190 protein-coding genes, 1 tRNA gene and 10 pseudogenes (2 of these 201 cut by a window edge) are annotated in these 230686 nt (G+C 37.9%); 98 read left to right on the top strand and 103 right to left on the bottom strand.

Translation table 11 applies throughout. The annotated features are described in order from the left end of the window. Positions 1–191 carry the beginning of an ISL3 family transposase gene (locus AA650_RS21100; protein ID WP_053540535.1) on the bottom strand. It extends 1030 nt beyond the left edge of the window, so the window shows 191 of its 1221 coding nt (coding positions 1–191); the start codon lies at positions 189–191; the stop codon falls past the left edge of the window. A gap of 225 nt (positions 192–416) precedes the next feature. Here AA650_RS21100 and AA650_RS21095 point away from each other — a divergent pair, with 225 nt between their 5' ends. After that, positions 417–2834, top strand: coding sequence for a WD40 repeat domain-containing protein (locus tag AA650_RS21095; RefSeq protein WP_053540534.1), 2418 nt, complete (start codon positions 417–419; stop codon positions 2832–2834). A 47-nt stretch (positions 2835–2881) separates the two neighbouring features. Here the strand turns inward: AA650_RS21095 and AA650_RS21090 are convergent, their stop codons facing one another. Beyond that, a complete protein-coding gene (locus AA650_RS21090) occupies positions 2882–3658 on the bottom strand; it encodes a sucrose-phosphate phosphatase (protein WP_081424295.1) in 777 nt (258 codons plus the stop codon). Positions 3659–3705: 47 nt separating this feature from the next. On the opposite strand from AA650_RS21090, the pseudogene AA650_RS21085 reads away from it, so the two are divergent. The 3 genes and pseudogenes from AA650_RS21085 to bioF form a co-directional block, all read left to right on the top strand. Next, positions 3706–4056, top strand: a pseudogene (locus tag AA650_RS21085) (HAD-IIB family hydrolase); the annotation flags it as partial. Next, positions 4053–4694 carry a Holliday junction branch migration protein RuvA gene (gene ruvA / locus AA650_RS21080; protein ID WP_015080791.1) on the top strand — a complete coding sequence of 214 codons (642 nt, stop codon included), beginning with the start codon at positions 4053–4055 and terminating at the stop codon, positions 4692–4694. The pseudogene AA650_RS21085 and the gene ruvA, both read left to right, overlap by 4 nt. Positions 4695–4700: 6 nt before the next feature. Further along, positions 4701–5870: an 8-amino-7-oxononanoate synthase gene (gene bioF, locus AA650_RS21075; RefSeq protein ID WP_199924463.1), complete on the top strand. Its 1170-nt coding sequence runs from the start codon at positions 4701–4703 to the stop codon at positions 5868–5870. A gap of 175 nt (positions 5871–6045) precedes the next feature. Here bioF and AA650_RS28280 read toward each other — a convergent pair whose 3' ends face one another. Then, on the bottom strand, positions 6046–6228 hold the full coding sequence (locus AA650_RS28280; RefSeq protein ID WP_199924315.1) for an SUMF1/EgtB/PvdO family nonheme iron enzyme: 183 nt from the start codon (positions 6226–6228) through the stop codon (positions 6046–6048). A 247-nt stretch (positions 6229–6475) separates the two neighbouring features. Here AA650_RS28280 and AA650_RS21070 point away from each other — a divergent pair, with 247 nt between their 5' ends. Next, complete coding sequence (locus AA650_RS21070; protein ID WP_174763426.1) at positions 6476–7186, top strand: SDR family oxidoreductase; 711 nt, start codon at positions 6476–6478, stop codon at positions 7184–7186. Positions 7187–7519: 333 nt separating this feature from the next. Further along, on the top strand, positions 7520–8581 hold the full coding sequence (hppD, locus tag AA650_RS21065; protein WP_199924314.1) for a 4-hydroxyphenylpyruvate dioxygenase: 1062 nt from the start codon (positions 7520–7522) through the stop codon (positions 8579–8581). A 289-nt stretch (positions 8582–8870) separates the two neighbouring features. Here hppD and AA650_RS21060 read toward each other — a convergent pair whose 3' ends face one another. Next, entirely contained in the window at positions 8871–9314 is a 444-nt protein-coding gene (locus tag AA650_RS21060) for an SH3 domain-containing protein (RefSeq protein WP_335337394.1), read from the bottom strand. Positions 9315–9422: 108 nt separating this feature from the next. Further along, on the bottom strand, positions 9423–10934 hold the full coding sequence (locus tag AA650_RS21055; protein ID WP_053540531.1) for an AAA family ATPase: 1512 nt from the start codon (positions 10932–10934) through the stop codon (positions 9423–9425). A gap of 191 nt (positions 10935–11125) precedes the next feature. On the opposite strand from AA650_RS21055, the gene glcD reads away from it, so the two are divergent. The 5 genes from glcD to AA650_RS21030 all read left to right on the top strand — a co-directional run bounded on the left by glcD (position 11126) and on the right by AA650_RS21030 (position 19382). Then, entirely contained in the window at positions 11126–12595 is a 1470-nt protein-coding gene (glcD, locus tag AA650_RS21050; RefSeq protein ID WP_053540530.1) for a glycolate oxidase subunit GlcD, read from the top strand. A gap of 586 nt (positions 12596–13181) precedes the next feature. After that, positions 13182–16817 (top strand): GAF domain-containing protein, encoded by a 3636-nt coding sequence (locus AA650_RS21045; protein ID WP_053540529.1) that lies wholly within the window; start codon positions 13182–13184, stop codon positions 16815–16817. Positions 16818–16922: 105 nt separating this feature from the next. Beyond that, complete coding sequence (locus tag AA650_RS21040) at positions 16923–17294, top strand: response regulator (RefSeq protein WP_039203660.1); 372 nt, start codon at positions 16923–16925, stop codon at positions 17292–17294. Positions 17295–17553: 259 nt separating this feature from the next. Next, complete coding sequence (locus AA650_RS21035) at positions 17554–18795, top strand: glycoside hydrolase family 10 protein (protein WP_053540528.1); 1242 nt, start codon at positions 17554–17556, stop codon at positions 18793–18795. Further along, positions 18795–19382, top strand: coding sequence for a hypothetical protein (locus AA650_RS21030; RefSeq protein ID WP_053540527.1), 588 nt, complete (start codon positions 18795–18797; stop codon positions 19380–19382). The genes AA650_RS21035 and AA650_RS21030 overlap by 1 nt, the downstream gene beginning before the upstream one ends. A gap of 349 nt (positions 19383–19731) precedes the next feature. On the opposite strand, the gene cysS is transcribed toward AA650_RS21030, so the two are convergent. Further along, the gene (gene cysS, locus AA650_RS21025) at positions 19732–21195 is read right to left on the bottom strand and encodes a cysteine--tRNA ligase (RefSeq protein ID WP_053540526.1); all 1464 of its coding nucleotides are present in this window, start codon (positions 21193–21195) and stop codon (positions 19732–19734) included. A 553-nt stretch (positions 21196–21748) separates the two neighbouring features. Here cysS and AA650_RS21020 point away from each other — a divergent pair. Then, the gene (locus AA650_RS21020) at positions 21749–22867 is read left to right on the top strand and encodes a CobW family GTP-binding protein (protein WP_027404496.1); all 1119 of its coding nucleotides are present in this window, start codon (positions 21749–21751) and stop codon (positions 22865–22867) included. Positions 22868–22947: 80 nt separating this feature from the next. On the opposite strand, the gene AA650_RS21015 is transcribed toward AA650_RS21020, so the two are convergent. The 3 genes from AA650_RS21015 to hemC form a co-directional block, all read right to left on the bottom strand. After that, positions 22948–23469, bottom strand: coding sequence for an SMI1/KNR4 family protein (locus AA650_RS21015; RefSeq protein WP_081424294.1), 522 nt, complete (start codon positions 23467–23469; stop codon positions 22948–22950). A gap of 910 nt (positions 23470–24379) precedes the next feature. Continuing rightward, positions 24380–25849, bottom strand: coding sequence for a glycogen synthase GlgA (gene glgA, locus AA650_RS21010; RefSeq protein ID WP_053541366.1), 1470 nt, complete (start codon positions 25847–25849; stop codon positions 24380–24382). A 158-nt stretch (positions 25850–26007) separates the two neighbouring features. Next, the gene (gene hemC / locus AA650_RS21005) at positions 26008–26976 is read right to left on the bottom strand and encodes a hydroxymethylbilane synthase (protein WP_053540525.1); all 969 of its coding nucleotides are present in this window, start codon (positions 26974–26976) and stop codon (positions 26008–26010) included. A 140-nt stretch (positions 26977–27116) separates the two neighbouring features. On the opposite strand from hemC, the gene AA650_RS21000 reads away from it, so the two are divergent. Then, positions 27117–27599, top strand: a complete 483-nt coding sequence (locus AA650_RS21000; protein WP_442853968.1) for a Uma2 family endonuclease — start codon at positions 27117–27119, stop codon at positions 27597–27599. Here AA650_RS21000 and AA650_RS20995 read toward each other — a convergent pair. The 4 genes from AA650_RS20995 to AA650_RS20975 all read right to left on the bottom strand — a co-directional run bounded on the left by AA650_RS20995 (position 27596) and on the right by AA650_RS20975 (position 31584). Further along, positions 27596–27970 carry a hypothetical protein gene (locus tag AA650_RS20995; RefSeq protein ID WP_053540524.1) on the bottom strand — a complete coding sequence of 125 codons (375 nt, stop codon included), beginning with the start codon at positions 27968–27970 and terminating at the stop codon, positions 27596–27598. The genes AA650_RS21000 and AA650_RS20995 overlap by 4 nt on opposite strands. A gap of 370 nt (positions 27971–28340) precedes the next feature. Next, complete coding sequence (locus AA650_RS20990; RefSeq protein ID WP_234413237.1) at positions 28341–28742, bottom strand: CAAD domain-containing protein; 402 nt, start codon at positions 28740–28742, stop codon at positions 28341–28343. A gap of 212 nt (positions 28743–28954) precedes the next feature. Further along, positions 28955–29362, bottom strand: coding sequence for a GFA family protein (locus AA650_RS20985; protein ID WP_053540522.1), 408 nt, complete (start codon positions 29360–29362; stop codon positions 28955–28957). A 299-nt stretch (positions 29363–29661) separates the two neighbouring features. After that, on the bottom strand, positions 29662–31584 hold the full coding sequence (locus AA650_RS20975) for a hypothetical protein (RefSeq protein WP_053540520.1): 1923 nt from the start codon (positions 31582–31584) through the stop codon (positions 29662–29664). Positions 31585–31893: 309 nt separating this feature from the next. On the opposite strand from AA650_RS20975, the gene AA650_RS20970 reads away from it, so the two are divergent. Beyond that, positions 31894–33126: an ATP-grasp domain-containing protein gene (locus AA650_RS20970; protein ID WP_053540519.1), complete on the top strand. Its 1233-nt coding sequence runs from the start codon at positions 31894–31896 to the stop codon at positions 33124–33126. 292 nt (positions 33127–33418) lie between these two features. Beyond that, positions 33419–34303, top strand: a complete 885-nt coding sequence (locus AA650_RS20965; RefSeq protein ID WP_039200358.1) for a succinate--CoA ligase subunit alpha — start codon at positions 33419–33421, stop codon at positions 34301–34303. A 200-nt stretch (positions 34304–34503) separates the two neighbouring features. Here AA650_RS20965 and AA650_RS20960 read toward each other — a convergent pair whose 3' ends face one another. Next, the gene (locus AA650_RS20960) at positions 34504–35157 is read right to left on the bottom strand and encodes a hypothetical protein (RefSeq protein ID WP_053540518.1); all 654 of its coding nucleotides are present in this window, start codon (positions 35155–35157) and stop codon (positions 34504–34506) included. Between the two features lie 867 nt (positions 35158–36024). On the opposite strand from AA650_RS20960, the gene ctpC reads away from it, so the two are divergent. After that, entirely contained in the window at positions 36025–37308 is a 1284-nt protein-coding gene (gene ctpC, locus AA650_RS20950) for a carboxyl-terminal processing protease CtpC (RefSeq protein WP_053541365.1), read from the top strand. Between the two features lie 361 nt (positions 37309–37669). On the opposite strand, the gene AA650_RS20945 is transcribed toward ctpC, so the two are convergent. Beyond that, a complete protein-coding gene (locus AA650_RS20945) occupies positions 37670–38095 on the bottom strand; it encodes a hypothetical protein (RefSeq protein ID WP_039200360.1) in 426 nt (141 codons plus the stop codon). A 497-nt stretch (positions 38096–38592) separates the two neighbouring features. On the opposite strand from AA650_RS20945, the gene sat reads away from it, so the two are divergent. From sat to AA650_RS27045, 5 genes and pseudogenes are all read left to right on the top strand, one after another. Beyond that, complete coding sequence (sat, locus tag AA650_RS20935; RefSeq protein WP_053540515.1) at positions 38593–39774, top strand: sulfate adenylyltransferase; 1182 nt, start codon at positions 38593–38595, stop codon at positions 39772–39774. Between the two features lie 304 nt (positions 39775–40078). Continuing rightward, complete coding sequence (locus tag AA650_RS20930) at positions 40079–42208, top strand: caspase family protein (RefSeq protein ID WP_053540514.1); 2130 nt, start codon at positions 40079–40081, stop codon at positions 42206–42208. Positions 42209–42626: 418 nt separating this feature from the next. Further along, complete coding sequence (locus AA650_RS20925; RefSeq protein ID WP_168634755.1) at positions 42627–43349, top strand: Uma2 family endonuclease; 723 nt, start codon at positions 42627–42629, stop codon at positions 43347–43349. A 127-nt stretch (positions 43350–43476) separates the two neighbouring features. Then, the gene (locus AA650_RS20920; protein ID WP_053540512.1) at positions 43477–43989 is read left to right on the top strand and encodes a hypothetical protein; all 513 of its coding nucleotides are present in this window, start codon (positions 43477–43479) and stop codon (positions 43987–43989) included. Positions 43990–44108: 119 nt separating this feature from the next. Further along, positions 44109–44222, top strand: a pseudogene (locus tag AA650_RS27045) (coproporphyrinogen III oxidase); the annotation flags it as partial. 136 nt (positions 44223–44358) lie between these two features. Here AA650_RS27045 and AA650_RS20915 read toward each other — a convergent pair. The 5 genes from AA650_RS20915 to AA650_RS20895 form a co-directional block, all read right to left on the bottom strand. Next, positions 44359–45231, bottom strand: coding sequence for an S-methyl-5'-thioadenosine phosphorylase (locus AA650_RS20915; protein ID WP_053540511.1), 873 nt, complete (start codon positions 45229–45231; stop codon positions 44359–44361). 533 nt (positions 45232–45764) lie between these two features. After that, a complete protein-coding gene (locus AA650_RS20910) occupies positions 45765–48053 on the bottom strand; it encodes a pentapeptide repeat-containing protein (protein ID WP_199924313.1) in 2289 nt (762 codons plus the stop codon). Positions 48054–48069: 16 nt separating this feature from the next. Then, positions 48070–49062 (bottom strand): zinc-dependent alcohol dehydrogenase family protein, encoded by a 993-nt coding sequence (locus tag AA650_RS20905; protein ID WP_053540510.1) that lies wholly within the window; start codon positions 49060–49062, stop codon positions 48070–48072. Between the two features lie 112 nt (positions 49063–49174). Continuing rightward, positions 49175–49807, bottom strand: a complete 633-nt coding sequence (locus AA650_RS20900; RefSeq protein ID WP_053540509.1) for an ExbD/TolR family protein — start codon at positions 49805–49807, stop codon at positions 49175–49177. Beyond that, complete coding sequence (locus tag AA650_RS20895; RefSeq protein ID WP_053540508.1) at positions 49797–50639, bottom strand: MotA/TolQ/ExbB proton channel family protein; 843 nt, start codon at positions 50637–50639, stop codon at positions 49797–49799. The genes AA650_RS20900 and AA650_RS20895 overlap by 11 nt, the downstream gene beginning before the upstream one ends. A gap of 186 nt (positions 50640–50825) precedes the next feature. Between AA650_RS20895 and AA650_RS20890 the strand changes: the two genes are divergently transcribed. Together AA650_RS20890 and AA650_RS20885 are read left to right on the top strand one after the other, a co-directional pair. After that, positions 50826–51140 carry a YkvA family protein gene (locus AA650_RS20890; protein ID WP_039204729.1) on the top strand — a complete coding sequence of 105 codons (315 nt, stop codon included), beginning with the start codon at positions 50826–50828 and terminating at the stop codon, positions 51138–51140. Positions 51141–51773: 633 nt separating this feature from the next. Beyond that, the gene (locus AA650_RS20885; RefSeq protein ID WP_053540507.1) at positions 51774–52439 is read left to right on the top strand and encodes an N-acetylmannosamine-6-phosphate 2-epimerase; all 666 of its coding nucleotides are present in this window, start codon (positions 51774–51776) and stop codon (positions 52437–52439) included. 290 nt (positions 52440–52729) lie between these two features. Here the strand turns inward: AA650_RS20885 and modB are convergent, their stop codons facing one another. The 4 genes from modB to AA650_RS20865 all read right to left on the bottom strand — a co-directional run bounded on the left by modB (position 52730) and on the right by AA650_RS20865 (position 56894). Beyond that, entirely contained in the window at positions 52730–54526 is a 1797-nt protein-coding gene (gene modB / locus AA650_RS20880; protein ID WP_053540506.1) for a molybdate ABC transporter permease subunit, read from the bottom strand. 43 nt (positions 54527–54569) lie between these two features. Further along, positions 54570–55364, bottom strand: a complete 795-nt coding sequence (gene modA, locus AA650_RS20875) for a molybdate ABC transporter substrate-binding protein (protein ID WP_053540505.1) — start codon at positions 55362–55364, stop codon at positions 54570–54572. Between the two features lie 272 nt (positions 55365–55636). After that, positions 55637–56470: a M56 family metallopeptidase gene (locus AA650_RS20870; RefSeq protein WP_199924312.1), complete on the bottom strand. Its 834-nt coding sequence runs from the start codon at positions 56468–56470 to the stop codon at positions 55637–55639. 4 nt (positions 56471–56474) lie between these two features. Continuing rightward, the gene (locus AA650_RS20865) at positions 56475–56894 is read right to left on the bottom strand and encodes a BlaI/MecI/CopY family transcriptional regulator (protein ID WP_053540504.1); all 420 of its coding nucleotides are present in this window, start codon (positions 56892–56894) and stop codon (positions 56475–56477) included. A 358-nt stretch (positions 56895–57252) separates the two neighbouring features. Here AA650_RS20865 and AA650_RS20860 point away from each other — a divergent pair, with 358 nt between their 5' ends. The 10 genes and pseudogenes from AA650_RS20860 to AA650_RS28830 form a co-directional block, all read left to right on the top strand. After that, entirely contained in the window at positions 57253–58374 is a 1122-nt protein-coding gene (locus tag AA650_RS20860) for a sensor histidine kinase KdpD (RefSeq protein WP_053540503.1), read from the top strand. Positions 58375–58657: 283 nt separating this feature from the next. Continuing rightward, positions 58658–59179, top strand: coding sequence for a universal stress protein (locus AA650_RS20855; RefSeq protein WP_053540502.1), 522 nt, complete (start codon positions 58658–58660; stop codon positions 59177–59179). 322 nt (positions 59180–59501) lie between these two features. After that, positions 59502–60014, top strand: coding sequence for a bidirectional hydrogenase complex protein HoxE (gene hoxE, locus AA650_RS20850; RefSeq protein ID WP_053540501.1), 513 nt, complete (start codon positions 59502–59504; stop codon positions 60012–60014). After that, positions 60001–61611, top strand: coding sequence for a NuoF family protein (locus AA650_RS20845; RefSeq protein ID WP_053540500.1), 1611 nt, complete (start codon positions 60001–60003; stop codon positions 61609–61611). Before hoxE ends, AA650_RS20845 begins: the two co-directional genes overlap by 14 nt. Positions 61612–61685: 74 nt before the next feature. Next, positions 61686–62402 (top strand): bidirectional hydrogenase complex protein HoxU, encoded by a 717-nt coding sequence (gene hoxU / locus AA650_RS20840; protein ID WP_053540499.1) that lies wholly within the window; start codon positions 61686–61688, stop codon positions 62400–62402. Between the two features lie 35 nt (positions 62403–62437). Next, positions 62438–62959, top strand: a complete 522-nt coding sequence (locus AA650_RS20835; protein WP_053540498.1) for a DUF3122 domain-containing protein — start codon at positions 62438–62440, stop codon at positions 62957–62959. Positions 62960–62971: 12 nt separating this feature from the next. Further along, positions 62972–63517, top strand: a complete 546-nt coding sequence (locus AA650_RS20830) for an oxidoreductase (RefSeq protein ID WP_053540497.1) — start codon at positions 62972–62974, stop codon at positions 63515–63517. A 156-nt stretch (positions 63518–63673) separates the two neighbouring features. Further along, complete coding sequence (locus AA650_RS20825) at positions 63674–64288, top strand: CP12 domain-containing protein (protein WP_053540496.1); 615 nt, start codon at positions 63674–63676, stop codon at positions 64286–64288. Between the two features lie 152 nt (positions 64289–64440). Beyond that, positions 64441–65888 (top strand): annotated as a pseudogene (locus tag AA650_RS20820) (Ni/Fe hydrogenase subunit alpha). A gap of 112 nt (positions 65889–66000) precedes the next feature. After that, positions 66001–66129 (top strand): annotated as a pseudogene (locus AA650_RS28830) (Uma2 family endonuclease); the annotation flags it as partial. 253 nt (positions 66130–66382) lie between these two features. Here the strand turns inward: AA650_RS28830 and AA650_RS20815 are convergent. Next, positions 66383–66772 carry a pentapeptide repeat-containing protein gene (locus AA650_RS20815; RefSeq protein ID WP_053540495.1) on the bottom strand — a complete coding sequence of 130 codons (390 nt, stop codon included), beginning with the start codon at positions 66770–66772 and terminating at the stop codon, positions 66383–66385. A 376-nt stretch (positions 66773–67148) separates the two neighbouring features. Between AA650_RS20815 and AA650_RS20810 the strand changes: the two genes are divergently transcribed. The 5 genes from AA650_RS20810 to AA650_RS20790 all read left to right on the top strand — a co-directional run bounded on the left by AA650_RS20810 (position 67149) and on the right by AA650_RS20790 (position 72572). Continuing rightward, positions 67149–67589: a hydrogenase maturation protease gene (locus tag AA650_RS20810; RefSeq protein WP_053540494.1), complete on the top strand. Its 441-nt coding sequence runs from the start codon at positions 67149–67151 to the stop codon at positions 67587–67589. A gap of 106 nt (positions 67590–67695) precedes the next feature. Then, positions 67696–70449, top strand: a complete 2754-nt coding sequence (locus AA650_RS20805) for a bifunctional acetate--CoA ligase family protein/GNAT family N-acetyltransferase (protein WP_053540493.1) — start codon at positions 67696–67698, stop codon at positions 70447–70449. A gap of 117 nt (positions 70450–70566) precedes the next feature. Then, positions 70567–71979 (top strand): glycosyltransferase, encoded by a 1413-nt coding sequence (locus tag AA650_RS20800; RefSeq protein WP_053540492.1) that lies wholly within the window; start codon positions 70567–70569, stop codon positions 71977–71979. Positions 71980–72123: 144 nt separating this feature from the next. Beyond that, positions 72124–72351: a type II toxin-antitoxin system HicA family toxin gene (locus AA650_RS20795; protein WP_039200869.1), complete on the top strand. Its 228-nt coding sequence runs from the start codon at positions 72124–72126 to the stop codon at positions 72349–72351. Continuing rightward, positions 72348–72572: a type II toxin-antitoxin system HicB family antitoxin gene (locus AA650_RS20790; protein ID WP_039200867.1), complete on the top strand. Its 225-nt coding sequence runs from the start codon at positions 72348–72350 to the stop codon at positions 72570–72572. The genes AA650_RS20795 and AA650_RS20790 overlap by 4 nt, the downstream gene beginning before the upstream one ends. A gap of 33 nt (positions 72573–72605) precedes the next feature. On the opposite strand, the pseudogene AA650_RS20785 reads toward AA650_RS20790, so the two are convergent. The 3 genes and pseudogenes from AA650_RS20785 to tcmP form a co-directional block, all read right to left on the bottom strand. Beyond that, a pseudogene (locus tag AA650_RS20785) lies at positions 72606–72803 on the bottom strand (DUF29 family protein); the annotation flags it as partial. Between the two features lie 79 nt (positions 72804–72882). After that, complete coding sequence (locus AA650_RS20780) at positions 72883–73914, bottom strand: SPL family radical SAM protein (RefSeq protein ID WP_053540491.1); 1032 nt, start codon at positions 73912–73914, stop codon at positions 72883–72885. Between the two features lie 45 nt (positions 73915–73959). Continuing rightward, on the bottom strand, positions 73960–75282 hold the full coding sequence (tcmP, locus tag AA650_RS20775) for a three-Cys-motif partner protein TcmP (protein ID WP_053540490.1): 1323 nt from the start codon (positions 75280–75282) through the stop codon (positions 73960–73962). A gap of 242 nt (positions 75283–75524) precedes the next feature. On the opposite strand from tcmP, the gene AA650_RS20770 reads away from it, so the two are divergent. After that, positions 75525–75743 (top strand): addiction module protein, encoded by a 219-nt coding sequence (locus tag AA650_RS20770; RefSeq protein ID WP_053540489.1) that lies wholly within the window; start codon positions 75525–75527, stop codon positions 75741–75743. Positions 75744–75774: 31 nt separating this feature from the next. On the opposite strand, the gene AA650_RS20765 is transcribed toward AA650_RS20770, so the two are convergent. From AA650_RS20765 to AA650_RS20740, 6 genes and pseudogenes are all read right to left on the bottom strand, one after another. Then, positions 75775–76029, bottom strand: a complete 255-nt coding sequence (locus AA650_RS20765; RefSeq protein ID WP_039200860.1) for a UPF0175 family protein — start codon at positions 76027–76029, stop codon at positions 75775–75777. A gap of 226 nt (positions 76030–76255) precedes the next feature. Further along, positions 76256–76465, bottom strand: a pseudogene (locus AA650_RS20760) (Rpn family recombination-promoting nuclease/putative transposase); the annotation flags it as partial. 158 nt (positions 76466–76623) lie between these two features. Beyond that, a complete protein-coding gene (locus tag AA650_RS20755; RefSeq protein ID WP_053540487.1) occupies positions 76624–77484 on the bottom strand; it encodes an Rpn family recombination-promoting nuclease/putative transposase in 861 nt (286 codons plus the stop codon). 119 nt (positions 77485–77603) lie between these two features. After that, a complete protein-coding gene (locus AA650_RS20750) occupies positions 77604–78476 on the bottom strand; it encodes an Rpn family recombination-promoting nuclease/putative transposase (RefSeq protein ID WP_053540486.1) in 873 nt (290 codons plus the stop codon). Between the two features lie 119 nt (positions 78477–78595). After that, complete coding sequence (locus AA650_RS20745; protein WP_053540485.1) at positions 78596–79420, bottom strand: Rpn family recombination-promoting nuclease/putative transposase; 825 nt, start codon at positions 79418–79420, stop codon at positions 78596–78598. 125 nt (positions 79421–79545) lie between these two features. After that, a complete protein-coding gene (locus AA650_RS20740) occupies positions 79546–80382 on the bottom strand; it encodes an Rpn family recombination-promoting nuclease/putative transposase (RefSeq protein ID WP_053540484.1) in 837 nt (278 codons plus the stop codon). 347 nt (positions 80383–80729) lie between these two features. Here AA650_RS20740 and AA650_RS20735 point away from each other — a divergent pair, with 347 nt between their 5' ends. Then, entirely contained in the window at positions 80730–81824 is a 1095-nt protein-coding gene (locus AA650_RS20735) for a phosphotransacetylase family protein (RefSeq protein WP_015079792.1), read from the top strand. A gap of 51 nt (positions 81825–81875) precedes the next feature. On the opposite strand, the gene AA650_RS29510 is transcribed toward AA650_RS20735, so the two are convergent. Further along, positions 81876–82871: a Ycf66 family protein gene (locus AA650_RS29510; protein WP_081424291.1), complete on the bottom strand. Its 996-nt coding sequence runs from the start codon at positions 82869–82871 to the stop codon at positions 81876–81878. Positions 82872–83378: 507 nt separating this feature from the next. On the opposite strand from AA650_RS29510, the gene gndA reads away from it, so the two are divergent. Beyond that, positions 83379–84809 (top strand): NADP-dependent phosphogluconate dehydrogenase, encoded by a 1431-nt coding sequence (gene gndA, locus AA650_RS20725; protein ID WP_053540483.1) that lies wholly within the window; start codon positions 83379–83381, stop codon positions 84807–84809. 192 nt (positions 84810–85001) lie between these two features. Here the strand turns inward: gndA and AA650_RS20720 are convergent, their stop codons facing one another. Beyond that, positions 85002–86210, bottom strand: a complete 1209-nt coding sequence (locus AA650_RS20720; protein WP_053540482.1) for a PD-(D/E)XK nuclease family protein — start codon at positions 86208–86210, stop codon at positions 85002–85004. 274 nt (positions 86211–86484) lie between these two features. On the opposite strand from AA650_RS20720, the gene AA650_RS20715 reads away from it, so the two are divergent. The 4 genes from AA650_RS20715 to AA650_RS20695 all read left to right on the top strand — a co-directional run bounded on the left by AA650_RS20715 (position 86485) and on the right by AA650_RS20695 (position 89425). Continuing rightward, positions 86485–86727 (top strand): hypothetical protein, encoded by a 243-nt coding sequence (locus tag AA650_RS20715; protein ID WP_053540481.1) that lies wholly within the window; start codon positions 86485–86487, stop codon positions 86725–86727. A 123-nt stretch (positions 86728–86850) separates the two neighbouring features. Further along, a complete protein-coding gene (locus AA650_RS20710; protein WP_053540480.1) occupies positions 86851–87408 on the top strand; it encodes a Uma2 family endonuclease in 558 nt (185 codons plus the stop codon). 225 nt (positions 87409–87633) lie between these two features. After that, the gene (locus AA650_RS20705) at positions 87634–88200 is read left to right on the top strand and encodes a hypothetical protein (RefSeq protein ID WP_199924311.1); all 567 of its coding nucleotides are present in this window, start codon (positions 87634–87636) and stop codon (positions 88198–88200) included. An 841-nt stretch (positions 88201–89041) separates the two neighbouring features. Beyond that, positions 89042–89425, top strand: coding sequence for a GxxExxY protein (locus AA650_RS20695; protein ID WP_053540477.1), 384 nt, complete (start codon positions 89042–89044; stop codon positions 89423–89425). Between the two features lie 51 nt (positions 89426–89476). On the opposite strand, the gene AA650_RS28270 is transcribed toward AA650_RS20695, so the two are convergent. Next, entirely contained in the window at positions 89477–89632 is a 156-nt protein-coding gene (locus tag AA650_RS28270) for a hypothetical protein (protein WP_199924310.1), read from the bottom strand. Positions 89633–89644: 12 nt separating this feature from the next. Here AA650_RS28270 and cobN point away from each other — a divergent pair, with 12 nt between their 5' ends. Together cobN and AA650_RS20685 are read left to right on the top strand one after the other, a co-directional pair. After that, on the top strand, positions 89645–93379 hold the full coding sequence (gene cobN, locus AA650_RS20690; protein ID WP_053540476.1) for a cobaltochelatase subunit CobN: 3735 nt from the start codon (positions 89645–89647) through the stop codon (positions 93377–93379). Positions 93380–93398: 19 nt separating this feature from the next. Then, on the top strand, positions 93399–94376 hold the full coding sequence (locus AA650_RS20685; RefSeq protein WP_039203603.1) for a peptidoglycan-binding domain-containing protein: 978 nt from the start codon (positions 93399–93401) through the stop codon (positions 94374–94376). Between the two features lie 207 nt (positions 94377–94583). Here the strand turns inward: AA650_RS20685 and AA650_RS20680 are convergent, their stop codons facing one another. The 4 genes from AA650_RS20680 to lipA form a co-directional block, all read right to left on the bottom strand. After that, positions 94584–95039 carry a Fur family transcriptional regulator gene (locus tag AA650_RS20680; protein WP_027404555.1) on the bottom strand — a complete coding sequence of 152 codons (456 nt, stop codon included), beginning with the start codon at positions 95037–95039 and terminating at the stop codon, positions 94584–94586. Between the two features lie 310 nt (positions 95040–95349). Further along, positions 95350–96582, bottom strand: coding sequence for an RNA polymerase sigma factor SigC (gene sigC, locus AA650_RS20675; protein WP_039203605.1), 1233 nt, complete (start codon positions 96580–96582; stop codon positions 95350–95352). Between the two features lie 548 nt (positions 96583–97130). Next, the gene (locus tag AA650_RS20670) at positions 97131–98102 is read right to left on the bottom strand and encodes an NAD(P)H-dependent glycerol-3-phosphate dehydrogenase (RefSeq protein WP_053540475.1); all 972 of its coding nucleotides are present in this window, start codon (positions 98100–98102) and stop codon (positions 97131–97133) included. Positions 98103–98129: 27 nt separating this feature from the next. Next, positions 98130–98999, bottom strand: a complete 870-nt coding sequence (lipA, locus tag AA650_RS20665) for a lipoyl synthase (protein ID WP_053540474.1) — start codon at positions 98997–98999, stop codon at positions 98130–98132. A 176-nt stretch (positions 99000–99175) separates the two neighbouring features. On the opposite strand from lipA, the gene AA650_RS20660 reads away from it, so the two are divergent. Next, positions 99176–99249 (top strand) — tRNA-Pro (locus AA650_RS20660). A gap of 545 nt (positions 99250–99794) precedes the next feature. On the opposite strand, the gene cas12k is transcribed toward AA650_RS20660, so the two are convergent. Continuing rightward, positions 99795–101693 carry a type V CRISPR-associated protein Cas12k gene (gene cas12k, locus AA650_RS20655; RefSeq protein WP_053540473.1) on the bottom strand — a complete coding sequence of 633 codons (1899 nt, stop codon included), beginning with the start codon at positions 101691–101693 and terminating at the stop codon, positions 99795–99797. A 68-nt stretch (positions 101694–101761) separates the two neighbouring features. On the opposite strand from cas12k, the gene AA650_RS20650 reads away from it, so the two are divergent. The 6 genes from AA650_RS20650 (at position 101762) to AA650_RS20630 (ending at position 106606) form a co-directional block, all read left to right on the top strand. Then, positions 101762–102187 carry a MerR family transcriptional regulator gene (locus AA650_RS20650; RefSeq protein ID WP_053540472.1) on the top strand — a complete coding sequence of 142 codons (426 nt, stop codon included), beginning with the start codon at positions 101762–101764 and terminating at the stop codon, positions 102185–102187. 213 nt (positions 102188–102400) lie between these two features. Then, entirely contained in the window at positions 102401–103696 is a 1296-nt protein-coding gene (locus tag AA650_RS20645) for a hypothetical protein (RefSeq protein ID WP_053540471.1), read from the top strand. A gap of 40 nt (positions 103697–103736) precedes the next feature. After that, the gene (locus tag AA650_RS20640) at positions 103737–103946 is read left to right on the top strand and encodes a hypothetical protein (protein WP_053540470.1); all 210 of its coding nucleotides are present in this window, start codon (positions 103737–103739) and stop codon (positions 103944–103946) included. Positions 103947–104334: 388 nt separating this feature from the next. Next, entirely contained in the window at positions 104335–104496 is a 162-nt protein-coding gene (locus tag AA650_RS28820; protein WP_234413236.1) for a hypothetical protein, read from the top strand. Positions 104497–104609: 113 nt separating this feature from the next. Beyond that, positions 104610–106133 (top strand): hypothetical protein, encoded by a 1524-nt coding sequence (locus AA650_RS20635; RefSeq protein WP_053540469.1) that lies wholly within the window; start codon positions 104610–104612, stop codon positions 106131–106133. Between the two features lie 74 nt (positions 106134–106207). Beyond that, positions 106208–106606 carry a Fic/DOC family N-terminal domain-containing protein gene (locus tag AA650_RS20630; protein ID WP_053540468.1) on the top strand — a complete coding sequence of 133 codons (399 nt, stop codon included), beginning with the start codon at positions 106208–106210 and terminating at the stop codon, positions 106604–106606. A 236-nt stretch (positions 106607–106842) separates the two neighbouring features. Here the strand turns inward: AA650_RS20630 and AA650_RS28260 are convergent, their stop codons facing one another. Together AA650_RS28260 and AA650_RS29170 are read right to left on the bottom strand one after the other, a co-directional pair. Then, positions 106843–107265 carry a TniQ family protein gene (locus AA650_RS28260; RefSeq protein ID WP_234413235.1) on the bottom strand — a complete coding sequence of 141 codons (423 nt, stop codon included), beginning with the start codon at positions 107263–107265 and terminating at the stop codon, positions 106843–106845. Positions 107266–107367: 102 nt separating this feature from the next. Continuing rightward, positions 107368–107481: pseudogene (locus AA650_RS29170) on the bottom strand (helix-turn-helix domain-containing protein); the annotation flags it as partial. Between the two features lie 1115 nt (positions 107482–108596). Here AA650_RS29170 and AA650_RS20620 point away from each other — a divergent pair. The 5 genes from AA650_RS20620 (at position 108597) to AA650_RS20600 (ending at position 110751) form a co-directional block, all read left to right on the top strand. After that, positions 108597–108872, top strand: coding sequence for a DUF2281 domain-containing protein (locus AA650_RS20620; protein WP_053540467.1), 276 nt, complete (start codon positions 108597–108599; stop codon positions 108870–108872). Continuing rightward, on the top strand, positions 108862–109323 hold the full coding sequence (locus tag AA650_RS20615; RefSeq protein WP_053540466.1) for a type II toxin-antitoxin system VapC family toxin: 462 nt from the start codon (positions 108862–108864) through the stop codon (positions 109321–109323). The genes AA650_RS20620 and AA650_RS20615 overlap by 11 nt, the downstream gene beginning before the upstream one ends. A 95-nt stretch (positions 109324–109418) precedes the next feature. Further along, positions 109419–109646, top strand: coding sequence for a type I restriction-modification system subunit M N-terminal domain-containing protein (locus tag AA650_RS20610; protein WP_234413234.1), 228 nt, complete (start codon positions 109419–109421; stop codon positions 109644–109646). Positions 109647–109907: 261 nt separating this feature from the next. After that, positions 109908–110504: a hypothetical protein gene (locus tag AA650_RS20605; protein ID WP_053540464.1), complete on the top strand. Its 597-nt coding sequence runs from the start codon at positions 109908–109910 to the stop codon at positions 110502–110504. 25 nt (positions 110505–110529) lie between these two features. Next, complete coding sequence (locus tag AA650_RS20600; RefSeq protein WP_053540463.1) at positions 110530–110751, top strand: hypothetical protein; 222 nt, start codon at positions 110530–110532, stop codon at positions 110749–110751. Between the two features lie 264 nt (positions 110752–111015). On the opposite strand, the gene AA650_RS20595 is transcribed toward AA650_RS20600, so the two are convergent. Beyond that, the gene (locus AA650_RS20595; RefSeq protein WP_053540462.1) at positions 111016–111468 is read right to left on the bottom strand and encodes a hypothetical protein; all 453 of its coding nucleotides are present in this window, start codon (positions 111466–111468) and stop codon (positions 111016–111018) included. A gap of 326 nt (positions 111469–111794) precedes the next feature. On the opposite strand from AA650_RS20595, the gene AA650_RS20590 reads away from it, so the two are divergent. Together AA650_RS20590 and AA650_RS27020 are read left to right on the top strand one after the other, a co-directional pair. After that, a complete protein-coding gene (locus tag AA650_RS20590; RefSeq protein WP_053540461.1) occupies positions 111795–111995 on the top strand; it encodes a type II toxin-antitoxin system HicB family antitoxin in 201 nt (66 codons plus the stop codon). A 53-nt stretch (positions 111996–112048) separates the two neighbouring features. Further along, a pseudogene (locus AA650_RS27020) lies at positions 112049–112198 on the top strand (type II toxin-antitoxin system HicA family toxin); the annotation flags it as partial. Between the two features lie 69 nt (positions 112199–112267). On the opposite strand, the gene AA650_RS20585 reads toward AA650_RS27020, so the two are convergent. Then, on the bottom strand, positions 112268–114622 hold the full coding sequence (locus AA650_RS20585; RefSeq protein ID WP_053540460.1) for an arylsulfatase: 2355 nt from the start codon (positions 114620–114622) through the stop codon (positions 112268–112270). 581 nt (positions 114623–115203) lie between these two features. Beyond that, on the bottom strand, positions 115204–118230 hold the full coding sequence (locus tag AA650_RS20575; protein ID WP_199924309.1) for an NACHT C-terminal alpha/beta 1 domain-containing protein: 3027 nt from the start codon (positions 118228–118230) through the stop codon (positions 115204–115206). Between the two features lie 167 nt (positions 118231–118397). Between AA650_RS20575 and AA650_RS20570 the strand changes: the two genes are divergently transcribed. Continuing rightward, positions 118398–118751, top strand: a complete 354-nt coding sequence (locus tag AA650_RS20570; RefSeq protein ID WP_053540458.1) for a hypothetical protein — start codon at positions 118398–118400, stop codon at positions 118749–118751. A 99-nt stretch (positions 118752–118850) separates the two neighbouring features. On the opposite strand, the gene AA650_RS20565 is transcribed toward AA650_RS20570, so the two are convergent. The 5 genes from AA650_RS20565 to rimO all read right to left on the bottom strand — a co-directional run bounded on the left by AA650_RS20565 (position 118851) and on the right by rimO (position 124465). Further along, a complete protein-coding gene (locus tag AA650_RS20565; RefSeq protein ID WP_053540457.1) occupies positions 118851–119288 on the bottom strand; it encodes a YidH family protein in 438 nt (145 codons plus the stop codon). 42 nt (positions 119289–119330) lie between these two features. Further along, the gene (locus tag AA650_RS20560; RefSeq protein WP_053540456.1) at positions 119331–119672 is read right to left on the bottom strand and encodes a DUF1622 domain-containing protein; all 342 of its coding nucleotides are present in this window, start codon (positions 119670–119672) and stop codon (positions 119331–119333) included. A 223-nt stretch (positions 119673–119895) separates the two neighbouring features. Next, complete coding sequence (locus AA650_RS20555; RefSeq protein WP_053540455.1) at positions 119896–120750, bottom strand: bile acid:sodium symporter family protein; 855 nt, start codon at positions 120748–120750, stop codon at positions 119896–119898. A gap of 734 nt (positions 120751–121484) precedes the next feature. Beyond that, positions 121485–123044, bottom strand: a complete 1560-nt coding sequence (locus AA650_RS20550; protein WP_053540454.1) for a DEAD/DEAH box helicase — start codon at positions 123042–123044, stop codon at positions 121485–121487. A gap of 65 nt (positions 123045–123109) precedes the next feature. After that, positions 123110–124465: a 30S ribosomal protein S12 methylthiotransferase RimO gene (rimO, locus tag AA650_RS20545; RefSeq protein WP_053540453.1), complete on the bottom strand. Its 1356-nt coding sequence runs from the start codon at positions 124463–124465 to the stop codon at positions 123110–123112. Between the two features lie 924 nt (positions 124466–125389). Here rimO and btpA point away from each other — a divergent pair. Both btpA and AA650_RS20535 read left to right on the top strand, forming a co-directional pair. Then, on the top strand, positions 125390–126202 hold the full coding sequence (btpA, locus tag AA650_RS20540; RefSeq protein WP_053540452.1) for a photosystem I biogenesis protein BtpA: 813 nt from the start codon (positions 125390–125392) through the stop codon (positions 126200–126202). A gap of 221 nt (positions 126203–126423) precedes the next feature. Further along, positions 126424–127413 (top strand): vitamin K epoxide reductase family protein, encoded by a 990-nt coding sequence (locus AA650_RS20535; protein ID WP_053541362.1) that lies wholly within the window; start codon positions 126424–126426, stop codon positions 127411–127413. A gap of 54 nt (positions 127414–127467) precedes the next feature. Here the strand turns inward: AA650_RS20535 and nadB (AA650_RS20530) are convergent, their stop codons facing one another. Then, positions 127468–129141, bottom strand: coding sequence for an L-aspartate oxidase (gene nadB, locus AA650_RS20530; protein WP_053540451.1), 1674 nt, complete (start codon positions 129139–129141; stop codon positions 127468–127470). Positions 129142–129710: 569 nt separating this feature from the next. Between nadB (AA650_RS20530) and AA650_RS20525 the strand changes: the two genes are divergently transcribed. The 6 genes from AA650_RS20525 (at position 129711) to AA650_RS20500 (ending at position 135924) form a co-directional block, all read left to right on the top strand. Next, positions 129711–130286 (top strand): hypothetical protein, encoded by a 576-nt coding sequence (locus AA650_RS20525; protein WP_053540450.1) that lies wholly within the window; start codon positions 129711–129713, stop codon positions 130284–130286. A 292-nt stretch (positions 130287–130578) separates the two neighbouring features. Further along, a complete protein-coding gene (locus tag AA650_RS20520) occupies positions 130579–131028 on the top strand; it encodes a hypothetical protein (RefSeq protein ID WP_053540449.1) in 450 nt (149 codons plus the stop codon). A 21-nt stretch (positions 131029–131049) separates the two neighbouring features. Beyond that, positions 131050–131856, top strand: a complete 807-nt coding sequence (locus AA650_RS20515) for a hypothetical protein (RefSeq protein ID WP_053540448.1) — start codon at positions 131050–131052, stop codon at positions 131854–131856. Positions 131857–132126: 270 nt separating this feature from the next. Next, entirely contained in the window at positions 132127–132690 is a 564-nt protein-coding gene (locus AA650_RS20510; RefSeq protein ID WP_053540447.1) for a hypothetical protein, read from the top strand. 148 nt (positions 132691–132838) lie between these two features. Then, positions 132839–133192, top strand: coding sequence for a hypothetical protein (locus AA650_RS28250; protein WP_053540446.1), 354 nt, complete (start codon positions 132839–132841; stop codon positions 133190–133192). 104 nt (positions 133193–133296) lie between these two features. Next, positions 133297–135924, top strand: coding sequence for a carboxypeptidase-like regulatory domain-containing protein (locus AA650_RS20500; protein ID WP_234413233.1), 2628 nt, complete (start codon positions 133297–133299; stop codon positions 135922–135924). A gap of 182 nt (positions 135925–136106) precedes the next feature. On the opposite strand, the gene nadB (AA650_RS20495) is transcribed toward AA650_RS20500, so the two are convergent. The 3 genes from nadB (AA650_RS20495) to AA650_RS20485 all read right to left on the bottom strand — a co-directional run bounded on the left by nadB (AA650_RS20495) (position 136107) and on the right by AA650_RS20485 (position 139393). Then, positions 136107–137783 (bottom strand): L-aspartate oxidase, encoded by a 1677-nt coding sequence (gene nadB, locus AA650_RS20495; RefSeq protein WP_053540444.1) that lies wholly within the window; start codon positions 137781–137783, stop codon positions 136107–136109. A 207-nt stretch (positions 137784–137990) separates the two neighbouring features. After that, entirely contained in the window at positions 137991–138419 is a 429-nt protein-coding gene (gene psbU / locus AA650_RS20490; protein WP_053540443.1) for a photosystem II complex extrinsic protein PsbU, read from the bottom strand. 293 nt (positions 138420–138712) lie between these two features. Then, positions 138713–139393: a DUF3120 domain-containing protein gene (locus tag AA650_RS20485; protein WP_442853967.1), complete on the bottom strand. Its 681-nt coding sequence runs from the start codon at positions 139391–139393 to the stop codon at positions 138713–138715. A gap of 1169 nt (positions 139394–140562) precedes the next feature. Here AA650_RS20485 and AA650_RS20480 point away from each other — a divergent pair. The 4 genes from AA650_RS20480 (at position 140563) to AA650_RS20465 (ending at position 147277) form a co-directional block, all read left to right on the top strand. Further along, positions 140563–141483 carry an Rpn family recombination-promoting nuclease/putative transposase gene (locus tag AA650_RS20480; protein ID WP_053540442.1) on the top strand — a complete coding sequence of 307 codons (921 nt, stop codon included), beginning with the start codon at positions 140563–140565 and terminating at the stop codon, positions 141481–141483. A gap of 244 nt (positions 141484–141727) precedes the next feature. Then, the gene (locus AA650_RS20475) at positions 141728–142639 is read left to right on the top strand and encodes an undecaprenyl-diphosphate phosphatase (protein WP_027404576.1); all 912 of its coding nucleotides are present in this window, start codon (positions 141728–141730) and stop codon (positions 142637–142639) included. A gap of 104 nt (positions 142640–142743) precedes the next feature. After that, positions 142744–144075: a TIGR03279 family radical SAM protein gene (locus tag AA650_RS20470; RefSeq protein ID WP_039204619.1), complete on the top strand. Its 1332-nt coding sequence runs from the start codon at positions 142744–142746 to the stop codon at positions 144073–144075. 292 nt (positions 144076–144367) lie between these two features. Then, the gene (locus tag AA650_RS20465) at positions 144368–147277 is read left to right on the top strand and encodes a family 10 glycosylhydrolase (protein ID WP_053540441.1); all 2910 of its coding nucleotides are present in this window, start codon (positions 144368–144370) and stop codon (positions 147275–147277) included. A gap of 1 nt (position 147278) precedes the next feature. Here the strand turns inward: AA650_RS20465 and AA650_RS20460 are convergent, their stop codons facing one another. From AA650_RS20460 to dndC, 9 genes are all read right to left on the bottom strand, one after another. After that, positions 147279–148037: a HEAT repeat domain-containing protein gene (locus tag AA650_RS20460; RefSeq protein WP_039204618.1), complete on the bottom strand. Its 759-nt coding sequence runs from the start codon at positions 148035–148037 to the stop codon at positions 147279–147281. 35 nt (positions 148038–148072) lie between these two features. Further along, positions 148073–148639: a GNAT family N-acetyltransferase gene (locus AA650_RS20455; protein WP_053540440.1), complete on the bottom strand. Its 567-nt coding sequence runs from the start codon at positions 148637–148639 to the stop codon at positions 148073–148075. Positions 148640–148657: 18 nt separating this feature from the next. Continuing rightward, the gene (locus AA650_RS28245) at positions 148658–148795 is read right to left on the bottom strand and encodes a hypothetical protein (protein WP_168466401.1); all 138 of its coding nucleotides are present in this window, start codon (positions 148793–148795) and stop codon (positions 148658–148660) included. Positions 148796–148903: 108 nt separating this feature from the next. Beyond that, a complete protein-coding gene (locus AA650_RS20450) occupies positions 148904–149305 on the bottom strand; it encodes a hypothetical protein (RefSeq protein WP_053540439.1) in 402 nt (133 codons plus the stop codon). Beyond that, a complete protein-coding gene (locus tag AA650_RS20445; RefSeq protein WP_053540438.1) occupies positions 149290–150798 on the bottom strand; it encodes an AmpG family muropeptide MFS transporter in 1509 nt (502 codons plus the stop codon). Before AA650_RS20445 ends, AA650_RS20450 begins: the two co-directional genes overlap by 16 nt. A gap of 36 nt (positions 150799–150834) precedes the next feature. Beyond that, positions 150835–151230: a DNA sulfur modification protein DndE gene (gene dndE, locus AA650_RS20440; RefSeq protein ID WP_053540437.1), complete on the bottom strand. Its 396-nt coding sequence runs from the start codon at positions 151228–151230 to the stop codon at positions 150835–150837. Positions 151231–151280: 50 nt separating this feature from the next. Beyond that, a complete protein-coding gene (locus AA650_RS20435) occupies positions 151281–151655 on the bottom strand; it encodes a four helix bundle protein (protein ID WP_053540436.1) in 375 nt (124 codons plus the stop codon). Between the two features lie 88 nt (positions 151656–151743). Continuing rightward, positions 151744–153732 carry a DNA sulfur modification protein DndD gene (gene dndD / locus AA650_RS20430; protein ID WP_053541360.1) on the bottom strand — a complete coding sequence of 663 codons (1989 nt, stop codon included), beginning with the start codon at positions 153730–153732 and terminating at the stop codon, positions 151744–151746. 289 nt (positions 153733–154021) lie between these two features. After that, positions 154022–155647: a DNA phosphorothioation system sulfurtransferase DndC gene (gene dndC / locus AA650_RS20425; protein WP_053540435.1), complete on the bottom strand. Its 1626-nt coding sequence runs from the start codon at positions 155645–155647 to the stop codon at positions 154022–154024. Positions 155648–155947: 300 nt separating this feature from the next. Here dndC and AA650_RS20420 point away from each other — a divergent pair, with 300 nt between their 5' ends. Continuing rightward, positions 155948–157549, top strand: a complete 1602-nt coding sequence (locus AA650_RS20420) for a DGQHR domain-containing protein (RefSeq protein ID WP_039202166.1) — start codon at positions 155948–155950, stop codon at positions 157547–157549. 102 nt (positions 157550–157651) lie between these two features. After that, on the top strand, positions 157652–158857 hold the full coding sequence (locus AA650_RS20415) for a DNA sulfur modification protein DndB (RefSeq protein WP_053540434.1): 1206 nt from the start codon (positions 157652–157654) through the stop codon (positions 158855–158857). A 12-nt stretch (positions 158858–158869) separates the two neighbouring features. Here the strand turns inward: AA650_RS20415 and AA650_RS20410 are convergent, their stop codons facing one another. The 4 genes from AA650_RS20410 to AA650_RS28240 form a co-directional block, all read right to left on the bottom strand. Then, positions 158870–159343 carry a DNA phosphorothioation-associated protein 4 gene (locus AA650_RS20410; RefSeq protein ID WP_053540433.1) on the bottom strand — a complete coding sequence of 158 codons (474 nt, stop codon included), beginning with the start codon at positions 159341–159343 and terminating at the stop codon, positions 158870–158872. 224 nt (positions 159344–159567) lie between these two features. Then, complete coding sequence (locus tag AA650_RS20405) at positions 159568–160128, bottom strand: Uma2 family endonuclease (RefSeq protein ID WP_053540432.1); 561 nt, start codon at positions 160126–160128, stop codon at positions 159568–159570. 42 nt (positions 160129–160170) lie between these two features. Next, positions 160171–162243: an AAA family ATPase gene (locus AA650_RS20400; RefSeq protein ID WP_053540431.1), complete on the bottom strand. Its 2073-nt coding sequence runs from the start codon at positions 162241–162243 to the stop codon at positions 160171–160173. Continuing rightward, positions 162240–162413 carry a hypothetical protein gene (locus tag AA650_RS28240; RefSeq protein ID WP_015079891.1) on the bottom strand — a complete coding sequence of 58 codons (174 nt, stop codon included), beginning with the start codon at positions 162411–162413 and terminating at the stop codon, positions 162240–162242. The genes AA650_RS20400 and AA650_RS28240 overlap by 4 nt, the downstream gene beginning before the upstream one ends. 452 nt (positions 162414–162865) lie before the next feature. Here AA650_RS28240 and uvrB point away from each other — a divergent pair, with 452 nt between their 5' ends. Next, positions 162866–164863 (top strand): excinuclease ABC subunit UvrB, encoded by a 1998-nt coding sequence (gene uvrB, locus AA650_RS20395; RefSeq protein ID WP_041457899.1) that lies wholly within the window; start codon positions 162866–162868, stop codon positions 164861–164863. 177 nt (positions 164864–165040) lie between these two features. Here the strand turns inward: uvrB and AA650_RS20390 are convergent, their stop codons facing one another. The 13 genes from AA650_RS20390 to AA650_RS20330 form a co-directional block, all read right to left on the bottom strand. Continuing rightward, positions 165041–165652: a hypothetical protein gene (locus AA650_RS20390; protein ID WP_053540430.1), complete on the bottom strand. Its 612-nt coding sequence runs from the start codon at positions 165650–165652 to the stop codon at positions 165041–165043. Positions 165653–165655: 3 nt separating this feature from the next. Continuing rightward, positions 165656–166000, bottom strand: a complete 345-nt coding sequence (locus tag AA650_RS20385; RefSeq protein ID WP_335337391.1) for an STAS-like domain-containing protein — start codon at positions 165998–166000, stop codon at positions 165656–165658. Between the two features lie 21 nt (positions 166001–166021). Then, positions 166022–166957: a hypothetical protein gene (locus AA650_RS20380; RefSeq protein ID WP_199924308.1), complete on the bottom strand. Its 936-nt coding sequence runs from the start codon at positions 166955–166957 to the stop codon at positions 166022–166024. Positions 166958–167230: 273 nt separating this feature from the next. Then, the gene (arfB, locus tag AA650_RS20375; RefSeq protein ID WP_039200708.1) at positions 167231–167644 is read right to left on the bottom strand and encodes an alternative ribosome rescue aminoacyl-tRNA hydrolase ArfB; all 414 of its coding nucleotides are present in this window, start codon (positions 167642–167644) and stop codon (positions 167231–167233) included. A 262-nt stretch (positions 167645–167906) separates the two neighbouring features. Then, entirely contained in the window at positions 167907–168158 is a 252-nt protein-coding gene (locus AA650_RS20370; protein ID WP_053540429.1) for a hypothetical protein, read from the bottom strand. A 74-nt stretch (positions 168159–168232) separates the two neighbouring features. Continuing rightward, positions 168233–168502, bottom strand: coding sequence for a hypothetical protein (locus AA650_RS20365; protein WP_027404600.1), 270 nt, complete (start codon positions 168500–168502; stop codon positions 168233–168235). Positions 168503–168640: 138 nt separating this feature from the next. Beyond that, positions 168641–170176 carry an HlyD family efflux transporter periplasmic adaptor subunit gene (locus AA650_RS20360; RefSeq protein WP_053540428.1) on the bottom strand — a complete coding sequence of 512 codons (1536 nt, stop codon included), beginning with the start codon at positions 170174–170176 and terminating at the stop codon, positions 168641–168643. A gap of 65 nt (positions 170177–170241) precedes the next feature. Then, positions 170242–172962 carry a peptidase domain-containing ABC transporter gene (locus AA650_RS20355; RefSeq protein ID WP_053540427.1) on the bottom strand — a complete coding sequence of 907 codons (2721 nt, stop codon included), beginning with the start codon at positions 172960–172962 and terminating at the stop codon, positions 170242–170244. 21 nt (positions 172963–172983) lie between these two features. Then, positions 172984–173580, bottom strand: coding sequence for a helix-turn-helix domain-containing protein (locus AA650_RS20350; protein WP_027404603.1), 597 nt, complete (start codon positions 173578–173580; stop codon positions 172984–172986). 1554 nt (positions 173581–175134) lie between these two features. Beyond that, positions 175135–175521: a HetP family heterocyst commitment protein gene (locus AA650_RS20345; RefSeq protein WP_233455432.1), complete on the bottom strand. Its 387-nt coding sequence runs from the start codon at positions 175519–175521 to the stop codon at positions 175135–175137. Positions 175522–176044: 523 nt separating this feature from the next. Further along, on the bottom strand, positions 176045–176248 hold the full coding sequence (locus tag AA650_RS20340) for a hypothetical protein (protein WP_152540518.1): 204 nt from the start codon (positions 176246–176248) through the stop codon (positions 176045–176047). Positions 176249–178050: 1802 nt separating this feature from the next. Next, entirely contained in the window at positions 178051–180450 is a 2400-nt protein-coding gene (locus AA650_RS20335) for a GH116 family glycosyl hydrolase (protein WP_053540426.1), read from the bottom strand. Positions 180451–180724: 274 nt separating this feature from the next. Further along, the gene (locus AA650_RS20330; protein ID WP_053540425.1) at positions 180725–181015 is read right to left on the bottom strand and encodes a barstar family protein; all 291 of its coding nucleotides are present in this window, start codon (positions 181013–181015) and stop codon (positions 180725–180727) included. A 198-nt stretch (positions 181016–181213) separates the two neighbouring features. Here AA650_RS20330 and AA650_RS20325 point away from each other — a divergent pair, with 198 nt between their 5' ends. After that, entirely contained in the window at positions 181214–181588 is a 375-nt protein-coding gene (locus tag AA650_RS20325; protein WP_053540424.1) for a hypothetical protein, read from the top strand. Further along, on the top strand, positions 181585–182007 hold the full coding sequence (locus AA650_RS20320; protein WP_053540423.1) for a type II toxin-antitoxin system VapC family toxin: 423 nt from the start codon (positions 181585–181587) through the stop codon (positions 182005–182007). The genes AA650_RS20325 and AA650_RS20320 overlap by 4 nt, the downstream gene beginning before the upstream one ends. A gap of 110 nt (positions 182008–182117) precedes the next feature. Here AA650_RS20320 and vapC read toward each other — a convergent pair whose 3' ends face one another. Both vapC and AA650_RS20310 read right to left on the bottom strand, forming a co-directional pair. Beyond that, positions 182118–182537: a type II toxin-antitoxin system tRNA(fMet)-specific endonuclease VapC gene (gene vapC, locus AA650_RS20315; RefSeq protein WP_015083562.1), complete on the bottom strand. Its 420-nt coding sequence runs from the start codon at positions 182535–182537 to the stop codon at positions 182118–182120. Further along, complete coding sequence (locus AA650_RS20310; RefSeq protein WP_053540422.1) at positions 182527–182820, bottom strand: hypothetical protein; 294 nt, start codon at positions 182818–182820, stop codon at positions 182527–182529. The genes vapC and AA650_RS20310 overlap by 11 nt, the downstream gene beginning before the upstream one ends. A 402-nt stretch (positions 182821–183222) precedes the next feature. Between AA650_RS20310 and AA650_RS20305 the strand changes: the two genes are divergently transcribed. After that, a complete protein-coding gene (locus AA650_RS20305; protein ID WP_199924307.1) occupies positions 183223–183534 on the top strand; it encodes a hypothetical protein in 312 nt (103 codons plus the stop codon). On the opposite strand, the gene AA650_RS20300 is transcribed toward AA650_RS20305, so the two are convergent. Then, positions 183524–183829, bottom strand: coding sequence for a barstar family protein (locus AA650_RS20300; RefSeq protein ID WP_081424288.1), 306 nt, complete (start codon positions 183827–183829; stop codon positions 183524–183526). The two genes, AA650_RS20305 and AA650_RS20300, sit on opposite strands and share 11 nt — an antisense overlap. Before the next feature lie 222 nt (positions 183830–184051). Between AA650_RS20300 and AA650_RS20295 the strand changes: the two genes are divergently transcribed. After that, positions 184052–184480 carry a type II toxin-antitoxin system HicB family antitoxin gene (locus AA650_RS20295; RefSeq protein ID WP_053540420.1) on the top strand — a complete coding sequence of 143 codons (429 nt, stop codon included), beginning with the start codon at positions 184052–184054 and terminating at the stop codon, positions 184478–184480. Further along, positions 184477–184902 (top strand): type II toxin-antitoxin system VapC family toxin, encoded by a 426-nt coding sequence (locus tag AA650_RS20290; RefSeq protein ID WP_053540419.1) that lies wholly within the window; start codon positions 184477–184479, stop codon positions 184900–184902. The genes AA650_RS20295 and AA650_RS20290 overlap by 4 nt, the downstream gene beginning before the upstream one ends. Positions 184903–185085: 183 nt before the next feature. Here AA650_RS20290 and AA650_RS20285 read toward each other — a convergent pair whose 3' ends face one another. The 10 genes from AA650_RS20285 to AA650_RS20245 all read right to left on the bottom strand — a co-directional run bounded on the left by AA650_RS20285 (position 185086) and on the right by AA650_RS20245 (position 193305). Beyond that, positions 185086–185520 carry an Imm30 family immunity protein gene (locus AA650_RS20285; RefSeq protein ID WP_053540418.1) on the bottom strand — a complete coding sequence of 145 codons (435 nt, stop codon included), beginning with the start codon at positions 185518–185520 and terminating at the stop codon, positions 185086–185088. Positions 185521–185553: 33 nt separating this feature from the next. Then, the gene (locus AA650_RS20280) at positions 185554–185907 is read right to left on the bottom strand and encodes a hypothetical protein (protein ID WP_053540417.1); all 354 of its coding nucleotides are present in this window, start codon (positions 185905–185907) and stop codon (positions 185554–185556) included. A 13-nt stretch (positions 185908–185920) separates the two neighbouring features. Then, entirely contained in the window at positions 185921–186286 is a 366-nt protein-coding gene (locus tag AA650_RS20275) for a papain fold toxin domain-containing protein (protein WP_053540416.1), read from the bottom strand. A 351-nt stretch (positions 186287–186637) separates the two neighbouring features. After that, a complete protein-coding gene (locus tag AA650_RS20270; RefSeq protein WP_053540415.1) occupies positions 186638–186943 on the bottom strand; it encodes a barstar family protein in 306 nt (101 codons plus the stop codon). A gap of 111 nt (positions 186944–187054) precedes the next feature. Continuing rightward, on the bottom strand, positions 187055–188656 hold the full coding sequence (locus tag AA650_RS27005) for a WD40 repeat domain-containing protein (RefSeq protein ID WP_234413232.1): 1602 nt from the start codon (positions 188654–188656) through the stop codon (positions 187055–187057). A 169-nt stretch (positions 188657–188825) separates the two neighbouring features. Then, positions 188826–189476 (bottom strand): vWA domain-containing protein, encoded by a 651-nt coding sequence (locus AA650_RS20260; RefSeq protein WP_053540414.1) that lies wholly within the window; start codon positions 189474–189476, stop codon positions 188826–188828. 45 nt (positions 189477–189521) lie between these two features. Further along, a complete protein-coding gene (locus tag AA650_RS29165; RefSeq protein ID WP_257720880.1) occupies positions 189522–189647 on the bottom strand; it encodes a hypothetical protein in 126 nt (41 codons plus the stop codon). Positions 189648–189758: 111 nt separating this feature from the next. Next, positions 189759–190982, bottom strand: coding sequence for a bifunctional sterol desaturase/short chain dehydrogenase (locus tag AA650_RS20255; protein ID WP_053541357.1), 1224 nt, complete (start codon positions 190980–190982; stop codon positions 189759–189761). A 67-nt stretch (positions 190983–191049) separates the two neighbouring features. Next, complete coding sequence (gene ccmS / locus AA650_RS20250; RefSeq protein ID WP_053540413.1) at positions 191050–191475, bottom strand: beta-carboxysome assembly chaperone CcmS; 426 nt, start codon at positions 191473–191475, stop codon at positions 191050–191052. 27 nt (positions 191476–191502) lie between these two features. Then, positions 191503–193305 carry an ABC transporter ATP-binding protein gene (locus tag AA650_RS20245; RefSeq protein ID WP_190382856.1) on the bottom strand — a complete coding sequence of 601 codons (1803 nt, stop codon included), beginning with the start codon at positions 193303–193305 and terminating at the stop codon, positions 191503–191505. A 403-nt stretch (positions 193306–193708) separates the two neighbouring features. Here AA650_RS20245 and AA650_RS20240 point away from each other — a divergent pair, with 403 nt between their 5' ends. Further along, a complete protein-coding gene (locus AA650_RS20240) occupies positions 193709–194125 on the top strand; it encodes a DUF1824 family protein (protein ID WP_027404618.1) in 417 nt (138 codons plus the stop codon). 70 nt (positions 194126–194195) lie between these two features. Next, complete coding sequence (locus tag AA650_RS20235) at positions 194196–196103, top strand: ABC-F family ATP-binding cassette domain-containing protein (protein ID WP_053540411.1); 1908 nt, start codon at positions 194196–194198, stop codon at positions 196101–196103. An 894-nt stretch (positions 196104–196997) separates the two neighbouring features. On the opposite strand, the gene AA650_RS20230 is transcribed toward AA650_RS20235, so the two are convergent. From AA650_RS20230 to AA650_RS20220, 3 genes and pseudogenes are all read right to left on the bottom strand, one after another. Then, the gene (locus AA650_RS20230) at positions 196998–198644 is read right to left on the bottom strand and encodes a lipoxygenase family protein (protein ID WP_053540410.1); all 1647 of its coding nucleotides are present in this window, start codon (positions 198642–198644) and stop codon (positions 196998–197000) included. Positions 198645–198665: 21 nt separating this feature from the next. Continuing rightward, positions 198666–200030, bottom strand: coding sequence for a cytochrome P450 (locus tag AA650_RS20225; protein ID WP_053540409.1), 1365 nt, complete (start codon positions 200028–200030; stop codon positions 198666–198668). Between the two features lie 65 nt (positions 200031–200095). Next, positions 200096–200675, bottom strand: a pseudogene (locus AA650_RS20220) (Uma2 family endonuclease). A 135-nt stretch (positions 200676–200810) separates the two neighbouring features. Between AA650_RS20220 and AA650_RS20215 the strand changes: the two are divergent. Next, positions 200811–201524 carry an ATP-dependent Zn protease gene (locus AA650_RS20215; RefSeq protein WP_053540408.1) on the top strand — a complete coding sequence of 238 codons (714 nt, stop codon included), beginning with the start codon at positions 200811–200813 and terminating at the stop codon, positions 201522–201524. Positions 201525–201585: 61 nt separating this feature from the next. Then, a complete protein-coding gene (alaS, locus tag AA650_RS20210) occupies positions 201586–204228 on the top strand; it encodes an alanine--tRNA ligase (protein ID WP_053540407.1) in 2643 nt (880 codons plus the stop codon). Between the two features lie 224 nt (positions 204229–204452). On the opposite strand, the gene AA650_RS20205 is transcribed toward alaS, so the two are convergent. Next, positions 204453–205412 carry a M48 family metallopeptidase gene (locus tag AA650_RS20205; protein WP_053540406.1) on the bottom strand — a complete coding sequence of 320 codons (960 nt, stop codon included), beginning with the start codon at positions 205410–205412 and terminating at the stop codon, positions 204453–204455. A gap of 114 nt (positions 205413–205526) precedes the next feature. On the opposite strand from AA650_RS20205, the gene AA650_RS20200 reads away from it, so the two are divergent. The 7 genes from AA650_RS20200 to AA650_RS27000 all read left to right on the top strand — a co-directional run bounded on the left by AA650_RS20200 (position 205527) and on the right by AA650_RS27000 (position 221424). Beyond that, positions 205527–207071, top strand: a complete 1545-nt coding sequence (locus tag AA650_RS20200) for a helicase C-terminal domain-containing protein (protein ID WP_053540405.1) — start codon at positions 205527–205529, stop codon at positions 207069–207071. 67 nt (positions 207072–207138) lie between these two features. Further along, positions 207139–207357, top strand: a complete 219-nt coding sequence (locus AA650_RS20195; protein WP_053540404.1) for a DUF2839 domain-containing protein — start codon at positions 207139–207141, stop codon at positions 207355–207357. 121 nt (positions 207358–207478) lie between these two features. Further along, positions 207479–208225, top strand: coding sequence for a creatininase family protein (locus AA650_RS20190; RefSeq protein ID WP_053540403.1), 747 nt, complete (start codon positions 207479–207481; stop codon positions 208223–208225). A 114-nt stretch (positions 208226–208339) separates the two neighbouring features. Next, entirely contained in the window at positions 208340–209464 is a 1125-nt protein-coding gene (locus AA650_RS20185) for a DUF262 domain-containing protein (protein WP_053540402.1), read from the top strand. Between the two features lie 2 nt (positions 209465–209466). Continuing rightward, positions 209467–210849 (top strand): DUF3696 domain-containing protein, encoded by a 1383-nt coding sequence (locus AA650_RS20180; RefSeq protein WP_053540401.1) that lies wholly within the window; start codon positions 209467–209469, stop codon positions 210847–210849. Positions 210850–210852: 3 nt separating this feature from the next. Beyond that, positions 210853–211710: a hypothetical protein gene (locus tag AA650_RS28235; RefSeq protein ID WP_199924306.1), complete on the top strand. Its 858-nt coding sequence runs from the start codon at positions 210853–210855 to the stop codon at positions 211708–211710. Positions 211711–212169: 459 nt separating this feature from the next. Continuing rightward, entirely contained in the window at positions 212170–221424 is a 9255-nt protein-coding gene (locus AA650_RS27000; RefSeq protein WP_081424286.1) for a phytase, read from the top strand. 168 nt (positions 221425–221592) lie between these two features. Here AA650_RS27000 and AA650_RS28230 read toward each other — a convergent pair whose 3' ends face one another. The 3 genes and pseudogenes from AA650_RS28230 to AA650_RS20155 form a co-directional block, all read right to left on the bottom strand. After that, positions 221593–221769 (bottom strand): hypothetical protein, encoded by a 177-nt coding sequence (locus AA650_RS28230; RefSeq protein ID WP_190382891.1) that lies wholly within the window; start codon positions 221767–221769, stop codon positions 221593–221595. Then, positions 221732–221896 (bottom strand): annotated as a pseudogene (locus AA650_RS28810) (Txe/YoeB family addiction module toxin). Before AA650_RS28810 ends, AA650_RS28230 begins: the two are co-directional and overlap by 38 nt. Positions 221897–221979: 83 nt before the next feature. Then, complete coding sequence (locus tag AA650_RS20155) at positions 221980–222186, bottom strand: hypothetical protein (RefSeq protein ID WP_053540400.1); 207 nt, start codon at positions 222184–222186, stop codon at positions 221980–221982. Between the two features lie 187 nt (positions 222187–222373). Here AA650_RS20155 and AA650_RS20150 point away from each other — a divergent pair, with 187 nt between their 5' ends. From AA650_RS20150 to AA650_RS28225, 3 genes are read left to right on the top strand one after another with little or no spacing between them, the layout of a single operon-like run. Beyond that, positions 222374–222610 carry a type II toxin-antitoxin system HicA family toxin gene (locus AA650_RS20150; protein ID WP_053540399.1) on the top strand — a complete coding sequence of 79 codons (237 nt, stop codon included), beginning with the start codon at positions 222374–222376 and terminating at the stop codon, positions 222608–222610. After that, positions 222610–222843, top strand: coding sequence for a type II toxin-antitoxin system HicB family antitoxin (locus AA650_RS20145; RefSeq protein ID WP_053540398.1), 234 nt, complete (start codon positions 222610–222612; stop codon positions 222841–222843). The genes AA650_RS20150 and AA650_RS20145 overlap by 1 nt, the downstream gene beginning before the upstream one ends. 58 nt (positions 222844–222901) lie before the next feature. Continuing rightward, a complete protein-coding gene (locus AA650_RS28225) occupies positions 222902–223219 on the top strand; it encodes a hypothetical protein (protein ID WP_199924305.1) in 318 nt (105 codons plus the stop codon). 2 nt (positions 223220–223221) lie between these two features. On the opposite strand, the gene AA650_RS20140 is transcribed toward AA650_RS28225, so the two are convergent. Then, positions 223222–224157, bottom strand: coding sequence for a DUF4351 domain-containing protein (locus AA650_RS20140; protein ID WP_053540397.1), 936 nt, complete (start codon positions 224155–224157; stop codon positions 223222–223224). 379 nt (positions 224158–224536) lie between these two features. Between AA650_RS20140 and AA650_RS20135 the strand changes: the two genes are divergently transcribed. Continuing rightward, positions 224537–225736, top strand: coding sequence for an IS4 family transposase (locus AA650_RS20135; RefSeq protein ID WP_053537530.1), 1200 nt, complete (start codon positions 224537–224539; stop codon positions 225734–225736). A gap of 380 nt (positions 225737–226116) precedes the next feature. After that, positions 226117–230686 carry the 5' portion of an ELWxxDGT repeat protein gene (locus tag AA650_RS28220; protein WP_053540396.1) on the top strand. 4103 nt of this gene lie beyond the right edge of the window, so only the first 4570 of its 8673 coding nucleotides appear in the window; the start codon lies at positions 226117–226119; its stop codon lies beyond the right edge, outside the window.

Below are 230686 nucleotides of genomic sequence, written 5' to 3'. Positions count from 1 at the left end.
CTCCAAGATAAATCATGAATCATTCGCCAATGATTTTGATGTATACTATAGGTAGTTTTTTCACAGAATGGACAAGTAGAATTATTAACAGCTTTTTCTATTGTTATAATTATTCCTGCCCCTTCGATTTCTTGAAAATCTAACACTTTCATATCTGGGAGATTGAGAATTTGATCTACAGAAAATTTCATAGCTATCACCAAAACTTTTGTATTTTATAATTATCATTATATCATCATTGCTATCTGAACATATTTAAAATCTTGTAATCTCTTGCTGGTACTGAAGTCTGAGACTTAATGAATATAAATTTTAGGTACTAAATTTTAGTTATTTGAGTTTCCACCATAAAAGTACCGCAAGAGCCCGAAATTGTTAATATAATCCAACAACTATTGTTAAATTAATAAGACACTATGGAAAAACATAAATTTCTGAAAAACAACTATACAGCAGGAAATATTCTCAACTTATTGTTGCAATTATACTCGGAAAAAGATTTTCAATACTGGGATCTATCAGAAATAGATATTTGGGGTGTTGACTTCCGAGACGCTATCTTAACAGGGGTGGATTTTAATGACTCTGACCTGAAGAACTGTATTTTTACTCAACCTTTAGGATGTATTCACTCCATTGCTTTTAATGCTGATGGTAATTATTTTGCTACAGGCGATGCTCATGGATTAATTCGAGTACATAATACAGAAAACTTGGCTCTGTGTTTTTTTGAAAAGGGAGCAGGAAATCAGATTTGGTCAGTGGCTTTTAGTTCAGGGACAAATTCTCAACGATTTGCATTAGCAGCAGAAGATGGTAGCGTTAAGTTGTTCGAGATTGAAAACCTTGCTTCAGGCAAACTCAATTTTAAGGAAACCAACTCATGGCGTGAAACAGGACGTGTATTATCAGTAGCCTTTAGCCTTGATCCTGAAAGCAATATTCTGGCATTTGGAGGAGATGGAAATGCAATAACTTTCTACAAAATTAAAGAGAAAGATACAATACGTTTGCCCATCAGTAATGTGTATTGTATGACTTTTATTGATGACAGAACTCTTTATAGTTGTAGCCAAGAGGGAGATTTTATTGGTTGGGATTTAAGTACACGTAATCCTCAAATATTTTACCAAGAACGTAAGAGGCATAAAAAATTAATACGTTGTATTGCGTTTAATGCAACAAAAGAAATTATAGCTACTGGATCTGAAGATGGAGAATTGAAAATTTTCCATACTAACACTAGAACAAACTTAGAAGAATTGGAGCTATTGGACGAAGATAAACAAAAATATGACTATAAAAAAAATATTAAGGAAATACGTACACTAGCATTTAGTTGCGATGGAAGTATTCTTGCAATTGGATGTATTTGTAAGAACACCCCTGAACAAAGTGAGGATAAAGATAAGAGTGAGGATAAAAATAAGAGTGAGCATAAAATTCTGCTGTTTGATTTAACTGGAGACAAATGGAAACTGATTGACACATTGGATAATTCTCGTTCAGAAAACCAAGACCACAATGGTCATACACATTTGATCAGAAGCATTGCATTTAGTCCTAACACTGATAAACCTCGATTTTTAATAAGCGGTGGTGATGGACGCACTGTCAAACTCTGGGATTGGCATAAAAACCAAAAAGAATGGAAATGTCAAGATAATTTGAGAGGATACGCTAATCGCGTCTGGTCGGTGGCATTTTCTAGCAACAAACAAATTTTCGCTTGTGGATGCGAAGATAATAAAATCTATATTTGGAATTACAATGAGCGCACACATATTCCTATTCACACCCTTTCCGAACATACTGATTGGGTTTGGTCAGTAGCTTTCAACTACGATGGAACACTTCTAGCTAGTGGTAGTGAAGATAAGACTATTGGTCTGTGGCAGTTAAATCAACAAGAATGGCATCTTATTAAGCCTTTGGCGGACGATACATCACATGAAACACACCCACTTAACATAACACATACTAAACGCGTTCGATGTGTAGCTTTTCATCCTAAAAAAAATATTTTGGCTAGTGCGGGGAATGATAATAAGGTTATTTTATGGGATTGCAAGAATTTAAATGATTCCAATGATGTAGAAGTAAAAGATCACAAAAAATTGACGAGTCACATTGACCGAGTGTTATCCCTAGCTTTTAGTCCAGATGGTCGTTACTTAGCTAGTAGTAGTCGGGATAAAACTATTAGGCTGATAGAAATTTTAGACAATAACCAGGAGTTAAAACCAGCTAATGAGATAGAGCCGACTGTTCTGGGATCATCAGCAGAGTATCATCAAGACCAAGTTCATAGCATTGCTTTTATTTTCGATAGCAAGCTATTGATTAGTGGAGGTTTTGATAAAAAACTCAAATTATGGGATGTTAATTCTAAAGAATGTATTCACACTTGGGACGAATATCAAAGAATACTTTCTGTTGCGTGTCACCCCACAAAACCAATTGTTGCTAGTGCTGGGCATAATTGCATTATTACACTATGGGATATTAGTGATGATAAAAACCCAAAACGTCTCAAGACACTTAAAGGACATAAACGCGCTGTAGAATCTGTAGTATTTACTCCTGATGGCAAAAGGCTGATTAGTTGTGGACAAGACCAGACTATCAGGTTTTGGGATGTAGAGGTAGATAAAGATGAAAAGAATAAAGAGAATAAGAAGAATAAGAAGAATAAGAAGATTAGTAAAATTAATACTAGTATTCACACCATAGAACTTGGTAAACCGTACCAGGATATGAATATTTCTGGAGTTAAAAATTTAGATGATGCCCAAATATCTGCTTTAAAAGAATTAGGAGCTTCAAGGGATTAAACAAATAAGCTAGTTGAATCAAAAAAACGGAACTAAACTATTAAGTTTTATTCTCCCAAAAATCCAAAATGCCGTAAACCTTCTTCAATTCCTGCCGCAAACTCAGCTTTTGCTAAGTAACGATTTTCGTTTGGGTTTTCGTTGTGCCAATCTAGTAATTCTTGTTTAGCATTGGCGACAATAATACCTTTTTCTTTTCTATTGGCAAAGAGGGCAATATCATTACCAGAGTCCCCACACGCAACGGTTTTGGCTGGTTCTATTTCTAAATATTCGCGTACAAAGGTCATGGCCATACCTTTGTTGGCTTTACGTGGTAGGATGTCTAGGTCTTTGTTATCACTATAAATAACTTGAATATCTAAAGTTTGTTGGAGTAAGGCTTTTTCTAAGTCTGATACTATTTGTAGAGCAGTTTTTTCTTGGAGAAAATAGCTAACTTTAAAAGGTCTTTGCTCACTTTCCGGCTGTGGTTTTAATTGAGTAAAATTGGCAGCTATTTTTACAACTAATTCTCTATCCCAATCTTCAGATAGATTCTCTGACCACTGATTATTAATAATCAATTGATCTTGATGATTATAAGAGTAAATTTCTGTACCTACGGCGCAAATGAGTATATTTGGCTGTAAAAGTGCTGTTTGTTTGTGATTTTGTTGTTGTTCTAGTTGCTGATACAGATATAGCGATCGCCCAGTAGAGTAAACAATTTTTGTATTGTGTTGCTGACGATATAGTTCTAATTTGCGATTCAGTCCTTCCATTGCTTGATCATCACCCACGAGAGTGTGATCAAGATCGGTAATAAAAAGAAATTGAGTCACAGTATACTCCTTATATATAGTCGTTTTCAAACCAAACTCGCCTGACTATACCACAACTTGAAACCGAGTTGCAAAAAACTCAACTAAATGTAAAGTTAATCTATAGTAGTGAAATTGACCTTGACATTTTACCCCATACCAGCGATAAAGGTCAAGCAATGCAGTTTTTACGACAGAAGTGGAAATTTGCAGCCGAGCAGACTGTTGTTTGTGGTGATTCAGGTAATGATATAGCTTTATTCGCTGTCGGTCAGGAACGGGGAATCATTGTCGGGAATGCTCGTCCAGAGTTACTCCAATGGTATCATCAGCATCCTGCGGACTACCGTTACCTCGCTCAAAACCGTTGTGCTGCTGGGATTATGGAAGGTTTAAAATATTTTGGTTTCCTAGAATGATTAGCTATCTTAAAGGTATCGTTGCTGGTGTCCAAGCCATTACTCCTAATCGCGTCATCTTGACCTTAGAAGTCAATGGCACAGGTTACGATTTACAAATTCCCCAACGTTTGTCCAACCAGTTAACATCAACTGGGGATGTGATCCAAATCTTTACCCATTACCAGATTCGAGAGGAAATCCCCATGCTTTATGGTTTTTCTTCTCCTTCCGAACGGGATTTATTTCGCCATTTGCTCAGTGTTAGCGGGATTGGTGCGGCATTAGCGATCGCTCTCTTGGATACAATGGAATTACCAGAGTTAGTCCAAGCCATTGTCGCTGCTAACATCCAAATGCTAATTCAAGCCCCTGGAGTGGGCAAGAAGACCGCTGAACGCATCTGTTTAGAACTAAAGAGTAAACTCATCGAATGGCGCAAATCAGCGGGCTTCTTTGTGGCTACAGGGGGACCCGCACCAGGAATTTTAGAAGAAGTGCAAATGACTCTTTTCGCTTTGGGATATACTGCCCATGAAGTCAGTCACGCTTTGCACACAGTTAGCGAAAATATTGGTTTACCCAAAAATGCCTATGTGGAAGATTGGATTAGACAAGCGATCGCTTATCTTAGCAGTAGTGAAGTAGAGTGTTCCTAATTCATGATCAATAATAATCCCTATGCTTGGATAAATGAATCTCTCGCCACTATTCATCGGGCTGACTGGTATCGTTGCGTGCAAACTATTCACAGCCGACCCGGTGCAACTGTGGTCTTATCTGGGCAAGAGGTTATTAATTTTGCCAGTAATGATTACTTAGGATTAGCAGGAGATGAACGCTTACAAATAGCCGCCATTACTGCTATTCAACAATTCGGCACTGGTAGTACAGGTTCTAGATTACTCAGTGGGCATCGAGAAATACATAAAGAATTAGAACAGGCAATAGCATCTACTAAACAAACCCAAGACGCATTAGTATTTAGTTCTGGTTATTTAGCTAATTTAGGGACAATTGCGGCCATAGTCGGCAAAAGAGACTTAATTTTATCTGATGAATATAATCATTCCAGCTTAAAAAAGGGAGCAATTCTCAGCGGTGCAACTGTCATGGAATATCCGCACGGTGGTACTGCAGTACTGCAAGAAAAGTTATGGGAACACAGGAAAAATTTTCGCCGCTGTTTAATTATTACCGATAGCGTCTTTAGCATGGATGGTGATTTATGTCCATTACCCCAACTGCTAGATTTAGCTGAAGAATTTAGTAGTATGCTACTGCTCGATGAAGCTCATGCTACGGGAGTGATGGGAAAAACTGGTGCTGGCTGTGTAGAACATTTTGGGTGTACAGGTAGGGAATTAATTCAAATTGGCACATTAAGTAAAGCCTTGGGAAGTTTAGGCGGATATGTAGCCGGAAGTAGCTCCCTGATTGACTTTTTACGCAATCGCGCCCCCAGTTGGATTTATACCACCGCCCTTTCTCCCGCAGACACAGCAGCAGCAATAGCCGCTATGAAGATAGTGCGAGAAGAACCGGAAAGGCGATCGCAACTTTGGCAAAATGTCAATTATTTAAAACAATTAATTACAGAAAATTTACCTAACTTAAAATTATTCCCCACAGAATCACCAATATTATGTTTTCAATTATCTAATGCAGCAGCCGCATTAACAGCCGGAAAGCATTTGCGAGAATCAGGAATTTTTGCGCCAGCCATTCGTCCCCCCACAGTTAGCACCAGCCGGATTAGAATATCTGTAATGGCTACCCATGAGTTAGGACATCTTCAGAAATTGGTAGAAGTGATTAAACGCATAGAAGGGTAATGACAATTATTTCGCGCAAAGTCGCAAAGGAGCAAAGACGCAAAGAAGAAAAGGAAGAGATTTTCTTTTTAACCCATTGTAGAGATTTAGCAAAAAATCAAATCATGTAAATCCTTAAATCATAAAAATCATAGTTCAGACATTTTCGGTTAAAAATATTTGGAAGGGTAAATAACTAAAGAGTCCCTACACCAGAAACTACCAACCGAAAACCGTAGTCATAACACCTATCGTATGGGTTACTGTAGTGACGATACGCAGAACGGCAAATTTTATCATCACTACACCATGAACCACCGCGCATTACATAGACATCATTGCTACTAATCCAAGGAATGCTGTCATTAGGCCAAATCAAAAAAGATGAACTGCTTGCAGCAGCGCCTCGCTATCCAATCTTGTGGGATGGGCATCTTGCCCGTCCTTGTATTATTAGCGGGCTTTTCCACCCGCACCACAAGAAATTTTGGGATACTTTTTTAATTGGAGAACTCTTAATAATTCTTTTTTCCTTATTCCCTCTTTCTGACTCCTTCTTCTGGTTAAACCCAGAATACCGAGATAGACTGTACTATAAATATAGTCTGTAAAGAAATGTAAATATGATGATGTTACAAGATAAAGTTATTGTCATTGTCGGTGCTACTGGTGGTATTGGTGCTACTTTAACTCGTAAGTTGTCCTCCACTGGTGCGCGGTTGGTACTTGCGGCTAGAGACAGGGAAAGTTTAGCTGCATTAGCAAATGGATTATCAGCAGATGTGCTGACAGTTCCCACCGATATTACTCAACCTCAACAGGTGGAAGCGTTAATCCAAGCAACAATATCCCAGTTTGGACAAATTGATGTCCTGGTAAATGCAGCCGGAGCGGGGATTCTCAAAGCCTACAATAACATTGAATCGGCAGATTTAGAGGCAATGCTGGATCTAAATTTAAAAGGCTGTTTTTACACGACTCAAGCAGCAGCGAAGGAGATGCAAAAACGCAAATCTGGTCATATTTGTAATGTTGTCGGTATTCTTGGTAAACATTCAATGCCTATGGCTGCGGCTTATTCTGCGTCTAAGTTCGGTGTGGTGGGTTTTAGTAAATGTATAGCGGAAGAACTGAAACGTTTTGGGGTGAAAATGACACTTTTTTACTTTGGAGGGATAGATTCTTCTTTTTGGGATAAGGTAAATTTAAAAGTAGATCGGAGTAAAATGCTGAGTTGTGAGACTGCGGCAAATGCTATTTTTTATGCTTTATCGGCTGAACCACAGGCTATACCTATGGAAATTAATATTCAACCTGAGAGTCATTTGTTTTTCTAGTATGTGATAGATATAGCAATTCTCATGCTAGTCAGGTACAAAGTTTTTTCGTTTTAGGTAGGGAACAGTGAATAAATTGGTGTGTACTTCATTAGACTGGGAAACGCTATAAAGGTGATATTCAGAGGTAACAGGGAAGGGGCAACAGGGAACAGAAAGAACTCATGTTTATAAACATGAGATGGCAATAATGACACTGTTTTTTTCGGGCTACACAGCTTTAAAAATATCTTTCTTTGACTGAGATTTAAACTGGTGCGAATGAGTGTTTCTTATCTGTTCCCTCATCCTTCCTGTTCCCTGTTTTTGTAAATACTGGATTTAAAAGAAATTATGCTGCAAATTGATCACGTTCACTTTTATGTCGAAGATGCCCAAAGGTGGCGAGATTGGTTTGTATATTGTCTTGGTTTTCAAGCAGTGAATGATGGTATTTTTCCCAGGTTTTTTCATCATCCAAAATCGTTACATACTTGTACAGAAGTGGTGAAAAGTGGATCTGTCTACTTCTTACTTTCTTCTGCAATTTTACCGACTAGTCCGGTGGCTGAGTTTTTACGTGAACATCCTCCTGGTGTGGCTGATATAGCCTTTGTAGTTGATGATGTGGAAGATGTGATAGCAAGGGCTATAAGCAATGGGGCAAGGATTCTCCAACCTGTTCAAGATGCTGGATTTTGTCAGTATGCTAAAATTGCTGCTTGGGGTGGTTTAAATCATACGTTAATTAGTAGGGAAAAGGCAAAAATAGCAGAGGTTGACAATATTTCCCGTCATTTCATTACTGCTATTGATCATTTAGTTTTAAATGTGGGTGTGGGTGAGTTGGCAATTGCTGTTAATTGGTATGAGAAAATATTTGATTTTCAACCTCAACAAAGTTTTAATATCAAAACTGATCGTTCCGGTTTGCATAGTCAGGTAATGATTTCTCCTAATGGCAATATTCAATTACCAATTAATGAACCGGCTTCACCTAGTTCGCAAATTCAGGAATTTTTGGAGGTGAACAGAGGTGCAGGTATTCAACATATTGCTTTATTAATACCTGATCTTGTTGATGCAATTTCTCGGTTTCGGGCTGCTGGTTTATCTTTTCTTTCTGTTCCTCAAAATTACTATTTCCAACTCCAACAACGATATAAGTTTTCTCTGTCAACTGAAGAATTGCAAGCCATATCTGACCAAGAAATTCTGGTAGACTGGCATGAAGATTCTCAACCAGGGCAGTTATTATTGCAAATTTTTAGTCAACCAATTTTTTTGAAACCAACTTTTTTCTTTGAGTTTATTGAACGTCGTTCTCTTGCCCAAGGTTTTGGGGAAGGTAATTTTCTGGCTTTATTTCAAGCGATTGAACGGGAACAAATTAAACGCGGTTTTGTTAGGGGTTAGGAGATTTTTAATTGCATATTTAAAATCCAAAATTAGGTTATAGCAGTAATCACGGTTTATGCAATATAATTTAGGGCGCAGGCCCTGCGCCCCTACAGGCTTTACGGACATTGGATAATGGTGGTATGAAAATCAAAAATTCCCTTTTTCACACTCTTATTCTTTGCGCCTCTGCGTCTCTGCGTGAAACAAATTCATACTTTCATTCAAGTCCATAGCGTTACAAGGAGGTTAATAGAAGAAATTAAAGATATCGCTACTTACTGGGAACGCTGAATATTACCTGCTTTTACCCAACCTTCTTTATCGGTATCAGGAATGCGGATTTTTGCCATTTTTTATCGGCGCTTTCTTCTAAAATAATTACTTTTTTATTACCACCAACTCCACCAGTAGTGGAAGAATTTGTGTCTGGTTCAGACCGCATACTTAACCCATCTGCCCAAGTGACAGTTCCTTCGTAGGCATCTGGTGGTAGTGGTTTGGGTGATTCTGTGGGTGTGGGTGTAGGGCTAGATGTGGGGTTGGGAGTAGCTAGTTTTTTAGGTGGGGATTTGGCAATAGCTTTGGGCTTTTTGGCTTGAAAAGAAGGATTATCATTAGGATACATTGGCTTGGGAGGAGTTACAGCAGTACGGTTAACAAAATAGAGGGCAACTGTTAAGCCAGTACCTAATAAAACTGCGATCGCTAAGACAAAACCGAGTATAACTTTAAGTAAGTTTGTCAGCATATAGTAGGGAATTGGTAATTGGTAATTGGTAATTGGTAATTGGTAATTGGTTAGTTTTTTTCTTCTTTCTTCTTCCTTCTTTCTTTTCTTCCTCCTGACTCCTGACTCCTATAATTGACGTTGAATGCGATCGCTTAAAGGACTGTATTTTGAGGCTAGACGCGCCCTACCGGATGCTGCCCATTCTTGGAGTTTTTGAATCTGTTCGAGGGCAGTTCGTGCTAAGGGGATAATTTGACTGGCAGCCTCTAAAATATCATCAGTGGTGAAATCACGGTTTTGACTAAAGCCAATGTGCATGGCTTCAATTAACGTTTGTTCAATTTCTGCACCGGAAAAATCGGGAGTTTCGTAGGCTAATCTTTCGATTTCATAGCTGTTCAAATTATGGGGACGCAATCGGGATAAATGCACATTGAAAATGGCTTTTCTTTCTTCTTGGCTGGGTAAACCGACAAAGAAAATTTCATCAAATCGCCCTTTTCTTAACATTTCTGGTGGTAACGCCTGAATATCATTAGCAGTAGCTACGACAAAGACAGGAGAAGTTTTTTCCGCTAACCAATTGATAAAAGTCCCAAATACCCGGCTGGTAGTTCCTGCATCACCTTTGCTACCCAAACCAGAAAAAGCCTTATCAATTTCATCAATCCAGAGTATACAGGGAGCGAGCGCTTCTGCGACTTGAATCATTTGCCGGGTGCGGGATTCTGACTCACCCACCAAACCACCAAATAACCGCCCTACGTCTAATCGTAACAGAGGTAAATGCCAATGGTGAGCGATCGCCTTGGCAGTTAAAGACTTACCAGTTCCCTGAATTCCCACCAACATTAACCCACGAGGATGAGGTAAACCGTATTGTCGGGCTTTTTCGCTAAACGAACCCCCACGTCGAATTAACCAATCCTTCAAATTATCCAAACCACCAATATCAGTAATTTCCTCAGTGGCGGGGTAAAAATCAAGAATTTGAGTTTGGCGGATAGTTTGCCGCTTTTCTGCCAAAACTAAATCTACATCTTCTGGTTCTAATTGTCCATGAGTGGCGATTCCTCGCGCCAATACCCGGCGGATTCTTTCCATAGACAACCCTTGACAAGAACGCACCAAATCATCCAAAAACTTGCCAACAGGTGGATTTCCAGTAGCTTGTAACAACCGTTCCACCTCCGTTTTGATTTCCGGGGCGTTAGGTAGGGGAAACTCAACCACCGTCAGCACTTCCGTTAAATCATCAGGAATAGCAACGCGAGGGGATAATAGGACAATATTTTTCGGTTGGGATTTCAGGAGTCGGGCTAAATTACGGAGTTTGCGAGCGATCGCCACATCATCCAAAAATCTATGATAATCTCGTAAAATCAACACCGCTGGGGCAGTAGCAGTCAACTTTTCCACAAACTCCAAAGCCTGTAACGGGTTACGTTTCCCAAACCCCACATCATTGGGACTTCCCTGATAACCGTCCACAAAATCCCAAGTATACACCGGACGATTACCTTGATTTATCGCCTCTTCCCGAATCGCCGCCTCTACCCGTTCCTCCTCATAAGTAGGAATATAAATCAACGGATAACGGGCGCGGAGTAACAATTTAAACTCATCACGAAAATTCATAAAATAACAAGTATGGCTAAAGCCGCATTATCAAAATCAATAAGGTTTAGTATAATACCATATCCGATTGTACACCCCCCATTGATAATCAATGCAGACTTACCAGAGTGAAATTAAAAAATCAAAGATTATAAACTCTTACTCTCTGCGACTCTGCGCCTCTGCGTGAAACAAATCCAAAATAAAAATCCATGCTTACCCAAGATAAAAAACAAATCAACTGGAAACCTATTATCAAAAAATTTGTCGCTGTAGTTGGTGAAAAAGGCGTAGTTCAACGCAAAGAAGAACTTCTCACCTATGAATGTGACGGTTTAACCAGCTATAAACAACGTCCCCCAGTTGCAGTATTACCCAGAACCACAGAACAAGTATCAGAAATTGTCAAAATTTGCAATCAATTCTCCGTTCCTTTTATCGCCAGAGGTTCAGGAACTGGTTTATCTGGTGGTGCTTTACCAACAGAAAATTCCGTTTTGATTATCACTTCTTTAATGCGACAAATCCTCAGCATTGACTTAGAAAATCAACGGGCTGTCGTGCAACCAGGAGTAATTAATAGTTGGGTGACACAGGCAGTTAGCGGTGCTGGTTTTTATTTTGCACCTGACCCTTCTAGTCAAATTATTTGTTCCATTGGTGGCAATATTGCCGAAAATTCTGGGGGAGTCCATTGTTTAAAATATGGTGTGACAACGAATCATGTTTTAGGTTTAAAACTTGTGCTTCCTGACGGTGAAATAGTTGATGTTGGTGGACAAATTTCTGAAATGCCGGGTTATGATTTAACAGGTGTATTTGTCGGTTCAGAAGGAACATTAGGAATTGCCACAGAAATCACTTTAAAAATTCTCAAAAGTGCCGAATCAATTTGTGTATTACTCGCAGATTTTACCAGTGTAGATGCTGCGGCTGCCACTGTTTCTGATATTATCAGCGCGGGGATTATTCCCGGTGGCATGGAAATGATGGATAATATTAGTATTAATGCTGTAGAAGATGTTGTTGCTACTAATTGTTATCCCCGTGATGCCACAGCTATTTTATTAGTAGAAATTGATGGTTTAGAAGTAGAAGTTTCTGCAAATAAACAGCGAGTTACAGAAATTTGCAAAAAGAATGGGGCGCGAAATGTTACTAGTGCTAGTGACCCAGAAACTAGATTAAAATTATGGAAAGGCAGAAAAGCTGCTTTTGCGGCTGCGGGACATATTAGCCCTGATTATTATGTACAAGATGGGGTAATTCCTCGGACTCAATTACCTTATGTCCTCCAAGAAATTGAGAGATTAAGTCATGAATATGGTTATCCTATTGCTAATGTTTTTCATGCTGGAGATGGGAATTTACATCCATTAATTTTATTTGATAATTCTGTACATGGAGAATTAGAAAAAGTCGAAGAATTAGGGGGAGAGATTCTCCGGCTATGCGTAAGAGTAGGTGGTAGTATTTCCGGTGAACATGGTATTGGTGCTGATAAGAAATGCTATATGCCAGATATGTTTAGCGAAGCTGATTTAGAGACTATGCAATGGGTAAGACAGGTATTTAATCCCCAAGGTTTAGCAAATCCTGGCAAGATTTTTCCCACACCTCGCACTTGTGGAGAAGCAGCTAAAGCATCTATTCAACAATTCCCAGATGTAGAAAGATTCTAATTCAGAGGGAACAGGGAACGGGCAACAGGGAACAGGAAAAACTCATGTTTAAAAACATGAGATTGAAATAATGACACTGTTTTTTTCGTGCTACGCATCTTTTAAAAACATCCTTTTTTTGACTGAAGCTCTAAACTGGTGCAAATGAGTGTTTCTTATTTGCTCCCAGTTAAGAGTTCCCTGTTCCCTTCTTTTGTAAAAAATAAATGTTGGGTTAAATGTTGGGTTTCGTTCCATTGCTTCGCAACGCTAATCCAAACAACCTAATATTTATCCTCTCTCTGTGTTCTCTGTGCCTCTGTGGTTGGTTTTTTTAATTTATTGCTTAGAAGTACCCTTAGTTAGACAATTCAGATAGTTTTATATGACTAAAGATAGAGGTTAAAAGTAATTTTATCTATCTTTAGTTAGATAGTATTATAGGTTAATTATTAGAAATTTTTTATTATAATAAATGTAAATATTGCAATAGTAAATTTAGTCAATTATCTGATTCAGATTTTGATTCAGCAAGGCTTTTTTTGAATTTATTTCTCATGATTTGGTTTACCTTTTTAAGATTTATCGTTTACCATGGGAGTTATATATGAGCGAAATCAATGTTCTACCAGTAAATACACCAATAGATTTAAATAACTGCGACAAAGAACCTATACATATTCCTAGTTTAATTCAGCCGCATGGTATTCTCATAGTTTTAGAAGAACCTAAATTAAACATTATTCAAATTAGTCAAAATACTATTGATTTACTTGGTATTCCTCCTCAAGATATTTTAGGTAAAAACCTCAAAGTATTATTCAATAACAGGCAAATTCAATTAATAAAAAAATCTTTAGCAGAAATATCTGAAAAACTTAACCCGTTGGATTTATGTATTCATACCAAAACAAGAAAGCAAAATTTTGATGCCATTATTCATAAATCAAATGGATTCATAATTCTGGAATTAGAAGCTGTTACTGCAAACAATAAAGATGATTTTTTGAGTTTTTACCAATTAGTACAACCGATTATTTGCAAAATGCAAAAATTAGTGTATTTGGATGAAATGTGGCAAATTATGGTGACAGAAATTCGTAATCTGACAGGTTTTGACAGAGTAATGATCTATAAATTTGATCGTGAAGGTGCAGGTCATGTGATAGCAGAAGATAAATTAGAAAGTTTAAGTCCTTTTCTGGGCTTACATTGTCCAGCTTCGGATGTTCCTAAACAAGCTAGAGTATTATATACTCTTAATCCTTTGCGGTTAATTCCTGATGTGAATTATCAATCTGTAGAACTAATATCTCTGAATAATTTAGGCAATAATCAACCTTTGGATCTTAGTCACAGTGTTTTAAGAAGTGTTTCTCCCATACACATTGAATATCTCAAAAATATGGGTGTGACTGCTTCTATGTCAATTTCATTAATTCGAGAACAAAAATTATGGGGTTTAATTGCCTGTCATAATTATTTATCGCCTAAATATATCAGCTATAAATTGCGAACTGCTTGCGAATTAATCGGTAGGGTGATGTCTTTAGAAATCTCTGCCAAAGAAGAAAATGAATATTTAGACTACAAACTTATTTTGAAAGAAGTTTTATCTAATTTTTTGAATGATTTTACTAAAAATGATCATTACATAGAAACTTTAATTCAAAATAGAAGTAAACTTTTAGAATTGGTAGCTGCTGAAGGAGTAGCCGTTTGTGATGCCGAACATATCACAATGATTGGCAAAACTCCTGTATTGGAGGAAGTTAAGAAGATCCGTAATTTTTTAGAAAATCTTATGTTTAATCAAGGTGTAGATAATTATATTTATGAAACAGATTGTTTATCTAAAATTTATCCACAAGCAGAAAAGTTTAAAAATGTCGGTAGCGGTTTGTTAGCAGTAATGATTTCTCAAAAATATAAACAGTATATTTTCTGGTTTCGTCCTGAATTAATTCAAACTGTTAATTGGGCAGGTGATCCTAATAAACCAGTAAAAATAACTGCCAGTGGTGATGTGCGGCTATCTCCCCATAAATCCTTTGATTTATGGCAAGAAATAGTAAAATTAAAATCGTTACCTTGGCAGCAATGCGAAATTGCCATAGCTAAAGAATTGAGAAATATAATTGTGGGGTTACTTTTGCAGCAATCTGAGAAAATTGCCAAAATTAATCAGCAATTAATGCTGGCTTTAAAAGCCGCACAAATGGGAGTATGGGATTGGGATTTACTGAAAAATCTTATAGTTTGGTCTATTGGTCATGATCAATTGGGTGTGCTATTAGAACAGCATTTTATAGATACTTATGATGCTTTTAAAACCCTCATTGATCCACGAGATCGAGAATCTGTAGATTTAGCTATCCATAAGGCTTTAGTTGAGCAGCATGATTATTATCAAGAATTTCGGATGCTTTGCCCTGATGGTAGTATTCATTGGCTGGAAAGTAGAGGGAAATTTTTCTTTAATGATGCAGGTCAAGCTGTGCGATTTTTAGGGACTCTGGTAGAAATTAGCGATCGCAAACTTGCCGAAATTCAACTCCAAGAACTAAATTTAGAGTTAGAAAACAGAGTTAAAAACCGAACTGTTGACCTAGAAAATTCTCAAGCAGCATTACAACGGCAAATAGAACAGGAAAGACTGGTGATGGCGATCACCTTACGTATTCGTCAAAGTTTGCATCTGGATCAAATCCTCAACACTGCTGTAAATGAAGTTCGGGAATTTATGCAAGCAGACCGAGTATTTATTTATCGTTTTCAGTCAGACTACAGAGACTACAGTGGATATGTAGTGGTGGAATCTGTTGATGATGCTTGGACTCCTGCGTTAAATGCTGGCGTTAAAAATACTTACTTGATGGAAAATACCGTCAGGAGATACACACAAGGAGGCTTTCTAGCCATAGCAGATATTTATACAGCCGATCTATCTGAATGTGATCGTGATTTACTAGCGCAATTTCAAATCAAAGCCAAATTGTCAGTTCCTATTATGCAGGGACAAAAATTATGGGGGCTATTAATTGCCAATCAATGTAGGACATCAAGACAGTGGCAACCTTGGGAAATTGATTTCCTGCAAAAATTAGCAACACAAGTAGGCATTGCCATTCAACAATCAGAACTATACCAACAATTAGAACAAGAACTACAAGAACGTCAAAAAATTGAAACAGCTTTGCGACGTAGTGAAAACTTATTTCGTTCTCTCAATGAATTTGCACCTGTAGGTATTTTTAAAACAGATACCCAAGGAAGAATGATCTATAACAATCCTAGCTGTCAGAAAATTTGTGGTTTTACCCTAGAACAATCATTAGGAGAAAGCTGGATCAATTTTATTCACTTTGATGATTTAGAAGTATTTTCACCTCAGTGGAATGAGGGAGTATCAACACATCAGCAACTCGCTACAGAAATACGTTTTGTCCATGAAGATAAAACTGTTCGGATTTGTCGGCTAATTGCTGTTCCCATGTTTTCTGATCTTAATGAATTTGTGGGATATGTCGGCACTATCGAAGATATTACAGATAATCGATTAATGGAAAAAATGAAAAGTGAGTTCATTTCCATAGTTAGTCATGAATTACGAACTCCATTAACATCTATTCGTAGTTCTTTAGGATTACTAACTACTAGTGGCATCAGAAATAACCCAGAAAAAATGCAGAGAATATTAGATATTGCTGCTAGTAATGCCGAACGTTTAACAAGGTTATTAAATGACATTCTTGATTTAGAACGACTAGAAACTAACAAATTTGTCTTGAATAAAAAATCCTGCGATGCGATGACATTAATACACCAGGCTGTAGACTCTATCCAAACATTAGCCAAAGAAGAGAATATTTCCTTACAAATATTAGGTAATTCTGTGCAATTGTGGATAGATGAAGACAGAATTTTGCAAACTCTTGTTAACTTAATCAGTAATGCCTTTAAATTTTCTCCCCCTCACACTACCATCAAAATCACTGTGGAAGAAACGCCAGATAGCCATTTATTTAAAATTCAAGATCAAGGGAGGGGTATTCCTAGCGATAAAATAGAAACAATTTTTGGTAAGTTTCAACAAGTAGATGCTAGTGACTCCCGTGAAAAAGGAGGAACAGGTTTAGGTTTAGCTATTTGTGATACTATTATTAAACAGCATGGGGGCAAAATTTGGGTAGAAAGTGTTGTAGGAGAAGGTAGCACTTTTTATTTTTCTATCCCTAAGTAGTTGACAAGTGACAGGCAAAAAAGATAACAATGAAGGATAAATTTAGGCTTTTCAAACAACCTTTAAATTGATTAATCATAATTTATTTTGGAGTTCAATAAAAAAATGACAGAAAAACATATTTTAGTAATAGATGATAATGATGATGTGGGATTTCTTATTTCCACTTGTCTGGAAGAATTTGGATCATGGCAAGTATTGATAGCTAATAGTGCGAAAAAAGGTTTAAGTTTAGCACAAACACAAAAACCGGATGTCATCCTTTTAGATGTAATGATGCCAGAAATGAATGGGATAACTTTATTTGGTTTATTGCAAAGTGAACCTAAGACCCAAGCAATACCAGTAATTTTTATGACTGCTAAAGTCCAAAATTCAGATTTAGAACTATATCGCAGTTTAGGAGTTAAAGGGATAATTAGCAAACCATTTGAACCCTTTACACTGGTAGAACAAATCACAGAGATGCTGGAATGAAATAATATTCTATAACATTACTCAAACCAGAATTCAGATCCAAGGCTGCAAATATCCTCAATGGAGGAAGAGAAGCAGTTTTACCATCTTAAAAAAATCTTTAAAATTCTTCACATATCACTTATAATTCTTAAAGGCACATAAATATTGTGTCTTTTTTACTGTTTTATTAAAAAATATCCATATCTTTATCTAATCCCCATAATAAAATTAGATTTTGTAGTTATATGGATATTAGCAATCTCGATTTATTTAACAAATGAATTCTGTATTTCAGCAAGTTTTTGGATATTTTTTATGTTTGGGATTTGTCATCAGTTTAACAATATTTCCCATTTTTGCAAATCCTGATTATACTCAAAATTCAAATTCTTTACCTATAACTACAGAAATTCGTGGTGTTTGGCTGACTAATGTTGCCAGTGGTGTCTTTTATATCCCTTGGGGTATTGAAAGGGCAATAAATCAATTAGCTGCACTTAATTTCAATACCATTTATCCCGTAGTTTGGAATCGAGGTTACACTTTTTATAAAAGTCCTTTAGCCAAAAAAATCACAGGTTCAGATAGTCAACCTTTGCTGAATTTTATTCATGGTAAAAATGATTTTTTAGCCAAGGTAGTTAAATTAGCTAAAAGTAAAGATTTGACAATAATTCCTTGGTTTGAATATGGGTTAATGACTCCTCCTGATTCTGCATTAGCTAAACTACATCCAGACTGGTTAACTATTGGACAAAAGGGTGTAGAATCCATATCTGAAAACTTACGAGAAGATATGATTAATGGGGTTTATAAACAAGCTTGGCTAAATCCTCTACATCCTCAAGTTCAGAACTTTATTCGCGGGTTAATTTTAGAAGTTGTCAAAAATTATAATGTAGATGGTATTCAAATTGATGATCATTTTGGAATGCCTGTACAGCTTGGTTATGATGCTTTTACGGTAAATCTTTATCAAAAAGAACATCGAGGAAAAAAACCACCAAGTAATCCTTTTGATTCAGAATGGATGCGCTGGAGGGCTAATAAAATTACTGCATTTATAGACAGTATTTCTAAATCTGTAAAAGCAATTAAACCCTATGCTAAAATATCTCTTTCTCCAAACTCACAATATTTTGCTTATAAATACTATTTACAAGATTGGGAAAATTGGGTAAAACAAGATCTAATAGATGAGTTGATTTTACAGGTATACAGAAGTGAAAAAACCTCTTTCATCACAGAAATGTCCAAACCATCAATAAAATCGGCTATGAAGAAAATTCCTGTAGCTATTGGTATCTCAACCGGAAATTTATTAAAGCCTGTAGAGATTGATCAAGTTAAGGAACAAATAAAAATAGTCCGCAAGCAAAAACTTGCTGGTTTCTCTTTTTTCTATTGGGAAAGTTTATGGGGTTATATTACTCCCGAATCGCCTTATCAACGTCGTCGGGCGTTTCTCCAGATGTTTGATACTCAAGCTGTTAGACCATTAAGATTGAAGAAAATATAATGCAATTATCATCTGTTAAATCTAATTATATAATTTTAAATTTTACCTTTAAATGGGTTTTTGCTACTTTCCTGGGGTTTTTATTGAGTTTATTAATGATTGAAGTCAGTGAAAAACCAGATATGAGTGTTTTAGAAGCTGCTATAGGGAGTTTAACAATTTCTATCCCCCAAAGTTATCTTCTCAGACAATCTATTTCTCCTGGAAAATGGGTACTATCTACTCTTTTTTCTTGGATAATTATTGCAGTAATAGGTGTTGGTGTTTTGGGCTGGACTGTGACTATTTCTGCGTTTCTACCTACGCGAATTTTTTTAGGCATTATTGTTGGTGGTATTGGTGGTTTATTAATTGGTATATCACAATGGTGTTTAGCTATTCCCCCATCATTTCCTTCATCATGGAAATGGATATTTGTCAATATTATAAGTTGGATGATAGCTATGCCTATTGGTTCAACTATCGGCTTATTTTTGCACAGAATTACTAATTTATTTTTAGGGGAAGTAGTGGGATTAGCTATTACCTGGTTATTGGTGGCAATATTAACAGGAATCTCTGCGGTGAAAATAATTAAAGATTTATAGGGTTTGCTGATATACTCAAAACGGCTAGAAGCTAGACTTTTTTATCATACAAAGAACAAGTTCAAAGCCCGTCCAGTATTAAATATTATTCCTTTTCCCTCTCCTCTTAGGCTACGGTGTACACACAAGTTATCGAATCACCATTATTCTTCAAATTACCCCACACTAACCCTCCCCGATGCTTTGGGGAGGGAACTAATTTTTCTGGTTTCCCCCCTTTATAAGGGGGGATTAAGGGGGTAATTTAACTTTGATTAGACATCTCCAGAAAAGATGTAGAGACGTTCCATGGAACGTCTCTACAAAGGCAGGACAAGCCGCATCTTATTTTTAGTTCCTAATTCTTGATTTATCCTTTGTGCCAGCGTGTACATTCTTTGCTATCTATTAAGGTAATGCCTTTTGTGAATAATTGATCACGAATTCTATCAGATTCAGCAAAGTTTTTGGCTTTTCTTGCTGCTTGTCTTTGTTGAATTAGTTCCTCAATTTCCACATCACTTAATCCATCCTGTACAGGTGTTTCTGTTTCTGGTTTAGCCGTTAAACCTAAAACATCTGCTAATGTAATTAAAGTTTGCCATTTTTCCAGTAATTCATGGGCGGAAGTTTCTGTTTTGCCTTGATGAACAATAATATTTCCTTCCCGAATTAATTCTTTTGCTAATTCAAAAATTACTGCTAATCCACCGGGGAAATTAAAATCATCATCAACAGCTTCTTTGAATTTCTCAATCTCAGAATTTTGGATTTTGGATTTTGGATTTTGGATGAGGTTAGATTCATCCCACCCTAATTTTTTACCATGTTGATAACCAAAAAGTAATCCTTCCCTGATGGTATGCCAGCCATTTGTGGCGGCTAATATAGCATCATCGGTAAAATCTATGGGTTTGCGATATTGTGCCATCATCACAAATAATCTTACCGCCATTGGGTCTACACCCCGATCTAATAATTGACGAATGGTGATAAAATTACCCAAGGATTTGGACATTTTTTCCCCATCTACCTTCACCATGCCATTGTGTAACCAATAATTAGCTAAAGGTTTTCCGGTAACGGCTTCCGATTGAGCAATTTCGTTTTCATGGTGAGGGAAAATTAAGTCAGCGCCACCAGCATGAATATCTATAGTATCACCCAGGCGATCGCGCACCATCGCCGAGCATTCAATATGCCATCCTGGACGACCTTTTCCCCAGGGAGACTCCCACGCAGGTTCACCGGGTTTTGCAGCCTTCCACAGGGCAAAATCAAAGGGGTATCGCTTCTTTTGATATTCTGCATCTTCGACATTTACCCGTTCACTTGCACCAGCTTGCATATCCTCCAATTTGCGTCCCGAAAGTTTGCCATATTCAGCAAAACTTTGGACAGCATAATACACATCACCAGCAGACGGATACGCAAAACCTTTGTGTTCTAAATCGTGAATTAATCTTTGAATCCCATTCATTGTATGTGTCGCGCGGGGATATTCATCAGCCTCTTTAATTCCCAACCGGGACATATCCTCAAAATAAGCTTGAATATAGCGTTCTGCAACAACTTCCATCGAAGAATCTTCTTCTCGTGCGCGTTTAAGAATTTTATCATCAATATCAGTAAAATTTTGGATATAACGCACATCATAACCAATAAACTGAAGGTAACGACGCACTACATCCCAAACAATACAAGCTCTAGCATGACCCAAATGGCAGTAATCATAAACCGTCACACCGCAGTAATACATCTTAACCTTTCCAGGTTCGACGGTGGTAAATTGTTCTTGACGACGGGTAAGAGTATTGTAAATAGATAGGGTCATAATAGAGTAATGCGGAAATCGGACGATAAACAATAATAACCCAAGTTGATGACAATGGCGTAAATGAAAATTTTAGTGGCTAATAATTGGCTATAATTCTTATTAGTAAAACTTCGTGATCTTGTTCAGGACTTCCGCCTTGCGGTAGTAGGGTGCGTCAGACTGCATAAATCTTGTAAATAAACAGATTATTAATATCTGACGCACCCTACAACACTTGGAGGTAATACCAATTTTATATGAGACTGCACAGAATCATAGAATCCATTAATTCATCCGGCTTTATCTGCGTTTATCTGCGTTTAGGGACTTCCAAGAAATAAATTATCCTGATTAACGAACCACAGAGGCGCAGAGGACACAGAGGAATAAGGGTTTGAGAGATTTTTGCGTTAGGTGGTTGAGTATTTTTTTATTTGGAAGTCCCTTATCTGCGGTCAATGATTCTGGAAATATTATTCTACGCAGCTTCATCTTAATTTAGCGTTACTCTAATGCCGAGTGGACAAAACCAAGATAAAATTTAGAATACACCAAAATCCCCTTCATGACTATGCCAACAACAGTTAATTCCGAATCTCACGCAATGGAAGTTGCCAAGCAAGGTTTACCAGTTACCATTATTACAGGTTTTCTTGGTAGCGGTAAGACCACTTTACTCAACCATATTCTCACAAATCAGCAAGGTGTAAAAACTGCGGTTTTAGTGAATGAATTTGGCGAAATTGGTATTGATAATGAATTGGTTATTTCCACTGACGAAAATATGGTTGAATTAAGTAATGGCTGTATTTGTTGCACCATTAATAATGACTTAGTTGATGCTGTTTACAAAGTTTTAGAAAGAGAAGAAAAGCTAGATTATCTAGTTGTAGAAACAACAGGTTTAGCAGATCCTTTACCTGTGGCTATGACATTTCTAGGTTCAGAATTACGAGATTTAACTCGGTTAGATTCTATTATTACTGTAGTTGATGCAGCAAATTATAGCTTAGATTTATTCAATTCTGAAGCTGCTTTGAGTCAAATTACTTATGGTGATGTGATTATTCTCAATAAAACTGATTTGGTTGATGAACCAACTTTACAGGATTTAGAGAAAAAAATTAACAATATCAAAGAAGGTTCCAGAATTATTCGCACAACAAAATCCCAAGTTCCCCTTCCTTTGATTCTGAGTGTCGGGTTGTTTGAATCTGATAAATATTTTGATAACCACGCAGAAGAACATCATGATCATGATCACCATGATCATGCTGATTGTGGACACGAAAATCACGACGATCATGATCATTCTACCTGTGGACATGACCACCATGATCATGAACATCATCACCATTCTGACCATTTAGAAAATGATGGTTTTCTCTCTATTTCTTTCCAAAGTGATAAACCTTTTTCAATTAAAAAGTTTCAACATTTTCTAGATAACCAATTATCCACAAATGTCTTCCGTGCTAAGGGGATTATGTGGTTTGATGAAAGTCCGCAACGGCATATTTTCCATCTTTGCGGTAAACGCTTTACTATTGATGATGATCAATGGAAAGGTGAAAAGAAAAATCAATTAGTGTTAATTGGTCAAAATCTAGATACCGAAACCTTACTCCAGCAGTTAGAAAACTGTATTTGTCTTCCTTCGGTAACTAGAGGTAAGGGATTTGGCAAGTAGTAATTAGTTGTTTTCTGATCATATCTAGACCCCCAACCATTGGTGTCAACTTAAGCTCAAATCCCTACCACATCTCGTTCCTAGTCTCTGACTAGGAATGCAGTTGATGAGGCTCTGCCTCTAATATTATTGAAGGCAGAGCCTTCTATAAGCATCAAGGACTGTAAATAAAGATTGACTTCCACAGATAAAAAGTCACTAAACTGATTATGACTTTTGACAAAATCAGGCTGTTCTTGTCCTTCGCAATATGAGTAAGTTGGTGGGTTATCACCTTCTGAAAGTCTGAAAAAGCTGAACTGATATCCCTGGTGCATGAAAAATACAAAAGCATCCTCTGGTAAAGCTTGAGGAAAATCATTTTCTACTAAAAGTTGTTTAGCCCATTCTTGAATTTGTGGCAAATGCTGATAAAAGCAATCTGAACCACGTAAAAACTTACCTGCCCCATGCCCCATCATTTTTAGAAAGTCTTTGTAAGTGCTGGGCAGCTTAATACCTCGTTGTCGTTCAAGTTGAATTATTTCTAAATCCGAACAGGGGGAAAGAGGATTGTCATTAAAAATAAGATTAAGTCGTGCGGGTAAATTGCAAATTGACATTTCTACCGACTCCTTTATAAGGGAAATGCCGAAAACCCTTGAAGATGTAGCTTCCTAAGTCAGCTACATCTGTGCTTTAGACAAGGGATGAAGGCTAGAGGCTTTCCTTTATCCTGCATTGACATTAATTTAAAAATTTGAAATTATTTCAAATTTTAATTCATATTCGTGATACAATTAAATCGTCAGCAAAGACATTAAAAACCTACCGGGGGACTCTCGGAAAGTTACGCTTGTCAGTTCGGCTTCGCTCACCGCAAGCAGAGATGATTCTGCCAGTAATGGCAAACAGGATCAGGGCAAGAACCCAAATATTTAAGGCAGTGCCTGAAGCTGGGATAACTGAGAGATATAGACTGAAACTCTCTATAGAATCCCCGCGTTTTTAGACCGGGGAGTGTCAAATATTTTTCGGCGATTGCCTCTAATAAGTAGTGAGACAGAACTAATTACACAATGTCATTGCGTAAGCGTTGCGTGGCGTTAGCCATATGGAACGAAGTGAAATGAAGCAATCGCAAGGGTTGTGATTGCTTCGCTTCGCTCGCAATGACTGTAAATATTTTTGTTCAATTACTTACTCTAGCAATAGCAACATTTCGGGCTGGTGCTGGCACGTTACAAATTTTGCGAATTTCTGCGACGCGCTCTAACCAATCCATCTTTTTTTAATTTTATACTATCGTGGATTAAAAAGGGGCATTTCAAATAAATACCCCATTAATATTGTCTAAAATTCCAACTTACTACAACACCTTAGAGGTTGTTTGAAAACTTTTTCGTGTAGGATCTGACACCCGCAGATGCCCCTAAATCCCCCTTAAAAAGGGGGACTTTGAGGAATTTAGCCCCCCTTTGTAAGGGGGGTTGGGGGGATCTCGATTAATTCTGATACTTTTCAAACATCCTCTTAAACTAATTTTGATTTTGATTTTGGTTTTAGTTCTAGTGTTGGTTTTAGTTCTAGTGTTGGTTCTGGCGTTACTTCTAGGATTGCTTCGGGTTCTGGTAAACCATAGATAGAACGATAAAGCTTATCGTACTCTTTAGCGGATTGATACCAACTGAAGTTTGCACTCATCCCCCGTTTTTGTAATTCTTGCCATTGGGGTTTGAAACGGAAACCTTCCCAAGCGCGAATCATGCAGGTGAATAAGTCCAGAGGTTCATAGCGGTCAAAGCAATAACCTGTACCCACTTCATTGACTGGATCAAAGTGGCTGACGGTATCAACTAATCCCCCTGTACGACGGACAATGGGAACAGAACCGTAACGCAAAGCCATCATTTGGCTGATGCCGCAGGGTTCAAAGCGGCTAGGCATTAAGAAGGCATCTGTACCTGCGTAAATGCGACGAGAAAGGGCATCATTATACAGGAGATAGGTAGCCATGCGTCCAGGATAACGGGATGCGAGTTGCCACATTTGGGTTTCATAATAGCGATCGCCTGTTCCCAAAAGGACAAACTGAGCATCTGTATAAGCCATGAAGCGGTCAAGGATTTGTAATACTAAATCCATCCCTTTCTGTTCTACCAACCTTGTCACCATGCCGATTAAAAAGACATTAGAATTAACTTCTAAACCTACTTCTTCTTGCAGGGCTATTTTGTTAGCTTTGCGTTTATCTAAAGTATCTATGGTAAAGGGTTGAGCAATGTATTTATCATTGGCTGGATCATAAATATCGGTATCTATGCCGTTGATTATCCCTGATAATTTGCCACTAACAAAAGATAATAACCCTTCTATTTGTTCACCATAGGCAGGTGTTTTGATTTGTTCGGCATAGGTGGGAGACACTGTATTTACTTTATTGGCAAACTGGACAGCGGCTGCCATTGTATTGTGTCCTTGCATATACCAGGGACACCAGGTAATTTTCTCTAAATACCACCGCCAAGGACCCTGATAAGCGAGGTTGTGAATGGTGAATACAGTAGTAATATCTGGAGATTGATTCAACCAAACTGGTAACATTCCTGTGTGCCAATCATGACAATGGACAATTTCCGGTTTCCAGTAATTCCAGCAAAATTCCGCCGCACCATTGGAAAATAAGGTAAATCTCCAATCTTCATCTTCTCCACCATAAACCCGCCGAGGCAGAAAAGCTGGATGTTCAAATAAATACAGAGGAACATCAGTACCGGGCAGTACACCTTCGTAAACCGCAAACTCCTGGAACATGGCTGAACCTTTCCAAATGGGTTCTTTGGGAACTGTCATTTTGTCAGGAACAAAGCCATAGTAAGGCATAAAAATCCGCACATCATGACCCATTGCTCTCAAAACTTTGGGTAATGCGCCGACAACATCCCCCATGCCGCCAACTTTGGCAATGGGAGCAGCTTCTGCCGCTACAAATAAAATTTTCATGGTAATTGGTAATTGGTAATTGGTAATTGGTAATTGGTAATTGGTGATTGGTAATTGGTAATTGGTAATTGGTAATTGGTAATTAAACTCTCTTCTCTTGGCTGTCACCTGTCACCTGTCACCTGTCACCTGTCACCTGTCACCTGTAACCTATCACCTTATGATCCTCGTTGAATCTCGGTAAAGATTTTTTCTAGGATTTCTGTAGCGCCTTTTTCTCTGAGAATGCCAGCTAGTTGTGCGCCTAATTTTTCAGCATCAGCAGCCGCACCGGTGACGGTATCTTTAACTATTTGTTGACCATCAACACTGGCAACCAGACCTTTTAATGTTAATTGATCACCATTAATTTCTGTATTTACACCAATGGGAACTTGACAACCGCCTTCTAAAACTCGTAGAAATGATCTTTCTGCTAGACAGCGATCGCGTGTTTGCTGGTGTTCAATAGCTTTCAGTAAGCCAATTACCTCAGTGTCATCTGCACGGCATTCTATCCCTAAAGCACCTTGTCCAACAGCATGGAGGGAGATTTCGGGGGTAAGAATTTGATGGATGCGATCGCTCATTTCCAATCTTTCTAAACCAGCAACCGCTAAAATTAAAGCATCATACTCACCAGCATCCAATTTATCCATGCGTGTGATCAAATTTCCCCGCACATCCTTAAACGTAAAATGAGGAAACTTATGGCGTAACTGTGCCAATCTTCGCAAAGAAGAAGTCCCAATTACCGCACCCGCTGGTAAAGTCTCCAGTTTTTCGCCTTGATACTTTTTATGCAGCACCACCGCATCTGCGGGGTTTTCCCGTTCTGTAATTGCTGCTAGGGTCAACCCTTCTGGTAAATTAGTCGGTAGATCCTTGAGAGAATGCACAGCAAAATCAATATCTTTATTGATCATGCCCAATTCCAGTTCCTTAGTAAATAGTCCTTTATCGCCAATTTTAGCCAAGGCTACATCCAGGATTTTGTCCCCTTGGGTAGACATGGTATGGACTTCAAAAGTAATATCGGGAAAGCTTTTCTGGAGTTCCGCTTGTACCCAGTATGTTTGAACTAAAGCTAGTTGGCTTTTACGTGAACCAATACGAATAGTGCGTGCAGAACTAGAAACTGAAGTCATAAAACTATTTGTCAAACCAGGCGATAAATTAACATTTATCTAGACTACCGCAGGGAGTGACTTACTGGATTAAATCGGGATAATTCTGTGAAGATTTTCTGTGCCAGTAACTTTACATTTATTTACAATTCTTGAAATAGATCCCCGACTTCTCAAAGAAGTCGGGGATCTGGAAATTATGGAAATTAAAATATAATGAAATTCGTAAAACGATTATTGGATCTTTGCTGGAAATTTACTTTCAAGAAAAACGCATTCGCTATTTTCCCCTTGGTTCTACAACCTTCCGTAAACAAGCGAAAAGAGGAGGAGTAGAACCAGATGAATCCTACTGTCTAGGCATAGAAAAAGAAGTTCCTGATTTTGCCATTGAAGTTGTAGTCACCAGTGGGGGAATTGATAAATTAGAAGTTTACAAAAGATTAGGTGTAACGGAAGTTTGGTTTTTTCAAAACAATCAATTTGCCGTTTATCATCTGCGCGGTGAAAATTATGAATTGGTTAAAAAAAGTGAATTATTGCCAAACTTAGATTTGTCAATTTCGGCGCAATACGTAGTAGCAGATGAACCTCTAGATGCCGCCATAGCCTTTCGGGAGAAAATCAAAGAAATGGTAAATTAGATTATTCCTGGGCCTCTACCTCGCTTATCAAAATTCTCTGTTAATAGACCTGTTTTATCTTCATTTACTTCTCGCAATTCCTGTATCCGTTCGGCTTTTTCTTGTTCTGCTACCTCCCGCGCATCACCAGGAACTTCATAATACATTTCCGGTTCAACTGGATAATTATTCAACAACCCTTCTTTGTCCACAGTATAACCGTCCGTTGTCCGAATACTGTAAACATTGGTTTGGTCATCAGTAGACACACTGGCAAGATCCTCTTCAGTTGGCAGGTGTTTATAACTTGCTCCCTCTCTTTTCATTCGTGCTGCTGTTTCTGCGGGGATTATGCCCCGATCATAGGTATCTGCGCTAATCTTTTCATTCATAAAACCTCGCGGTAAGTGGGAAAATCAGCGTCTTTAGGGCTGGGTTACTGACACAATCAGCCTTTTTTCAGCATTACACAAACCAGATTAGAATTTTCTAACAAATAAACCTACTGTCTTTGGGAATAATTGCCAAAAATATTTTGATAAAAATTATCTATCTATAGATAGATTTTACATAGTCAAATCCAAAATAAAAATGTAGGCTAGTCTATAGCTAACCTACATTTTAATATCCCCAAAAAAAATCTGGCGTTGGTGAATGAAAGTATGAATTAGTCTCACGCAAAGGCGCAAAGGCGCAAAGATTAAGAGTTTCAGAAAGGGAATTTTTGATTTTCATACCTCAATTCAGCAATACCAAAAATCTTTATCCTAGAGATTGTTGTTTGAAGGTGTTAAATTTCTGAGCTAATTCTTGCCGAGTCTCATATTTGAGGAGATAACGGAAACTAAACCAGATAGAATAAAACAAGCCAATCAACTCTAAAATCGGTTGTAGCAACGGTAAATCATTAACAGCATCTAGTAATGCGATCGCTACCTTAACTGTGACAAAAGCTGATAAAATTAAGGCTACAGTGATTAAACCCTGTTTATTGTTGTTAAAAAAACTGCCTAAATCATCTGGCAGTCGGTTTAAAAATTCAACAATTTTTCTAATAATTTGTTGCCATTGAGATGCAGATTCCTTAGCAGCAGGTAATTCTGGTAAACTTTGTGGTGGAGAATAATTTCCCTGTTCTGGTTGCTGTGCTTGAGTTTCCATCATAGTTATCCTTTAGGAATTACAACATTTTTGAAAAATGAATTAACGTGATTAAAATATAGCAGGTTAGAGGCTAAATTCCAATTATTAAAAAACAAATTTATTTGATACTAAATTAAGATGAAGCTGGCTAGAATAAGATGTTAAGAATAATTGACCGCAGATAAACGCAGATAAACGCGGATAAATACGGATGATTATGATTTTGTGCAGCTTCACATAAAATTGCTATCACCTGCCTTTAATTTATGAATATTTTCCTCCCAATTTGCACCATCAAAAGGTAAAATTTCAAAATTTCTCAGCACATTTCCATCTAAACACCGCACATTAACATCAATACAATCAGGGTGACTACGGGGAATATAAAAGGAATGAATTCCACAAACTCCGCAAAACTTATGTTGTGCGACTCCTGTATTAAATTTGTAAGTTTTTAAAACATCTTCCCCTTGTAGCAAAGTAAACTGGTTTTGGTCAACAATCAAATGTAAAAATCCTTTTTTGGAACAAATTGAACAATTACAATCATCAACTTTGTGACTATTAACTACTACCCGAAACCGCACCGCACCACAGTGACAACCACCTTCATAAGTAACAGATTGATCTTTACTTAACATTAAGTTTCTCCAGTTGATTAACGCGAATTGTGAGGTTGATGTATCAAATATTTTTTACCCCTCCCTAACCCTCCCCGATGCTTTGGGGAGGGAACTAATTTTCATCTCGTTCCCAGTCTCTGACTGGGAATGAATTCTAGAAGGCTCTGCCTTCAATGATATTAGAGGCAGAGCCTCATCAACTGCATTCCTAGTCAGAGACTCCCCCACTCCCCCTACTCCCCCCACTCCCCCCACTCCCCCCACTCCCCCTACTCCCCTACTCCCCCCACTCCCCCACTCCCCCACTCCCCCACTCCCTACCCTGGTTGCCACATATACCTTTCCTGTCCTTGGGAATTATAGATGAATACAGGAAGTTGGGCATTTTGACTAATGGCTTTGAGAGCATCTTTCAAGCTTTGGAAATGACTTTGTATTTGTGGATTATTGGCTTGAAATAATCGGTCATACTCAGGAGTTAAGCGGACACTAATTTTCTGATTCTCAATACTAAAAGTACAAATTCTAATGGTATTTGTACAAGTGCTTTTGAGTTCAACACGGGTTTGAGTTAAATCACCATAGATTTGGAATTGTTCTTGTGCCTGTTTCAGAGATGCTGCATAGGTTTCAATCAGGGGTTTAGCTTGATTGAAATAGAAAGTATCTTGACCCACCTGTTTAGCACTTTCTACAGCCTGTTCCCAAGACTTAACCGCACTTTGCCATTGATTTTGATTACCATAGCTTTTGGCTTGACTAGCGGCTTTAATAGCTTGTTGATAGGATGTGGCTGCTAACTGTTCTTTTTTGGCGCGATCGCGGGCTACAATAATTTTTGGTTGGTATTCTGCCAACAGCTTGCGGGCATCCTCAGATCCTAAACTACCTATAGGAATAATTTTGAGGGTACTAATTGCTGTCTGGAAATCAGATTCTACCTTTTGCCATTCAGGAGCAGATTTAGCCGTGATTTGACGTTTAGTAGCGGCTTCTGCGAGAGTTGTGGCATTGGCGATTTTCTGTAACCAGGTTTCTTCTTTGAGCAACTGATCATTAACACTTTTTAAAGTATTTTGATAACTTGGTAAATTAGTTTTTACCAATCCATAGAGTTCATTACTAGGCTTAATTATCTCTAATGAAGTGATTGCCTGTCTCCACAACTTTTGTCTATTACGTAACTCATCTAAACTCTTAGCAGGGGGTTGAGTTGCTTTTTGGGCTGAAGATGCCATTTGTAAGGCTTTTAGCACCTGGTTGATTTTCGTTGACTGTTCAGAAAAACTATTAACTAATAGCTGAGAGTCTTGATAACGGGGAGACCACTGAGGAATATTTTGCAAATCGGCAACTACCCCATCTAGTTGTTGTTGCACTGTTAATAAGTCTCTTTCTGATTTGGTACGTTTGATCTGTTGCTGATACTCATTTTTAAATTGCTGGGCTGTTTGCAATTCTTTACATTCAGAAATTACACAACCACGATGGAGAACGAAAATACCACCACCGGAAAGAATAGCAATTACTACAGCCGTACCAATTATAACCAGTAAGGGAGGAAGTGATAATGATAACTGTCTTTTTTTGGGTTGATCGGGAATATTCGCAAAGGGATCAAAATTTTCTTCAATATCCTCCATTGTCTCAGATTCATCCGCAGATAAATTTGAGTCTGGCAGTGAATAGTCTGAAAAAGATTCTGCGGAATTAGAGAAAAATGAATCAGCAATGGGTTCTTGTTCCGTTTCTGTAAATGGAGGTGATGGTGTTTGCAGATCAGAATTGAGGAAGAGAGTGTCTCTCTCATGTCCTATTTCCACCGTTTCCCTATCTGCATCTCCACTAGGGATCTGAAAACCATATTCAGTTTCCCTATCTGCATCTCCACTAGGGATCTGAAAACCATATTCAGTTTCCCTATCTGTATCTTCACTGGGTATCTGAAAATCTAGGAAGTGTTGAGTATAGGGGCGCTTTTCTCCAGAAATTCTCAAGAAAAATCTTACCCGTTGGGTTTGGTAGCTAAATTGCCATTGTAGTGCTTGTTCTAACACCTCAAAAACTTGCTGTGTATTAACAGTGACCTCAGCAGGGTGTTGAGTTAAAATCATCAATTCATCATTTTGGACAGCGCATTTTACCTGGAAATCTTTACTATCAAGCACTTGGGCAACTAATCTTTCTTGTAAGATATCGCCTAAAACTTTGAGATCGTCTTGTTGAACTGTTGCTTTCATAAAGCGTTACCGCCACTCTTTCTATATAGTTTTGATTATCGAAGGTATTGGGGATGGGATGCAAATCCTAGTTTTACATCTTATACAATCAGTTTCTAGCAGAAGGTTAAATTTGTCACGAAGAACACAGTCTAGGGTATTGATTTAGACTTCTATTTTTTTATACAGCTAGATTATAAATTAGACAATCCAATGTCAAAATAAATTTTCAGTTCAGCAAAACCAAATTCTATAATTTTCGGTATTGGGTAAAATATCGGATAGCATCAGAGAAAGCGCGTCAGACTTGTTAATACAAGGTGTGTCTCAATGGATTTATTAGAGTACCAAGTTAAAGAATGGTTTGGTAAAATTGGGATTCCTGTTTTACCATCTCAAAGAATAGACCATCCTACAGATTTAAAACGGTTAAAAATTCGTTACCCGATTGTGCTGAAATCTCAGGTGCAAGCGGGGGAAAGGGAAAAGGCAGGTGGAGTCAGGATTGTAGAAACCACAATTGATGCGATCGCTACAGCACAGAATATATTTAATCTACCAATTTGGGGGCAACTGCCAGAAGTTTTATTGGCAGAATCAAAATATGATGCCCAGGAAGAATTTTATCTAGCTGTAGTTTTAGATACTGCGCTGTGTCGTCCCGTTTTATTGGGTTGCACAGAAGCAAATATTGACTGGGAGACAGCGGGAGAAAAAATTCAGCACGTTGTGGTGCAACAGGAATTTTCTCCATTTTATGCTAGACGACTGGCTTTAAAAATGGGCTTACAGGGGGCGTTGATGCAGACTGTGAGTGATATTGTGGAGAAACTGTACCAGTTATTTGTCCAAAAGGATTTGGATTTGGTGGAGATTCATCCCCTGGGTGTGAACTCTGCGGGTCAAGTGATGGCTTTGAATGGTAAGGTTACGGTTAATAAACAGGCTATTAACCGTCATCCTGAAATAGCCGATATGGCTACCAAGATGGTTGGTCTTCTTCATGGTAATAAAAAAAATAACGGTTTGTTGAGTAGGTGGGATGGGATAGAAATGCAGGGTAAAATCTGCATAATAGGCAATGGTAAAGGTTCTGTTTTAACAACATTGGATGAGGTTGTTAATGCTCATGGTCATCCTGGTAAATGTGTCAATTTGCGCCATACTTTCATGAGTGATACAACACAGACTACTTTTAGCGATCGCCTGATTAGTAGTTTGACAAATTTGGTAAATGATCAGAATACTCAAGTTATTTTAGTCAACTTTTTGGGGACTATTCCGCAAGTTGACCAACTCCCAGAAATTATTAGCCAATTTCTCCATTCAGACAGAAGCCAAATCACATCTGGGGTGTCACCCGCCAATGGGAATAAAAGTCAGCAACCATTGAATTTACCCTGGTTAATCCTCCGTTTAGCTGGTTCGGAATTCAATCATGTCAGAGAAGAGTTAGCCGCACGGAAAACCTCCGATCAATTACTAATAGTTGTAGAAAATTTAGATGCAGCAGTCAAGGAAGCAGTTCGTTTAGCAAAGACTCCAGGGGTAAAAAAAAGGTAAGAAGCAAAAGGCAAAAGGCGATATTTGTACCAATTACCAATTACCAACTAATAATTACCAATTACCAATTACAACTAACAACTAAGAGGGTGTTTGAAAAGTCATGATTGCTGTATCAAATGTTTTACCCCTCCCTAACCCTCCCCTTATAAAGGGGAGGGAACTGGATTTTCTTGTTTCCCCCCAAAGCATCGAGGGGAGTAAGGGGGGTAACAATGTGATGAAAATACAGGATACCACTTTTAAAACATCCTCTAACAACTGACAACTGACAACTGACAACTAACAAACTATGAACTTAACACCAGAAAGTAAAGTTTTAATCCAGGGATTTTGTGAATTTATTTCCGCAACCCATATTGCTCAAATGCAAGCTTATGGCACAAATTTAGTAGCTGGTGTCAAGCCTGGTTATGGTGGACAAAAAATATATAATCTACCAGTATTTGATTTAGTAGAGGAGGTTGTTGCCAAATTTGGACAGATTGACACCACAATTATTTGTGTTCAACCTTATCAAGTTTTGGATGCAGCATTAGAAGCGATCGCCTCTAATATCCCCCAAATTATCATTACTACCGCTGGCGTTCCACCACTGGACATGGTACAACTTCTTCGCAAAACAGAAGCTTGTGAGACTTTAATTATTGGACCAAATAGTCCAGGAATCATCGTTCCGGGGAAAATTCTCCTGGGTACTCAACCTAGCGAATTTTATATCCCTGGTTCTGTGGGCATTGTTAGTCGTAGTAGTACCCTGACATACGAGGTCGCGTGGGAATTAACAAAAGCGGGTTTAGGACAATCAATTAGTGTCAGTATTGGTAGTGATGCTATTGTTGGTTCTTCATTCCTCCAATGGTTACAAATCCTTGATGAAGACGACACCACAGAAGCGATTGTTTTAATCGGACAACCTGGTGGGGGAAGCGAAGAAGCAGCAGCACAATATATTACAGAAACAATTGATAAACCTGTAATTGCCTATATTGCTGGTAGATACGCACCACCAGCGCGAAATTGGCAACAAACAGGGACTTTAGCAACTGTAATTGGACGTTCTGCAACTTTTGGGACAGTAGAAAGTAAATTAGCTGCTTTTGAGTCCGCCAAAATTCCTGTTGCTAACAGTCCCGTTCAAATTCCTGAACTACTCAAAAAAATTATGAAATCTTAGTTCTCACAAAAAAACCGTCAACGCTATCTCCTGACGGTCTAACAGCTTACAAGTAGTCCGACAAAATAAATTTCATATTGAGGAGAGGGAACAGGAAAGCAATATAGAGATTTCTGGTAGTTTTTCACTCTCCCCCCACTTTCGAGAGTTTGTAGGGTATGTACAAGTAGGGATATGCGTGATATAGTAATGCAAAAAAATTACTTACTCCGCACGGTACTAGAAGTACAACCAGCAGCTTTAAATTGTTGAGAAATTTGATTTTTTTCTGATGCTTCAAATATATTTTCAAGTAATCCACTTAGTGATTCAACAGGTCTGGGACTACGTAAAGGAATCTCACTATTATTGCTGACAAATCTGCCATTTTTGAGCAATGCTGATCCTAAATAATAATTTCCTTCTTTGAATAGCACTTCTCCAATATTGGTTTTTATAACTCCATTAGAGAAAACACCAGTAGTTAAACGACCAGAACCTTCAGCTGTTTCAACAACACAAACACGACCCTTACTATTTGATGGATAGATATGACTAATATTTTCGTATCCCACCCACAAACCAAAGAAAGGTGCTAATTCTGGTTCTGTCTTTGACCAAGCACGTACAAAGGATTCTCTTGTGTTCTTTTCTACTTGAGTACGGCTATCTTGAAGATGTCCAGTGCCTACAGTATTGTTTTTAGTTAATCTAATAATATGTTGCTGAAGTTCTTGACGTAATTTTCTTAGTTCTGTATTTGTGGGCTGTCGAGTCTGGGCTAATACTGATAATTCATTAGCAGTCAAAGTTATTAAACTGAATCCTAAGATAAATAGTCGTAGCTTGGCTTGTCGTAAGCATCTCTTATTCATTAATTTTTCCTATTTTTATTTACGAGGGAACGTAGTTATTCACTCCCGCCCTCTAAAATTATCTAAGAGGATGTTTGAAAAGTATCAGAATTAATCGAGATCCCCCCAACCCCCCTTACAAAGGGGGGCTAAATTCCTCAAAGTCCCCCTTTTTAAGGGGGATTTAGGGGGATCTGCGGGTGTCAGATCCCACACGAAAAAGTTTTCAAACATCCTCTAAACCCTTGATCTCTCGTTAAAGATAGGGGGGAGTGTGAACAGTTACGATTAAACCATACCATACAGCTCATCTTTGGGAAAAATTTTAGTGAGGAAATAGCATCTTTGAGCAATATCCATCCCTTTTGCCAAATTATTAAGTCTTTAAAGTCATTAATATCTGACATTCCTTCTCTTAAGAGTTCCCTTCTCTCAACTTCTCGGTTTAGCATAACAAGTACCGAAGAACCTTTTATTTTCTTTGACATAGGTTCTTATTTATGCAGGTACTAAACTCTAGTTTTTTGTTGACTCCGTTTAATAGTTAAAATGTATTGTATTAACTGTTGTTAGTACCATTTTTTAAAGGTTAAAACAGACACTGCCTTATTAGGGAGCGATCGCTCTGGTATTGTTTTCATTCAGTTAGAGACTTCCCAGAAATAAATTATCCCAAGAAACGAACCACAGAGGCACAGAGTACACAGAGAGAGAATTTTTGCATCAGTTTTGGGACATTTTTTTATTTGGAAGTCTCTTAATATTCCTAGGGAGTGGGAATTGCCAATGTTACGGTGATGAGTGACAACTATCAATTACCAATTAGCGATCGCTGTGTTAGATTGGGCATACTTGATATATATTTTTTCCCCTGACACGGCCGCCATTATGGTAATTACAAAAAGTAAACTGGTTTTGAGTGCTACGGTGGTAACGCTTTCTACAATTGCTGTTGCCGGTTTGGGTATTCACTCAATTGGTAAGGCTTCATTTAAAGATAGTCACAAGGATTTGATAGATGAAGTCTGGCAAATTATTTACTACCGATATGTAGATGGTACTTTTAATCAGGTAGATTGGCAAGCCGTACGTAAGGAATATTTAAGCAAGTCCTATACTGATGATAAATCAGCCTACAAGTCTGTCCGGGAAATGCTGAAAAAGCTAGAAGACCCCTACACCCGGTTCATGAACCCAGAAGAATTCAAAAATATGCAAGTTGATACCTCTGGAGAACTTACAGGTATTGGTATCACCATCAGTCAAGATGCAAAAACAAAACAACTGATTGTTATCGCCCCGATTGAGGATACACCCGCATTTAAAGCCGGGATTTTAGCTAAAGATGTCATTCTTGAGATTGATGGCAAAAGCACCAAAGGCATGGATACCAATGACGCAGTAGCCCTCATTCGGGGAGAATCAGGTAGCAAGGTGAAACTGACAATTTTGCGGAATGGTCAGAAAAAACAATTTAATATTCAACGAGCGCGGATTGAAATTCATCCCGTTCGCTTTTCGGAAAAGAAAACCCCAGCGGGAAATATTGGCTATATTCGCTTGAATCAATTCAGCGCCAATGCCAGCAAGGAAATGAAAAATGCTATTGAAAAGTTAGAGGCTAAAAAGGTTTCTGGTTATATTCTAGATTTACGTGGTAATCCCGGTGGACTCCTATACGCGAGTATAGAAATTGCTCAAATGTGGATAAATAAAGGCACAATTGTTTCTACTATTGACCGGCAAGGTACACAGGATAAACAAGTTGCCAATAGCACGGCTCTGACTGATAAACCTTTGATGATATTAGTAGATAAAGGTTCAGCTAGTGCTAGTGAAATTCTTTCTGGGGCATTGCAAGATAATAAACGGGCAACTTTAGTAGGAAATCAAACTTTTGGTAAGGGTCTAGTCCAGTCCGTACAACCTTTAAAATCTGGCGCTGGTTTGGCTGTAACTATTGCTAAATATCATACTCCCAGTGGGAAAGATATTAATAAACATGGTATTGATCCAGACGTGAAGGTAGAATTGACTGATGCCCAACGTCAAGATTTATGGTTAGGTGGAAAAGATAAATTAGCGACTCTTGAAGATCCCCAATTTGCTAAAGCTGTGGAATTATTGGGTAAACAATCTGCTGAAAATACCAAGACAATTAGGAAAAATTAATTGATTAAGTAGGTTGGCGTTGAAAATTGTCGTTATAAGTAGTGAGACAGAATTAATTACACAATGTCATTGCGTTAGCGTTTCTTTTGTTGCCTGATATTATAGCGATCGCATCGAATCATCGCACATATAGGTGATAAATCAATGCGATCGCTAATTATTTAGGCGTTGCTGATTATAGGGTATGAATTTTAGTCTCACGCAAAGGCGCAAAGACGCAAAGGTTTGAGTTTTAAAGGTTCAATTTGGGAATTTCATACCTCAATTTAGCAACGCCTTACAGCAGATTGCAGATTAATGAGGTATAGGATCTAAATTCACAGCCAGCCAGTTTTATTCCTGACTCCTGACTCCTGCTGTGTTATTTATACCGCCGTTGTGAATTGTTAAATCGGTATTCAGTCCCAACTTTAAGCTGATTGCCATTATAGCGGGGAGTCATTAACAAAGAAGAATCGTAGGGATTGGGTAAATCAGGTGTCCGCAGATAGGGATCATTTAATGTTTGTTGAGCCATAGCATCAAGATAAAGTGTATTTACCAACTCAGCATCTTTAGCGATTTCATTGTCAGTAAAAGTAGTACCAAATTTTTTCCCAGGTCCAATTAAAGCATCTACTTTACGATTTAAACTGCCATTGTCATAAAAATTGGGATCATGGCGAAAATAAGCTCGTTCAAACATACTACTGGTTGTTTCAGTTTCAGCTTTAGCAACTGAAGGCAAGAAAAAATTGGTAGCGAGAAGTACCAGTACCCCACTCAAAACTGGAAATTTTATCCCCATATTATCAACTCCTCTATGTTTGGGTGAATCTTCTATTGATACTCAATTTGAAAACTCTCTTGAGTTTAAACTTTGGTGTAACACAACTTTTATTTTAATTGTTTGTAATGTCTTACAGGAGGAGTTCAGGAGGTAGGGGCGCAGGGCCTGCGCCCATTCAGGAGTTCAGGAGGAAGGAAGAAGGAAGAAGGAAGAAGGAAGAAGGAAGAAGGAAGAAGGAAGAAGGAAGAAGGAGGAAGGAAGAAGGAAGAAGGAAGAAGGAGAAAGGAAGAAGGAGGAAGGAAGAAGGAAAAAATTTCTCCCCCACTCCCCCCACTCCCCCCACTCCCCCTACTTCCCCTACTTCCCCCACTCCCCCCACTCCCCCCACTCCCCCCACTCCTTCTAATCTCACCCTTTCCGACCGGCAAAGGAAAAAAGTTCACAGAAATTTAACAATGTGTACCAATAATTTGGTAACTTAATACATAGTTTGCAACAATTAGGGAAAAATTACGTTGAGTTACCATCCAGATGCCATTGCCGCCCACGGTGGAGAGTTAATTAACCGGGTTGCTTCCTCAGCACAAAGAGAACTATTTCTCTCCAAAGCTGACTTTTTACCGCGTGTGGAACTTGATGAGCGAGCAGTTTCCGATTTAGAAATGATTGCCATTGGTGGTTTTAGTCCTTTGACTGGTTTCATGAACCAAGCAGACTATAACCGAGTCGTTACAGAAATGCGGTTAGCTAACGGTATTGTCTGGTCAATTCCTATTACACTGTCTGTAACAGAAGAAGTAGCAGCCCCTCTACAAAAAGGCGGTTTAGTGCGTCTGGATAATCCCAGAGGCGAGTTTATTGGGGTATTAGAACTAACTGAAAAGTATACCTACGACAAACAACAGGAAGCCATCAATGTTTATCGCACTGATGATCTTAAACATCCTGGGGTGCAGGTAGTTTATAACCAAGGTTCTATCAACCTAGCAGGTGATATTTGGTTATTACAACGTGACTCTCATCCCCATTTTCCCAGCTACCAAATTGACCCTGCTGCGTCACGGGAAATGTTTCGAGAAAAAGGCTGGAAAACAATTGTGGGTTTCCAAACTCGCAATCCTATCCACCGCGCCCATGAATATATTCAAAAATGCGCTTTAGAAACTGTAGATGGTCTATTTTTGCATCCACTGGTAGGGGCAACTAAGGAGGATGACATCGCCGCTGATGTGCGGATGCGTTGTTATGAAATTTTACTAGAACACTATTACCCTGTAGATAGAGTAATTTTGGCAATTAACCCAGCAGCGATGCGCTATGCAGGTCCAAGGGAAGCCATTTTCCATGCTTTAGTGCGGAAAAATTACGGCTGTACACATTTTATCGTCGGACGTGATCATGCTGGTGTGGGTGACTACTACGGCACTTATGACGCTCAGTATATATTCGATGAATTCGCCCCTGAAGAGTTGGGAATTGTGCCAATGAAGTTTGAACACGCTTTCTATTGCAAGCGCACCAAACAAATGGCCACAACTAAAACCAGTCCTAGTAGTCCAGAGGAACGAGTTCATCTGTCGGGAACAAAGGTGCGGGAAATGTTACGTCGAGGTGAATTACCACCACCAGAATTTTCTCGTCCAGAAGTAGCGGCTGAGTTAACCCGGGCTATGAAAATTTCTCCTGTATTAGTTTAGATTCAGATCAAAAACTTTACTTGTAAAAATAAAGTGTGGATGGATGACTAATCCCCAGGATCTTCTGGTAAGATATTGAGTATCTTGACCATCAATGCCATAAGCGAAAACCAAGCTAATAGGCATATGTCGCAAGCAAAAGATTTGGGTCTTGGGGATCAGGACTCCTGCCCTTGGAGGGAATGTAAGTCCAATAGAACTACGAAGTTATAGAGGCTACTCCCGATGAATTGGGAAGCTCCGTCCGTCTTAAGGCGGAGTAATTCACGCTATAAGCTAACGGGCTGGAGTCTGATTGCTAATTATGAAACGGCGTAGGTTTTTACAACAAATTAGCGGCTTACTAGCAGCATTGGGGTTAGCTGAGACTGAGTGGTTGAGTTTGGGAAATCCCTATTACCAAGCTTTAGCACAATCTCACCAGCGGAAGTTAGCATTATTAATAGGCATTAATCAATATCCACAAAGTCCTGCCCTGGGGGGTTGTATAACTGATGTGGAATTGCAAACAGAACTGTTAATTAATCGTTGTGGTTTTGCCGCAGCGGATATTCTAACTTTAACTGATGAACAAGCTAGTAAAGATTTTATTAAAGCGGCTTTTTTAGATCATTTGGGTAAGCAAGCGAAATCTGGAGATGTGGTGATTTTCCATTTTTCTGGCTATGGGACTTGTGTTAATTTGGGGACGGGAATATTAGCAAATGCCATAGTTCCTGTTGATGAGAATAATTTATTAGGCACAAAATCGAGAAACTATTTATTGATAGAAACTCTGTTATTATTATTGCGATCGCTCCCTACAAATCAAGTTACGGCAATATTAGATACCAGTTACAATCATGCTCCTAAATTAAAACCCAATGGTTTACGAGTGCGGACCCGACCAGAATCATCAGCAGCAATTTTACAAATACAAGAATTAGAGTTTTTATCCCAACTGAAAAATCGGCAATTAGCTAATTATCATCCTCTAATTATCAACGCTACCGCAGCACCAAATCAACAGGCAGGAGAATTTATTTTCTCTAATGGTACTGTGGGATTATTAACTTATGCTTTAACTCAATATTTGTGGGAAACTACCCCAGCTAAAACAATTTCGGTTTTTCTTTCTGGTGTTGCTACTTCCATGTATCAGTTGGGTGGAAAACAACAACCAAGTCTATTAAATGAGTCAAAAAAATTTCAAAATGCTTTAATTATTGATTATTTTCCGATTGATAACTTGAGAAGTATTGGTGTGATTCAATCCGTAGAAGAAGATGGCAAAATATTCAAATTATGGTTGGGGGGATTACCTCTCCACGTTCTCACTAATTATGGCGTAAATTCTCGGTTAATTTTGCAGACAGGGGCAGAGTTAACTATTAAATCACGAAGTGGGTTAGTAGCTAAAGCTCAATTAACAAATAGGGAGATTACCAATCTCCCCCAAGTTGGGCAAATAGTCCAAGAAAGTATACGCATATTACCCCGTAATATTTTTGTGAATGTGGCGTTAGATGAGCATTTGGAAAGAATTGAAGTGGTAGATGCTACTAGCGTTTTTTCAGGAATTAGCCGAATTGCTAATATTATTACCACACAAGAAACCGCTGATTATGTATTTGGTAAAGTTGCCCAAGTTCCTAGCCGTTATGGTCTTTTTTACCTGGGTGGTGAACCAATTATTAATACTATCGGGGAAGTTGGGGAAGCGGTGAAGGTGGCAGTACAGCGATTAACACCGCAATTTTCGACTTTGTTGGCATCAAAGTTGTGGCAGTTGACAGAAAATCAAGGTTCTTCCCGTTTACCTGTGAGGGCGACTTTAGAGGTTGTTAATAGTGTTGTCCCCCGCGTGTTTATGGTGCGGGACACTTTGGGAACTGCTAGTCAGGATAAGATTTTGCAACCACCTGACTATGAGGGAACTGCTATGCCGACAATTCCTCTGGGTAGTCGCTTGCAATATAAGGTTGAAAATTTGAGCGATCGCCCTATATACTTAATTTTAGTGGGTTTAAATAATAATCAAAATGCCTTTGCTTTTTATCCTTGGGAAGTTTTTCCAGAAACAGAAATTCCTCCCACTAAACCCCAACTAATAGAAATTCTCATTCCTCCAGGTCAAACTATGAAAATACCAGATAATCAATCTGTCTCTGGTTGGTTATTACCCACACGTTATACTTTTTGTGAACACCAAATTATTCTGAGTACCGCACCGTTTCAGGAAACTCTCGCGGCATTGGCTACTACCAAATATTCTACCACAGATCAACAGGCTATTAGTCCTGTAGTCAATCCTTTGGAAGTTGCCCAAGCTATATTACAAGATTTACATAATGCTAGTAAAGTGAAAACTGATATTAATATTACTACCAATGATGCCTATATTTTGGCTGTTAATAATTGGGCGAGTTTGAACTTTAGTTTTCAAGTTGTTTAGAGGATGTTTGAAAAGTATCAGAATTAATCGAGATCCCCCCAACCCCCCTTACAAAAGGGGGCTAAATTCCTCAAAGTCCCCCTTTTCAAGGGGGATTTAGGGGGATCTGCGGGTGTCAGATACCACACGAAAAAGTTTTCAAACAACCTCTTAGAAAGTCAGGATGTAGGGGCGCAGGGCCTGCGCCCATTCAGGAGTTTAGAATAAAGAATATTTTTCTTTTATCTTCTCTGCTATATCAAGTTTTCTGTAGCCTGAATCCTTACTTTAGAAATGCAAATATCTAAACTTCGTTAATTGTCACTTGATTTTGGATTTGGAATTGCCTAATTGTTTTAATCTAAAATCTAAAATCTAAAATTCCCAGTCATATCCATCACAAGCTATACTAAAATTTAATCTATTATTTATGTTTCCTATGGTTGTAAGTGCTTCGACCACCAAAATCACTTGGGAACTCTTACCCGAAGACTTCGTTTTAGACGATGAACCTGTGGATAATGTCAATCAACCCAGTCTGGCAGCAGCACTCACGGAAAGCCTAGAACTTGCTGGCAAACTTCCAGAAACTGCCCTTGCTACCACCAATTACGGCATCTGCGCCACAGTTAATGGCAAATTTGTCATCAAAGCCCCTGACTGGGCTTACGTGCCGCAAATTACAGTGCCTAGAGAACAAATCCAACGCAGTTACACCCCCCACAAACAGGGACAAATTCCTGCGGTGGTAATGGAATTTCTTTCTGATCCAGATGGTAGTGAATATTCTAATAAACACACCTATCCTCCTGGAAAATGGTTTTATTATGAACAAGTTTTACAAGTTCCTAACTACATCATTTTTCAACCAGATATTGGTGAATTAGAAATATATCACTTGCATGAACATGGACACTATAAATTGCGTTCCTCAGATGAAAATAACCGTTACTGGTTAACTGAAATGGAATTATTTATTGGTGTTTGGCAAGGAAAACGCGAAAACCGTCAAGGTTATTGGTTACGCTGGTGGGATCAAGATGGTAATTTGCTACTTTGGGGTTCTGAGTTAGTGCAACAAGAACGACTTGCTAAAGAAACTGCCTTAAAACGTTTGGAAGAGTTAGAAAAACGCCTTCGAGATGCTGGCATTTCTGACTAACTTTTATTCAGATCCCGGACTTCTTTAAGAAGTCGGGGATCTTTGCTTTTACCTTTCGTGATAATTCCCTTGTCATAACGACAATTTTTAACGCCAACCTACTTAATCAAACTGTTATTAATTCTCTATGTTGAACTTAGCTAATATTCAAACCCTAGCTCAACAATACAGTCCCCAGGAACTTTTTGCAGCTTTGGTGTGGCAACGTCGCTTTAATGAGTTTAATGGGGAGGAGGTTGTTAGGGATCTTAGCCAACATTCTCATCTATGGGCAAGTTTTCTGTTTACGAAACCAATTTTTGCACCAGATGAAAATGGTTTAAGTTTTGGTGGTTTGGTAGATACTTTATTGGCAATGGCAAATTATCGCCCGATGCCAGAATCGAGTATAATCCACTTTGTAGCTTATCCTGGGGATACCCTCTACATTTTGACAGAAAACCGAGATAGTATCGTGTCTCAGCTTTTGGATTTGGGTAAAAAGTGGCGTGCAGATTCAGTGGATATTACTGATGGTAATAATGAAGAGTATGGTTTGCGACTTAGGCGACAGTTACGAATGAGATTGGAAGCAGGTTTGGAAGGTGAGTCGCTTTGGCAACAGCGAGATGCTGTAGTTATTACTTATTGGTGGGATTAATGATTAAAAAAATGTCAATCTCCATCCTATAAATCCTTTAATCCTGGAAATCCTGATTCTGACCAAATCAGGAAAATGTTAAGATTGATGTATCGCTTTTCTGGAGTTATGGAGAATGCGATCGCCAGCGTCAATTCCAATTATACCGTAGAGGTCGTTACGTTGAATTTAACTTAGTCTATGACCGGGGAACAATATTTGGTTTACAAACCAATGGTAGAGCAGAATCTATTTGAGGAGCATTATCCATCCAAGACAGACCGATTTTTTGGGTAGCTGGACATCGCTTACATCATGCCCACAAGAAATAGATTTTGATGAATAAAAGCTGCATTTTATTTTTACCCTCATCCCCAATCCCCTATTCCCTTACAAATACTTCTCCAACAACAAAGCCAGCTTCTCCTTCGTTGCTGCTGGTGCATTTGCTAAATTCGTCAAAATCGCATACTTTAAAGCCGAATGCGCCTCACTAGCAGGGGGATTTGCACTTAACCGCTTCACAGTTTCTTGAATTACCTTTTGTGCATTCGCCGCATTCTTGTGTAAATTCCCAATCACCATTTCCACCGTCACGCTATCATGATCGGGATGCCAAGAATCATAATCCGTCACCAGCGCCAAGGTTGCATAAGCGATTTCCGCTTCCCTGGCTAACTTTGCTTCGGGTAAATTTGTCATCCCGATTACCGTAGCATCCCAACTCCGATAGAGATGAGATTCAGCCTTAGTGGAAAAAGCCGGTCCTTCCATACATACGTAAGTACCACCATCATGTAACGTAACATCTGGTAAATTTAAAGAAGCGATCGCCTCCCCCAAAATCCCAGCCAAATTCTGGCAAATCGGCTCACCAAAGGCAATATGCGCCACAATTCCCTCACCAAAGAAGGTAGAAATACTATTCTTGGTTCGATCAATAAACTGATCAGGAATTACCATATCTAGGGGTTTAGCTTCAGCCTTCAAAGAACCCACAGCGCTCGCAGAGATTAAGTATTCTACACCCAATTGCTTCATCGCGTAAATATTAGCCCGAAATGGCAACTCAGAAGGTAACAACGTATGATTACGACCATGACGCGCTAAAAATGCCACGCGAGTTTCCTCTAAAGTTCCGATAATAATCGCATCCGACGGTGAACCAAAAGGGGTAGAAATCTCTATTTCCTCCACATCTTTTAGTGCTTCCATCTTATATAACCCGCTTCCACCAATGATTCCAATTCTAGCTATCGTCATAAACTATCCACTTTCTTATTAATTGAACTAACAAGTAATTTTACCTAAAAACTGTCCCTTGATAAATGCACAAAATTCACAGATAAGCAGGTTGGCGTTGAAAATTGTCGTTATAGCAAGACAATAGGCAATAGGCAAGAGTAAAGAAGTTTTCAGGGATTTTACGTTTCTTTAAGTAATTGGACAAAAATATTTACAGTCATTGCGAGCGAAGGGAAGCAATCACAACCCTGGCGATTGCTTCATTCCACTTCGTTATATATTGCTAACGCAACGCTTACGCAATGACATTATGTAATTAATTCTGTCTCACTACTTACAGAGTTTGGTTTTATTGTGTTCACCTACTTACTACAGCGATTTCCAATCATATAAGGTACATCTTAGCCCCCTCATCGCTTGCGGGGAGGGGGTTGGGGGTGGGGTTCTTGTTCCGGGTTTGATGACAATTTGCTGTAATTTGTGAGAAATCCGGGTATAAGGACACGAATATAAAAATCTCCGAATTTTTCAAAAAATTAGGGATATTTAACTTATTTTAGATAAATTAATAAATTTAACCCAGGAATTGTCCGCGAAAGCGTCCAACCCGCTAAAATAATGTAAAGTAACCCTAAACTCCACTGATACCAAGCCAAAATAGAAATAATTCCTGGTAAATGTTCATCACGTAACCGAATATCATTAAATCCTAATCTTACCAAATTATTCAAACTAAAATCATAATAATTCAGCCAATTCCAACGCCTATCCCATAATAGCGGCATATATCTTTCCCGAAAACTGGGATTTCTAGGAATCACGGGTAATCTCCCAATTAATAATCTTAGCTGTCTTAATGTTCCATCTTCTCGAAAATAAGAAACATCCATTAAATCGTGATAACGCCCTTGTTTATAAAGTCGCCACAATAAAATCCCCGGTAGGGGAAAAATAATCATAAATAAACACAATAAAGTTAACCAAGGACTACCAGAATTCCGAAAAATTGCCAATAAACTACCAGATATTGAACCAATAAAACTCAATAATATACAAACAGTTTCATAATATCTAGGAATAATTGCTACAGGAGACAACCGACGACAACGATCAACTAACCAAAATAATACACCAAAACAGGAAATAACTACACCACCCACACCAAATACTAACCAAAAATTTGTCCCATAACCACTCAATAACAATAATAAACTCAATAACAACCAATTTAAAGATTTAACTACCCACCCACTAAAAACTAGAGGTTCAGTAGCAATAATTCTCTCCCTTAACTGATTATATATTTCCAAATCCACATCAGGTAAAACTAGTAACTCGCTAATATTCCGAAAATGTTTAATTTGACGATATTGATTAATTTCAGCCGCTTGAGTTGCAGAAAAACCTAAATTTATTAACCTATTCACAGCAGCAGTATTAATATTGATAGCTACCAACTGATGACTTAATTCAATTAATCTTAACCGTTGTTTCGTATATTCCAACTGATTTGCATCACTAACCTGCTGTTGTAACCGGAAATTTTGACTTAAATTCCGCAAAATATTTTGATTACCTCGTAATCTTAGCACAATCAACTTTTTACCAATTTCGCCAACATTACCTAAAATTTTTGCTTGATTAGAATTAAAAACCAATCCAGAAACATTTAAAAATGCGGTTTCTGCAAACTTGACATCACTAAAATCAGCTTGATTGAGAATACTTGCACTCTGCAAATCTACAGATTCATTAAACTCAGATTCTCTAAAAATTAGAGCTTGTTTAAAAATAGCATCTTTCATTAATAAAGATTGATGAAAATTCACCTGATTAAAATTAACTTGATTATTAAAAATAGCACTAGAAAAATCAGCTTTTTCTTGCCAATAACTACTATTAAACCTAACTACTTGTTGAAATTTTCCTTGATTAAATTTTACATCATCACAAAATACATCACCTTGAAAATTAGCAGCATCTAGAAATTTAATATTTTGAAAGTTGGCTTTCTCAAAGAAAATGCTACCTTCAAAACTACTCAGGGCGTGAAAAATAGCCCCACTAAAACTCACAGTTCTACCAAATCTGGATTCGTCCCAATTAGTAGGTTTTAAAAAATTTGCCCCTTGAGCATTTACAGGTTGGAGAAAGAACGTATTCGGGAATTTTACTTCCCCATTAAAACGACTTCCTACCATGATTAAAGCCCCACGAAATACAGCAATACTACTAGAGTTATTGGACTGATTGTTCAACAAAGATTTACAATCTTTAGCATTAGGAAAAGCTCTTGCTAAAGATTGCAAACATATTGAACGTAAACTTTCTAACTGTTGCTGTTCTGTATGTGTGAAAATTTGGGCTATTCCTTGAGCATAAAGAGGAGTTCGTAAACCCAAATCACTGCCATAAAAATCACCTTCAATTACAGAATTACTCAAATCTAAACCCAAAGCTGTCGCCCCAGTTTTTTGTAATTCTTTTCTGAGTAATTGATAAAAATTATCCCGAAAAATAGCATTTTCTGGACGTAAATCAATCACCATTTTTTTTAAATCCACAGTTAAATTACCATCTCGTAAAATTGGTGTTTTAACTCGTTCTTGTAATAATTCCCAAGTTAAAGTGATAGGTTCATTAGGAACTGCAAAAGTAGGAATAGGAAGTAAAAATATAGCAAATATACAAACAAAACTTATGACTGCGGACTTAGATATGATGATTTTTCCTAATTCCGCAGATAATAAGTTGATTTTTTTAACCGTGTTTTTTATTTGCCAAAGGTGAGAAAAATCCCATTTTTGTAAATAGCTAAAGTGACAAAATAATCTCAACAAATTCCCTACTTAATGATTAATTCAATAAAACAACCTTACCCAGGACAGAACCAGTTTCCACTAAAGCGTGTGCTTTTGCTGCTGAGGCTAAAGGGAAGGTCTGACTAACTTCGATTTTTAACTTCCCTGCATCTATCCAATTAGCACATGCTTGTAAAATATCCCCATGATGTGTTAACGATTCCATATTTTCTAACAACAACGGTGTTAGCATTAGTTCTAAACCAATGCGGAGATTTCTGTTTCTAGCAACTTTCCAAACAGTGTTAGCTTTTGGTTCTAGAATAGTCACAATATCGCCATAAAGTCGCACTGCGGGAAAAGATTTTTCCAAGGTATCACCACCCACAGTATCAAAAACTAAATCTGCGCCTTCACCATTAGTCCAATCTAATACAGATGCGACAAAATCAGTTTCTTTGTAAAAAATCACCTTATCAGCACCAAGTTGAGTGACAAAATTAGCCTTTTCTCGTGAACTCACCGTAGTCGCTACTTCAGCACCTTTGAGTTTAGCCAACTGAATAGCCACATGACCAACACCACCCGCACCAGCATGAACTAATACCTTTTCTCCTGGTTCAAGTCTTCCCCGTTCATATAAAGCTTCCCAAGCAGTAATTAAAACCAGAGGTGCTGCTGCTGCTTCTGCAAAAGAAACAGATTTGGGTTTCAATGCCACACATCTTTCATCAACAATGATATATTCAGCATAATTTCCTGGACTTGCACCCAAACCACCATAGCAAAAATATACTTCATCACCAACGCCAAATTTTTGGACATCATTACCCACAGCTTCTACTATACCTGCACCATCACATCCTAAAATAGTTGGCATTTGTTCCGGGAAAAATGTCCCCCGCTGACGTAATTTAGTATCAATGGGATTAACACCGGCAGCGAAAATTTTTACTAGAATTTCTTTATTTGTTGGTATAGGTTGAGGAACTTCTTGTAGTTCTAAAACTTCTGGTTTACCTACTGCGGTCATTAATATTGCTTTCATGATTTTTCTCCTAGATACACTTATTTAAGTTTACCTAAAAATATCCCCATAACTTCCTAATTTTTCAGGAAAATATGGGGAGAAAATATCCGAAATATCTGACAAAATGGATTTAATTTTGAGGAGAAGAATTATTTGTTCCTGGTGTTACAGGCGCTTGAGGTAATGTACCGGGATTAATTCCGTTCCCAGGTGTGGGAAAGGGATTTGGGTTAATCGGTGGTAAAGACCTCAAATTTTCCGGTGAGTTAATTTCTGGGTTGGTGGGATTATTCGGTATGGGAGGAGTAGGGAAATTGGGTAAATTTGTCAATGGTTGAGATGAACCGGGGATAATTCCCAAAGATACACGATTCCCTCCTACTTTTCTCAGCAAGTCTAAGGTTTGAATTACGTCGTTATAAGTAGCTGTCCGTGACGCATTCAATACTAAAATCCCGTCTGGATTTGTTTGGATGTATTGTTTTAAACGTGATTCTAATTCCTCCTGTTTCACAGGTTCTTTTTCGATGTAAGTTAATCCAATAGCATCAATTGTTACAGGTAATATTTTACTTTTAATCTGGGAATTAGCAGCAGAATTTTCGCCTGTACTAGCTTTGGGTAAGTCAACATTAATTGCTTGTTGACGGGTAAATTGTAAAGCTGCCAATAGAAAGAATGTCAGAATACAAAAAACAACATCAATTAGGGGGATAATTTGAATCTGAAGGTCTTCACCGGGGGTCTCTAGCTTAACTTTCATCTTCTGGTTTTTCTCCAAAGTTCAAATTGGCATCATCAACCTTGTTATCGGGCAAATTTGCTGAATTGACAAGGTTTAAATCGTAATTATCAATTGGCTCATTTGGTCTATTTTCTGGGTCTTGAATAAATGTTTTTGATTCTAGCTGAGAAGATGAATCGAAATTTGTAGAGGTGCGTTTTGATAATCTGCCCGTGTTAATTATTTTAGGTTCGGGAGGATATTGACGGTAAAGCAGTTCTAATTCATTGCCGGCTTTGTTGAAAATTTTAACTTGGTTAACAACAAAACTTTGAAATAGGCGGTAAAATACTAAACTGGCGATCGCTACTATTAATCCGGCTGCTGTACTAATTAACGATTCCCCAATCCCTGTGGTGACACCGGCTGTAGATTCAGTTCCCAAATCACCAATACGAATTGCACCTAAAGAACGAATCAAACCTAAAACTGTCCCCAATAATCCTAACAGTGGTGAAAGGGCAATCACAGCTTCTAAAAGTTTTTCACCCCGACGCATTCCCGCTATTTCGTCGGCTGCTGTGGATTCTAGGGCTAATCTAAAGGTTTCTGGATCGTTTTTTTGCAAGCTTAAGGGTGCGTATAAAAACCTGCCAACGGGCTGTTTTATAGCTTGTTCAGCCATTGCTTCAGCGATTCCCCAATCCTCACCAGCAGCATCTATAACCCGATTGACTATTTCTTTTTCCTGGGCAAGAATCCGTAACCAGAACCATAGACGTTCAAAAATCACACTTAGTGATAGGACTGACAAAACTAGCAAAGGCCACATAGCAGGCCCGCCCTTCTTAAACAAATCTAAAATATCCACTGTGTAGGTTTCCTCTCTCCATTCCGAGTAGTCAAGGCATTTTCATTTTAAAGAGTTTTGCATTACTCACAAACTTTTCTGATTAATTACTAAGGAGTAACATCTTCTATACACAATATGGCGGTTATTCCCACCGGGAGTTTAGATGATTATTTGCCAAAATAAAAAAATCACTGGAGGTTAAGAATGAACTTCTCAATTCAATCCCTGTATACATGGTATCGGAACACACTACGCAATCCTAAATACCGTTGGTGGATAATTATCGGCACAGTAGCCTATTTAATTAGCCCTTTAGATATTTCTCCAGATTTTATTCCCATTATTGGTCAAATTGACGATGTTTTACTGTTGAGTTTATTCGTTTCCGAAGTTTCTTCCTTAGTTCTTGACGGTTGGAAGGCAAAAAAAGGGACTGTAGAAAATAGTACCACCAATCCGGCTAATCATGCCGCTGCCGCTGGCGAAACTGTGGATGTTGATTCTATCCCTGTTAAGTAGGGTTTGCTGAATAAGTTGTCTGTGAGGGCAGGGAACAGGGAACTCTTAACTGGGAATAGGGAACAGTTTTATACTAAACACGGGTGAGATTTAAACTTTTGCTAGGGGACAAAGAACCCAGATGTGTAGGGGTAAAGCAAGAGCTTCATTGGTGTCAACTTAAGCTCAAATCCCTACCACATCTTGTTCCTAGTCTCTGACTAGGAACGCAGTTGATGAGGCTCTGCCTCTAATATTATTGAAGGCAGAGCCTTCTAGAATTCATTCCCAGTCTCTGACTGGGAATGAGATGATATGGCTAACGCCAGGCAACGCTTACGCAATGACATTGTGTAATTAATTCTGTCTCACTACTTATCAAATATTTTTACCCCTCCCTAACCCTCCCCTTTACAAGGGGAGGGAACTGGATTTTTATTGTTTTCCCCCTTTACAAGGGGAAAGGGGGGTAGCAATGTGATGAAAATTACGGAATACCACTTTTAAAACATTTGTATGATAAAAAAAGTCCAGCTTCTAGCCGTTTTGAGTATATCTTGTTTTTCAGTCAGGAATATCCTTAATTTTGCCCCCATATTAACATAATCTTTAGATAGGTTTTTCCGTATTTACCCTTACAATTAAAAATAAAACATGACTAATTTACCAAAAGGATTAATTGTTTCCTGTCAAGCGCCTATAAGTTCTCCATTACATGATCCTTATGTAATTTCTGCAATGGCACAAGCAGCAGTGAATAATGGGGCTGTAGCTGTAAGAATTGACACGCCCAGTCACATTCAAGCCGTGCGGGAAAAAGTCCAAGTTCCGATTATTGGACTTTGGAAACAAGTAATAACTGGTTCTGATGTTTATATTACACCACAATTTCATCATGCTGTGGCTGTATCTGAAGCAGGTGCAGATATTATTGCCATAGATGCTACTACTAGATATCGCCCCGGTGATGAAAAGTTGGCAGATATTATTACTCTAATTCATCAGCAGTTAAATAAGCCAGTTATGGCAGATGTAGATACTTACGAGGCTGCACAATTAGCTGTTAATGCCGGTGCGGATATTGTGGGAACTACTCTTTTTGGCTACACAACAGCAACTCAAAACTTTTCTCCTCCTGGTTGGGAATTACTCACCCAAATCGTAGAAAATCTGGATACTTTTGTGATTTGTGAAGGTGGTGTTTCTTCCCCAGAAATGGCTAGAAAAGCTTTGGATTTAGGCGCTAATGCTGTTGTTGTTGGTGGGGCGATTACTGGAATTGATTTGTTAGTTAAAGCTTATATAGCGGTTCTTGGCTGAGTGAAAGACAATAACCCCACCCCCAACCCCCTCCCCGCAAGCAAGGAGGGGGCTTATGATGTATCTTATTCAAGTGCATACCGCTATATCAGGGGAGTCTTGATTAAAGAATCTCAGTGTCTTTAGACCTGAGAGGTTGTTTGAAAACTTTTTCGTGTGGGATCTGACACCCGCAGATCCCCCTAAATCCCCCTTAAAAAGGGGGACTTTAAGGAATTTAGCCCCCCTTTGTAAGGGGGGTTGGGGGATCTCGATTAATTCTGATACTTTTCAAACATCCTCTGAGAGTGTCAATCCATTAAGAGTAATTGCGAAGGTTCTAATTGCACATACCAGGGAAAAGGTTGATTTTGAATATTTTCCCATTTTTCTTTATATATTTCTCCTTGTAAGTGATAATCATGGGGATGATTACCAAAAGAATGTAGTTTGAGAAATACTGTCATGCGGTGAGGTGTTTCACTGGTACGCACTAAATAACAGGGAAAGGTGTTTACTTTTTGCGGATCTTTAGTGAAAATTAAATGATGAGCGCGAATACCAACATGAGATAATCCTGAAGGCATTTTTTCTCTGACTTGGAGAGTACAATCCCAATCAATTGCTTCTATTTGTTGAGGAGATAAAATACTAGCACGGGAAAAGTTTTTACAACCTGTAAGTTGGGCGACATTTATACTTGCAGGATGTTGAAAAATCTCATATTTAGAACCATGATGTGCTTCTTTTCCCTGTTCTAATACTAATAGATTGGGACATAGGCGATAGGCTTCTTCCATATTATGAGTAACAAATAAAGTTACTCCAGAATAATCATCCAGAATTTCTGTAACTTGTTGTTCTAATTGACTGCGAAGATGGGTATCTAAAGCGGAAAATGGTTCATCTAAAAGTAGTGCTTCTGGTTTGCTTGCTAAAGCCCTAGCTAATGCTACCCGTTGCTGTTGTCCCCCGGAAAGTTGGTGCGGATAGCGATCGCCAAATCCTTGTAATTGCATGGTTATTAACTGCTTTTCTACCTCTTCCTTAACGTTGACAGATTTGGGTATGCCAAAGGCGATATTTTCCGCTACAGTAATATGTGGAAATAGGGCATAGTTTTGGAATAAAAAACCAATTCGGCGTTGATGAATGGGCAGATCAATTTTCTTTTCGGAGTCAAATAATACCCGATTATTTAAAACTATTTTTCCTTTATTTGGTGTTTCTATGCCAGCAATACAACGCAAAATCATACTTTTTCCTGCCCCAGAACCTCCCAATAATCCCAATGGTTGATTATCAGTATTTAAGGTAACTTGAAGATGAAAATTAGCCAGTCTTTTGTCAATATCTAAAAATAAGCCATTTGGGGAAGAATCTTCTAATAATAAAGAAGATTTGTTTGCTAATTCTATTTGATTTTGAGATGGTTTTGTCAATCTTGATTTATATGCAAGTTCTTGCCAAAAATTAGCTAGAATAATCCCTGAAAGGGAAATGATCATCATGGTAATTGACCAAAACCAAGCTTCATTCATTGCCCCAGCTTCTACTGCGAAATATATGGCCATTGGGATAGTTTGCGTTTGTCCAGGAATATTTCCTGCTAACATCAAAGTTGCCCCAAATTCACCTAAAGCCCGCGCAAATGCTAAGGTGGTGGCAGCAATAATCCCTGGAAATGCTAGGGGTAAACTAATCCGCCAAAAAATTGTCAATTCTTTCGCACCTAATGTTCTGGCTACTCGCAGTAAATTGGTATCAATTTGACTAAAAGCTGCCAATGCAGTTTTATACATCAATGGGAATGAAACTACTATAGCAGCGATCGCCCCACCATACCAAGTAAATATAACTGTCGTATTGAAGGGTTCTAGTAGTTTACCCACTGGACCATTTTTCCCAAAGAATATCAGCAGTAAAAACCCAACCACAGTGGGGGGTAAAATCAACGGTGCGACAAATATCCCCTCAATTAAGGATTTACCTTTACCACGATATCCCAACATCCAATAAGCAGCAAATATACCCAAAAAGAAAGTGATAAATGTTGCTAATAAAGCCGTTTTTAACGATATCCAAAGCGGTGATAAATCCTGTGGCATAGTTTTAATAAAGATGTTTGTTACTTAATTAACTCAATTATGACTAAGGCAGAATAAACCCATATTTTTTGAATACAGCTTTAGCTTGATTGCTAGATAAAAATTGGGAAAATTCTTTAGCAGTATCAACATTTTTGCTACGTTTAACAACTGCTAAGGGATAAATAATGGGAGAGTGGTATTTTTCATCGGCTGTAACTACAACTTTGACTTTATCAGAGATTTTGGCATCAGTTATATAAACTAACCCTGCATCAACATTACCAGTTTCTACAGATGCTAAAACCTGACGCACGTTATTTGCAAAAACCAATTTTGATTTAATTTCTGACCAAATTTTTAACTTTTCTAATACTTGTTGTCCATATTGTCCTGCGGGTACAGTTCTGGGTTCACCAATAGCAATTTTTTTGACTTTGGCATCTTTAAGATTGTAGAAACTAGTGATACCAACGGCATTTTTAGGGACTACCAAAACTAATTTATTTTTAGCAATGATATTCCGAGTTCCTGCCACCAAAAGTCCTTTTTGTTCTAAAGTATCTACTTGTTTTTTTGCCGCAGATATAAAAATATCCGCCGGCGCACCTTGTTCTATTTGTTGCTGTAATGCACCGGAACTACCAAAGTTATAATTTATTTTGACGTTTGTTTTACTTTGTTGGTAAAGGGGTTTAATTTCTTCTAGTACCTCTTTTAAACTAGCAGCAGCGGATATGATTAAGTTGGTATTGGATTGTGCGGAAACCGGGGATGAAATTAGGCTGGGTAAGCCAATTGTCAGTAGCAAAGTGACTAAGGCTGTAGTAATAAAGACTAATAATTTTCTGCTTTTCATTGGTAAACAGGATGGGGGAAATTTTTAGTGCTGGTGTTAATTTGGTATACTTTCACCAAGATTACTATATTAATTACCAATTATCTTGGTAAAACTTCATTGAGAAAATAAACCTATTCCAGATGATTTATCTTAAAAATTGGACAAAAACTGTATTTAAGATTACTTTTTACAAGATTGTATGAATAAGTATCTATAATATTTACCAACTTAATTGGTAGTTGTAGCACTTGAGTTTTTTCCTCCTCTCTAGAAAATAGAGAGGAAATTATTCAAGTGTGAAATACGACTGTAATGAGAGGGAGAAAGGCGAGGAGAAAAATCCGCCAGGAGGGTAATTGTGCTGCTGATATTGGTTCAGGTGGTGTTAATAAGGCTTCAATTCTTTGTTCCAAGCGATCGCCTGAACCCAAAGCTGCACAACAAATATCTGAGATTGTAGAGTTGTTGCTAACGACCAATAACAAGGATTCTGCTAATATTAAAGGATCTACTTGGGATGCAGCGTAACTATCAGCTCGTAATTCTCGTAAAACTAACAATTCTTGCCATAAAGGCTCTGTATTTGGCAACCAAGCGGTACAAGAACGCATCCAGCCCAGCCAAAAGAACCAAAACGTATCCCTATACTGATAATGCCCTTGTTCGTGGGCTAAAACACTTTCTAGATGGGCTGGAGAGAGGGTTTGTAGTAGTCCTTGACTAACGACTAATTCAGGTTGCCAAAAACCCATTTGTCCGGCAAATAAAGCTCCTGTTTGTAGAAGTCGGGCAGATTTACCATCTAAGGTAATTTGGGGGCATTCACGGGCGGATTGAATGGCTTTCCAGCCCTGAAAAGCTAGTTTGATACCTAAGATATTAAAAAATCCCAGAAAAATTAAGGACAGGAGATAGCTGAAGGAGTCGGTGTACATTCCGCCCATTTTTCCCTGTGTCCCCATACAGACGACGGAGGTAACTGTCATGAAGATGAGTAAGGGGGGAAAAAGGAATAAAAATAGGGTTTTTTGCCAGCGTAAATACCAATTTCCCTGGGGGATTCTACCAAAGAATCGCAACCACCAAGCAATGGTAACAGCGGTGATAATCATCAGTAGATGCATAATGTTACTTTTCTCCTCTGGCTTCCCGTGCTGCTTGGATGCGTTTAGCGATCGCTTCGATTTGGTCACTAGCAGCTTGATCTAAACTATCAGCAAATGCCGCAATCACATCAGGATTTACCACTGCTAAAAATCGCTGTAATTGATCATGTGCCTTAATTACCTCTGCTTGTTGTTTAGTCAGTAAAGGCTGCCAATAAAAGGCTTTTCCTTGTTTATTGCAAGCTAACCAGCCTTTTTCCGTCAACCGACGGAGAACTGTAGTTACGGAAGTATAAGCCAATTCGCGGTTAGGATCAGCTAAAATGCGATCGTGTACATCTTTGACAGTAACAGAACTCAGTTCCCAGACGATATTGAGAATTTCTGCTTCCAATGGACCAAGAGACATTTGTTTGGGACGATAATCGGGTAAAGGAGCCATATTGATAATTGAAGATGTCATCTGGATTTTATCGCTTCCAGGTTTATTTATCGGTCACTTTTTCAGATTTAATATTATTCTTGCCTCCCTCCAATTCTTCCTCCTGACTCCTGATTGGGCGCAGGCCCTGCGCCCCTACCTCCCCTACCCCCCTACCTCCCCTACCCCCCTACCTCCCCTACCCCCCTACCTCCCCTACCTCCCCTACCCCCCTACCCCCCTACCTCCCCTACCTCCCCTACCTCCCCTACCTCCCCTACCTCCCCTACCTCCCCCTGCTTGCCTTCACCCGTCATTTTAGGGTTGACAAACTACTAGCCCGAATGAAAAGACTTTTCCGCAAACCCTAGTTATTATTATGTCTTACCCCCATACGCCCTCCCCTGACAGTTCTTATATTCGTCCTGCTCGACGCGGAAAGCATAAAATATTCATTGGTATGGCTCCTGGTGTGGGAAAAACTTACAGAATGCTAGAAGAAGCACATCAACTGCAACAAGAAGGTATTGATGTTGTTATTGGCATTATCGAAACTCATGGACGCAAAGATACTGCTTTCAAAGCTATAGGATTAGAAGTAGTTCCGCAAAAAGCCAATATTCATAAAAATATCAACCTCCAAGAAATGGACACAGAGGCAATTTTAAACCGCTCTCCCCAATTGGTATTAGTTGATGAATTAGCACATACAAATATTCCTGGTTCACTTAGAGAAAAACGCTATCAAGATGTAGAATTGATTTTAGCAGCCGGCATAGATGTTTACTCTACTGTGAATATTCAACATTTAGAAAGTTTGAATGATTTAGTAGCCGGAATTACGGGTGTTGTCGTCCGAGAACGCATTCCAGATCGGTTGCTGGATGAAGCTGATGCTGTGGTTGTCATTGATGTAACTCCAGAAACTTTAGAAGAACGGTTACGGGAGGGTAAAATTTATGCTGCTAATAAAATTGAGCAATCTTTAGAAAACTTTTTTCAGCGTCGTAACCTGATTGCTTTGCGAGAATTAGCATTAAGAGAAGTCGCAGATACAGTTGAGGAAGAGGCAAATACTTCCATCTCTCCTGGGCAAATTCGCACTGTCCATGAGCGAGTTTTGATATGTGTATCTACCTATCCAAATTCGATTCAATTATTACGACGTGGGGCGCGAATTGCTAATTATATGAATGCTAAATTATATACTGTATTCATCGCTGACCCTGAACGGTTTTTGACTAAAGAAGAAAGTTTACATATTCATACTTGTGAGAAACTATGCCGAGAATTTGGTGGTGAATTTCTTCATGTTAAAAGTAACAATGTCGCTCAGGCGATCGCCCAAGTTGCCGCAACTAATCATATCACCCAAATAGTCATTGGCGAAAGTCAACAACCCCGATGGAAAAGATTTTTTAAACGCTCTTTTACACAACGCTTGCTGGAGTTAATTAGAGATCAGCACATAGATTTACATATTATCGCCACAGAGAAATAAATTTTAACATCTGTTAATCTATCTTAGATAAGATGCAATTTTTTTCTTACTTGTATAGTGTAAATATCAAGCCTTAATTGCCAAATTCTTGACCGATAAATCCAGGATATTCCAGTTAGACAAAGTGTAAAATTTAATTACGAAACTATGCCATATAAAGCTGCTACTCCCGACTTCTGCTGTACAATTGTTGGTGAATATTAAGGATGCTTTTACCAAATATTAACCTAAAAAGCCGAATATACTCATTATCATTAGTTAGCAAACTAACATCGAGGTATATATGTTTAAGAAAATTTTAGTCGCAGTAGATCGCTCGGACATGAGTATAAAAGTTTTTGAGCAAGCTTTATCTTTAGCCAAGATCACATCTGCGAATTTAATGTTACTGCACGTTTTATCACAGGAAGAGGAAGGTAGTCCAGAGGCACTGGTTTTCCCCAATATTGACTACTATCCCGGTTGGAACGAGCAAAGTTTTAAATTATACCAAGAGCATTGGGAAAAATTTAAAAACGAAGGTTGGCAAATGTTACAGTCATGGAGCGCCCAAGCTAATACATCTGGTGTTAATACAGAATTTACCCAAAATACTGGTAGTCCAGGACGAATGATTTGTGAATTAGCCACTGACTGGAATGCTGACTTAATTATCATGGGAAGACGGGGACGTTCTGGACTGGCGGAATTTTTTCTCGGTAGTGTGAGTAATTATGTTTTACATCATGCACCTTGTTCAGTGCAGATTGTCCATATTCCTATGAGTTCCCAAGCGGCAAATGTTTCTTCAGCAGCTACTAAGTAGGTTGGTGTTGAAAATTGTCGTTATGGCAAGGCAAAAGGCACTCATGCAAGAGGCAAGAGTGAAGAGGGTTTGGGCGATTTTACATTTCTTTACACAGTTTGGTTTTATTGTGTTCACCTACTTACAGTTAGTAAGTAATGCTAGATGAGGCTGCATAGAATCAGATTTCCAGAATTATTAACCGCAGATGAACGCAGATAAAGACGGATAAGTTAATATACATCTCCAGAAAAGTAGAGACGTTCCATGGAACGTCTCTACAAGGGTTCTAGGATAGGCATATTTAATTTTTGGAGATGTCTAATGGATTTTGTGAAAAAATATGAAAACATCAGTTCCACCTTCTTTAACTCATCCCAGTGGAGACAAGCGTTTAAAGATGTTAGACGCAACTATTAAGCGTCATCAATATCAACAAGATGCACTTATTGAAATTCTGCATCGGGCTTCTGAATTATTTGGTTATTTAGAACTGGATTTATTGCTGTACATTTCCCATAGTCTGAAGTTGCCACCTAGTCGCGTTTATGGAGTGGCTACTTTCTATCATTTGTTTTCCCTAGCACCGAAAGGGGTTCATAATTGTGTGGTTTGTACGGGTACAGCTTGTTATGTCAAAGGCTCAACGGCGATCTTAACCCAGTTGGAAAAAATTACGCAAATTCACGCAGGAGAAACTACCGCAAATGGTCAAATTTCTTTGATGACGGCTAGATGTTTGGGGGCTTGTGGAATTGCCCCTGCGGTAGTGTTTGATGGTGCTATTTTAGGTAATCAAACCCCGGAATCGGTTTGCGAAAAAGTGGGAGAATGGTGGCAAAATGGAACTAAGTGAATTATTAGAAATTGCCCAAAAGGAGCTTTCTCAACGGAAATCTGTGCAAATTCGCTGTTGTACGGCTGCGGGTTGTCTCTCTTCTGATTCTCAAGCTGTGAAGGACAATCTGGAAGCATCTGTGAAAGCTGCGGGTTTAGAAGATACTGTGCAGGTTTCTGGTGTGGGTTGTATGCGTCTATGTTGTCAAGGACCATTGGTACAGGTGGAAAATCGGGAAAATCCGCCCGCATCAAAATTGTATCAAAAAGTTACCCCAGAAAATGCAGCAGCAATTATGGCGGGGGTAAATGGAGAAGTCACAAATTTACAGGAGGGTGATTTAAATGAGCCATTTTTCAGCCGTCAATTACCGATTGTCCTAGAAAATAGTGGTAAAATTGACCCCGAACGCATTCAAGCTTACATTGCGGCTGATGGTTATCAAGCCCTTTACCAAGTGCTGCGGGAAATGAAACCCAGTCAGGTAATAGAAACTATTACTAAAAGCGGTTTAAGGGGGCGCGGTGGTGCTGGTTATCCCACAGGTTTAAAATGGGGAACGGTAGCAAAATCAAAGGCTGAGAAGAAGTTTGTAATTTGCAATGCTGATGAAGGTGATCCCGGTGCATTCATGGATAGGAGTGTATTAGAAAGTGATCCCCATCGGGTTTTGGAAGGGATGGCGATCGCTGCCTACTCCATTGGTGCAAATCAAGGCTATATTTATGTTAGGGCAGAATATCCCATTGCTATCAAACGCCTGGAAACGGCAATTCATCAAGCCCAACACTTAGGACTTTTGGGTTCACAAATCTTCGACTCTCCCTTTGATTTTAAAGTAGAAATCCGTATCGGTGCGGGTGCTTATGTCTGCGGTGAAGAAACGGCGTTAATGGCTTCAATTGAAGGTAAACGTGGTGTCCCCCATCCCCGTCCACCATACCCGGCTGAGTCCGGTTTATGGGGCTATCCGACGTTAATTAACAATGTGGAAACCTTTGCCAATATTGCGCCGATTATTCGTAAAGGTGCTGACTGGTTTGCTAATATCGGCATTGGTAAAAGCAAAGGTACAAAGGTATTTGCGTTAGCTGGAAACATCCGCAACACGGGTTTAATAGAAGTCCCAATGGGAACATCTTTACAAGTAATTGTTGAGGAAATGGGAGGAGGTGTTCCCGACAATGGTATAGCTAAAGCAGTACAAACCGGCGGACCTTCAGGGGGATGTATTCCTGCGTCGGCTTTTGCTACACCTGTGGATTATGAATCTTTAACCGCCTTGGGTTCAATGATGGGTTCGGGGGGAATGATTGTCATGGATAAAACTACAAATATGGTAGATGTCGCCCGCTTTTTCATGGAATTCTGCATGGATGAATCTTGCGGTAAGTGCATTCCTTGTCGTGTGGGAACTGTGCAATTACACGGTTTATTAACAAAGATTAGTCAAGGAAAAGGTTCGCTCGCTGATTTAGATTTATTGGAGGAACTTTGCGACATGGTAAAACACACCAGTTTATGTGGTTTAGGACAGTCTGCACCAAATCCAGTTTTTAGCACTTTGCAATATTTTCGAGATGAATATTTGGAATTAGTCAGGGAAACTGTCTGAATCAGGATTTCCAGGATTAAAGGATTTTCAGGATTAAGAATTACCAATTACCCATTACCCATTACCAAATTACTATGACTGTAAAAACTTTAACAATAAATGGGGAATTGATTAGCGCTCGTGAGGATGAAACCTTACTAGAAGCAGCGCAGGAAGCTAGTATTCATATTCCTACATTATGTCATTTAGAAGGTGTGGGTGATATTGGTGCTTGTCGTTTATGTTTAGTGGAAATTGCAGGAAGTAATAAATTACAACCTGCTTGCGTGACTAAAGTTACAGAAGGAATGGAGGTGAATACAAATAGCGATCGCTTACAAAAATACCGGCGGACAATTGTAGAAATGTTATTTGCTGAAGGTAATCACATTTGTTCCATTTGTGTTGCTAATGGTAACTGTGAATTACAAGATTTAGCCATAGAAATGGGCATGGATCATCTCCGCTTAGAATATCAAAATCCTCAGCGAACTGTTGACACTTCCCATCATCTTTTTGGCATAGATCATAATCGTTGTGTGCTTTGCACTCGCTGTATTCGTGTCTGTGATGAAATTGAAGGCGCACATACTTGGGATATGGCAGGAAGAGGCTCAAAATCTCATGTAATTACTGATTTAAATCAACCTTGGGGAACTTCCCAGACCTGTACTTCCTGTGGTAAATGTGTGAATGCCTGTCCCACAGGAGCATTATTTGATAAAGGTTCAAGTGTCGGTGAAATGAAACATGATCGGGGCAAAATTGAATTTTTAGTAACTGCAAGAAATAAAAAGCAGTGGAATTTTTAGTCATTAGTCATTAGCATAATTTAAAATGAAATCTCATGTTACCGCATATTCAACAAATATTTAAGCGAATTCTATTAGTAGGGATATTGACAACATTTATATTCCTTGGTTTAGCAAATCTATCATCTGGAAAAGTAATTGCTGCTGTTACTCAGATAGGAAATCCTCCCGAAGAAATTATTTACCGTTCACAAGTGAAATTAGATGATCAATCAGGAAAAGTCTGGCAAGTTGTATTATTTAAACAAGTGTATTCGGATCAACCATCGAATATAAATCTTCGCCTAGTTGGTTTTCCTAGTGTTGGTGAGTTAATTCATCCCCAACCTTTAAAAATCACCTCAACAACAGGTAAAGTTTGGAATGCTGCTGATGTATTTTTAGAGGAAGCCCCAGCACCAACTGTTGGTCAATATGATTTGACAGAAATCTTACCTCAATTACCTCCAGAATCTTTAACTTTATCTATACCCCTTCCCAGTACAAACTTCATTAATATCGCAGTTCCCATTCATGTTGTCAAAGAATGGCAATCATTAATTTCCACTGAAAACTGAAAAGGTGAAAAAATGACTAAAATCAAATTAGCAACAGTCTGGTTAGGTGGGTGTTCTGGTTGTCATATGTCCTTTCTCGATTTGGACGAATGGTTAATAGATTTAGCCGCACAAGTAGATATAGTTTATAGTCCCTTAGCTGATATTAAAGAATATCCCGAAGGTGTAGATATCGTATTAGTTGAAGGTGCGATCGCCAATGAAGAACATTTAGAATTAATTCACAAAATTAGAAACCGGACTAAAACAATAATTTCCTTTGGTGATTGTGCTGTTACTGGTAATGTTACCGCTTTACGTAATCTTGCAGGTGGTGCTGAACCAGCCCTACAATTAGCTTATATTCAAGAAGCAGATATTAATCAACAAATTCCCAATTCCCCAGGAATTGTTCCCCCTTTACTAGATACAGTTCTCCCTGTGCATAAGGTAGTACCAGTTGATATTTATTTACCCGGTTGTCCCCCTTCAGCACATCGGATTCGTGCCGCACTTGAACCACTATTAAAAGGAGAAAAACCGGAAATTGTCGGCAGAGAAATGATTAAATTTGGTTAATTAGTAATTATAACCAAATAAATACATCCATTATAGCCCCCTCCTTGCTTGCGGGGAGGGGGTTGGGGGCGGGGTTCTTATATTTAACTCAACAGATAACCCCTATATCTTCTTTCTTCCTCCTGACTCCTGACTCCTATTTTTTCGAGGTGAATTATGTTAACAGCAGCAGATGTAATGACTAAAGATGTGGCAATGATTCGCAATTCAGCAACAGTCAAAGAAGCAGTTGATTTAATGAAAGCAAGAGATTGGAGAGCATTAATTGTAGATCGTCGTCATGAACAAGATGCTTATGGAATTATCACAGAAAGCGACATTGTTTATAAGGTAATTTCCTATAGCAAAGATCCAAATAAAATCCGTGTTTATGAAATTATGACTAAACCTTGTATTGTCGTTAATCCAGAATTGGGTTTAGAATATGTAGCCAGATTATTTGCTAATCATCATCTCCGCCGTGCGCCTGTAATTAGTGGTAAATTATTAGGAATAATCTCACTTACTGATATCTTAGCCAGAAGTACTTGTTTAGAACAACCGCGCTCATTTTTATTAGAACAAGAATTACAAGATGAAATTAAAAAAGCTCGAATTGTTTGTGCAGAAAAAGGCATCAATTCCGCAGAATGTGCAGCCGCTTGGGATGTAGTAGAAGAAATTCAAGCCGAAATTGCCCACCAACTCGCTGAAAAACCTCTGAAAACTGCCTTTGAAGATTACTGTGATGAATATCCAGAATTCACAGAATCTAGGTTTTATGATTTGTAATTAATATCCGTAGGTTGGGTAGAACAAAGTGTATCCCTTACGGGAGCCGTAGGCATAACCCAACAAAATCTTTGATAATGTTGCGGAAATGTTGGGTTTCCTTACGTCAACCCAACCTACAATTTTATCTAATTACCAATCACCGATTAATTATGAAAACAATTGTTATTGACCCCGTTACTCGCATTGAAGGACACGCGAAAATTAGCATTTATTTAGATGATGAAGGTCAAGTAAATGATGCTAGATTTCATGTTACAGAATTTCGTGGGTTTGAAAAATTTTGTGTCGGTCGTCCGTTTCCAGAAATGCCAGGAATTACGGCGAGAATTTGCGGTATTTGTCCAGTCAGTCACTTATTAGCATCAGCCAAAACAGGGGATAAAATATTAGCCGTTACAATCCCCAAAACAGCCTCTCAATTACGCCGTTTGATGAATTTAGGGCAAATCATCCAATCTCATGCCCTCAGCTTCTTTCACCTCAGCGCACCAGACCTATTATTGGGCATGGATAGCGAACCCGAAAACCGCAATATCTTTGGTTTAATTGCCGCTGAACCGGAATTAGCCAGAGGTGGAATCCGTTTACGCCAATTTGGACAAGAAATCATTGAATTATTAGGAGGAAAAAAATTCATCCTTCCTGGGCTGTTCCTGGTGGAGTTCGTGACCCTTTAACAACAGAAAATCGCACCCACATTCAGCAAAAAATTCCTGAAGCCAAAGCCACTGTAATTAGTGCCATAGCTTTATTTAAAACCCTATTAAAAACTTATGAAAAAGAAGCAAAAACTTTTGGTAATTTTCCTAGTTTATTTATGGGTTTAGTCAGTCCTGAAGGTTTATGGGAAACTTATGATGGACATATCCGATTTGTTGATAGTGGAGGAAACATTGTTGCTGATAATCTTGATGCTGCTAACTATCATGAATTTATTGGTGAAGCAGTCCAAGCAGATTCTTATTTAAAATCACCTTATTATCTTCCTTTAGGTTATCCTGATACCACAGATCATTGTCGTTTAGATAGTGGAATGTATCGCGTCGGACCATTAGCTAGATTAAATATCTGTAGTCAGATTGGCACACCTTTAGCAGACACAGAATTAAAAGAATTTCGTAGTTATGGAACCGGAACTGTTAAATCATCATTTTTCTATCATTATGCGCGGTTAATTGAAATTTTAGCATCAATTGAACATATAGAGATTATCCTTGATGACCCAGATATTTTATCAAATCGTCTCTGTGCTGAAGCTGGTATTAATTGCCTAGAGGCAGTTGGTGTTAGTGAAGCCCCAAGAGGGACATTATTTCATCATTATCAAGTTGATGAAAATGGTTTAATGTTAAAAGTAAATTTGATTATTGCTACTGGTCAAAATAACTTAGCCATGAATCGGACAGTTGCCCAAATTGCCCGTCATTTTATCCAAGGTGATAACATAAAAGAAGGAATGTTAAACCGAGTTGAAGCCGGAATTAGGACTTTTGATCCTTGTTTGAGTTGTTCAACTCATGCAATGGGACAAATGCCTTTATTAATAGAAGTAGTGGACACAAATGGCACTATAGTTAATCAAATTTATCATAATTAAGTATTTAGATCCCCGACTTCTCTAAGAAGTCGGGGATCTGGGTATCTGGTATTTATATGATATAATTTAAGCTAAACTCATATTACCTAAATTTTATGACTCTTGCTACTGATATCAAGATTTACAAGGTAAATTTGGCTATCGTTACAAATCAATTATCCTCCCTAATGAGTCTGTAAAATTGCCATCTCTCCCGGAATTAATCTTAGATTTAACTAAAGTATTCCCAGGAAAAAATTAAGTTATAAAATTAAAATTTACAAAAATTGAGAAAATGTGCTATTTTAATTGTCAAGTGATAAAGTGGGGTAAATATAACAATTCAAAAGAATACTAAGTAGGTGAACATAATAAAACCAAACTGTGTAAAGAAATGTAAAATCGCCCAAACCCTCTTCACTCTTGCCTCTTGCCTTTTGCCTTGCCATAACGACAATTTTCAACGCCAACCTACTTAGTATAAGAATTAGCGGCTGATATAGCCGCACCAGTATCTATAGTTCACTCATACTTACACCTGCTGCAATAGGGTCAAAATTCTTGGGAAAATGGGTGTTATGATCACAGTCTGCCTTTTTTAAATGCGTCCCTTCTAGATTAGCTTGACGCAAATTCGCGGAAAATAACATTGCTCCGCGTAAATCTGCATTTTGTAAATTAGCTTCACTTAAATCAGCAAAACTCAAATCACATCCTCGCAGATTTGCACCCCCAAGGTTGGCTCTACTCAAATCAGCATAGCTGAAATCAGAGCCTTTTAAATCCAAACTTTGTAAATTAGCATCATCTAATTCTGCTCTTTCAAAGTCTCTTTTTCCCATCGTATATTCTTCTACAATCCTAGCAGCACTATTAATTGGTTGTTGAAAATTCACTTCAGGCATAAAACAGCCTCACAATTTATCTAAAAAGTTTAATGGTTTAATGGAAACCATCCAGATTCATAATATTATAACAAATAAGTCAGAAAATAAATGTCCTGTTCACATAAGTTTGTTTTGAGAATTTTTGTGTTTTCTCATAATGTACTCAAATTTTGCTCTTAAGTAGGTGAACACAATAAAACCAATCTATGTAAAGAAAAGTAAAATCGCCCAAACCCTCTTCACTCTTGCCTCTTGCCTTTTGCCTCTTGCCTTGCCATAACGACGATTTTCAATGCTAACCTACTTAGTCTCATATTCAAAATTAAGCTGAAACTGTATGGAGCAAAATTTCCAGAATAGTTAACCGCAGATAAACACAGATAAATTAAAAATAATGAAAGCTACAATAGTGATTGGTTATGGAAATGAATTACTCAGTGATGATGCTATTGGTCCTAGAGTAGCAAATCTCATCAATCTCTGGCATCTATCTCATGTCCAATCTTTAGCAGTTCACCAACTCACTCCAGAATTAGCAGCAAATTTGGCAAATGTCAATTTAGCAATTTTTGTAGATGCTAGTTTGAATTCAGAATTGCAAAATGTGCAAGTAGAATCTATACTACCTACTGAATCTAGGATGATCATAGGACATAGCATTAAGCCTACATATCTTTTAGCCTTAACAAAATCCCTCTATGGTTATAGTCCACCAGCTTGGTTAATAACAGTACCAGGGGTTAACTTTGAATTAGGAGATAGTCTTTCACCAATAGCAGAACAAGGAATTAGTATAGCTTTAACAAAAATCATTAACATTATTAATAAAGGATAAAAAATTCCATTTCTCTTCCTCTCTGCGACTCTGCGACTCTGCGTGAAACAAATTCATACCTTCATTCAGCAAAATCCAAAATAATCACAAATTCATAGGAGTATGTATGGAAACATCTAACCAAAGAATTAGCAATAAAGTTTATGATATCGTTAATCCCCTAGATGCGATATTTATTCCCAAAACTGTAGCCGTAATTGGTGCTACTGAAAAACCCGGAAGTGTAGGACGAACTTTGCTTTGGAACTTAATCACTAATCCCTTTGGAGGAACAGTTTTTCCGATTAATCCTCACCGTCATAGCGTATTAGGAATTAAAGCTTATCCGACTATTTTTGATGTTCCCGAAAAAATAGATTTAGCCGTTATCGTTACACCAGCACAAACTGTACCCCAAATTATATCTGATTGCGTTAATGCTGGAATAAAAGGAGCAATCATTATTTCCGCTGGTTTTAAAGAATCTGGAGAAAAAGGTATCGCTTTAGAACAGGAAATTATCCAACAAGCACAAAGAGGAAAAATTAGAATTATCGGTCCTAATTGTTTAGGAGTAATGAATCCAATTTCTGGTTTAAATGCTACCTTTGCCAGTAAAATGGCGCGTCCAGGAAATGTTGGTTTTATTAGTCAAAGTGGAGCTTTATGTACAGCAATTCTAGACTGGAGTTTTCAAGAAAATGTGGGTTTTAGTGCCTTTATTTCCATTGGTTCAATGTTAGATATTAGTTGGGGAGATTTAATTTATTATCTTGGTGATGACCCCCAGACTAAAAGTATTGTAATTTATATGGAATCCATTGGGAATGCGCGTTCCTTCCTATCAGCAGCGCGAGAAGTGGCTTTAACAAAACCGATAATTGTGATTAAAGCTGGTCGGACACCAGCCGCAGCTAAAGCAGCCGCTTCTCACACAGGATCATTAGCAGGAAGTGATGCTGTTTTAGATGCAGCTTTTCGCCGTTGTGGGGTGTTACGAGTCAATAGTATTTCTGATTTATTTGATATGTCGGAAGTATTAGCAAAACAACCCCGTCCCCAAGGTCCCCGGCTAACAATTTTAACTAATGCTGGCGGTCCGGGAGTATTAGCAACAGATACATTAATTGAAAGTGGAGGAGAATTAGCAGCAATTTCTCCAGAAATAATGACTTCCTTAAATGACATTTTACCACCGCAATGGAGTCATAATAATCCTATTGATATTTTAGGGGATGCTGACCCCCAACGTTATACAAAAGCCTTAGAAATTGCGGCACAAGATCCCAATAGTGATGGTTTATTAGTGATTTTAACACCCCAATCAATGACAGATCCTACCCAAACAGCGGCACAACTAAAACCCTACGCACAAATGTCAAATAAACCAATTTTAGCTAGTTGGATGGGTGGTGCAGATATAGCCGAGGGAGAACAAATTCTTAACAATCAAGGTATTCCCACTTATGCTTATCCTGATACAGCAGCGCGAGTATTTAGTTATATGTGGAAGTCGAGTTATAACCTGCGCGGTATTTATGAAACTCCGGTTTTACCAACATTAATTTGTGATGTGAATACTCGCAATTGTGCTAAAGTGGAAAATATTATTCAAGCTGCAAAAACAGCAGGAAGAACAATTCTCACGGAATTTGAATCTAAGGAAATTTTAGCCGCTTACGGTATCCCTGTGGTGGCTGGTTGCATTGCGGAAACTGTGGATAAAGCGGTTGAATGTGCAGAAAATCTGGGTTATCCGGTAGTTTTAAAACTTTATTCTCAGACAATTACCCATAAAACTGATGTGGGTGGTGTGCAATTAAATTTGCAAAATGCAGAATCGGTAAAATGTGCTTTTCAAAATATTCAAAAATCCGTAAAAGAGAAAGCCAAAGCGGAAGATTTTTTGGGTGTAACTGTACAACCAATGATCAAAACTGATGGCTATGAATTGATTATTGGGAGTAGTTTAGATCCGCAATTTGGACCTGTATTATTATTTGGTGCTGGGGGACAATTGGTGGAAGTGTTTCAAGATAGTTCTATTGCCCTGCCGCCTCTTAATACTACCCTAGCACGACGGATGATGGAACAAACCAAAATTTATAAAGCTTTGCAAGGAGTCAGAGGAAGGAAAAGTATTGATATTGCTGCTCTTGAACAATTAATGGTAGAATTTAGTCAATTAGTTGTGGAACAACCTGGGATTAAAGAAATTGATATTAATCCGTTGTTGGCTATTCCTCCCACTCCTATACATCCTGGAGGATTAATTGCCTTAGATGCGCGGATAGTTTTACATTCTGCTGATGTGGAAAAACATCAATTACCAAAATTAGCTATTCGTCCCTATCCTAGTCAATATATTAGTAATTGGAAATTGAACAATGGTACACCAATTACTATTCGTCCTATTCGTCCCGAAGACGAACCATTAATGGTAGAATTTCACAAAACCCTATCAGAAGAGAGTGTTTATTTTCGCTATTTCCACATGATTAAATTGAGTCAACGCATTACCCATGAACGACTCACCCGAATATGCTTTATTGACTATGATCGAGAAATGGCTTTAGTTGCAGAATACCAAAATCCCGAAACAGAAAAGCGGGAAATATTAGCAGTAGGAAGATTAAGTAAATTACATGGTAGTAATGCGGCAGAATTTGCGATGCTAGTTAGCGACAAATTTCAATATCAAGGCTTAGGGACAGAATTACTCCGCAGATTGCTAGAAGTTGGTAAAAACGAGAAAAGTTGCTGTATCTATGCTGATATTTTAGCTGACAATTCAGGTATGCAGCGAGTATGTGAAAAACTTGGGTTCCAAATCACAAATACAAGTGATACAACAGTATTAAGGGCAGAAATTAAACTTTAAATGGGGGTTGCTGAAAAAATTTTTCAGCAAGTTATAATTAGGTGGACAGGAATCTGTTACAGTATTAATCTGTAAATAAAAGCTACATAGCATAGATGTTTTTGAATTATGTAACCTATGCCGGCGAATTCCTGTCCTGAAAATGATGCTTATAACGGAAACTCTGATCCCCTTGACTCTATCTTTACTGACCTATCAGTAGATGAGGAATCAGAAGTAAGGACGGATTCCGCGTCTCTACCACCAGGCCGATTTAAAGGACGTAGAGGCAAAGCTGCTCTAGTTTTAACTATAGTCTGGAGTGGTACTATTACCTTGCATTTAGTTTCCTGGGGTTCGATATTTGTCCTCGGACTGACAACAATGCTAGGTATTCATGCTTTGGGGATTATTTTTGCCAAACCCCGTCACCATTCCCAAGAGATAGAGGGGGATTTGCCTTTTGTCTCTGTGTTAGTGGCTGCTAAAAATGAGGAAGCGGTAATTGGCAGATTAGTTAAAAATCTGTGTAATCTGGAATACGGTAATGGTCAATATGAAGTCTGGATTATTGATGATAATAGTACAGACAATACACCCCAATTACTCGCCCAACTCAAGCAGGAATATCAACAACTCAATGTATTTAGGCGTGATTCTGACGCTATTGGCGGCAAATCGGGGGCATTAAATCAAGTATTACCACTGACAAAGGGAGACATTATTGCTGTATTTGATGCTGATGCCCAAGTTACACCGGATTTGCTATTACAAATAGTTCCTTTATTTCAAAAAGAACAGGTAGGGGCGGTACAAATGCGTAAAGCGATCGCCAATGCTAAGGAAAATTTTTGGACTAAGGGACAAATGGCGGAAATGTTGTTGGATATTTGGTTTCAACAACAGCGCACTGCTATCGGTGGGATTGGTGAACTCCGCGGAAATGGTCAATTTGTCCGTCGTCAAGCTTTGGCTAGTTGCGGTGGTTGGAATGAGGAAACTATCACTGATGATCTGGATTTAACTATCCGGTTACATCTAGATAAATGGGATATTGAATGCGTTTTTTATCCTCCGGTGCAAGAAGAAGGTGTTACTAATGCTACAGCCCTTTGGCATCAACGTAACCGATGGGCAGAAGGTGGTTATCAACGTTATTTAGACTACTGGGATCTGATCCTCCAAAACCGTATGGGGACAAGGAAAACCTGGGATTTGTTGATCTTTATGGTGACAATGTATATTTTGCCAACAGCAGCAATACCAGATATTTTAATGGCGATCGCTCGTCATCGTCCCCCCATGTTAAGTCCTGTAACTGGCTTATCTTTGGGAATGTCAGTAGTAGGAATGTTTGCTGGTTTAAAGCACGTCCGTTCCGATCAACAATTTAAACCATCTACCTATTTAATGGTACTTTTACAAACCCTTCGCGGCAGTTTATATATGTTGCATTGGTTAGTAGTTATGAGTAGCACCACAGCGCGAATGTCTTTCCGACCAAAACGCCTCAAATGGGTGAAAACTGTCCATACAGGTGTTGAGAAATAAGGAAATAAAAACCATAAAGTTTGTAGAGTGAAGGATGAATTTTTTATCCTTCATTTTTTTGTGATGAATCTTAATATTTATCTTCTTTATCCCCACATCTTGTATACTACTTGCGGTTAAATTAGTAGTGCATTAGTATGAGATATGCCCAAGAAAATCCGAGAATTAAAAAGCTTATTACTTCAAGCTGGATTTACCTGTCGGACAGGGAAAGGCAGTCATACTAACTGGTATCATCCCTTACTTACTGGGAGAGTTACTATATCAGGTAAAGATGGAAAAGACGCTAAAGAATATCAAGAAAAAGATGTTAGTAATGCTATCAAAAGAATAGAAGAAATTAAAAAGGTTCAAGAGGAAGAAGAAGAATGAGTTATCATTACACGGTAATTATTCAATGGTCTCAGGAAGATAATTGTTTTGTTGTCAGTCTGCCTGAATGGGGAGAGTTTTGTCATACACATGGGGACACATATCAAGAAGCTTTAGAAAATGCTCAGGAAGTCTTAGAAATGTTAATTGAATCTTGTTTACAAGATGGTGAACCCCTTCCAGAACCAAAAACTTTAGGTAAGTCTTTATCAGCAGCTTAATTTTTAGGAGACTTACACAAATGGTACAAAATTTCATCCTTCATTTTTTTGTATTGGCAACCAATCATCTAAAATTTGTTCTAATGAACCAATGGGGATAACGGGAAATATGTCAAGAGGAAGTTGTGAGCGATCGCTTGCTTCTAATCTAGCATCTTGATAACATTCATCAAATATTTCTAAAATGTAAGGTTTCAAACTAGGACTATCTTTGAGTTCATCTTTTATTTTAACTTAATTTAGTTATAACTAATAACATTACATTCTGTCATAATTGATAAACAAAACTGTTATTATCAACACTTATTAATTATGCTCTATGCTTAGTCAACATAGCTAATTGAGATGTTTTACGAATTGATTTCATAGATTTTACTCTTGTTGTTGATATTTTGGGATTGTCCCACTTTTCTACTGTAGGTCTATATAACCAACTATCTAATTTAGCATCATCAACATAACCTCTTAATTCAGGATCAGGCCAAATATGAAGACGATCTAAACAGCCTACTTCATGTGCGGCTTCTTCAATATCATTCCATTGTCGTTTAAAATATTCTGCCCATGAGTCTCTAGTCATAATGGAAGTAGTAAATTCTAATCCCGCAGCTATCATTCGCTTGCCATTAGTTCCACGAGCATTAATAGGCTCCCAAAAAATTACTTCTGGGTTAAATTTCATTATTTCATACAAATGTTTTTTGAAATCATCTAAAGTCATGCTGGGAGGAGTAGGAGCGACTGCAACATACAATCTACACCCAGCTTCATAACCTTTGATTAGAGCTTTATAACGTTCAGAAGGCAAAGGTGCATTAGGTTCAATTTGCCGACTTAGTTCATCATTTAAGTATGGCAAACTCATACCAACAATAACGTTGGGATGTTTAAGAATATCAATGTCATTCAGCCATAAAGGACTACGAGTGAGAATCCTAATTCGTTTATTATTTTGCAATAAAGCCTTAACAGCACCACGAGTAACATTAGCAGTTTGCTTGTTTTGATAAGGATCTGTACCAGAACAAAGAAGAACTACTCCTTTACCTTCTGGTGTTTCATGCCAAGATGTCTTACGAGTTAGGTTTTTTGCTAATTGCTCAGGTATTTCTTCACGAACAAAGAGGTATTGTCCCCAATCCATTTGAGGATCATTTACTCCCTGATCTCTTAATTGCGCTTGCTTTGTACGAATGGCTGGGGTTGAAGGTACATAACAGAAAGTACAACCATGTAAACACCCTGACGCGACGTTAACTACATAGTCACATAACCCTTTTTTATTAAGGGCGCTTTTTTGTAGTGGGTTTGCAATTTTTTCAGTGCCTTTGATGATGGACATAGTGTACTTCCAGTTATATATCGCAGAGTATAATAACCTAAGTTTTTATAAATCAGTTTTAAAAAACTTAGGTTGATTCAAGAAAGAAAGTTGATATTTTCTAGGTACTTTTATTGTATCCGATTTTTTGTATTCTGATTGACTTCTACTTAGTAATTTACCATCCCTCCAAATTTCTATTTCTTTTTCATTAAAGTATTTACTTAAGTATTTATTGTATATTTTCTTGTTTGCTGGGTTTAAAGGCATAGTTCTTACTCTAATTTCTTGATAAGAAATGCCATCAGGATTATTGAATATTAATGTTCCAACATCTTGATCTAGTTTATCAATACAAATTTCATAAGTATCTTTTGTAATATTTAATTCAAGTGAAAGTTGATTTTGATTATAAAAATCGGATGTTCTAAAGCCATATCCATATATTTCATAATGATATTGATAATCTAAGTTATTCTCTAATTCAAAACACTCTTTTATTACTTCTAACGCTGTTAAATTCTGAGAAAGATGCAGCAAATAGTATAATACTATATTATCTCCTCGAGGAATAAGTGCAAAAGTAAATACATATTTTGACTGACCTTTCTCTACAAAAAGTTTCACAGTCTGGTCTCTTAAATAACACTGTTCTCCAATACTACTATCTTCTAGATTAGCAAGTTCATAATAGTTATTTGCTTCAAGAATTTCTTGAAAACCTCGTCTCTGACTTGTATATCTTTCACTCAAGAACCTTGTAATAAATCCAATCATATAGGTATAGAGAATTTCCGAACCTTTTAGCCTGTTAATTCTTCTAATAGTTTTCATCGAAACATCTGTCCACCCAAAGGGATCAAGCAAAAAGAAAGAGTGTCCTTTACGATATTCTACTGTTAAAATGCAGGCATTTACTAAATTTTCAAATTCCCCATGTATAAATTCGCATTGTTCTATTCTTTCTCCATACTCATGACTAAATTGATGTGGTTGTTCATCAACTAACTCTCCTAAACCTGCTTTTGGCATTGAATATGTTTTTAGGCAACTTAAATGATTTTTTTTATTATCTATAAAAATGAACTTGATATTTAAGGGTTCTGGGTAAATTCGGTTTGATTTTTTATGTGCTTCTCTTACAGCTTTGATGATCCTGATAGGAGAACCTTCCCACTCGTTATTATTGTCTTTATCATTGTACATTCCACCCCCACAAAAACCATCTATAAAAGTAAATGTAGTAACTCCATGCTTACCTTTTTTATAAAGTGTAATTACTAAGTTTTCAATGTATTGTTCAATAATAAGATGCTTGGCTTTAGTATGAGGATCTATTGGAGGAAGATAACTTCCATCAGCACTCCAGGTGGCTTGTGATCCACTCATGTTAAATAACTCCTGAAATAAGAAGATTTTTAGCCTACTTGCTAGTAAATTTATAGCAAGCAATTTATTATACTATATGATTGATACACAAAAATTGATATTATGATACATAAGAATTTTACATAAAAACGATATATAAGGATAAATAAATCCAATGTCAACCAATAGGTTAATAGTAAAATAGTGTTTTGAGCTATGCGATAACCTACACTAGAAAATATTCCTATTGAAGTTTAGTCAACATGAACATCAGTGTAATTTTAAATGAAATCAAAGCCCTGAGTATTGCAGATAGAATTCAGATTGTACAAGATATTTTAGAAAGTATCGCAGCAGAACAGGCTTATCCCGATTTAACAGCAGCGCAAAAACGAGAACTTGATCGTCGGATTAGTGATTATGAAACAAATCCAGATGATGTAATGACATGGCAAGAAATCAAAGCTTCAATTAGAGATTAAATAAGAAGTATTAATAACAATTTCACTCGTGTTAGGCCTTTTCTATATCTGATAATAATTCCTCTGCACTTAAATCAATTAATGGCACTCCATAATCATTTAATTTAAGAATAAAAGTTACTCTCTCTACTCCCAGTAACGCCGCAGCCATACCAGAAGAAAGGCGTTTCATTTCATATAGTTTAACTGCCATTGCCCATTTTGCTTCTTGTTCAAACTGTTCTCTAGTTTTACCAACAGCATCAGGTAAAGTTTCGGGGTAGTTAATTTTGAGTTGCAAAGACATGATTTATTGTATAGCAAAGGTTGATAAAATAATAACAAAGATCATGATTAACTCAAAGTATACGGCGATATCTGGGTTGTGGTGCGATTCCTAGGTCGCGCTTCGCTATCGCACCCTCAAATTAACTCAAAGCTGAGAGCGATAGCGAAGCGCTCCGTAGGAATCACCTTCCGTGGGGTTAAAGTCGGTAATGCGATCGCCAAGTCTATCAATTGGCATGATTCACTCAAATTCTTTTAATAGTTTCATAAGATAAACCAGTTGATTCTGCAATAATTTCTATGGCTATATTTTGCTCTTTCAAAGCTTTAGCAACTTTCTCAATACCTTTCTCAATACCTTTCTCAATACCAGCTTTCTCACCTTCTTCAAAGGCTGTATCAAATACATTTTTCACCTCTAAATACTGGACTAAACTCTTCTTATATTGTTGATAGCCAAAATCTGTATAAGGATTAAAGTATTTTGCAGCCATAACTACTCCTTCAAGATTATTTTAACGAAATACTCACTGAATAACTTTAGAAAACTCTGTTTAATATTTCCTGTATAGCACAAAAAATGGGCGCAAGTCTATCAATTGGTATAATTCGCTCAAATTCTTTTAATAGCTTCATAAGATAAACCAGTTGATTCTGCAATAATTTCTATAGCTATATTTTGCTCTTTCAAAGCTTTAGCAACCTTCTCAATGCCTTTCTCAATACCCTTCTCAATGCCCTTCTCAATACCGGACTTTTCACCTTCTTCAAAGGCTGTATCAAATACATTCTTCACTTCTAAATACTGCACTAAACTCTTCTTATATTGTTCATACTGCTCCACATTTAAGTGAGATATTTCCGCTATTTCAAACCCTTTCTGAAATATTGGTTCATTTAATATCACGGGTATATGATTAAAACTTTCTAAGTTCTTCAAAAAATACAGCCATTTGTCAAAATGTGTTATTAATTCATTTTCTTGCTTATTAAATAATGGCATTTGTAAAAATTTAAAGTTTAATTTATCAAAGAAAATATCACCATCTTGATCTTTTAGACATACATCGCGCCTAAATTTAGATGTTGTATTTTCATCATACTCGAAATCTAAAATGGCGATAAAATAGACAGGTAGTAAAAAGAAATTCCAATCACCTTTTTCTGATTGTTCACGAATGGGAAATGTGGAATAGAATAAGGCTCTATCTTTGAAATGCTTGATTTTTGCTTTTTGCATTTCCACAATAAACTTATCACCAGTTTTACTTTCGCAGTAAATATCAAATATGGCTTTACGTTCTGCTATGGTATCAGCTAGATTTTCTGGATTTTTAAAGGTTAATTGTTGAATTTGATGATGTATTGGTAGAAGTTGGTTGAGAAAATCAATGAGTAGATCTTTACTGCCTTCCTCACCGAACAGTTTCTTAAAACCGAAATCTGTATAAGGATTAAAGTATTTTGCGGACATAACTACTCCTCCAAGATTATTTTAATGAAATACTCGCTGAATAACTTTAGAAAACTCTGTCTAATATTTCCTGTATAGCACAAAAAATGGGCGTAAGTCTATCAATTGGCATGATTAACTCAAATTCTTTGAATAGCTTCGTATGATAAACCAGTTGATTCTGCAATAATTTCTATGGCTATATTTTGCTCTTTCAAAGCTTTAGCAACTTTCTCAATACCTTTCTCAATACCTTTCTCAATACCTTTCTCAATACCTTTCTCAATACCGGACTTTTCACCTTCTTCAAAGGCTGTATCAAATACATTCTTCACTTCTAAATACTGCACTAAACTCTTCTTATATTGTTCATACTGCTCCACATTTAAGTGAGATATTTCCGCTATTTCAAACCCTTTCTGAAATATTGGTTCATTTAATATCACGGGTATATGATTAAAACTTTCTAAGTTCTTCAAAAAATACAGCCATTTATCAAAATGCGTTATTAATTCATTTTCTTGTTTATTAAATAATGGCATTTGTAAAAATTTAAAGTTTAATTTATCAAAGAAAATATCACCATCTTGATCTTTTAGACATACATCGCGCCTAAATTTAGATGTTGTCTTTTCATCATACTCGAAATCTAAAATGGCGATAAAATAGACAGGTAGTAAAAAGAAATTCCAATCGCCTTTTTCTGATTGTTCACGAATGGGGAATGTGGAATAAAATAAGGCTCTATCTTTGAAATGCTTAATTTTTGCTTTTTGCATTTCCACAATAAACTTATCACCAGTTTTACTTTCGCAATAAATATCAAATATGGCTTTACGTTCTGCTATGGTATCAGCTAGATTTTCTGGATTTTTAAAGGTTAATTGTTGAATTTGATGATGTATTGGTAGAAGTTGGTTGAGAAAATCAATGAGTAGATCTTTACTGCCTTCCTCACCGAACAGTTTCTTAAAACCGAAATCTGTATAAGGATTAAAGTATTTTGCGGACATAACTACTCCTCCAAGATTATTTTAATGAAATACTCGCTGAATAACTTTAGAAAACTCTGTCTAATATTTCCTGTATAGCACAAAAAATGGGCGTAAGTCTATCAATTGGCATGATTCACTCAAATTCTTTTAATAGCTTCATAAGATAAACCAGTTGATTCTGCAATGATTTCTATAGCTATATTTTGCTCTTTCAATGCTTTGGCAACCTTCTCAATACCAGCTTTCTCACCTTCTTCAAAGGCTGTATCAAATACATTCTTCACTTCTAAATACTGCACTAAACTCTTCTTATATTGTTCATACTGCTCCACATTTAAGTGAGATATTTCCGCTATTTCAAACCCTTTCTGAAATATTGGTTCATTTAATATCACGGGTATATGATTAAAACTTTCTAAGTTCTTCAAAAAATACAGCCATTTGTCAAAATGTGTTATTAATTCATTTTCTTGCTTATTAAATAATGGCATTTGTAAAAATTTAAAGTTTAATTTATCAAAGAAAATATCACCATCTTGATCTTTTAGACATACATCGCGCCTAAATTTAGATGTTGTATTTTCATCATACTCGAAATCTAAAATGGCGATAAAATAGACAGGTAGTAAAAAGAAATTCCAATCACCTTTTTCTGATTGTTCACGAATGGGAAATGTGGAATAGAATAAGGCTCTATCTTTGAAATGCTTGATTTTTGCTTTTTGCATTTCCACAATAAACTTATCACCAGTTTTACTTTCGCAGTAAATATCAAATATGGCTTTACGTTCTGCTATGGTATCAGCTAGATTTTCTGGATTTTTAAAGGTTAATTGTTGAATTTGATGATGTATTGGTAGAAGTTGGTTGAGAAAATCCATGAGTAAGTCTTTACTGCCTTCTTCACCGAACAGTTTCTTAAAACCGAAATCTGTATAAGGATTAAAGTATTTTGCGGACATAACTACTCCTCCAAGATTATTTTAATGAAATACTCGCTGAATAACTATGTATTTAGAAAACTCTGTCTAATATTTCCTGTATAGCACAAAAAATGGGCGCAAGTCTATCAGTTGGCATTATTCGCTCAAATTCTTTTAATAGCCTCGTATGATAAGCCAGTTGATTCTGCAATAATTTCTATAGCTATATTTTGCTCTTTCAATGCTTTGGCAACCTTCTCAATTCCTTTCTCAATACCAGCTTTCTCACCTTCTTCAAAGGCTGTATCAAATACATTTTTCACTTCTAAATACTGCACTAAACTCTTCTTATATTGTTCATACTGCTCCACATTTAAGTGAGATATTTCCGCTATTTCAAAGCCTTTCTGAAATATTGGTTCATTTAGTATTGCGGGTATATGATTAAAACTTTCTAGATTCTTCAAAAAATACAGCCATTTGTCAAAATGTGTTATTAATTCATTTTCTTGCTTATTAAATAATGGCATTTGTAAAAATTTAAAGTTTAATTTATCAAAGAAAATATCACCATCTTGATCTTTTAGACATACATCGCGCCTAAATTTAGATGTTGTATTTTCGTCATATTCAAAATCTAAAATGGCGATAAAATAGACGGGTAGTAAAAAGAAATTCCAATCGCCTTTTTCTGATTGTTCACGAATGGGGAATGTGGAATAAAATAAGGCTCTATCTTTGAAATGCTTGATTTTTGCTTTTTGCATTTCCACAATAAACTTATCACCAGTTTTACTTTCGCAGTAAATATCAAATATGGCTTTACGTTCTGCTATGGTATCAGCTAGATTTTCTGAATTTTTAAAGGTTAATTGTTGAATTTGATGATGTATTGGTAGAAGTTGGTTGAGAAAATCAATGAGTAGATCTTTACTGCCTTCCTCACCGAACAGTTTCTTAAAACCGAAATCTGTATAAGGATTAAAGTATTTTGCAGCCATAACTATTTAGAAAATTCTGTTTAATATTTCCTGTATAGCACAAAAAAGGTTAAAATCGGTAATGCGATCGCGTGTTGTTCTTCGGTGGTGATTAGGCAAATTGCTTACAGCAGCACTTGACAAATACAAGCGAGTTTAAGACTGATGAGGCTATCACAATTAGGATTACTTTATTAATTGGGACTATCAAAATCGCTACAATAGCTACCACAGCTAGATTTATTCCCATTTAATTTTGAAAATTCAGGCAATTAGGATTACTAAAGCTATTTACCTTCCGCCTATTGCACTAAAATTAGTAGACACCTAGCTGAGTTGTACAAACTTTTGAAATTAGGAGTGCATACGTGCCAACACTTGCTAAATACTTGCTGGTTGGATCAGTTGAAGCTTACAGTGGCAAATCTGCAACAGTTTTAGGTTTGTCTCATCAGCTAAAACAAAAAGGTTTGGACATTGCTTATGGCAAACCTTTGGGTAATTTTGTCAAGACATCTGCGGGAACAGTAGTTGAAGAAGATGTCCAGTTCATTACTCATAACCTTAACCTGCCAGACAACCGCATTGCTCCCACTTTATTATCTTTGGATGAAATTACCGTCCAGAAACGCTTACAGGGAGAAGATACAACTAACTATCAAGAGTTACTAGTACAAAAGTATTCACAAATACCAAAGAGTAATTTGGTAATCTTAGAAGGGCCTGCTAACTTATCAGAAGGAAATTTATTTGGATTGTCCTTACTAGAATTAGCAGAAAAATTAGATGCTCCTGTACTGTTAATTAGCCGTTATCAATCACTAACTTCTGTTGAGGCCTTATTATTTGCTAAACAGCAATTAGGCAAACGGTTAATGGGTGTGGTAATTAATGAAGTACCTCACGAAAAATTAGAGTTAGTTCACACACTCTTACGCCCATTCCTAGAAAAACAGGGAATTTCCGTCCTCGCAACATTGCCCAAAAGCGATGTCCTCCGCAGTGTGAGTGTAGGAGAATTAGTCAAGCAGTTAAACGCGGAAGTTCTTTGTCGGAGCGATCGCCTAGATTTATTAGTCGAAAGTCTAGCCATTGGGGCAATGAACGTCAACTCCGCCGTCAAATACTTCCGCAAACGTCAGAATATGGCAGTAGTGACAGGAGGCGATCGCGTTGAAATTCAACAAGCAGCCTTAGAAACATCTACTCAATGCCTCATCCTGACTGGACAACTACCACCCCCTGCCTTTATCCTCAACCGCGCTGAAGAGTTAGAAATCCCGATTTTATCCGTGGATTTAGACACTCTCACCACAGTAGAGATAATTGATCGCACCTTTGGTCAAGTTCGTGTTCATGAACCAATTAAAATAGAGTGCATTCGCTCTCTTATGTCTGAGCATTTTGATATTGACCGTTTATTATCCCAATTGGGACTTAATCCAGCGGCAGCAGTATCATAAACTACCCAGATTCCTTTGATTTATTAGAATCAGCAGCGTAAATCCTCTTAATTACTCCTCGACTGGTTTATTTAGTGGGATTTGTTCTGGCAATGCTTCCCCAACTGATTTAACTTCCTCAATGGTCATATCAGACTTTTCGGCTGCTTCTGCGGCTAATAACTCTGATGTCACTGGATTTGGGGAACTTATTTCTGGTGCATCTGCCGTTTCGCTAGTTTCTTCTATGGCAATAACCACCTCAGTTTGAATTATCTCGACCACAGCTTCAGTTGACCCTGCTGTAGGAGTTTCGGAAATTACAACCTCAGTTTGAATGATCTCGACTACAGTTTCCGTTTCTTCTGTTATGGATGACTCTGAAATTACAACTTCAGTTTGAGTTATTTCCACCACAGTTTCCGGTTCCGGTGCTGTTGACGGAATTACCTGTTCTTCCTCAATCACAGGGGGTGGAGTTGGTGATATTTCCACCATTTCCAAAATAGGAGATTGAGCAAAAGTCTCCGCTGATAAACTTTCAGTTGTAATTGCTGGGGTAGCAGTTACCGACTCATCTGGTAATACTGACGGTGGCGTTGCTTCAGTTGGAGTTGTTTGCAAAATCTCCTCAGCAGTTTTGATCACTGGCTTTTTGTTCACAGTCTGCTGTATCTTCGCTTTAGCACCACCAAATACACCAGCAACGAAGCTTGATAACTGTCCAAATTTCTCTTTCACAGAAAACTTTGACATTTGCGATTGGAAACTAATCTTAATTAGCTCAGGACTGGGGAGAGGAGTTTGTTGTCCTGCGGGAGCAAGTTGTCGCCGTAATGAAAGGGTTTGTGCCACAAACCATACCAACATTGCCACACTAGCTACATGACCTAGTAATAGCCCCCCAGTAATTCGAGATGCAAAAATCCATAACACTAAAGCGTAGAATAGCCCAACACCACTCCAGATAAAATCATTCTTGCGATGGATTTCTGGAAAAAAGAAGGCTGATAAATAAATGGCGAGACTGCCAAAACCGATTACCAACGCTAGAAAATAAGCCAGCATTTTTTAATCCTCCTTACTATTTAATTCGAGAAAGGGAACAGGGGGCAGGGGGCAGGGGGTAGGGGAAGTAGGGGGAGTAGGGGGAGTAGGGGGAGTAGGGGGAGTAGGGGGAGTAGGGGGAGTAGGGGGAGTAGGGGGAGTAGGGGGAGTAGGGGAGTAGGGGGAGTAGGGGGAGTAGGGGGAGTAGGGGGAGTAGGGGGAGTAGGGGGAGTAGGGGGAGTAGGGGGAGTAGGGGGAGTAGGGGAGAAATTTCTTCCTTCTGAACTCCTGAACTCCTGAACTCCTGAACTCCTGCTATATGTATTTTAATTTTGCAAAATTTGGGACTAAATTGTGGACTTCAATACAAATTAAAATTAATTCATTGATGTGAGTGATGATTTCTTAAATTTTAGAAAAACTCTTAATATCTTCTTTAGGAGTGAAGCCAAAATCTCGGACTACCCTTAAAGAGAAAGGATCTGCAAGAGAAAGAGCCAAACCCAAACAAAAGATTTAAACTGAACTATGACACTACAAAGCTTTGGTGTGATTGGATTAGCAGTTATGGGCGAAAACATCGCACTTAACGTAGAAAGAAATGGCTTCCCAATTGCAGTTTACAACCGCTCTCGTGAAAAAACCGATGCCTTCATGGCGCACCGCGCCCAAGGACGGAACGTTAGAGCCGCTTTTAGCCTCGAACAATTTGTCGCCTCATTGGAACGTCCCCGCAAAATTTTGGTGATGGTACAAGCTGGTAAGCCTGTTGATGCAGTAATTCAACAGCTTAAGCCTTTACTACAAGAAGGTGATATCATTATTGACGGTGGTAACTCTTGGTTTGAAGATACTGACAGACGCACTCAGGAATTAGAACCCATCGGTTTACGCTACATCGGTATGGGTGTTAGTGGTGGTGAAGAAGGCGCGTTGAATGGTCCTTCTCTCATGCCTGGTGGGACAAGAAGCTCTTATGAGTACCTATCTCCCATTTTCAACAAAATTGCGGCTCAAGTTGATGATGGTCCCTGTGTAACCTACATTGGTCCTGGTGGTTCTGGACACTATGTGAAAATGGTTCATAACGGTATTGAGTACGGTGATATGCAGTTAATTGCAGAAGCCTACGATTTGCTGAAAAATGTGGCTGGTTTAAGTGCAGCACAACTCCATGAAGTCTTTGCTCAATGGAATACAACTGACGAACTCAATTCATTTTTGATTGAGATTACCGCGAATATTTTCCCCTACGTAGATCCAGACACCAAAATTCCTCTCGTTGATTTGATTGTTGACGCAGCCGGTCAAAAGGGAACTGGTCGTTGGACTGTACAAACTGCTTTAGAATTGGGTGTAGCTATTCCGACAATTACAGCGGCTGTAAACGCTCGAATTCTCTCTTCAATTCGAGATGAACGGATTGCTGCTTCTAAGGTCATCACCGGACCAAATGCTAAGTATGGTGGCGATATTGCAGCTTTTGTGAACATGGTGCGTGATGCTCTTTATTGTTCCAAAATCTGTTCTTATGCTCAAGGTATGGCACTGTTATCTACAGCTTCTAAAACCTACAATTGGGAATTAAATCTGGGCGAAATGGCGCGGATTTGGAAAGGTGGTTGTATTATTCGGGCTGGCTTCTTGAATAAGATTAAGAAAGCATTTGACGAAAATCCAGCTTTACCTAACTTGTTGTTAGCACCTGAGTTTAAGCAAACAATTCTGGATAGACAAGCTGCTTGGCGTGAAGTAATTGTGACTGCGGCTAAGTTGGGTATTCCTGTACCTGCTTTCAGTGCTTCTCTAGATTACTTCGATAGTTACCGCCGCGATCGCTTGCCACAAAACTTAACTCAAGCACAACGCGACTATTTCGGCGCTCATACCTACAAACGGACTGACAAAGAAGGATCTTTCCACACTGAGTGGGTTCCCATTGCTGAAGCTCAGAAGTAAGATACTTTTGGTTAAGCTTTTAAGTTAATTCTTGCCATTTATTGCCGCAAGATTGCCTGTAGGGGCGGGGTCTCCCCGCCCTTAATTGTGAGACATTTATTGAATTTAGCTCATAAAAAATCAAATTTTATCAATTTTAGCTTTTCCTCATGTGCATATTAATGTGAGTGAAATATTTTAAAAATACAAAAATTACCAAGCTTTTTCTATCATTGCTTCTATATCTTCTTGATTGTTTTTAATCAAAAAGATATATTTAACTATTAGATTTATTAAGTCATTGACTAAAATATCCTCTTTTAATCCTTTATAACGATAAATAAAAGTCCCATAATATTGATTAAATTCTTTACCTTTACGATTAGGAAATTCTTTTGCATTTCCAGGAACATGAGATAAATCAAACCAAATTTTATCTCCTTCTTTTAAAGAATATAATTGTTCAGATATTTTTCTAGCCTTAGTTTTATCATCAGTAAATTCACATTCACACAAAATTTTAAAGTCACGATTATCAATTTGTATTCCCAAAAATATGGGAGTACCTATTTGTTTATCACTAATCGGGCAATATGTTTTATCTTTAATACAATATTTAACTTCAAAAAAGCCTTTTCCATTTATCATTCCTGATCCAAAGATAATTTGTCCTTTTTTAATTTCATTCCAATTTTCATTAATTTCAAAATTTTGCACTTTTAATCTTTGCTCTAAGCGTTGCATTAATTGTGAATACCAAAGTTTAATGATGACATCACGAAATCGAATTTCCCATAGTTTATCTATATTTTTATTATGAAAAATTGGGTTTTCATCCTCCTTAATATGAAAGAAAGATGACAAATTATACAAAAGTTTTATAAATTGAATATATTCGGCTAATAATTGTCCATGATAACTATTAGTTTCAGCAATTTCCAGTTGTACTTCTTGGAGTTTTTGAGCCAGATCATAATAGCTTAGATAATGCCAAATAAATTGCTTGTTTTTATCAGCTATAATAATTTTCTTCTCTTTTTTCAAGAATGACGATAAATTAGGTTCAATTAAACTTAAAAGTAAGAAATTTACATTAGGTTGTTTAAGAGAGTATTCTTTCAATTGTTCAAAATCAGGAAGGCTTTTTACTTTATTTTCAATAATTAATGTTTCTCCATGACTATATTTTAATGTTAAATCTATTTTCTCTGACTCTCGATAAACATTAGATATTTTACAAGAAGATACATCATGTTTTAGATAATCTGCAAATACTACACTTAATATTTCTGGATAAAGTCCACATATCCAAGCTAAAAAGTTACTATGAAATAATTCTTTAGATGATAGTGAAAGGTTAAATAAGGGTAAAACCTTTAACTCATTGATAATTGCTTCAATTTCTAACTCTTGTTCCAACATAGTATTGTGATGTGCTTTTTATTAAGTATAAAATTATGCAGCATAAACAGTGGCGTTTTTAACAAAATTTAACTGATAAGTAAAAATAGGTATTATTTTATTATACTCAGCACAGCTTAATCATTGGACTGTATAGATAGAGGTTAAGCAGTGCTAAACCTCTACAAATCTAAGTTTTTCGTAATTTTGGAAATGAGTGAAAGAGTGATCGCCCTTGGTTGCTTGAAATACGTTAAGATAAAGGATGTATTGCAGTGTTTAATGACAGTGAAATATGACAAATCAAGAGTTTTTAGGTAAATTTTTATCTCTACCTACGGAAGCGCAAAATCAAGTAGTCAGCCTGATTGCCTATTTGAAACAAAAGTACATATACACTGAATCTCTCTCTATGTCACCGGATGTTGATTTAACGAACGATGGGTTTATCGGAATGTGGCAAGATCGTCAAGACTTAGCTAGTGCTAATTGGGTACGAAATCTGCGAGAAACCGAGTGGTCAAAAACCCATGAGTAATTCAACAATTCTGATTAACACTCAGTTTTTAGATTAAGAAGAAATTGTGACTTTAAAAATATAAAATATCTAATATATTCCCTAGTTTTATCCATCTCAATTAAAATCCAAATAGAGGTAACAATGGTTTTACAATTAGTCAGACACCAATTTACAGTTAAGCAATTTCACCAAATGGCTGAATCTGGTATTTTGTCAGAAAATGATAGATTAGAATTAATTCGGGGGGAAATGATTGATATGTCACCTATTGGAAGAAGACACGCTGGTTGTGTCAATAGATTAGTTAATTTGCTGATTCAGCTTCTCGGAAAGCAAATAGTGCTTGCACCTCAAAATCCTGTAGAATTAGATGAAACTTCTGAACCCCAGCCAGATATAGCATTATTAAAACCACGTCCAGATTTTTATAGAAATTCACACCCCCAACCAGAAGATATATTTTTGTTAATAGAAGTTGCTGATACAACGGTAAAATATGATCGGGAAGTGAAAATTCCTTTATATGCAGAAGCAAATATTCCTGAAGTTTGGTTATTAGATGTTAATCAAGAGGTTGTAGAAGTATATCGAAATCCTCTCCAGGGAGTTTATCAAGATGTACAGAAGTTAGTCAAAAACCAAATTTTATCAATTTTAGCTTTTCCTGATGTGCATATTAATGTGACTGAGGTATTTTAATAATCATCTTTATTTGTAGTCTATTAATATGCGGATCACCATTTTTTTCGGCTCTTGCGCTACTTTTATGGAGAATTAATACTAAAGTGCCAGTTTAATAAACTGCGTAATCTGAAATTGCTAAAGTTGCGAAAGCCATATCCAAGTCATTTAATACCCACATTCCGCACCCCCAAGTGTCACACCCCAAGGAAAGCAATATATACAGAATCAAATATCAAGTTAATGTCGAGTCTCAAATGGTTAACCAGAGTACCCTTAACGATAAAATCAGCAAAAAACTTAGTGATGAGTTTAGCAGAATCGGAATTTGTTAAAAGTGAAAAAGCAGGATATTCTTATGCCGAGAAGAAAATAACTTATGGAGATATAGAGCAAAGATGGTTAATCGTACAAAGTCAAGATAGAAAAAAATCTGACTTAAAGAAATTATCAAAGAGAATAGAAAAAGCTTTGACTAATACTCAAAGTAAGTTAGAAAACCTATCGCAAGAAAAATTTGCTTGTGCGGCTGATGCTAGAAAGGAATTAACAAAAATAAGTAAAGAATTTAAATATCATCAAGTAGAAAATATTGAAGTTATCGAAAAAAGTCCTAAAATCAAAGAAGAAAATCAATTAGGAAAGGCCATAAACAATCCAACTATGCGGTGGATATTTCAATGTTTTCAATCAGTTCATCTTGTGACTTTTCAAGGAAAAAGAGAATTTTATAATTTGACATCAGAAATGAAGTACATTCTCCTATTCCTCCCAGAAGCTTGCCGTAATTACTACAGATATATAAGTTGATTCATCAACATTATTAATAGTTTAATTATACAATTTGACTCATTGATTTTATTAATGAGTTTAAGTTTTAATGCTGTTTTTAAGTTTATTTCTACAAGGATATAAGTTATGATTAAGTCTTGATAGACTAACAATAAAATTATATTATATTTTCTGCCAGAAACCACCCTCATTCTTTATTGCTTCTTATTGAGAATGTATCTGAATCAATTTTCCTATCTAAAATTTGTTTTTTTATAGATAAATGTATTCTTTTACTCATTTTTCATCAATTTACCTCCGTAATCACCGTTTGTGACAGTCAAGGGTGCGGAATGTGGGTAATAATTGTACCCCAGTCACGAACAGATAGAAATAGATAAATTAGTCTATGAAGTCTATGGACTTAATGCCGAAGACATTGCCGAGGTTGAAAATTGGTATGCGCGTAGGTATCCAATCCAAAATTATCTCAAGCTCAAAAAGCCAACCTGCGTAAACTTAAACACAATGTCTGAATCACGGATTAGATGGATTAAAGGATTACACGGATTTTTAGAGGTTAAACGGATTAAAATCCGTGAAATTAGCGCAATCCGTTTAATCCGCGTTCTCACACTTAATTGGATTAAAAGATTGCACGGATTAGGTTGCCGGTTCCGGTAAAAACTCGTAAAATTCGTGAAATTAGCGCAATCCGTTTAATCCGCGTTCTCACACTTAATTGGATTAAAAGATTGCACGGATGAGGTTGCCAGTTCCGGTAAAAGCTCCTAAAATCCGTGAAATCAGCGCAATCCGGTTAATCCGTGATTCAGATATCTTTTCCCGCGTAATCCCTTAATCCGCTATCTCGATACCTATGGACTTAAAATACCAAGACATCACCAAAAAAATTATCGGCGCATCCTTTGAAGTCCATAAATTTCTAGGTAACGGCTTTCAAGAAGTAATTTATCAACGCGCCCTAGCCTACGAATTTCATCAGGCAGGCTTAACCTTTGCTAGAGAAATCGAACAACATATCTATTACAAAAACCTACCTGAACCAATCGGTACACGCCGTGCCGATTTTGTAGTTGAACAAAAAGTATTAGTCGAACTCAAAGCAGTAATCCAACTCGAAGACGTACACCTAGCCCAAGCCCTCAACTATCTCAAAGCCTATAAACTAGAAGTTGGGTTATTGATTAACTTTGGAAGTAAGAGTTTGACATTTAAGAGATTAGTATTAAGTAACAAATAAAAAAGCGAGAATTGCGGATTATATGGATTACGCTGATTACACAGATTTTTTTCATTTGCTAAGATAACCAAAATCTGTGTAATTCTTTAATCCGTAGAATCCGCGATTCTCACCTTCTCTGAAAATATGTTGATACCAAGGAGACTCTTGTAAGGCGACTTCTAGTCGCCCAAAACTTTTAAAACATCCTCTAAAAATTTCCATCATTAATTACCAATTATGCACAGAATCAGCGCCACACCAGGCGGATTAAATCAGTCTGAAGGTTTATTTTTCCTCGAACAAACTCCTGCCCCTTTCGTATTGATTACAGCAGCCGATACTGATATTCAAACTCTAGCGGCTGTAGTTACTAAATTACCTAGTCAATTCCCCGAAATCAGGGTAGCCAACTTATTACAACTACAGCAACAAATAAGTATAGATGCTTATAGTGAACAAGTTTTAGAATCCGCCCAAGTTATTGTGCTTCGTCTCATAGGAGGAAGTTCATACTGGGCTTATGGTTTAGAAGTCGTACAAGAAATTGTACAACGTAATGGCACAACTCTAATTGTCATGCCAGGAGATGACGGACTTGATTTTGATTTAATTTCCAAATCTACGGTTTCTCAAGAAATCGTCCAGAAGATTTGGCAATACTTTCAAGAAGGTGGTACAGAAAATTTCCTCAACGCCTTGCAATTTATCGCTGATACAGCCCTATTAACAGCATTTAATCCCCCACAACCACAACCTGTTCCCCGCGTAGGATTGTACGAAAGAAGTCAGGATGTAGGGGCGCAGGGAATGCGCCCAGTCAGGAGTCAGCCTAAAGTGGGGATTTTGTTTTATCGCGCCCATTATTTAGCAGGAAACACTAAAGTTATTGATGCTTTATGTAATGCTTTGATAGAGAAAAATTTACAGCCTGTACCAGTTTTTGTTTCTTCATTGCGCGAACCTGGTGTTAGTAGTCAATTATGTGAATTATTAGCAGCAAAAGATGATCATTCTGTTAGCTTGTTGATGAATACCACCAGTTTTTCCCTAGCAAGTTTAGAAACAGAAACACCACAAACCGAACTTTGGGAAAAATTAAATGTCCCGGTTTTGCAAGTAATTCTTTGTGCTAGTTCCGTTGAACAATGGGAATCAGAATCACAAGGTTTAACACCCCGTGATATTGCCATAAATGTGGCATTACCAGAAGTAGATGGGCGAATTATTAGTCGGGCTGTGTCTTTCAAAACCTTACAAACTCGGAATAATAAACTAGAAACCGATGTCGTAGTTTATGAACCCGTGAGCGATCGCATTCAATTCGTTGCCCAACTGGCTGCAAACTGGGTAAGATTGCGGGTAAAGCCGCCCCAAGAACGCCGCATAGCCCTAATTTTAGCAAATTACCCCAACACCAACGGCAGGCTCGCCAACGGCGTAGGACTGGACACTCCTGCTAGTTGTGTAGAAATTCTCAAAGCCTTAAAGTTAGCTGGTTATGAATTAGGAACTATTCCCGAAACTGGAGACGAATTAATTCAAATTCTCACATCTAGCGTTACCAATGATCCCGAAGGGAAAGACTGGAAACCCATCAACCAAAGTTTATCAGCAGCAGAATATCAAAACTATTTTTCCACCCTACCAATAAATATCCAAAAACAAATTATTGCCCGTTGGGGACAACCTATTTTAGACGCGATCCAAAATTGGACAATTTCTGGAATTCAATTTGGTAATGTTTTTGTTGGTATTCAACCATCACGAGGTTACGATCTTGATCCTAGTTTAAATTATCATGCCCCCGATTTAGAACCAACACATAATTATTTAGCCTTTTATGATTGGGTACGAGAATCTTTTCAAGCAGATGCCATAGTTCATGTAGGAAAACATGGCAACTTAGAATGGCTACCAGGAAAAAGTGTCGCCTTATCTAATACTTGTTATCCAGAAATTGCCCTGGGACCAATGCCCCATTTATATCCATTTATTGTTAATGATCCCGGAGAAGGTTCACAGGCAAAAAGACGCGCCCAAGCCGTAATCATTGATCACCTCACACCACCAATGACAAGGGCAGAATTATATGGACCATTGCAACAAGTAGAAAATCTTATTGATGAATATTACGAAGCCGAAAGTTTAGATCCTTCCAGATTACCAACAATACGCGATCGCATTCAAGAACTCGTCATCAAAGAAAACCTGTACAAAGACTTAGGAATCACCAACCCCGAAGACATCGCCAACTTTGAAACCCTGATCTTAAACTCCCTAGACGGTTACTTGTGCGAACTCAAAGAAGCCCAAATCCGCGACGGCTTACACATATTCGGTCAATGTCCCCAAGGAACCCAACTACGAGACCTGATAGTAGCGATCGCCCGCATCCCCAACCGCCATTCTATCGGCATTACCCGCGCCATAGCCAAACAGTGGCAAATAGACATAGATCCCCTCACCGACAACCTCTCAGCCCCCCTCTCTGCGCCTCTGCGCCTCTGCGAGAGACTTAAATCCTGCCATATCATCGGCGATGTCGTCGAACTCCTAGAAATAGAAGCCGCCCATTTAGTAGAAGAAGTTATCTCTGGGCGCAGACCCTGCGCCCCTACGGATTGGATCAGCGACAAACTCCTCCCAGCCCTACAAAAAACCAACCAAGAAACCACAAACCTCCTACGGGGACTTGACGGAAAATACGTTCCCAGCGGGGCTTCTGGCGCACCCACCCGCGGACGACCCGAAGTTCTACCCACAGGTAAAAACTTTTACGCCGTTGACATTCGCGCCATACCCACAGAAACCGCCTGGGACATTGGCAGAAAAGCCGCTGAAACCCTGATTGAAACCTACACCCAAGAACATGGAGAATACCCCCAAACCCTGGGTTTATCAGTGTGGGGAACAGCCACCATGCGGACTGGTGGTGATGATATAGCCGAAGCCTTAGCTTTACTTGGTGTGCAACCCGTGTGGGATGGTGCAGCAAGACGAGTAGTAGATTTTGAAATTTTACCCTTGGCGATTATCGGTCGTCCCCGTGTGGATGTCACTCTAAGAATTTCCGGGTTTTTCCGGGATGCTTTCCCCAATTTAATCGCTTTATTTGATCAAGCAGTGAAAGCCGTTTCAGCTTTAGATGAACCACCAGACCAAAATCCCTTAGCAGATACAGTTCGTCAAGAAACAGCACAATGGACTCAAGAAGGTTTATCTTTAGAAGTAGCCCAAGAGCGATCGCAATATCGTGTTTTTGGTTCTCAACCAGGGGCTTATGGTGCAGGACTCCAGGGACTAATAGCCTCCCAAAACTGGGAAAATGATCAGGATTTAGCCCAAGCTTACACAAATTGGAGTGCTTACGCCTATTCTTCTAGTGAGGAAACAGGGAACAAAAATGCAGAAGCCTTTGAACAACGCTTAAAGCAAATGCAAATCGTCCTCCACAATCAAGACAACCGAGAACACGATTTACTCGATTCCGACGATTATTATCAATTTCAGGGTGGTTTAACCGCAGCCGTGCGTTCTCTCCAAGGTAAAAATCCCCAAACCTACTTTGGCGACAATTCCAACACATCTCAACCCAAAATCCGCCAACTTAGTGCCGAAATTGCCAGGGTTTATCGTTCCCGCGTCGTTAATCCTAAATGGATAGCTGGAGTCATGCGTCATGGATATAAAGGTGCATTTGAAATGGCTGCAACCGTAGATTTTCTCTTCGCTTACGATGCTACCGCCCAATGTGTCGAAGATTATATGTATCAAGGTGTTGTAGAAGCTTATTTAGAAGACGCTACCGTTTGTGAATTTATTCATGACAAGAATCCCTGGGCATTACGCGATATTGCGGAAAGATTACTAGAAGCCAACCAACGCGGCTTATGGCAGGATGTGAATATACAAACCCTCGAAAACCTCCGCAATTTGGTGCATCAAGCGGAAGCAACTATCGAAGAAAAATAATTTCATTTAGGAACCGGATATGGAAAATCTTGCGTATTTACATTTAGCTTTTGCCAATCAAGACGAAGAAACCACTGAGTTAATATCCCTCAGTTCTTTATTCAAAACAACAGCCGCACCAAATTGGCAACTCTTTTCTAGTAGTGCGTGGAAATACATGATTCCCCTGGCTCTAACTATATCTATTTTGAATAGTGTTAGTAGTGTTTTCGCCTTAGAAAAAAATGATAACGCTGCTACCGTAAACAGTCTCCAACAAAATGAAATATCTCAAATTAAAACCGCCAATAATCAAGTTATCAGTACAGCCCCGATAACCCCCACTATCTCAAATAATATTATTTCCGTGAATAAGAAGCGCAAAGACCCCAATCTCCTCAGCAAAGGTGATGAAGGTGCGGATGTCAAAGTTTTACAAGAACGCTTGAAAATCGCTGGTTTTTATTATGGTAATTCCACAGGCATTTTTGGTCCAATTACTCACGAAGCGGTAAAACGATTCCAAAAAGCTTATCAACTCACAGTTGATGGTGTTGTCGGTAAATCCACACTAGCCAAATTACCAGATGTTACCGATGAAAATCAAACAACTACTTCTCAAAAATTAGATCACCCAGATATACTTAGTTTAGGCGATCGCGGTGAAGCCGTCAGAATTCTCCAAGCACAATTAATCACCGCCGGATTTCTCCAAAATCAGCCCAATGGTTACTATGGTTCTAACACAGTTGATGCCGTAAAACGCTTTCAAAAACAACACAAACTAGAAATCAATGGACTGGCTGGACAAACTACCCGTTCTAAGTTACACAGTTTAGTTAAAAACTCTGCCAAAAGTGATTTCACCACTCTAGAAATCCAAAGACGACTACAGGAAAAAGGTTTCTATAAAGGTCAAATCAACGGCATGATGGCATCTGATACCAAAAAAGCAATTAGTCGCGCTCAAGAATTTTATGGTATCAGTCTCAAAGATATTAAAAGCGGAAGTTTTTAATCCCCCGCTTTCTCCAAATCATCAGATTCCCCACGACTTGATTCATCCTCCAAATTTTGGGCTAGTACCGCAGAATGGAAGTCAAAAGTCAAAAGTCAAAATTAAGACTGCATAGGCTTTTTGGCTTTTGGAAATGGTTGGTTTATTTACGCCGTGCTGTACTAGTAATTGGTAATTACTCTTACCTTTTGCCTCTTGCCTTAGTTATTAAATTGGCATCAGCGCTCTTTGACACTTAGGACACACGGCATGGATTGTCATTTGACAATCTAATAAATGAAACCCCTCTTTTTGCGCTGTTTTTCCGCCAATCTTTAAAACTGAGTCATTCTTAAACTCAATAGTCGAATTACAGCGAACACAAATGAGGTGATGATGGTGATGGGGATAAGGCTGATTAATTTCATAATGTTTATGCCCTTCACCCAATTCCAACTCCCGTAAAATCCCCATTCTCGCCATTAACTTTAAAGTGCGATAAATAGTTGATAAACTAATCCCTTCACCATCAGTTTCTAAACGATGATATAGGTCCTCTGCACTTAAATGTTCACCTTGCGGGAGTTCCTGAAAAATATGTAGAATTGTTTCGCGCTGTGGAGTTAAACGCCAGCCACGGTCGTTTAACTCTGCTTTAAGTGAACCAGTTGTGTAGACAGTCATACTAAATTTTCTCAACAAAGCTCATTAATTGAGAATATAACAAATATTTGGCTTGATTTGCAACAATCATTGCTTATTGAGAATATTTGCCTCTTGCCTCTTGCCTCTTGCCTCTTGCCTCTTGCCTCTTGCCTCTTGCCTCTTGCCTCTTGCCTCTTGCCTCTTGCCTCTTGCCTCTTGCCTCTTGCCTCTTGCCTCTTACCTCTTGCCTCTTGCCTCTTGCCTCTTGCCTCTTGCCTCTTGCCTCTTGCCTCTTGCCTCTTGCCTCTTGCCTCTTACCTCTTGCCTCTTGCCTCTTGCCTCTTACCTTCTAACTTAACGACTCTAGATAGTCGCGGACTAGGTTACGACGTTTAGGTTGGCGAAGTTTTTGTAAAGCCTTGGATTCAATTTGTCTGACCCTTTCCCGTGATAAATCAAGGGCGCGACCGATTTCTGCTAAAGAGTAGGCATGACCATCGGACAAGCCAAAGCGCATCGAAATAACATCCCGTTCTCGACTGGTTAAATCATCAAGAAGATTATGCAAATCCTTATGTAAAGATTCTCGCATTAACATCTCCTCTGGCGTAATCGTATCAGTCTCCAGTAATTCTCCTAATTCAGTATCTTTATCCTTCCCTACCTTCGTTTCCAAAGACACAGACCGAGGAACTCTCAATAGCACTTCCCGGACTTGGATAGCTGTCATATCCAACTCAATGGCTAGGTCTTCTAAAGTCGGAGTGCGACCTTTTTCTTGGGCAATTTTCCGTTGCGCCTTTTTAATTTTGTTGAGCTTTTCGGTAATATGGACAGGTAGGCGAATAGTGCGGCTAGAAGTAGCGATCGCCCTGGTAATACCCTGACGAATCCACCAGTAAGCATAGGTACTAAAACGATAACCCTTTGTAGGATCAAACTTCTCAACTGCTCGTTCTAAACCTAAAGTCCCTTCTTGCACCAAATCTAACAATTCCAAACCCCGATTTTGGTACTTTTTGGCAACAGATACCACCAAACGCAAATTCGCCTTAATCATGTGGGATTTGGCTTGTAGTCCTTGAGTTTGAACTTGTTCTAGTTCTTCAACTGTTAAATTAGCAATTTCCGCCCAGCGTCTTTTCCCATTGGCTAAAGTCGGCTTAAGATCAGGTAAATTTATCCCCGCAGTAGTCGCCCACCGTTCCAAAGAAGGGCGGTGTCCTAGTTCTGATGTCAACCGCTCCTGTACCTCCATTAACCGGGCATAAGGGGCAATTACAGCGTCTCCCTCAGTGGCAGCAGCACCAAGCAATAACCGCATCCGTAAATATCGCTGTACTTTTTGGGCTTCAGCAACTTCCTCATCTCGTCCTAATAAGCGGACTCGACCAATTTCTTGCAGATAGAGGCGTACCAAGTCTGTGCTACGTCGGCTAGTTTGCGCGGCTAAGGCTAAGTCTGACTCAACAGCAGCCATATCTAAATCTGGCAAATCATCATTATTGATTTCAATATCCAAGGGTGAACTAGGATTTTGCCCTTCCTGGGCGGCATTTTTATAAAAAGATGTTGCTGGCATGATGTCTCAAATGGCTCCAGTTAACAATAGATTACGGTCAGCTAAAATTACGGTCAGCTAATCAACTGTTGCTATTCCGTAATTTCGTCATGAAATAACATAGTTTGGGCTTCAATGTACAATTCTTTGCAAAACTTTGTACTAGTCCAAAGATGTCGAAGAGAAGAAAACTTAATTTATCAGCTTTTGGACTGTTTTAACTGGATAGTTATTTTCACCACAGTGTACTAGGTTAGAAAAATACATTCTTAATGAGTTGTTCGTTACTAGTAGTTGTGTAATTGAATAAATAGCTCTGCAAATCTTCAGTCAGAGTTTCCATTAGGAGTTACCTAGTCAATATTACCATGTTTAAAGATATTGACGGTTATTTTTTTAACTGTTTATTAACATACATTTAGTTGTGATGATGTTTATAAACTACATAGTCATATTTACATCACTCAAAAAGTAATTTCCTGACAATTTGATAAATTTCTTCCAGGGATTTTGCGGTAATCGTTTAATTTCAATTGCACACCTTACACTATCAGCATTTCTCCCCCTATTTACCATATTTGTTCTGTAGGAAAATTATCAAATTCGGGCTTGATGTCTCGTAACATCAGTTTATCTAATGCAAGTCTTGGTGTAACTTCTCCTTCCAGCAGTTGGTAAACTTGCTCGGTAATGGGAATAGCAATGCCTTGTTGTTGGGCGATTTCCATTAATACCCGACAAGTGTTCACACCTTCGGCTGTGCCTGGAAGATTTGCCATAACTCCTGGCAACGTTTTTCCATTGGCTAATTGATAACCAACTTGATAATTGCGACTTAACGGGCTGTTGCAGGTTGCTAATAAGTCCCCTAGACCGGATAATCCATAAAATGTTTCCGTTTTTGCGCCTAAAGTCTGACCTATTCGTACCATTTCGGTTAAGCCACGAGTGACTAAGGCAGCTTTGGCATTCGTTCCTAAGTGTAACCCATCACATACACCTGCGGCGATCGCTATCACATTTTTCAGTGTTCCCCCTAATTCTACGCCCACAGGGTCAGGGTTAGTATAAACACGAAAGCGACTGGAGGAAAATACCAATTGGACTGTTTGGGCAGCATTAGTATTTTTACTCGCTACTACCGTTGCTGCTGGTAATTCCTGGGCAATTTCCTGAGACAAATTCGGACCTGATAAAACCACAACAGGAGAATTAGGAAAAGCTGCTTGCCAAATTTGCGACGGTGTAGACGTAGTATGTGGTTCTAGTCCCTTAGTTGCAGTCACAAAGATTGTTTGTGAAGATAAGGGACAAGACTGCACCATAGAAGCCACATCTCTCACCCCTTTCATGGAAATAGCCGACAAGATAACTTGAGCATTTTTATCCTCTAATACTTTTTCTAGAGGTTGCGAGTCAGAACGTGACCATAAATGCACCTGATTACCATTAATTGCTGCTAATTTAGCCAAGGCTGTACCCCAAGCACCCCCACCAAGAATAACGACAGATTTTAAATTTTGGATTTTGGAATTGGTCATTAGGGTAAAATAACAACTGACAACTGACTATCTGGGATAACGTTTCATTAATTCTCTGACTTGCTCTGCATGATAGGAGCTTCTTGTCAATGGTGAAGAAACAACTTGTAAAAATCCTAGTTCTTCGCCAAAAGTTTGCCATGCTGCAAATTGTTCTGGTGTTACGAAGTTAGATACTTGTAAGTGTTTTTGACTGGGTTGGAGATATTGCCCAATTGTCAAAATATCACAATCTACTTTTCGTAGGTCTTCCATAACTTGGCGAATTTCCGCATCTGTTTCACCTAAGCCGACCATGATACCAGATTTAGTGTAAGTGCTGGGAGAAATTTGGCGAGAACGTTGTAATAATTCCATTGTCCGCTCATAATCTCCCTGGGGACGCACACGGCGATACAAGCGAGGAATGGTTTCTGTATTGTGGTTAATTACTTCTGGTTTCCCTTGCAGAATTATTTCTAAAGCTTGCCAATTACCGCATAAATCGGGAATTAATACTTCAATAGTAGTATGAGGCGAAACTTCATGAATAGCATTAATACAGTGAACAAACTGAGATGCACCACCATCTGGTAAATCATCTCGGTTGACGGAAGTAATCACGACGTGATTAAGCTGCATCCGTTCCACTGCTTTCGCTAGTCTTGTGGGTTCGGTGGGATCTAATGCTTGGGGTTTCTTTTCAAAGTCAATATCACAATAAGGACAAGCCCTGGTGCAAGCTGGACCCATAATCAGAAATGTGGCAGTACCCGCGTTAAAGCATTCCCCAATATTGGGACAGGAAGCTTCTTCGCAAACAGTATTCAGGGCTAAATCCCGTAAAATCTCCTTAACGTTACCAACACGCTCCCATTGAGGTGCTTTCACTCTCAACCAGTCTGGTTTTACAGTCACAGTCTACTTTTACCATTTTAGTTATACAAATCTTATGGTAGCAAGCAAAGACCTTTGTAGAAGAGAAAAAGTTTGTTATTTTGTACTGATTGTGGTACTGTAGAGTTAGATTGCCATTTTTTTGGAAAATTGCTCTACTTGGGATCTCCCCAAAACCGTATTTTCCGCTTTTGTGGCGGGATGTGGCGCAGCTTGGTAGCGCACTTCGTTCGGGACGAAGGGGCCGCTGGTTCGAATCCAGTCATCCCGATTGTTGTTGTCACTTGCCAGATTATTTGACCGCGTTGACAAATTGGTGTCCGTCTTGCCAAATTACTGTCCGCGTTGCCAAATTACCTAATCATCATCGTGTATTGGCATTGGAAGCTGTTACAATAATAGCTTTTATTTATTGGTATTGCTTCAGTTAGAGACTTCCAAGAAATAAATTATCCTAAGAAACGAACCACAGAGGCACAGAGTACACAGAGAGAGAATTTCTGCATCAGTTTTGGGACATTTTTTTATTTGGAAGTCTCTTACGGAAAATCCCGAACGAAGTGCGCCTTTCAACCCACCTAAAATGTTTTATATGCCTGCATAAAGGTCTTTCAACCCGCCCCACTCCGGGAGGGGTGTTGAAACGGAATAGTCCTGTTCATATTCTTTCCAATCTGCGGACTTTCAACCCGCCCCACTCCGGGAGGGGTGTTGAAACCGGGAATAATCGTCCACCGCTGGACAATTACGAAGCTTTCAACCCTGCGGCGCTATTGTTATTTCCTATTCTATTATCAAGGTTCGGTATTTTGTCAATCAGGCTTTTCGGGATTGATAGGCACTTATCGCTAATTCTTTGGCTTTCTCCTGTGGACTCGCTCGAATTGGTTGTTTTCCCTCCTCTATAGCGATTCCTGCTTTATTTGCCTGACTTTGAATATTGGCAATTAATCTACCGTAGCTCCATTGATGGACACTAACTCGGTATTGTTTGGCATATTTTTTTTGAACTTCTATTATATCTGATTTTTGTTCTGCTTTAGATTGAATTTCACTCTGAATTTGCTCTCGCATATCTCCCAACTTTGGGATAACAATACTGCCAGCTTTATATGTTTGGGCAAGTGCAATAATTTCTTTTGCTAGTAATCTATCTATATACTCTCCTAACTCTGAATCGCCAAATTGATTTGGTGCTGACATCCTTTGAGCGATATGGCGTTGGTGGCATAATAGGTGTTTTTGTTGTTGTTGTCTATTGAGTAGTTTGTAATTTTCACCAAGTAGTTGTTTAATGTTGCGATATGTCAAAACTTTTCCAGTTGTACCATCTACAACTGCAATTGTGGCAGGGTTTTCCAAACCTAAACTCACACCAACTAAAATATGAGATTGTCCTTTATATAAAGGTTGACTTGGACGAGGGAAGGGGTTATTAATTCTGGCTAGAGAGGAATTTTTGCGTTTGAGATGTGCCTGTTGTTTATCATTTAGATCACCTTTGGCTTTTGTCTGGGTGATGGTTTTGGCAATTTCTTCGGCTTTTTCTTCTTTGACTAAGTTTGTTCCTTCTTCTGTCCACAGACGAGTATATACAGAACAATAAAGGGTTAAATGGTTAACATCCCAGGGTTCTCCTTTGTCTTCTTCTTCCTGCCAAGAGATACGACCACTACGCAGAGTAAATAAGGCACTAGAATGTTGATTTTTACTATCTTTCTTAATTTGTTGATCTTCTAGGAAGCGTTGAAACCAGTGCAGTTGGCGAGAATCACAATAAATTTGAAATGTATGCTCACTTAAACCATTAAATTTTACACAGATACGTCCAAACTGATTTTTCAACCAAGTCATATCTTCGTTGGTTTCATAAGCGACTGGAAACGGCACTTGACTGGATTTTCTTAACAGAATGTTTTGCCAGAATTTCGCCTCTGTTTCATTTTCAGGGACGGTCTGAGTGGCATTAAAAAGAGTTTCTAATCTTATGGTGTCGGTTAAATCTCGTCCTTTGGGAATTCGAGCGGCTAATTTTTCTGTGAGACGTTGAATTTGGATTTCTACTTTGTGGCGACGTTGAGCGAATTTATCGGTGTTTTCTGCTTTATTGCTAATTTTACAGCCATTTTTGAGTAAATAACTAATAGCACAACGAGTTAAATTATCTTCTGTATTACTGTAACCGTCGAATAAGTTTTTTGATAAATTGCGATCGCTATCTGAATTTGGAGATTTTTTCCCTTTTTTACCTTTCGCTGGTTGAGTTTCAGCAGGATTTTGGGGAGCAAATTGAGCCAAAATTTCGGCAGATTTAGTCTGAAGTATATCCAAGGAGACTCCACTGGCTTCTACTAATTCAGTATCACTATTGAGCATTTCTAACCAGCGCAGTTTGCCGTCTAGTTGGGACTGAAACCGCTTCATTAAGGCAAACCAGGATTTATAAATATAGTTTACTGATGCTGTGGCACTGGTGTAAAACCTTGCAGGTTGCCCGATGAAGCGCGGATCAGTTTTCAAGGGTTCACAGAGTTCTTTGACTATACCTGTGGGGTGTTTACCTTGTTGTCGCCATGTTTCAAATTCTGGGTGTTTACCAATTTGACTCAGTAGTTCGTTAATCAGTGGCGTGTTTTTCTCTGCCGTCAACTGCCATAGCTGTTGACGGGTAGATTCACTGGCTACTAAACGACACTGAATAGTAATTTGGCTCATACTTAATAAACATATTTGTCTAATACTAACATATTTGTATTGTAGCAGCTTTCTGTAAAATGTTTTTTATGCAAGAAAAATTTTTCACAAGTAAGGAAGCGGCTCAAATTACAGGTTGTACTCTCCGCCAGATTCAGTATTGGCGAGAGAAGGGGATTGTTGTGCCTGTGATTGGTGATACGGGAACAGGACGCAGTATTTATTACTCCAGGTCTAATCTGGTGGAACTGGCTGCTTTGGTATATTGGCTGTCTACGGGGATAAGTTTTGATATTGCCTGTGAAACGCTGAAACAACTGAAGGAACAAGAACCGGAGTTGTTTATTTCGGGTCAGGGTAAGCGGTTTATGTTGTTGTTATCACAGGATGATTCGCTTTCTTTGGTAGAATTTGACAGGAAAAGAGCGATCGCATCCCTGGATGAAGGTAAGGCTGTGATTCCTGTATGGTTAGATGTTATTTATCAGGGGTTAGCAAGCAAGTTACCAAGGTAGCGATTCCTGCGGATTGCTTCGCTATCGCATCCCTAGATGAAGGTAAAGCTGTGATTCCCGTGTGGTTAGATATTATTTATCAGCAGTTGTGTCAAAAACTCTGAATGAGTTGATTCTTGGATACATATTACTGTTATCTTAAAGTATCAAGAAATTTTTTCCAGCATTACTAATTCATTAGTACCAAAATTTTACTTATCAAGATAGATATTTATGACAACAGAAGTAGCCATAATCAATAAAGAAGCAATAGCATTAGCAGCAGATAGCGCAGTTACCGTGGGTATTTCGGATGGTACAAAAATTTATAACTCGGCTAATAAGCTTTTTGCTTTATCAAGGGTTTGTCCTGTAGGTATTATGGTATACGGAAATGCCCAGCTTACAGGAGTTCCTTGGGAATCACTTATTAAAGTATACAGACAGAAGCTAGGAAATTTATCTTTCCCTGAACTTCAAGATTATTGTAATGATTTTATTGATTTTATTAATAAACATATTAAGTTTTTCCCTGATGATTATCAAACTGAATCTGTTATATCTATTTTATCAGACACTTATAAACATCTCCAACAAGAAATAAGTTATGCTGTGGAGCAAGCTTTTAGTAACGATATACAGACAAAAATATCTGAAGAATTAACTAATAAAATCGCAAGTGAAGTAATAGAGAAAGCTGCTACTAATTTAGAAAATTTAGACAATATTTCTCACTTTTCAGAATCTTTTATTAAAGAAAAAACTGTTGAGTTTAATCCCTTGTTTCACAAGGTAATAGATCATGTATTTTCAGAATTTAATGTAACCACAAATATAAAAAATAATTTGCTTACAATAGCTGAATACTCTTTATTTAAGAAAACATTTTCCTCTCTCGTATCAGGAATTGTAATTGCTGGTTTTGGAGAAGAAGAAATTTTTCCTTCTTTACATACTTACGATATAGAATGTGTATTTGGTAATCAGTTAAAATATCGTCACAACGAAGATAAATCTCATGCAATAGGCAATTATCCTGCAATCATACCTTTTGCACAAGAGGATATGATTTCAACATTTATTGCAGGTATTGATCCAACGCTAGAAAATTTCTCTATTCATGCTCTAGAAGAAATTTTACAAAAATATTTTGAGACTATTATTGACCAAGCTAAGGAGTCTGATTCTAGTGAACAACCAGATTTTATTAATCAAATTAATAAACACTTTAATCAGACTAAACAATCTTTACTTGAAAAATACAATGAAAAGATGATAGAATTCAGAAGAGAATATCATATAAACCCTATTTTAGATACAGTAAGCATTCTACCCAAAGATGAATTAGCAGCTATGGCTGAAGCACTGGTAAGTCTTACATCTTTGAAGCGAAGAGTGACCACTGATGCAGAAACAGTAGGAGGACCTACCGATGTAGCCCTTATTTCCAAAGGAGATGGATTTATTTGGATCAAGAGAAAACATTATTTCTCTGCTGAATTAAATCGAGACTTCTTTGTCAGAAAATAATTCAATATCAAGATTTTGAGTTTACTAGGAGGTGATACCTTTGTCTGGAAAAAATCATATTCAATCCGAGCAGTTAGATACACAAACTAATTTTTATTCCTCATTTGAGGAATGGCAATCAAAAACTTTCCCAAAGTTAGCCCAAAAAGGAAAACGTAAATTAATAGAGAAAAAGCCTGAATTTCTTGGGAAACTCGCAGGAAATGAGATTATGAAGGAAATTCACTCTGAACTATTGAATCGCGCATAGAAAAGCTGAGGTGGTATCTTGAACTACCCAATACCTTCAGCAACTTTTAATCTGGGTTTAGATAGTTTTGTTTGCAGCGATATATCCATAGGCATATCGCTGTTAAATAATTTGTAGCTAGAGTAAAATTTTGTGACTATAACCCAAAAAGAACACAAAAAATCCATGTATGGTAATCTAAGCCTGATTTCTGGAGAAGTTAGGCTTTTTTAGTATATTTTGATCCCATCTTCCGCACCCTAAACTGTCACACAACGAAAAATGGTCGTTTGGGGATTTGGGATTAGCGAACTGCTTGCAGCAGCGCTTCGCTATCGCTACCTAAAATTTCGACATTTTTGTATAAAAATTATCCTTTAATGTATTCAAAAATCCGAAATTACCGATTGTGACACCGGGGGGTGCGGAATGTGGGTTTGATAAAAAGAGAGCGATTCCTACGGAGCGCTTCGCTATCGCTTCCCTGGATGAAGGTAAATCTGTAATTCCCGTGTGGTTAGATGTTATTTATCAGGAGTTACAAGAAAAATTAAAAGCTCAAATAAACTGAATTAGTGCATTTACTTGTATATAATAACGATAAGCTATTTAAGTGCTTCATATCAGCTTATCTACCTGATTGAAAAAGATGAGAAGTAAAGTTAAAAAGGAGTCTTGTTAGTAATGAGAATTAATAGCTTAGATGATCTAGATAGACTGGAATCTAAAATAGGTCAGCATCTCAGAAAATTTAAACTAGGGGATATTTTACACTCTTTACATTCTAAAGGAGAACAAATAGAGCCTTTTATAATAGCAGAATTAGTTTTATTCGCTATTAGATATTGCTCGCCAAGCAAGAAGAATATACAACTAAAAAAGAATATACCATCTAAACAATTAACATATTTATGTAACTTAGTTGGGCAATATCTCATCACAGATCCTATTATTTTTGATAAAACCCTACAGGATGAATTCACTCAGTCTAATCCTATATTTACTTTTCTCAGAATTGCAAATAAACAATTTCCATTTCGAGTTTACCCCTATAGCCAGTTTTCTAGGCCAATATCAATATATTATGAAATTCCTATTGCTTTAAATGTTAATCAAGAAAATCCTAAATCTTTTGATATGATTCAGGAGTTTCAAAATCTTAATGGTGTATCTATTCCTGAGTTTACTAACTTTCTATTTGTACTACTGTCATATTTAAAAGCTTATTCGACTTTTTCTCTGGATGATATAGTACGTCAGGCACGATCAAATGGAATTAATATACCTGACGATAAATGTATATCTATTATCATGAGCCAATTGGCAGGAGATCAAAATAAGTTAATTAATCTTTATCAAAAACGGCAAACTAAAGACCGCCGATTTAAAATGTATGATATAAGTCCTTTTTTTGAGTTTCCTGTAGTTTATCCTTGTACAAATAGAGGCTTTCACGATTTTGGTAATGATATTATAAGCTCGCCCATTCCTGATTTAATAGCACGAAGAAACTCACTAGGGATATATTATCAGTTATTTAATAACTTTACAACTAAATTTTCTACATACTTTGGTCATGTATTTGCAAAATATGTAGAGACAGTTTTGAAAAATTCTATCACTTCAGAAACGCTAATTGATATTGACAGTGAACTTGATGAATCTTATAGAGGAAAGAAACCAGATTATGCACTTATTGATGGTAATTTAGTTATTCTTTTTGAATGTAAAGCAATTAAATTAAGAAAAGATGCTAAGACTATGGCTACTGAAGAAGAAATTAACAAGAGTCTAAAAGAAGTCATAGATGGAATACAGCAGATAGATGAATTTATAAAGAATTGTCAAGCTAAATTGCCAAATCTTCAACGATTTGACAAATATACAATTTTTAAGCCAGTCTTAATAACTCTTGAAGAAATTTATCTAATTAATGATTATTTTTTTCGAGATTATATAAATAAATTTTTGAAAGAAAAAGGAGTTAGTTGCTTTGATTGGCAAATACTTTCAATAGGTGAACTAGAAGAGTTACAACCCCATCTATCACAAGGAATTCACTTATCTCAAGTTCTACAAGATTTAGAACAAAAAACATTTAATGATGTACTAGAAGACTTGAGTGCAAAAACTCAAAAAACATATAAAGACTCTTTTCTCTATCCTAAGCAGGAAGAACTATATCAACGCCTTGGTATTCCCGACTAACAGGAGTAACACCGACAAACGACAACAAAATTCTTTTTTAACATCAATTTTTTAGAAAAAAATCGAAACCTAGTATGAACCCCGAAGACTTTCAAAACACTCCTACAGGTAGATTAGTACAAATAGAAGAAGGTAAAAATCCTTGTTATGCTTTTGTTCCTAATCCCCTACCACCAATAATTGAACTGGATATAGAAATTTGGCGTACTCTTTCAGATGCAGACCGCGCTTTAGGTGAACTTGCCGGATTAGGACGTACCATGCCAAATCCGACTCTTCTCATTCGTCCATTTATTCGTCGTGAAGCTGTTCTTTCTTCACGAATTGAAGGAACGCAAACAAATATAACTAATCTTTATGCTTATGAAACAGGACAACTCTCACTTCCTGGTGTTGTTCCTCCAGCGCCTGAAGGAGATGCACAAGAAGTATTAAATTATGTGCGTACACTAGAGTACGGATTAGATGGTTAATGCTGACATCTTGTTCCAGGTTAGTGAAGGTTCTTACGGTAAAGTATTTATTGCTCCACAAGTCTTACAAGTCATAGAGGAGTAAATATACCTAAATTATACTTTTTCAATAAAAAGTATAATTATATTAATTAGAATTGTACTTGAATATCAATTCATTGAAACCCTTACAGTGGTTACTTTCTACTATAAAACAGCGATGAATTTTGGGGAACAGAGCGATCGCTCTCAATATCTTAAATATTCTTCTGATGTTCTACCATCTCCCCAAACGTAGTAAAACATCTTTGACACCAACCATCAACCCACAAAGCCGGAACTTTAAACCTAGCCCCACAATTAGGACACTCAGACAACAAACTTAAATGATGATGCTGACACCCCTGAGTTACCTTAAACTGCCACTCAATCCGGTGACAAGGGGAATCCACATAACAAGCAGCACAAAGCCGAATAGGTTCAAGATTCATTCCCACCCCGGCAGGTGCTAACATCTGCTCTAACCTATCAGCATCAACCCCCACAACCTTAGCCAAAGCCTCCAACTGTTGCCCAGAAGGAGGGGGATTAAAACGAAATTTTTCCCAACGAGCGATCGCACCCCCAACCCCAGCAGCCTTGCTAATTTCTTTACCTGCTTGGCGAATCCTGCGACTCATGGCTTTAGCCTCATCCAGAGATAATTCCTCTGTCTCCAAATCTTGAGCATAAGCACGAGCTAAAAATTCTTCGCGGTGTTTACCTTTGTCAGCACGTTGAGTGGTTTGAAGTCCGGCTAAACCTTGTTCTTCCCATTTTTTAACCAGTCTGCGGACTGTTCGGACTGATTTACCTAGTTTTGCTGCTACCTCCCTTTGTCTTTCTCCATAGGTAATGCGTTAGCGAAGCTTACCGAAGGTATCGCATGGTTCAAGTAATTTCTGGATTAGTTCCAATAGTTCTTTATCACCTGTGGATAGTTGAGTGATAATCTCGCTATCTTCTACTTCATCGTTATTGGGTTTATCATAAGAACACCCGGTAAGTGGGAAACGAGCGCGTCTTTAGACCTGAGAGGGAAACGACACGAGCGGTTTTAACCGCTGTGGATATTAAAATTGAAACCAGATTTTTGATTGGAATCTGGAAACCAACTCCCATTTCTGGGGTAATGTTAGCTTCGACCTGTTATAAGAGCTTGCTTGAGCTTGCAACACTGTTCCAGTGACCTTAGAACTGTTTAATCACAAGCGACAGAGCAGGGAACTAGCTTCGCATTCCGGGGTGTCGTGACTCAAATAACGGCTACCATGAGAGTAAACTCAGGGTGGTCTGGTCAGTACGGCTTGCTTGATTACTCTTGCAAGCCCAGTCCCTTTAGGGCTGGGTTACTGACCTTGTGTTTCTAGCATATATGTTTATTACAAACATAGTTGAATTATACTCTATCGGAGGACAATTAATTTGTCAAGTAAAGTAAAGATTGGAAGAATAGAGATTTTCAATAGAGGACAATTAATTTGTCAAGTATTTAAACTCGGACAGCTATTTTGTCAATTGATGTTGAAGAGGCTAAATATAGGCTAAAATAGCAAAACCCTTACTATATAAGGGTTTAGGGTTTAATATTTTTGTGGACATTAATTTGCCAAGTGGTCATTTAATCTGGCAAGCGACATTAGTCCTTCCCCATTTGTAGATATTAGTGAGAAGTTTGTACATCGTGAAATTGGTGATATTTTAGCAGATTTAGCAGCAGCAAGACAAGCGAGGGAATGGGCTGATAAGGATTTAGATGAGGTTTTGGTTAAGTTGAATTTAGGTAAATGATTTAATCATATCTCGTTCCCAGTCTTCGACTGGGAATGTTCTACAGAGGCTCTGCCTCTAATGTCATTGAAGGCAGAGCCTTCTAGAATTCATTCCCATACAGAGTATGGGAACGAGAAAGATTTTGGGAAGTTTATCCAGTGGTGTAAAATAATTTTAGGAGTTATGAGGTTTTTTAGTTATGACTCAAGCTGTGGAAAAACAAGAATCTATTTTAGATAGAGTCCAGAATTTAACACCGGAACAACAGGAAGAGGTATTAAATTTTATTGATTTTTTGCAATTTAAGAGACAAAAGCAGGATGTAGAGCCAAAAAAACGCCGTAAATGGGGAGATATTAAAGGTAAAGCACCTTATCGTTTAGTTGGTGAAGATGCTCAAATTTGGGTGTCAAGAAATAGAAGAGAGGAGACGGAAAATAGAGAATTACATTTAAGAAGTAACTATGAAGATTGAAGATTATTTAATTCAGGGTAAAAAGTTATTTCTGGATACTGCACCAGTAATTTATTATGTTGAGAATAATCCTCAATATCAATCGTTAGTTAATTATGTATTTGAGAATCTTGATTCAGGTTTGCTGAGTGCTGTTACTTCTCCTATCACTTTATCTGAGTGTTTAGTTTATCCTTATCGTTTAGGATTAACTGAACTAAAAGAGGATTTTATTGATTTGATTGTTTCTGGTGTAAATGTTGAGTTTATTCAAATTGATGAATTAATTGCTAAACAAGCCTCTCAATTACGAGCTAAATATAATTTGGCTTTATTAGATTCTTTACAAATTTCTGTGGCTATTGTGGCTAAGTGTGATGTATTTTTAACGAATGATATTCAATTGAAACGAGTAACAGAATTACCAATTTTAGTTTTGAGTGATTTTTTGGCAGGTGGTAAAAATGGATAAAATAGAATTACCTCCTGGTTGGAAATCTACGGCGTAAGTGAATGAACCATTTTCAAGCCTTGCAATCTATCAAATTTTCGGAGCTTTTAATGGTCATGTCATTTACGCCAACCTGTACTAGATACTATATTCCTCAACAATATAATTGGGAGAAAATTCGTTTTCATCCTAAAGAGGGTTTAGGAGAATTTATAACTACAGCTATGCGAAAAATAGCTGGTTTTAATAAGAATTTATCGGGTATATTGACCCTAAAAGACTACAACGAAAAACAACATGATCAGCGTGTTTTAGATGATGATAGATTAGATTATCGGATTTAATTGAAGTTATCAGTCCTCATCATTTGGGGTTGAAAAATGCCAATGCTGATCGTGAAATTGGTGATATTTTAGCAGATTTAGCAGGTAACTGTTCACCCCCCCTATCTTTAACGAGAGATCAAGGGTTTCGATAATTTTAGAGGGGGGGGAGTGAATAACTACTTTAGCAGCAGTAAGACAAGCAAGAGAATGGGCTGATAAGGATTTAGATGAGGTTTTGGTTAAGTTGAATTTAGGTTATTAAGTTGAGGAGGACAATATATGTCTTATAGTGATTTTACTTTAGAAACTGTTAAGAAAAATCTACATCTGAATATTTCTAGCAGAGACAATATTTTTTCTGAAGTTGCACCATTACCAGTTAGTGAATATTTACAGGAAACTTTAGCCTATAATGTACCGGTTGCTTTGGCTAGTAATACGGAAAAATCTCGTTCTGAGATGATTATTACCCCGATTTTATTAGAATTAACTAAAAAGTTTGCTAATCAAATTAGTTTGTTTTCGGGTGTGGAATTTAATATTGAACCTAGTCAGGGTTTAAATGGAAATTGTGATTTTTTAATTAGTCGTTCTCCTGAGTTTTTATTGATTAATACACCTGTGATTATTATTGTGGAAGCGAAGAAGGAAAATATTAAAGGAGGTTTGGGACAATGTATCGCTGAAATGTATGCAGCTAGGTTATTTAATGAACGGGAGGAAAATCAAATTACAGAAATTTATGGGGTGGTAACTACAGGAGAAATTTGGAAGTTTTTAAGGTTATCAGGTGAATTGGTGCAGATTGATTTGGCTGAATATTTTTTAAATGATGTCAATAAGATTTTGGGAATTTTGTCTAGTGGTGTAAAATAATTTTAGCAAAGCATTATTTAAAGATGTGGAGGATAAAAGTCGAAAATCACTTTTTTTAATTTTCATAGGCGATCGCGCTGAAAAAATTCGCCAGCAGTTTGAAGATAGGCAAATTGAAGCAACAGAAGCATTAGCGAAACTCGAAGAAATTGCCAAGGAACGTATTCAAGCGGAAACAGAACGGGAAAATCTCCAAATTGATGAAAATACCTATGCTATTTATACTCAAAACTGCTTGATTGTTTGATTCTAAACGAGGGGTAAAGCAAGAGGTTCATTGGTGTCAACTTAACGTAAAACATCTATCCCGCAAAGAACTCAAGTCGTCTCATTCCCAGTCAGAGACTGGGAATGAATTCTAGAAGGCTCTGCCTTCAATGATATTAGAGGCAGAGCCTCATCAACTGCATTCCTAGTCAGAGACTAGGAACGAGATGTGGTAGGGATTTGATTTTATTGAATTCTATCCCGCCTTGCGCTCGGACACAAAGATATAAGTCTATTGTCTTTGTTAACCTTTCAAGTGTTTCTTTTTGATTTCATATGCAATTATCACACCAATGTAAAAGACAATATCTGCAGTAATTTTACCAGCCATAATTCCTAATACAAAATTATCTAGTGCTTTTGGAAAAAAATACATACAGAATGGTCTGATTAGGCTACTATCGAGCCACTCAGGAATACCAAACTCAAGAACCAAATTTCGGATATTTATGAAGCATGAAGTGATTCCATATCTTGTATTTTCCTTCTTATACTGGCTCATGCTAGTTCTAAGTTCTTGAAATAAAAAGAAACCGTAATAGCCAACAAATTCTCCCCATGTGCCAGCAAAAGAGGAAACTAAGGCGGAATGAGTGAATGAATTAGCTATAATTGCAGACGTTAATGCCGTAATTGTACCCACTATCTCTGCTGGTAAGTATCTCCATATCCAATCTTTTAGTTTTAGTTTCATCATTTAAGGAAATAAAGTAAGTTAATAGGTGAAGTAGTAACAACTCTTGAAGAAGGAGAAGCTTTATTTAATCGCAAAGTAGAGGCTGAGAAAGGATGGAGAGAGCGTAATAGTCCTCCTATTTAATACAGATATATACGTAGGGTAGGCAATACCCACCTTACGAAAAAGTCATTTTTTATACTTAATAGGAGGATAAATATCAATTAATTCTTGTGAATTTTTAGACACCAATAACTTTTAAAAAAGTTGTATTAAAAAAATTAATACTATTAAGATATAATTGTTCTTAATCATCATAGATCACCTAAAAAATTAAACTTCTAAGCATGAAAATAAAAGTCATTATTCACAAAGAAGAAACAGGTTACTGGGCAGAAGTTCCTGCTATCCCAGGTTGTGCTACCCAGGGCGATACTTTTGAAGAATTACTACAAAATATATATGAAGCCGTTGAAGGTTGCCTACTCGTTGATGTTGATTCATTAGAACTTGATGAATCTGCTCAAATATTAGAAATTGCCGTATGAAATCAATTTCAGGGAAAAATTTTGCTAAAGTATTATAGTCTCAAGGATGGCAACTTCTCCGCATTAACGGTAGTCATCATATTTACGGTAAATCCGATAATCCAGCCAGAATTTCTGTTCCTATTCATGGAAATCAATCACTAAAACCTGGACTGTTACGGCATTTTCTCAAAGTTGCTAATCTCAGTGAAGACGATATTTAATATTCTCAGTAAATATGAATAATTTGATTAATGGTGGGTCAGATAACCCACCCTGAGAAATATTTCTGTTTACTGTCGCGCCATAATAGTCCGCATTTCAGCTTCCCGATCTTGAATCAAATCACCACTAACATCCACCATCACACTATAAATCTTACCCGTAAACTTAAAAGGCGGTTCATAATCCGGCGTAACAGGCGCACCGGGGGCAATTCCACAGGTGACACCACTGGTCAAACCTAGTGCTAAAGGAGTAGTTACAGGCACATCAATTTGCCCGACCAATCTCTCATCAATATACAATTGGCCGCGTCCTGGCGTTCCTTTTCCCTTGGCTAAATCTGGTTGACCCGTGACTTTAAACTCAAAGCGCAACTGGTGACGACCTACCGGCACAGATGACCCAGATTCCACATGATAGAGCGATCGCCCCACATAATTATGAACCCAGTGCAGTTTGCCATTTTGGACATAGAAAGAATAGCCACTATCATTACCCCCATGAGCCAGTAATATCCCTTCTGCGCCACCTGGGGGAATCTCCACATCAGCGGTAATACTGTGGGGACGATTTAACACCCTCACTGCACTACCGGCGGGAATCGCTTGAGTATCAGGATAGTAAACATAGCGGCTACGATTGACAGCAATTTGCGGGCGTTCCTCCGCGAATCGTTGCACGCCACGTCCATCCACAGGCAACACATTATACTTGCCAGCCTCAATATACCAAGTAGCAATCATCTCAATCAACTTAGGACGATTATCAGCCGCAATATTGTGATTTTCCGCAAAATCTGAAGCAACGTGATACAGTTCCCAATGATGAGTATCCAAATCCGTCAAAGTTTCCGCCGAAATCGCCTCACCAAAAAATTGCCCTGCTTCTGTAAATGAAGGCCCCGGCCAAGGACAAACCGCCCGCCAACCATCATAGTAAAGAGAACGATGTCCCATCATCTCAAAATACTGGGTAAGATGCTTAGTAGGGGCGGTACTATGATTAAAAGTATGGGCAAAACTGACACCTTCAATTGCAGATTGAGTCACACCCTTAATCGTTGTCGGTGGTTCAATTTCCAGTAATTCCAGCACCGTCGGCACTAGGTCAATAGCATGAGCGTACTGAGTCCGAATTTCCCCTTTAGCCTCAATACCTTGACTCCAATGCACAATTAAAGGGTCGCTGATTCCCCCGCGATAGGTTTCCCGTTTCCACCGCCGGAAAGGCGTATTCCCTGCCCAAGTCCAACCCCAAGCATAATGGTTAAAGGTTTCGGCACTACCTAGTTTATCCAAGGCTTTGAGATTTTCCTCTAGGGATTCTGGCACATTGTTAAAAAACAGGTTCTCATTCACTGAACCAGTCGGTCCCCCTTCCGAACTTGCACCATTGTCTGAGATCACCATAATTACAGTATTCTCGAATTCACCGATAGATTTGAGGAAATCGAGTAAACGACCGATATGGTAGTCAGTATGGGTTAAAAAACCAGCATATACTTCCATCATCCGGGCATAAAGCCGTTTTTCGGCTGCTGGGAGGGAATCCCAGTGAGGGACATCGGGATCATGACGAGAAAGTTCGGCATCTGCGGGAACAATCCCCATTTCCTGCTGACGGGCAAAAACCTTTTCCCTGTAAGCTTCCCAACCATCATCAAATTGTCCCGCGTAGGCATCAGCCCATTCTTTTGGGACATGATGGGGAGCGTGCATTGCCCCCGGACAAAAATACATGAAAAAGGGCTTATTTGGGGCAACCTGCTTGGCATCAGCGATAAAGCTAATGGCTTTGTCTGCTAAGTCTTCGGTTAAATGATAGCCTTCTGCGGGGGTCTTTTCTGGCTTGACGGTGTGGTTATCATAAACCAAATCTGGATAATACTGGTGGGTTTCTCCGCCCAAAAAGCCATAAAAACGCTCAAATCCGCGACCGAGAGGCCAGCGATCATAGGGGCCTGCGGCTGAAAGTTGGTCTGAGGGGGTTAAATGCCATTTTCCTAACGCATAGGTGTTATAACCCTTCTGGAGTAATACTTCTGAGAGAAAGCCATTTTCAAAGGGAATATTCCCATTACCTCCGGGATAACCCGTAGACCCTTCTGTAATGCAGGACATGGCGTTAGAATGGTGATTGCGCCCAGTTAGCAGACAAGAACGAGTGGGTGAACACAGTGCCGTTGTGTGTAAGTTGTTGTAGCGTAAACCGTTAGCGGCTAGTGTATCTAGGTTGGGTGTTTTGATGGGACTTCCGTAACTTCCAAATTGTCCAAATCCTGTATCATCAAAGACGATAAATAGGACGTTTGGTGTGTTTTCTTTTGCTCGCAACGGTTCTGGCCAAGCTGGACTGGATTTATCAACTGTCCGGCCAATGACTCCGGGGAAGGTAGTTCCAGGTTTGTATTCACGCAGAGACATAAATCTAAACTCTTGAGAATATTTAATTTTTAACAAAAACCCTGAAATTCTATATCCTCTTTAGGAGGGGTTAATTGATAAATTCATGGACTGAATTACCATACTGAGAAAACTAATTAAGGGACTTCTAGTAAATTCCCAATAAATAAATAAACAAACGAACCACAGAGGCACAGAGAACACAGAGAGAGAAGAAATAGAGAGGGTTCTTGGCAAAAAGGGCTATTTAGTTATGAAAAACATCACTCAATTAACTCAGCTATAATTTGTTTTACTAAAATTAGTTGAGAAAGGAAAAGGTCAATGGAGTTGGTATGAATTAGGAAATGCGCTTTCCCGTCAAGATATTCCGAGAGAACCTGATATGATGGAGGTTTTAAAAAATCTTGCCCATCGCGGGTTAGTCAACCGTTATGTAGAAAAAGATTCACCACGCGATCGCTGGGAATTAACCTTAGAAGGAATTACAGTATTAAAAATGTGATTCTTAGGTCGTGCTTTGCGATCGCCATAGATACTAAATGGGTTCTATAAATACTCCATTAATATTATCAATGCTTGAAGTTTCATCTTTGATTATTTTACCCTATCTCATTAATCCAATGTTGAATAACATTGAGTAAGTTTGGTTGATTGGGAAAACCTTTTAATGGTGCGTCTAGATGTTCTTTTGTGATAAAGGCAATGTGTAAGACATCTGTTAGTTTATTGCAGAATTTGATCATTTCTTGATGTGGTTCGCAGTTGTTGATAATTAAAGCTATATTTTCTTTTTTTAGATAGTTTCTAACTTGGAGGATAATTCGTTCTAATTGAGGTGCATTGTTCACTTGGGGAATTTCTAGATTTTCATGAAAAAATCGAGGGTAAATTTGATTGCAGATTTTTTGAGCTATTGCGCTAATGTCTGTTTCGTCTTGCAGTGTTTTTAAGTTAAGAGTAAGGGGATATGTTTTTTCTGTTGGTTGGAGTTGGGAAAGGTGGGAATGAGTATCTGTAAATTGGTTTTCTAGTTGTTGACGTGGGTATATTTCACCGTGCCAAGTGCGGTAAAAGTCAGGATAGGTCATATTTTGGGCGCAGTGATTGAAGATTTCAAAGTAAGGATCATCAGTATAATTAACTTGTCTAGATAAGCATTTTTTTAATTTTTTTACAATGCTTGAATATAAATTAATAGGCATATGTATTAAACAAATTGCAGCCGATATATGATTTTCATCAAGATTTATATTTTCAAGAATAGTAATTATAATATCTATTATTCCAGATAATTCAATTACCTCTGGATTAATATTTACCATATTAGATAAAGTGTCCAAAGCACGTTCTATAGTAATTTCATCCTGACTTTTTAACATTTCAGCAAGTGTATAGTATACTTTCCAACTGTCTTGAGGATCAACGAGAGCCAAAATTTCTGTGTAATGATGATATGCTATTTTGTTCTGATAATTTCTATCAATTAATCGTCCCAAATAATAAACAGTCATATCTTTATTAATTTCTCCCAAAGTTAACCAAGCTAAATGCTTGAGATAAGCAGAATGAGAAGAGGAATAATTTATGATAAAATTTAATACAGCATCAAAAGCTATATCGCTGCCCTTAGCAATTTTTCCTAGATCATTAAGTGAAGTTATTATTATTGATAAACCATGATCTGATTCTGCTTTTGATTGACTTAATATATGAATCAAGTTTTGAATAGCTTTATCATTACCAGGGCTAAGTTTTGCTAACAATTGATCCTCCGCTTGAGCGATTTGAGACTTATTTAATTTAGAGTCTGATGAATCCATCAATATATTAACTTTTTCTGAAAAAACTGTTGCTATATTTGAATTAATTTTCGCAATCTCATAATCTAAACTGCAATTTTTAAATTCAACAATTCCTGATGCTACTATTAAATACGCTCTATGACTGTAAAAATCTCCACAGAAATCTTTAAAGTAAATTAATTCTTTAATAAAGTCTTCTTTTTGTTGTCTAAAATCTTCATCTTTTTCTTGTCCTAGCCATATCAAAATTACTTCTTTCCACTGCGATTCAAAAATACGATAAACTCCCTCATCTGGATTATCAGAAACATGATTTAAAAAATAATGCCAATCATCAATCACTAAAGCTGCAAAATATTCCTGAAAATTAGGATGAAAAAAGGCATAAACATCTTCATCATTTACAGCATCTCTATCTACGTGATTTAACCAACCTACCTCACAAGCTAAATTAAATAACTTTTCATTACGCATTTCTTTAACTACAAAACTTCTTTTTAATCTAAATCTCACATCACTATTAATTCCCGCTAAAGCTAAATTACCTAATGCTCGATGTAATTCTTCTCTCAATTGATCAGACTTGATTAAATCAGAAACTAATTTCGGTTTCCACTCATAAAAATAACGAGTAAATATTTCATAAAATTGAGCCTTGGTTTCTGGTAATTCTCCCTGGTCATTTCGATCAAAAATCTGACACAATAAACATAATCTTAAAGGATTAGTTACTAACTCTCTAATCCTTTCCTTTCCTTCTTCCTGCAATTGTGCAATTAATTTTTCGCCACCATTGATATTATTAGCAACTTGAAACCATTCCGCAATAAATGTATTTACTTGTTCAGGGTTAAATTCCTGAGTTTTAAAAGTATTAAATCCAGGTAAAATATTATTATTTACAGTAGCATCCCAAACATTTAACCGACAAGTTAAAATAACTCGTGCTTGTCCTAACCAACTTGTCAATTCTTGAGAAATTTTATTTAATGCTTGTATAGGTGAAGATTCTCCCATTTCATCAACACCATCTAACAATAAACAAAAATTACCTTGATAAAATTCTGTTTCTAGTTGTGCTTCTATTTCTGAAGTAGGAACAATATTCATTAACCTGATAGCATCAGGTAGCCATTCTTTCAGAATAAAATCAGCTAATGTCATACCTTGTAAACTACCAAGAGAAATAAAAATTGGTAACTTCTGATTTTTATCTTTGATGTCTGAAGCAATAGCATTTAATAACGTGGTTTTACCTGCTCCCGGTTCTCCCACTATAGCAATATGTTTATTTTTTCCTTGATAACCTTTATTTATTACCTCTTGTAAAAAATCTTGATGTTGATATGTTTTACTAATAACTTCTGGTTCTAACTGATAAATCTCTTTTCTTTCAACATTTTCATTTCGTCGTTGTTGCTGTTTGCGTTCAACTAACCCCAATGGTACATGAACATTTACTTCATATCCCATTGCTGATGCTTTACGTCTAATGCGTTGTTGTTCTTGCTGTTCTTCTAACATTTTGTGGCAAACTTGCACCCAGTTAATGTTAGTATTATCTTTTGTTATATTTTCAATTTGAGGATACAACTCACCAGCATCAACAATATCTATTAATTGAATATCTAAAGCACGCGCAACAGCTTCTATAGTTTTCCTTTCTTTATTTTCTCCACGGACAAGAGAATTAATAGTATCAATACTAATTTCTGCTACTTCCGCCAATTTATCACGATTGTAGCCTTTATCTCGCATCTTTTGTTCAATTAAAATTCGACCTTCAGGTTTGACAGAAAAACCGCGTTTACGTTGTTTATTCATAGGTAGATACTCGACTGAATCATTAACTGTTACTACTTTAACCAATTTCATCCCTGTTGGGAAGTGGAGATAAAGGAAGATAAAGGAGTTAATATCTTCCCTTATTTTCCCTGTACACAGCTAATTTATCTCCTTATGCTGTAATGAACGGTTAGGGAAAAAGCGTTATGAATACTCAAAAACAACTAAATCAAATATTTCAAAGTGATGAAAATCAATATAAAGTTGGTACTCTCAAAGAGAAAATCCGTTTTCTAGATCCTGATCATACACAAAGACGTAAACAGCAACGAGCAATTAATGAAACAATGATGAAAATTGCTCTCTTATATGGGGAAAAAGATTTTCATGGTAACGATATTAGAGTTACCATACTAGATAAAAATTTGCGAAATACTATTTATGCAAAATTTATAGATAAACTGCGTGGTTTACGAGTTATCTGGAAAGGAGAACTTAAAAATCCAGAAATTATTACTGTATTATGGAATTTTGAAACAAAAGCAATAAGTCGCAGATAAATAACATATTTTGTCCAAACGATGGTACTAGTAACAAAATATCAGCCTAAAAAATTCTCACACATAGAGCATAAGCTAGTACCACCGTAAAATCAAAAGTCAAAAATTCATTGCCCGAATTATCACACCAATAAAACTAACTAAGCCAATTACAAGTAAAGCCACCCCAATAATTTCCGCACTGTGAGAGGTTTCGTAGGTATAGCGATCGCTTTGAATTTGTTTAAGTAACTTACGGTGTTCTCTTAACCCTAAAACCATTCCCAACATTCCCGTCACAATAAAAGACAACCCCACAATCACTGAAAATCTGACTGGGTTAAGGTGATGACTCAGACGAGTATTTTCAATTGCTCTAACAATGGTGGGGATACCAAAACCAAAACCAATTAAGGAAAGACAGGTGCGTATCCACGCCATTAATGTGCGGTCTGCTGCTGCTCGACTGCGGTATTTAGCTAGTTCTGTTCGATCTGCGGCTAAATCGTTGGTAGACAATTGTTCAGGTGTTTCTGATTTGATAAGTGGCTGATTCATTGTGGTAAAATGTGCCTGTAAATTACCTCTGAATAATTACTTTTATTGTTGTTTATTGAGTTCTTGATTCAGAAAATAATTGAGGAAAGTTCTAATTAAGGCAACAATTCCTAATTTTCCTAGAGACTCAAAGGTTGAATGGTAGGTTGTAGAAAGAATATCTGCTCCTAATTGAAATTCTAATGCCAGCACTAGCCAAATGCCAAAGTTGAGCCGGATTTGCAGAAATCTGTTTTGACTATGATGATGGTTCAGAGAAATTGCTATTTTTCCGCTTTTTAATACACCCAATAAAATACAAAAAACAGAAATAGATTCTAGTAAAAATTTCAGCAAAGTCACAACAAATGATAACCAGCTCTCTAGCTGTTCAAATAATGCCATAATTTAGATTTTTACACGCAGAGACGCAGAGGCACGGAGAGGAATTGAAAACCGCATTTAGAGGATGTTTGAAAAGTTTTTAATGTATAAATAAACCCCTCTCCAAACCTCTCCCCGACGCGGGGAGAGGCTTTGAAACCCCCATTCCCTTGTAGGGAAGGGGGGAAGGGGGGTTAGGTTTCTGGAGATTATCGGTTTCATCTAATACTTTTCAAACAACCTCTTAGCTAGGTTGTTTCTCTAATTTGCGTTTATTCCAAATTGAGTAAAAACCACCTAGAACTGCTCCTACAATTACATAAGCTATGATTGTGGGAATTACCTGTTGTTGTACGTCATTCAAAATAGCGATAAACAAAGCTAAACCGACATTACGAGCAATACAGGAAATTGCTAAAATTGGTTGTGTATCATCATTATGATCTCCTAAACTGTGTCCTATTGCTAGAGAAACAATTATCATGATTGTAATCACAACCATTGGTAATCCCCAAACTTTGAAAAATAGGGGAATCCCTAAAATACCAGCCAAAATAACCAGCAGTAATAAAAGAATATCAGCAATAAAATTTAAAGGTTGGGCGATATTTTCGGCAAATTTAGGAGTAAATTTTTGCAGCAACAGACCGATACTGACAGGCAACAACTGTACCATGATCACCTGTCTAGCGACTTCTAAAATTGTCACTTTTTCTACAAGATGCTGAAATAGGCTGAAAAAAATGCCCAATGTGACGGGAGTAACGCAGACTGCAAGTATGGCGAGGGTTAATTGAAGACTGGCTGCGTAACAGAATCTGCCTCCAGCCTTTTGCGCTCTTTTTGTGGTCAGAGGCGCACCTGGAGAAGCCGCTAACAAGGCTAATCCTGTGATTACTTCGGGGGGTAAGTTAAACAGTTTTAGCAGGACAATAACCACTAAAGGAACTAGCACGACAACGGCTAAAAGCGCACGGAGTAGTAAAGCCGGTTTTCGCCACAGAGAGAGCATTTCTTCAAAACAGAGATTGCTGCCTATGGCTAACATTAGAGAAAAAATCGTGATTTTAACGAAAATCAGCAGTAAAGGATAGTGCATGGCTTTCACTACATAACTTGCTCCCTAGAAAGATATGAAACGAAATAAAGCGATCGCCAGGGTTTAGGAACTTCCAAGAAAAAAATTATCCCAATAAATGAACAAAAGAACCACAGAGGCACAGAGAACACAGAGAGAGAAGAAATAGAGAGAGTTTTTGCGTTAGTTTTGGGACATATTTTTATTTGGAAGTCCCTTAAAAAGCGGTTTTAACCGCACGAGTCGTTTTCCTCTCAGCACTAAAGTGACTGAGTTTCCCACTTACCACAAGGTCTTATGATATCTCTAAACACAACCCCCTATTACTATCTCTGGTAATAAGCTTTATTGCTCCCAACTTCCTACCTGACATCTTGCACCAACAAAAATTGATGTTAAGTAGTGAGACAGAATTAATTACACAATAGACATCTCCGAAAATTAAATATGCGTGACATGAAACCCCTGTAGAGACGTTCCATGGAACGTCTATACAATCTTTACCGGAGATGTCTATTGTCATTGCGTAAGCGTTGCGTGGCGTTAGCCATAGGGAACGAAGCGATAGCGAAGCGCTGCTGCAAGCAGTTCGCAAGGGTTGTGATTGCTTCCCTTCCCTCGCAATGACTGTAAATATTTTTGTCCAATTACTTAATAAAGCCACCTTCAAGCCCGCAGGTTTTAATCTGTAGGTGAAAGTGGCTTTAAAAATCAGCTTATTAACAGGTTGTTATGGCGATGCACTGACAACCCATCTATTCTCTACCTGTCGGTAAACCTAACTTGTGGTTACTAGGACTAGGAGAAGATTCATGGTGAGTGATTTTCAACTTGGGTTTAGGACTACCGCCACCGCTGCTGCGTCTGTCGTCGTTGCCTTTACCTTCTTTTGACCAAGAGGAACGACCACCGCGACCACCACCGGAACTGCGTTCACGTTCGCCACTATCACCACGTTTGTTGATTCTGGGTTTGGGAGTTGGGCTTTCTTCAACAGGTAGGTCTACTCCTGATAGTAACCAAGCGGGGCGGGTTTGATCGTAGGCGATTTGTAAAGCAGCAGCAGCGATCGCATGAGCATCATATTCCTCAATCATCTCGCTGATAATCGGCAAGAAGGAAGCTAACCGTTCCCCAGTTAAAGCTTCAGCAACTTGTCCTCTTAACTTCTGGATATGTTGGGCTTCAATCTGTGCCTTGGTAGGAATAGACAGAATCTGCCAAGTTTGACGGTTATGGCGTTCAAATGCCTGTTGTTTGCGGCGTTCAAATGCCTGAACTAAGGAAATTGCCGTTCCTTCTTTTCCAGCCCGACCAGTCCGACCAATCCGGTGAACGTATGTTTCCACGCTATCGGGTAAATCAAAGTTGATAACGTGGGAAAGCTGGTCAACATCTAAACCACGCGCTGCAATATCAGTAGCTACCACCCAACGTACTTGACGGTTACGGAAACGGATTAATAGGCGTTCCCGGGCTTGTTGGGACAAATCACCATGATATTCATCCACACTATGACCAGCAGATTGTAATTGACTGGTTAATTCTGCGGCTGTGCGGCGGGTGCGAACAAAGATTAAAGCTGTTTCTGGATCTTCCATTTCCAGAATTGGTTGTAAAGCTTTAGCTTTTGTCCAATGACGGGGAATCATGTAAGCCACTTGATTGATTTTATTCGGTGCGGCTTTGGGTTGTTCAACGGTGACAGTTACCGGTGAGTTCAAAAATTTATTTACCAACATCCGAATTGACGGTGGCATTGTCGCTGAGAATAAGGCTGTTTGGCGTTCTTCAGGCGCTTGAGAAAGAATTCTCTCTACATCGTCAATGAAGCCCATGCTTAACATTTCATCAGCTTCATCTAAGACAAACCATCTGACTTGATCTAATTTCAAGTTACCACGATCTAGTAAGTCTATGACCCGTCCTGGTGTACCGACAACGATTTGCGCCCCACGTCTGAGTTGCATAATTTGACGGTCAATTGATTGACCACCGTAAATAGCCGCTGCTTTCAAGTAACTGTTACCAATAAATTGGGAAACAGCCGCATGAACTTGAATTGCTAACTCACGAGTTGGGGTTAAAACTATGGCTTGTACAGCTTTTAAGCTGGGATCTAATCTTTCTAAAATTGGTAGAGAAAAAGCTGCGGTTTTACCTGTTCCTGTTTGGGATTGACCAACTACATCCCGACCATTTAATAGTTGAGGAATTGCTTGGGTTTGAATATTTGTAGGTTCAGAAAAACCCATGTTTGCTAACAGTTCAGCTCGTTCTTGAGAAATGCCTAATTCTTGAAATGATAAATTCATTAATGCTCCTAGATTTGATTGTGAATTTTGAACTTGTGAACCGATACTTATTTGTAAATTAAGTCTTATACAACAGCAGATAGCAGATAGGAAGATAATCTATCACTATTGATAACTCGACCATAGAGGTCATAGGCATCGGCACTTTCAATTGCTACTTTAACGATGGTTCCTAGCCTAGCCTCTCCTTTAACATAGACTTGACCATCAACTTCGGGAGAAAATCTGCCGGAACGACCGATTAATTCTCCACCTTCAGGATTTTCTTGCTCAATCAGGACATCAACTACTTTGCCGATTTCCTGTTGATTTTTCTGGAAGGAAATTGGCTGTTGTAATTCCATTAGTTGATTACGGCGTTCCGTCGTCACTTCTGCGGGAATTTGATTGGGTAGATTGTAGGCGGGAGTTCCTTCTTCTGGTGAGAAGGTGAAGACACCAACATGATCAAATTTATGTCGTTGGGTAAACTCTAATAAATGTTGAAAATGTGCTTGAGTTTCTCCAGGAAAACCAACTATAAATGTGGTTCTTAGCACTGCTGATGGTAGGGCAATTTTCAGCCGTTCCATAATCCCATCATTGATTTGCCCTTGCCAAGGACGATTCATGGCCCGGAGAATTTCTGGATGAGAATGCTGTAGAGGCAAATCCAAATATGGTAAACAGTTGGGGGTTTCTTGGATGGCCGCAATTACATCGGGTGTGAGTCCAGTGGGATAGGCGTAGTGCATCCTAATCCAAGGGATATCTACTTTGCCTAATGCCCGTAGCAATTCGGCTAATTTGGGTTTCCCGTAAATATCTAAGCCGTAATTGGTGGTGATTTGGGAAATGAGAATTATTTCTTTGACACCTTGACTTGCCAGTTGTTGGGCTTCGGCGACTATTGATTCAATGGTACGCGATCGCTGGTTTCCTCGCAAATGGGGAATAATACAAAATGCACACCGATAATCACAGCCTTCTGCCACCCGTAGGTAAGCTACCCCTTCAGTGGTTGTCCGATAACGGGGTGTGGTTTCATCGGCAATATAGGTAGGTTCGGCAGTAATTTCTTTAACTCGCTCTCCCTGTTCTACTCGCTCGATGATATCAACGATTTTGTGATAATCGCCTGTCCCTACTACCGCTACTGCTTCCGGCAATTCTTCCAATAATTGTTCTTGAAAGTGTTGCGCCATGCAGCCAGTAATGACGATTTTTTTATTGGCTTCCGCTAGTTCTACTAGGGTTTTTACTGATTCCTGTCGAGCCGCTTCAATAAAACTACAGGTATTGACAATTACGTAATCTGCTAATTCTTCGTTACTATCTACACCATAGCCTGCATTTACTAGCAGCCCTAGCATATGTTCTGTATCAATTCGATTTTTCTCGCAGCCCAGGTGAGAAATGGCAATCGTTGGCTTTTCAACCATATTTTGAATAGATCTTCCGTTTTTCCTTGTTAATTAACATTCAAGCGTTGGGTTAGGAATATGCAATCACAAAAATACAGCAGGTAAATGAAGCACGAAACTTCAATCAAAAATCAATCGGGTTTTACTCGGTGATTTCTGACTGGGCGCAGGCCCTGCGCCCCTACCTCCTGACTTTTGTTGTCTTTTCCACCCAACTACCCGCTACTAATTACCAGATTTAACCTATATAACTAGCAACTTTAATTAGTAAAAGCCAGTTTATGACCTTCAGCTATCATGTTGATAGGGGTCATGTTATGATACTTCTACTAATTTGTTTCCCAGGGTAATCTTTAAGTGTCTTTGGGTAAGTTTGACACTCATTATATTTTTAACAATTCGCTTAATGGTATTTTGTATTACCGCAGCGTGGGCGTTGTTAATTTACCCGTTGGGAAGCCGACCAAGAGGTCTGTTGTGAGAAGCCGCTACCCAACTGGGGAAATCGCATGGGCGACTACGCCTATCAAGCAGTAATGCTACTCGGACATTTGCAATTAAATGCCGGGAAGCTGCCTTGCATCTTGTGAGTGGCAAACTCCTCTTGTCATCAGATTCTATCTTAACATATCTTATGGAAGGTTGAAAGTTAATTTATATCTTCAGGAGGAGGCAATAATTTGACCATGAAAAAGGTGGGATCAGGGTCCGGGAGATGGGAAAAATTACTAATTACCCATTCCTAATCATCCATTTCCTGTTTTCTGTTCCCTAAAGCAACTTATATTATTAGTATAAAAGGCGGAAGGCTGTAATGCCTAGAGAATCTGCATTTTTTTTGTGTGATTCTTCCTGTCTAGTTATTGATGCCATTTTGTTACCCCCTCGTCTGGAGAGTGGGGATAGACAAGAACTCCAGACTGTGACAAGTAAATTAAAGACGTGGACTTATATCAGTTATTTAAAACCCGAACGCCAATTATTGGCGTAGTACATCTGCTCCCTCTTCCGACTTCAGCCCGTTGGGGAGGTAGTCTCAAAGCAGTGATTGACCGCGCCGAACAAGAAGCCACAGCCCTTGCCAGTGGAGGTGTAGATGGGATTATCGTTGAGAATTTTTTTGATGCCCCATTTACGAAAAATCAAGTTGACCCCGCAGTTGTGAGCGCTATGACTGTGGTTGTGCAACGCATCCAGAATTTAGTTACTGTGCCTTTGGGATTAAATGTGTTACGCAATGATGGTAGAAGTGCGATCGCTATTGCTAGTTGCGTTAATGCCCAATTTGTCAGAATTAATGTTCTTACGGGTGTGATGGCAACGGATCAAGGTTTAATTGAAGGGGACGCTCATCAATTATTACGATATCGTCGGGAATTAGGATCTGATGTGAAAATTTTTGCTGATGTTTTGGTAAAACACGCCCGTCCTTTGAGTTCTCCTAATCTGACGGTTGCTGTTAAAGATACCATTGAAAGAGGTTTGGCTGATGCGGTAATTTTATCTGGTTGGGCTACTGGTAGTCCTCCTGACCAAGAGGATTTGGAACTGGCTAGTAATGCGGCTGCTGGTACTCCTGTGTTTATTGGTAGTGGTGCAAGTTGGGAAAATGTGGGGACTTTGTTACAAGCCGCAGATGGGGTGATTGTTTCTAGTTCTCTGAAACGTCATGGTCAAATTCAGCAACCAATAGATCCGATTCGCGTCAGCCAATTTGTAGAAGCTGCCCGCAGACCTCTATTGTCTAAACTATGATTCTTTTGATTCTCTTGATTAGAAATTGTCTAAACTATGATTCTTTTGATTTTCTTGATTAGAAATTGTCTAAACTATGATTCTTTTGATTTTCTTGATTAGAAATTGTCTAAACTATGATTCTTTTGATTTTCTTGATTTAGATGATTAGGAGAGGAGGATCTTTAGATTCTATTCCCCAATTACCAATTACCAATTACCCATTACCCATTACCAATATTATGATTCGTCGTCGTTCTACTCCTTGGATTCATAAATGGTCGCGTCCGGCGATCGCAACTATTGCTGGTTTTGGTATCCTAAATACAGGTTATCTCACCTATGAAAAGCTGACCGGTAGCACTCCGGTTTGTACTACCCCAGAAAATGTTAAAGGTTGTGTGGATGTCCTTTCTAGTCCTTGGGCTACGGTTTTAGGTCAACCATTACCTGTATTTGGTTTATTGGCATACATGGGGATGTTGATATTGGCTTTAGCTCCCTTAGCATTGAACGCAGGGGAAAATCACAAAAGTCAGAAACAACTAGAAAATTTGACTTGGTGGTTGCTGTTTGTGGGAGCGATCGCTATGTCAGTTTTCAGTGGATACTTAATGTATGTCCTGGCATTTCAACTCCAAGCTGTTTGTCTGTACTGTATTGCATCTGCCTTGTTTGCATTAACTATGTTAGTGTTAACCGTCATGGGTAGAGATTGGGAAGACATCGGACAACTTTTATTTACGGCTGTGATTGTGGCAATGGTGACGCTAATTGGGACTTTAGGAGTTTATTCTCAAGTAAATCCATCAGGTAACATTACTGAATCAACTGATGGCAAACCAACAGCAATTACCTTTACTCCTAAAGAACAACCAAATCCTCAATTTGGCTGGGAAATTACCACTAAATCTGGTGCAGCCGAAATAGCCCTAGCCCAACATCTTGTCAAATCTGGTGCTAAGGAATATGTAGCCTATTGGTGTCCACACTGTCACGAACAAAAGCTACTTTTTGGTAAAGAGGCTTATCAAATCATTAATGATAATTCTAAGGTAGAGTGCGCTGGCGATAGTCCCAATGGTAAACCAGAATTATGTAAAGCTGCAAAAATCGAAGGTTTCCCGACTTGGATTATTAATGGTAAAAGTTATAGCGGAGTCCAGACTTTAGAGGAACTAGGAAAAATAACTGGTTACACAGGTCCGAAAAACTTTAAATATTTTCGTTAAAGTTGTTCATAAGATCCCCGACTTCTCTAAGAAGTCGGGGATCTAGTTCTGTTGTTATTTACCCATTACCCATTGCTGATTTTGGACAAGAGTATGCACTTGCCAATTAGGATCAGTTTCGGGATAATCTAAACGGTAATGTCCACCCCGGCTTTCGGTTCTAAAAACAGCACTTTTGAGAATTAATTCCGCCACATCTAATAAATTACGAGTTTCCGCCCAAAGCCGCAATTCCTTTTCAATTTGTGGTTGTTGAAAATTAACTGATTGTGTTGGTTTTAAACTCAATAATAATTGACTTAAAGGTAAATTAGTAAAGTCTTCTTGCCAAGATGCAACTTGAGAAATGGCAGTTTCTAAACTTGATTGTTCTCGACAAATACCTGCACTTTGCCAAACTACACGGGGTAAGTTTTTCCGAATTTCTGCCAGTTGTCTTTGTTGATTTTCCCACTCGATTAAAGATGGGTTAATTTCCAAACTTTCAGTTTCAATAATATTAGTAGATTCCTGTTTTCCCAGTTGCAATTTTTCATAGTCAACATTAGCCATTTGCGCCCCAAAAACAATACATTCCAATAACGAATTACTGGCTAGGCGATTAGCACCATGTACTCCCGTACTGGCAGTTTCCCCAATGGCATATAAACCGGGAATATTGGTGGAATTAATCACATCTGTACTCACACCACCCATCCAATAATGGGCAGCGGGAGACACAGGAATGGGTTGAGTAAAGACATCAATGCCCCAATGTTGACAAACATTAATGATATTCGGGAAACGGTGGCGAATTTTGTCGGCGGGAATGGGACGCATATCTAACCAAACATTGGCTGTAGCCATATCAGCAGCCGTTTTTTGTAAATGACTGAAAATCGCTCGACTGACCACATCACGGGGTGCTAGTTCCCCTGCTGGGTGGTAATCAAAGGCAAAACGTCGCCCGGTGTCATCCACCAAATGCGCCCCTTCTCCACGCACAGCTTCACTAATGAGAAAACGTCCTGGTTTGCTGAGGGCTGTGGGATGAAATTGGACAAATTCTAAATCACGGAGAATTGCCCCTGCCCGCCAAGCAATGGCCACACCATCACCTGTACTTACCGCTGGGTTAGTAGTTTGGGCAAATACTTGACCACCGCCACCTGTAGCTAAAATCACAGCCCCGGCTCTAATCCAGGTAATTTTCCCTTGATAAAATAGGCTAGTTCCCAAACATTGACCGGTTTGGGGTTCTATCCATAAACTCAGAGCTAAAGCTTGCTGAATTACTTTGATATTTTGACGACGTAGGACTTGATCTGTAAGGGTGGTGGTAACTTCCCTGCCGGTGGTGTCGGCTGCATGAAGCACGCGAGGACGAGAATGGGCTGCTTCTAGGGTTAAAGCTAAGTTACTGTCATGACGATCAAAGGCTACGCCTAAGTTAACCAGGGATTGAATACAACTGGGGGCTTGTTCGGCGAGGAATTTGACAGCGGCGATGTCGCATAAACCAGCACCTGCTTTTAATGTGTCTTCAATATGCAGTTGTGGCGAATCTTCTGGGGCTACGGCTGCGGCTATGCCACCTTGCGCCCAATCACTGGCGGATAGGGAAACTGTTTCTTTAGTAATTAAGCCGACTCGTAAGGATGCGGGTAGACATAGGGCTGTATATAGTCCTGCTGCACCGGCACCGACTACTAAAACATCAAATTGGTTAGGAATATTTATATCAGGCAAGGGATAACTATGATTTTTGTGATTTGGATGATTTTTGGGATTTACAGCCCAAAATTTAAGATCTCAACTTAGAGGGTGTTTGAAAAGTTATGGTTGATGTATCAAATATTTTTTACCCCACCCTAACCCTCCCCTTGTCAAGGGGAGGGAACTGGATTTTTATTGTTTCCCCCCTTTACAAGGGGAAAGGGGGGTAGCAATGTGATGAAAATTACGGAATACCACTTTTCAAACATCCTCTTACACATTTTGGTTTTTCTCAGGCTCAGAGGGTGTTTGAAAAGTCGGACAAGTTGTAAAAAAGCTCTCTCAGTATAAGCAGCTAAGGATTTCTGAGAATTTAGTTTTTGACTGGGCTTATTTATAAAGTAAAGTTATTGATTTAAGTTTTTAAATAAGTTTTTTTAAAATGAATCTTTTTGATGTTGATGGATAGCGTAACTTTTAGCGTGGTAACATACTTATGTTGAGTAAATTTACCATTGCATAGCACCATTGCATAGCACCATTGCATAGCAATGCTAACTCGAACTAATCAAGACCACTAATTGAACGAAATAGGAAAGAAAATGAAAGAAACATCTAAGAAAGTGTTAAAAGCCGCTGCTATTGCTTCTTTATTAACGGGTAGTGTAATTGCTTCCACCGTTTCTATCTTTGCTGATAAAGCTAATGCTGCCACTACCACAGCTGAGTCTACTACTGGTTTTACTGGGACTATAGATCCATCCTGTGCCGTTGCTACTGGTTTCACTAGCAGTACATCCAACGCCTACACTGCAACTGGCTATGCAGGCTCTGGCACTGGTGGTGTTCAGAAGCTGGAGACAAGTGACACGGCCTCATTTAACTGCAACAGTGATACAGTTAACGTATCAGCAGTTGTAACCGCAACCCCACCTACTGCGCCAAGCAACGCAACTTCTCTTGCAGGGGTGCATACTACTACACTTTCCAGTGATCCTGCAAATGCTAATGCAACTGGAACTGGTTCTACTACTGTAGCTCCCACAAATTGGAAAACAAACGCCCAAGGTAACATTGGGATTACAGTTAGGTCTACTTGGAACCCAGCCACTGGTGGACAAGAATTGTTAGATGGGACTTATACTGCTGTTGCTATTGTTACCGTCACACCTAACTAGTACAGGCAAAAACTCCCTAATTTTACCGCTCTTTGATTTTTTAGCTTATACTCAAAACGGTTGGGACATAGACTTTTGTAAAATCACGAAAAACCTAGATTTGTAGGAGTTTAGCAATGCTAAACTCCTGCCCGCAGAGTCAAATAATTAAGCCCTGTTGAGTATAAATAGTATTCACCTCATCACTTACCCTATCGGGTAGGTGATTATTCTTGGCTTAAATTTAATCACTTTATTGCTTAAGTCCTATAATCGTGCTGCTTGCTGTCGTAAATGACTAGAAAAAAGATCCATGAAAAAACTAATTTTAGTAGCTTTAACGATTATAACTATTCTCAATCCTACTCAAGTATTAGCACAATTAAGTCTAACCTGCCCTACTCAAGGTAGCTTAACATTAACCAATCAATATAATCTTGCTACTACACAACCTGCCCAGTGTAGTTTTGTAGTTGATAATACTGTTTCTAATATTGATGTTACTATCACCCTATCTGAACCAACTTTAAATCAACAGGCAACTACTGAGAAAATAGATCCTGCTGGTACAAGTAGAACCGCACAATTAACCTATACAAATAACAGTAGTAGTAAGACCATTCATCAAAATTCTAGTACAACTGATACCTTTTCCGGTTCAAGTACCACTCCTATGGCAGTAAGTATTCAAATCCAAAGACCACAGAAATTTTTTGCTGGCTTTTATACTTATGAACTCATGATCAATATCACTTCACCTTGAATTTTTACGAAGGAGTAAATAATGCTGAAATCAAGATTTATTAAAAAAAGTATTGTTGCAATAACAAGTATGGGGTTTTGTGGATCATTACTATTCCATAAACCAGCAAATGCTCAAGTAAATGTATCTCCCCTAGTTATCTTCACACAAACAAAACAAGGAACAGCTACAGGCTTTATTACCCTAATAAATGGAGGAAATGAAGCAGTAAAAATGAATTTATATGCTTTACCGTTTACGTATAATTCCAATGGTTTCCAAGTTTTAGAATCTAGTCCCAATGATTTATCACCCTATCTCATTTTTTCTCCTTCAGAAATAGTTTTAGAGCCAAAACAAACCCGTAGAGTTAGATTATTAGCTCGTCTCTTACCCAGTATGAAATCAGGGGAATATCGAGCCGTCATTTTTTCTCAACCTTTTAAGCCAAAAAATACCAGTGGTTTGACTGTAAATAATAGACTGGGAACAGTGGTTTATGTTAGTCATGGTGAGATTCGAGAAAGTTTAATTCCCAAGGAAACTAACTATGATATCAAAAAGGAAGAACTCTATTTGTTAGTTAAAAATGAAGGAAACGTGACTATTCGTTCTGAAGGTAGATGGGAATTAAAACAAGCCGGACAACTAGGATTTCAAGGGGAAATTTCTAAGATTACTATTATTGCAGAAGGAACAAGAAATGTTCCCATCACTATTGAAAAAGACCAAACAAAAACGTTAATTCCAGCAGGAAATTATCAGCTTACAGGAGAATTGGTTTGGGGAGATCCTCGAAATCCTACAAAAGTACCTTTTAGTTTACCAGTGACTATTCCATCAAGATGAAACTTCTACAATTCAACGTTTAGGCTACACGCCAACAAATAATTCTAGTTTTTCCTATGAAGGTGTTAATATGGGCTGATTCATAACTTAAAGTTATTGATTTAAGTTTTTAAATAATTTTTTTAAAAGAAAACTTTTTGATTTTGAGGGATCGGGTAACTTTTGGCGTATTATCATAAGTATATTCGGTGAATGTATAATTGCATATTAGTAGTCATGCGAACAAATCAAGACTTTTTGTAAGTTCTATGAAACAAAACAGGAAAGGAAATGAAAGAAACATTTAAGAAAGTGTTAAAAGCCGCTGCTATTGCTTCTTTATTAACAGGTGGTGTAATTGCGTCCACTAGTTCTATCTTTGCCGGTAAAGCTAATGCTGACCCTGTCGGTTTTGGTGGGAATGTAGATCCATCCTGTGCCGTTACTACAAATTTCACTAGCATTACAAACGCCTACACTAAAACTCTCTATACAGGCTCTGGTGGTGTTTCAAAGCTGGAGAAAAGTGACCAAGCCTCATTTAACTGCAACCTAGATCAACTTGATATAACAGCAGATGTCACCGTAACCCGACCTCCTGCGCCAACCCAAGCAACTCTTCTTCAAGGGGTGCATACTACTACACTTTCCAGTAATACTGCAAATACTGCTATATTTTCAGTATTGCCAGCATCATCGAACAGTTTAACTTTCGGTGCCATTGGTTGGAATCCAAGTACCGCAGGTGACATTACCATTACAGTTAAGTCTACTTGGAACCCAACCACTACTGGACAAGAATTGTTAGATGGGAATTATACTGCTGTTGTTGTTATTACCTTGGCACCTTCATAAACCGGCAAATGCTCAAGTAAATGTATCTTCCCTAGTTATCTCCACACAAACAAAACAAGGAACAGCTACAGGTTTTATTACCCTAATAAATGGAAGGATTTACCCCGGATTATTGAGCTGTTACTTTTAGAATCTATAGCACTCCTATTTGATTCTTGAACATTCAGGAATCAAACAGGATTCCTATAGTCCCAATGATTTATCACCCTACAAAAATAAAGAACTCTATTTGTTAGTTAAAAATGAAGGAAACGTGACTATTCGTTCTCAAGGTAGATGGGAATTAAAACAAGCCGGAAAACCAGGATTTCAAGGGCAAATTTCTAAGATTACTATTATTGCAGAAGGAACAAGAAATGTTCCCATCACTATTGAAAAAGACCAAACAAAAACGTTAATTCCAGCAGGAAATTATCAGCTTAAAGGAGAATTGTTTTGGGGAGATCCTCGAAATCCTACAAAAGTACCTTTTAGTTTACCAGTGACTATTCCATCAAGATGAAATTTCTACCTATCAACTGTGCAGGGCTTAAATCGGTAAGCTTAATTGTAGCAAACTCTAGTATGATCGGTGGGGTGATGACAATTTTCATCAGGTACTCACCAGTGAATGCTCAGGACTTTAACAATCTATATTTAACTGACAATTCTACTGTTTTAGAACCTAATCAAGCTCCTGCTGCTAGTAAAATACCATTATCAGGAAAATTTACGATTCTCCCGCTGGGAATTAATGTCGGTGGGAATAATGTAATTCCTTCCACCACAGTCAAGGGTTTAGAGAATGGCAAAGAAGCCATTGATTTTAACAACTGGCTAGTTCCTTTTGCTGATGTCATTAAAGCCTTAAAATTCAACGTCACCAAAAAAGATGATGGTCAATTAGAATTACGTTCTGTTGGTTTAATCATCAAGTTTGATCCAAGTCTATTAGTTAATGACCCTGATATCGGTCAAGCTATTTCTGTAGAACAGATTAAAAATATTTTAAATATTCCTGCTGAATTTAGTATAGCAGAATATGCTCTTGTTTTCAATCCATCATGGTTAACAAAAAATGTTAATGATAAACAATACCAAGAAAAAGAACAACCAGTCATCTTAGCAGGCTTACCTCAAATCAATCCTCCTTTTTTGAGCTTGACTGGTATTTCTCAACGAACAAATTTGAGTCAAACTCAGGGAACAAATTTTAGTAATAATAATTTAAATTACAACTCAGAATTTAAAACATTAGGAAGTGTTGTTGGGGGAAGCTTATTTTCAAGAATTCAACAAATTAATAGTAATGTAGGCAGCAACTGGCAAATAAACGAACTGCAATATTTTCATCCTAGTCCTTATACAGACTATCTTATCGGCACTCAAGCACCTTTTTGGGGACGATTTGATCGCAATCAAGGTGAGTATTTTGGCACTACAATAATTCAACGTTTAGGCTACACGCCAGCAAATAATTCTAGTTTTTCCTATGGAGGTGTTAATCCTCTAGACAAACTTAATACTAATGAAGTTTTACGAACCATAACGGGAAAAGCTGCTCCTGGAACTTTAGTACAATTAGTTACCCAAAATAGTAATTTGATAGTTGGGGAGCAACTTGTAGATAATTCAGCAAAATACCGCTTTGAAAATGTGGTGACAGCTAGTAATTCTTTGACAGGGAATGCAGAAAGTCAGAATTATAAACTTCTGCTTTATCCAGGAGGAAATTTGAGTGGTAAACCAGAAGAAATTCCTCTAAATTATCGCAATTTACAAGGTCAAATCAATAAAGGAAAATCAGCTTTTGTTATCAGCGCAGGTACACAAAGAAATCGCACAAATCAAAGCTTTTTCGGGAATCTTGGTGATTTTCAAGGTGGAGCTACTTATTATTTTGGACTTTCTAATGAAATTACTTTAGGTACTGGGGTAGTTTATGATGGTTCTACTCAACCATACAGCGAAATATTGTATCAACCAGTAAATTCTCCTCTAACCTTTAAACTTGGGGCATTAACTGGTAATAAAATTAGTTTTAACGCAGATATTAGCTACAGAACTAATAATTTTAGCTTAGGTTTTGGCGGTGATGAAAAATCTTATAATGCCAATTTATTTTGGGCTTTAAACCGAAAAGTTAGTTTATTTTCTAATTTGTATTCTAGTGGAACAAATAATCGCTTAGAAACCGGGTTTAACTTCAACTTACAACCAGTTTTTTTGAGTTTGAGCTATGATTATAAAAATGGTATTAATGGTGCTTTGAATGCTAGTTTAGATCCTTTTTTGATTGGCATTCGTAAATATAACCAAAATATTTCTTCTGAATTAATCTATAATCTTTCTGGCAGTCGGCTTTTTGGCTCTACAGGCAATGCAATTAGCCTAAAATATGATACCGATGATAAAAACTATTTAGGCAGCCTGAATTTGATTTATCGAACTCCTTGGAAAAGTAAAGATGGTAGGAGTTTATTAGACTTAGAATTTGGCTATGGTAATGGTTCTCAAGGTCATGGTATCATCACATCTGCTTCTACAACTCTAGTTCCTGGTTTAGGATTAAGATTAACTTATAGTGCAGTCAGTAATAATAGTTCTTCTTTAAGTCTCAATTTATTTACCAGTTTGTTATTACAACCTAGTATGAATTTCAGCGGTGACGAGACAAAATTAGAAAAGTTACGCACTCAAGGGGGAATCTTACTTCAACCATTTCTGGATAAAAATAATAATGGTCGTCATGATCATGGAGAAGATTTTTATACTGAAGATATAGAATCACTATTCTTAATTAATAATCAACCTTTGAATAAACTAGGTGTCTCTCGTCCAAAAAATGTCAGCAAAGGGGCATTATTTGAGCTTCCACCAGGTAATTATCGTTTGGATATAGATCCAGCGGGTTTTCCCCTTGGTTGGAAAGCTATCCAACCAGCCTATGCAGTTAAAGTTTCTCCTGGAAGTTATACGACTGTTTTAATACCTCTGATTCCAGCTTATGTTGTGACGGGAAGAGTGATAGATAAAGAAGGGAAAGCGATAACAGGAGTTAGTGTAGAATTTGTTTCTCGTAGTCATCCAGAAAAACGAGTTACTTCAGTAACTAACAGTGCTGGAATTTACTATTTAGAAGATTTAAATGTAAGCACTTATAATGTACTTATTGATGGTAAACTAGCCCAACCAAATACTTTAGAAATTAATACAAATTCTAAGACTTTCTTGGAATTAAATTTACAGCCATAACATCAAAATGAGGTGCGGAATTTTGGTTTATAAAGGATAAAAAATCTTTGCTACTTAACAATACCTTGTCCATTTTCTGTAGGTTGGGTTGAAGCATGAAACCCAACATGAGCGTCGGGTTGTGCTGTCGCCAGTAAAACTTGGCAATTATCAGGGTAAAAGGTGTTTAACCGGAGATAATATCACCTATTACCTATCCACCATTCCTGATTTTGGACAAGAGTATGCACTTGCCAATTAGGATCAGTTTGAGGGTAATCTAAACGGTAATGTCCACCCCGACTTTCGGTTCTAAAAACAGCACTTTTCAGAATTAATTCGGCAATATCTAATAAATTACGAGTTTCTGCCCAAAGCCGTAATTCCTTTTCAATTTGTGGCTGTTGAAAATTAACTGATTGTGTCGGTTTTAAACTCAATAATAATTGACTTAAAGGTAAAGCAGCAAAGTCTTCTTGCCAAGATGCAACTTGAGAAATGGCATTTTCTAAACTTAATTTTTCTCGACAAATACCTGCACTTTGCCAAACTACACGGGGTAAATTTTGGCGAATTTCTGCTAATTGTCTTTGTTGATTTTCCCACTCAATTAGAGATGGGTTAACTGCCAAACTTTCAGTTTCAATAATATTAGCAGATTCCTGTTTTCCCAGTTGCAATTTTTCATAGTCAACATTAGCCATTTGCGCCCCAAAGACAATACATTCCAACAACGAATTACTGGCTAAACGATTAGCACCATGTACTCCCGTACTGGCAGTTTCTCCAATGGCGTATAAACCGGGAATATTCGTGGCATTCATGACATCTGTGAGAATACCACCCATCCAATAATGGGCAGCAGGTGACACAGGAATGGGTTGAGTAAAGACATCAATGCCCCAATGTTGACAAACATTAATGATATTCGGGAAACGATGGCGAATTTTGTCAGCGGGAATGGGGCGCATATCTAACCAGACATTCGCTGTAGCCATATCAGCAGCCGTTTTTTGTAAATGACTGAAAATAGCCCGACTGACCACATCACGGGGTGCTAGTTCCCCTGCTGGGTGGTAATCAAAGGCAAAACGTCGCCCGGTGTCATCCACCAAATGCGCCCCTTCTCCACGCACAGCCTCACTAATCAGAAAACGCCCCGGTTTACTCAAGGCTGTGGGGTGAAACTGCACAAATTCTAAATCACGGAGAATTGCACCCGCCCGCCATGCAATAGCTACACCATCACCTGTACTCACCGCTGGATTAGTGGTTTGGGCAAATACTTGACCACCACCACCTGTAGCTAAAATCACTGCCCCGGCTCTAATCCAGGTAATTTTACCTTGATAAAAGAGGCTAGTTCCCAAACATTGACCGGTTTGGGGTTCTATCCATAAACTCAAAGCCAAGGCTTGCTGAATGACTTTGATATTCTCACGACGCAGGACTTGATCTGTGAGGGTGGTGGTAACTTCTCTACCAGTAGTATCGGCTGCATGAAGCACGCGAGGACGAGAATGGGCTGCTTCTAGGGTTAAAGCTAAGTTACTGTCATGACGATCAAAAGCTACGCCCAGGTCAACCAGGGACTGAATACAACTGGGGGCTTGTTCGGCTAGGAATTTGACAGCGGCGATATCACATAAACCAGCCCCTGCTTTTAATGTGTCTTCAATATGCAGTTTTGGCGAATCTTCTGGGGCTACAGCTGCGGCTATGCCACCTTGCGCCCAATCACTGGCAGAGAGTGAGACTGTTTCTTTAGTAATTAAGCCGACTCGTAAGGATGTGGGTAGACATAGGGCTGTATATAGTCCTGCTGCACCGGCACCGACTACTAAAACATCGAATTGGTTAGGAATATTTATATCGGGCAAGGTATAACTATGATTTTTGTGATTTGGATGATTTTTGGGATTTACAGCCAGGAATAGGGAACAAGGGCTAACTATGATTTTTGTGATTTGGATGATTTTTGGGATTTACAGCCCAAAATTTAAAATCTAAACTTCGGGTATGGGTAATTGGGAATATGTTTTCAATTCCCAGTCCCCAGTCCCCAGTCCCCAATCCCCAATCCTTAGTTATCTGTAGATACCGTTGTTAATGCGATCGTCGCCTTCGTTGAAGTTAGGCTCCAATTCTGTCACGGTGAAATTATCCAAGTTAGCTTGCAAACGTTCTTTTTGGCTATCGCTCAATCCTGGTAGATTTAATACATCTTCTACTTTTTCGTAGGGAGCATTAGCGATGATCTTTTTCGCCAATGTAGGATACAGTCCTGGATATTGTTGGAAAGCAGCGATATTGGTATTGTTCAAATCAATTTTCTTCCCAAACTCTGTTCCTAGTTTCTGATCTGCTCTATTTTGACGAGCGATCGCTAAAACTGGAACTTGATTTCCCAGAAAGCTATTGAAACTAACAGCTTGGGCTGTCTGGGTAGTTCCCAGTATTCCCCAGCAACCTAGCAACAATGTAAACACAGTAAATAAACGCACCAATCCTTTCACGATTTTTACCTCTTTTTTTCCAGGAATAATAAAATTTTGCAGCCAAAAGCTATGAACTGTAGGGCATAAGCCGGAATTTTAAGGGTGTTAGAGCAGTTTCTTTTCTAACTTGATCCTAGCTTCTTCATGGTTTAAGCTTGAGAGCTTGCACAACAGTCATCAAAAACTAATATACAGCGTATCAATATCCATAATATTTACGACTATTTGGTTTGATTTGACTTTTGCCAAAAATCTGACCTCATAGCACCTCTGCGCCCATTTTTCGGTGTTTACCTGAATTGATGGGAATTTCACGCCAGGACTGCTGCTAACAAGAAGAGACTGTCTACTAGAATTGTACTCAAAACCGCCCCCCCAAAGGCATACCAATGGGATTGCTTATGGAGTAAAGAGACTGTTCCTACTGTCATCAGCATCAGGGCAAGAATGACTGCCCAGCCTTCTCCCCAAGGGGTTTGGACTTGTGCTAGGGCATTCTGTAAGATTTGTGAAGCACCTGATGGATCTGTTCTCATAATTTGTCGCCAATAAGGCATTAAATCCACCAAATAAAAATAAATATCGGTTAAAACTGTTCCTAGTAAAGAACCCAGGTAAAACCAATTGCCAACCTTACCCCAATTTTTCGCTAAACACCACACAGCAAAAGGTAATCCTAATGCTTCTATTGGTATATGCCAGATTGGTTCATATCTTAACCAACCCCAATAAATCGCTCCTGTTAACCAAGTCCAGCTAAAGCCAAAGAGTAAATCTCCCCACAGGTAGGTTTGGGGACGTGACATTAATTTAATACTGAACCACACCCAAAAGCCTGTCAATAATACGCTAAGAATGGGAGAAGATCGCACCAATGGAGCTTCTATGAACACTGGTACTGATACTAAGAATACTGATGCTAAAAATATTAACCAATTTTGTCGGGAAGATAGAAAATTTGGTAAATGATGATTTTTCAGGCTGTGATTGATATCTACAGTGGGGTTAGTAGCTGTGTAGGCAGAGAATGTATGATTAATCAAAGTTTTTAATATTTGTTACTAAACTTTACTTATTTCACAATATCATAACTGAAAATCCCCCAGGGGGGCATCTTGATTATACATGATATTTATAGAGGTATGCACTCAATCGGCAAAGGAATATGACCATGACCTTGGCTAAGTTTTCAGAAGTGATCACTTTGGTGACTTGGTATTGATAAATGACCAGATTAATCAGAGAAATTGCGAATTTTGTGATTGAATTATAAGTTATTTGTATAGGATTCTAGTAAAAAAGGACTTTCTCAATTATTGAGGGTCTATTCTCAATAATAATGAGAATTTTATCAATAATCAAACGATTTTTGGTGATTTCAGCTAGGGGGCTTGACAGTGTTCCGAGTTTTTGCTATACTTATGTTAAAGTAGGGGAAGTGTGCGCCTATATATAAGGCTTTTATTTATCAAGATAATTATTTCCCATATATACTCCATCCATCTTGAAAACTTGGGTTTTCGCCATAGAAAAACTATAGGTTTCAACTTAGACGGGGTTTAAATTCCAGAACTAGGGAAATAAAAAAATCATATTTGTCTTCATAGCCAAAATACCAAGACGTTATCTTGTATCTTACGGTTTGCTGATAGCGTAGCGTAAGCCATAAAAGTTGTCTGTGAGGGCAGGGAACTCTTAACAGGGAACAGGAAACAGGGAACAGAAAAAACTCATGTTTAAAAACATGAGATTGAAATAATGATACTGTTTTTTTCCTGCTACGCATCTTGTAAAAACATCTCTTTTTTGACTGAAGATCTAAACTCTGAAACTTTAGTTTTTTAGGCTCTTGAGTACATAGGCGTAGCCATATTGAGGTATGAAATTCCCAAATTGAACCTTTAAAACTCAAACCTCAGTGCGTCTACTCTTCGAGATCACGAAGCGTGATTGCGCCTTTGCGTGAGACTAAAATTCATACCCTTAATCAGCAACGCCAGTACATAATATGCAAAATCTGAACAAAAAATCTCATAAAGCTTGCCATGTATAAGAAATGAGCCATATTTTGAATATTATGGCAAAATATTCCCTCTTTCCCCCGTTCCCTGTTCCCTGTTCCCTTTTTTTTGTAATATAAGAAATATTAAAATCAGGAATAATGCACACAGACACGATATTCTACCAAATCTTCCTCACTTTCCACACCCTATTATTTGAAATCCTGGGAGAACCTACAGAAAATGCCACAGATTATAAATTTACTTCTGTGGAAGTGAAAGAAAAAGCATTTCGATTTGATGGAATTTTCACAGCAGATAGTGTGAAGAAACCCATCTATTTTGTGGAAGTGCAATTTCAACAAAAACCAGATTTTTACTGGGAATTAATCGCCGAAATCAACATTTATCTCAATCAATTCAAACCTGTACAAGATTGGCAAGCCGTAGCTTTATTTCCGAAACGGAGTTTAGATGTGGGAGAATTGACTGCTTATCAACAAGAACTGATTAATAGTGGGAGAATTAAACGAATTTATTTAGATGAATTACCACCGGGTTCAATTGGTATGGGGTTAATTGAGTTAATTGTTAGTAAGGAAGCACAAGCACTGGAATTAGTTAAAACCCTTATGGCAAGAACTAAGACGGAGATTGATAATGACAGAGAAAAACAAGGTATTATAGAGTTGTTGGAGACTGTTTTATTGTCCAAATTTTCACAATTAAGCCGTCAGGAGATAGAAGCAATGTTTTTAGTGAGTGATATTAAGCAAACACGGGTATATCAAGAAGCAAAGCAGGAAGGGATACAGGAAGGCAGACAGGAAGGCAGACAGGAAGGCAGACAGGAAGGCAGACAGGAAGGCAGACAGGAAGGCAGACAGGAAGGTAAAAAAGATGCAGCAACAAACCTATTGCTAAGGATATTATCTAAACGGTTTGGAAAGCTGGAAGATAGTTATACTCAAAATATCAAAAGTTTGAACATAGAACAATTAGAAAGGCTAGGAGAAACATTATTAGATTTTACAGATATTAATGATTTGAAAATATGGTTAAAATCTGAGATAAACAAGTAATTTGGGTGCATGGTTTATTTAAGAGTTAAGTAGGTGAACACAATAAAACCAAACTGTGTAAAGAAACGTAAAATCGCTGAAAACTTCTTCACTCTTGCCTCTTGCCTTTTGCCTTGCCATAACGACAATTTTCAACGCCAACCTACTTACTGCGCTGATAAGATTTTGTCTAAACAGACTGACAACAACCAAGTAAAGTTGGATAGTTTGCTAGAATTACGCATTGATTTTGGGAGTTTTGTTAATGACAACAATCTTAGAAGTGAATAGTATAAATTTACTATCATGGCAACTGTTACAGGTAGGAGTACCGGAAGGGAATCTGATTCAGTTAATTTTTCAGGCTTTTATTTTGGGTATAGTTCAAGGGATTACAGAGTTTTTACCCATTAGCAGCACGGCTCATTTAGAGGTGTTTACCAAGGTTTTTCATTGGCAGGAATTGAGTTCAAAAGCTTTTCTGGCAACAATTCAATTTGGTAGTGTCATAGCGGTATTAATTTATTTTTGGACAGATATTAAACAGATATTAACTGGAGGTTTCAAGGCTTTTCAACAAAAAGACTGGGAACAGGAAGAATGGAAATTGTTAGTAGGCATAGCTATAGGAACTTTACCTGCTGTAATCGGCGGATTTGTCCTGAAAAAAGCATTAAATAGCGAAGATTCAGCTATTAACAGTATGACTTCTATTGCAATAGTATCAATTGTTATGTCGCTGTTATTAGGTGCATCGGAAAAACTGGGCAGTCATAAGCGAGATTTTAGCACCCTAACAATTCGTGATGGTTTGTTGATTGGGATCGGACAAATGATGGCTTTAGCCCCTGGTGCGTCTCGTTCGGGTTCAACTTTAACTACAGCCTTGTTTCTCGGCTTAGAAAGGCAAACAGCCGCTAGATTTTCTTTTCTTTTAGGTATTCCGACTTTAACACTTGCTACCGTGTATCAGTTTTTGAAGGAGGCATTGGGGAAAATTGACCTAGTTGTGGTAGGTGTAGGGACATTATCTGCGTTTGTTTTTTCTTATATCTCTATTGCTTGGCTGTTGCGTTATCTGCAAACCAAGAATACTTGGATATTTGTTTGGTATCGGTTGGCATTTGGAGCAACAATATTAAGTGCGATCGCTGCGGGAATGTTAAAAAATAGTTAGAGTAGTTGAAATCTGGAAAATAGGGGACAAGGGACTTCCAAATAAATTCCTTCTGTCCTCCAACCTTTCCTGACAACTGAGAACTGACAACTGACAACTGACTAATGACTACCATTCAACCTGCGAAAATTACCAAGGTGCTACCTGACTCAATTGCGGAGGAAATTGGCTTTACAGCCGGTGATGCGATTGTGGCTATTAATGGCACACAACCCCGTGATTTAATTGATTATCAATTTTTATGTGCTGATGAAATTCTCGAATTAGAAGTTTTAGATGCGACGGGGAAAACCCATCATGTCGAAATTGAAAAGGATTATGATGATGATTTAGGACTGGAATTTGCTACAGCTTTATTTGATGGGTTGATTCAGTGCAATAACCGTTGTCCCTTTTGCTTTATTGATCAACAACCACCAGGAAAACGAACTAGTTTATATTTAAAAGATGATGATTATCGCCTAAGCTTTTTATATGGTTCTTATCTAACTTTAACGAATTTAACCGCGAGAGAATGGCAAAGAATTGAACAAATGCGGTTATCACCTCTCTATGTTTCCGTGCATTCCACGGAACCAGATGTGAGAATTAGACTTTTAAAAAATAATCGTGCCGGGGAAATATTATCACAAATTAAATGGTTTCAAGAACGAAGATTGCAAATTCATGCTCAAGTTGTTGTCTGTCCTGGTATAAATGATGGTGAACATTTAGAGAGGACATTGCGGGATTTAACATCTTTTCATACTGGAGAATTACCAACGGTAGCATCAATAGCAGTTGTCCCGGTGGGTTTGACGCGGTTTCGTCCCCAGGAAGATGAACTCATACCTGTGACGCGGGAAAAAGCCCAAGAGGTAATCTATCAAGTTAAATTACTCTCCCAGGAATTTCGCCAAGAATATAATTCTAGTGTCGTCTGGTTAGCTGATGAATGGTTTTTAATTGCTGGGGAGGAATTACCTACTGAAGCTGAATATGAAGAATATCCGCAAATTGATAATGGTGTAGGTTCAATTCGCTTATTTATTAAACAGTTTACCCAAACTGCAACTGAGTTATTACCACCAAAAATTACCAATCAACGCAGATTAACTTGGGTTGTCGGTAATGCAGTGGAAACAGCATTTCAACCCTTGGTAGAACAGTTAAATACTGTCACGGGTTTAGAAGTGAATATGCGAGCTTTATCTAGCGATTATTGGGGACAAAGTATCAGTGTGACTGGTTTATTAACCGGACATGATTTACTTTTAAACTTAAAAGGGCAAGATTTAGGAGAGGGAATTTTATTACCTAGCGTCATGCTGAAGCATGGAGAATTGGTATTTTTAGATGATATGACGGTTGCAGAAGTATCTCAAAAATTAAATGTCAGTATTTTCCCTGTAGCGGGAGTTGAGGAATTAATCAATACTTGTCTTCAAGCGGACTAATAATTAACAAAATTCTTTCCTATCCTTAGCAACTAACAACTAAGTAGGTGAACACAATAAAACCAAACTGTGTAAAGAAACGTAAAATCGCTGAAAACTTCTTTACTCTTGCCTCTTGCCTTGCTATAACGATAATTTTCAACGCCAACCTACTTATACTAAACACGGTTAGGACATGGACTTTTACGAAATTACGAAAAACCTAGATTTGTAGGGGTTTAGCACTGCTAAACCCTTACCCACCGAATCAAATGAATAAGCCGTGTTGAGTATAACAACTGACAACTGACTAATGAATAAAAAGACAGTCGGATTCGTTATTTTAAATATTAACTTGTTCCTGTTTAATATCTGGGGAGTATTGCCTGTAAAAGCTATTAATGATTCTCCTGTATTCAGTGTAGTTAATAGCCAGAATAATCCTGAAGAATGGCAAAGAATTAGCAACCGCTTACAGAAGCTAAATGTGAAATATTGTGTGATTCCGCTGAGTCAAGTTAAAGATAAGACTGATTGGGGTAAACCATCGGTATTATTTTTGCCCAATGTAGAGGTATTGACAACGGAACAGGCGATCGCCTTAGATCAATGGGTAAGTCAAGGTGGATATTTAATAGCTAGTGGACCAGTGGGTAATTTATCCACACCAGGAGTTCGTCAATTATTACGAAAACTTCTAGGAGGTTATTGGGGATTTAGCTTCAACACCATTGAAAATTTGCAACCCACAAATACGAATATTCCTGATTGGATAAATCAAAAAGAATTATTTGGTGCAATTCGAGGTGGTGTGATTATTCCTAATAATTCTACTAGTCAAACTCCTGTAAGTTGGGACTCCCAAGATCATCCACCAGCAATATTAACAACTGAAAAATCTACCTTATTAGGTTGGTATTGGGGAAAAGATACATCTGTAGGATTAGACATTGCTTGGTTAAAAGCATCCTTAAATCGTTATTTAAGATTACCAGTTAATAGCAAAAGTAAACTTACAAATCCTGCTTCAAACTGTCAGCCAACAATAGCTACTGAACCCACGCAACCGCAAATTCTAGAAAAATTACCGATTGTTTCCGAATCCCCACCTCCTAAAAAAATTCCCAAAAAACCCATTGCTACCTCCAAGTTAAAACCCACCAAAAAAATCTTCAAAAAAAGCACCCTTACCTCCCAATCCAAACCTCTTAAAAAAACCACTATTAATTCTCATGTAAAACCTGCTAAAAAGATTGCTAAAAAAACCACAGTTATTTCCCGGCTAAAACCTGCTACAAAAATAACTGTTACTTCCCAATTACAACCAAATCCAAAAAATACAGGATCATTAGTAGTTTCTAAAATTACTAATGAAAATTTTATTGATCCAATTAATCAACTAGAAGAAAATGTCCGCTTAGATGTTATACCTAATTCTAATCAGCCGATTGATCAAAAAGAAGGTATAGCCCTGCAAAAAGAATTAGAAAATCTGATTGGTAGATTAGAAAGTACCCATATAGCAGCATTAGCTTATAATTCTGCCAAAAATATCAACAATAGTGGCACTAATTCCCCACTGGAAAAAGCAGAATCAATCAAAACAGCATCTTCCCACCCAGAAACATCAGCATCAAACTTAGCAGAAACATTAGTACAAGCGAGAGAAACAGTTAAAAGTATCCCCTTATTAATTCAACAAAAAAACTATGTAACAGTTAGACAGAAATGGTTACAAGCTAAAGCAAATCTATGGCAGCAATTTCCCGTCAATCAACGATTAGCACAACCAGAAATTCGGGCAATGTGGTTAGATAGAGGCACTATTGTCAAAGCCGGCAATGAAGTCGAATTAGCCAAAATTTTTGATAAACTAGCAAAAGCCGGAATTAATACCATTTTTTTGGAAACCGTCAATGCCAGTTATCCCATTTATCCTAGTCAGGTAGCACCTCAACAAAACCCCCTGATTCGTGACTGGGACCCCCTAGAGAGTGCGGTGAAACTAGCTCATGCACGGGGAATGGAATTGCACGCTTGGGTGTGGGTATTCGCCGCTGGAAATAACCGTCATAATGAAATTATTAATGTTAGTCCTGATTATTTGGGACCAGTATTAGCCGCAAATCCCGATTGGGCTAATTATGACAATCGAGGTAATATTATTCCCATTGGTCAAACTAAACCTTTTTTAGATCCAGCTAATCCCCAGGTAAGAGAATATTTAACTAAATTATATACCGAAATTGTTACTCGCTATCAAGTAGATGGTATTCATTTGGATTATATTCGTTATCCTTTTCAAGACTCTCTTGTTGGTCGTAGCTATGGTTATGGTAAAGCTGCAAGGGAGCAATTTAAACAGCAGACTGGTATTGACCCCTTGGATATTTCTCCCAGTCAACGGGATTTGTGGCAACAATGGACAGCATTCCGCACCCAAAAGGTGGATAGCTTTGTGGCTGAATTATCACAGACCTTGCGACAAAAACGAAACACCCTGATTTTGTCAGTAGCTGTTTTTCCCTTACCAGAATATGAACGCGTAGAAAAAATTCAGCAACATTGGGAAGTATGGGCAAGAAGAGGAGATATAGATTTAATTGTGCCGATGACCTATGCTTTGGATACACCTCGGTTTCAAGGATTAGCTCAACCGTGGATTACTTCTACAAAATTAGGTGCTACCCTATTAGTTCCAGGAATCCGTCTGAAGTCATTACCAACTATGGGTGCATTTGATCAATTGCAACTTTTGCGAGACTTGCCAGTGAACGGTTATGCGTTGTTTGCAGCGGAAAATTTTCATCCTGAACTAGAACAAATATTTAATAGTACCCAAGGAATTAAAAACGAACCGATACCCCAGCGTCAACCTTTTCGCACGGCGGCGTTTCGTTATGCAGCTTTGCAGAGAGAATGGCGCGTGGTGGAAAAAAATAGTCAGTTACATAAGTCTGCAATCACCAATGCTGAGTTTGAGAAATTAGATCAGGAGTTAAAAGATGCGTTGAATCAACTGGCATCTGTACCGTCTGCTCTTAATTTAATTACAGCCAGAAAAGCCCTCAACCAGGTTCAATTGCAATTTTCACAGATACCGGGGAAAAATCAAGCCAATCTCTATCAAGTTAAAGTTTGGGAAAACCGTCTTCTGGCTATTGAACGACTCATCCGTTTTGGCGAAAGAAGATTAAATATGCGTCAAAGGAATGGTATTTAAGCTAAAACCATCCTTCTTGTTCTAGGGTTTCGATTAATTGTAAACCACGAGGATCTCCTACGCCCAGTAGTGAGGCTTTGGTGTCTGCTCTCACTCCTAAGTCTTTATCTTCGGCAAAAGCTTGGATTAATGCGTCTATAGCTGTGGCATAGACGACGTTAGATGGTAGTTCTTTACAAAGCTGGCCAATTGTCCAAGCGGAGTTACTTCGTACAGCGGCGATGGGGTCTGTAACTAAGGCTTCAATTAGGGCGGGAATTGCGCCGACGATGGCTTCATAACCTACTTCTGTCATCTGTGCTAGGGCGCTGGCTGCCCAGAGACGGACGGCGGGAATATCGGTTCTCAGGGCATTAGTGAGGGGTGCTAAGGAACGGCGATCGCGGCAATTACCTAAAGCCCAGACTATGCCTTTGCGAACATAACCATTAAAATCGCGGTTGAGTTGCATAATTAATGGTTCTACGGCTTCTTTGGCTGGGTTACGTCCGATACCATAAGCAGCACTAACTCGCACTAGGGGACAATTATCTGTTAAAAGATGGATAAGATGAGGTGTTGCTCGTTCATCTTGAATATCACAAAAAGCACGCGCTGCTAACATCCGTTGTTGAGGCTGGGTGTTTTCTAAGAGTACCAGCATTAATTCCGCATCAGGTTTTTCCACTTCTGACTCATCAGTAAGTGGTTCTATTTTATCTAATGGGCTTTCTAGCTCAACTTCAGCATCGAGTAGGCTTAATTCGTATTCGTCGTACATAATTATTCAACTGTAACCTGTTCCCTGTTCCCTAATTAGAGTGATTTTACCATCCAGAGGGATTGTTCTTGATAACCAAGTTGATGATAAAGATTTAATGCGGGTGTGTTGGAGAGAAATACTTGTAGTCCGATTTGGCGATAGCTGGGCTTGCCGGAGACATCGCGTTTTTGTGTAGCCCAATTTTCTACATAAGCCATTAATCCTTTACCAATGCCTTTGCGCCTATATTCTGGGATGACGTACAGGAGAAAGATGTGCGGATGGCGATCGCCACTAACCTGATCTATAGCATTCCCCACCCATAAACAAGCTACGGGTGATTGGTAATCGGTGATTGGTAATTGGTGAAGAATTTCCTCCCCCACCGCCCCTACCTCCCCTACCTCCCCCACCGCCCCTACCTCCCCCACCGCCCCTACCTCTTTATAGACCCACCATAGGGGGGTATCACGACAGAAGTATTGCTCAACTGTATGTGCTAAGTGGGAAAAGTCTTGATCAGGGAATTGTTCTTGGTAAGTGCGCTGCATGAACTTGACCAAGAGGGCTTTATCGAGGGTAGAACCTTGGCGAAGAGAATAGCCGGGAATGAAATTCAAAATAGACTTATGCCTCAATTACCTAATGATCATGCCAATGGGAGCGGGAGCTACCATATCCGAGGGTAAAAAGATGCGAGCGCTGACTGCTACCAAAGCCAGGGTAAATATCAACACTGCAATCAAAGGGGCAATATATTGACGAAAAATAGCCATGTTTTTGTTTATGAATAAATAGCAACAGTATTAATTCTAGCGAATTCTCAACAATAAATTAGCCAACTTGCACTAAGCAAAATGAATTTGTCTTTTTCTGCCCTAATATTAAGGCTGATCCTGGTCTAATTCATTTAAGACTTTTTCACAGTACCAATTTTCGGGCATTCCCGGAACGTTTTGTTTGGCTTGTTCAATTAGTCTTTCCGCTGCCGCTACGTCCCCAGATAATCTAGCGATGAGGCGATTTTTGAGGTAGTTGCCGGTCACTTCTTCATCTGGTTGGTTGGGGATGCTGGGATTGAGTGCTTGCAGGGGTTCGCGTCGCAGTTGCCAAAATAGGACGTAATAAAGTGTCCCAAAAATTAGGATCAGGCTGATAGTTCCCAGGAGTGTGAGGAAACTAAAAGCCAGATTTTGCAGAACTAATTGTGAGAGGACATAGCCCAGTAATAGACCTGTAACTATTAGAACGAATGTACCGACAAGAATAACTACTTGTGTTCCCATATATCTTCTTCTTGTAGTCCTGGTCTGGTGGTTGCCAATACCTTGGGATGCCAAGGGGCAACAATAGGTAATAGTAGCAAACCAGGTAACGCCGCCACAAGAGAAAGTAAGAAAAATGTCGGCCAACCTGTAGCTTTTGCCCAACTTCCTGCGGGTGCGGAAAGTACGTCTCGACTAATGGCCATGAGGCTGGAGAATAACGCAAACTGGGTGGTTGTGAATCGGTGGTTACAGAGACTCATTAAAAAGGCGACTGTAGCGACTGTGACTAATCCAGCCGAGAAGTTTTCGATGTTTACGGCGATGACTAGTAGGGAATAATCTTTTTTATTAGCCACAGCTAGGGCATAATAACCTAAGTTACTCAATAATTGCAGCCCCCCAAATACCCACAAACTGCGATTTAAGTTAATTTTGGTCATGATCACACCCCCAGCTAATACGCCGACGGTGGTGGCAATAAATCCCATTCCGGCTTGGATTGCGCCGATTTCGGTTTTGGTAAAGTCTATTTCCCGTAAAAATAGGTTGGCTGTAATCCCAACCAGGGAATCACCTAGTTTATAGAGGAGAATAAAACTGAGTGTTAAGCTGGCTTGTTTGATGCCAAAGCGGTGAAAAAATTCTTTGAAAGGTAGGAAAATAGCTGTTTGTAAGTTTTCAGGTGGACTATCTTCGCTAACTTCATTTAGGAGGGAGTTTGGTAATAATACGGATGTCGTTATCCAAGCCACTAATAATCCTGCTAATAACCAATAAAATACAGGTTGGGGAATGAAGCCGACAAAAACGCCAGCTATTAACCCTGCTACTAGTAACGTGATCATGACTATAAAAATCACGTCTTTGCCAGAAATGGGGGCTAGTTGTGTTTTATTTTGTAGTTTGTGTTCTGCGGGCGACCACAAAGTAGTAAATATACTTCCCGCCATAATCACTGCCATGAGCAAATATACTACATTCCAAGGTAGATAATCTGCTAACACTAAGGCGAGGGAACTGGTAATAAATAGGGCGATCCGGTAGCCTAATACCCACACAGATGCCCCTGGCTGCGCCTCTAGGGGGTTTAAAATGTCGGTACGGTAGGCATCACCAGCGATGTCCTGGGTGGCGCTGAGGAAGGTAATAATCAGGCAATTGATGGCGAGGATTTGTAATACTTGTTCGCTTTGGGCTGGTTGTTGAAGGGCAAGGGCAGCGATCGCTAATACTAACCCAATTTGGGTAATAATTAACCACCCTCTTCTGCCACCTAGCAATGGTGGTGTAAATCTATCTAATAGGGGCGACCACAGGAATTTTAAGGAATAAGGTAAACTTAATAACCCAAATAAGGTGATTTTGGCAATATCAACTTTGGCATCTTGCATCCATAGTTGTAGGGTTCTACTGGTCAGGAATAGTGGTAAACCTGATGCAAAACCTAGTAATAATAAAGCACCCATTTTCTGGCTTTGGAATGCCTGTCGGAGTGCTTGAATTTCTTTCATAGAGAATCTTGCCATGTTGGCACAAGAAGTGCAAAATCAGGATTTTACTTTCTTTGTGGCTAGTTCAATTAAATCTTCAATTTTCTTAATATTCTGATCTCCGGCTAAGTAACCAATACCGCGATGCAAATGTAAGCGAAATTGCGTAATTAGGGTTTCTCTATCTGTATCTAAGCCGTCGTTGTAGCAGCGTTGTTTGAGGGCTAAAAGTAAAATATCGGACATTTCTCCCCCAAAAACCCGCCATGTCATTTCGACGTTGCTATCTTGGGGGATAGGTACGGGGGAAGGTGCGGCGGCTTCTGCAAGGGAACGACAAAACGCCCACCGGCATAATATGTTCCATTGTTCGATTTTGGTGCTGCGTTTGAGTTTTAGGAGTTGTTCTTTGGCTGTTTGGGAGAGTTTGATTCTTTCTATTGGTGATTCCATTTTGGTAATTGGTGATTGGTGATTGGTGATTGGTGATTGGTGAGGAAAACCTATTTGTTACTATTTCCAGTTCCCAATGAGTTTAAGTAAGCATTTAATTTGGGTGAAAGTTCCTCTATTAACGGTTTGAGAATATTTACTTGTTCAACTGTTAATAATTTACGAACATAAGCAAGTCGCATCCAATGAATTGTTTCATTTAGAGAACCTCTAGCAATTTTAATAAAGCGTTTATTGTCTTGAATATTGTAACGTCCTCTACCTTCTGCTATATTTGCTCCAATGCTATCTGCTGAACGAACAATCTGCTTACCAATAGTATCTTTAGCAAAATTATCCCATCCCATAACTACTTTCCAAATTTCATTTGCTAATTTTTCTGATAACTTATAAACTTGTAACTCTTCAAAATCCGGTCTTCCCATAAATTTTATTTCAACCAATTACCAATCACCAATCACCAATCACCAATTACCAATCACCAATCACCAATCACCAATCACCAATCACCAATCACCAAAAATAACCGGGTTTGATTGTGGTTTCTCTTTTGTTGGAGTTATATTGGAGTAGGTATTCGCGGGCTATGGCTTCGGTTTCTTGCAGGTTTTGATATTCTTTTTTGCCGATTTCGGTGTCGGTGGAAAGGAGGATTACTTGATGGCTGGCTGAGGGAAAGTATCTTTCTACTAGGTTGTTTCGGTGGGAGGAGTCTAGTCTTCCTAATGGGGTGTCTATGGCTATGGGTAAGCGTCTTCCTGATACTTTGGCTAATCCCCACAAAAATGCGATCGCTAATAGTTGTTTTTCACCGGCGGAAAGCCGATGTTTGGGGACTTGTTTTCCGTTTAAATCATATAATGATAAGCCGAAGGTTTTACTATCAATAGCTATGCGATGTACTAAGTCTGATTTGTGTAATAAATATAGAAAACAGTTTTTGACTTCTTCTTCTAATTTATTTAATTTTCTCAAAGTCAATCTTTCTCGAAATACTTTTAATGTTTGTTGAACTTTTAATGCAGAATCAATAATATGTTCACTATTTTGATATTTGATATTTTGTACAGTATATTCATTTAGTTCTTGTCTCAATTTTTTGGTTTCTGTATCTAATTCTATCAGTTTTTGAGTCATTATGTCTGACTGAGATTTAATTTTATTAAATTCAGTTTGTGCTTCTTTTACTGCTTTTTGTAGTTTTGTATATTCTTCGGGTGCAGCCGCAGTTTGTACTTGTCTTTCTAAGGTGAGGATTTCTTCTTCATAATTAGTTAATTCATCTAATTGCTTTTGGGCGTTATTTTGGGAAACTTGTAAACGATAGGTTATATTGTCAAGTAAACTTAAACTTTCTTCATCTCCATTTAACCAAGTATTTTCTGTGGATAAGTTATTAGTATATAAGTTATTGATATCTTCAGCTAAAAAAGATTGAATATTAGTAACTTTATTATTTTCTAGATTTAATTGTTGTAGCCAATTCAATAATCTTTCATCTCTAGCAATTAAGACATCTTTCGCTAATTGAATTTGTTGAGTTTTCAGTTCTTTTTCTCCCTGTCTTTGCACTTGAGATAATAAAGGACTAATTAAGGCTAAAGGTAAAACATCAGCAGCTAGTTCACACAAAGATTCACGAACGTTATTAGCAACTTTAATTTTCTCTTCCTTTTGTTGTTCTAACTGACTACGTTCAGCAGCAATTTTACCACCTTCATTCACAAATCTATCTAAAGCCTCTTCATGAACTTTTTCTAATTCTGTAACTTCAATATTTAGATTTGCGAGTTTTATCTGATTGTTTTCATATTCTGCCTGTTTTTCCTGAAGTCGGGTTTCAATTTCTGCTAATTTTTCTAAATCTTTTGTATCTGCAAATTCTCGTTTTTTGCGATTTACTAATATCTCTAAATCAATTGCCAATTTATCAGCTAATTCTAAACCCAAAAGTCCGTTAATAGCATCTACAACTATGGGCGGGGGTATTTCCTGTTCTGCAAGTTCTTTAACTTGTTCACCGTCAAAGAGAAATAAATTAGAAATGCCTAAAGGCAAAATATTTTCTATATATTCATCCCAAATATTTACTAATGAATCAATTGGCCATGTTTCATCATCTCCTAATATTCCTAAATGGTCTTTTCCGTCTTTGGGATTTTTTTCCCAAGTCCGCACAACCCGATATTTTATAGGTCTATCTTCTTCAATATGTTCAAAAACTAATTCAATTCTAGTCTTTTCTGTAGGGGTACTTTTACTATTTACACATTGGGTTAAAAAATCACTATAACTCAGATTTCCCCTGGTTGAACATTGGGCGCGTTGTCCATATAATGCGAGGCGAATGGCATCCATAAGGGTGGTTTTTCCGCCGCCGTTCATTCCCCCTAATAAAATAATTGGGCGGGTGTTGTCTTCGTCAATTTGGGGGTTGAGGTTGATGATTTGTTTACCAGCATAAGGACCGAAGTTTTGCAGGACTAATTCTAGGAAGATCATGGGTTTTTGGGTTGGGTATTCTAGTTTTTTTAAACGAACCACAGAGGCACAGAGGACACAGAGAAAGAGAGAAGGGAGATATTTATCTCGTTCCCTGTCTCTGACAGGGAATGCTGTCAAGAGGCTCTGCCTCGGTTATAATGAGTTGAGGTAGAACCTCAAGATTGGCATTCCCAGCTAGAGGACAGGAATGAGAAATATAGATTAAATGAACCACGAAGGAGCGAAGAACACGAAGGAAGAAGAAAGAAGAAAGAAGAAGTTAGTCTTACGCTGGGAAGGGAGTATTCTATTGGTCTGGGTTATCATCTGGGTTCTTCTGTGCATATTTGAAGTTAGCCCAAGTTTGTGGTTTACTCTCTTGTTTTTCGGCGGTATCTCCTAAACTTAATTGTTTGAATTTTTCCCGAATTGTCGCAACATCACCTTCTAATGCTGCTTGTCTTAAATCCCGTTTTAAATGGGCATTTGCGATCGCTTGTTCTGGTGAACGGGAACTTGTATCAAAGCATTTTTCTAGGCTTTCGTAGATACCCACACGGCGAGTTTTTTTCTTAAATTGTCTTTCTGTATCTAATAGTCTAGCCATTAATTCTAAATACATTCCGTCATTATCACAAATTTCTTCTAATATTTCCCATTCATCGCTACCAAGTATGCTTTGATCTGCACCAGGACGAGGATCTTTAAATACTTCTCCTGTGACTTCTTCATATATTCGGGGTAAACTATCATCAAATTCGTGTCTTTCTTCTAACCATATTCGGCGAATTTCACTCAATTCTTCTATAGTAAGTAGAGTGATGTCGCGCATATTTTCTGGTGCTGTTTGACGGATTTGCTTTTCAACTGTTAGCAACTTTCTTAACCAATCTTCCCGCGCTTCTTTAAGATATGGACCAGGAATAGGTTCAATAGATACTTCACCTTCTAAATTACGCTCATACAGTTGTACACCTCCACGTCTACGGCGAAAATCTCTTCGGTCACGATTTTCTTCTAAATCTAATTCTTTGCGAAAATCTAATAATGGTTGCATCCATTCTTTTTCTTCATCATTTTGAATCATTGCTGTTAATGATTTATCTTGACTAACAAGGGTACAAACCCAGCAACCAAAACGAGAACTTCCACAACTAGGAGTAGTTGTATCAACAACTAAAGGACATTCATTATCAGCAGATGCACCTCGATAAATAGCAAATAATTCTTTATTACTGTATTTCCAAGGATTTTCCCATTGCATTAAATAAATCCATACATCATCATTTTCCCAATCTTCAATAGGACTATAAACCAAAGAGTTTGGTAAATTCATGTTAGGACTTAAATGATCTCTTACTCGCTGGGCTTCTAATTTTTTCATTCTATGGGCGCGTTTTAAACTTTCAGCTTTGCGCGTTCCCAATACAACAATTGCTTCTCCATTGTTACGAATAACATCACGAATAAAGCGATTAGAAGGATTAATTTTCAGACGTTCTGTACACCAACGAAATTTCCCTCTTGGGGCTGGATAACCTTTACCAATTAAACCTACCCAGAATGTTTCTTTAAAATCTGGTCTTAATAAATGGGGTTCAAATGGTAATCCTTGCGTTTGCGACTCCAGTTTCATTTGTTCTAACGAATTACGTACCCAAGCCGCAATAATAGGATTTTCTACCAGTGTATCCGTAGTAATGACATATATTTTTTTTGTTCGCTTTTCGGGTGGGAGTTCAGCGATCGCATTCCACACAAGTTGTAAAGTAGCAGTGCTGTCTTTTCCGCCCGAATAGCCTACTACCCAAGGTATTTGATCTAAACAATACAATTCTTGAATTTCTGTAGTCAGAGCTTGAATATCTTCAATTAACTCTGCTACAGCAGAGCTTTGCTGATTTTTATTTTCTGGTTGTTGTGTTGTATTCATTGTTGTTATTCCTTAAGTAAACACACATTTTTATCAATTTATTTGTTACTCTATTTAATTAACGAGCGCCTTTGAGAGCAAAATTCGTCGGCACACAAACAGAGTCCGCACGGGCGGACTCTAATGATTTTATTTGTATGATATATAACTAAATACATAACCACGACCTACAGTTGGTTTTGGTTAGGGAATCAATTTTTAACTATAACATTTTTTAAGCTTTTTTAAAAAATAAATTATTATACCGAATGTTTTAAACAGGATAAGCTATTTTATGTAGTCTAGTTTTCAAAAAATCACATGAATGATAGTACAAATACACTAAATAATCAACTCGCTAACGAGTATTTAGAACGAGAAAATCAGGATAAACAGGTATTAGCTTTACTGCTAGACAGGTTTTTAGAGAAAAAAGACCAAATTCTTGTCCAAAAGACAGAAATGGGTGGTACTGAGGCTTATGTAGGTTCTGTGACATTAGAATGGTTTGCGGGACGCGTACATTTTGCGTCTGGTTTACCCCTGCTGCAAAAAAAGTACAACCCAGAGACAGAGAATATTGAAATTGATGCTGATAGTATTGATGACATTCAGCAACGCCCTGTTGACTGGTCGCGTCAAGCACCGTTAGTACAGTATTTAGCAGCGAGGAAAAATCATAAATTTCCGGCTGTACTGGTAGTAATTAATCAACCTTGGGTAGATAACCCCAAAGCAGCGGAGTGGGATAGTCAAGGACGGGCTAAAAAGGCGACTACTGATTTTATACCTTTAGATAAAGATGGTAAAGTCGGTTTACTGAATATTTCTGAAGACAATGTGACAATTTATGCTTTAGATGGTCAGCATAGATTAATGGGTGTCCAAGGTTTAATGGAGTTAATTAAATCTGGTAAACTGCAACGTTATAAAAAGGATAAAACTGCTGACGAAAGTTTTATTACTCTATCTGATTTGATTGATAAATATCAAGTAGAACCTGCTTATTTACAAAATTTATCTAAAGAAAAAATTGGCATTGAATTTATTTGTGCTGTGAATACTGGGGAAACTCATGCAGAAGCAAAACGACGGGTAAGATCAATTTTTGTTCATGTAAATTTGATGGCTGCACCTTTAACTAAAGGTCAGTTAGCACAATTAAATGAAGATGATGGTTTTGCTATTGTAGCGCGAAAAATTGCCGTTACACATCCACTTTTAGAACAAAAACCTAATCGCAATCCCCGTGTTAATTGGAATAGTGCCACAGTAGCCGCTAATTCTACAGTTTTGACTACCCTGCAAGCTTTACAAGATATGTCTGAAAGGTATTTGGGGCAAAAGTTCCCCCACTGGAAACCTTTGGAAAAAGGGTTAATTCCCATGCGTCCAGAAAATGAAGAAATTCAGGAAGGAATTGCCGATTTTAGACTACTTTTTGATAATTTAGCTAATCTTCCCAGTTATAAAATATTGGAACACGAAGATACAACAGTTTTGCGGCGCTTCCATTTTGAAAAAGACGGAGGTGAGGGAAATATGTTATTTCGTCCAGTTTCTCAAGTTGCTTTAGCGCAAGCTTTGGGAACTTTGGTATTTAAAAAAGATTTTGCTTTGACGGATATTTTTAAGAAGTTGGAGAAATTTGACCGTCAAGGGGGTTTTAGTAGTATGGAATATCCTCAATCTTTATGGTATGGGGTTTTATATGACCCCAATAAAAAGCGGGTACAAATAGCAGGAAAAGATTTAGCTGTGAAGTTATTCATTTATATGTTGGGAGGAATGACTGAAAAAATGGAAGTTACTGCTTTACGTAAAGCTTTAGCTAATGCTAGGACGACAGAAGAACAAACTATAGGTTTTGATGGAAAGTTGGTCAAACCCCAGGATGTAGGACTTCCAGTTATACTGAGTTAGACAAGTTAGCGAGTAATATCACTCTGTGGTTTTCACGGATGCTCAATACCACCGATGTTGTTTACTATGTTCTTTGACATCGCTAAGTGTATCAACATTTATATGACTCAATTGAACGAAGAGAACAACAACGATATTACTCCTGAAGTAAAAGCTCAGTTTAGCTCATTTATAGAGCCATTCTTTTCTAAATACCATCGTGAACGCTGTTATCCAGGTTTGATTCTCCGTCACGGTAAGCGAAAAATGCTACAAATTAATATACCACCTGGAGATTTTCCTGCACTTTTAGTCGTCAAACCTGCTACTGAGAATGATCCTGATTCAGGTAGACAACGCCCAGAAGTACCAGGTCATGCTGATGAGATCAAAAATTATATTATCGAGAAAGCGCAAAAAGGAAAACCTTGGATTTTAGGTACACTGACAGCAAATGTAGCTCTGGGAAAAATAAATATTCTCGAATTTGGTAGAGGTATTTGTTTAGTTGTAATTCCCCGTGGAGTAAAGTTAGAGATTACAGACGGTCAACATCGTAAGAGTGCTATTCAAAAATTGATCGAAGGTGATGGAAGTGAATTGATTAGTGATGATGATTTTCCAATTACATTGGTTTTAGAAGAAGATATTGAACAATGTAAAAAAGATTTTCTAGACATGGCTCAAACTAGAAAATTAGATAAAGCATTGCTGTTATCATTTGGTGTCTCTGAGGGACGTACTGGTATTACTAAAAAATTGGTAGAACAAGTACACATCTTTCATAATAAGACAGATAAGGTTAATGATAATCCAAGTGCTACGAAGGGATTTATTTACACAAATAACTACATAGCGAGGGCTGTAAGTTGTGCTTTTACTAATAATCCTGAAGCTGAACTTAGCGACTATGATGTAGCTATATCATCTAATTCTCTCTCTAATTGTCTCAATGAGTTTTTCTATGAATGTAGCAATACTAGATATATTTCTGTAAAAAAAGCAGAAGATTTGACTGTTGTTGAGATCAGGAAATTTAAGGATGAATGTCTATTGGGTGTCAGTGTTGGTCTGGAAGTTTTGGCTAGATTACTACATTTAACTTACAACAAAGACAGCAATTATTTTGATGAAACAAAAGTTTCCCAACTCGCACGGATAGGTTGGACAAGGGATAATTCAATTTGGGAAAATACTTTAATTAGAATAGATCCTAACCCAAAAAATCCGAATAAGCGTTATAAACTATCTACAGGTGCAAATGCAGTAACGGATGCAGTTAAAAAGATTAAATACGAATTAGGATGGACAGACAACTCTTCATATTAAAGATACCCTAACTCAACTGAGGAATTTAGTTAAATCAAATTCCTCTTCTTCATTTGGATGATTTGTTCTTTCATAACCGAGAAATAATAAAATTCGTTCAGAATAATCTACCGCACCTCTTAACTCATTTTGTAATATTTCTAGTCCACCATTAGCGTATTCTTCAAAAATTCCATTGCGTTGTTTTTCGTATTCTTCCTCATAAGGAGATAAAATTACAATATCGTGAGTTTCGGTAATTCCCAATAATTTAATTAACATATCATGTCCCATCGTAGCGAAATATTCTAACCTAATTGGTGCTGGTTCACGTTTAGAAATTTCCCCCAAAGGAACACGCTTTTTATACTTTACACCCAAAGCAGCAGCAAAAACAATCACATCAGCGAAAGTCTGAAAAGGACCAGTTCCCCCATCAGCAGAAGTTAAACTTTTCACCAACTCAGCTTTATCCTTAGCAACCCTGATTCTACCAGTTTCCGCCATAATTATAAAATATATACCCTTAACATCATAAACCAAACCTAACCTACTAATACCACAAACTCGCGCTCCTCTCCGCGCCTCTGCGACTGTGCGTGATAAAAAAATCCATCAGATTCACGCAAAATATCTTTGAAACCTTCTTTCCTTCCTGTCCTTCGCTTCTATCCCTTCGGGACGCTACGCGAACGTGGTTCATTCCTTCATAACTTGCGCGAAACAAAAAATCAAAAAACATCCTCATAAACCAGAGAAAGAGGAAACGTAAAATCAACACTAACTAAATGTACATTATCACCCTCAACAAAAGGATGTAACTCCCATAAACCCCTATCATTTAAGCGAAAACAATCCAAACCGATTTTATCAGCACTAATTAAAACATATTCTTGCAAAGATTCAATCCGTCTATACTGCTGAAACTTTCCCCCCCTATCATAAGCTTCCGTACTCGGAGAAAGCACCTCAACAATTAAGCAAGGAAATTGAATAAACTTAATAGCTTGTTTATCCCGTTCATCAGAACTTACCATGACATCAGGATAATGAAACAGACCATTTTCCGATATACCCACTTTAGCATCTGCCATAAAAGGACGACATTTACCCCCACGCAAATGATTTTTTAACCCAGAAGCCAAATTTAAAGCAATAGTAGTATGGGGAATAGTTCCCCCAGTCATAGCAAAAACTTCACCATTGATATATTCATATTTAATATCTTGCTGTTCCTCCCACTCCAAATACTCCAGAGGACTCATATAACTTTTCTCAAAATTAACAACCATTTCTTTCTTCCTTTGCGCCTTTGCGCCTTTGCGTGAGATATATTAATTTCGTTCAACCTCAACAATTTCAGTATATTCAAAACCATTCAAACTCTGTCGCACCAAAGCATATCTTTCTCTCCCCAACTCAATAAAATCCTGTTCACAATTAGGCTTAGAAGAATAATAAACCAAAACATATTCCTTCCCAATCTTATCAGCAATTTCCTCCTCAACCTCAACCCGCCACTGAGTCTTAGTCACCAACACAACCAACTGATTTGCTAACTTAGGAATAGTTCGCGCAATGTGACGACGAGAATTAGCATCTAAACTCCCAAAAGGAGAATCCATAACAATAGGAAAAGTGCTACTATCAGGAACCATCATCATTTTCCGCTTCTCACTCCAGTCACGCACCTTATCAATAATACTAGCGATAAAAGATAAACTGAGAATTTGATTTTCTCCCGTAGAAGCTGCGACTGGTGCTTCAAATCCCGTCGTATTTTCCACCAAACTCAACTCATACTTTTCGCTAATTTTGGGAACATAAGGAGTAAAAGAAATATCTGAGAAAATTTCCTGTACTCGCTGTTCCAATTGGAGACGAAACTGATTTTCTTGACGGTTTTTAACTTCCGATAATCTGTCGATTGCATCTTGAGTAGCATTAATGCGACGCTGTGCTAAAGATTGTTTTTCCTCATTTTGTTTTTGCTTAGATATTTGTTTTATCAAAGCATCAATAGCTGTTTTTAGATGAGAAACTTCCTGTTGATTTGCACCTTGTTCTCGATTTAAGTCATCAATTTTAGCTTCAATTTCATCAAGACGTTTTTGTAAACTACTAATTTCCTCATTGGGATCTTTTCGGAGTTGTTCTTGAATAGTTGCTAATTCCAATTCAACTTGATTAAGATTTTCTCGTAACTGTTGAATTCGTACTTGTTCCCTGTCCGCTTCTTCCCAAAAAGCAACTGCTTGTTTATCAATTTCATCAACTTGCGCGCTCATTCTAATTGCGGTTTCTTCTACAGTCGAAGAACCAGATTTTCTCATTAAATTCTTGACATGAAAATGGGTGTGAGTTCCTTCCCTTAAATCTGCACCACAAATACAACGTCCAGTATTGAGTAAATCATTGATAAATTCCCGCGAAATTCCCGCAGTTAATTCACCTTTTTGTTTTAAATCTGTAAATATTTCCCGAAACTTAGCGGTAGTTTCCGATAACAGAACAGTATAACCCCGTGCGGAAATAACCTTTTTCAAATTCTCCCGTGTTTTTTTCAACTCTTCCCGCAAACTATCTTTTTGAGATTCTAAACTTTGCTTTCTTTCCTGTAATTCTTTAACAGCAGTCAATTCTCGTAACTTATTACTAACTTCCTTTTTAAAAATTTGCTGACATTCCAACTCTTGATTTATTTCCGTTTGACGTTTATTAATATTGTCAATTTCCAGTTCTTGCTTTCCTTGCTGATTCAACAACTGTTTAGTTTCCGCGTCACCAATATGTTTTAACTCAGTTTCTAAACTCTTTTTAGCATCTTTCAAGTGTTTAATCGAAAGTTCAATAACTTCCACACCCAAAAAAGTTCTAATGGCTTCAGAAATTTCCGCTTTATTATCAGAACGGACAATTTCTTCAATCCGTTCACCGTCAAAGAAAAAATATTGATGTAAACTTGCTGGTAAAATCTGAGTAATAATTTCCTCAGCTTGTTGAAGAGGAAAATACCATTTTCCATCATCTCCAGCAACTTGAATTTTCAACTGAGTTTTCCCAGCTTCAATCACATCACTTTCATTTTTGTAAACCCGACAACCACGAGTAGCGCGATAACGATTACCTTCATGTTCCCAACCAACTTCCACCCAACATTCCACAGGTTGACTAGGTTGAGATTCTGAAATTGCGCGTTTATTTACTAACTGTTCCGTTGACGCAAAAGCCGCACTAAATTTTTCATATAAAACCCAAGTAAACGCATTCAAAATACTAGTTTTACCTGCACCATTACTACCATAAATCATCGTAGTATTGCGAACATCTCCACCAGCCAAAGTTATCTCTGGAGTTTTCCCATAAAAAGAACGAAAATTACATAATTTAATCGAAGTTAGCTTCATTGCACCGCTTCCTTCACAATAGTGAGAATATCATCATTAATATGACCCTTACTCTTTCTATCTAATCGGCTTTTCTCCAACCTCCATACCTTCTCAATAATTTGCTTCACCTCCGGTGGTGCGCTGGTAATTGGTTCTTGAACATCTTCAATATTTGCTTCTGGTATCATTTCAAAACAGCAATAGATTTATTTTCTATTTTAACCAGTTCTGATACTATAGATATAACCCACGCAAAAATTCTCTAAAACCTTTATTCCTTCGGGACAGAATAACAATCATCCATATTTATCTGTGTTTATCTGCGTTTATCTGCGTTTATCTGCGTTCAATTATTTCAAAAATCTTAATTTGCTATCATTCCTATGTAATTACAAGTATAAATTGATATTTAAGTAAAAAAATTTTCTTTTTTTAAAGTTTTGGGGGTTGACTTGCGCCGCTAGGGGTGATATTTTGATAATGGGAATGTGTGCCTCAATAAAAATTTTATCACCACTCCATTATATTAATATAGCACATCGCCGGCGATGTTGCAAGCCAAACCCCGAAAAAAAAAATTTCGCGCCAAACGTAAAACTGAGAAATTGTGTAGAATTGCTAGGTGTAACGTTGAAGCTAGATAATGGATTTTAATCTGCAAGCGCCTTTTGTCCCGACCGGTGATCAACCACAAGCGATCGCACAACTTTCTGCTAGTATTCAAACAGGAAATCATTATCAAACATTACTGGGTGCGACAGGAACCGGTAAAACATTTTCCATAGCCGCAGTCATTGAAAAAGTCGGTAGGCCTACCTTAGTATTAGCCCATAATAAGACATTAGCCGCCCAGTTGTGTAACGAACTGCGGGAGTTTTTTCCTCATAATGCAGTTGAGTATTTTGTCAGTTATTACGATTACTATCAACCGGAAGCATATCTACCTGTTACTGATACTTATATAGAAAAAACATCAGCGATTAATGAAGAAATAGATATGTTACGACATTCCGCCACCCGTTCCTTATTTGAACGCAAAGATGTGATTGTTGTGGCTTCAATTAGTTGTATTTACGGTTTAGGAATGCCGGCGGAATACCTGAAAGCCGCAATTCGATTACAATTGGGAATGGAAATTGATCCGCGTCAAGTTTTACGGGATTTAACAGCAGTTCAATATACTCGCAATGACATCGAAATGGGGAGAGGGAAATTCCGAGTTCGGGGTGATGTTTTAGAAATTTCTCCTGCTTACGAAGATAGAATTATTAGAGTGGAATTTTTTGGTGATGAAATTGATGCAATTAGATATGTAGATCCTGTTAGCGGGGAAATTCTCCACAGTTTAGAAGCGGTAAATATCTATCCTGCGCGTCACTTTGTTACCCCCAAAGAAAGAGTAGAAATAGCTTGTGAAGATATAGCCACCGAATTAAAACAGCAACAATTAACATTAGAATCAATGGGTAAATTAGTGGAAGCACAACGCATTGATCAACGCACCCGTTATGATTTGGAAATGTTACGAGAAGTGGGATATTGCAACGGCGTAGAAAATTATTCCCGTCATTTAGCAGGTAGACAAGCAGGAGAACCACCAGAATGTTTAATTGATTATTTTCCCAAAGATTGGTTATTAGTGATAGATGAATCTCATGTTACCGTTCCCCAAATTCGCGGAATGTATAATGGAGACCAAGCAAGAAAAAAAGTATTAATAGATCATGGTTTTCGGCTTCCCAGTGCTGCGGATAATCGTCCTTTGCAAGCCGAAGAATTTTGGCAAAAAGTCAATCAATGTATTTTCGTTTCTGCAACTCCAGGAAATTGGGAATTGGAAATTTCGGAAGAGAATATTATTGAACAAGTAATTAGACCGACGGGAGTAATTGACCCAGAAATATTTGTGCGTCCCACGGAAGGACAAATTGATGATTTATTAGGAGAAATAAAAGATCGAGTTGACCGTCAAGAAAGAACGTTAATTACTACATTAACTAAACGCATGGCGGAAGATTTGACGGAATATTTAGCAGAGAGGGGAATTAAAATCAGATATTTACATTCAGAAATTAATTCTATTCAACGGATTGAGATTTTACAAGATTTGCGAAATGGTGTTTTTGATGTGTTAGTCGGTGTCAATTTATTGCGGGAAGGTTTGGATTTACCCGAAGTTTCGTTAGTTGCAATTATGGACGCAGATAAGGAAGGATTTTTGCGGACTGAACGTTCTCTAATTCAAACTATCGGCCGCGCAGCCCGTCACATTAGAGGAAAGGCAATTTTATATGCTGATAAATTAACAGGGAGTATGATTAAAGCCATTGATGAAACTGATAGAAGAAGAGGAATTCAAACGGCTTATAATAAATTGCATGGAATTACACCGCAACCGATTATTAAAAAACAAACTAATTCAATTTTATCATTTTTAGATGCCTCTCGTCGTTTAAATGCAACTGATTTAAAAATGGTTGATGAACATTTAGATGAATTATCGGTGGAAGATATTCCAGAGTTAATTACAATTTTAGAAAAACAGATGAAGGAAGCAGCGAAGAAGATGGAATTTGAGGAAGCTGGAAAATTGCGCGATCGCATTAAGCATCTTCGAGATAAAATGTTAGGACGTTAGAAAGCTGGAAAATTGCGCGTTAGCCTTGCGCTGCGTCAGCAATCGCATTAAGCATTTGCGAGATAAAATGTTAGGACGTTAGAAAGCTGGAAAATTGCGCGTTAGCCTTGCGCTGCGTCAGCGATCGCATTAAACATCTGCGAGATAAAATGTTAGGAAGATAACATAAATGTATAATTAACGCCTTACTAACTTCTTTTGCATAGCAGCATCTTGAATAACATATTTATTGCTAGTAAACACCTGAATACCTGGAACAACACTATAATCCATATCATCAGTAATAATCTTAACTGTTCCTGCTCCTGCTTTGCTAATAGCTTCAAGCATCAGCAAATCATAACCATCAACTGCTTGAGTGGTAAATCGGTTAATAGCAGCATCAGTTGTTGCGTCATCTACTGTTAAATCAATAGGAATTGCAATTTTTTTGATTCGTCGCCAAGTAAACTGAACTTCAGCGACTACATTAGCTCTTTCTGTTGGATAATCATGACGGTATTTCTTAAAGTGTAAATATCCATTAGATTGAACATAAATATCATATTCTGTTTTCTCAATAATATGAGCAAGTTCAGCTAAAGTGAGTCCAGAATAAGTAAGAGTAGCTCCATTTTGGCGTGTTTTGTTGATATAGTTGGGATAATCTGTAATTTGGTAACGTTTAGCCGTAAATGCAGCATTTGTATAAGTTTGCCAAAACCAGATGTTGGTATCTACAAAGAAAATGTCACTTTGCTGTGGGGTATCAGTTTTGATATCTATGATATCAGCTTGAATAATCGCCATACTTCAAAAACTTGCAGCCATATCTGTTATCACCGTATCCACAGCATTACGATATTTTTCATCAGAGTAATAACGTTTAGCTCTAGTCATTACGTGATTAATAACATCCCATCCATCAGCATTGAGAGAAGTAAATTCAAGCAATTGATTCAACTTCTCAGATGGGATATCTTTTAACAATTGACCAAATGCAAAATTCACAAATGGAGATGCAAAAACCTTCACTCCTGCAAAATCTAACTCCACAGTTTCATCAGTTAGTAAACATGGATGAATCTGATCATATAACTTTTGTCCACCATCAGGAGTGATGGCATACTCGCCAACTATATCGTAAACTTTATACATCATGTCCTTATCTCCCTCTCTCTAAAGCTTCAGCTTCTTGAGTTTAGGAACTTCTGAAGCTAAACAGTAGTATTTTTCATCACATCGAAAAGCTATATTGACTAGCGTTCCCGAAAAGTTAGTACAAACGTTTTCGTATTTAACTCCATTATCTCCTATATTGACATAGCTGTCATTACTGAAAATCATCAGAGTTCCATGATTTTTTTGGACAAATTCTTGTAGTATGTGTAAGCCTTCACCCTGTCGGACACCTTGCTGCTTTGTGCTATTTACCGGCTCAAATGCCCATTTTAAAGCCTCAATAGATGTCATTGCTGCATTTTCAGGTAAAGTACGAACACTATTAGAAATACCAATCCCAAAGTCAACCACCGTTAACTGAAGAGTACCTGAAGTAGTGTAATGTTGACCGCAGCTAAATACACCTATGGGAGAATTGCTATGTTCAAAGGCATTAAAGTATATTTCTACAACTTTACCTGCGATAGCTACGCTAACCGCAGGTATCGCATTCTGTAATCCAGGACTGATATTAACCCAACCTTTCCCTAACCATTTATATCCTAAGTAGTCAGCTATGGCTATAGGGTCGTGTTGAGTATCACTTCGATAAGGTACGGAGTTACCATCCCAAGGTTTCTGATTGTAGCCAAAATCATAGAGGAACCCATTTTGAGCCAAATTCATCCGAATTTTGTCTATAAGTGTATTCCAGTGAAAAATGACATTTCCACCCCTGTATGCAAATAGGCGAACTATTCCCCCTAAAAAGGTAACACCGATGTGTCCAAGGAATTCGCAATAGTGGAAATCAATTATCAGTTCCAAGCAGTATTCAGGGAGTTGCAATATCTCATACCAGTCTTTTAAAAGCATCTCTACATGACGCGGATAGTCTTTTATTGTATCCACATACAGAACGGGTGGTTGATTTTTGGTAATTACTAATGACAAAACAACTCCAAATAATTATGATTCTCTATAATTTTGACAATTAGAGCCAATAATACTAGATTTCATAACCTCATTGGTTATTTTTAGCTAGATTAGTATATTTTTATTCTTCGCATTAAACATCTGCGAGATAAAATGTTAGGACGTTAATATATAATATATGGTATTTGTTGTTTAACGAACCACAGAGGCACAGAGGACACGGAGGAGGAGGGGATGTTTTTATTTTATTTAGGATTTCTGTATATTAGCATTACAGTAATAGTGTCGTGATTATTCTGTGATTTTTCCTCTAGTCAATTTAATTTGTCCCCGCTTGTTTTTACTATCAAGACGTTTTCTTTGAGAACTGCGACTTGGTTTTGTCCGTTTGCGTTTTCGAGGTAACACAGATACACTTTTAATCAGTTCTTGAAGTCGTCTGAAAGCTTCCTCTTTGTTCTGTTCTTGACTGCGATATTCCTGCGCTTTAATAACCACAACTCCCTCAAGGGTAATGCGATGATCTTTCAACTTCAAAAGCCGTTCCTTATAGATTTCTGGTAACGAAGAAGCCCCAATATCAAAGCGCAAATGAATAGCAGTAGCAACCTTGTTAACATTTTGACCACCTGCACCCTGGGAACGAATTGCACTAATTTCAATATCGCTATCAGGAATAATTACTGTCTGGGAAATTTCTATCATTGCTTATATGCACTAATTCATATCCATAATAGTAAATTATAACATACAGCAGTTTTCATATACAGCGATTTCCAATCATATAAGGTACATCCTAGCCCCCTCATCGCTTGCGGGGAGGGGTTCTTGTTCCAGGTTTGATGACAATTTGCTGTAACTGTAAACAATTATCAACTACCAGCAAGAACAACAAAAAAGAGGAAGTTTTTACTTCCTCGGAGATAAGCGGTGGGGTGTAAAGAAAAAATAACCACCTAATAATTGTTCACAATACTAAATAGACAGCACTTCTAGCCAGATCAAGAGTAAAAATCTTATTATCGTAGAAACTCAATGGGCCACGATATGCTGTTTGCAAATTATTTATACCATCATAAACAGTCGTTAAAGCAACATCACGTCCACCCAAGAAAGGTAAAGGTATAATACCAGTACCTAAAATTTGTTGTATTTGCCCTGAATTTAAGTCATCCAAAAATATCTTTTCCTGCAAGTCAGAAATTATGATTGTAGCCATGATCTTATTTCCCTATTAAACAGTGAACAGTTTTGGTAAATGTGACAAAATCGCCCTTGAATATGCGGAAATAATTAACGATTTACCCAAGCATTAACTGTCCGAGCATAATCTATCGTATTAAATTTATTATCATGAAAGCTACCGGCTCCTTCATAAGTTGTTGAGATGGTATTTACACCATCATAAACAGTGGTTACAAAAACATTAGGACTTAGCCCTAGAGGGGGATAAAACCCTCCTAAACCTCTTCCTAATAAAACATACAATTCTGGTGGCATTAAATCATCAATAAAGGTTAATAAATGACTAGGATATAGGTCATTTATCACTATTTTCTTCATTGTCTTACCCTCTCATCTTTAGTAATTTCAACTATTTCATTCTGACATTTTTCTCTTAAAAATAATCAAAAAGTTGCATATTAAAGCCTTTAAAAAAAGACATAACTTATTAAATTATGTCTTTGATACTAATTTTATTTAAAGCTCTAAACCACTCTTTTGCAACTTCTTGAATGGATCTAAGATAAAGTCAATAACATGACGCTGACGAATGATTACTTCCGCACTTGCTGTTTGTCCAGAGGTAATAGGAATCCGTTTGTTACCGACTTGAATATAAGGATTTTCTAAAGCGATATCTAATTCATAAGTTTCTATGCGGTTAGAACTATTTTCTTGAACTCTAGAGTTAGGTGAAATCCAACTAATACGTCCTGACACAATTCCGTATTCTTGGAAAGGATAAGCATCAAATTTAATTTTGACTGGCATTCCTGCCTTGACAAAACCACTATTTTGACTAGGCATACGTGCCTTCAGGATCAAGGGAGCATTTTCGGGAGCAATTTGAGCAATCATTTGTCCTACTTGGACAACAGAACCAGATTTTTTAATAGGTAATTCAAAAATTATTCCATCAATAGGAGAACGGATAGTTCGCTGTTTTAGTTGTAAATTTAAGGCTGTAATCTGTCCTTTTGTCTGCATCATTTCTGATTTAAGGGAAATGATTTGATTTTGAATGTCTTTAAACTGTTCTTGACTTTTTAATAAAATTAATTCTCCGCCTTTTAGAGAACTTTTATAACTACTTTCTTCTTCTTGTAACCGTAGTTTTGCCTGTTCAATATCTGATCTAACTTGATTCATTAGTGACTGATAACGACTGACTTCCTCCTTTAGTTTTAACTTTGCTGTTTGCAGATTAAATTTTGCTTCTTCTTGAGAACGTTGACTTTCTTCAGCAATTTTTTCTAATTCTATTATTTTAGTTTGAGCAATTATTCCTTCCTTTAATAGCAGACGATAACGTTGAACTTCCGAAATATCTCGACGTAAGCGACTTGTAGCTAATCTGTAGTTAGTTTGATTAGATTGTATATTCTGTTTTGCCTGATCAATTTGAGCTAATTTTTCCAAATCTTGGAAATTATAAGCACTTTTTTTAGTCTCAAATGTTTGTTTAGCTTGATTAAGTTGAGCAATTTTTTCTAATGATTGAGATTGGTTTTGCTGACGTTGAATATTAATTGACATTAAGACTTGATTTTTTAATATCTCTAGTTGAGATTGGCGATTAATCAACCCCTCTAATTTAGATTGTGCTTGTTGAATTTCTGTTTGTAAAACATCAGATTCCATTGCTAATAAAACTTGTCCAGCTTTAACAGTTGCTCCTTCTTTAACATTGACATTAACAACACTACCAGTTACCGCACTATCTAATTTTTGTGTTGCTCCTTTGGGTTCTATTCTCCCACTAGCATTACCTGTTTCATCAACTTTAGTTAACATTGCCCAAGGCAAAATAATGGTAGCAAAACTAACTAGTAAATACAACATGGAACGAGTCCATGCTTTTGGTAAAGCATCTAATAATTCCTCTGTGCCATAAAACCAATCCTTGGCTTTATCTAATATCTGGATTTGCTGGTTTGTTATTACAGCAGTAGATTCAGGTTGATGCTGCGGCTTTATAGTAGTAGTTGGTTGGGTGTAAACTGACTGTGGCATAAATAATTAGAGAATTTTGGTTATATATCCCCGACTTCTTCAAGAAGTCGGGGATATGGTGAAAATTAATTTTTTTGTGCTAATTGTTGTTGATTAAGATAGAAATAATGTCCTCTTTTGGCGATTAATTGTTCATGTGTACCGCTTTCTACTAAAACACCACGATCTAAGACTAAAATTAGATCAGCATGACGAACTGTGGAAAGACGGTGAGCAATGATTACACTTGTACGTCCTTGCAAGATTTTTTTAAGGTTGTTCTGAATAATCCGTTCTGATTCAGCATCCAGGTGACTCGTGGCTTCATCTAATATTAAAAGTCGGGGATTTCCTAATAATGCGCGGGCAATTGCTAACCGTTGGCGTTGTCCTCCAGATAACATTCCTCCCCCTTCACCAATTTGAGTTTCATAACCCATTGGCATCCTTTTAATAAACTCATCTGCACCTGCAAGTCTGGCTGCTTCTATAATCTCTTCTAAAGAGGCTTCTGGATGAGCAATTGTGATATTTTCCCGAATTGTTCCTCCAAATAAAAAGGTATCTTGATCAACAACTCCAATTTGCGATCGCAAGGAATGTAAGGAAATACTAGTAACATCTTGATTGTCAATCAGAACTCTTCCATCTGTCGCTAGATATAAACCCAAAATCAACTTAGAAAGTGTTGTTTTTCCAGAACCACTGCGACCAACAACTGCTACAGTTTGTTCTGGCAAGATTTCAAAACTGAGATTTTCTAAAATATTAATCTCACTTTCAGGATGATAGCGAAAGGTAACATTATTAAAACTAATTTTCCCCATTAATCTTGGTAGAAATTGCCGAGGTTTATGTTCTAAATCTTCCTCTGGTTGTGCTTCTAAGACATCATTAATTCGTTCTGTGGCGACAATTACTTCCTGTAACTGATTCCACAAAATAATTAATCTTTGGAAAGGCTGAATAATATTGCCTAATAACATATTAAAGGCAACTAATTGACCAATGGTAAGTTGATTTTGAATAACCAACCAAGCTCCAAACCATAATAATCCTGTACTTGCCAAAGATTGAATAGTAGAACTAACTAATTGCAGTTGATTACCAATTACTTGACCACTAAAGTTCTTTTTGATTAAATTATTTAGCAATTCTTCCCAATGCCAACGCACCGTTTGTTCAATAGCCATTGAGCGAATCGAAGAAATGCCAGTCAAGCTTTGAATTAAATAACTATTTTCCAGTGTTCCTGCTGTAAATACCTCCCGACTAATCCGCCGCAAAAATGGTGTAGCAAAGAATGTTAAAATCACAAATGGCGGCACAATTGCTAATGTCATTAATGCCATTGGTGGACTATACCAAAACATTAATCCCACATAAATAAAGACTGTTAGTAAATCCAATCCAATGGAAAGAGCTTCACCAGTTAAAAAACGTTGAATTTTTTGATTTTCTTGGACACGGGAAACAATATCCCCGACATAACGAGATTCAAAAAATGCCAGCGGTAGACTAAATGTATGTTTAATAAAACCTACCATCAAGGCGATACTAATGCGGTTGGCTGTATGATCTAGTAAATATTGTCTTAAGCCATTAATGGCAACCCGAAACAAGCCGAAAATTAACAATCCAAACCCGACAGTATTTAAAGTTAAAACACTGCCTTGAACAATGACTCTATCTAATAGGAGTTGAGTAAATAAAGGCGTGATTAATCCAAATATCTGAATTAAGACCGAAGCCAGAAATACTTCTAGGAGAACTTGAAAATGAGGTTTAACTAAATCCAATAACTGCCAAAATGGCGTGTTAGCTTCTGGCGTTTTTTTGAGGGAAGCTGTAGGTTGTAATAGTAAAGCGTAACCAGTCCAACCTGTGAGAAATTCCTTGGTAGTCAGCCGACGTTGACCAATGGCAGGATCGGCAATAATTACCTGTTTTTTGGTAATTTCATAGACAACAATGTAATGTTTACCTTGCCAATGAGCGATCGCTGGTAAAGGTTGTTGAGCAAATTTATCCAAACTGGCTTTTACCGGACGGGTAGCAAAACCAAGGCTTTCCGCCGCTGCACTCAAACTCCGCATAGATGCACCACTCCGGCTAATATTAGCCAGATCCCGCAGCCGATTAATACTTAGGTTTTTCCCCCAATAACGACCAATCATAACTAAGCAAGCAGCACCACAATCCGCAGCACTTTGTTGTTCAAAAAATGGGTAGCGTTTAGTAAATTTCCGCCACCAATTGCCAGCAATAACAGTAGGAATAGGAAAATATTGAGAGCGTTTCTTTGTTGATGTTGGTGGGGGAACAATTGGTTGAGAGAAATTAACAACTTTGCCATTTCTTGGCAATTCAACAATCGGCATATCTGGAGACTTAGGAGTGTTAATTAACTCTGCTTTATTCAGCAAGAAATTATAAACACGAGGAAATTCTCCCATAACCTTTTTCACCGTTTTTTCGGGAAGATAGGCAACCTTTAAATTCACAGAAGCTCTAGCAACATAACTGCTAAAATCTTGGTCTGGAAATAAAGTTAACTCCCCAAATGATGATCCTGGCGTGAGAGTATTAATTAAATTGTTGGAGCTATCAAGCAATCTTACCTTACCCGACAGCACAATATAAATTCCCGGATTGGCTGTAGTCGCTTGCCAAAATTGCTTTGCTACAGGTGGCTCAATAATTTCTAAAGCCTGGATACAATCTGTAACTACTTGATCTGATAATCCATCACCCAAGACTTGCTTAATATATGTAGCTAATTGTTCCTGAGAAAACGCTGATAGCACTTCCTAACCTCCAAAACACTATTATTTATTGGTCTGCATGAGATTAAATGACCAATGAAAACTAGGTTCAGGTAGAGAATGCAAATCACTAATTTTAATTGCTAAATCCTGATTTTCAGTAGTTATCAATGGGGAACTTTTGCGTTTAGTAGACAGTCCCATTTGTTTAAGGAGGCGATTAATATGGCGATCGCTAATTTGAATTCCCAACTCCTTCGCCAAATGTTTACTCAACCATTGAGCCGTCCAATCACCGAAAGCATAGCCATATTCACGGGGACTACAATTAACTAATTCCTTTAATCTTTCAATATATTCATCATTAACAATCTTTGGTCTACCCAATGGTCGCTGATTCCATTTATGCGCCATCCCCGCCTCAGCAATACCGATCCAGTATCTCGCCATCTCCTGAGAACAACCAATCATTTCACAAATATGAGTTTGCGACTTTCCCATATCTGCTAACAACATAATCTCAATTCGTCGCCGATATTCTGGTTGCGAATTATTTTGTAAATTTTTTAGCAACACCTTTCGCTGAAAAGGTGTTAAAAACTTACTTTCATAATTATCGTAAATATTCACAACCTGATCTTGATGAGAATAAGATGACATAATTCTTACCAGTTGCTTTCTACTTTCAAATTCGGGCAAATTCATCTATTACATCTATTCCTAAAATCCAGATGCAAAAACTTTCACAGATATGCAATATTTAATCTGTAGGATGTTTCCTGAATATTCATTTAATTTTCAATATCTATGTAACAGGCATAGCTGTTGTGTCCCCCCAATAAACAGCATTGTCTGGCAAAACACCCATAAACAAACTCCCAAGATTTAGCTTGCTAATGCCAAAAATCTACATAGGGAATGATATTACCCCTAATTGAGATGGGAGTCTATTGATAAACACTGGTATTTCAGTTAATTAATTGATGCAGTTATAACTAACTAACAATTACGTAACTTTTCAAAAATTGTAGCCTCACACTAAATAAACTTAAGCAGGATGTAATCTATCTCTTACACTATCCTAAAAATAGAAAACTCTCATCAGCAAACTTTCTTAAATATGAAATTGTTTGTCTGATAGCATGGCGTTAGTCATTTAGTTTAGATAAAAAAGTGACAAAGCTTTAGTTCTTATCTTTAAATTCTGCTACATCTTCTTCTAAAATTTATATAAAAAATAAAATCTTCATCTAAACTTCATGAAGACTTTATAGAAAATTCATATTAACTTAAAGTTGTTGACACTCTCCGGTCTAAAGACGCGGAGATTCTATAGAGAGTTTCAGTCTATATCCCTCAGTTATCCCACAAAATTGGGTAATTTATTTTTTGGTGTTCCCTTAATAGCCATTACGGGTTGGGGTAAATAAATTTTTCTTCTTCCTTCTTCCTTCTTCCTTCGCGCTCTTTGCGGCCTAATGCCTACGGCACGCTCCGCGAACGTGGCTCATTTCTTCTTTATCCGTCAAAATTTATTTGACAGACTACTAGGATTAAGTTCTAGTGAAATCAGTAGAGGCGCATTGATATCGCCATTAAGATTATTTATTTGGTTTTAAGAATCCCCGTCTCTTTAGAGAGCGGGGAGTGTCAACGTTATATCAATTGCCAGTTGACATAACAGTAAAAATTTGTAAGTAAGAGCATGATTTGACCATAATCTTTCCCTTTCCTTATCTACCTTAATAACTAAAGTTAGCCAAACCTTAGTTACAGAAAATTTGGTAGTAGAAGTTATCTAGCCATATCAATTTTATTAGGGTAATCCACCACCCCAATTGAAAAGCATTCAGACTTCTTAGGAAAAAGAACCACCTTTAGTTATGGTTCATCAGTCTTAATGAAGAATTTATTTAATTAATCAGGAACTGAATGCCAAAACAATCAGACCCTATCTTTCATATGCAGACGCAAACAGTTTTTTGGGAAAACCGCAATTAGTCTGCTATTTCATGTGCAACCGCAAACAGTTTTTGGGAAAAATGCAATTAGTCTGCCATGAATCTTTGTTTAGGTTGCTATTTCTAATCTATAGGATGTTATCAGTGTGTATTTGCCATTCTGGCAGATTTTTACAACGAAGTCAGTAATTGCAGTTACTCACATTGCCGATCAACTGATCTGAGTAACAAGCAATTACGAGATTATCAGCAACTATGCCGACTTTTTTTCTCTACCGTTGGCGCGTGATTCAGCATGATGCTTACCTCCCACTTCCATATAGGCTATATCCTTAATCTTACTTAAACAGTTAGATGCCAGATTACCTTCGGATCTTTTCTCTGTGGTGGAGTTAGCAATTTTTAGAGTTTCATTATTTTGGGAATTGGAGCGACTCATACGAGCATTTTCTTTGAGAATGCGGTTATAAGTCCGATAAGGGATATAGTGCATTGGATTATAGCCCACGAATCGTAACATTAAAACACAAGCCCAAGAATACTTCCCTGCCAAAATCGCTTCAACTACTTGGTCTAACTGTTCGGGATGGATTTTTGGTTCTAAGTTGTTACCACTGCCAGCAATATCTTGATTCATCATCTTAGTTATTTTTGAATTGAGTAAATAAATTAGTCCAGTTTCTGCAAATGCGATGGTCTTCAGCCAAATTGCTGTTGCGGGAATGACCAGAACCTATAAATAATCAATTGGTGGCAGATGTGGAAAATAGTAACAACTTGTTGCAAAAATACGGTAATTGCCAACACGGATACCTGGATAGAACGGATTTTAGAAAACTGCATCTCTAAAACTACCCGTTGAACTGAGCTAAAAAACGCATTTGACCTGATGATTTTTTTCATAACCTGACCTGTGATTGAAAACCTGATTGTTTTTAATCAAGCCTCTGTACTACTGTGCTTACCGTGTATACCCTGATTTTCTAGGCAGTTTTACAGTTTTCAATTAGTAATATCTATAGCTCACTCCAGATAATATGTATTAATTGCGTCTGGGCTTCAGATTTATACTTACTAATGAATCAAAGGTAAAAATTTACCAAATTTTCTGATTTCTACCGAGAGGAATTGAGTTTGACGTAGCTTTTCGTAGATGCCGTTGTTTACTGTTGAAACTTCCAAGTGGAAATTTTTGGCTTCACCCTAGTTACTGCTGTATAACTTCTTACCATTGATTCTGCCGCTTTTGCTGTAAAAGCTGACAATTGCACCAGTGGAATCAGGAAAACCATTAATTTCTCAATTTCAAAAGCCACATTTTTATTTATACTATTTTTTGTCGCTAATGTCATCTGCCAAGGTGGCAAGATTTAAGTTAAATTTACTGAACTTATCTAGATATTTACTTATGTCTTGTGCAAGTTTGGGTTTTGTCCCCACTTGGCAAAAAATGAGGGGTGTTACCCCCCACTTTAATCTCAATGGCAGATGTTATCATTGTCATACAAGACGAAAACACCACTAATATGGTCTACCTAAGCTCTTAGTATATAAATAGTTTGAATGAACAGTCATATCCAAATAAATTAAATTTTTATCGAAGAAATAAATGCTTAAATTTACATTTAATTCAGGCAAAGTGCTTGCATAGTAAGGATTTTATGAATTTATGATTTTTATGAATAGATACAAATATCAATTAATAAATAATTCAAAAATTAGTAAAGTATTTTTTTGTTAATAATCTAATATTGCTAACTAATTAATTTTATCAAGATAGTTATTTTTGGATAAAGAAGACATCCAGCTAGATGTGGATAACAAAAACCGTATCACCATGAACATTTAACTATTATCTTATTTGGTTACTCATAGCTATTTATTTATTAGGCATTATTACCATCAACTGGAATTAGTAATCTGCTAATTATATGTATACAATTTATTGCTATAAGTAAGATTACAGGATGTTCATTCAGCTAATTCGGTAGGAATAACTATCATTATTTATTATCAATGGCTGCCGATTCTTTTGGGTAAAGCCGATACTTCGGTATTGAGTCAGGATTGAGTCCCTATGGCTAAGTAATTCTTAATAAATTAAATCGGCTAAAATTTCCAGATGTGAACTGCTGCTATTCAGGGTTGAGCAGGAATTACCAACTCGGATTTTCTGGATAACTTTCCCAAGAATTTCTGATGTAATTGCTTGACAGATAAAAATGAGGAGGTTATAGTGTAACTCCCAAGCTGTTTAAGCTGTTAAACAACAGGTGTATTTTTTCAAGCGATAGCGTTCGCGGAGCGTCCCGGAGGGAACTAGTGCTGCTGCAAGCAGTTCGCTCTGAATCAAAATCTTTGAATATTTGCGAACTAACTGGGAACTTATCGCCAATACTGCCAGTCACAGATACCAACAACCGCGTTTGAACCTGACCAACCTGACTAAATAGCTTGATAAAGCTCCTGCTGTCCTTGCTTTATTCAACTATCCTGCAACTGCTGATATTTTTACACAATTGGAGTTTACTGATAAATTCTCATCTGTCGTCAACTAGATTGGGGAATTCTTTGGTGTAGGTAATTTCAATCTTTTAATCTACCATAGCCCTAAATCAATTAGGGAATTGGTGATTGTCTTTACTGTGTCTGGGAAAAAAGTTACTTGAAGTGATTACCGTTTTAACGTGCTATCATTGCCACAGCCTCTACCCAACATTCGTGATACAATCAAATTGTCACTAAAGACATAAAAAGCTACCGGGGGACTCTCGGAAAGTTACGCTTGTCAGTTCGGCTTCGCTCACCGCAAGCAGATATGATTTCGCCCGCCAGGGCCAACGAAATCAGGGCAAGAACCCAAATATTTAAGGAACCAATCCTGAAACTGGGATAACTGAGGGATATAGACTGAAACTCCCCATAGAATCTCCGCGTCTTTAGACCGGAGAGTGTCAAGTTCTGTGTGGGTTTAGAAGTTATCCTTGTGGCTAAATAAAGGAAAAAAGTGCATCTTAAGACATTTGTTTTCAGATTTAAGTTCCTCAACTCTTAACCATTACTGATTTTTTCGCGCAATTCCGGAAACAACAGGAAAATAAAATTGAATAACAAGAATAACAATATCCCCGACTTCTTAGAGAAGTCGGGGATATAAAGAACTTTGGATTTAAGGAATTAGTAAATAAATTCCCCAAATAGCCATAGCGCGGAGATAGGTACTAGCGCGGAAAGTGCCATTAGCGGTGATTGCTTCCGGGGTGCGAAATTGCAAACCATTGTCGTAAATTTGCCTCACCACAGCCTCAGTTAACCGCATTGCCTCATTTTTCATGTTCATTTGCACCAGGAAAGCTGCTAGACCAAAATTGATTCCCGTCCAAACTTCCAAAGGATGAGTAGAATTGGGATTTTCGGGTAAACCATTGGGAAGAACACCATTAGCAGCGCCAAATTCACCATTTTGAAACTTGAGAAAACAGGAATCATATACTTTTGTTAAGGCAGACAAAGCGCGATCGCTCGGCACAATATCTGGTAAACTCAATAGGCGAGCGTAAAATTGCCCACACAATTGGTCAGCCATAACTACATCAGAACCACTGTCACTATCCAAACGGTAATACTCACCATTCCAAAGCTTCTCCTGATAAATTGGCTTCGATTGACTTAACCAACCTTGATAAATAGACCCTTGCACCTCCACCTCTGCGTCCTCTGCGCCTCTGCGGTTCGTTAAAATCTTAGAAATAGCAATAGCAGCTTCCAAAGCAGATAACCACAAACCACCACAATAAGCGCTGACACCTTGCAAGCGCCAATCATCGAAAGTTTGGTCAGGTGCGCCAGAATTTTCTGGTATACTGTCACCATCGAGATCAAAAGTTTTCACATAATCGAGAGTTTGGACAATAGCATCCCAACAATCTGCTAAAAACTGGATATCATTTGCACCGGTAAACAGAAAATCTCGATATACCTGCAAAACAAAGTCACAACCTAAATCTTTCCACAGGTTGCAATCTTGATAACTAGTATAATTGGTTTTTTCCCAAACGTGTTCATTGGGTGCGCCTAAATCGTGGGGTGTCGCACCGGCAATTTTCCGAACTGCGTTAGGACTTTCCGATTTGATAGTCAGATAATAACCGATAATTCTAGTTCTGTCATCACTTTGGGGAATTGCTCTAGCAAAGGCGCGAATTACCGACTTTTCCAATTCTGGGAATAACATCAATAATCCAAAAGAACCGTATAACCGCACATCTAGACTTTCGTACCAACGGTAATCTAAACATTCTAACACGGCAAATTGACCAATGGGATCAATTTCCGAGGCGGCACTCCAGAGAGTTCCCCCGCTGGTTAAATCGTAGAGTTCGTTGAATAAAGCCATTTTGAACCAGTCAGGTAAGTCTGATTTTTCTAAAATGGGGGTTTGCCAATTTTCGATGAGCGATCGCCAATTCTGATATTCTTTAAGAGCAGTAGTGGCAATCTGCCAAGCATTCTCACCATTACAACCAAAGAAGTCTGTATATCTGCGGTAATAGTTCACCCCCGCTGCAAATTCCGTAACGGGGAAATCCCAACTTAATACAAAAGGAACGTCCAAACTTTCCCCAGGTTGCAAAGTAAAACGCACCGCAATTGCTGCACCTAAACGAGTATTTTCATCTGCGGGAGTTTCATCTAGATAATTAGGTAAAGAACCATTTGCAGAGAAACTTTGCCAAACATCTTCACCATTACCCACAGGATTAAATCGGGAATGATGAAATATTTCCACTTGGGGATTTTTAGTAGTCGCAATACACCAAGTTCCATCTCCTTCTTGAACAGTTTGACTATTAGAAACTTGACCTAAAACGCAACCAAAATATTGATGATCTTCTGCTAAACAATTATAATTTCCTTGACTTTCTCCCCAACGTGGTAGATATTCATAAACTGGACTACCATCATCTCTAACTCTAACTTCGGGAGATTTCAAAGTATTGGTAAACCAACCCACCATATTTTCCCAAGTTAGCATAATGCTAATAGTAATTGGTGTATTTGTAGGGTTGTGCGCTTTCCACAAAAAAACCGCAACCGGATAACTTGCTTCTTGATAATTATCTGCCCAAATTGGCGAAAATTGCTCACAAGTTAATTGAGTTTTTAAGACATTTTCATAAACAAACCAACTGCGGGGATAAAGTGCATGATATGTACCTGACCCCAACCCGTCCACAGAGAGGGGAGAAGGTGGATACCATTGCCAAGATTGCAGTTTATGATCTTCTGGGGGTTGGGTAGATAATGCGTAAGCTTGTCCCGATTCAAAAATACTAAATTGACAAGCGGGAACGGTTTTGAAAGTATGTTCTCCTCCGTCAATGTGCCACAGGTTAAAGTCTCCCCGTGAAGAACGTCCTATACACCCTGCACCAAAGCCACCAAGAGGCATTCCGTGCCAGGGACCATCATCAATATTACTAGGATAACGGACGGTGTAGGGTTTCTCCCAGCCTAAGCCAATGGGACGTTTCCAGGTACAGGGGGGTATTTGGGGGTGGTTTGTCATGGTTTGAGTTTCACGGGTTGACGCTATGAAGACTAGCGCGATGTGTGATTTTTCTCAAGTCAATCATGAAAATATTTTTATTTCGCTGAAAATTTCCTAATGTTACTAGGAGGTTAGAAAATAAGTAAATTGTCTGATAACATAGCGTGGCGCCAGCCATATCAGGATATCCACCGATTAGAGGATTAACAGGATGTTTTTTAGGAAATATAGGTTTTTGTGAATGATAGAAAATATATTTTTCTCTAAATTATAATTTATAATCATTAAATATTCACAGAAAATCTATAAATAACAATCCTGTACATCCTAAAATCCTGGTAATCCTGATTCTGACAACCACAACAAACAATCTCCAAATAAGAAGCCAGGGAATTAATTCCCTGTCTAAAAGCTCAAGTCGGTTTAAACCGACTATTGGGAATGATTGAATATTACATTTATCAAAAGCATCCCAGTTAGCGCCGAAGTATGTAGGAAATTCCATTGCTTCAGCAGCTTGTTTTAAAAATGTTTGTTTGCTATTAATTTTTTTACCATCAAGATAAAAAACTTTATGATTCATAAATTTGTGGTGAAGAAATATGTTAGCAAAATTGTCTGAATCAGGATATCCAAGATTAAAGGATTTACAGGATGATAAAATATAAAATGGGCGATCGCTAATAAAATTCTATAAATCTTAAAATCATGTAGATGATAATTTTAACTATTTTCAAGTATTATGTTATAATCAATTCAGAGTTAGAAGAGTAAAAATATCATGATTTTAGCTGTTAAAAATGCTCTTTCCACAATTGCACCCAAGTTAACTTATGATGTGTTGATTGAAAATCAAGCAGATGGTACGGTTAAAGCGACATTATTAAGTTTGCCAGAATGTCAAGGTTTTGGTGCAAATAAAGAGGAAGCTTTAAATAATCTGATTCAGCTTGTTCAAGCCCGAAAACCAGAAATCGTAACTTTAGAAATTGAACCAGCTAAAACAGAACATCCTTGGCTGAAATTTGCGGGAATGTTTGAGGATGATCCACATTTTGATGAAGTGCAGGAATATATAGCAGAATATCGTCGTGAATTAGATGCAGAAATGGAGGAATATTACCAAGAAATTGAAAATCAGGAGCATATAAAATGAGTTTATGGGTACTTGATACAGATCACGTTTCTCTCTTTCAACACAGAAATCCATTGATTGTACAGTGTGTTAATAGTGTCAAATTTGAAGAAATTGCCATAACTATAATTACTGCTGAAGAACAATTGCGTGGTAGGTTTAATGTTATTAGAAATGCCTCATCATCGGATAAATTAGTATTAGCTTATGCAAATTTTCAGAATAATTTAGATTTTTTACAAAGTGTGAATTTACTGGAATTTAGCGAAGCTGCTGGTAATATTTACACTAAATTAGTTAAGCAGAAAATCCGCGTTGGTACTCAAGATTTACGCATTGCTGCAATTACATTATCAGTTAATGGAATTTTAGTAACTCGTAATTGGAAGGATTTTGAAAAAGTGCCTAATTTGCGTTTGGAAGATTGGAGTATTAGTTAAAAATGTCTGAATCAGGATACCCAGGATTAGAGGATTAACAGGATGATAAAAAATAAAAATGTCATCTCCAAGTAGTGAAAAAGTAACTTTATATAGCTTCTGCTACACTATCAGACAATTTCCCAATCTTCAATTTGTAACCCTTTAACTCGTTTAAATTCCCTGACATTGTGAGTAACTAAAATTAGATTATTCACTAAAGCAATAGAAGCAATTTGTATATCATTTGAACTAATAGGAGTTCCAGAATTTGCTAAATCAGCGCGAATTTTGCCATAATTTTCTGCACATTCATCATCAAAAGGTAAAGAAACAAATTGTTCTATGAATATTTTTTGTACAGCTATAGCTTTTTGAGGATTATTACTACGCATAGAACCATAAAATAATTCAGCTTTGACTACAGAACAAACCGCAATTTTTTCAGGTTCTAAATTATCAAGATGATGATTAATGCTGAGAGATTTACCCTTGAGATACATGATACAAACATTCGTATCTAGTAAATAAATTAAAGAATCATTTTTCATTAATAACCTCAATTAAATCATCATCCGTTGCAAAATCAATATCAGCACAAGCACCATATAAATTAAGTAAACCTGCGGAATGGAGAATATTATTTTGGATTAAAAATCTTTTGAGTTCAGTGTCAGAAGGAAAGTTTAGTAAATCTTTAAGTTCATCAAAATCAATTAATCTTTCTCGAAAGGCTTCTAATACAAGATTATTCAGGATTTTTTCTGGTAAATTACCCCATTGATTGATGATTTTCGTTGTTAATTTATCTGGTAAATCAATTGTTACTTGCATAATTGAAAAATCTCTTAATGGTGCTTAATTAATTATTTTAACATAAATTTGTTAAAAGTTTAATGTCTGAATCAGGATATCTAAGATTAAAGGATTAACAGGATGTTATTTGTCTGAATCAGGATATCCAGGATTAGAGGATTAACAGGATGTTTTTTAGAAAATATAGGTTTTTGTGAATGATAGAAAATATATTTTCCTCTAAATCATAATTTATAATCATTAAATATTTACAGAAAATCTATAAATAACAATCCTGTACATCCTTAAATCCTGGTAATCCTGATATGGCTTGCGCCACGCTACGCTATCAGACAACGACAATAAACAATCTCCAAATAGGAAGCCAGGGAATTTATTCCCTGTCTAAAAGCTCAAGTCGGTTTAAACCGACTATTGGGAATGATGGAATATTACATTTATCTTCATCAGGTAAAAAGTCCATCAAATCCTGTACATCCTAAAATCCTGGTTATCCTGATTCTGACAACGACAATAAACAATCTCCAAATAGGAAGCCAGGGAATTTATTCCCTGTCTAAAAGCTCAAGTCGGTTTAAACCGACTATTGGGAATGATGGAATATTATATTTATTTTCATCAGGTAAAAAGTCAATCAAATCCTGTACATCCTTAAATCCTGGTAATCCTGATTCTGACAACCACAACAAACAATCTCCAAATAGTGAAAATGTAACTTTACCTATTTGTTAATAACTAAAAACTTGAGAGGAATATTATTAGCTTCCCAGTATTCTTTGGCTGAATTTAAAATATCCAATGCTATTTGGTACTGTGTCGGTTCAGCTTGAGCAAAGATATCAGCATGATCATATAATATCACATATCTTTGAGCCGGACACCATGTTAAATCGGTGATACATTCATCAAAAGCATCCCAGTTAGCGCCGAAGTATGAAGGAAATTCCATTGCTTCAGCAGCTTGTTTTAAAAATGTTTGTTTGCTATTGATTTTTTTACCATCAAGATAAAAAACTTTATGATTCATAGATTTATGGTGAGGAAATAGGTTAGCAAAATAGTCTGAATCAGGTGGTTATCGAGCGAAGTCAAGATAATGTCCAGGATTAGAGGATTTACAGGATGATAAAATATAAAATGGACGATTGTTAATAAAAATCTATAAATCTTAAAATCATGTAGATGATAATTTTAACTTTGTTCAAGTATTGTGTTATAATTAATTCAGAGTTAGAAGAGTAAAAATATCATGATTTTAGCTGTTAAAAATGCTCTTTCCACAATTGCACCCAAGTTAACTTATGATGTGTTAATTGAAAACCAAGAAGATGGCGCTGTGAAAGCGACATTATTAAGTTTACCAGAATGTCAAGGTTTAGGTGCGAATAAAGAGGAAGCATTAAATAATCTTATTCAGCTTTTTCAAGCACGAAAACCAGAAATAGTAACTTTAGAAATTGAACCAGATAAAACAGAACATCCTTGGCTGAAATTTGCAGTAATGCACAAGGATAATCCTCTTTTTGGTGAAATAATAGAAGATATAGAAGCTGAAGGTAATGCTTGGGACGTGCTAGAGGCATTAACAGGAACTATTGAAGCACCAAGTGATTGGTCAAATCAACATAATTACTATTTATATGGTACTCCTAAACATGACAATGAGATCAGAGAATGAATCAGGAAAGACTATTTTTAGATACGGTATTTATTCAGGCTCTATTAAACAAGAATGATCAATACCATACTCAAGCAAAAGCATTATTACCAAGGGTGAAAAATGCCGTTGAAGTATGGGTAACAGAAGCCATTTTAATAGAAGTTGGTAATGCTTTAAGTGCAGTGAACCGTACAGCATCAGTTCAGTTTATTAATCAGTGTTATCAAACAGAAAATATCAAAGTTGTTAGTGTAGATTCATCGCTGCTTATGCGTGCGCTGGAACTTTATCACAGTCGTCAAGATAAAAATTGGGGTTTAACAGATTGTATCTCATTTGTTGTTATGAAAAATCAGGGGTTAATTTATGCAGTAACGGCTGATATTCATTTTGTTCAAGCTGGTTTTGTGGCTTTATTAAGGAAGTCAGAGAATAAGTAAATTGTCTGAATCAGGATATCCACCGATTAGAGGATTTTCAGGATGTTTTTGATAACTTATGGTTTTTGTACGAGAGAGAATATATGTTTATTATTCAATAAATATCATCATTAAATATTCACAGAAAATCTATAAATTGCAATCCTGTACATCCTAAAATCCTGGTTATCCTGATTCTGACAATCACAATAATACGCTTTCTCGAACTTGTAATTTATTTATGATACTTTCTTCCAAAAGATGATAGAGAAAATGGGCAGTTTTTAAATTAGCTGAATGTAATAGATTTTGATAAACTTGACACGCTGATTCATCATTTAAAATCCGATTGTGAATAATTCTTGTCCATTCTTGTGCAGTTATCATTAATTGAGGTACAACATAAATAAATGCTGTAATTTGTTTTTCCATATCAAAAGATTCCAGAAAATGAATTAAGCTAAACATCACTTCTGGCTGTTGACATTGATCATCTAAAATTAGATGATAGGCAGATAAATTATTTTCATCAGGATTTTCAGCTATTTCAGCTAAAGCATTTTCAAAATTTGTAAATTGTTCTTCTGTTTGCATTAAGCGATTTTCTTGCAAGGTTGCCAATAAATTATTTGGATTCATTGTTTTGTACCTTATTCTTAGAAAGAATAACGATTACACAATACTTCCCGAACTGACTTTTATATTTTCTTGCTGTTTAGATACAGAATTTGTTTGTGTAAATTCATTAAATAATTGAAAAAATTCCTCAAAAGCAGTATTTTCATCTTTGGAGAAAAACAAAATAATTTGATCCCACGTTTGATTATAAGCAACATTATATTTTTGTTGTATCCAAGTTTGAAAATTTGAAAATTCTTGTTCTTGTACAGTTTGAGGTATTTGAATTTGACGACGGGCAAAACTGTAACCAGCTATAAATGTGCGAAGGTTAGCGATGGTTGCTTTTCCTAAATACATAGCTGGACGTTTTTGGATATTGCGGATTAAATCGTATAGATCTAACATGATATTCCTCTGGTTAAAATGGCTCTTCAGTAATTTGAAATTCTCCACCTAAATCTTGTATAACGCAATATAAGTTATTTATCCAGTTTACCCTAGAAATTCCTTCAGGGTGAATGTTGTCAAAAATTAGTTCTTGTCCATTAATTTCTATTGCAATAGCATAATGTCTACCGTTAATCGAGATATTTTGTTGTAAAACTTCATGGTAGATATTACAGAATGGGTCTTCTGTACTGCCTGTAAACAAGTTAATTTCTCTACCAGGTATTTTCTGATTAATCAGGAATTGACGCAAAGCTATAGCACAAGGAACACATTCAAAAATATGAAATTGTTCGGCTATATCATTTAGTTGACGGACAATATCATTATTAGTCATGATGTAGGATATTTTTAGCCAGATTAGAAGAAATATGGAAAACTATAATCAGAGTAAAAATACCATGAATTTAGGAAGCCGGGGCATAAATTTCATTATTTGTCAGAATCAGGTGGTTATCGAGCGAAGTCGAGATAATATCCACCGATTAGAGGATTAACAGGATGTTTTTTAGAAAATATAGGTTTTTGTGAATGATAGAAAATATATTTTTCTCTAAATCATAATTTATAATCATTAAATATTCACAGAAAATCTACAAACTACAATCCTGTACATCCTAAAATCCTGGTAATCCTGATTCAGACAACCACAACCAACAATCTCCAAATAGTGAAAATATAATTTTACCTATTTGTTAATAACTAAAAACTTGAGAGGAATATTATTAGCTTCCCAGTATTCTTTGGCTGAATTTAAAATATCCAATGCTATTTGGTACTGTGTCGGTTCAGCTTGAGCAAAGATATCAGCATGATCATATAATATGACATATCTTTGAGCCGGACACCATGTTAAATCGGTGATACATTCATCAAAATCATCCCAGTTATTGCCGAAGTATGTAGGAAATTCCATTGCTTCAGCAGCTTGTTTTAAAAATGTTTGTTTGCTATTGATTTTTTTACCATCAAGATAAAAAACTTTATGATTCATAGATTTATGGTGAGGAAATAGGTTAGTAAAATTGTCTGAATCAGGATGTCCAGGATTAAAGGATTTACAGGATGATAAAATAGACCATTGCTAATAAAATCCTATCAATAACTACTTTAACCGCCAAATCTTGATAGTGTCGTCACTACTCCCACTAGCCAGGGTTTGACCATCGGGGCTGTATGCTACTGAATAAACCAAGATATAATGACCTTCAAGGGTTTGCAGTAGGTTTCCCGTTTTTACATTCCACAGTTTGATAGTGTTGTCAACACTCCCACTAGCCAGAGTTTGACCATTAGGGCTGTATGCTACGGAAAGAACCCTCTTAGAATGACCTTCAAGGGTTTGCAGTAGGTTTCCCGTTTTTACATTCCACAGTTTGATAGTGTCGTCACTACTCCCACTAGCCAGGGTTTGACCATCGGGGCTGTATGTTACTGAGTTAACCCCGATAGAATGACCTTCAAGGGTTTGCAGTAGGTTTCCCGTTTTTACATTCCACAGTTTGATAGTGTCGTCTTCACTCCCACTAGCCAGAGTTTGACCATCGGGGCTGTATGCTACGGAAAGAACCGAGTAAGAATAACCTCCAAGGTAAGAATGACCTTCAAGGGTTTGCAGTAGGTTTCCCGTTTTTACATTCCATAGTTTGATAGTGCTGTCAACACTCCCACTAGCCAGAGTTTGACCATCGGGGCTGTATGCTACTGAATTAACCAAGTTAGAATGACCTTCAAGGGTTTGCAGTAGCTTTCCTGTTTTTACATTCCACAGTTTGATAGTCTTGTCATTACTTGCACTAGCCAGGGTTTGACCATCGGGGCTGTATGCTACTGAATTAATATCATTAGAATGGCTAGTGAGGGTTTGCAGTAGGTTTCCCGTTTTTACATTCCACAGTTTGATAGTCTTGTCCCAACTCCCACTAGCCAAAGTTTGACCATTAGGGCTGTATGCTACTGACGAAACCGAGTCAGAATGACCAGTGAGGGTTTGCTGTAATTGTAGTGTTTTCTCAGTTGAGGAGGGAGTTAGTGTTTCTACTTTAGGAGTTGGTTTATCTGGATGATTTCTCAATAAATTTTGTCCTACATAGCCATAGAGTTGAGTTCCTATAAAACCTAATGTCGCAATTATTAATAGTTTTCTCAGTTTCGTATCGCTTACAAAAGGCGTTTTTACAGGTTGACTCTGAGGTTTATAAACTGGCGGTTGTGAAACCTGACGAGGCGTATTTGCAGACTGATTACTTTGCGAAGTTTTAGATTGAGTTGGCTGAACTGAAGATGAAACAGTTTTAGCTGTTGATGGGGTTATTACAGGTTGATTTTGAGGTTGATAAACTACTGGTTGTGTAACTTTAGATTGAGTTTGCTTAACTGCGGCTGAAGTATTTGTATTAGTATTTCCCGGAATTAGGTTATTAGCTTCAGCTTGACTAATTAGACTTATTTGGTTTGAATCTTTTAGTATTATTTGTGGAGTATTACGACCTGATTTTTGATGTACTTCAAGAGTTCCCGTAATTTTGATATAACTTCCAACCCAATTACTTAATTGAGTAATTGTTAAGCTTCTGGAATTAGATAAATTTTTTAACCCTTCTGAAAATATAACAATTGTAAAAGGACTGTAACCGTTGACGAGACTGGAAACATTACCAAAGTTAATAAAGAATATATTTGTGCATAACGCGCTATAGCTTTCCAACCCACAATAAATAAATCCTGTATATTTTATTAGACTTTATAACCCCTCTCCAAACCTCTCCCCTGCAAGGAGAGAGGCTTTAAAACTCCCTGTACAAAAACTAATTTTTTCATGTCCCCTCTCCTCCTAGGAGAGGGTTAGGGAGAGGTTCTTCTAGCTTATACACCCTCTAAGTAGTAATTTGACCCCATCCCACCGGCGGTAATGCCACAGCTTCCCCTACTTTGCCACTAGAAACCCGTTTCATGGAAGTGGAAAGCCAAACAAATAAAGAACGAAAATCTAAGCCATTCAGCATTACTGGAGGACGAGGTGCAATTTGTTTAAGTTTATTCATATCTGCACCCTGAACACCAACAGTAAAAAACAACATTCGCCGCTGTTCTTCTTCTTCCCTCACTCTTTGCGCTGCACCCTCCCAAGCATCTGTAGGCGCACCATCGGTAATTAAAAATACCCAAGGACGATAATAGAGTACACCGTTATCCTTATAAGACTGTTTGCGGGTTTCCAATAAATTCAAAGCGTATTCTATGGCTTCACCCATTGGTGTTGCACCTTCTGTTTCTAGCTTAGGCGCTGTAAACTGGTCTATAGTGACAAAATCTTGCGTCAGTTTCACGGGTCTAAAGGTGACAATAGCCACTTCTACACTTAAAGAAGCTTGAGCATCTTTCATCACATCTTCCTTGAAAGCCGCCAAACCTCTATTTAACTCCTGGATAGGTTGTCCTGACATTGAGCCAGAAGTATCAAGCAAGAGAATTACCGGACAACGATTTTCCGGGTTTTCCACGAATTCAGGCAAACCTACTGGCATTTTTGATACTCCTGATTAATCAAGGTGAGATGCAAAATGTATAAACTAGATGTTACTTGTTACTACATAGCCTAACATGGATGTTTGTACGGAATCAATACCCATAATGTCTAAATATTTAGTTTCATATTTATTCTTTCCCAATATCATGGATAACGTTGCTAATAGCATTTTCACAAATCATCAGTCATCTTATTTGATACGAACCACAGAGGCACAGAGGACGCAGAGGTGGAGAGAAAGGAGACTGTTAGATTTTATTTAGCAACGTTATCTTGATAATTATTTGCTTTTTACCCCTTTACTAAAAATCCGATAGTACAACCAGGTACTAAATTCTTTGAGGGGAAATAGGATATAAGTCAAAGGATTTACTGTGACAATAATATTTCTAAAATCCCGTTTTGCAAAAAATACAATCCCCTTGGCAACCTGATTTGCTGACATCACACCATAAGGATTTAATTGACTTTTGAATGGCCCTAAAATTAATTTGCGAATGACACAAGTTTGATCTAATCTTTTGAGGGTGACAATATCCCCTAATGCTCTTTTGCTCAATTCATACAAGGGGCTTAAAGCTGGGGAAACTTCCGCTTCTGAAGTATTTACCCAAATTTCTTTGGTGGCTTTGTCTTGGGGTCCTGTGACAGTTGCAGAAAAGACATCTATCAGTTCCAAAGCGGAAAATGTGTTAACTTGATAGGAATTTTGAATGGCGGCTGAAGTACGATCTCCATAAACATTTATGCCATGATTGATAATGAGAATATCAACTTTATTTAAACTTTCTTTTAGTTGAGTTTCATTACCCAATTCCCATTTTACAATTTTGACCCGCTCTTGAATTGCGATTTTTTCAGGATTGGTTGTTAATGCCACAACTTTGGCATTATGCTTTAATAATTCCGCTGCTAATGCTTGTCCTAATGCACCGGAAGCACCTGTTAAGGCTACGGTTTTACCTTTGAGAGAAAGTCCTGTTCCTAGTATTTTATCCACTAGGGGAAAAACACCACTATAGTAAGCATTAACATCATCAAAATGATGTCGCCAATGATAGGTTCTATTTACCCACAAAACGGAAGGAATTTTGTCTAATGGTCCGGGTAAATGATTGTAGTCTGTGTCTATTGTTCCTTGAAAATATCGCAGAGATGCACCGTATAAAAACGTGACTGCATAAGCAACTCCTAACCATAATCCCCATTGATGTGCTAGTAAGGCAATTATTGTTAATATTGTTACTAATATGCCCGATTCGACAATATCGTGATACAACTGGGAATCTACGTAGGCTTTTTGCGAAGTTAAAGTCAAATCCCGCCGATATACAGCATGATGTTTATTATGCCATTTCGCTAACCATGTTATCTGATGACACAAAGCATGATAAGCATCTCTGACAATTTCTGCGAGTAGGAGGGAGGAAAATCCCCAGGTTGTGAACTGGATACAGTTGTTTACTAAAACTGCATCAATAGTTAAGCTTTGAGCCAAAATCATCATCTTTTTGGTGATACCTCTTTTTCCTAATTAAACCAAGTTATTACCATCTTTGTCTAAAGTTATATCAATCCCTGATTTGCTCAATTAATCGCTGTTCTAGTAAATCTAATAATTCATCTACATTTTTTCCCACTTCTTGAAAACAAGTTTCTGGTGATGATTTGGGTGCAAATTGAATTAACTTAATTTCCCCTTTCCCAATTCCAATCATCACTACTTCTGTTTCGGGTTTGTTATTATCAATAATTCCTAAGATTTCTTGGAGACGATTTTCAACTCGCTCGTTTAATTTTTCTATTTCAGATTGGGGACAATAGACAAAATGGGGAGTTGGTTGTAAATCAATCCCAATAGTTCCCTGAGTATTACCATTTTCTAACCACAATCCCCAAAAAAGTGCGGCTAGTTCTAGCTGATTGTTTTTGACAAATCTATCTAACTGTCCTCGCCATTTGTTCTCTGCTGTTTCGGGTTGGGGAATACTAAACATGATCATTAATTGGTAATTTTATTTTTGTTATTTTAACCCAGATTGCACACGCCATAAACTGGTGTAAATGCCATTTTTCTCTAATAGTTGTTCATGAGTTCCGGCTTCGACTAATTTGCCATGTTCCATGACATAAATGCAATCAGCATTGCGAATGGTGGAAAGACGGTGAGCAATAGCAATGGTAGTCCGATTAACGGTAATTCGTTCTAAAGAACGCTGAATTGCGGCTTCTGTTTCATTGTCTACCGCTGATGTGGCTTCATCTAGGATGAGAATTGGTGGATCTTTTAATACTGCGCGAGCGATCGCAATCCGTTGTCTTTGTCCCCCAGATAACTTTTGCCCCCGTTCTCCCACAATTGTCTCATAACCTTGGGGCAAACTCATAATAAAATCATGAGCTTCGGCTATTTTCGCCGCCATGATAATATCTTCATCGGTAGCGGTAAAAGTCCCATAGGCAATATTTTCTCCCACTGTACCATGAAATAAAAACACATCCTGACTCACCAAACCAATAGCGCGGCGTAGATCTCGCAAATTTAATTGTTGTAAATCAATTCCATCCAAAGTAATTTTTCCATTTTGCACCTCATAAAATCGCAGTAATAGTTTAACCAAAGTGCTTTTTCCTGAACCTGTCGAACCCACAATTGCAATTGTATTTCCTGCGGGAATTTCCAAAGATAAATTGTGAATAATTGGGTTTCTATTGTGATAAGCAAAACTCACATTTTGAAATTCCAAAGCCCCGCGAATCATATCTATAGGTAAATCAATATTTCCGGTATGAATTGCCATCGGAGTATCCAACAAATCCATCACTCGATTAGTAGAAGCCATTGCCCTTTGATATAAATCAAAGGTATCTCCTAACCTGGTTAATGGCCACAGTAAAAGCTGGACTAAAAACACCAAAGAACTATAAGCACCTACAGCCAATCTGCCTTCTACTGCTGCCATCCCGCCAAATAATAGCAAGATGGTAAAAGCGATTAAAATGAACATCCGAATAATCGGAATATAACCCGCAGATAAAGCAATAGCTTTGGCATTACTTTGACGATAGGCATTACTTTCTGATTCTACACGCGCTGCTTCATAAATTTCTGCTGTAAAACTTTTAATAGTGGTAATCCCACTCAAATTATTAGATAATCTCCCATTTAGTAACCCTACTTTTTCCCGAACTTCTGCATAGCGAGGAGCTAGAAATTTCTGAAAAATTATCGAACCAAAGAGAATAAATGGCATAGGCAAAATTGCCATCCCAGCCACACTAGGAGCTAAAATAAAAAACGCAGTCCCCACAATAATAATAGTAGTAGTGACTTGGATAATATCATTTGCGCCCACATCCAAAAACCGCTCTAATTGGTTAACATCATCACTGAGAATAGACATTAAACCACCGGTACTGCGTTCTTCAAAATAAGCTAATTCTAATTCTTGTAAATGCTTATATGCGTCTAGCCTTAAATTATGCTGAATATTCTGTCCCAAATTGCGCCATAGTAACTTATAGGCATATTCAAACAATGACTCCAACACCCAAGTAATTACCGTCAACAAGGATAAAATCAGAAATTGCCCATAAATATCTTTTACACCTAACCGGGCAATGATAGAATCTTGTTGCTTAACAACCACATCCACCGCAATCCCAATTAATACAGGGGGTGCTAAGTCAAAAACTTTATTGAGGATAGAAGCACCAATAGCCAGACGAATTTGTTTAATATACTGATGTCCATATTTAAATAGACGCTGGAGGGGACGAACAGAATGTTCACGCCTTTTTGATAATCGGAGAGATTTAAATGGCATAGCCACATTAATTAATAATTACTTGCAGCTAATACTACCATATAATTGAGTTGATTTATTATCAATATTGAAGCAATAGATACAGTTATCTTCCTTTAGGAACAGAAGAGATAATTTTGAGAAATTGGTAACTTGTAATTTGGCAAACTTCACTTTTGGGAATTATATTAGAAAATATTGTCGCTAAAATTATTGTTCCCAGCAGCAAACAGCAGGGTATAATAACCTTGTCAATCAACCAGATGTGCTAATTTTCAGTGAAGACTACCAATACAGCAAAAATTCCTACTAAAACTCAGGGAATATGCCATATCAATCTTGATTTTGTTTAAAAATGCCACTAATGTGAGCAAATCTCCCTCCCGAAACCAGAACCAGACGTAAAACTAGACAAATCAATATTATGTCTACTCCCAATCATCAGCAACTCTCACTCCCAGAAGCCAAGAAAATACTCAACAAATTTAACTGTCTGGATATTGCCCCCATTCTTAAACCGTCAGAAAAAGTTCCCACTCGTGAGGCATTAATTTTTCTCACCAGTCTTACCGATTATCAAATCTTAGGTATTTGTGCTGATACAGCCGAAGAGGGAATTTTAGCCATGAAAACCTATTCTCGCGCTTTGGGTTATCAAGCACCAACTGATTTACCACATCCAGAAGGACCAGTTTATATCAAATTAAATGGCAAAAATGGCTTGTGTTATCTCGATTCCTATTCTGGGCATCATCGGGGAGTGTTAGTATCTTGCCAGTCCTATCAAGAGGGAGGAGTTAACGAGATGTATGGACATTTACCCCTCGATTTATTTGTCTAGGATTTCATTTACAATCATCTGTAGGGTGGGCATTGCCCGCCCTCTTCTTAATCACTAATTACCGCATAATATGAGCATTGTTACCTTACAATCAGTTAAGAAAGACTTTGGAATTAAAGAACTTTTAAAAGATGCTAATTTTAGTCTGGATACTAATGACAAAGTTGGTTTAATTGGCACTAATGGTTCTGGGAAATCAACTCTATTAAAAATGATTGCTCGGTTAGAATCAATTGATAGTGGGCAAATCTTAGTTAATTCTGGGGCAAAAATTGTTTATTTACCCCAACAACCAGATATGGACGAAAATCACACTGTTTTAGAACAAGTATTTGCTGACAGTGGTGAACAAATGAATCTCGTCAGAGAGTATGAAGAATTATCTGATAAATTGGCACATTATCCCGATGATAGTCAGTTAATGTCTCGTCTTTCTAGTGTAATGCAGCGGATGGATGCGACGGGCGCTTGGGAAGTAGAAACTAACGCCAAAATCATTTTAACAAAATTAGGAATTGCTGATTTTGATGTGAAAGTTGGCACATTATCCGGGGGATATCGCAAGCGGATTGCTTTAGCAGCGGCTTTGATATCAGAACCAGATTTGTTGTTAATGGATGAACCTACCAACCATCTTGATGCTTTATCGGTAGAATGGTTACAAAGTTATTTAAATCGCTATCGCGGCGCACTTTTATTAATTACTCATGATCGTTATTTTTTAGATAAAGTTACTAATAGAATTATCGAAATTGATCGAGGTGATATTTACAATTATACAGGTAATTATTCCTATTATTTGGAAAAGAAAGCTTTAGCTGAAGAATCTGCCGTTAGCACTCAAAGGAAACATCAAGGGATTTTACGGCGGGAATTAGAATGGTTAAAAAAAGGACCAAAAGCTAGAAGTACCAAACAAAAAGCCCGAATTGAACGCGCTCATGCTTTGCGAGATACTGAGTTTAAACAACTTAATGGCAAAGTTGATATTTCTACCGTTGGTAGGCGGATTGGTAAGAAGGTTATTGAACTCAAAGATGTTAGTAAAGGCTACAATGGTAGAACTCTAATTAAAGATTTTACATATCAATTTAGTCCAGAAGATCGGATTGGCATTATTGGTGGTAATGGTGCAGGAAAATCTACTTTAATGGATATTATGACTGCCAAAATTAAACCAGATTCTGGTAGTGTGGAAATTGGGACTACAATTCATATTGGTTATTTTAACCAACATTCAGAAGAATTATTGACGGCGGTAGATGATAATCAACGAGTGATTGATTATATTAAAGAAGAAGGGGAATTTATTGAAATATCCGACGGGACGAAAATCACCGCTTCCCAAATGTTAGAGAGATTTTTGTTTCCGGGAAATCAACAATATGCACCCATTAATAAACTTTCTGGGGGAGAAAAACGCCGTTTATATTTATTGCGGATTCTCATTAGTGCGCCCAATGTGTTGATTTTGGATGAACCGACTAATGATTTAGATGTGCAGACATTAGCAGTATTAGAAGACTATCTAGAAGATTTTAATGGTTGTGTAATAGTAGTTTCTCATGATCGTTACTTTTTAGATCGGACGGTAGATAGAATTTTTGCTTTGGAAGAAGGTGGAGGTTTACGTCAATATCCAGGAAATTATTCCATTTATTTAGATTATAAAAAAGCTGAGGAAGCAGAAAAACAAGAAACACAAAAACCTGTAATTGTCGAAGAAAAGGTTGTCTCTCCTGTTACAGAGACTAAAAAACGCCGCAGATTATCCAATTGGGAAAGACGGGAATTTGAGGAACTAGAAGGAAAGATTGCCAAGTTAGAAGCAGATAAAACAGCAGTAGAAAAGAAATTAGTAACTCTAGCTGGAAATTATAGCCAAGTGCAAAAGCTATATGAAGAGGTGGAAACTCTGAAGAAAAATATTGATTTGTCCACAGAACGCTGGTTGGAATTAGCGGAAATGGATTCTTAGCTTAACCGACAGAAGCCCCACGTCTGACCCGATAGGGCAGCGGGGGATGAATGGCGCGTGAATTGACGACGGTTTTCCGACCAACGCGACAGCAAGGAAGGAAAACATGGAGACAATTCACAAAATTTGTGTTATGAATTGAATATCTCGGCAAGGCGAGAGAATAGCGATAACCAAGCTAGATACATGATCATTTTTGTTGATTAACCTTGATTTTGCCTTTGGAACGAGGGGTCAGCCTATCGCCTTAACATCAGTCTTGTTGTTCTCGAAGAGCAAAAAGCTGTTAACTGGGTAGGAAGCCTATACTTACCCGCAAGGGAAGTGTAAGTAGTTCACGTTGCAATTAAATTAATCATCTTGTTGAAATCTTCAAATATACGTAGGGTGGGTTAGCGACAGCGTAACCCACCATCTGATTAGGTAGTTATGTAAAATAAATTGCACATTTCATAGAATTTAGGCTTACAAGAGCTAATATATATCTCTGACTTATTTAATAATTCAAGTATCTATTTATATTTAAATTAATAAGAAAAAGTGACAAAATTCAAACAGTGGAATTGAAACCCTTGATTTTGAAACATTAGGTTGTCCTTTAGTTTCATTACCCAGTAGCGATGAAATTAGTGCTAATTTATCAAGAAAGTCTGTTGCTGTGTAAAAAAGGATTTTTTTATCGTTTCCTCGTTCCCAGTCTCTGACTGGGAATGCTACTTAGAGGCTCTGCCTCTATAACTTAGTATCAATGAAGGCAGAGCCTTCCGTAATTCATTCCCATACAGAGTATGGGAACGAGAAACTATCATATCATTTGTTTATAGTGAATGATAAAGAATAAAATACCCCATTTTAATATTATTAAAAAAGGGGTTTTGTCTATTCTGCAATTAGTTAAATACTAATACTGTTGAGAATAAGTCTGGGTTGGAGATATTCGTAATTTACTAAACGTCCCTTATTATTCAATTCAATTTTTCTCTGTACCACATTCAATTCTTGCTGAAATTTATTCACAACTTGGTCAGCATTTGGATCTGTAAATTCTTCCTCTTCATAATATCCCAGTCTGTCATAACGATAGTCTGAAAGTATGTACACAGTTGATAATTGGGTATTTGTGGGCTTTGCTGGTGGTAGAAAATCTATCAGGGCTTGACGGTCTTCAATATCACCCTTTTGTTGAATTTCTTGATAAGCAGCTAGGGGCATATTAGGAATAAAACCCATGTATTCATATTGGGAGAAATTAACCGCCGAATGCTGCGGACCACAAATATATATGATAGTAGTAACAATCTCAACTAATTGTTCTAGGGTATCAATGCGGTCGCTCATACCCTTAACTCTACCACCATCCTGAGCCACCAATTCCCGCGCCCAAGCTTGCAGTTCTCCGTCTGCTTTCAAGTCTGCTGGACTCTTGTAATAAAGCTGCAAATAGTTAAATACAAACTTATTAATCGCATTCCATAACAAAATTCCATCATCCCGATAAGGATAATGTGGCAAGTTTTTCACATCATCTACACCGCGATTTTTGAGTTCCCTAGGTAGAGCAAACTGGTCTAGACTCCAACTTTTATAGGCATCTACCACAATTTGCAATGATTCTTGCAGAGTTCCTGCTAATAATTCATCCACAAAACCGCCCCTACTAACCAGACGCTTGCGAGCTAAATCATTATTAGCCAACATAAACCGGAAATGGGGTTTGAGTAATATTCTCAGAGGATGATTTTCAGCCAGTTGACGCGGGGTGACAACAGCAAAGGGTTCCATTACCAGGTGAGTCCGGCATAAATGGCTACTCATTTCATGATGATTACCATCAGCAATTTGCACACAGGACTTAGCATAAAACCAGGTTAAAGGGTCATCAAAAGGAGTTAGCAAGGGGCTGACTTTACCTGCCTTGGGATTGATTTGAATGGCTACAGGTACTAATTGGCCTCGATCTTGAAAGCCCGAACTGCGCCAACAGAAAAAGGCTAGAGGTGCTGGTAGGTACTTTTTTCCTTTGGCATAAGTGCCACCTTGAATGAACGCCAAGGATCTATAATCAGCGACATATAGATTTCCTGTGGCCAATCTTTCGATTAAATTAATAGAATTGCCAAACTTATCCTGTAATTCTTCGATGGTAAAGGCAAAGTTAGCTGGCATTTGCTTAATTTGACGTAAAACCATTGGATTCACCCCACAAAGCCGTTGTTCGGCGAAGGAATCATCGGTTTCATAGGTTTTCATCACATTAGGTTTTTGCAAAACTGGGAAAAAGTCCTCATAATCTTGCAATTCATCTAAAGTATCCCACATAGCATGAGTTTTAACAGCCATCATATTTAGAGGAAGTTCTGCTGCCTCTAATGTCCGTTCAGCAATATACTTAGTAGAAAAATTCTCTGCGGGAGGTACGCTTTTGAGCATCGCCATAGGCGGCAAAAAATCATACATGAATTGATACTCTTTGCGTCCTTTCTCTAGAGAAGATTGGCGTTGTGCCGGGTTCGGGTCATTTTGAGGTAGAAATGGCTGCATAATATTTATTTATGATATGGACTAGGATATTTGGCTTAAATAAGAGCGACGAGCTTTACCCACGGTAATAATAACATTGGTTAGCATTTCTAATGCTAAGTCTTTCCCCGGACAAATGCGGCCAGCATGACGAGAACCAACGGAATTAAAACCCATGTGAAAAGGGCAAAGATTTTCTCTGTCTGCATTAAATTCATAAGCAGTTTTTCCCCAAAAATCTTCACTTAACATCCCCAAAAGCATAGGAATTAAAATTTTAGTTCCTTTCGGAAAGGTTCGCGCTTTACCCGCCAATGTCACCGTAAATGGTTCTGTCGCTACTCGGTGAGAGGCACTTACAGGCATAAACAGACGGGCGCATTCTAACAGAAAAAGTTGAATACTAGGACGATCATTAAGATCGAGTCTGTCCCAATAATTCTTAACATCAATTTTATCAGTTTGACGACCTTGGTAAGCAGGAAGGGATTGATAACCCAATGCTGTTTTTCCCAAGTGTAGCGGCCCTTGCAACCCGGCAATACTCATTAAAGACACCATCAGTTTTGCAAGTTCTCGCCGTGTCATTTTATGATATTTAGGGTCGTTCTCTTGAAAATTAGCTAAGGCTGGAGAATTTTCGTAAATCGTCGCTACTTGCTCTACCAGTTCAGGAACTTGACGAAATCCCCATATATTTAACTTTTCTAAACTACTGCTGCCAGCAAAATAATATAATGTTCCCCTTTTTGTATAGTGCAAGGTTGTAATAATTCTTATTATTGCTTGATCATCAGGATTAATGCCAAAAATAACATAGTGAAGATACCGGACTAAAAAGCCCATCCAATCCCGTTGATCATTATTGAAAAATTCTTCTAAACTATTATTGGTAATTCTATCTACATAATCAGCAGCTAACTTATTTAATAACCGTTGTGCTACTTGATCATTTTGACGGATTACCATCTCTTCATTAAAGAAGTAATTATCAACACACTTACGGAAAGCATCATGATTTTCCCCTCCGGCGGCTGCGTCTGAGAGAGTAATTAAAAGAACATTGCGACCTCCTTGATCAACTCCTGGACCATGACTAGAACTAAGCATGGAAGTTCCTAGTCTCCAGTCACGGGCTTGTGGTGAGGTTAAGGCGGTTTCTAGGGTTTTAAAGTCTCCTAAGACTACTTCCCCTGCACAACAAAAAGCCTCCCCCAGCACTTGCCTTTTCCTATCTAGGTAAGGTGGATTATTGGCAATTGTTCCCTCTACAAAACTGATTATAGGCAGAAAGGTACGGCTGACTGGGTTTTGAGGGTTCTCTATTGCCCAAGCTTGAAAGTGATTCAGGGCTTTGTCTAATAATGATGGCTGAAGATTGGTTTCTGGTCTGGTAGTTGGCTGCATAAAGGTTATTTTTTTTCCTAAGTATAAATAAATTTATTCGATAATCCAGTTTTGATCAATATTTTTTAATATTTGATATTTATTTGTTCTATCACATCTTCATAAATATCTGCCATTGTCAAAGTTAAATTTACTGAATTTAAATGTAATTTATCATCTTTTCCTAATACTTCCGTTGACCAATTTCCTTGATCATCTTGACGATAAACCTCCACTTTTATTTGATTTTGGTAAATTAGAATATATTCTTTTAAACTCTCTATGGTTTGATAATTAATGCGTTTTTCACGTTTGTCTATTGTTGCTGTGGAATTAGATAAAACTTCTATAATCAAATTAGGACGAGTTTTAAAGTACCTTTCCTTATCTTCAGGATCACAAGTAACAATAATATCAGGATAGTAGAATATATTAGCATTTCTGATTTTAACTTTTACTTTCATATCTGACACGAAAGCACGACAGGAACTCCCACGCAAATGGGGGACGTAATATGGCGTAAATATTACCCGCTATCAGGTTATGTTCTTCGCTTGCACCTGCCATTGCAAAAACTTGTCCGGCCACATATTCATGGCGAATATCGCTAGATTTTTCAGCGTCTAGGTATTCTTCAACGGTGAGAATATTTAATGAAGATTGCATGATTTTTAGATGGTTTTACGGAATATGGTACGATTTTATCATAGCAATATTCAAGATGTTCAGATCCCCGACTTCTTAAAGAAGTCGGGGATCTATATTCTATGATATTTAAACAACCTCTTTAAAAAACTTCCCATGAGCCAAACTGCCATAAATCTCGTTGCTATATTCGTCTTTCTCATGACTCTTTCCAGTCTGTTAGGACCATTAATACATCTTTCTCCCACAATACCTGCTTTAGCTACGGTGACTTTTTTAGGAATTGCAACTTTAGATAATTTCAGTTTTCAAGGCAAGGGAGGAACGATAGTATTAGACTTAGTGGCGCGATTTTCTCCAGAATATAAAGAACGTATTTTACATCATGAAGCCGGTCATTTTCTCGTGGCTCACTTGTTAGAAATTCCGGTGACTGGTTACACTCTTAGCGCTTGGGAAGCTTGGAAAAAAGGACAACCGGGACAAGGGGGAATAACTTTAGAAGATGGGGAGTTAACAGCGCAAATAGAAAAGGGTCAAATTACTGCCCAAATGTTAGACCGTTATTGTACTATTTGGATGGCGGGAATTGCGGCGGAAACTTTGTTTTTTAACTCATCTGAAGGTGGTAATGATGATAAAAGTAAGTTAATTGAAGTTTTGCGAGTTATTGGTTTTTCGGAAGCAGGTTATCAGCAAAAACAGCGTTTTCATTTGCTTCAGTCTAAAACTTTGATTCAGGAAAATTGGGAGAGTTATCAAGCTTTGGTAGCAGCAATGAGAGAACGGGTTTCTGTTGTGGAGTGTTTGGAAATAATTATCTCACGCAGAGGCGCAGAGGCGCAGAGAGAATGTGGAGAGGTTTCATGAAATGTCTCTAGACTTGTAGAATATAGGTCTTTCACCTGTAAAATTATTTTTGTAATTACTCATGTCTTCAAATCCCCAGTATCTTAGCGGTAACGATATTCGTCAATTATTCCTCGATTTCTACACCCAACGGGGACACCAACCGCTTCCGAGTGCTTCTCTTGTTCCTGAAGATCCGACTGTGCTACTGACGATCGCAGGTATGTTACCATTTAAGCCGATATTCCTGGGACAACGGACACCGGAATTTAAACGCGCTACGACTTCGCAAAAGTGTATTCGTACCAATGATATCGAAAATGTGGGACGGACTCACCGCCATCATACATTTTTTGAGATGTTGGGGAATTTTAGCTTTGGTGATTATTTTAAACCACAGGCGATCGCTTGGGGTTGGGAATTATCTACTCAAGTCTTTGGTTTCTCTCCTCAAAATCTGGTTGTCAGTGTGTTTGAAGATGATGATGAAGCTTTTACCATCTGGCGCGATACCATTGGTGTAACGGAAAAACGCATCAAGCGCATGGGTGCAGATGATAATTTCTGGGTATCTGGTGCTACTGGTCCTTGTGGTCCTTGTTCGGAAATTTATTATGATTTTCACCCAGAACGCGGTGAAGATAATATTGATTTAGAAGATGATACCCGATTTATTGAGTTTTATAACTTGGTATTTATGCAATATAATCGGGATGCGTCAGGAAATTTAACCCCGTTACAAAATCAGAATATTGACACGGGAATGGGTTTGGAAAGAATGGCGCAAATCCTGCAAAAGAAGCCGAATAATTATGAAACAGATTTGATTTTCCCGATTATTGAAACAGCGGCAAAAATTGCCAAAATTGATTATCATCAAAGTGATGAAAATACGAAAGTTTCTTTAAAGGTAATTGGTGATCATGTCCGTTCTGTGGTTCACATGATTGCTGATGAAATTCGCGCTTCTAATGTGGGGAGAGGTTATGTTTTACGGCGTTTAATTCGTCGCGTCGTTAGACATGGCAGATTAATCGGAATTTCTGGAGAATTTATTAACCAAGTTGCAGAAACCGCAATTTCTCTTTCGGAATCAATTTACCCAAATTTGCGACAAAGAGCAACTGCTATTAAAGCCGAATTGCAAAGAGAAGAAAGTAACTTCTTGAAAACTCTTGATAGAGGAGAGAAGCTATTAGCTGAAATTATCCAAGATGTAAAACAAAAAGGATTAACTTCTATTAGTGGTGAAAGTGCTTTTACTCTCTATGATACCTACGGTTTCCCATTAGAATTAACCCAAGAAGTTGCTGAAGAAAATCACATTACTGTTGATGTTGATGGTTTCAATGCAGAAATGCAAAAACAAGTAGAACGCGCAAAAGCTGCACACGAAACCATTGATTTAACTGTTCAAGGTTCTTTGGATAAACTTGCAGAACATATTCACTCTACACAATTCATTGGCTATACCCAATTAACAACAACTGCAAAAATCGAAGTTTTATTAGTTGCTGGTGTTTCTGAAGAAGCAGCAGAAGCAGGAACAGAAGTGCAAATTGTTCTCGATAAAACTCCTTTTTACGCGGAATCAGGGGGACAAATTGGCGATAAAGGATATATTAGCGGTGATGGTGTTTTAGTCAGAATTGAAGACGTGAAAAAAGAATCTGATTTCTTTATTCATTTCGGACGCATTGAACGGGGAACAATCAGAATTGGTGATGAAATTACCGCACAAATAGATACCGCTTGTCGTCGTCGCGCTCAAGCTAATCATACAGCAACTCATTTATTACAAGCTGCTTTAAAGAAAGTTGTTGATGAAGGAATTTCTCAAGCTGGTTCTTTGGTTTCTTTTGATAGATTGCGCTTTGATTTTAACTGTCCTCGCGCTTTAACTATTGAGGAAGTTCAACAAATTGAAGAATTAGTAAATAGTTGGATTTCTGAAGCTCATTCTGCTACAATAGAGGAGATGCCCATAGCCGAAGCAAAAGCTAAAGGTGCAGTAGCAATGTTTGGGGAAAAATACGGTGATCAAGTGCGGGTGATTGATTTCCCTGGCGTTTCTATGGAATTATGTGGGGGAACTCATGTTAATAATACTGCGGAAATTGGCGTTTTCAAAATCATTGCTGAAGCTGGAGTTGCTTCTGGGGTGAGAAGAATAGAAGCGGTATCTGGGGCGGCGGTATTGGATTATTTGAATGTGCGTGATATAGTTGTGAAAGATTTGTGCGATCGCTTTAAAGTCAAACCAGAAGAAATACCCGACAGAATCACAACTTTACAAACCGAACTTCGCAACAACGAAAAAGAAATTCAAAGCCTGAAATCACAAATAGCAATAGTTAAATCTGACAGCTTATTACAAACTGCGGAAATCATCGGAGAACATAAAATTATTGTTTCTCAACTGGAAGATATTGACGCAGAATCATTAAAAGACGCTGCGGAAAGATTGCTGCAAAAAATCGGTAACGGTGCGGTAGTTTTAGGTTCTATTCCCGAAGCAGGGAAGGTGAGTATCGTTGCAGCATTTAGTTCTGAAGTGAATAAAAAAGGTGTCCAAGCGGGGAAATTTGTTGGTAACATAGCTAAAATCTGTGGAGGTGGAGGTGGTGGAAAACCCAACCTCGCGCAAGCTGGGGGACGCGACGCAAGTAAATTACCAGAAGCATTAGAAACTGCGAAAAATGATTTGTTAGCAGCGTTAAAATAGGATTCAGATCCCCGACTTCTCAAAGAAGTCGGGGATCTAGATTTATATTGTCACTGCAACTTTACCAACTTCTGTAGAAGGTTTGGGTATAGGTTTTCCATCTTCCTTCAATCCCTTTTTCCTGGGGGGTGTGAACAGTTACCCAAGGTAAGTAATAAATTAGATTTTTCAAACATCCTCTAAGATAACGGTACGTTACGCTGTCGCTAACACACCCTACGAATCTAATCAGATTTTCTCATTTTGTTAATTTCTGCTTGTAATTTTTCAATTTCTTTTCTGAGTTTTTCTGCTTCATGATCTGGTGTTTCTGGTGTAACATCTACTGAACCGTCAGCAGAACGTTGATAATTGCCTTTTTTGATTTGTTGATATTCTTCTGATACTGCCCAACTGCGTAAGTAGTGCAAGCGTTCTACGGGGAAAGGGTGACTCAGCATCATTCCTTGTCCGCCATTGTATAAGAGAAATTTATATACTTGATTCAGCCCATCATCATCTAGTGCTTGATATTTTTCTGACTGGTTAATAAATTCTTGTAAACTACATTCATGGGCATATTTATGACTACCTCCAGAGAGTTTCATCATAGATGACATGACTGGGTTTAAATCGTCCATAACTAATAAAGCCGCTCTATCTGCGGATAGTTCAGCTTTGCGTCGCCACTCAAAAAAGGCATAAATCAAGCCTTGACTGACAATATTACCTAAACCGAAGGTTAATTCACCAATGACGGAAGCGGCATTCATCGCCCACATCGCCATTTGAATTAAAATAGTATGACCACATTTAATATGTCCCAGTTCATGAGCTAAGACCGTCCGTAGTTCGGCTTCATTAAGTAAATCTAGTAACCCAGTGTTAACAACAATATAAGGGTGTTCTTGTCCTAAAGCATAACTATTAACTTGGGCGTTTTGAGCGATAAACAAGCCTGGTTCGCCGCTAATGTCCAAATCTCGGACACATTCCCGGAATATCTGGTAAATAGTAGAATATTGGCGGGGTCCGACTTGAATGGAGTTACCCATTAAGTAGACAAGTTGGGGTCGTTCATAAACAAATTCTACAAATTTACGGGCGATTAAATCAAAGCCGGGTAAACTGCGTAAAGCTTGTTCTGCTTGACTATCTAATGGATGTCTGAAGGCTTCGCTGGAAATTCCTGGATAAGTTGGCATAATTTAGGAGAATGGGTAAATAAATGGTCATTGGTCATTGGTCATTGGTAAAGATAAAATAACGAACAACGAACGACTGACAACGAAAAAAACTTGTTATGGAATTAAAAGCGCGTGATTGAGGCTGAAGTTCATTTATCATTACATAACTTCTTGCGATCGCAAGCAGGTTTCCCTTCCTGGCATCATCATTTGACAATGGCTAGGTTGGTAGCACGTGCTTTGCGATTAGGACGTAGTGCTTTAATTCAGGTAGGGGCAGTTTGTGGACATCAAGGACGATATCGCACCAGTTTTATCGCTTCTGCTTTAATGTGGCACGGTTCTGTAATTATTGTCGCTTCAGAAACTGTCCAGCAACGATTGTTAAAGGTAGAAATTCCCCGACTCCAGCAATGGCTACCAGCGAATAAACCCATTAGAACCGGTGACTTTTGGCCAAGTCCTGATTTTCAGGGTTTACTGTTGACTTCTCCTGAAGCTTGGTTAAAGGGACAATTTGCTGATAACAATCCATTTCCGGCGAATATTCCCACAATTATTGATGGCGTTGACGATTTAGAAGATTGGGTGCGTTCTCAGCTTACTCAAAGCATTGAAACCCATGATTGGGATCAATTAATGCTGGCTTATCCATACCAAGCGGATTTAATTCGGGAAGTTAGGGTAGAACTAACATATAAATTATTTCAGCACCCCGAAAATCCCTATCACTGTTATCTGATTTCTCAGCCAGAAATTGATATTTTACAAGATTTATATTTAGCTTTAGATAAAAATCATCTTCCCGATGCTTGGCGAAAATTTTGGCAGCAATTCCCCAATTTGGAAGATTCTTCTTCTCCTACTTTATTTTGGGCGACAATTTCCCGTCGTCAAGGATTATTTTCTTTACATTATGCTCCCCTGGAATTGGGTAAAATCCTCGCCCCAATTTGGCAACGTCAACCTGTAGTATTAATTGGTAGTTCCTTAGAACCAGAAACAGAAGCACCTCTTTTCCGTCAACGCTTGGGTTTAGAAGATGTTACTTGCTTGAAATTTGCTGCCGATAGTCAAGGGGAAGCAATTCAACTTTATGTTCCGTATAAGTTACCTTTACCAAATACACCGGAATTTCAACCAGCTTTAATTCATCAAGTTCGCACATTGGTATGTTTGAGTGCAACCGCACCAGGAATGACGGTAATATTAATTGGAGATGTACCATTAAAAGCCAGAGTGGGAGCGATTTTGGCTTCGGAATTTGGTTCACGGGTACAGGTAGAAAAAACTTGTTTAGATGAAAATGGGATTTTGATTACTGGTTGGGAATTTTGGCGAGAAAATCAAAGTGTTTTACCATCACCCAGATTGTTAATTATTGCAACTTTACCTTTACCATCCTTGGAAAATCCCTTGGTAGCTGGTAGAGTGGCTCATTATAAGCGATCGCACCAAGACTGGTTTCGGTTATACTTACTGCCCACAGCCATGAATGAATTACAAAGAGCGATCGCACCCGTCCGCGAAAATCAAGGTATAGTAGCTTTACTAGATAGTCGTGTCGTTAACCGCAGCTACGGTGTACAAATCCTTTCCTCCCTTAGTCCCCTAGCCCGTTTGAACTATCTTGATCCTAGTCTGTTTTCTACCAATAATGAAGATGATTCTAGTTAATTAATTTCCCTGCCGAATTTCTATTAGAATTTAAAATAAACTCAAAAACAAACTAAATTATCGAATTATGGGTGAAGCAAAACGCCGTAAAAACTCACTCGGAGAAGACTACGGACAAGACACTACAAAAATCTTACCTTGGGTTCCCATCACAAAAACCCAAGCCTCACAATTTGTCGCTATCACCACTCGTGGTGCATGGATAGGTATTGGATCTATGGTAGTTGCCTGGATAATCATCCGCTTTATCGGTCCCGCTTTCGGTTGGTGGGAAATTGTTGGGTAATTTACAAATTAAGATCCCCGACTTCTTTTTGATTTGTTAATCATATTATGAATTTAGCTCAGAAGTCGGGGATCTGGGTATTATGATAATTAGTTGTAAAGTTCTTAATTCTTAATAAAAAATGCTCTTACATTTAAGCACTTGGCCAGAAGTTGAAACTTATCTACAACAATCTCAAGGAATTATTTTACCCATTGGTTCAACAGAACAACATGGACCAACGGGATTAATTGGGACTGATGCAATTTGTGCAGAATCCATATCCAAAGGTGTTGGTGAAGCAACTCAAGCAATGGTAGCGCCAACAATTAATGTAGGCATGGCATTACATCATACTGCTTTTCCCGGCACAATTAGTTTACGTCCCAGCACATTAATTTTAGTAATAAAAGATTATTTAACCTGTTTAGTCAAAGCTGGTTTTACCAAATTCTATTTTATTAATGGACATGGGGGAAATATCGCTACCCTCAAAGCAGCTTTTTCGGAAACTTACGCTCATTTAGAAGATTTGCAAATTCCCAATTCCGCAAAAGTGCAATGTCAAGTTGCTAATTGGTTTATGGGTGGTTCAGTGTACAAACTTGCCAAAGAATTATATGGTAATCAAGAAGGTTCTCACGCTACCCCTAGCGAAGTAGCTGTTACCCAATATGTTTATCCAGAAGCAATTAAAAAAGCTTTTCTTGCTCCAGAAGTTGCTAGTGGACATAAAATTTATAGTGCTGTTGATTTTCGTTCTCGTTATCCAGATGGTCGTATGGGTTCAAATCCAGATTTAGCAACCCCAGAACACGGTAAACAGTTTTATGATTTATCTGTGGAAGAATTGAGCAAAGGGTATTTGGAATTTATGAAGGGGGAATAAATGAAAGTCGCTATCTCATAAATTCGTCATAAGTAGCTATAACCCATTCTATTCTTCTCAAAGATGTCATAATCAAACTGTTAAGCACTTTAGAAAAGAAAAGGAGTAAAAGATATGGATGAAGAATTACAAGATAGCGATGTCATTGAGAAAGATGAAGATACTGCTGAAGAAGAAAGAGATGATAACGGAGGTTTATATCCTTATCATCCATATCATCCAAATACAGCAGACATTGACATTCGAGAAGAACCGCAAACAATTTTTGAGTTAATGAGAAAATATGATAATGGTAAACTGATTATTGATCCTGATTTTCAACGTAATCTAGTTTGGAAACCAGAACAGAAAAGTAAATTTATTGAATCAGTTATCCTTAACTTTCCCTTACCTCCTTGGTATGTTAATCAAACCGTAGAAGGTAAGTATATTATTGTAGATGGTTTACAACGAACATCAACTTTACATGAGTTTGTTAATGATGAATTTAAATTAAAAGGTTTAGAAGCTTTAACTGATTTGAATGGATATAATTTTTCAGGACTCAAAAAACTCCCTGGTGACTATCAAACCAGAATAGAAGATAAAAAACTTAATCTATATTTGATCAGACCTTCTGTACCAGCTAAAGTTGTTTATGATATTTTTAATAGAATCAATACTGGTGGTACAAAACTTGAACGTCAAGAAGTTAGAAATTGTATATTTTCGGGAAAATCTACTCAACTACTCAAAGAATTATCAGAAACAGACTATTTCAAAAGAGCTATTGATTATGGAATATCTGCTACAAGAATGAAAGATAGAGAAGTTATTTTGCGCTATTTAGCGTTTAGAATTTTTGATTATGAAAAAGAATATCAGAATGATTTAAGTGATTTTGTTGAAAATGCAATGAAAAAGATCAATTTGATGCAAAATGAAGAAATAGATGCTTTAAAAAATGATTTCAAGAGAGTTATGAATTTGACTTTTGAGTTTTTTGGTAATAAAAATTTCCGTTTACCCGCAGGAAAAAGCAGAGGAAGAATAAATATTGCTATTTTTGAATCTGTTTCTTATTTCTTTTCTGTAAATAACGATCAATTCCTGGAAGATAATAAAAAATCTATTCAAGATAATTTTGATAAATTGCTAGAAAATAAAGAATATATTAATGCAGTTAAATATGGTACAAATAGCAGGAAAAAAGTCCTTGTTAGATTTAAATTAGCACAAGAAATTTTAGGGGATGTATAGGTATGCTAACTCAAATTGAATTAGAAAATTTCAAATGCTTTAAAGAAAGAATAGCTTTTCCGTTAGGACAATTAACACTGCTTACAGGAATAAATGGATGTGGTAAATCAACACTGCTTCAGTCTTTACTATTAATGCGACAATCTATTGATCATAATGAAAATACTGATCAAATTTTGCTAAATGGTAATAGTGTAAGTTTAAATAGTTTTAATGATGTTAGAAATATAAACAATTCTAGAAATGAAGACATTATTTTGCAATATTGTTACAATAAATTAGTTGAAATTTATGATACAAGTAATCCTAATAAGTATACTAAATTCAACATAAGTGGAGATGCTAAATACTTTTTGAGTGAAAATTCAGAAGATGACATGGTAGGGAAAATTAAGAAAATTCAATTTTACGATGAATTAGAATTAAATTTTTTGCAAGATGAGCATATTAATAAAAGTGATTTATATAAAATAATTTCTATTTATGAACCTCAATTAAGTAATTTTTTAAGCAAATTTATAGTTCATTATAATATTAATATTATAGATAAAAATAATAATACAAATTCATATAATGGAGGTACTCTTATAAATAATTTAATACCTGAACAACATTATCTTATGGTTGATAATATTGATAATATATATCAGGAAATAGCATCAGAGTGGTTACATAAATCTTTAAACTTTAGTCATATTCACTATATCTCCGCAGACCGTCTGGGTCCTCAAGAATATTATTTAAAATCTACCATCAACAAATTTCCTAATGTGGGTGCAAAAGGTGAATTTACAGTTAACTTACTCTATAAAAAAAGAGATGATTTAGTTAATGAAAAACTATGCTTAGGTGAAGATGCAAAAACACTAGCTACCCAAACCGAAGAATGGCTGAACGAAATATTTAATGGCGCAAAAGTTGAAGTTCCCAGTTCTGAAAGTAATATCCTCGAACTTTTATTTAATACTAGCACATCAAAAGACCGTTTTAGACCAGCTAATGTGGGATTTGGATATAGTTACATTTTACCAATTGTTGTTTCAGGTTTGATTGCTAAAGAAGGAGAAATATTAATAGTCGAAAATCCTGAAGCACATTTACATCCCAAAGCACAATCACGACTAGCTAAATTTTTAGCTAAAGTGAGTAGTTGTGGTGTACAAGTTTTTATTGAATCCCATAGTGATCATATTTTAAATGCCTTGCGAATCGCTGTTCTTGATGATATTATTACTCATGAAGACTTAAGTATCTTATATTTTCAACAAAATCCAGAACAGCCAGTTGTGCAAATTCCTGTCCAACCTAATGGGGGAATTGAAGAATGGCCAGAAGGATTTTTTGACCAAATGGATAAAGATTTTGCACGACTTTTCGGGATGTAAAAAATGGAAATATTTATTAATGAGGTGTCTCTAGAGGGTCAGTATCTTAACGAAGCAGAATTTCGAGATGCAGTGAAAACATTCACTGCTATTTTTCTATTAATTAATGAAAAAATTCAAAAGAAGAAGCTTTACAAAGGAGAAAGTGCTATATTTATTAAATATAAAGCGATTAGAGGTTTTAACTTTCATACCAGTTTGAATCTACTTAAAGATAAATCTTTAAAAACAGCTTTTATTAATATAGTTTTTAATAAATCAAATCCCCAAGAATGGTGTACCGAACAATTACATTCTTCAGAAGATTTATTTGATTGTTTAATTAGTGATGATAATTGTAAAAATGTGAATGATACTTCATTAGCTGAAGTTACAGAAAGAAAATTACAAAATCCTGACAGTGAATATTTATTAATTAATTTTGCAAATTCTAGTTTTAGAATAGCGCACCCCAATATCAAAAATAATTGTCTAATTACTATTATTAAAAATAATGATGAAATCAATCTGATATGTTTAGATGGTATAGACAGTAAATTAGCTCTGGAATTTTGGTTAGAACATAAGCTAAATGTAAGTCAATTAGAATATTCTTTTGATAGCACAAAATCACCAACGGATAAACAGACAATTTTACGAGATACCACAAGATTTAAAAAAACAGCCAATAAATGTCAAGCAAGAGTTATTTACCTTGAATCAAATACAGAACGCTATTGGTATGTAGATAATTTACATTATGGTCAAGCTTCTCATTTAGAAGTTTTTGATAAAACAGGTAAAAATCATCTTGGAGAAGCAGACTTAGACGGGAATATTAATTATTCTAAAAGCGATTCAGATAAAACTATAGATGTTTGAATGTTAGCAGTTGCGAAAACAGAAACTAAAATCCTCTACATCCTTTAATCGGTGCAAATCCTGATTCAGACAATTAATTTGAAAATTATAATCTTGATAAATAAAAACTCTATATATATGGACGCACACTTTCCCACGCTTACCATTAGCATACCCAAAACTCGGAACACTGTCAAGCCCCCTAGCTGAAATCACCAAAACTCGTTGAATTATTGATAAAATTCTCAATAATAATGAGAATAGACCCCCATAATTGAGAAAGTCCTTTTTTACTAAAGACTAAAAGATCCCCGACTTCTCTAAGAAGTCGGGGATCTAAACTGTAAGCTTAATCAACACTTAAATAAATCTGAACTATAGACAATAGTATCTTAACTTTTGACTGATATTCTTGATGCCATTATCTGCAATTTTCTGTAACCAGATTATCTTTGTGTAAGCTAAATCTGCATAAAAAATATGGTACTTACTACAGTCCGCTTTTCCCAATTTAATGCGTCCCTCAATCGCAACGCTGACGGTCAGTTAGTAACTGATTTATCTACCCCTAACAACGCTCAAGCAAAAACCGTTGCTGAAATTATTCAACGCAACAACCCTGATGTATTATTAATCAATGAATTTGACTATTCGACCGAAGCAGTAAATCTTTTCCAACAAAATTATCTGCAAATCAGTCAAAATGGTGCGACACCAATTAATTATCCCTACTTTTATATTGCTCCTTCTAATACTGGAATTGCTTCCGGTTTTGACTTAAATAATAATGGTGCAACAGTTACAACCCCAGGCGCAACAGGATACGGTGATGATGCTTTTGGGTTTGGGAATTTCCCTGGACAGTTTGGAATGTTGTTACTTTCTAAATATCCTATTGATACAGCTAACGTCCGCACCTTCCAGAATTTCTTGTGGAAGGATATGCCGGGAAACTTATTAACAAATGACCCAAGTTTAGATAATCCTGCAACTTCAGTAAATGAGAACTTAAACGGTTTTTATTCACCTGAAGAAATTAACGTTCTCCGCTTATCTTCTAAAAGTCATTGGGATGTACCAATTACAGTAAATGGGGAAACAGTTCATGTTCTGGTTAGTCACCCCACACCACCCACTTTTGACGCAACTGAAGACCGCAACGGTAAGCGCAATAGTGATGAAATCCGCTTTTGGGCAGATTATATTACCCCAGGCAAAGGTGATTATATCTATGATGATAGCGGTAAAAAGGGTAATCTTGCTGCTGGTTCAAGCTTTGTCATCATGGGTGATCAAAATGCTGACCCCTTAGATGGTGACAGTTATAACAATGCAATTCGCCAACTGTTACTAAATCCCAGTATCAATACAAATGTTATCCCCACCAGTTTAGGCGCTCCTCAACAGGCAACTTCACAAGGTCAGGCAAATAACAATCACAAGGGTAATTTTGCTTTCGACACCGCAGACTTTGCTGATACTGCACCGGGAAATCTGAGAACAGACTATGTACTTCCTTCCTCTGACTTACAAATTAGTAAATCAGAAGTGTATTGGCCTAGCAATACTGATGCAAATTTCCCATTAGTAGGAACTTTTAACTCTAGTCTTCCTGGTGGTTTCCCTAGTTCTGACCATCGGTTAGTGTATGCAGATGTGCAAGTTGGTGTAACAGAAGCAGGAAAAACGGCTGTTAGTGCTGGATTTAAAGGACAAACTATTTTCAATACCGGTTTTGTTCCCTCTGGCGCTGCGGGAACAGTAAATGGTCAACAAGTTGGCTTGGGTGGATTGTCCGGTGTAACTTATGATGCGGTAAATAATCGCTATTATGCCATTTCTGACGATCGCTCATCCAATGCCCGTTTTTATACCTTCACTCTTGACCCTGTTACCAATACGGTAACTTTTACCAATGTTGTCCAACTCAAGGATATTAATGGTAATCCTTTTGCAGTTAATAGCTTAGATCCAGAAGGTATTGCTTTAACTAGCAATGGGACAGTTTTAATCTCCTCAGAAGGAGAAGTTAGACCAGATTTAGGTGCAAGTCGCGTCACCAATCCTTTCATTAAAGAGTTTAATCTGACTACAGGACAGGAAATTCGTTCTTTAGCAGTGCCTAAAAAATTCCTCCCAGTTGTTCAAGATACTAACACCAATAATGTTGTTGATACTGGTGATACTCAAACTTCAGGGGTGCGTAATAACTTAGCATTTGAAAGTTTAAGCATTACACCTGACCAGAAAACCCTATTCACAGCTACAGAAAGCGCCCTATTTCAAGATGGTGCAATTTCTACAACTACCACAGGCGCTCGTTCTCGGATTATTCAATACAATTTGGTGACAGGACAACCAGAAAAAGAATATCTGTATGTTACCGATCCTATTGCTAAAGCCCCTACAGGTGGAACTGCGGCTGATAACGGTTTGGTAGATTTATTAGCAATTGATAATCGTGGCACATTATTAGCCCTAGAGCGCTCCTTTGCTGTCGGACAAGGAAACACGATCAAAATCTATGAAATCACCCTCCAAGGGGCAACAGACATTAATACAGTTGATTCCTTGAGTAGTCTCAATGCTAATCAACTAGCCGCAATTCAACCTACTCAAAAACGTCTGTTATTAAATCTTGATACCCTGAATTTGCCCAATAGTGACGGCAATCATCCCACAGGTACAGATAATATTGAAGGTCTGGCATTTGGTCCAAAATTGGCAGATGGTACACAATCCATTGTTTTGGTGAGTGATAACAACTTCAGCGGCACCCAATTTACGCAAATCCTCACCTTGAGTGCAGATGTAGTTCCCACTGCTACCCCAATTGTAGAAACCCGTCCCGCGCTTTTAGATGATGGTAGTTTACCATTTAGTCAAAGAGCCGATGCGGATGATCCAGCAATTTATGTTAATGCTACAGATTCTAGCAAGAGTCTGGTTTTAACCAGTGTCAAAAATGGCGGTTTGCGAATTTATGATTTAGCTGGAAACTTGTTGCAAACCATTAATCCTAGTAATCCAGATATTCGTTACAACAACGTTGATTTGCAATATGGATTTACATTAGGTGGTCAAAAAGTTGATATTGCTGTGGCAAGCGATAGAAATAATGATAAACTAGCGATCTTCAAAATTAACCCCAACAGTGCTAATGGTAATTATTTAGAAAATATTACCGATAGCAATGCTGCCACAATTTTCCAAAGTGTACCTTTCGCTGCCCCTTATTCGGCATCTACTCGCAGTTCCTACGGTTTAGCCCTGTACCGCAGTCCCGTCACCAACGATTACTACGTCTTCACCAGCCGTCGTGTCACTGGAGATGTCGCCCAACTCAAATTAGTAGACAAAGGCAACGGTAAAATCGGTTATGAGGTAGTTCGTAGCTTCACCATTCCCTCACCAACCACAGCAGGTGCTTCAGCCCAAACAGAAGGCATGGTAGCAGACCAAGAAACAGGATTTCTGTACATTGGTCAAGAAGATGTGGGGATTTGGAAATTCGACGCTGAACCCAATGGTGGTTCAACAGGTAAATTAATTGAGAAAGTCAAAGCTGAAGGAGGCAAAAACCTCACCAATGATGTTGAAGGCTTGACAATTTATTACGGTAAAAACGGTACAGGCTACCTGTTAGCATCCAGTCAGGGAGATAACACCTTTGCAACATATACCCGTGAAGGCAACAACGACTTTTTAGGCAGATTTGCAGTTGGTAACAATGGCGGAATTGACAGCGTTCAAGAATCCGACGGTGCAGATGTTATTAATCTGCCCTTGGGTCCCAATTTCCCTAATGGTGTATTTATCACCCAAGACGGTGCAAATGACCCCGCCACCATTGTTAATGGGGAGAACATCAGCAGCAACTTTAAATTAGTACCTTGGGAAAATATTGCTAATGCTTTACCCAACCCCCTGAAAATAGACACCACAAGTTACGACCCTCGTAACCCCGTCCCCCAACCACGACTAACTAATTATGAATTTACCAACTTACCCAAATTAGGAACAACTACCAAAGGTCAAGATATCTTCTTAGGTGGTTTTTCCGGGTTGCATTTCCAAGGTATTGCGGCAAATGGTAATCTCCAATTTGTGACTCACACCGATAGAGGACCCAATGGCGACCCCACCGGGGCTAATCGTCCCTTCTATTTACCAGATTTTCAACCAGAAATAGTCAGTTTTGAGCTTAACAGACAAACAGGTGCGATCGCCATCACCAAGAGAACAGGACTATTTGAGAAAGATGGGACAACCCCATTAACTGGACTTCCCAACCTGCAAGCAGGGGCAAATGGTACAGCATACACCGATGAAGTTGCGGTTAATTTGGATGGTCAAGTCATAGCTAACAAGGCATTGGGGGCTGATTTAGAGGGGATAGTTATTGCCCCAAACGGTTATTATTGGCTGGTAGATGAATACCGTCCCGCAATTTATAACTTTGATGTTAACGGTAAACTACTTAACCGTTTTATTCCCCAAGGAACAGCCACAGCACCTGAACCAGACGCAGCCGCAGGAACTTTTGGCACAGAGGTATTACCCGCAGTTTATGGTCAACGTCGCAATAATCGCGGTTTTGAAGCTGTGGCATTGGAAGGTAGTAAACTTTACGCCTTTATTCAAAGTGCCATTGACAACCCAGACAACGCTGGTGATACAACTTCCAGAAATTCCCGTAATTTGAGAATTTTGGAATTTGACATTATTTCCAAACAAGTAACTGGGGAATATCTCTATTTGCTGGATAACATCACTGCTGCTGGTAACGCCAAAACTGATAAATTAGGTGATGCGGTTTCCTTGGGTAATGGTAAATTTGCCGTTGTGGAACGGGATGATTTAGGAACAAATGTCTCCAACAAATTGATTTATCAAATTAATTTAACGGGTGCTACCAACATCAATAATCCTGCTAATTTCACCTTACCTGCTGGTAAAACTATTGAACAACTCACACCAGCCGAATTAACCACTGCTAAAATTACCCCAGTTAGCAAAAGTTTAATTGCCAATGCTGCCCAACTTGGTTATACAGGTGTGGAAAAATTAGAAGGTTTAGCATTAGTTTCACCCAACACCCTAGCATTAATTAATGATAACGACTTCAACGTTACTGGTAATTCACCTTTGGAGAAATTGGGAATTTTAGAACTACCCTATAACATCGCTAGTGTTGATTTAGAATTAAGTCAAACTGTTGATGCCACTCAGCCAGTCATAGGGGGACAAGTAACCTTCAATTTGACCCTTTTTAATCACAGCCCACTTGTGGCTAACGGCATTAAAGTCACAGATTTGTTACCACAACCATTTACCTTCATCTCTGCAACACCGGAACAGGGAACTTACAACAGTCAAACCGGTGTGTGGGAAGTGGGAGAAATTGCTGGTAATGTTACCCGCACCCTGAAACTCACGGCTAAAGTGACTCAAAGTGGGGCATTGACCAATAAAGCCGAAATTACCGCCCAAAATCAACCTGACTTTGATTCTGGTGCTGGTAATAACAACGCCCAAGAAGATGATCAAAGTTCAACTACCCTAAATATTGCTTCTAATATGGTGACACTCAAAGGTTTTGCTTCTTTACCTGCTGATACCTTCGCTGCTGGACCTGCTGCGGGTGCAGCCGTAACCAATCCTACAAATGGTCGCACTACACCATTCCCTGGTCAACCCGTGCAAGGTTTTAGTGGTGTCCAATTTGCCCCCAATAGTGGTGGTTCTGTATTTTGGTTCTTAGCAGATAACGGTTTTGGGGCAAAAAATAACAGTGCTGATTTCCTCCTGCGACTTTACCAAGTTGACCCCAATTTTGCGGGTACAGAAAACGCTAATGGTTCTGTAGCAATCCAAAACTTTATTCAATTGTCTGACCCCAATAAATTAATCCCCTTTGATATTGTCAATAAAAACACAGCCAAACGGGAACTGACCGGGGCTGACTTTGATGTAGAGTCCTTTGTGATTGATGCTAAAGGCGATATTTGGGTCGGTGATGAATTTGGAACTTACCTACTACATTTCAATAGCAATGGTGTATTACTAGATGCCCCCTTCCCTACTCCTAACCCCGTTAAACTAAATACCCTCAACGGTCAAGCACCAATTGTGATCGGACATCGTGGCGCTAGTGGTGAACTGCCAGAACATACCATAGAAGCCTACCGCTTGGCGATTTTACGCGGTGCAGACTTCATTGAACCAGATTTGGTATCCACTAAAGATGGGGTCTTAATTGCCCGTCATGAACCAAATCTGATTAACACCACCGATGTAGCTAGTCGTTCCGAATTTGCTAGTCGGAAAAAGACGGTGTTGGTAGATGGTGTCACTGAAGAAGGCTTCTTTGCTTCCGACTTTACCTTGGCAGAAATTAAAACTCTGCGGGCTGTAATGCCTCAAGGTTTCCGAGATCAGGTATACAACGGTCTTCTCCAAGTTCCTACCCTGGGCGAAATTATTGATTTGGTGAAAGAGGTTGAGGTACAAACTGGTAAGAAAATCGGTATTTATCCTGAAACCAAACACCCCACCTATCACGACAATTTGGGTTTGTCTCTGGAAGAAAAACTGATTGACACCCTCAAAGTCAAAGGATTTACTGATCCCAAACGGATTTTCATTCAGTCCTTTGAAGTCAGCAATCTCAAGGATTTAAACAATACCATCATGCCGGCTGCTGGTGTGAATCTTCCCTTAGTGCAATTGCTTGATGCCTACGATGTCGCCAACGATGGCACACTGTTGTATCAAGATGTTAACGCTCGTCCTTATGATTTTGTCGGTAAAGGTGACACCCGCACCTATGGAGATTTATTAACTCCTGCTGGTTTGAAAGAAATTGCTGCCTATGCCGATGGTATTGGACCTTGGAAACGGCAGATTGTTTCGGTGAAGACGGTAGACAATAACAATGATGGTAAACCTGACGATCTCAATAACGATGGTGTGATTAACGATGCGGATAAAGTTACCCTAGCACCCACCAGCTTAGTTAGTGATGCCCACAAAGAGGGTTTGGTTGTCCATCCTTACACCTTCCGCAATGAAAGCCGTTCTCTGGCATCAAATTACAATAACAATCCTGAATTAGAGTTTCGTCAATTCATTAATTTAGGTGTAGATGGTTACTTTACTGATTTCCCAGGGACAGGTGATTTAGTCCGCGATCAAATTACGGCGAATCAAGTCCGATCGCCCCAAAATCCCACTGTTCTTTCTACTCCTAAATTTGATACACTCACAGGCAACGCCCCCATTGTCATTGGCCATCGTGGTGCAAGTGGTGAACGTCCAGAACATACCCTAGCATCCTACAAATTAGCGATCGCTCAAGGTGCAGATTTCGTTGAACCCGATTTAGTGGTAACAAAAGATGGTGTCTTAATTGCCCGTCATGAACCCATGTTAGCAGTCGGCGTTCTCAATGCTGATGGCACAATTCAACGAGATGCTAATGGTAAGCCAGTTATCAATACTACTGATACGAGTACGGATGTTTACTTACGGGATAAGTTTGCCGATCGCCTGAAAATCAAAAATTTAGATGGTCGCAATGTCGTCGGTTGGTTTGCTGAAGACTTTACCCTGGCAGAAGTTAAGGAACTGAATGCGATTGAACGGATTCCTGCTTTGCGTGGTACTACTTTCGATCAAGATGGATTGAAAGTACCAACCCTGAAAGAAGTCATTGATTTGGTGAAACAAGTCGAACTAGAAACAGGTCGCAAAATCGGTATTTATCCCGAAACCAAACATCCTACTTTCTTTCAACAGCAAGGTATCAATACTAGCCAAATCTTAGCAGACACCCTCAAAGCTGAGAACTTTACCGACCCATCTCGGATCTTCATTCAATCCTTTGAAGTTGCCAACCTCAAGGCGCTGAAAAATACCATCATGCCCACCGCAGGGATTGATATTCCTCTAGTGCAATTGTTTGGTGGTTCAGGTCAACCTTATGACTTTGTAGTTGCTGGTGATACCCGCACCTATACCAATTTGTCCACCCCCGCAGGTTTAGCCGAAATTGCTACCTACGCTAAAGGAATTGGTCCTAATAAACAGCGCATCGTTCCTCAGTTGACGGTAGATGCCAATAAGGATGGTACTGCTGATGATCTCAATGGTGATGGTCAAATCAGTGATGGCGATCGCGTTTTAGGCACACCCACAACCCTGATTCAAGATGCCCACAAAGCTGGTTTAATCGTTCACCTCTACACTTTAAGAAATGACGAGTTCTTCCTTCCCGATACTTACAAAAACGACCCCGGTGCAGAGTTCCGTAAGTTCATTGATTTGGGTGTAGATGGTTTCTTTACCGACTTCCCCAAAACAGGACGACAAGTTCTAGTAAATAATTACCTAGCTGGTACAGGCTACGCTAATCCCAACGGGAATTTAAATACCCCTTACTTCAATAATTCCCCAGAATACTTTGCTCCTAATCAACCCTACTACGGCGACCTCGTAACAGCCAATTTAAACCGCTCCCAAGGCTTTGAAGGCATGGCATTTAGCCCTGATCGTCAAACCATCTACCCGATGCTGGAAGGAACTGTTGTCGGCGATCCTGCGGGTTCTGTACGGATTTATAAATTCGATGTAGCCAGTGAAAGCTACCAAGGATTAGTAGGACGTTATCAATTAGTAAGTACCAGCAATGCGATCGGTGATTTCACTCCCATCAATAACAACGAGTTCCTAGTTATTGAACGGGATAATGGCCAAGGTAGTACCGCCCTTTTCAAGAAGATATTCAAAGTTGACTTCAGTAAAATTGATACCAACGGCTTTGTCTCCAAGGAGGAAGTAGCAGACCTACTCAATATCCAAGATCCCAAGGATCTCAATGGTGATGGTAAAACCACCTACAATATGCCTTTCCAAACCATTGAAGATGTCTTAGTGATTGACAGCAAAACCATTTTGGTAGCAAACGATAACAACTATCCCTTCTCCATTGGTCGTCCTCCAGGAATTGACAACAATGAGATGGTGGTCTTGGAACTAGACAAACCCCTCGCCCTTGATTCCCGTTTAGGTCTATCTGCGTCTATAGCAGAAGCTACCCAATATGTGGCGGGGACAACTGGTAAAGATGATTTGTTTGTCAGTGGTGGCACTGATGGCATCAACGACACCATCTTCACTGGCGCAGGTAATGACACTGTTGATACTGTCTTCGGGGCAATTTCTCCCTTTGCTGGTAACAACATCATTGATCTTGGTAGCGGTGATGATACTATCTTTGTCAACAAAGGCGATCGCGCTTTCGGTAGTGATGGTAATGACACCTTTGATGCCAGAGATGGTCAAGGTGGCAACCGCATATCCGGTGGTGTGGGTGATGATACCTTCTACTTGGGTAGCAATGACCGCGCTTTGGGTGGTGATGGTAAAGATATCTTCAGAGTTGGTCTTGGTGGTGGTAACTTAATTTCCGGTGGTGCTGGCGCTGACCAATTCTGGATTGTCAATGCTGAATTACCCTCTTCGGCTAATACCGTGCTTGACTTCCAACTGGGTACTGATGTTATCGGTATTCAAGGTGCTGTTAGCTTAGGTATTACCACATCAACATTGAAGTTAAATCAAGTTGGTGCAGATACCGCGATCGTCTTCAATAATCAAACTTTAGCTACTCTGACTGGTATTCAAGCCAGTAGTTTGAGTTTGACGGATTCTAAACAGTTTGTCTTTGCTTAGAATCTAATTCTCCCATAGGGGTTTAGCGCAATGTGTTAAACCCCAAATTTTTAGTGTTACGAGGTACAGTTTTTCATCGCCAAAACCGTAGGGGCGCAGGGCCTGCGCCCTCCATTCATTGTATTTGATGAGAGCGAGAATTGCCGTAAATCTCATTTTCCCACATCCCTATCGCATCCCATCATCCCCACATCCCAAAAAGCGAACTGCTTGCAGCAGCGCTAGTTCCCTCCGGGACGCTCCGCGAACGCTATCGCACCTCACATCTCCAAAGCGATCGCTCTCCCACATCCCCAAAAAGCAATTTTCAGTAGTGAAACCGGCAGGCAAGAATTCTGATTTCATCTTCTAAGACTTCATAAACCAGACGATGTTCTTAATCGATTCGTCGTGACCAGCAGCCAGATAGATCGTGTTTTAGTGCTTCAGGTTGTCCTGTGCCTTCAAATGGATTACGTTGTACTTCACGAATTAGTTTGATGATTTTTAATGCTTTTTAATGCTTTTTTACGGTCGCTTTCGATCCACCAAGCTAAATCCTCAAAAGCATCTGCATCAAATTCCAAGTTTCTCACAGGCTGCTTCCAAAGAAATTCCATCTTGACGTTTTCTAGCGGTAAGTAATCTCGCTTTCATGGCTGGACTGCTCAACAAATAAGCAGTTTCTCTCTCAGCCATTATTTCTTGCCAAATGGCAATGGGAACAACTACAGAAACTGTTTGACCTTCTGAATCACAGATGTATTGTAATGTGTTAGTCATAGTAGCTAATATAACTTACCAGATTACTAATAATTATAACCACATCTCAATATAAAGGCGATCGCTATCGCACTTGCCACATTCCCAAAAAGCGAACTGACAAGTCAGCACTTGCGCTATCACAAATTAAATTCCTGTCAGACTATAATAAGACCAAGGGATAATCTACTAAATAATAGCCTTGTTGATGACTAAAAAAGAAAAACTATGGCAAAAAGCTAAAAATAGTCCAGAAAATCTAACTTTTGATGAATTTGAAACTCTCCTCATTCAGAATGGGTGGGAATTTAGTCGTCAAAAAGGAAGTCATCGTTTATGGTATTCACCGGGTGGCCAACCTTTACCAATTCAACCTCGTAAAGATGGAAAAGCAAAACTCTATCAAATTCAGCAGTTTTTTGAATATCAAGAGGGAAATCAGTAATGACTTTAAATAATTATAATTTTAATGGCTTTACAATTAATTTATATATTGATGAACAAGGAGATTGGTTAGCACATTTACAAGAAATACCTAATATTTCAGCTTTTGGTGATACTCCTGAAGAAGCTTTGCAAGAACTAAAATTAGCCTGGGAGTTAGTGAAGGAAGATTATCAACAAAAGGGTAAAGAAATTCCCTTTGCTCCTGTGCGTAGAAAATTGTACTCTTCATGAAGCGATTCCTGCGGAGCGCTTCGCTATCGCACTCCCATCATCCCTGAAAGCGAACTGCTTGCAGCAACGCTTCGCTATTGCATCCCACATCCCCTACAACAGTGAACTGCTTGCAGCAGCGCTTCGCTATCGCACCCCCATCATCGAAAAGCGAACTGCTTGCAGCAGCGCTTCGCTATCGCACCTCCCACATCCCCTCACATCCCCTACCCTAAAACAGCGAACTGCTTGCAGCAGCGCTTACGCTATCGCATTCCCATATCCCCAAAAATGGTACATCCCATATCCCCAAAGCGAACTGCTTGCAGCAGCGCTTCGCTATCGCCCTTCCACATCCCCAAAAAGGCGATCGCTCTATTTAATTCAGTATGATTAATCTCAAGACTCTGGGTTATTTTGTAACCATTGTTCTAAATCAGTCATAGAAGAAAAATCTAAGAGAGCTTCACCCAATAATTCTAATTTCTCAATTGTTAATGCACGAATTGAGTCAATCAATGATAATTCAATTTCACCAATTCGCCGATTTAGTAAGCGTATAACTAGCTGTTGCTCTCCCCGTTCCATAGCTAGTTGTTCTGTTGGGCTAATTAAAGGCATTGTTCTCTCCTCCTCGAATTGTTTAATTTTTGTGACCAATCCTGCTTGCAATTGTTTAGGTAAAGTCATCATTGTGTCGATGATTTTAAATAACTTAACAAGTTTCTCTTTGGTGAAGCCCCGGTCATAAAGTCCTCTAATTAATATCCATTTCCATTGCTCCCTTTCTGTTAAATTACTGGTGGTGGCTTTAGTCTTTAAATGCGCCATCACTATGGTAGCAAAGGGATTATCACTCTTTTCTAGTTCATCCCACTTTGATTCATAATCAAGAATTTTAGCTATGGGGAATTTTAAACTTAGTTCACAATCCAACATAGCTCTATCATAACTATTTGGTCGCCAACTAGGACTTGTATCACCTAAAATTGCTACACTTACTACAAATTGGTGATAAAGGTCGAAGGCTCGGTAATTATAAATGTACATCCGTTCTTCAAAGTTAACATCATATTGACTCTGAATTTCTATGTGGATTAAAATCCATACTTGAGTTTGATCTAATAACCAAACTTTATACAGTTTATCGGTAATTCGGTTTTTGGTTTCTCCTGAAGCTGTAATTTCTTGCAGTTCTTTATCTAAAGATTCAGGGGTTTTTGTCCAATCTATTGCTTGATGGGCTACAGGAAAGAAAAATGCTACGAAGCTTTCAAAATATTCATTTAATGCTTCTTTCCATGATTGATCATAATTTGCTGTTACTTCACTCATTTTATTTCTATATTACAAATAAGGGAACAGGTAACGGATAGTATGTTAATTTTGTGTGTTTTGGAGCGATGCCTGCGGCGAGCAAAGCTATCGCCATTTCTAATGTGATCATTTATTTCTCCTGTAACTTCAAATTATTTCTATTTTAGCAAGCGATCGCTCTCCCATATCCCAAATAGCGATTCCTGCGGAGCGCTTCGCTATCGCCTATTTAGTTGAGGATGATAATGTTACCAGCGGCTGAGTAATAACTTTTCTGTTTTTAGCTACCTGTTTTTTTCCTTAACGGGTGACAAGGCGGTTGAAGATGAGATGTGGCAATAATTTGAGAAAATAAGGGAGTAAAAAAATAGGGACAAAGAAGCCCCCGAAGCAAAAAATGTTACCACAATCATATCAAACAATTTTCCGAAAGCATTTGAGTGAACAGCAGTATTTGACACTAGAGATATTGTTGTTATTAATACAGGCTCATCGCCAAGTAAAACTGTCAAAATTGGCCAGCTTGTTTCCCCAACCAATTAAATATGAAAGCAGGAAACGTAATCTACAAAGATTTTTAGGAATAGGTAAACTCTGCGTAAAATTATTATGGTTTCCATTGATAAAATATTGGATTAGACAATCGTTAACACCAAAACAACTGAATCGAGAACAGCGCCGTTATTTTCATAAAAAACAGTATCAAAAATATGGTTATTGGATGGTAGCACTGGATAGAACACAGTGGAAGGGGCGAAATATATTTATGGTGACATTGGTATGGGGTACTCATGCCCTACCACTATATTGGGAAACATTAAATCATGTCGGAAATAGTAATTTACAAACACAGAAAAGATTAATAAAGACAGCAATAAAGTTGTTAAAAAAATGTCGAATTGTGGTGTTAGCAGACAGAGAATTTCATAGTCCAAAACTGGCTAAATGGCTTGATGAGCAAGGAGTTTACTTCGCTTTACGCCAGAAGAAAAACCTTTATTTTCAAGAAAAACCTGAACAAGAATATCAAGTTCTTAAAAATCAAGGATTTAAGCCAGGAATGTCGAGATTTTATGAAAAAGTTAAATGTGGTAAAGGGGATGAATTAGGCTTATTTAATATCGCTGTTTATTGGAAGAGAAAATATCGGAACTCTGGACCAAAAGAACCTTGGTATATCTTGACGAATCTACCAACTCTCCAACAAACTTTATGCCTCTATAGATGTCGATGGGGAATTGAGCAATTCTTTAAGGATTGTAAAACTGGTGGTTATAATTTAGAGGATACTAAAGTAAATGAAACTCGCTTTTTAGCTTTAGTATTATTGATTGTCATTGCTTATAGTTTAGCCACTATGCACGGTCAACGGATGAAAAAATTAGGTATAGAGACTTATGCCGGACGTATTCAACAACATCAGGACAAGTACCCACGTCAAAGTGATTTTAGCTTTGCTCTCTACGGACAACTATGGATTTATGGTATGGAATTATGGGCTGATTTAGCTCTGAATTTAATCAATCTCAAGCCTCATAAACGCCTCTTTTTTCAACGGGGCTTTCAGGCTCTATCCCTTATGAAACAAGCTCTTTAGCCGCCTTGTCACCCGTTAAGGTTTTTTTCTTAAATCTTGACAAATTTCATGCAAATCATAATTAAAAGCTTTAGCGTGTTCTTCTCGGATTTTGTAAATTTCTTCCAATACTTCATCTTTCCACATAGTCAATCTCCCATAAGTTCATAAGGTGTACAAATCGTTGGTAGTTCATAAGGTCTCTGTATATATATATTTACTAAAAACATATTGTAGCACCAGCTAATTTAAATACAACATATTCCTGTGTCAACCTACTCAGGTAAGATTCTTGAGGAAAAATTTCAAATATCTAACTTTTGGTAGATGCCAGACTTTTGTATACTCAATATTATTTTTTTGCTACAGCTATGCGCGAAAATTAATTACCATATACTTTTATGACATCTACACCTGCTATGAATGAACCCTATTTAGTTTCAGACATCAATGCAACCACCTACAGTTCTAATCCCAGCAGTTTTATCAACGTTGGAGGGATTCTCTACTTCACTGCTAACAATGATACCAATGGACTTGAGCTATATAAGGCTGATATCAGTACAGGAGTTGTCAGCCTCATTGAAATTAATGCAGGTAGTGGTAGTTCTAGTCCCACTTATTTAACTGATGTCAATGGCACTCTCTACTTCCAAGCTTATGACCCCACTAATGGTTATGAACTCTGGAAAATTGGCACTAATGGTACACCCACACGCATTGATTTAGGTAGCGATAGTTCTTCCCCAGCTAATTTAACGAATGTCAATGGCACGCTCTACTTCGTAGCATATACTCCAACTAATGGCTATGAATTGTGGAAGATTGACCCTACCACCGGAACTCCCAGCGTTATTGATATCGTTTCTGGTAGTGGAAGTTCTTTTCCAACCAACCTAACAAATGCCAACGGTACTCTCTATTTCAGGGCTTCTACATCAGCTACAGGTTATGAACTATGGAAAATAGACTCAACTACAGGTAGCCCTGTTTTCCTCAAAGACATTCAAGTTGGTAATGGTAGTTCTAACCCCGGAAACCTGACTTACAGCAATGGCAAAATCTATTTTACCGCTGATAACTTCACTCAAGGGGTAGAACTTTGGCAAACTGATGGTACTCCAGAAGGTACGGTTCTCACTCAAGACATCAATGCAACCACCTACAGTTCTAATCCCAGCAGTTTTATCAATGTTGGGGGGATTCTCTACTTCACTGCCAACAATGATATCAATGGAATTGAACTATATAAGGCTGATACAAGTACAGGAGTTGTCAGCCTCATTGAAATTAATGCAGGTAGTGGTAGTTCTAGTCCCACTTATTTAACTGATGTCAATGGTACGCTTTATTTCCAAGCAAACGACCCCACTAATGGTTCTGAACTGTGGAAAATTGGCACGAATGGTACACTCACACGCATTGATTTAGGTACTGGTGGTTCTTCTCCAAACAATTTAACGAATGTTAATGGTACACTCTACTTCACAGCATACGGATACAATGGTGTTAATTATCTGGGTTATGAGTTGTGGAAAATTGACCCCACCACCGGAACTCCTAGTGTTATTGATATCGTTTCTGGTAGTGGTACTTCTTCTCCAAGTAATTTAATTAATATTAATGGCGTTCTCTATTTCACGGCTTCTACATCAGCTACAGGTTCTGAACTATGGAAACTAGATCCTGCTAACAATCTACCCGTTTTAATTAGCGATCTTTACCCTGGTGCGAATAGTTCTAATCCTAGCAACTTCATTAATTCTGGTGGCACAGTTTACTTCATTGCGAATAATAGTACAAATGGCCACGAACTATTTCGCATTGACCCAACAACGGGGAATCCAGTTCTGCTGGATATTTATGCGGGAGCAAATAGTTCTAGTCCCAATGGCCTCATAGATATCAATGGCACATTGTATTTTAAAGCCGATGATGGCGTAAATGGCAATCAGTTATGGAAAATAGACCCAACTACGGGAAATCCTGTGCGGTTGGTAGTTCCTGATTTATATGATAACAATGCTGCTTATCTTGATAGCTTCACCAATGTAGGTGGTAAACTTTATTTCAGAAGCTCTTACTACAATAGCAACACTACAATTTACCAGCCGTTATACACCATTGATTCAACCACAGGAAATCCTGTTGCTGTAGCAGGAGTATCCTATGTATCTAATCTAACTAACATCAATGGAGTTCTCTATTTCCAGGGATATACTGCTACGAATGGCTTTGAACTGTGGAAAATTGACTCAACAACGGGTCAGCCTGTAGTCATTGATATTGTTTCTGGTGGCGGTAGTTCTAGTCCCACTAATTTAACTAATGTCAATGGGACTCTTTTCTTTGCAGCTTATAATGTTGCTAATGGTCAAGAACTATGGAAAATAGACAGCACTGGTAATCCGGTTTTAGTTAAGGATATTAATCCTGGAAGTGGTTACTCATCACCAAGCAGCCTTTTCAATGTTAATGGTACTCTTTACTTCACAGCCAATGATGGGACTAATGGTGTAGAACTGTGGAAAAGTGATGGGACTACTGCGGGTACAGTTCTAGCAAAAGATATCAATGGACGTACCTATAGTTCAGATCCTAATAGCCTCATAGATATCAATGGCACATTGTATTTTAAAGCCGATGATGGCGTAAATGGCAATCAGTTATGGAAAATAGACCCAACTACGGGAAATCCTGTGCGGTTGGTGGTTCCTGATTTACCTAGTGGCTATGTTCCTTATCTTGATAGCTTCACCAATGTAGGTGGTAAACTTTATTTCAGAAGCTCTTACTACAGCAACTCTACATACCAGCCGTTATATACCATTGATTCAAGCACGGGAAATCCGGTTACTGTAGCAGGAGTATCTTATGTATCTAGTCTAATTAACATTAATGGAGTTCTCTATTTCCAGGCATATACTGCTACGAATGGCTTTGAACTGTGGAAAATTGACTCAACAACGGGTAAACCTGTAGTCATTGATATTGTTTCTGGTAGTGGTAGTTCTAGTCCCACTAATTTAACTAATGTCAATGGAACTCTTTTCTTTACGGCTTCTAACGCTGCTAATGGTGAAGAACTATGGAAACTAGACAGCACTGGTAATCCGGTTTTAGTTAAGGATATTTATGCTGGAAGTAATGGTTCATCACCCGGCAGCCTTTTCAATGTCAATGGTACTCTTTACTTCACAGCTAATAATGGGACTAATGGTGTAGAACTGTGGAAAAGTGATGGGACTGCTGCGGGTACAGTTCTAGCAAAAGATATCAATGGACGTACCTATAGTTCTAGTCCCAATGGCCTCATAGATGTCAATGGCACATTGTATTTTAAAGCCAATGATGGCGTAAATGGCAATCAGTTATGGAAAATAGACCCAACCACGGGAAATCCTGTGCGGTTGGTGGTTCCTGATTTACCTAGTGGCTATGTTCCTTATCTTGATAGCTTCACCAATGTAGGTGGTAAACTTTATTTCAGAAGCTCTTACTACAGCAACTCTACATACCAGCCGTTATATACCATTGATTCAAGCACGGGAAATCCGGTTACTGTAGCAGGAGTATCTTATGTATCTAGTCTAATTAACATTAATGGAGTTCTCTATTTCCAGGCATATACTGCTACGAATGGCTTTGAACTGTGGAAAATTGACTCAACAACGGGTAAACCTGTAGTCATTGATATTGTTTCTGGTAGCGGTAGTTCTAGTCCCACTAATTTAACTAATGTCAATGGAACTCTTTTCTTTAAGGCTTCTAACGCTGCTAATGGTGAAGAACTATGGAAACTAGACAGCACTGGTAATCCGGTTTTAGTTAAGGATATTTATTCTGGAAGTAATGGTTCATCACCCAGTAGCCTTTTCAATGTCAATGGTACTCTTTACTTTACCGCTAATGATGGGACTAATGGCGTAGAACTATGGAAAAGTGATGGGAATACTGCGGGTACAGTGCAGTTAGAAATTTATCCTGGCGCTATTAACCCTAATATTAGTAACTTTTTAAATGTTGGTAGCGTTCTCTACTTTACTGCGAATAATGCCACCAATGGTCAAGAACTCTGGCGGATTAATTCTACTACAGGTAATCCTGAAGTTATTGATATTGTTTCTGGTACTGGTAGTTCTTCTCCAGCTTATTTAACAAATGTCAATGGCACACTCTACTTCCAAGCATATACTCCAACTAATGGCTATGAATTATGGAAGATTGACCCAACAACGGGTAAGCCTGTAGTTATTGATATTGTTTCTGGTAGCGGTAGTTCCTCTCCAGGCAATTTAACTGATGTCAATGGTACTCTCTACTTCACTGCTTACACATCAACTAATGGTTATGAACTGTGGAAAATTGACACTACCACCGGAACTCCCAGCGTTATTGATGTTGTTTCCGGTGGTAATAGTTCTTCTCCAACTAACCTAACGAATGTCAATGGTACTCTCTACTTTACTGCTTCCACATCAGCTAATGGCAATGAATTATGGAAATTAGATGCAACTACAGGTAGTCCTGTTTTCCTCAAAGATATTCAAGTTGGTAGCGGTAGTTCTAACCCAGGAAACCTAACTTATAGCAATGGTAAACTCTATTTTACGGCTGATAATTTCACCCAAGGGGTAGAACTTTGGGCTGTTGATATTAATACGGTCACTACGGTTGGTAGTGTGGCTAAAACAGGTAATGAAGACCAAACTATTACTTTTTCTGCGACTGACTTTTCTGGTGTTTTTAGCAGTAGTAGTGGTATATCCCTAGCAACTATTAAGGTAGTTCAATTACCGAGTAATGGCGTACTAAAATTGGGGACTAATAACGTCACGGTAAATCAAGAGATTGCTGTAGCCAACTTAGGAAATTTAACTTTTGTTCCCAATGCTAATTTTAATGGAACTGCTGGCTTTACTTGGAATGGTTCTGATGGTACTAATTATGCAGCTAATCCATCTAATGTCA

Origin of the sequence: Anabaena sp. WA102 (assembly GCF_001277295.1) — a bacterium.
Taxonomy (GTDB): domain Bacteria; phylum Cyanobacteriota; class Cyanobacteriia; order Cyanobacteriales; family Nostocaceae; genus Dolichospermum; species Dolichospermum heterosporum.
Note: the sequence above shows the minus strand (reverse complement) of the source record. Positions and strands in the feature narration are given on the sequence as shown.

Coding starts and splice junctions, on each gene's coding strand:
- AA650_RS21095 (WP_053540534.1), top strand. CDS start 417: ATGGAAAAACATAAATTTCTGAAAAACAACTATACAGCAGGAAATATT.
- ruvA (WP_015080791.1), top strand. CDS start 4,053: ATGATTAGCTATCTTAAAGGTATCGTTGCTGGTGTCCAAGCCATTACT.
- AA650_RS21070 (WP_174763426.1), top strand. CDS start 6,476: ATGATGTTACAAGATAAAGTTATTGTCATTGTCGGTGCTACTGGTGGT.
- hppD (WP_199924314.1), top strand. CDS start 7,520: ATGCTGCAAATTGATCACGTTCACTTTTATGTCGAAGATGCCCAAAGG.
- AA650_RS21060 (WP_335337394.1), bottom strand. CDS start 9,314: ATGCTGACAAACTTACTTAAAGTTATACTCGGTTTTGTCTTAGCGATC.
- AA650_RS21055 (WP_053540531.1), bottom strand. CDS start 10,934: ATGAATTTTCGTGATGAGTTTAAATTGTTACTCCGCGCCCGTTATCCG.
- glcD (WP_053540530.1), top strand. CDS start 11,126: ATGCTTACCCAAGATAAAAAACAAATCAACTGGAAACCTATTATCAAA.
- AA650_RS21045 (WP_053540529.1), top strand. CDS start 13,182: ATGAGCGAAATCAATGTTCTACCAGTAAATACACCAATAGATTTAAAT.
- AA650_RS21040 (WP_039203660.1), top strand. CDS start 16,923: ATGACAGAAAAACATATTTTAGTAATAGATGATAATGATGATGTGGGA.
- AA650_RS21035 (WP_053540528.1), top strand. CDS start 17,554: ATGAATTCTGTATTTCAGCAAGTTTTTGGATATTTTTTATGTTTGGGA.
- AA650_RS21030 (WP_053540527.1), top strand. CDS start 18,795: ATGCAATTATCATCTGTTAAATCTAATTATATAATTTTAAATTTTACC.
- cysS (WP_053540526.1), bottom strand. CDS start 21,195: ATGACCCTATCTATTTACAATACTCTTACCCGTCGTCAAGAACAATTT.
- AA650_RS21020 (WP_027404496.1), top strand. CDS start 21,749: ATGCCAACAACAGTTAATTCCGAATCTCACGCAATGGAAGTTGCCAAG.
- AA650_RS21015 (WP_081424294.1), bottom strand. CDS start 23,469: ATGTCAATTTGCAATTTACCCGCACGACTTAATCTTATTTTTAATGAC.
- glgA (WP_053541366.1), bottom strand. CDS start 25,849: ATGAAAATTTTATTTGTAGCGGCAGAAGCTGCTCCCATTGCCAAAGTT.
- hemC (WP_053540525.1), bottom strand. CDS start 26,976: ATGACTTCAGTTTCTAGTTCTGCACGCACTATTCGTATTGGTTCACGT.
- AA650_RS20995 (WP_053540524.1), bottom strand. CDS start 27,970: ATGAATGAAAAGATTAGCGCAGATACCTATGATCGGGGCATAATCCCC.
- AA650_RS20990 (WP_234413237.1), bottom strand. CDS start 28,742: ATGATGGAAACTCAAGCACAGCAACCAGAACAGGGAAATTATTCTCCA.
- AA650_RS20985 (WP_053540522.1), bottom strand. CDS start 29,362: ATGTTAAGTAAAGATCAATCTGTTACTTATGAAGGTGGTTGTCACTGT.
- AA650_RS20975 (WP_053540520.1), bottom strand. CDS start 31,584: ATGAAAGCAACAGTTCAACAAGACGATCTCAAAGTTTTAGGCGATATC.
- AA650_RS20970 (WP_053540519.1), top strand. CDS start 31,894: ATGGATTTATTAGAGTACCAAGTTAAAGAATGGTTTGGTAAAATTGGG.
- AA650_RS20965 (WP_039200358.1), top strand. CDS start 33,419: ATGAACTTAACACCAGAAAGTAAAGTTTTAATCCAGGGATTTTGTGAA.
- AA650_RS20960 (WP_053540518.1), bottom strand. CDS start 35,157: ATGAATAAGAGATGCTTACGACAAGCCAAGCTACGACTATTTATCTTA.
- ctpC (WP_053541365.1), top strand. CDS start 36,025: ATGGTAATTACAAAAAGTAAACTGGTTTTGAGTGCTACGGTGGTAACG.
- AA650_RS20945 (WP_039200360.1), bottom strand. CDS start 38,095: ATGGGGATAAAATTTCCAGTTTTGAGTGGGGTACTGGTACTTCTCGCT.
- AA650_RS20930 (WP_053540514.1), top strand. CDS start 40,079: ATGAAACGGCGTAGGTTTTTACAACAAATTAGCGGCTTACTAGCAGCA.
- AA650_RS20925 (WP_168634755.1), top strand. CDS start 42,627: ATGGTTGTAAGTGCTTCGACCACCAAAATCACTTGGGAACTCTTACCC.
- AA650_RS20920 (WP_053540512.1), top strand. CDS start 43,477: ATGTTGAACTTAGCTAATATTCAAACCCTAGCTCAACAATACAGTCCC.
- AA650_RS20915 (WP_053540511.1), bottom strand. CDS start 45,231: ATGACGATAGCTAGAATTGGAATCATTGGTGGAAGCGGGTTATATAAG.
- AA650_RS20905 (WP_053540510.1), bottom strand. CDS start 49,062: ATGAAAGCAATATTAATGACCGCAGTAGGTAAACCAGAAGTTTTAGAA.
- AA650_RS20900 (WP_053540509.1), bottom strand. CDS start 49,807: ATGAAAGTTAAGCTAGAGACCCCCGGTGAAGACCTTCAGATTCAAATT.
- AA650_RS20890 (WP_039204729.1), top strand. CDS start 50,826: ATGAACTTCTCAATTCAATCCCTGTATACATGGTATCGGAACACACTA.
- AA650_RS20885 (WP_053540507.1), top strand. CDS start 51,774: ATGACTAATTTACCAAAAGGATTAATTGTTTCCTGTCAAGCGCCTATA.
- modB (WP_053540506.1), bottom strand. CDS start 54,526: ATGCCACAGGATTTATCACCGCTTTGGATATCGTTAAAAACGGCTTTA.
- modA (WP_053540505.1), bottom strand. CDS start 55,364: ATGAAAAGCAGAAAATTATTAGTCTTTATTACTACAGCCTTAGTCACT.
- AA650_RS20870 (WP_199924312.1), bottom strand. CDS start 56,470: ATGCATCTACTGATGATTATCACCGCTGTTACCATTGCTTGGTGGTTG.
- AA650_RS20865 (WP_053540504.1), bottom strand. CDS start 56,894: ATGGCTCCTTTACCCGATTATCGTCCCAAACAAATGTCTCTTGGTCCA.
- AA650_RS20860 (WP_053540503.1), top strand. CDS start 57,253: ATGTCTTACCCCCATACGCCCTCCCCTGACAGTTCTTATATTCGTCCT.
- AA650_RS20855 (WP_053540502.1), top strand. CDS start 58,658: ATGTTTAAGAAAATTTTAGTCGCAGTAGATCGCTCGGACATGAGTATA.
- hoxE (WP_053540501.1), top strand. CDS start 59,502: ATGAAAACATCAGTTCCACCTTCTTTAACTCATCCCAGTGGAGACAAG.
- AA650_RS20845 (WP_053540500.1), top strand. CDS start 60,001: ATGGAACTAAGTGAATTATTAGAAATTGCCCAAAAGGAGCTTTCTCAA.
- hoxU (WP_053540499.1), top strand. CDS start 61,686: ATGACTGTAAAAACTTTAACAATAAATGGGGAATTGATTAGCGCTCGT.
- AA650_RS20835 (WP_053540498.1), top strand. CDS start 62,438: ATGTTACCGCATATTCAACAAATATTTAAGCGAATTCTATTAGTAGGG.
- AA650_RS20830 (WP_053540497.1), top strand. CDS start 62,972: ATGACTAAAATCAAATTAGCAACAGTCTGGTTAGGTGGGTGTTCTGGT.
- AA650_RS20825 (WP_053540496.1), top strand. CDS start 63,674: ATGTTAACAGCAGCAGATGTAATGACTAAAGATGTGGCAATGATTCGC.
- AA650_RS20815 (WP_053540495.1), bottom strand. CDS start 66,772: ATGCCTGAAGTGAATTTTCAACAACCAATTAATAGTGCTGCTAGGATT.
- AA650_RS20810 (WP_053540494.1), top strand. CDS start 67,149: ATGAAAGCTACAATAGTGATTGGTTATGGAAATGAATTACTCAGTGAT.
- AA650_RS20805 (WP_053540493.1), top strand. CDS start 67,696: ATGGAAACATCTAACCAAAGAATTAGCAATAAAGTTTATGATATCGTT.
- AA650_RS20800 (WP_053540492.1), top strand. CDS start 70,567: ATGCCGGCGAATTCCTGTCCTGAAAATGATGCTTATAACGGAAACTCT.
- AA650_RS20795 (WP_039200869.1), top strand. CDS start 72,124: ATGCCCAAGAAAATCCGAGAATTAAAAAGCTTATTACTTCAAGCTGGA.
- AA650_RS20790 (WP_039200867.1), top strand. CDS start 72,348: ATGAGTTATCATTACACGGTAATTATTCAATGGTCTCAGGAAGATAAT.
- AA650_RS20780 (WP_053540491.1), bottom strand. CDS start 73,914: ATGTCCATCATCAAAGGCACTGAAAAAATTGCAAACCCACTACAAAAA.
- tcmP (WP_053540490.1), bottom strand. CDS start 75,282: ATGAGTGGATCACAAGCCACCTGGAGTGCTGATGGAAGTTATCTTCCT.
- AA650_RS20770 (WP_053540489.1), top strand. CDS start 75,525: ATGAACATCAGTGTAATTTTAAATGAAATCAAAGCCCTGAGTATTGCA.
- AA650_RS20765 (WP_039200860.1), bottom strand. CDS start 76,029: ATGTCTTTGCAACTCAAAATTAACTACCCCGAAACTTTACCTGATGCT.
- AA650_RS20755 (WP_053540487.1), bottom strand. CDS start 77,484: ATGTCCGCAAAATACTTTAATCCTTATACAGATTTCGGTTTTAAGAAA.
- AA650_RS20750 (WP_053540486.1), bottom strand. CDS start 78,476: ATGTCCGCAAAATACTTTAATCCTTATACAGATTTCGGTTTTAAGAAA.
- AA650_RS20745 (WP_053540485.1), bottom strand. CDS start 79,420: ATGTCCGCAAAATACTTTAATCCTTATACAGATTTCGGTTTTAAGAAA.
- AA650_RS20740 (WP_053540484.1), bottom strand. CDS start 80,382: ATGGCTGCAAAATACTTTAATCCTTATACAGATTTCGGTTTTAAGAAA.
- AA650_RS29510 (WP_081424291.1), bottom strand. CDS start 82,871: ATGCTGGCTTATTTTCTAGCGTTGGTAATCGGTTTTGGCAGTCTCGCC.
- gndA (WP_053540483.1), top strand. CDS start 83,379: ATGACACTACAAAGCTTTGGTGTGATTGGATTAGCAGTTATGGGCGAA.
- AA650_RS20720 (WP_053540482.1), bottom strand. CDS start 86,210: ATGTTGGAACAAGAGTTAGAAATTGAAGCAATTATCAATGAGTTAAAG.
- AA650_RS20715 (WP_053540481.1), top strand. CDS start 86,485: ATGACAAATCAAGAGTTTTTAGGTAAATTTTTATCTCTACCTACGGAA.
- AA650_RS20710 (WP_053540480.1), top strand. CDS start 86,851: ATGGTTTTACAATTAGTCAGACACCAATTTACAGTTAAGCAATTTCAC.
- AA650_RS20705 (WP_199924311.1), top strand. CDS start 87,634: ATGTCGAGTCTCAAATGGTTAACCAGAGTACCCTTAACGATAAAATCA.
- AA650_RS20695 (WP_053540477.1), top strand. CDS start 89,042: ATGGACTTAAAATACCAAGACATCACCAAAAAAATTATCGGCGCATCC.
- AA650_RS28270 (WP_199924310.1), bottom strand. CDS start 89,632: ATGATGGAAATTTTTAGAGGATGTTTTAAAAGTTTTGGGCGACTAGAA.
- cobN (WP_053540476.1), top strand. CDS start 89,645: ATGCACAGAATCAGCGCCACACCAGGCGGATTAAATCAGTCTGAAGGT.
- AA650_RS20685 (WP_039203603.1), top strand. CDS start 93,399: ATGGAAAATCTTGCGTATTTACATTTAGCTTTTGCCAATCAAGACGAA.
- AA650_RS20680 (WP_027404555.1), bottom strand. CDS start 95,039: ATGACTGTCTACACAACTGGTTCACTTAAAGCAGAGTTAAACGACCGT.
- sigC (WP_039203605.1), bottom strand. CDS start 96,582: ATGCCAGCAACATCTTTTTATAAAAATGCCGCCCAGGAAGGGCAAAAT.
- AA650_RS20670 (WP_053540475.1), bottom strand. CDS start 98,102: ATGACCAATTCCAAAATCCAAAATTTAAAATCTGTCGTTATTCTTGGT.
- cas12k (WP_053540473.1), bottom strand. CDS start 101,693: ATGAGCCAAATTACTATTCAGTGTCGTTTAGTAGCCAGTGAATCTACC.
- AA650_RS20650 (WP_053540472.1), top strand. CDS start 101,762: ATGCAAGAAAAATTTTTCACAAGTAAGGAAGCGGCTCAAATTACAGGT.
- AA650_RS20645 (WP_053540471.1), top strand. CDS start 102,401: ATGACAACAGAAGTAGCCATAATCAATAAAGAAGCAATAGCATTAGCA.
- AA650_RS20635 (WP_053540469.1), top strand. CDS start 104,610: ATGAGAATTAATAGCTTAGATGATCTAGATAGACTGGAATCTAAAATA.
- AA650_RS20630 (WP_053540468.1), top strand. CDS start 106,208: ATGAACCCCGAAGACTTTCAAAACACTCCTACAGGTAGATTAGTACAA.
- AA650_RS28260 (WP_234413235.1), bottom strand. CDS start 107,265: ATGAGTCGCAGGATTCGCCAAGCAGGTAAAGAAATTAGCAAGGCTGCT.
- AA650_RS20620 (WP_053540467.1), top strand. CDS start 108,597: ATGACTCAAGCTGTGGAAAAACAAGAATCTATTTTAGATAGAGTCCAG.
- AA650_RS20615 (WP_053540466.1), top strand. CDS start 108,862: ATGAAGATTGAAGATTATTTAATTCAGGGTAAAAAGTTATTTCTGGAT.
- AA650_RS20610 (WP_234413234.1), top strand. CDS start 109,419: ATGTCATTTACGCCAACCTGTACTAGATACTATATTCCTCAACAATAT.
- AA650_RS20605 (WP_053540464.1), top strand. CDS start 109,908: ATGTCTTATAGTGATTTTACTTTAGAAACTGTTAAGAAAAATCTACAT.
- AA650_RS20595 (WP_053540462.1), bottom strand. CDS start 111,468: ATGATGAAACTAAAACTAAAAGATTGGATATGGAGATACTTACCAGCA.
- AA650_RS20590 (WP_053540461.1), top strand. CDS start 111,795: ATGAAAATAAAAGTCATTATTCACAAAGAAGAAACAGGTTACTGGGCA.
- AA650_RS20585 (WP_053540460.1), bottom strand. CDS start 114,622: ATGTCTCTGCGTGAATACAAACCTGGAACTACCTTCCCCGGAGTCATT.
- AA650_RS20575 (WP_199924309.1), bottom strand. CDS start 118,230: ATGAATAAACAACGTAAACGCGGTTTTTCTGTCAAACCTGAAGGTCGA.
- AA650_RS20570 (WP_053540458.1), top strand. CDS start 118,398: ATGAATACTCAAAAACAACTAAATCAAATATTTCAAAGTGATGAAAAT.
- AA650_RS20565 (WP_053540457.1), bottom strand. CDS start 119,288: ATGAATCAGCCACTTATCAAATCAGAAACACCTGAACAATTGTCTACC.
- AA650_RS20560 (WP_053540456.1), bottom strand. CDS start 119,672: ATGGCATTATTTGAACAGCTAGAGAGCTGGTTATCATTTGTTGTGACT.
- AA650_RS20555 (WP_053540455.1), bottom strand. CDS start 120,750: ATGCACTATCCTTTACTGCTGATTTTCGTTAAAATCACGATTTTTTCT.
- AA650_RS20550 (WP_053540454.1), bottom strand. CDS start 123,044: ATGAATTTATCATTTCAAGAATTAGGCATTTCTCAAGAACGAGCTGAA.
- rimO (WP_053540453.1), bottom strand. CDS start 124,465: ATGGTTGAAAAGCCAACGATTGCCATTTCTCACCTGGGCTGCGAGAAA.
- AA650_RS20535 (WP_053541362.1), top strand. CDS start 126,424: ATGATTCGTCGTCGTTCTACTCCTTGGATTCATAAATGGTCGCGTCCG.
- AA650_RS20525 (WP_053540450.1), top strand. CDS start 129,711: ATGAAAGAAACATCTAAGAAAGTGTTAAAAGCCGCTGCTATTGCTTCT.
- AA650_RS20520 (WP_053540449.1), top strand. CDS start 130,579: ATGAAAAAACTAATTTTAGTAGCTTTAACGATTATAACTATTCTCAAT.
- AA650_RS20515 (WP_053540448.1), top strand. CDS start 131,050: ATGCTGAAATCAAGATTTATTAAAAAAAGTATTGTTGCAATAACAAGT.
- AA650_RS20510 (WP_053540447.1), top strand. CDS start 132,127: ATGAAAGAAACATTTAAGAAAGTGTTAAAAGCCGCTGCTATTGCTTCT.
- AA650_RS20480 (WP_053540442.1), top strand. CDS start 140,563: ATGCACACAGACACGATATTCTACCAAATCTTCCTCACTTTCCACACC.
- AA650_RS20475 (WP_027404576.1), top strand. CDS start 141,728: ATGACAACAATCTTAGAAGTGAATAGTATAAATTTACTATCATGGCAA.
- AA650_RS20470 (WP_039204619.1), top strand. CDS start 142,744: ATGACTACCATTCAACCTGCGAAAATTACCAAGGTGCTACCTGACTCA.
- AA650_RS20465 (WP_053540441.1), top strand. CDS start 144,368: ATGAATAAAAAGACAGTCGGATTCGTTATTTTAAATATTAACTTGTTC.
- AA650_RS20460 (WP_039204618.1), bottom strand. CDS start 148,037: ATGTACGACGAATACGAATTAAGCCTACTCGATGCTGAAGTTGAGCTA.
- AA650_RS28245 (WP_168466401.1), bottom strand. CDS start 148,795: ATGGCTATTTTTCGTCAATATATTGCCCCTTTGATTGCAGTGTTGATA.
- AA650_RS20450 (WP_053540439.1), bottom strand. CDS start 149,305: ATGGGAACACAAGTAGTTATTCTTGTCGGTACATTCGTTCTAATAGTT.
- AA650_RS20445 (WP_053540438.1), bottom strand. CDS start 150,798: ATGAAAGAAATTCAAGCACTCCGACAGGCATTCCAAAGCCAGAAAATG.
- dndE (WP_053540437.1), bottom strand. CDS start 151,230: ATGGAATCACCAATAGAAAGAATCAAACTCTCCCAAACAGCCAAAGAA.
- AA650_RS20435 (WP_053540436.1), bottom strand. CDS start 151,655: ATGGGAAGACCGGATTTTGAAGAGTTACAAGTTTATAAGTTATCAGAA.
- dndD (WP_053541360.1), bottom strand. CDS start 153,732: ATGATCTTCCTAGAATTAGTCCTGCAAAACTTCGGTCCTTATGCTGGT.
- dndC (WP_053540435.1), bottom strand. CDS start 155,647: ATGAATACAACACAACAACCAGAAAATAAAAATCAGCAAAGCTCTGCT.
- AA650_RS20420 (WP_039202166.1), top strand. CDS start 155,948: ATGAATGATAGTACAAATACACTAAATAATCAACTCGCTAACGAGTAT.
- AA650_RS20415 (WP_053540434.1), top strand. CDS start 157,652: ATGACTCAATTGAACGAAGAGAACAACAACGATATTACTCCTGAAGTA.
- AA650_RS20410 (WP_053540433.1), bottom strand. CDS start 159,343: ATGGCGGAAACTGGTAGAATCAGGGTTGCTAAGGATAAAGCTGAGTTG.
- AA650_RS20405 (WP_053540432.1), bottom strand. CDS start 160,128: ATGGTTGTTAATTTTGAGAAAAGTTATATGAGTCCTCTGGAGTATTTG.
- AA650_RS20400 (WP_053540431.1), bottom strand. CDS start 162,243: ATGAAGCTAACTTCGATTAAATTATGTAATTTTCGTTCTTTTTATGGG.
- AA650_RS28240 (WP_015079891.1), bottom strand. CDS start 162,413: ATGATACCAGAAGCAAATATTGAAGATGTTCAAGAACCAATTACCAGC.
- AA650_RS20390 (WP_053540430.1), bottom strand. CDS start 165,652: ATGGCGATTATTCAAGCTGATATCATAGATATCAAAACTGATACCCCA.
- AA650_RS20385 (WP_335337391.1), bottom strand. CDS start 166,000: ATGTATAAAGTTTACGATATAGTTGGCGAGTATGCCATCACTCCTGAT.
- arfB (WP_039200708.1), bottom strand. CDS start 167,644: ATGATAGAAATTTCCCAGACAGTAATTATTCCTGATAGCGATATTGAA.
- AA650_RS20370 (WP_053540429.1), bottom strand. CDS start 168,158: ATGGCTACAATCATAATTTCTGACTTGCAGGAAAAGATATTTTTGGAT.
- AA650_RS20365 (WP_027404600.1), bottom strand. CDS start 168,502: ATGAAGAAAATAGTGATAAATGACCTATATCCTAGTCATTTATTAACC.
- AA650_RS20360 (WP_053540428.1), bottom strand. CDS start 170,176: ATGCCACAGTCAGTTTACACCCAACCAACTACTACTATAAAGCCGCAG.
- AA650_RS20350 (WP_027404603.1), bottom strand. CDS start 173,580: ATGTCATCTTATTCTCATCAAGATCAGGTTGTGAATATTTACGATAAT.
- AA650_RS20345 (WP_233455432.1), bottom strand. CDS start 175,521: ATGATGAATCAAGATATTGCTGGCAGTGGTAACAACTTAGAACCAAAA.
- AA650_RS20335 (WP_053540426.1), bottom strand. CDS start 180,450: ATGACAAACCACCCCCAAATACCCCCCTGTACCTGGAAACGTCCCATT.
- AA650_RS20330 (WP_053540425.1), bottom strand. CDS start 181,015: ATGAATCATAAAGTTTTTTATCTTGATGGTAAAAAAATTAATAGCAAA.
- AA650_RS20325 (WP_053540424.1), top strand. CDS start 181,214: ATGATTTTAGCTGTTAAAAATGCTCTTTCCACAATTGCACCCAAGTTA.
- AA650_RS20320 (WP_053540423.1), top strand. CDS start 181,585: ATGAGTTTATGGGTACTTGATACAGATCACGTTTCTCTCTTTCAACAC.
- vapC (WP_015083562.1), bottom strand. CDS start 182,537: ATGAAAAATGATTCTTTAATTTATTTACTAGATACGAATGTTTGTATC.
- AA650_RS20310 (WP_053540422.1), bottom strand. CDS start 182,820: ATGCAAGTAACAATTGATTTACCAGATAAATTAACAACGAAAATCATC.
- AA650_RS20305 (WP_199924307.1), top strand. CDS start 183,223: ATGATGGAATATTACATTTATCTTCATCAGGTAAAAAGTCCATCAAAT.
- AA650_RS20300 (WP_081424288.1), bottom strand. CDS start 183,829: ATGAATCATAAAGTTTTTTATCTTGATGGTAAAAAAATCAATAGCAAA.
- AA650_RS20295 (WP_053540420.1), top strand. CDS start 184,052: ATGATTTTAGCTGTTAAAAATGCTCTTTCCACAATTGCACCCAAGTTA.
- AA650_RS20290 (WP_053540419.1), top strand. CDS start 184,477: ATGAATCAGGAAAGACTATTTTTAGATACGGTATTTATTCAGGCTCTA.
- AA650_RS20285 (WP_053540418.1), bottom strand. CDS start 185,520: ATGAATCCAAATAATTTATTGGCAACCTTGCAAGAAAATCGCTTAATG.
- AA650_RS20280 (WP_053540417.1), bottom strand. CDS start 185,907: ATGTTAGATCTATACGATTTAATCCGCAATATCCAAAAACGTCCAGCT.
- AA650_RS20275 (WP_053540416.1), bottom strand. CDS start 186,286: ATGACTAATAATGATATTGTCCGTCAACTAAATGATATAGCCGAACAA.
- AA650_RS20270 (WP_053540415.1), bottom strand. CDS start 186,943: ATGAATCATAAAGTTTTTTATCTTGATGGTAAAAAAATCAATAGCAAA.
- AA650_RS20260 (WP_053540414.1), bottom strand. CDS start 189,476: ATGCCAGTAGGTTTGCCTGAATTCGTGGAAAACCCGGAAAATCGTTGT.
- AA650_RS29165 (WP_257720880.1), bottom strand. CDS start 189,647: ATGCTATTAGCAACGTTATCCATGATATTGGGAAAGAATAAATATGAA.
- AA650_RS20255 (WP_053541357.1), bottom strand. CDS start 190,982: ATGATTTTGGCTCAAAGCTTAACTATTGATGCAGTTTTAGTAAACAAC.
- ccmS (WP_053540413.1), bottom strand. CDS start 191,475: ATGTTTAGTATTCCCCAACCCGAAACAGCAGAGAACAAATGGCGAGGA.
- AA650_RS20245 (WP_190382856.1), bottom strand. CDS start 193,305: ATGCCATTTAAATCTCTCCGATTATCAAAAAGGCGTGAACATTCTGTT.
- AA650_RS20240 (WP_027404618.1), top strand. CDS start 193,709: ATGTCTACTCCCAATCATCAGCAACTCTCACTCCCAGAAGCCAAGAAA.
- AA650_RS20235 (WP_053540411.1), top strand. CDS start 194,196: ATGAGCATTGTTACCTTACAATCAGTTAAGAAAGACTTTGGAATTAAA.
- AA650_RS20230 (WP_053540410.1), bottom strand. CDS start 198,644: ATGCAGCCATTTCTACCTCAAAATGACCCGAACCCGGCACAACGCCAA.
- AA650_RS20225 (WP_053540409.1), bottom strand. CDS start 200,030: ATGCAGCCAACTACCAGACCAGAAACCAATCTTCAGCCATCATTATTA.
- AA650_RS20215 (WP_053540408.1), top strand. CDS start 200,811: ATGAGCCAAACTGCCATAAATCTCGTTGCTATATTCGTCTTTCTCATG.
- alaS (WP_053540407.1), top strand. CDS start 201,586: ATGTCTTCAAATCCCCAGTATCTTAGCGGTAACGATATTCGTCAATTA.
- AA650_RS20205 (WP_053540406.1), bottom strand. CDS start 205,412: ATGCCAACTTATCCAGGAATTTCCAGCGAAGCCTTCAGACATCCATTA.
- AA650_RS20195 (WP_053540404.1), top strand. CDS start 207,139: ATGGGTGAAGCAAAACGCCGTAAAAACTCACTCGGAGAAGACTACGGA.
- AA650_RS20190 (WP_053540403.1), top strand. CDS start 207,479: ATGCTCTTACATTTAAGCACTTGGCCAGAAGTTGAAACTTATCTACAA.
- AA650_RS20185 (WP_053540402.1), top strand. CDS start 208,340: ATGGATGAAGAATTACAAGATAGCGATGTCATTGAGAAAGATGAAGAT.
- AA650_RS20180 (WP_053540401.1), top strand. CDS start 209,467: ATGCTAACTCAAATTGAATTAGAAAATTTCAAATGCTTTAAAGAAAGA.
- AA650_RS28235 (WP_199924306.1), top strand. CDS start 210,853: ATGGAAATATTTATTAATGAGGTGTCTCTAGAGGGTCAGTATCTTAAC.
- AA650_RS27000 (WP_081424286.1), top strand. CDS start 212,170: ATGGTACTTACTACAGTCCGCTTTTCCCAATTTAATGCGTCCCTCAAT.
- AA650_RS28230 (WP_190382891.1), bottom strand. CDS start 221,769: ATGAAATCAGAATTCTTGCCTGCCGGTTTCACTACTGAAAATTGCTTT.
- AA650_RS20155 (WP_053540400.1), bottom strand. CDS start 222,186: ATGACTAACACATTACAATACATCTGTGATTCAGAAGGTCAAACAGTT.
- AA650_RS20150 (WP_053540399.1), top strand. CDS start 222,374: ATGACTAAAAAAGAAAAACTATGGCAAAAAGCTAAAAATAGTCCAGAA.
- AA650_RS20145 (WP_053540398.1), top strand. CDS start 222,610: ATGACTTTAAATAATTATAATTTTAATGGCTTTACAATTAATTTATAT.
- AA650_RS20140 (WP_053540397.1), bottom strand. CDS start 224,157: ATGAGTGAAGTAACAGCAAATTATGATCAATCATGGAAAGAAGCATTA.
- AA650_RS20135 (WP_053537530.1), top strand. CDS start 224,537: ATGTTACCACAATCATATCAAACAATTTTCCGAAAGCATTTGAGTGAA.